150 protein-coding genes and 5 tRNA genes are annotated in these 163,590 nt (G+C 62.6%); 89 read left to right on the forward strand and 66 right to left on the reverse strand.

Translation table 11 applies throughout. The features are described from left to right. The first annotated feature begins 355 nt into the window (after positions 1-355). Positions 356-2,131 carry a hypothetical protein gene (locus ACMO9O_RS02200; protein ID WP_418981985.1) on the forward strand — a complete coding sequence of 592 codons (1,776 nt, stop codon included), beginning with the start codon at positions 356-358 and terminating at the stop codon, positions 2,129-2,131. A gap of 623 nt (positions 2,132-2,754) precedes the next feature. Here ACMO9O_RS02200 and greA read toward each other — a convergent pair. Next, positions 2,755-3,231 (reverse strand): transcription elongation factor GreA, encoded by a 477-nt coding sequence (gene greA / locus ACMO9O_RS02205; RefSeq protein ID WP_418981986.1) that lies wholly within the window; start codon positions 3,229-3,231, stop codon positions 2,755-2,757. A gap of 145 nt (positions 3,232-3,376) precedes the next feature. On the opposite strand from greA, the gene cls reads away from it, so the two are divergent. From cls to ACMO9O_RS02245, 8 genes are all read left to right on the forward strand, one after another. Further along, positions 3,377-4,711, forward strand: coding sequence for a cardiolipin synthase (gene cls, locus ACMO9O_RS02210; protein ID WP_418981987.1), 1,335 nt, complete (start codon positions 3,377-3,379; stop codon positions 4,709-4,711). A 23-nt stretch (positions 4,712-4,734) separates the two neighbouring features. Beyond that, entirely contained in the window at positions 4,735-5,346 is a 612-nt protein-coding gene (locus ACMO9O_RS02215) for a porin family protein (RefSeq protein WP_418981988.1), read from the forward strand. A gap of 105 nt (positions 5,347-5,451) precedes the next feature. Beyond that, positions 5,452-6,270 (forward strand): outer membrane protein assembly factor BamD, encoded by an 819-nt coding sequence (locus ACMO9O_RS02220; protein ID WP_418981989.1) that lies wholly within the window; start codon positions 5,452-5,454, stop codon positions 6,268-6,270. An 8-nt stretch (positions 6,271-6,278) separates the two neighbouring features. Continuing rightward, positions 6,279-6,608 carry a DNA-directed RNA polymerase subunit omega gene (locus tag ACMO9O_RS02225; RefSeq protein WP_418981990.1) on the forward strand — a complete coding sequence of 110 codons (330 nt, stop codon included), beginning with the start codon at positions 6,279-6,281 and terminating at the stop codon, positions 6,606-6,608. A gap of 13 nt (positions 6,609-6,621) precedes the next feature. After that, complete coding sequence (gene coaBC, locus ACMO9O_RS02230; RefSeq protein WP_418981991.1) at positions 6,622-7,848, forward strand: bifunctional phosphopantothenoylcysteine decarboxylase/phosphopantothenate--cysteine ligase CoaBC; 1,227 nt, start codon at positions 6,622-6,624, stop codon at positions 7,846-7,848. Between the two features lie 64 nt (positions 7,849-7,912). Next, positions 7,913-9,556 carry a DNA repair protein RecN gene (gene recN / locus ACMO9O_RS02235; protein ID WP_418981992.1) on the forward strand — a complete coding sequence of 548 codons (1,644 nt, stop codon included), beginning with the start codon at positions 7,913-7,915 and terminating at the stop codon, positions 9,554-9,556. A gap of 149 nt (positions 9,557-9,705) precedes the next feature. Continuing rightward, complete coding sequence (locus tag ACMO9O_RS02240; protein ID WP_418981993.1) at positions 9,706-10,179, forward strand: RNA polymerase sigma factor; 474 nt, start codon at positions 9,706-9,708, stop codon at positions 10,177-10,179. Between the two features lie 12 nt (positions 10,180-10,191). Then, a complete protein-coding gene (locus tag ACMO9O_RS02245; protein WP_418981994.1) occupies positions 10,192-11,526 on the forward strand; it encodes an anti-sigma factor family protein in 1,335 nt (444 codons plus the stop codon). A gap of 66 nt (positions 11,527-11,592) precedes the next feature. Here ACMO9O_RS02245 and ACMO9O_RS02250 read toward each other — a convergent pair whose 3' ends face one another. From ACMO9O_RS02250 to ACMO9O_RS02270, 5 genes are all read right to left on the reverse strand, one after another. Further along, positions 11,593-12,513, reverse strand: coding sequence for a DMT family transporter (locus ACMO9O_RS02250; protein ID WP_418981995.1), 921 nt, complete (start codon positions 12,511-12,513; stop codon positions 11,593-11,595). A 105-nt stretch (positions 12,514-12,618) separates the two neighbouring features. Then, the gene (locus ACMO9O_RS02255; RefSeq protein WP_418981996.1) at positions 12,619-13,176 is read right to left on the reverse strand and encodes a hypothetical protein; all 558 of its coding nucleotides are present in this window, start codon (positions 13,174-13,176) and stop codon (positions 12,619-12,621) included. A gap of 28 nt (positions 13,177-13,204) precedes the next feature. After that, positions 13,205-13,681, reverse strand: a complete 477-nt coding sequence (locus ACMO9O_RS02260) for an RNA polymerase sigma factor (RefSeq protein WP_418981997.1) — start codon at positions 13,679-13,681, stop codon at positions 13,205-13,207. A gap of 461 nt (positions 13,682-14,142) precedes the next feature. Further along, the gene (gene groL, locus ACMO9O_RS02265) at positions 14,143-15,774 is read right to left on the reverse strand and encodes a chaperonin GroEL (RefSeq protein ID WP_418981998.1); all 1,632 of its coding nucleotides are present in this window, start codon (positions 15,772-15,774) and stop codon (positions 14,143-14,145) included. A gap of 38 nt (positions 15,775-15,812) precedes the next feature. Continuing rightward, positions 15,813-16,082, reverse strand: a complete 270-nt coding sequence (locus ACMO9O_RS02270; RefSeq protein WP_418981999.1) for a co-chaperone GroES — start codon at positions 16,080-16,082, stop codon at positions 15,813-15,815. A gap of 210 nt (positions 16,083-16,292) precedes the next feature. Here ACMO9O_RS02270 and ACMO9O_RS02275 point away from each other — a divergent pair. Further along, a tRNA-His gene (locus ACMO9O_RS02275) sits at positions 16,293-16,368 on the forward strand. Positions 16,369-16,529: 161 nt separating this feature from the next. Here the strand turns inward: ACMO9O_RS02275 and ACMO9O_RS02280 are convergent. The 3 genes from ACMO9O_RS02280 to eno all read right to left on the reverse strand — a co-directional run bounded on the left by ACMO9O_RS02280 (position 16,530) and on the right by eno (position 19,004). After that, the gene (locus ACMO9O_RS02280) at positions 16,530-16,844 is read right to left on the reverse strand and encodes an RNA recognition motif domain-containing protein (protein ID WP_418982000.1); all 315 of its coding nucleotides are present in this window, start codon (positions 16,842-16,844) and stop codon (positions 16,530-16,532) included. A 33-nt stretch (positions 16,845-16,877) separates the two neighbouring features. Beyond that, the gene (locus ACMO9O_RS02285) at positions 16,878-17,330 is read right to left on the reverse strand and encodes a cold-shock protein (protein ID WP_418982001.1); all 453 of its coding nucleotides are present in this window, start codon (positions 17,328-17,330) and stop codon (positions 16,878-16,880) included. Between the two features lie 372 nt (positions 17,331-17,702). Continuing rightward, complete coding sequence (gene eno / locus ACMO9O_RS02290) at positions 17,703-19,004, reverse strand: phosphopyruvate hydratase (RefSeq protein WP_418982002.1); 1,302 nt, start codon at positions 19,002-19,004, stop codon at positions 17,703-17,705. A gap of 193 nt (positions 19,005-19,197) precedes the next feature. Between eno and ACMO9O_RS02295 the strand changes: the two genes are divergently transcribed. The 7 genes from ACMO9O_RS02295 to ACMO9O_RS02325 all read left to right on the forward strand — a co-directional run bounded on the left by ACMO9O_RS02295 (position 19,198) and on the right by ACMO9O_RS02325 (position 24,114). Next, entirely contained in the window at positions 19,198-20,391 is a 1,194-nt protein-coding gene (locus ACMO9O_RS02295) for a sodium:proton antiporter (RefSeq protein ID WP_418982003.1), read from the forward strand. Between the two features lie 779 nt (positions 20,392-21,170). Further along, positions 21,171-21,653: a hypothetical protein gene (locus tag ACMO9O_RS02300; RefSeq protein WP_418982004.1), complete on the forward strand. Its 483-nt coding sequence runs from the start codon at positions 21,171-21,173 to the stop codon at positions 21,651-21,653. 15 nt (positions 21,654-21,668) lie between these two features. Continuing rightward, positions 21,669-22,298 (forward strand): hypothetical protein, encoded by a 630-nt coding sequence (locus ACMO9O_RS02305; protein ID WP_418982005.1) that lies wholly within the window; start codon positions 21,669-21,671, stop codon positions 22,296-22,298. A gap of 106 nt (positions 22,299-22,404) precedes the next feature. After that, on the forward strand, positions 22,405-22,821 hold the full coding sequence (locus ACMO9O_RS02310) for a lipocalin family protein (protein ID WP_418982006.1): 417 nt from the start codon (positions 22,405-22,407) through the stop codon (positions 22,819-22,821). A 12-nt stretch (positions 22,822-22,833) separates the two neighbouring features. Beyond that, positions 22,834-23,214: a hypothetical protein gene (locus tag ACMO9O_RS02315; protein WP_418982007.1), complete on the forward strand. Its 381-nt coding sequence runs from the start codon at positions 22,834-22,836 to the stop codon at positions 23,212-23,214. 3 nt (positions 23,215-23,217) lie between these two features. Then, a complete protein-coding gene (locus ACMO9O_RS02320; RefSeq protein WP_418982008.1) occupies positions 23,218-23,664 on the forward strand; it encodes a hypothetical protein in 447 nt (148 codons plus the stop codon). A gap of 3 nt (positions 23,665-23,667) precedes the next feature. Then, complete coding sequence (locus ACMO9O_RS02325) at positions 23,668-24,114, forward strand: hypothetical protein (RefSeq protein ID WP_418982009.1); 447 nt, start codon at positions 23,668-23,670, stop codon at positions 24,112-24,114. Positions 24,115-24,186: 72 nt separating this feature from the next. Here ACMO9O_RS02325 and ACMO9O_RS02330 read toward each other — a convergent pair whose 3' ends face one another. Then, positions 24,187-24,798, reverse strand: coding sequence for a hypothetical protein (locus ACMO9O_RS02330; protein WP_418982010.1), 612 nt, complete (start codon positions 24,796-24,798; stop codon positions 24,187-24,189). A 1,204-nt stretch (positions 24,799-26,002) separates the two neighbouring features. After that, on the reverse strand, positions 26,003-27,211 hold the full coding sequence (locus ACMO9O_RS02335) for an S-adenosylmethionine:tRNA ribosyltransferase-isomerase (protein WP_418982011.1): 1,209 nt from the start codon (positions 27,209-27,211) through the stop codon (positions 26,003-26,005). A gap of 71 nt (positions 27,212-27,282) precedes the next feature. Here ACMO9O_RS02335 and nadB point away from each other — a divergent pair, with 71 nt between their 5' ends. Beyond that, positions 27,283-28,842: an L-aspartate oxidase gene (gene nadB / locus ACMO9O_RS02340; RefSeq protein WP_418982012.1), complete on the forward strand. Its 1,560-nt coding sequence runs from the start codon at positions 27,283-27,285 to the stop codon at positions 28,840-28,842. A gap of 153 nt (positions 28,843-28,995) precedes the next feature. Further along, a complete protein-coding gene (locus ACMO9O_RS02345; protein ID WP_418982013.1) occupies positions 28,996-30,579 on the forward strand; it encodes a peptide chain release factor 3 in 1,584 nt (527 codons plus the stop codon). An 87-nt stretch (positions 30,580-30,666) separates the two neighbouring features. Here ACMO9O_RS02345 and ACMO9O_RS02350 read toward each other — a convergent pair whose 3' ends face one another. Further along, positions 30,667-31,377 (reverse strand): pirin family protein, encoded by a 711-nt coding sequence (locus ACMO9O_RS02350; RefSeq protein WP_418982014.1) that lies wholly within the window; start codon positions 31,375-31,377, stop codon positions 30,667-30,669. A gap of 192 nt (positions 31,378-31,569) precedes the next feature. Here ACMO9O_RS02350 and ACMO9O_RS02355 point away from each other — a divergent pair, with 192 nt between their 5' ends. Further along, entirely contained in the window at positions 31,570-32,355 is a 786-nt protein-coding gene (locus ACMO9O_RS02355) for an abortive infection system antitoxin AbiGi family protein (protein ID WP_418982015.1), read from the forward strand. Positions 32,356-32,580: 225 nt separating this feature from the next. Here the strand turns inward: ACMO9O_RS02355 and ACMO9O_RS02360 are convergent. Then, positions 32,581-32,655: transfer RNA gene (locus ACMO9O_RS02360), tRNA-Pro, on the reverse strand. A gap of 79 nt (positions 32,656-32,734) precedes the next feature. Between ACMO9O_RS02360 and ACMO9O_RS02365 the strand changes: the two genes are divergently transcribed. The 5 genes from ACMO9O_RS02365 (at position 32,735) to rpsT (ending at position 36,236) form a co-directional block, all read left to right on the forward strand. Beyond that, the gene (locus tag ACMO9O_RS02365; RefSeq protein ID WP_418982016.1) at positions 32,735-33,877 is read left to right on the forward strand and encodes an ABC transporter substrate-binding protein; all 1,143 of its coding nucleotides are present in this window, start codon (positions 32,735-32,737) and stop codon (positions 33,875-33,877) included. Positions 33,878-33,880: 3 nt separating this feature from the next. Then, positions 33,881-34,885, forward strand: a complete 1,005-nt coding sequence (locus ACMO9O_RS02370; protein ID WP_418982017.1) for an iron chelate uptake ABC transporter family permease subunit — start codon at positions 33,881-33,883, stop codon at positions 34,883-34,885. After that, on the forward strand, positions 34,882-35,646 hold the full coding sequence (locus ACMO9O_RS02375) for an ABC transporter ATP-binding protein (RefSeq protein ID WP_418982018.1): 765 nt from the start codon (positions 34,882-34,884) through the stop codon (positions 35,644-35,646). Before ACMO9O_RS02370 ends, ACMO9O_RS02375 begins: the two co-directional genes overlap by 4 nt. Before the next feature lie 100 nt (positions 35,647-35,746). Then, a tRNA-Glu gene (locus ACMO9O_RS02380) sits at positions 35,747-35,818 on the forward strand. A gap of 166 nt (positions 35,819-35,984) precedes the next feature. After that, positions 35,985-36,236: a 30S ribosomal protein S20 gene (gene rpsT, locus ACMO9O_RS02385; protein ID WP_418982019.1), complete on the forward strand. Its 252-nt coding sequence runs from the start codon at positions 35,985-35,987 to the stop codon at positions 36,234-36,236. A 446-nt stretch (positions 36,237-36,682) separates the two neighbouring features. On the opposite strand, the gene ACMO9O_RS02390 is transcribed toward rpsT, so the two are convergent. After that, entirely contained in the window at positions 36,683-37,258 is a 576-nt protein-coding gene (locus tag ACMO9O_RS02390; protein ID WP_418982020.1) for an adenylate kinase, read from the reverse strand. Between the two features lie 91 nt (positions 37,259-37,349). Between ACMO9O_RS02390 and thiL the strand changes: the two genes are divergently transcribed. The 4 genes from thiL (at position 37,350) to rplI (ending at position 39,614) form a co-directional block, all read left to right on the forward strand. Then, complete coding sequence (gene thiL / locus ACMO9O_RS02395; protein WP_418982021.1) at positions 37,350-38,396, forward strand: thiamine-phosphate kinase; 1,047 nt, start codon at positions 37,350-37,352, stop codon at positions 38,394-38,396. Positions 38,397-38,527: 131 nt separating this feature from the next. Then, positions 38,528-38,872: a 30S ribosomal protein S6 gene (rpsF, locus tag ACMO9O_RS02400; protein WP_418982022.1), complete on the forward strand. Its 345-nt coding sequence runs from the start codon at positions 38,528-38,530 to the stop codon at positions 38,870-38,872. Between the two features lie 3 nt (positions 38,873-38,875). Next, complete coding sequence (gene rpsR, locus ACMO9O_RS02405) at positions 38,876-39,154, forward strand: 30S ribosomal protein S18 (RefSeq protein WP_018694586.1); 279 nt, start codon at positions 38,876-38,878, stop codon at positions 39,152-39,154. 19 nt (positions 39,155-39,173) lie between these two features. After that, positions 39,174-39,614: a 50S ribosomal protein L9 gene (gene rplI / locus ACMO9O_RS02410; RefSeq protein ID WP_418982023.1), complete on the forward strand. Its 441-nt coding sequence runs from the start codon at positions 39,174-39,176 to the stop codon at positions 39,612-39,614. A gap of 91 nt (positions 39,615-39,705) precedes the next feature. Here the strand turns inward: rplI and ACMO9O_RS02415 are convergent, their stop codons facing one another. Then, entirely contained in the window at positions 39,706-40,623 is a 918-nt protein-coding gene (locus ACMO9O_RS02415; RefSeq protein WP_418982024.1) for a DMT family transporter, read from the reverse strand. A gap of 133 nt (positions 40,624-40,756) precedes the next feature. Here ACMO9O_RS02415 and ACMO9O_RS02420 point away from each other — a divergent pair, with 133 nt between their 5' ends. Then, complete coding sequence (locus ACMO9O_RS02420) at positions 40,757-41,278, forward strand: ferritin-like domain-containing protein (RefSeq protein WP_418982025.1); 522 nt, start codon at positions 40,757-40,759, stop codon at positions 41,276-41,278. Between the two features lie 275 nt (positions 41,279-41,553). On the opposite strand, the gene ACMO9O_RS02425 is transcribed toward ACMO9O_RS02420, so the two are convergent. The 3 genes from ACMO9O_RS02425 to ACMO9O_RS02435 all read right to left on the reverse strand — a co-directional run bounded on the left by ACMO9O_RS02425 (position 41,554) and on the right by ACMO9O_RS02435 (position 47,347). Beyond that, positions 41,554-43,203 (reverse strand): hypothetical protein, encoded by a 1,650-nt coding sequence (locus ACMO9O_RS02425; protein WP_418982026.1) that lies wholly within the window; start codon positions 43,201-43,203, stop codon positions 41,554-41,556. Between the two features lie 323 nt (positions 43,204-43,526). Then, complete coding sequence (rpsA, locus tag ACMO9O_RS02430) at positions 43,527-45,371, reverse strand: 30S ribosomal protein S1 (protein WP_418982027.1); 1,845 nt, start codon at positions 45,369-45,371, stop codon at positions 43,527-43,529. 551 nt (positions 45,372-45,922) lie between these two features. Continuing rightward, entirely contained in the window at positions 45,923-47,347 is a 1,425-nt protein-coding gene (locus ACMO9O_RS02435; protein ID WP_418982028.1) for a bifunctional metallophosphatase/5'-nucleotidase, read from the reverse strand. Between the two features lie 75 nt (positions 47,348-47,422). Here ACMO9O_RS02435 and ACMO9O_RS02440 point away from each other — a divergent pair, with 75 nt between their 5' ends. From ACMO9O_RS02440 to ACMO9O_RS02485, 10 genes are all read left to right on the forward strand, one after another. After that, complete coding sequence (locus ACMO9O_RS02440) at positions 47,423-49,093, forward strand: nucleoside kinase (protein ID WP_418982029.1); 1,671 nt, start codon at positions 47,423-47,425, stop codon at positions 49,091-49,093. Positions 49,094-49,117: 24 nt separating this feature from the next. After that, complete coding sequence (gene gcvP / locus ACMO9O_RS02445) at positions 49,118-51,943, forward strand: aminomethyl-transferring glycine dehydrogenase (protein WP_418982030.1); 2,826 nt, start codon at positions 49,118-49,120, stop codon at positions 51,941-51,943. Between the two features lie 748 nt (positions 51,944-52,691). After that, on the forward strand, positions 52,692-53,237 hold the full coding sequence (locus ACMO9O_RS02450) for an FKBP-type peptidyl-prolyl cis-trans isomerase (protein ID WP_418982031.1): 546 nt from the start codon (positions 52,692-52,694) through the stop codon (positions 53,235-53,237). A gap of 78 nt (positions 53,238-53,315) precedes the next feature. Continuing rightward, positions 53,316-54,539 carry a WG repeat-containing protein gene (locus tag ACMO9O_RS02455; protein ID WP_418982032.1) on the forward strand — a complete coding sequence of 408 codons (1,224 nt, stop codon included), beginning with the start codon at positions 53,316-53,318 and terminating at the stop codon, positions 54,537-54,539. Positions 54,540-54,576: 37 nt separating this feature from the next. Then, entirely contained in the window at positions 54,577-56,307 is a 1,731-nt protein-coding gene (locus tag ACMO9O_RS02460) for a DUF4954 family protein (protein WP_418982033.1), read from the forward strand. Between the two features lie 17 nt (positions 56,308-56,324). Next, on the forward strand, positions 56,325-57,182 hold the full coding sequence (locus tag ACMO9O_RS02465) for a VWA domain-containing protein (protein ID WP_418982034.1): 858 nt from the start codon (positions 56,325-56,327) through the stop codon (positions 57,180-57,182). A gap of 2 nt (positions 57,183-57,184) precedes the next feature. Continuing rightward, positions 57,185-58,159, forward strand: coding sequence for a WG repeat-containing protein (locus ACMO9O_RS02470; protein WP_418982035.1), 975 nt, complete (start codon positions 57,185-57,187; stop codon positions 58,157-58,159). Positions 58,160-58,175: 16 nt separating this feature from the next. Then, positions 58,176-59,096, forward strand: a complete 921-nt coding sequence (trxB, locus tag ACMO9O_RS02475) for a thioredoxin-disulfide reductase (protein WP_418982036.1) — start codon at positions 58,176-58,178, stop codon at positions 59,094-59,096. 184 nt (positions 59,097-59,280) lie between these two features. Further along, positions 59,281-60,204, forward strand: coding sequence for a ribonuclease Z (locus tag ACMO9O_RS02480; protein WP_418982037.1), 924 nt, complete (start codon positions 59,281-59,283; stop codon positions 60,202-60,204). After that, a complete protein-coding gene (locus ACMO9O_RS02485; protein WP_418982038.1) occupies positions 60,201-60,953 on the forward strand; it encodes an RNA methyltransferase in 753 nt (250 codons plus the stop codon). The genes ACMO9O_RS02480 and ACMO9O_RS02485 overlap by 4 nt, the downstream gene beginning before the upstream one ends. 204 nt (positions 60,954-61,157) lie before the next feature. Here the strand turns inward: ACMO9O_RS02485 and ACMO9O_RS02490 are convergent, their stop codons facing one another. Then, positions 61,158-61,538: a hypothetical protein gene (locus tag ACMO9O_RS02490; RefSeq protein ID WP_418982039.1), complete on the reverse strand. Its 381-nt coding sequence runs from the start codon at positions 61,536-61,538 to the stop codon at positions 61,158-61,160. A 346-nt stretch (positions 61,539-61,884) separates the two neighbouring features. Between ACMO9O_RS02490 and pdxA the strand changes: the two genes are divergently transcribed. The 4 genes from pdxA to infC all read left to right on the forward strand — a co-directional run bounded on the left by pdxA (position 61,885) and on the right by infC (position 66,169). Further along, entirely contained in the window at positions 61,885-62,970 is a 1,086-nt protein-coding gene (gene pdxA, locus ACMO9O_RS02495; RefSeq protein WP_418982040.1) for a 4-hydroxythreonine-4-phosphate dehydrogenase PdxA, read from the forward strand. Positions 62,971-62,999: 29 nt separating this feature from the next. After that, positions 63,000-63,251, forward strand: a complete 252-nt coding sequence (locus ACMO9O_RS02500) for a hypothetical protein (RefSeq protein ID WP_418982041.1) — start codon at positions 63,000-63,002, stop codon at positions 63,249-63,251. A gap of 252 nt (positions 63,252-63,503) precedes the next feature. Continuing rightward, the gene (gene thrS, locus ACMO9O_RS02505; RefSeq protein ID WP_418982042.1) at positions 63,504-65,456 is read left to right on the forward strand and encodes a threonine--tRNA ligase; all 1,953 of its coding nucleotides are present in this window, start codon (positions 63,504-63,506) and stop codon (positions 65,454-65,456) included. 92 nt (positions 65,457-65,548) lie between these two features. Beyond that, complete coding sequence (infC, locus tag ACMO9O_RS02510) at positions 65,549-66,169, forward strand: translation initiation factor IF-3 (RefSeq protein ID WP_418982133.1); 621 nt, start codon at positions 65,549-65,551, stop codon at positions 66,167-66,169. Between the two features lie 1,101 nt (positions 66,170-67,270). On the opposite strand, the gene ACMO9O_RS02515 is transcribed toward infC, so the two are convergent. The 3 genes from ACMO9O_RS02515 to ACMO9O_RS02525 form a co-directional block, all read right to left on the reverse strand. Further along, positions 67,271-67,411 carry a hypothetical protein gene (locus tag ACMO9O_RS02515; RefSeq protein WP_418982043.1) on the reverse strand — a complete coding sequence of 47 codons (141 nt, stop codon included), beginning with the start codon at positions 67,409-67,411 and terminating at the stop codon, positions 67,271-67,273. After that, positions 67,380-67,568, reverse strand: coding sequence for a polymer-forming cytoskeletal protein (locus ACMO9O_RS02520; protein WP_418982134.1), 189 nt, complete (start codon positions 67,566-67,568; stop codon positions 67,380-67,382). The genes ACMO9O_RS02515 and ACMO9O_RS02520 overlap by 32 nt, the downstream gene beginning before the upstream one ends. Before the next feature lie 65 nt (positions 67,569-67,633). Beyond that, a complete protein-coding gene (locus tag ACMO9O_RS02525; protein ID WP_418982044.1) occupies positions 67,634-67,768 on the reverse strand; it encodes a hypothetical protein in 135 nt (44 codons plus the stop codon). A gap of 368 nt (positions 67,769-68,136) precedes the next feature. Here ACMO9O_RS02525 and ACMO9O_RS02530 point away from each other — a divergent pair, with 368 nt between their 5' ends. From ACMO9O_RS02530 to ACMO9O_RS02540, 3 genes are read left to right on the forward strand one after another with little or no spacing between them, the layout of a single operon-like run. Beyond that, positions 68,137-69,102: an acyltransferase gene (locus ACMO9O_RS02530; protein ID WP_418982135.1), complete on the forward strand. Its 966-nt coding sequence runs from the start codon at positions 68,137-68,139 to the stop codon at positions 69,100-69,102. Next, entirely contained in the window at positions 69,099-70,091 is a 993-nt protein-coding gene (locus tag ACMO9O_RS02535) for a Stealth CR1 domain-containing protein (protein WP_418982045.1), read from the forward strand. Before ACMO9O_RS02530 ends, ACMO9O_RS02535 begins: the two co-directional genes overlap by 4 nt. Before the next feature lie 42 nt (positions 70,092-70,133). Then, entirely contained in the window at positions 70,134-71,069 is a 936-nt protein-coding gene (locus tag ACMO9O_RS02540; RefSeq protein ID WP_418982046.1) for a glycosyltransferase family 2 protein, read from the forward strand. Between the two features lie 568 nt (positions 71,070-71,637). On the opposite strand, the gene clpB is transcribed toward ACMO9O_RS02540, so the two are convergent. Continuing rightward, a complete protein-coding gene (gene clpB, locus ACMO9O_RS02545; protein ID WP_418982047.1) occupies positions 71,638-74,235 on the reverse strand; it encodes an ATP-dependent chaperone ClpB in 2,598 nt (865 codons plus the stop codon). Between the two features lie 165 nt (positions 74,236-74,400). Between clpB and ACMO9O_RS02550 the strand changes: the two genes are divergently transcribed. The 5 genes from ACMO9O_RS02550 (at position 74,401) to ACMO9O_RS02570 (ending at position 80,545) form a co-directional block, all read left to right on the forward strand. Beyond that, positions 74,401-75,054, forward strand: coding sequence for a hypothetical protein (locus ACMO9O_RS02550; protein ID WP_418982048.1), 654 nt, complete (start codon positions 74,401-74,403; stop codon positions 75,052-75,054). A gap of 128 nt (positions 75,055-75,182) precedes the next feature. Next, on the forward strand, positions 75,183-77,309 hold the full coding sequence (gene dnaX, locus ACMO9O_RS02555; RefSeq protein WP_418982049.1) for a DNA polymerase III subunit gamma/tau: 2,127 nt from the start codon (positions 75,183-75,185) through the stop codon (positions 77,307-77,309). Between the two features lie 171 nt (positions 77,310-77,480). Further along, positions 77,481-78,779 carry a tyrosine--tRNA ligase gene (gene tyrS / locus ACMO9O_RS02560; RefSeq protein WP_418982050.1) on the forward strand — a complete coding sequence of 433 codons (1,299 nt, stop codon included), beginning with the start codon at positions 77,481-77,483 and terminating at the stop codon, positions 78,777-78,779. Between the two features lies 1 nt (position 78,780). Next, positions 78,781-79,134 carry a dihydroneopterin aldolase gene (gene folB, locus ACMO9O_RS02565; RefSeq protein WP_418982051.1) on the forward strand — a complete coding sequence of 118 codons (354 nt, stop codon included), beginning with the start codon at positions 78,781-78,783 and terminating at the stop codon, positions 79,132-79,134. Between the two features lie 58 nt (positions 79,135-79,192). Next, positions 79,193-80,545, forward strand: coding sequence for a sodium-dependent transporter (locus tag ACMO9O_RS02570; protein WP_418982052.1), 1,353 nt, complete (start codon positions 79,193-79,195; stop codon positions 80,543-80,545). A 94-nt stretch (positions 80,546-80,639) separates the two neighbouring features. Here ACMO9O_RS02570 and ribH read toward each other — a convergent pair whose 3' ends face one another. After that, complete coding sequence (gene ribH, locus ACMO9O_RS02575) at positions 80,640-81,170, reverse strand: 6,7-dimethyl-8-ribityllumazine synthase (RefSeq protein WP_418982053.1); 531 nt, start codon at positions 81,168-81,170, stop codon at positions 80,640-80,642. 9 nt (positions 81,171-81,179) lie between these two features. After that, positions 81,180-81,863 (reverse strand): tetratricopeptide repeat protein, encoded by a 684-nt coding sequence (locus tag ACMO9O_RS02580; protein ID WP_418982054.1) that lies wholly within the window; start codon positions 81,861-81,863, stop codon positions 81,180-81,182. Positions 81,864-81,968: 105 nt separating this feature from the next. On the opposite strand from ACMO9O_RS02580, the gene recF reads away from it, so the two are divergent. Both recF and ACMO9O_RS02590 read left to right on the forward strand, forming a co-directional pair. Then, positions 81,969-83,219, forward strand: a complete 1,251-nt coding sequence (gene recF, locus ACMO9O_RS02585) for a DNA replication/repair protein RecF (RefSeq protein ID WP_418982055.1) — start codon at positions 81,969-81,971, stop codon at positions 83,217-83,219. A 14-nt stretch (positions 83,220-83,233) separates the two neighbouring features. Further along, positions 83,234-83,506, forward strand: a complete 273-nt coding sequence (locus tag ACMO9O_RS02590; RefSeq protein WP_418982136.1) for a DUF721 domain-containing protein — start codon at positions 83,234-83,236, stop codon at positions 83,504-83,506. A 557-nt stretch (positions 83,507-84,063) separates the two neighbouring features. On the opposite strand, the gene ACMO9O_RS02595 is transcribed toward ACMO9O_RS02590, so the two are convergent. The 3 genes from ACMO9O_RS02595 to ACMO9O_RS02605 form a co-directional block, all read right to left on the reverse strand. Next, positions 84,064-85,254 (reverse strand): OmpA family protein, encoded by a 1,191-nt coding sequence (locus tag ACMO9O_RS02595; RefSeq protein ID WP_418982056.1) that lies wholly within the window; start codon positions 85,252-85,254, stop codon positions 84,064-84,066. Between the two features lie 176 nt (positions 85,255-85,430). Then, the gene (locus ACMO9O_RS02600) at positions 85,431-87,977 is read right to left on the reverse strand and encodes an adenosylcobalamin-dependent ribonucleoside-diphosphate reductase (protein WP_418982057.1); all 2,547 of its coding nucleotides are present in this window, start codon (positions 87,975-87,977) and stop codon (positions 85,431-85,433) included. A gap of 179 nt (positions 87,978-88,156) precedes the next feature. Then, the gene (locus tag ACMO9O_RS02605; RefSeq protein WP_418982058.1) at positions 88,157-88,531 is read right to left on the reverse strand and encodes a Rid family detoxifying hydrolase; all 375 of its coding nucleotides are present in this window, start codon (positions 88,529-88,531) and stop codon (positions 88,157-88,159) included. Between the two features lie 77 nt (positions 88,532-88,608). On the opposite strand from ACMO9O_RS02605, the gene ACMO9O_RS02610 reads away from it, so the two are divergent. Continuing rightward, positions 88,609-89,037 carry an META domain-containing protein gene (locus ACMO9O_RS02610; protein WP_418982059.1) on the forward strand — a complete coding sequence of 143 codons (429 nt, stop codon included), beginning with the start codon at positions 88,609-88,611 and terminating at the stop codon, positions 89,035-89,037. Between the two features lie 43 nt (positions 89,038-89,080). Here ACMO9O_RS02610 and ACMO9O_RS02615 read toward each other — a convergent pair whose 3' ends face one another. From ACMO9O_RS02615 to ACMO9O_RS02635, 5 genes are all read right to left on the reverse strand, one after another. Further along, the gene (locus tag ACMO9O_RS02615) at positions 89,081-90,079 is read right to left on the reverse strand and encodes a malate dehydrogenase (RefSeq protein ID WP_418982060.1); all 999 of its coding nucleotides are present in this window, start codon (positions 90,077-90,079) and stop codon (positions 89,081-89,083) included. A gap of 466 nt (positions 90,080-90,545) precedes the next feature. After that, a complete protein-coding gene (gene recR / locus ACMO9O_RS02620) occupies positions 90,546-91,142 on the reverse strand; it encodes a recombination mediator RecR (protein WP_418982061.1) in 597 nt (198 codons plus the stop codon). A 16-nt stretch (positions 91,143-91,158) separates the two neighbouring features. Beyond that, the gene (locus ACMO9O_RS02625) at positions 91,159-91,977 is read right to left on the reverse strand and encodes an SH3 domain-containing protein (RefSeq protein WP_418982062.1); all 819 of its coding nucleotides are present in this window, start codon (positions 91,975-91,977) and stop codon (positions 91,159-91,161) included. A gap of 6 nt (positions 91,978-91,983) precedes the next feature. Further along, positions 91,984-93,852, reverse strand: a complete 1,869-nt coding sequence (locus ACMO9O_RS02630; protein WP_418982063.1) for a BatD family protein — start codon at positions 93,850-93,852, stop codon at positions 91,984-91,986. Between the two features lie 52 nt (positions 93,853-93,904). Continuing rightward, positions 93,905-95,518 carry a fumarate hydratase gene (locus ACMO9O_RS02635; protein WP_418982064.1) on the reverse strand — a complete coding sequence of 538 codons (1,614 nt, stop codon included), beginning with the start codon at positions 95,516-95,518 and terminating at the stop codon, positions 93,905-93,907. Between the two features lie 329 nt (positions 95,519-95,847). Between ACMO9O_RS02635 and ACMO9O_RS02640 the strand changes: the two genes are divergently transcribed. Continuing rightward, a complete protein-coding gene (locus tag ACMO9O_RS02640; RefSeq protein WP_418982065.1) occupies positions 95,848-96,840 on the forward strand; it encodes a class II fructose-bisphosphate aldolase in 993 nt (330 codons plus the stop codon). Between the two features lie 227 nt (positions 96,841-97,067). On the opposite strand, the gene ACMO9O_RS02645 is transcribed toward ACMO9O_RS02640, so the two are convergent. From ACMO9O_RS02645 to ACMO9O_RS02655, 3 genes are read right to left on the reverse strand one after another with little or no spacing between them, the layout of a single operon-like run. After that, positions 97,068-98,096: an alpha/beta hydrolase gene (locus tag ACMO9O_RS02645; RefSeq protein WP_418982066.1), complete on the reverse strand. Its 1,029-nt coding sequence runs from the start codon at positions 98,094-98,096 to the stop codon at positions 97,068-97,070. A gap of 15 nt (positions 98,097-98,111) precedes the next feature. After that, positions 98,112-98,453, reverse strand: coding sequence for a cupin domain-containing protein (locus ACMO9O_RS02650; protein ID WP_418982067.1), 342 nt, complete (start codon positions 98,451-98,453; stop codon positions 98,112-98,114). Between the two features lie 13 nt (positions 98,454-98,466). Then, positions 98,467-99,417, reverse strand: coding sequence for an NAD-dependent epimerase/dehydratase family protein (locus tag ACMO9O_RS02655; protein ID WP_418982068.1), 951 nt, complete (start codon positions 99,415-99,417; stop codon positions 98,467-98,469). A 113-nt stretch (positions 99,418-99,530) separates the two neighbouring features. On the opposite strand from ACMO9O_RS02655, the gene ACMO9O_RS02660 reads away from it, so the two are divergent. The 7 genes from ACMO9O_RS02660 to ACMO9O_RS02690 all read left to right on the forward strand — a co-directional run bounded on the left by ACMO9O_RS02660 (position 99,531) and on the right by ACMO9O_RS02690 (position 107,100). Then, a tRNA-Thr gene (locus ACMO9O_RS02660) sits at positions 99,531-99,605 on the forward strand. 198 nt (positions 99,606-99,803) lie between these two features. Beyond that, complete coding sequence (locus tag ACMO9O_RS02665; protein WP_418982069.1) at positions 99,804-100,193, forward strand: hypothetical protein; 390 nt, start codon at positions 99,804-99,806, stop codon at positions 100,191-100,193. 194 nt (positions 100,194-100,387) lie between these two features. Continuing rightward, entirely contained in the window at positions 100,388-101,233 is an 846-nt protein-coding gene (locus ACMO9O_RS02670) for a prephenate dehydratase (protein WP_418982070.1), read from the forward strand. A 166-nt stretch (positions 101,234-101,399) separates the two neighbouring features. After that, the gene (locus tag ACMO9O_RS02675; protein ID WP_418982071.1) at positions 101,400-102,464 is read left to right on the forward strand and encodes a chorismate mutase; all 1,065 of its coding nucleotides are present in this window, start codon (positions 101,400-101,402) and stop codon (positions 102,462-102,464) included. A 91-nt stretch (positions 102,465-102,555) separates the two neighbouring features. After that, positions 102,556-103,236, forward strand: coding sequence for a response regulator transcription factor (locus ACMO9O_RS02680; protein ID WP_418982072.1), 681 nt, complete (start codon positions 102,556-102,558; stop codon positions 103,234-103,236). After that, a complete protein-coding gene (locus ACMO9O_RS02685) occupies positions 103,214-104,662 on the forward strand; it encodes a sensor histidine kinase (protein WP_418982073.1) in 1,449 nt (482 codons plus the stop codon). Before ACMO9O_RS02680 ends, ACMO9O_RS02685 begins: the two co-directional genes overlap by 23 nt. A 215-nt stretch (positions 104,663-104,877) precedes the next feature. Then, positions 104,878-107,100, forward strand: a complete 2,223-nt coding sequence (locus tag ACMO9O_RS02690) for an inorganic phosphate transporter (RefSeq protein WP_418982074.1) — start codon at positions 104,878-104,880, stop codon at positions 107,098-107,100. Positions 107,101-107,137: 37 nt separating this feature from the next. On the opposite strand, the gene ACMO9O_RS02695 is transcribed toward ACMO9O_RS02690, so the two are convergent. Both ACMO9O_RS02695 and ACMO9O_RS02700 read right to left on the reverse strand, forming a co-directional pair. After that, complete coding sequence (locus ACMO9O_RS02695; RefSeq protein ID WP_418982075.1) at positions 107,138-107,530, reverse strand: DUF2721 domain-containing protein; 393 nt, start codon at positions 107,528-107,530, stop codon at positions 107,138-107,140. 58 nt (positions 107,531-107,588) lie between these two features. Continuing rightward, the gene (locus tag ACMO9O_RS02700; protein ID WP_418982076.1) at positions 107,589-109,034 is read right to left on the reverse strand and encodes an alanine/glycine:cation symporter family protein; all 1,446 of its coding nucleotides are present in this window, start codon (positions 109,032-109,034) and stop codon (positions 107,589-107,591) included. A 166-nt stretch (positions 109,035-109,200) separates the two neighbouring features. On the opposite strand from ACMO9O_RS02700, the gene hydE reads away from it, so the two are divergent. From hydE to nuoE, 13 genes are all read left to right on the forward strand, one after another. Beyond that, complete coding sequence (hydE, locus tag ACMO9O_RS02705) at positions 109,201-110,244, forward strand: [FeFe] hydrogenase H-cluster radical SAM maturase HydE (protein WP_418982077.1); 1,044 nt, start codon at positions 109,201-109,203, stop codon at positions 110,242-110,244. 10 nt (positions 110,245-110,254) lie between these two features. After that, positions 110,255-111,670 (forward strand): [FeFe] hydrogenase H-cluster radical SAM maturase HydG, encoded by a 1,416-nt coding sequence (hydG, locus tag ACMO9O_RS02710; RefSeq protein ID WP_418982078.1) that lies wholly within the window; start codon positions 110,255-110,257, stop codon positions 111,668-111,670. A 14-nt stretch (positions 111,671-111,684) separates the two neighbouring features. Further along, complete coding sequence (hydF, locus tag ACMO9O_RS02715) at positions 111,685-112,908, forward strand: [FeFe] hydrogenase H-cluster maturation GTPase HydF (protein WP_418982079.1); 1,224 nt, start codon at positions 111,685-111,687, stop codon at positions 112,906-112,908. 54 nt (positions 112,909-112,962) lie between these two features. Further along, positions 112,963-113,307, forward strand: a complete 345-nt coding sequence (locus ACMO9O_RS02720) for a hypothetical protein (protein WP_418982080.1) — start codon at positions 112,963-112,965, stop codon at positions 113,305-113,307. 29 nt (positions 113,308-113,336) lie between these two features. Beyond that, a complete protein-coding gene (locus ACMO9O_RS02725) occupies positions 113,337-113,771 on the forward strand; it encodes an ATP-binding protein (protein WP_418982081.1) in 435 nt (144 codons plus the stop codon). Beyond that, on the forward strand, positions 113,768-115,120 hold the full coding sequence (locus tag ACMO9O_RS02730; protein WP_418982082.1) for a [Fe-Fe] hydrogenase large subunit C-terminal domain-containing protein: 1,353 nt from the start codon (positions 113,768-113,770) through the stop codon (positions 115,118-115,120). The genes ACMO9O_RS02725 and ACMO9O_RS02730 overlap by 4 nt, the downstream gene beginning before the upstream one ends. A gap of 13 nt (positions 115,121-115,133) precedes the next feature. Then, on the forward strand, positions 115,134-115,466 hold the full coding sequence (locus ACMO9O_RS02735) for a serine kinase (protein WP_418982083.1): 333 nt from the start codon (positions 115,134-115,136) through the stop codon (positions 115,464-115,466). A gap of 6 nt (positions 115,467-115,472) precedes the next feature. Then, positions 115,473-116,225 carry a PHP domain-containing protein gene (locus ACMO9O_RS02740; protein WP_418982084.1) on the forward strand — a complete coding sequence of 251 codons (753 nt, stop codon included), beginning with the start codon at positions 115,473-115,475 and terminating at the stop codon, positions 116,223-116,225. Then, on the forward strand, positions 116,222-116,770 hold the full coding sequence (locus ACMO9O_RS02745; RefSeq protein ID WP_418982085.1) for an ATP-binding protein: 549 nt from the start codon (positions 116,222-116,224) through the stop codon (positions 116,768-116,770). The genes ACMO9O_RS02740 and ACMO9O_RS02745 overlap by 4 nt, the downstream gene beginning before the upstream one ends. 178 nt (positions 116,771-116,948) lie before the next feature. After that, complete coding sequence (locus ACMO9O_RS02750; protein ID WP_418982086.1) at positions 116,949-117,341, forward strand: (2Fe-2S) ferredoxin domain-containing protein; 393 nt, start codon at positions 116,949-116,951, stop codon at positions 117,339-117,341. 1 nt (position 117,342) lies between these two features. Continuing rightward, entirely contained in the window at positions 117,343-119,133 is a 1,791-nt protein-coding gene (locus tag ACMO9O_RS02755) for an NADH-ubiquinone oxidoreductase-F iron-sulfur binding region domain-containing protein (protein WP_418982087.1), read from the forward strand. A 13-nt stretch (positions 119,134-119,146) separates the two neighbouring features. After that, positions 119,147-120,934 (forward strand): NADH-dependent [FeFe] hydrogenase, group A6, encoded by a 1,788-nt coding sequence (locus ACMO9O_RS02760; protein ID WP_418982088.1) that lies wholly within the window; start codon positions 119,147-119,149, stop codon positions 120,932-120,934. A gap of 2 nt (positions 120,935-120,936) precedes the next feature. Next, entirely contained in the window at positions 120,937-121,431 is a 495-nt protein-coding gene (nuoE, locus tag ACMO9O_RS02765; RefSeq protein ID WP_418982089.1) for an NADH-quinone oxidoreductase subunit NuoE, read from the forward strand. 116 nt (positions 121,432-121,547) lie between these two features. Here the strand turns inward: nuoE and ACMO9O_RS02770 are convergent, their stop codons facing one another. Genes ACMO9O_RS02770 through ACMO9O_RS02780 form a run of 3 tightly spaced genes read right to left on the reverse strand, consistent with a single transcriptional unit; the run spans position 121,548 to position 126,897 of the window. After that, positions 121,548-122,837, reverse strand: a complete 1,290-nt coding sequence (locus tag ACMO9O_RS02770; RefSeq protein WP_418982090.1) for a TolC family protein — start codon at positions 122,835-122,837, stop codon at positions 121,548-121,550. Beyond that, positions 122,837-125,887, reverse strand: coding sequence for an efflux RND transporter permease subunit (locus ACMO9O_RS02775; RefSeq protein WP_418982091.1), 3,051 nt, complete (start codon positions 125,885-125,887; stop codon positions 122,837-122,839). The genes ACMO9O_RS02770 and ACMO9O_RS02775 overlap by 1 nt, the downstream gene beginning before the upstream one ends. Further along, the gene (locus ACMO9O_RS02780) at positions 125,884-126,897 is read right to left on the reverse strand and encodes an efflux RND transporter periplasmic adaptor subunit (protein ID WP_418982092.1); all 1,014 of its coding nucleotides are present in this window, start codon (positions 126,895-126,897) and stop codon (positions 125,884-125,886) included. The genes ACMO9O_RS02775 and ACMO9O_RS02780 overlap by 4 nt, the downstream gene beginning before the upstream one ends. A 156-nt stretch (positions 126,898-127,053) precedes the next feature. Between ACMO9O_RS02780 and ACMO9O_RS02785 the strand changes: the two genes are divergently transcribed. The 3 genes from ACMO9O_RS02785 (at position 127,054) to ACMO9O_RS02795 (ending at position 131,539) form a co-directional block, all read left to right on the forward strand. Next, positions 127,054-127,974 carry a helix-turn-helix domain-containing protein gene (locus ACMO9O_RS02785; protein WP_418982093.1) on the forward strand — a complete coding sequence of 307 codons (921 nt, stop codon included), beginning with the start codon at positions 127,054-127,056 and terminating at the stop codon, positions 127,972-127,974. Positions 127,975-128,141: 167 nt separating this feature from the next. Next, complete coding sequence (locus ACMO9O_RS02790; protein ID WP_418982094.1) at positions 128,142-130,028, forward strand: TonB-dependent receptor plug domain-containing protein; 1,887 nt, start codon at positions 128,142-128,144, stop codon at positions 130,026-130,028. A gap of 5 nt (positions 130,029-130,033) precedes the next feature. Further along, positions 130,034-131,539: a nucleoside hydrolase gene (locus tag ACMO9O_RS02795; protein WP_418982095.1), complete on the forward strand. Its 1,506-nt coding sequence runs from the start codon at positions 130,034-130,036 to the stop codon at positions 131,537-131,539. Between the two features lie 82 nt (positions 131,540-131,621). Here ACMO9O_RS02795 and ACMO9O_RS02800 read toward each other — a convergent pair whose 3' ends face one another. After that, positions 131,622-131,975, reverse strand: coding sequence for a hypothetical protein (locus ACMO9O_RS02800; RefSeq protein WP_418982096.1), 354 nt, complete (start codon positions 131,973-131,975; stop codon positions 131,622-131,624). A 900-nt stretch (positions 131,976-132,875) separates the two neighbouring features. Here ACMO9O_RS02800 and ACMO9O_RS02805 point away from each other — a divergent pair. Then, entirely contained in the window at positions 132,876-133,124 is a 249-nt protein-coding gene (locus ACMO9O_RS02805; protein WP_418982097.1) for a hypothetical protein, read from the forward strand. 113 nt (positions 133,125-133,237) lie between these two features. Then, a tRNA-Ser gene (locus tag ACMO9O_RS02810) sits at positions 133,238-133,325 on the forward strand. A gap of 117 nt (positions 133,326-133,442) precedes the next feature. On the opposite strand, the gene ACMO9O_RS02815 is transcribed toward ACMO9O_RS02810, so the two are convergent. From ACMO9O_RS02815 to ACMO9O_RS02845, 7 genes are all read right to left on the reverse strand, one after another. Next, positions 133,443-137,450, reverse strand: coding sequence for a hypothetical protein (locus tag ACMO9O_RS02815; RefSeq protein WP_418982098.1), 4,008 nt, complete (start codon positions 137,448-137,450; stop codon positions 133,443-133,445). A gap of 10 nt (positions 137,451-137,460) precedes the next feature. Then, positions 137,461-138,090, reverse strand: a complete 630-nt coding sequence (locus tag ACMO9O_RS02820) for a hypothetical protein (protein WP_418982099.1) — start codon at positions 138,088-138,090, stop codon at positions 137,461-137,463. 209 nt (positions 138,091-138,299) lie between these two features. After that, a complete protein-coding gene (locus ACMO9O_RS02825) occupies positions 138,300-138,566 on the reverse strand; it encodes a hypothetical protein (protein ID WP_418982100.1) in 267 nt (88 codons plus the stop codon). Positions 138,567-138,667: 101 nt separating this feature from the next. Then, positions 138,668-139,141 carry a hypothetical protein gene (locus tag ACMO9O_RS02830; protein ID WP_418982101.1) on the reverse strand — a complete coding sequence of 158 codons (474 nt, stop codon included), beginning with the start codon at positions 139,139-139,141 and terminating at the stop codon, positions 138,668-138,670. After that, a complete protein-coding gene (locus ACMO9O_RS02835) occupies positions 139,141-139,671 on the reverse strand; it encodes a hypothetical protein (protein ID WP_418982102.1) in 531 nt (176 codons plus the stop codon). Before ACMO9O_RS02835 ends, ACMO9O_RS02830 begins: the two co-directional genes overlap by 1 nt. After that, positions 139,668-140,390, reverse strand: a complete 723-nt coding sequence (ubiE, locus tag ACMO9O_RS02840; RefSeq protein WP_418982103.1) for a bifunctional demethylmenaquinone methyltransferase/2-methoxy-6-polyprenyl-1,4-benzoquinol methylase UbiE — start codon at positions 140,388-140,390, stop codon at positions 139,668-139,670. The genes ACMO9O_RS02835 and ubiE overlap by 4 nt, the downstream gene beginning before the upstream one ends. Further along, positions 140,387-141,631 carry an ABC transporter permease gene (locus ACMO9O_RS02845; protein WP_418982104.1) on the reverse strand — a complete coding sequence of 415 codons (1,245 nt, stop codon included), beginning with the start codon at positions 141,629-141,631 and terminating at the stop codon, positions 140,387-140,389. Before ACMO9O_RS02845 ends, ubiE begins: the two co-directional genes overlap by 4 nt. A gap of 76 nt (positions 141,632-141,707) precedes the next feature. Between ACMO9O_RS02845 and ACMO9O_RS02850 the strand changes: the two genes are divergently transcribed. The 5 genes from ACMO9O_RS02850 (at position 141,708) to ACMO9O_RS02870 (ending at position 148,053) form a co-directional block, all read left to right on the forward strand. Then, positions 141,708-142,454: an SDR family NAD(P)-dependent oxidoreductase gene (locus ACMO9O_RS02850; protein ID WP_418982105.1), complete on the forward strand. Its 747-nt coding sequence runs from the start codon at positions 141,708-141,710 to the stop codon at positions 142,452-142,454. A 454-nt stretch (positions 142,455-142,908) separates the two neighbouring features. Then, complete coding sequence (locus ACMO9O_RS02855; protein ID WP_418982106.1) at positions 142,909-143,670, forward strand: zinc metallopeptidase; 762 nt, start codon at positions 142,909-142,911, stop codon at positions 143,668-143,670. After that, the gene (locus ACMO9O_RS02860) at positions 143,670-145,256 is read left to right on the forward strand and encodes a hypothetical protein (protein WP_418982107.1); all 1,587 of its coding nucleotides are present in this window, start codon (positions 143,670-143,672) and stop codon (positions 145,254-145,256) included. Before ACMO9O_RS02855 ends, ACMO9O_RS02860 begins: the two co-directional genes overlap by 1 nt. Continuing rightward, positions 145,253-146,755, forward strand: a complete 1,503-nt coding sequence (locus ACMO9O_RS02865) for an MBOAT family O-acyltransferase (RefSeq protein WP_418982108.1) — start codon at positions 145,253-145,255, stop codon at positions 146,753-146,755. The genes ACMO9O_RS02860 and ACMO9O_RS02865 overlap by 4 nt, the downstream gene beginning before the upstream one ends. Before the next feature lie 614 nt (positions 146,756-147,369). Further along, positions 147,370-148,053, forward strand: a complete 684-nt coding sequence (locus ACMO9O_RS02870) for a phosphatase PAP2 family protein (RefSeq protein WP_418982109.1) — start codon at positions 147,370-147,372, stop codon at positions 148,051-148,053. A gap of 115 nt (positions 148,054-148,168) precedes the next feature. Here the strand turns inward: ACMO9O_RS02870 and ACMO9O_RS02875 are convergent, their stop codons facing one another. Beyond that, complete coding sequence (locus ACMO9O_RS02875; RefSeq protein ID WP_418982110.1) at positions 148,169-150,232, reverse strand: DNA/RNA non-specific endonuclease; 2,064 nt, start codon at positions 150,230-150,232, stop codon at positions 148,169-148,171. A 198-nt stretch (positions 150,233-150,430) separates the two neighbouring features. On the opposite strand from ACMO9O_RS02875, the gene lysS reads away from it, so the two are divergent. Genes lysS through tpiA form a run of 3 tightly spaced genes read left to right on the forward strand, consistent with a single transcriptional unit; the run spans position 150,431 to position 153,917 of the window. After that, positions 150,431-152,152, forward strand: coding sequence for a lysine--tRNA ligase (gene lysS / locus ACMO9O_RS02880; protein ID WP_418982111.1), 1,722 nt, complete (start codon positions 150,431-150,433; stop codon positions 152,150-152,152). An 11-nt stretch (positions 152,153-152,163) separates the two neighbouring features. Beyond that, the gene (locus ACMO9O_RS02885) at positions 152,164-153,162 is read left to right on the forward strand and encodes a metallophosphoesterase (protein WP_418982112.1); all 999 of its coding nucleotides are present in this window, start codon (positions 152,164-152,166) and stop codon (positions 153,160-153,162) included. Then, the gene (gene tpiA, locus ACMO9O_RS02890; protein WP_418982113.1) at positions 153,159-153,917 is read left to right on the forward strand and encodes a triose-phosphate isomerase; all 759 of its coding nucleotides are present in this window, start codon (positions 153,159-153,161) and stop codon (positions 153,915-153,917) included. The genes ACMO9O_RS02885 and tpiA overlap by 4 nt, the downstream gene beginning before the upstream one ends. A 57-nt stretch (positions 153,918-153,974) precedes the next feature. On the opposite strand, the gene ACMO9O_RS02895 is transcribed toward tpiA, so the two are convergent. From ACMO9O_RS02895 to rpsH, 16 genes are all read right to left on the reverse strand, one after another. Further along, positions 153,975-154,634, reverse strand: coding sequence for a hypothetical protein (locus ACMO9O_RS02895; RefSeq protein ID WP_418982114.1), 660 nt, complete (start codon positions 154,632-154,634; stop codon positions 153,975-153,977). A 638-nt stretch (positions 154,635-155,272) separates the two neighbouring features. Further along, positions 155,273-155,872, reverse strand: a complete 600-nt coding sequence (gene rplQ / locus ACMO9O_RS02900) for a 50S ribosomal protein L17 (RefSeq protein WP_418982115.1) — start codon at positions 155,870-155,872, stop codon at positions 155,273-155,275. A gap of 2 nt (positions 155,873-155,874) precedes the next feature. Beyond that, positions 155,875-156,867, reverse strand: coding sequence for a DNA-directed RNA polymerase subunit alpha (locus ACMO9O_RS02905; protein ID WP_418982116.1), 993 nt, complete (start codon positions 156,865-156,867; stop codon positions 155,875-155,877). A 22-nt stretch (positions 156,868-156,889) separates the two neighbouring features. Beyond that, positions 156,890-157,498, reverse strand: a complete 609-nt coding sequence (gene rpsD / locus ACMO9O_RS02910) for a 30S ribosomal protein S4 (RefSeq protein ID WP_418982117.1) — start codon at positions 157,496-157,498, stop codon at positions 156,890-156,892. Positions 157,499-157,545: 47 nt separating this feature from the next. After that, the gene (gene rpsK, locus ACMO9O_RS02915; RefSeq protein ID WP_022332130.1) at positions 157,546-157,935 is read right to left on the reverse strand and encodes a 30S ribosomal protein S11; all 390 of its coding nucleotides are present in this window, start codon (positions 157,933-157,935) and stop codon (positions 157,546-157,548) included. A 13-nt stretch (positions 157,936-157,948) separates the two neighbouring features. Continuing rightward, complete coding sequence (rpsM, locus tag ACMO9O_RS02920; protein WP_418982118.1) at positions 157,949-158,329, reverse strand: 30S ribosomal protein S13; 381 nt, start codon at positions 158,327-158,329, stop codon at positions 157,949-157,951. Positions 158,330-158,366: 37 nt separating this feature from the next. Continuing rightward, the gene (rpmJ, locus tag ACMO9O_RS02925) at positions 158,367-158,483 is read right to left on the reverse strand and encodes a 50S ribosomal protein L36 (RefSeq protein WP_418982119.1); all 117 of its coding nucleotides are present in this window, start codon (positions 158,481-158,483) and stop codon (positions 158,367-158,369) included. Positions 158,484-158,502: 19 nt separating this feature from the next. Continuing rightward, a complete protein-coding gene (gene infA / locus ACMO9O_RS02930) occupies positions 158,503-158,721 on the reverse strand; it encodes a translation initiation factor IF-1 (protein ID WP_015547066.1) in 219 nt (72 codons plus the stop codon). Between the two features lie 6 nt (positions 158,722-158,727). Further along, the gene (map, locus tag ACMO9O_RS02935) at positions 158,728-159,504 is read right to left on the reverse strand and encodes a type I methionyl aminopeptidase (protein WP_418982120.1); all 777 of its coding nucleotides are present in this window, start codon (positions 159,502-159,504) and stop codon (positions 158,728-158,730) included. 31 nt (positions 159,505-159,535) lie between these two features. Continuing rightward, on the reverse strand, positions 159,536-160,912 hold the full coding sequence (gene secY / locus ACMO9O_RS02940; protein ID WP_418982121.1) for a preprotein translocase subunit SecY: 1,377 nt from the start codon (positions 160,910-160,912) through the stop codon (positions 159,536-159,538). Positions 160,913-160,934: 22 nt separating this feature from the next. Continuing rightward, positions 160,935-161,381 (reverse strand): 50S ribosomal protein L15, encoded by a 447-nt coding sequence (rplO, locus tag ACMO9O_RS02945; protein ID WP_418982122.1) that lies wholly within the window; start codon positions 161,379-161,381, stop codon positions 160,935-160,937. Positions 161,382-161,409: 28 nt separating this feature from the next. Beyond that, positions 161,410-161,658 carry a 50S ribosomal protein L30 gene (gene rpmD, locus ACMO9O_RS02950; protein ID WP_418982123.1) on the reverse strand — a complete coding sequence of 83 codons (249 nt, stop codon included), beginning with the start codon at positions 161,656-161,658 and terminating at the stop codon, positions 161,410-161,412. 11 nt (positions 161,659-161,669) lie between these two features. Beyond that, the gene (rpsE, locus tag ACMO9O_RS02955; RefSeq protein ID WP_418982124.1) at positions 161,670-162,188 is read right to left on the reverse strand and encodes a 30S ribosomal protein S5; all 519 of its coding nucleotides are present in this window, start codon (positions 162,186-162,188) and stop codon (positions 161,670-161,672) included. 5 nt (positions 162,189-162,193) lie between these two features. Next, complete coding sequence (gene rplR / locus ACMO9O_RS02960; protein WP_418982125.1) at positions 162,194-162,556, reverse strand: 50S ribosomal protein L18; 363 nt, start codon at positions 162,554-162,556, stop codon at positions 162,194-162,196. Positions 162,557-162,572: 16 nt separating this feature from the next. Next, on the reverse strand, positions 162,573-163,160 hold the full coding sequence (rplF, locus tag ACMO9O_RS02965) for a 50S ribosomal protein L6 (protein ID WP_418982126.1): 588 nt from the start codon (positions 163,158-163,160) through the stop codon (positions 162,573-162,575). Between the two features lie 25 nt (positions 163,161-163,185). Continuing rightward, a complete protein-coding gene (gene rpsH / locus ACMO9O_RS02970) occupies positions 163,186-163,584 on the reverse strand; it encodes a 30S ribosomal protein S8 (protein ID WP_418982137.1) in 399 nt (132 codons plus the stop codon). Positions 163,585-163,590 lie beyond the last annotated feature (6 nt).

Genomic DNA, 163,590 nt, shown 5'->3' on the forward strand with positions numbered 1-163,590 from the left:
CGGCGCCCCGCCGATGCGGCAGTTGCGGCGCAACTGCAGGCGGCTGGGGACCGGCAAGCAGTTTTCGCCTGCCTGCAGCGGAGGGGCGGATCAACCTCGGAAACGCAGCCAGCAACAGCCTCCGTAAGCCTGTCCCGGCATATATTTCGGCGGTCAGCCCGGAAACGCGGCCAGCGACATGTTCCGGCGGATAGGCCCCGGGAACGGTCGGCTTGCGACAGTAAGCAACAACGGTCGGCTTCCGCTCACAGCGACCGGAAGCGCGATACAGACAAGCCCGTCCTTGTCGCACTTTATCAGGGCAGCTTCACCCAGGACAACCACCTGCACGATGCAGGCTCTAATACTCAGTTTTATGCGAAAAGTCTCCTACTTCAAACAATTGACGGCTATTCTCGCTACCGCCGTTATGCTGGGCTGCTCCTGCGGATGCAGCGACGACAACAACGAGCCGGGAACCGATCCGAATCCCACCCCCGAACCGACGCCCGATCCGGTCATCACGCTTACCCAATCGGTTGCGGAAAAGACCTTCTTCTCGAAAGGGGAGACCGCCGACAATTACTACCTGGGGCTTTACTGCGGAAAGGTCGAAATCTATACGACGTCGGAGGGAAGCACCTGGATTCCGTCCGACGCCGAAAGCCGCCTGCTCTACCTGGACCTCTATACCGCGCCCGGCGAGGCATCCGCACAGTCCGTCACGCTTCCGGAAGGAACCTACACCGTCGCGGACAACCAGCAGGCCGGCTCGGCCTACCAGAAATACACCTACGGTCTGTGGTATTTCGGCAAAGAGATCGATTATGCGGACGCTACGAGCGGATCGGTCAAAGTCGAGCATACGGGCAAGGGTTACCGGATCACGGCCGAATTCGAAATGGTCCGTTCCGGCAAGTCGGAACCGCTGGGAACGCTTAAATTCGTTTACGAGGGCGATGTGACCTTCAAGAGTTCGGATAATCCCGACCCCGAGGGAGACTTTCCGCGCCTGACCGAGGCGATCCAAACGACGTTCCTGGGCGCAGACATCAAATACCTCGGCATCCCCGCATACAGCAGTCCGATCGACGTCTACGTGATCGACCTGTTCGACGACCCTACTCCGCTGCCCGACGGGACGCTCGACGAAGGCAATGTGCTGCGTCTGGAACTCTACACCGAACATCAGGGGTATTACCCCGGCGAAAGCAAGCTCAAGATGCCTGCGGGGACTTACAACATGACGGACGGCTACGTACCCGTCGCCGTGGGTATCGGGACCGGAAACTTGTGGGATTCGGGCTACGGCTACTTCCCCTACGGCTCCTACCTGCGCCATCTGGACGCCGCCACCGATAAGGTATTCTACGGCTTCCTGGCCGAGGGCGGTCGGGTGGAAGTGACGCTCAACAACGATGAAACCTACACGATTACGGCCGACCTCAAAACGCGGGAAGGCGTCTCGGTCAAAGGCACGTACACCGGAAATATAGACATCGTCAACGAAGCCCAGGAGCCCGAACGCCAGGTACAATCGCGCATCTACGAAGACAAGGTCCTCAACCTGGACAAAACCACTTCGGCCGACGTAACGTTCGAAGGCACGTCCAAAAATCCCTCGACCCATTTCTACCATATTTTCGCCCAGGACCCCGAATCGCGCCAGGGATTCCAGCTGGAGTTGCTGGCCCCGGTCGGCGACATGGGCCGCATCGCCGGGACCTACAAACCGTCGGAAATATTGATCCCGCTCAAGATGAGTCCCTTCACCTACATCCCGGGCGACATCCAACTCGTCACGGGCGGTGCGGCGATGATCGGAACCTGGGGTTACTATGAAACCAATGCAGCCGGTAAAGCGGTCGCTTTCGCGCCGGCCCTGACCGGAGACATCGTAATCCGAGAGAAGGAAGGCGAAGCAGGTAAAACGATTTATACCATCGAATACGTCCTGACCGACGACAACCTCGAAGAACCGCACACCATGACGGCGAAGTTCGAAGGCACGTTCGACATCTCGGACGAGAGCCAGTCGGCAGCCGCACCGGCAGCCGTTCTGCCCGCTCCGGCTGACAGGCAGACACCCACGCTGCGCACCGATGCGCCCGAATTAGTCGTCACCAAACACCGAAAAGCCTTGCGCAACTGACGGCATCGCGGCGCAAAACCGGCTGCCAAGCAGAAGGTCGCCCGCTTCGGCGGCCGCTGTGCAGACGACCTGCTGTACGAGATCGAGCGATCCGCCGCAACCCCGAAAAGAGGCTGTCCCTGCAACGGGACAGCCTCTTTTCGCTTCCTGCAAAGGCCGTCGAAAACGACACCTGCGCTCCCAACTGTGCGGCAGCAGGGGACCGTTGACGTAGCCGGAATCGCGGTGGGGTCCCTGGTCGAAATCGCTGGCAGGCATCGAAGAGAGTCTGCACCCCGCCGTTGAGCTGCAGGGTCAGGTCGCAGAACCGGGACGTTGGCACAACCGCACCACGCATGACAATTCGTTCGCCCGCACCGTTGTCCGGGAACCGGGTCGCCGCAGAACGCGGCAAAAGAGGAGTGATCCTCCGGCAAATATGCCCCGTCTGCGCCGCGAGCAGAATCAGCAACAGGCAGGCGTAAAGGCGTTGGTATGTGCAGTAAGCGGCCCATCGGCGCTAAGGCACGAAAAAACAGGGCCGCGCGATGCGGTCCTGCCCGATTACCCGGTTGCGGGTATGTATGTCCGACGCCTGCCTCGAATCGGGGAGGCCTTTCCGTCCGCCCCGGCGCGGGCCGCGGTCAGATGCTGATGTCGAGGATTTCGAAGTGGATCGTCCCGGCGGGAACCTCCACGTCCACCCGGTCGCCCTTTCGGTGGCCCAGCAGCGCCTTGGCGATCGGCGTGCCGATGGCCAGCTTGCCTTCGCGCAGGTTGGCCTCGTGCTCAGCGACGATCGTGTAGACCATCTGCTTGTGGGTGTTGTGGTTCATCAGCGTCACCTTGCTCAGGATCTGCACCTTGCTCTTGTCGATCTTCGTCTCGTCGATCACGCGCGCATGGGCCACCGTATCCTCCAGCTTGGCGATACGCATCTCCAGCAGACCCTGCGCCTCGCGGGCCGCGTCGTACTCCGCGTTCTCCGAAAGGTCACCCTTGTCGCGCGCCTCGGCGATGGCCGCCGAGATCGCAGGACGCTCGACGGAACGCATGTGGTCGAGTTCGTCCTTGAGTTTTTTGTAACCCTCCGCCGTCAGATAGATAATCTCTTTTCCCATAATAAAAACACGTAAAAAATAAGAATCCTGACCGGTGAAGGCCAGAACCCTGTTTCGTTGCTCGAACAAAGGTAGGAAGTTAAAACGATATTTCCAAATCTTTTTTCGCCCGGCGTGGCACGGAGTGTGTCCCGCCCCGAAGGCTATGCTCACCCTGCTCGTGATCCATCTCGTGTGGGCCCTGGCCGCCGTGCCCGTCGTAACGCGCCGGCAGCGTCTGCCCTCCTCCGCAGCCGCCTGGCTGGGGCTTATCCTGCTGCTCCCCGTGGCCGGAACGCTGCTCTACATCCTTGCCGGATGCCGCCGCGGCAGCTGCCCCGACTACGTGGTTCCGGCCGAGGGCGATCCCGTCGAGCAGATCGTCACGCGCGGCTGCGGGACGCTGACCGCCGCTCGCAACCGACTGCAGCTGCTCCACAACGGCAACAACGCCTTCACGGCGCTGATCGCCGCCCTGCAGCGGGCCACGCGGTCGATCCACATGGAGTATTACATCATCCGCGACGACCGCATCGGACGCACCATCGCCGAGATACTCATCCGCAAGGCGCACGCGGGGCTGGAAGTGCGCGTGATCTACGACGCCGTAGGATCGTGGCGGCTCAGCCGCAGCATGCTGCGCCGCATGCACGCCGCGGGCGTTGAAACCGCCGCGTACGAACCGATCCGCTTCCCCTGGTTCACGGGCCGGGTCACCCACCGCAACCACCGCAAAATAGTCGTTACGGACGGCCGGATCGCCTTTCTGGGTGGCATAAATATTGCGAAATATTACCTCGACGGAGATTACATGGGCAAGTGGCGCGACGAGCACCTCCGCCTGGAGGGCGACGCCGTGGCCGACCTGCAGCGCCTGTTCATCGCCGACTGGGCGCACGTGCGGGGCGAATACCTCGACCCGCGCCGCTACATCGCCCCGCATGCCGTGCGGCAGCGTCTGCCGATCCAGCTCGCCTGGTCGGGCGAAGGCTCCTCGCGGCTGACGATCGCCGAGGCATTCGCCACGGCGATCGTCCGGGCGCGCGAGCGGGTGCGCATCTCCTCGCCCTACTTCCTGCCGCCCGCGATGATTCTCGACGCGCTGCGGCTGGCGGCCCGGGGCGGGGTGCGGGTCGAGGTGATGATCCCCACGTGCAGCGACTCCCCCTTCACGGACCTGATTTCGGACTCCTACGTCGAAGACCTGCTCGACGCGGGCGTTGAACTCTACCGCTACGAAAACGGTTTTCTGCACGCCAAGGTCCTGCTCATCGACGGTGAGCTGGCCTCGGTCGGCACGGCCAACATGGACTACCGCAGCCTGACGGACAACCTCGAGGTCACGGCCTTCATCCGCAGCCGCCGCGTGGTCGGCGAGCTGTGGGCTGCCTTCGACGACGACCTCTCGGCGAGCAGCCGCGTGACGCGCGCCTCGTGGCGGCCGCCCGCCTGGCGGCGGGTGCTGGGCGACGCGTTGCGCATCGTCTCTCCGCTGATGTAAGCATACGATTAAATAAACAAACTATGAAAAACATTTTACTCTTCCTGCTCGCCGCGCTGCTTCTGGGCGGCACGGCTTCGGCCCAACGCTTCCGTGTCGGCGTGCGCGGCGGCGTCAACGCCGCCGACTACCGCTTCACGCCCGTCAAGATCGGCAGCAGCCGTTTCTCGCCGGGCAACACCCGCGTGGGCTTCGAAACGGGCTTCGTGCTGCGGCTCAACCTCACGAAGCACCTGCATCTCCAATCGGAGATCAACTACGACTTCGCCAACTACTCCGTCCGGGTCGAAGGGCCCGCCCGGCGCAGCGTGACGCTGCGGGCCGAACGGCTGGAGATTCCCGTTCAGCTGGGGCTGCAGTTCGGGATCGTGCGCCTGTTCGGCGGCGCGTCGTTCCGCGTGGCCGACTCGGAGCGCAGTACGGCCCCCGGTCTGCTGAAGGTGGAGTTCAACAACGACGACATCTCCCTGATGGGCGGTCTGGGGCTGAACATCGGCCACTTCTTCCTCGATTTTCGGGTGCAGGGCTACCCCCGTTCGAGGCTCTGGAACACCTTCACCTCGAACGGCGTCGCGGAGCGCGTGGAGGTGACGCGCGATCTGATCTACGGCGGGTCGATCGGATTTTTCTTCTGAAGCGAAGCGTGCGTTGACGCACGCTTTTTTGCGGGCAATAATTTTTTTTGCAAATCGTTATTTTATGCGTAACTTTGCGCGATAAAGCGCCTAAAGCACCTAACGATGAAGCAATCCTTTTTATACGCCCTCAGCGCGACCCTTCTGGCGGTCGTCCTGGGCGGATGCGCCGGGATGAACAACCTGCTCCGCAGCGGCAAGCCCGACCTGATCTACACCAAGGCGCTGGAGTATTACCAGAAGGAGAAGTGGTCGCGCGCCTCGACCCTCTTCGAGGGGGTGCAGCACTACTACGCCGGTTCGTCGCGCGAGGACAGCATCTCGTTCTTCAACGCCCGCTGCAAGTTCAAGAACCGCGACTACGAGACAGCTTCGACCCTCTTGGACGACTTCCGCCGCAAGTTCGGCCGCAGCGCCTTCATCGAGGACGCCGAGGGGATGTACGCCCTCTGCTTCTACTACATGGCCCCCGGGCCGTCGCGCGACCAGACGATGACCGGTCAGGCGCTGATGGCCATCAACGAGTTTCTCTCGCACTACCCCGAGAGCGACCAGACGGCCAATTTCGACAAGATCAACGAGGAGCTGACGCAGCGTCTGCACGACAAGGCCTACCTGAACGCCTACACCTACTACAAGATCGGGCGCTACAAGTCGGCCATCACGGCGCTCAAGAATGCCCTGAAGCAGTTCCCCGAGAGCAGCCACCGCGAGCAGATCATGTACCTGATCGTCGATTCGAGCTACCGCTTCGCCAGCAACTCCGTGGCCGACAAGCAGACCGACCGCTACCTGGCCATGCTCGACTCGTACCTCTCCTTCAAGGAGGAGTTCCCCGAGTCGTCGCACCTCAAGGAGCTGGACCGCATGGCCGCGCACGCCAGGGACTACCTCGACCGCAACAAAAAGGAAAACAACATCTAAGCCATACCATGGAAATCAAGAAGAACATTCCCAACAACACCGTCACGCGCAAACTCGTGGACCTGGACCGGCCGACCGGCAACATCTATGAAACGGTCAACATCATCGCCCGCCGCGCCAACCAGATCTCGACCGAGCTGAAGACCGAGCTGAACCGCAAGCTCGCCGACTTCTCGTCGCCTACGGACACCATGGAGGAGACCTTCGAAAACCGCGAGCAGATCGAAATCTCGCGCTACTACGAGCGGCTGCCCAAGCCGACGATCATCGCCACCGAAGAGTTCCTCGACGGCGAGCTGTTCTACAAGGAGAACAAGGCGGAAGCCAAAGAGGAGTAAGGCTCCGACGGCCATGGAGCGCACGACTGAAAGCCCCCGCCTGGGGGGACGCCGCATTTTGCTGGGCATCACGGGAAGCATTGCCGCCTACAAGGCAGCGGTGCTTTGCCGTCTGTTGAAGAGTGCCGGCGCCGAGGTGCGGGTGGTGATGACCCCGCTCGCCAAGCAGTTCATCACCCCGCTTACGATGGCCACGCTGTCGAAGAATCCGATTCTGGTCGAGTTCTTCGACCCCGAGAACGGCGCGTGGAACTCCCATGTCTCGTTGGGCGAGTGGGCCGACTGCTGCCTGATCGCCCCCGCCACGGCCAACACGCTGGCCAAGATGGCCGCGGGCGTGGCCGACAACCTGCTGCTGACCACCTACCTCTCGGCGCGTTGTCCGGTGGCGGTGGCCCCTGCCATGGACCTGGACATGTACGCCCACCCGGCCACGCAGCAAAACCTCCGCACCCTCGCCGAACGGGGCGTTAGGATCGTCGAACCCGCCGAAGGCGAGCTGGCCAGCGGCCTTACGGGCAAAGGGCGCATGGCCGAACCCGACACGATCGCCGCATTCGTCGGCGAGCTGTTATCCGAAAAAAAAAAGTCATTGCAAGGTAAGCGCTTCGTCGTAACGGCGGGCGCGACCATCGAGCCGATCGACCCGGTGCGGTTCATCTCGAACCACTCCTCGGGCAAGATGGGCTATGCCATTGCGGGCGAACTGGCGCGCCGGGGTGCGCAGGTGACCCTGGTGAGCGGCCGCACGGCCCTGCCCGTTCCCGAAGGGGTCGACCGCGTGGACGTACTCTCGGCGCAGGAGATGTTCGAGGCCGCCGCCGAGGCGTTCGAGCGGGCGGACGGCGGGGTGATGTGCGCCGCCGTGGCGGACTACACCCCCGTCGCAGCGGCGGACCGCAAGCTCCGCAAGGGCGACGGCGAGCTGACCATCGCCCTGCGGCGCACGCGCGACATCGCCGCCGAACTCGGCGCCCGCAAGGGGAGGCGTCTTTTGGTGGGCTTCGCGCTGGAGACCCACGACGAAGTGGCCCACGCCGAAGAGAAGCTCGCCCGAAAGAACTTCGACTTCATCGTCCTCAACTCGCTGCGCGATGCGGGCGCGGGGTTCCGCGGCGACACGAACAAGGTCAGCCTGATCGACCGCACGGGCCGCGAGGAGCTGCCGCTGCTCTCCAAAACGGAGGTCGCGGCACGCATCGCCGACCGCATCGAAGCGCTGCTCGCCCCCGAGGCTTGAGGCGGACCTAAGACCGCAAGGACACTGCCCAACAGATAACACCGGACCCTTATAACGCATCGTCATGTTACGTCGCCTGTCGGTTGAAAACTACGCGCTTATCGACTCGCTCTCGCTGGAGCTGGACCCGCACCTGAACATCATCACGGGTGAGACCGGCGCGGGCAAGTCGATCCTCTTAGGAGCGCTCTCGCTGCTGCTCGGGGCCAAGAACGACGGTTCGGCGATGAAGGATTCGGCACGCAGCTGCCGCGTGGAAGGGGTCTTCGACCTCGGGGGGCTGGGGCTGGAAGCCTTCTTCGAAGCGAACGATCTGGACTACGCCCCCGAAACCACCCTCACGCGCATCATCACCCCCGCCGGCAAGAGCCGCGCCTTCGTCAACGACGTGCCCGTGCAGCTGCAGCAGCTCCGCGAGCTGGGCGAACGGCTCGTGGACATCCACTCGCAGCATCAGAATCTTGTCCTCTCCTCGGAGGAGTTCCGCACGGCGGCGCTCGACACGGTGGCCGGGAACCGGGAGCTGCTCGCGGTCTATGCGGCGCAGTATGCCCGCATGCAGGCGCTCCGGCGCGAGCTGGCAACCCTGCGCGAGGAGGCCGCCGCAGGCCGCCGCGACGAGGAGTGGCTGCGCTACCAGACCGAAGAGCTGGCAGCCGCCAAGTTGCAGGCGGGCGAACAGGCCCGCATCGAACAGGAGCTGGCCGTACTGGAAAACGCCGACCGCATCGGCGAGGCGTTCCTGACGCTGCGCAACGCCCTCGATGCCGACGAAACGGGCATCCTGACCACGCTGCGCAACGCCGAGAACGAACTGACGCGCCTCGGCGCGCACTACCCCGCCGCCGGGGAGTATGCAGCCCGGCTCCACGCCGTCGTCGAGGAGCTGAAGGACATCGACCGCTCCGTCACGGCGGACTCGGAGCGGTTAGACGCCGATCCCGAGCGGCTGGCCAAGCTCGCTGCGCGGCTCGACCTGCTGCTCTCCCTCCAGCAGAAACACCGCGCGGCCGACGAGGGGGAACTGCTCGCCCTGCGCGACGAATACGCCGCCCGTCTGGCGGCCATCGTCCACGGCGATGAGCGCATCGCCCAAACGGAAGCCGCCCTCCGCGAGGCCGAGGCGGAGGTGGGCGCAACGGCCGCGAAACTGCACGAAGCCCGCGCCGAGGCCGCTCCCGCGTTCGAGAAACAGATCCTCTCGACGCTCGTCCGGTTAGGCATGCCCGACACGGTGTTCCGTGTGGCGCTCACGCCGCTCGAGACGCCGGGGCGCACGGGCTCGGACGGGGTCGAGTTCCTCTTCTCGGCCAACCGCGACCGCACGCCCGGACCCGTCGAGCGCATCGCCTCGGGCGGCGAGCTGTCGCGCGTGATGCTGGCGCTCAAGGCGCTGCTGGCCGAGCGCATGCAGCTGCCGACGATCCTCTTCGACGAGATCGACACGGGCGTCTCGGGCCGCATCGCCGACGCCATGGGCGAGATCATCGCCCGCCTCTCGCAGACGATGCAGGTCGTGGACATCACCCACCTGCCGCAGGTCGCCTCCAAGGGCGGAGCGCACTTCGTGGTCTACAAGCGCGAGGGGCACACCGGGATCATCCGCCTCAGCGACGACGAGCGCATCGCCGAGATCGCCAAGATGCTCTCCGGCTCCGAGGTCACGAAGGCCGCGGTGGCGCAGGCCCGGATTCTGCTCGGCCGCTGAACAATCCCCGACGCATGACTTCCGCACCCCAGCCCGCATCGGCCGGGGCGTACTTTCTTTATAAAATCGTGCTGCAAAATCCGAATTTTTACGTCTTTTTCCGGTTTTGCGCGTCTTATGGTCGAACGCGCGCTTCTAAACCGTAAACGATGAAAGTACCCGATCCAAACCGCATGGCCCGCCTCGAAACGGCGGTGACCGCCTACCAGGAGGAGCTGTTCCGCTACGCCGCTTTCCGCACCGGCTCCCGGGCCGACGCCGAAGACATCGTGCAGGACGCCTTTCTGCGCTTTGCGGCCGCCGACGCCCGGATCGACAACCCGCGGGCCTACCTCTACCGCTGCGTGGCCAACGCCTGCTGCGACCTGGGCCGCCGTCCCCGTTCCGAAGCGCTTCCGAAGCAGGCGGCCGCCGAGCAGGAGGACGAACTCCCCGCCGAGGCGGAGCGCATCGGGCAGCTGCTCGAACGCCTGCCCGAGGAGCAGGCCGAGGTCATCCGGCTGCACACCCTCTCCGGCCTCCGCTTCACGGCGATCGCCGAAACCCTCGACTGTCCCGTCACGACCGTGAAATCGCGGTTCCGCTACGGGATCGACAAACTCCGCACGATTTTGCAACACTAAAAGACCATGACCATGAATTGCCGCTATTTCCAGGATCATCTGACCGAAATGCTCGCGGGAGAACTCCCCGCCGAAGAGCAAAAGCGCATGGAACAGCACCTCGCCGCCTGCCCCGCCTGCGCCGCCGAATACCGCGCCGCCCGCGAAGCGCTCCATGCCGTCACCCCGCACCGCGACCTCGCGGTCCCCGCCACCCTTCGAGATCGCATCCTCGAAGCCGCCAAGACCGAAACCGCTCCGACAGCCGAAACGGCCGCTGCTGCCGCTCCTACCCGCCGCCCGCGCCGCCGGATGCTGTTCCGCCTGACCGCAGGCGCTCTGTCGGCCGCCGCCGTGGTGGCCGTGGCGCTCGTCGTCGGGCTGAATACCCCCGCCCGCGCCGCCCGCAACTGCTTCCGGCAGGCCGTCGCCTCGATGAGCAGCGCACAGACGCTGCAGATGGAGCTGCGCATCCGGACCTATCCGGTGGAAAACTTCGCCTACACGAATCCCGAAGCGAACTTCGTCCCCCATTCGATCCAGGTCGTCTACGCCCCCTCGCTGATGTGGCGCGTCGAAAAACCCGAACGCAAGGCGCTCTTCGACGGCAAGGTGATCTACCAGTGGCTCGGCGACAACGACGGCTACATCCAGTACCCCGACGCCGACGTGCTGGCCAATCTGGCGCTGCTGATCGACCCGCGGACGCTGCTGCTGCGTGAGGAGGAGATCGCCACGACGACTCAAGGGGCGACCTACCGGATCGTCCGGGCCGCCGACGCCATGCTGCTGACGGTGACCTGTCCGGCGCAGGGCGACTACCGCGAGAGCGACTACATGCTCAACACCTCGATCCTCGAGAGCAACACCCGCCGCGAATACCGTTTCGATCCGGACAACGGCCGGTTGCTGAGCGCCCGTATCTGGGCCGTCACCGACCGCGGCGAGCGGCAGCTGCTCGATCTGGAGAAGATCGCCTACGACCGCCCGGTGTCCGCCGCCGAACTGACGGCCCGGCCCGACGACATCGCCTGGATCGACCTGCGGAAAGCGCCCGAGGGGAAGCGCCTGGCGGGCATCGACGTGGAAAAGGCCGGAGAACTGATCCTCCACGCCCTGACCGGCTGGGATGAGACCGTTCTGGACGACGCTCTCTACTTCTACGGGCCCAACGGACGCAAGCTGCTGCACGAGCAGTACTACGGAGCCGTGCCGACCGCCATCGGCAAGGCGGTGCAGTCGGGCGAGTATCCCGGGCGGTTCATCCCCTGCAAGCTGCTGCTGCGCAACGGTAAACGGGAGAAGATCATGCTGGCCCTGCGCAACGACACGCCCAACGGCAGCTGGGTCGTGGACGGCGGTCTCTGACGCACCTTTATACGCGAACGCCCCCGGCGCACAATGCGCCGGGGGCGTTCCGTTATCCGGCAAGGACTATTTCGCAGCCGCCGGACGGCGGAAGCGCCGCACCAGCTCCTCGCCCTTGAAGTAGATCACCAGCGAGCTGACGATAATCACCATCCCCGCCACGGTGCTGAAATCGGGCGATTCGCCGGGCAGCATGGCCCAGCTCAGCACGGCCCCGAGGATCGGGTTGATCAGGCGGCACATATTCAGGTCGCTCACCTTCGTCCCCTCCGCGCGCAGGGCCATGAACCAGAAGCTGAACGCGAAGACCGAGATGAAGATCAGCACGCCCAGACTGGCGTAGAACCCCATCGGCTTGGCCCAGAAGGGGTGGAACCCCTCCGCTCCGATGCCCACGCCGTAGATAAGCAGACCGCCGAAGAACATCTGCACGGCGTTCAGAAAGACCGGATCGACCTTGCCTTTCTCCTCCGAAACGGAGATGGCCGAATAACCCTGGAAGACGATGCAGGCCAGCAGCAGCACGATGCCCGCGATGCCGCGCCCGTCGAGCGGCTCGCCGTCGCCGCCCGTGCCGACGATCAGCAGCAGCCCCGCCAGGCTGACCACCAGACTGACGATCTTGTACCGGTTCAGTTTGTCGTTGCTGGCCAAAAGGTGGGCAAGCAGCACGTTGATCAGCGGCGTCAGCCCCATGACGATCGACGAAATGGCCCCGCTGACGAAGTCCACGCCGAAGTAGAACGCCGTGTAGCCCAGGAACATGTTGATGAGGATCAGGTTGCCGAAGAGCTTCCGGCAGCGGACGATCTCCTGCCACATGCCCCGATGCCACGTATAAAGGAGCAGAATGACGCCCACGAGCGTGAAGCGCAATCCGGCGAAGTTCATGGGGGTGAAGTCATAGCCGAGTCCCTGTTTGATGAAGGGGTTGACGATGGCCCAGAGTATCGATGCGAAGACGGCGAGCAGAATGCCTTTTTTCATGGTGCGGATTTTTTAACGCGGCAAAGGTAGCGGTTTGCGGCCGATAATGCAACTCAAAACCGCATGGGGTTTTCCGGCGGGCGAAAAAGCACCCCAATGCAACAGTTACGATTCCGCCTCAAACTCGCGCAATGCACGTATACGCTGCCGCACTTCCCGCAGGCGCTCGCGCTCGTAGCGAATCGCTACGAAGCAGATGACCGCCGCGGCGGCAAGCAGCGCCGCCACCGTCCACCACATCCCCTGCGCGGTGTAATACCCGGACCACAGGACAACCAGCACCCCTATGCCAAGCACGACGCCGGTCAGCTGATAGACCAGACACCCCCACGCGAACCGGTCGTAACGCGTCATACGGCGCTCCAACTCCACGATATTGTCCTCGCAGCGGGCTGCGCGCATCAGAAGTCCCAATCCCCATAGCGACGGCAGGTAGAGCGCCAAAAAACCGGCAACCGCGACGGCAATCACCCCGTCCGGAACGCCCCGGTATCTGCCGATCGCCACGCAGACAGGCACGGCAAGCACATTCAGCAGCGCCATATGCTGCGTGTAGTGCAACAGCGAACGCACCTTGCCCGTAAGCAGCCGCTGCATCTCCTGTCGCCGGACTACCTCCTCCCGTTCGAGCCGGACGGTAAAGCGTTCCCAACTCCGTTTCAAATCTTCCAGTTCCATACTCCTTGCGGTTTTATCGGTTATACATCTTGCGCAATTTCTCGCGGATACGGGTCATCCGCACCGCGACCGTTCCCGGTTTCAATCCGGTGACGGCGGCGATCTCCTCCTGCGAACGCTCTTCGAGCCACAACAGCACCAATGCCCGGTCCAGCCGACCGAGGCGGCCGATCGCCGCATAAAGCTCGTCGAGTTGCTCGCGCAGTTCCCGGTCGTCGTCGCAGGCAAGATCGACCGTCACCCGGACCAGAGCGGGTCTTCGCATCCGCCGTCGCACGAACGAAATGCAGGTGTAGAGCGCCACGCGATAGACCCACGTCGCCGCCGAACTCTCTCCCCGAAATCGGTCGAACCCGTTCCACAAGGCCAATACGACCTCCTGAAAGTAATCGTCCAGTTGCGTGCGGTCGGGCGCATAGAGGTAACACACCTTGTAAATGATGCGTTTGTACCGTCCGATCAGCTCGAGAAATTTCTGTTGTCTGTCCATCCGCCTTTCGCTTTTACCCCGATAGTCGCCCAAGAAAGGAAAAAATTACCGGACCTCGTAAAATCGGATGAAATATCAGGTCGGAAGTCTCCGGACAAGCGTTTGGAAAGGAGAGGGAGACTGGGGAGGGGCTGAATAGGAACTGAGCAGCGGCTGGGCGGAGTGCTTGGGCGGCTATGGCGGAGCGGGGGTTGAGAGGTGAATTTGGACAGCAGCGATGGAAGCGGAGGTTGGGGCTGGGAGAAGACCGGGAAAAGACAGAGTAGAATAGAGGCAGAGGCTGGGCAAGGTGGCTCAGGTTGGGCAAGGTCAGGGTTAAGCGGAGGCTGGAATTGAACGGGGACTGAGCAGGAGGCGAAACGGATTGTATATAGGAAAGGGGTCCGGGCAGAGGGAACCAAAAAAATCTGCCCCGGACAGCGAACCGTCCGGGGCAGAAAGCGATAGTTATTCGGTCAGAATTACATCATGCCGCCCATCCCGCCTGCGGGCATTGCAGGCATGGCGGGCTGCTCCGACTTCTTCTCGGCCAGCACGCACTCGGTCGTGAGGAACATCGAAGCGATCGAAGCTGCGTTCTCCAGCGCTACGCGGGCCACCTTCGTCGGGTCGATGATACCGGCCTTCAAGAGGTCCTCGTAGCGGTCGTCGCGGGCGTTGTAACCGAAGGCGTCCTTGCCCTCGCGCACCTTGTTGACCACCACCGAACCCTCGCCGCCGGCGTTGGAGACGATCTGACGCAGCGGTTCCTCGATGGCGCGGCGGATGATCTGGATACCGGTCGTCTGGTCCTCGTTCTCCCCCTTGAGGCCCTGGAGCGCATCGGTGGCACGGATGTAAGCCACTCCGCCGCCCGGGACGATACCCTCCTCGACGGCGGCACGCGTGGCGGCCAGCGCGTCGTCCACGCGGTCCTTCTTCTCCTTCATCTCCACCTCGGTGGCGGCGCCCACGTAGAGCACGGCCACACCGCCGGCGAGCTTGGCCAGCCGCTCCTGCAGCTTCTCCTTGTCGTAGTCGGAGGTCGACTTCTCGATGGCGGCGCGGATCTGCGCCACGCGGGCGGCGATCGCCTCCTTCTTGCCGGCGCCGTCGACGATCGTGGTGTTCTCCTTGTTGAGCGACACCTTGTCGGCCGTGCCGAGCATTTCGAGCGTGGCGTCCTCGATCTTCATGCCCTTGTCGGCCGAAATGACGGTTCCGCCCGTCAGCACGGCGATATCTTCGAGCATCTCCTTGCGGCGGTCGCCGAAGCCGGGAGCCTTGCAGGCGGCGATCTTCAGCGTGCCGCGCAGGCGGTTGACAACCAGAGCCGAGAGGGCCTCGCCGTCGACATCCTCGGCGATGATGAGCATCGAACGGCCGCTCTGAGCCACCGGCTCCAGAACGCCCATCAGCTCTTTCATGGTCGAAATCTTCTTGTCCGTAATGAGGATGTAGGGCTTTTCGAGCTGCGCCTCCATCTTCTCGGGATCGGTGATGAAGTAGGCCGAAATGTAACCGCGGTCGAACTGCATGCCCTCGACCACCTCGACGTGCGTCTCGGTTCCCTTCGCCTCCTCGACGGTGATGACACCCTCCTTGTTGACTTTGGCCATCGCCTCGGCGATCAGCTTGCCGATATTCTCATCGTTGTTGGCCGAGATGGTGGCCACCTGCTCGATCTTGGCGAAATCGGAGCCGACCTCCTGGCTCTGCTCGCGCAGCGAGTCGACCACCGTCGCAACGGCCTTGTCGATACCGCGCTTCAGGTCCATCGGGTTCGCCCCGGCCGTCACGTTCTTCAGCCCCACGCCGATGATCGACTGGGCCAGCACGGTGGCCGTCGTCGTACCGTCGCCGGCATCGTCGTTGGTCTTCGAAGCGACCTCCTTGACCATCTGCGCGCCCATGTTGGCGAACGCGTCCTCCAACTCGACCTCCTTGGCCACGGTCACACCGTCCTTGGTGATCTGCGGCGCACCGAATTTTTTGTCGATGATCACGTTGCGGCCCTTGGGACCCAGCGTTACCTTCACGGCGTTCGACAGAGCGTCGACGCCCTCCTTGAGGAGCTCGCGCGCCTCGACGTTATATTTGATCTCCTTTGCCATAGCTTTAGCGATTTTTGCTTAAAAGAACCTCTTTCGAATTAGATGATTGCCAGAATGTCCGACTGTTTCATAATGAGGTAATCCACCCCGTCGATCTGAATCTCCTGTCCGGCGTACTTGCCGTAGAGGACCTCATCGCCGACCTTCACCTCCATCTTGATCTCCGACGTTCCGGGACCTGCGGCGACGACTTTGCCGGCCAGCGGCTTCTCCTTTGCCGTGTCGGGGATAATCAGCCCCCCGGCGGTCTTCTCCTCGGCCGGATTGGGGAGAATCAGTACACGATCCGATAATGGTTTCACGTTCATAGCTCTTGTATTATTAGTTGTTAGTGATTTGCGTTTGCATCCTCCTATCCATCAAGAGGTGTGCCAACCGCTTTTTGGCAGACTGCGGGTGACAAAGCTACAGGCCGGCCTGTCATTTTGTCACGCATGCAGATTTTTACGGCGTTTTTTTTGCACGGACCGAAAAAGTGTATTACATTTGCATCCCGGTACGACAGTGCGTACCGACATGGTGGATGTAGCTCAGTCGGTTAGAGCGTCGGATTGTGGTTCCGAAGGTCGAGGGTTCGAGCCCCTTCTTCCACCCGGAAGGTTTTCCTGCAAAGGAAGACCTTTTTTGTAGCCTGTCGCAAGCGGCAGATCGTGAAATCAATCTCAAACGGATATGAAAAAAGGGGCTTGAAAGCCCCTTTTTTCCTTTGTCATGGCCGTCCGGCAGACATCCGTCCGTCTCGCGGCCCTTGCCGACTAATAGCGGTTGCGGTTGTAGCCGCCGCCACCGCGGTTGTAACCGCCGCCGAAGCCGCGGTCGCTGCGCTCCTCACGGGGGCGGGCCACGTTGACGGTCAGACGCTTGCCTTCGAACTCGGTGTTGTTCAGCGCGTCGATGGCTTTCTGGCCCTCTTCGTCATCCGGCATCTCGACGAAGCCGAAGCCGCGCGAACGGCCCGTCTCGCGGTCGTTGATGATGTTGGCGGAGCTAACGCCTCCGAACTGGGCAAACAGATCCTGCAAGCTATCGTTTTTCGTAGCGTAATTCAGGTTTGAAACGTAAATGTTCATTTTTCTCGATTTATGGAATGAATGTTCTTCGATTTACTGCTGATCGGCGAATGCGATCGATACGGCGTGCATCCCGCGGGGTGAACGCTCGATGAAAAAGGTCACCAGCCGCCCCTCGGCAATTCCCTCGGGCGCAAACGTGACATGGAAAAAATATTTCTCGGTGGAATCCAGATCCTTGATGAAACCGTACCCTTTCGAGGAGTTGAAGTATTCGACCCGGCCCCGCATCGGAACCTCCTCGGTCTCCTCCTTCTTGGGCGTGGAGACGGCGATGTCTTCCAGTTTGATCTCCTCGCGTTTGCGTTCGCGCTCTTCGGGCGGAACGCTCGTGAGATTGCCGTCGGCGTCTACCCAGGCGATCATCTCGTCGAACGACGAGGTTCCCCCGGCCCGGCGGGCTTCCTTGCTGCGTTGTTTTTCGAGGCGCTTGGCCTGCTTCTTCTTTTCGTTCTCTCTCTTTGCGAATGATTGTGATCCTGCCATTCAATAAAATTTGTCAATATACCCGTATGCCGGCCCGTGGGCAGGCCGCTGCCGAAACAAAGAAAGTCGTTAAGGTCGATTTCAACGTTGAAATACCGGAAAGGAAAGTCTCCGGGTAAAGACAAAGGAGAGAAAGATCGGAATGAACTTGCGTTGTTTACGCAGCAAAGGTAGTAAAATAATTCGACTTCCGCCGCTTTTTTGCGGAATTAACGCGCTTTTCGCATCTTTCGGCCCGAACGGCGCATGCAGAGGGGGTTTTCCCTCCCGCACGAAGCGGCCGCCTCCCCCACTTAAAGGCATAAAAAATCTCCGGACGAATCGCTTCGTCCGGAGAGGTCATGAGGCACCGGGACCGCCCGGCGGTTGCAATTACTTGCGGTAGATCTTCGTGTAGCCGTAGATCGCCTCGTCGCCCAGTTCCTCCTCGATGCGGAGCAGCTGGTTGTACTTGGCCATGCGGTCCGAACGCGACATCGAACCGGTCTTGATCTGGCCCGAGTTCGTAGCCACGGCGATGTCGGCGATGGTCGAGTCCTCGGTCTCGCCCGAGCGGTGCGACGTGACGGAGGTGTAGCCGGCGCGGTGCGCCATCTCGATGGCGTCGAGCGTCTCGGTCAGCGTACCGATCTGGTTCACCTTGATGAGGATCGAGTTGCCGCAGCCCATCTCGATGCCCTTTTTGAGGAAGTCGACGTTCGTGACGAACAGGTCGTCGCCCACCAGCTGGCACTTGTCGCCCAGCTCGGCGGTCAGCAGCTGCCAGCCCTCCCAGTCGTTCTCGGACATGCCGTCCTCGATCGAATCGATGGGATATTTGGCCACCAGACCCTTGAGGTACTCGACCTGCTCCTTCGACGAACGCTTGGCGCCCTTCTCACCCTCGAACTTGGTGTAGTCGTACACCCCGTCGGCGTAGAACTCCGACGAAGCGCAGTCCATGCCGATCGACACGTCGCCGCCCTCGCACTTGCGGCCCGGCTTGTAGCCGGCCAGCTTGATGGCCTCGATGATCGACTCGATGGCATCCTCCGTGCCGTTGAGCGCGGGAGCGAAGCCGCCCTCGTCGCCCACGGCGGTCGAAAGGCCGCGCTTGTGGAGCACCTTCTTCAGGTTGTGGAATACCTCGGCGCCCATGCGTACGGCCTCCTTGAGCGAGGGAGCGCCCACGGGACGGATCATGAACTCCTGGAAGGCGATCGGAGCGTCGGAGTGCGAGCCGCCGTTGATGATGTTCATCATCGGAACGGGCAGCGTCTTGGCGTTCGCGCCGCCGATATAGCGGTAGAGGGGCATGCCGAAGTAGTCGGCTGCCGCGCGGGCCACGGCCAGCGACACGCCCAGAATGGCGTTGGCGCCCAGCTTCGACTTGGTCTTCGTGCCGTCGAGCGCAAGCATGGCCTTGTCGATGCCGACCTGGTCCGAAACGTTCATGCCCAGGATCGCGGGGGCGATCACCTCGTTGACGTTCTTCACGGCGTTCTGCACGCCCTTGCCCAGGTAGCGGCCCTTGTCGCCGTCACGAAGCTCGAGGGCCTCGTTCTCGCCCGTCGATGCGCCGCTCGGAACGGCTGCACGACCGAAAGCGCCGGATACGGTGCGAACTTCGACCTCGATGGTCGGATTGCCTCGTGAATCGAGGATCTCCCTTGCGTGAATCTCTACAATCTGCATAGTGGTAATGATTTGATTTATGGTTTGAATACTTTTCGCGCTTTTGCGCTGCAAAGGTACAAAATAAATATGAATTGCGGACGCCTGCTGTTATTTTTTTCACGGAAGCGGCACGCGATTTTCAGATACCGCTGCGAATCGTTATCTTTGCGCGCTGCTTACGCGCACCGAACCCGTAAACAACCTTTCCGTCATGCGAAAAGTCCTCTCGTTCTCGCTCTTCCTGATGCTCGGCCTGGCGGCCTCCCAGCTGCTTCCCGGCCTAATGGGCGACACCTACCCGTCGTTCAAGGCCGCCTCCGACACGCTGCTCTACGTCTGCCTGGCGTTCATCATGATCAACGTGGGCCGCGAGTTCGAGATCGACAAGACGCGCTGGCGCTCCTACGCCGGCGACTACTTCATCGCCATGGCCACGGCGGCCCTGCCGTGGCTGCTGATCGTCCTCTACTACGTTTTCGTGCTGCTGCCTCCGGCGTTCTGGTCCGATCCCGAAGCGTGGAAGGAGAACCTGCTGCTGAGCCGTTTCGCGGCCCCGACCTCGGCGGGCATCCTCTTCACGATGCTGGCGGCCATGCAGCTGCAGCAGAGCTGGATCTACCGCAAGATTCAGGTGCTGGCCATCTTCGACGACCTGGACACCATCCTGCTGATGATCCCGCTCCAGATGCTGATGATCGGTCTGAAGTGGCAGATGGGGGCGATCGTGGCGATCGTCACCCTGCTGCTGGCCGTAGGCTGGCGGCGTCAGGCGACGTGGAACGTGCGGCAGGACTGGAAGGCGATTCTCGCCCTGGCGGCGGTCGTCTGCGCCCTCACGCAGGCACTCTATCTGCTCACGGCCCGCTGGTACGGACCCGAGAACAGCATCCATATCGAGGTGCTGCTCCCGGCCTTCGTGATTGGCATGGTGATGAAGCACCGGACGGTCGATACGCCCGCCGAGCGGCGGGTGGCGACGGGCATCTCGTTCCTGTTCATGCTGCTCGTGGGCGTCAGCATGCCGTTGGTCACGGGCGGCGGCGAAGCGGAGGCCGCATCGGCAGGCTCGGTGACCGCTTCGCAACCGATGATGGCGTGGAGCACGGTGGCGCTTCACGTGGCGGCCGTCACGGTGCTCTCGAACGTGGGCAAGCTCGTGCCCCTGCTCTTCTACCGCGACCGTCTCCTGAGCGAGCGGCTCGCCCTCTCGGTGGGCATGTTCACCCGCGGCGAGGTGGGCGCGGGGGTGATCTTCATCGCCCTGGGCTACAACCTGGGCGGCCCGGCGCTGGTGATCTCGGTGCTGACGCTGGCGGTCAACCTTATCCTGACGGGCGGCTTCGTCGTCTGGGTGCGGCGGCTGGCCCTGCGCAGCTACGCGCCGCAAAACCCGGCCGAGGGGTGATGCCGCGCAACGAACCGCTGTCTACCGTCTGTACCGACCCGTCCGCCACTCCATCTCCGGACTTCTTACTTCGGCCCCGCTTCCTGCCGGGCCTCTCCCTTTGTCCCCCCCCCCCCCCGTGTGCGTCTCCGGTCACCCATCCTCGCACCGCTTCTTGCCGGCGCCCCGTCCGCACGCCGTACCCGAGACTCCCGCATCCGTCTGGGCCGACCCGCTTCCAGCCGCCACCGACCGACCCCAACCCCCGAAAAGCGCGGAAAATCCCAATCAAATGAAAAATTAATCGGGGTTCAATATTGATTTTCAATAAAAAAAAGCCGAATTTTGCCACAACGATACCCCGCGGGTGTTGCGTTTTGCAAAACATTTTCTATCTTTGTCGCGTCGCTGCAAGGCGACCGACATATTGATGAAAGTGTTTCGTCCTCGGCGAGAAATCTGGCAATATTTTTCACCTGAGAACAGAGGAACGGCAACGCTCATCACTTGTATTGGCATACGAGGTGCAACGCCCCTATGCTATACAAGTGTGGGGTATCGTTTATTTGTTCTCGGCTTGCCAGAGCCTCTCGCCAGATAAACGAACGGCTCCACACTTTCTTTTTTATCATAATCACATCCGCGGAGCCGGGGTGTTCGGAGGACCCTGCCTATGAAGCAAACCTAAGCGTGTGCGACTGCCAACGCAGTCATACGCTCCCCGCCCGCTCCGCCCGGAGCAAGGGGGGGGGTATTTCTACCGGAAAATCCTACTTATCAAAAACTTAAACCCTTACATGATGAAACGCTTTTTATTCTTAATCGCCGCCGTCGCGCTGGCAAGCAGCTGTTCGGTGATGCGTGAAGTAAATTACAAGGAGTTCAAGGCCCGCAACATCGAACCCCGGCAGGACGCGCTGGTCGTTCCACTCAAGGCCGAAATGGAGCTGACCACCGACGGCCGCATCGACAAGTCGATGACCTACACGCTGCGCAAGGAGCAGCCGCTCACGACCAATTACTTGGAGGAGCGCAAGGCCGAGACGCTCGCCGCTACGGCCCAGGCCTACAACGCCGACGTGATCATCGGTGCGCTGACCAGTGTCAACTACGAGGAGGGAAAAGGCAAAGTCCGGACGCTCACCGTACGTGTGACCGGCTATCCGGCCCGCTATGTCGACTTCCGCAACATCGACTGCCAGGACTCTGTCATGATGAACTACTACCTCCACACCAACCAGGCCGAAGTGTCGCTTCGCAACACCGGCGTCGTCAAACGTTAAACCCCGACCGAGACCATGAAAAAGATTGCATTTTGCGCGGTTGCCGCGCTGCTGCTGGGCGTATGGAGTGCCGACGCCCAGATCATTTCGGGTTCGAGCTACTCCAGCTCGACCGAATACACCTCCAAGGCTAAGAACACCCGCTACCAGGGCGAACTCAACTTCGGCTACGGCCTGGGCGGTAAGATCAAAGACAGCGACGGCGATAAAGATGACGCCAAGTTCTCGCGCGTCTTCATCGAGACCGTCCACGGCATGCGCATCAACGAGTATGCGTTCGCCGGTCTGGGCGTCGGCTTCCAGTACGCCTACGACGACAAGAACCTCGTCAGCGCCGAAGAGGACAGCGGCGTGGGCTTCATTCCCCTGTTCGTGGACCTGAAAGGCTACTACCCCGTCACCGACGACTTCGCCCCCTATGTGTCCGTCGACCTGGGCTACGGTCTGCCGGTAATCGGCAGCGACGGCAGGTATGACACGCTCAAAGGCGGCTTCTACGCTTCCTACGGCATCGGCATGAACTACAAGAAACTCAATTTCGGGCTGGGTTGGCAGCATCAGGGCTTCAAGTACGAATACGAGGGCGAGACCGGCGAGGGCTACGCCGTCAACTCGTTCTACGTCAAGGTCGGCTTCAAATTCTGATTCCGCCCGGGATTCCATCAGCCGCCGTCTTCGATCGACGGCGGCTGATATTTTAAGCCCGACTACAAAATAACCCCAAACCCTACCCCATCAAATACCCTTTACCATGAAAAAACTATTTGCACTCCTTTGCTGCACCGCCATGCTCGGTGCATTCACCGGCTGTTCGGACGACAAGGATGATGACGTGGACGCAGCCTTGTTGGTCGGTGTCTGGCGTTGCACGGCCGAATACGACGGCGAAGACGACACATATTACCCCATAACCGAGCCCGACTATATGCGCATCAATGCCGACGGCACGGGCGCCAAGGGCCTTTCCTCGCCGACGGAAATATCGAAATACGACAACTTTACCTGGCACTGTGAGGGCCGCACGTTCGTTTTCAGCTACACGGGCGAGAAGCACACGAACGAATGGAATATCGAAACGCTTACGCAGGATGAACTTGCTTTCAGCGTCGACTGCGAAGATGAAGGCTATTCGTGGGTTGAAAAAGAGTTTTACGAACGGGTACAATAACAAAACGACACGATGAGAAAACTTTTTACCATGATTTGCTGCGCCGCGCTGCTCGGCGGGCTCGCCGGCTGCTCGGACGACAAGGACGAAGAAGACAATCCTGCTAACGGGGTTAATACATCATTACTTATCGGCTCATGGAACAAAGCGAACGGTGGCGGTAAAAGGCAACTTCTTACTTTAAAGTTTCTTGATGATAAACAGGTAACCATCGATGATGAGGGATCACTCAAAACGGTCCCTTACACCTTTCAAAATAACACTTTAAAGATTTACGAAACTTTATCATACCCTTACATATTTACAGTCACCTCACTGACGGAAACGAATCTGAATCTTCATAAAAAAGACATAGATGACGACTATGTGATGGAATATAATCGTACCGAATAAATCATGAAAACAATATTTAAAATCCTTTGCTGCGCCGCTTTGCTGGGCGCACTGACCGGCTGTTCGGACGACAAAGACGACAACAGCGTCGATGCGGCCATGCTGCCCGGCCTGTGGCTGATGACTGCGGAATGGGACGGCGAAGTGAATCCTGCGACCGGGGAAGAGGAGGGAGAATACGACCCTTACGAGGAGAATGAAAGCTACTACCTCCGATTCAACGGCGACGGCACGGGCGAACTGATCCGGCGCAGTAGTAATCCGAAGGCTTTCAGTTATCACTACAATCCGGACGACGGCAAAATTTACTGGACCGGCGGCACTTCAATCTCCTCGGACCCGGCAATCGTCGAAACCTTAACGGAAGAAAGGCTGGTTCTCAAATGGTATACCTCGGGTAAAAACGGGGTAACCTACATTGACAAAGCTATTCTCAAACGCATTGAATAAATCATGAAAAAACTTTTTACCCTGATTTGCTGCGCTGCGCTGCTCGGCGGGCTGGCCGGCTGTTCGGACGACGACGAGGGCGAAGGGGTCCTGACCGATCCCGAAGCCCTTATCGGCAAGTGGCAGCTGGTCTCGAACTATTATCATTACTACGAAGACGGAGCGTGGCATACGGACGAGGATTACAATGTCGAAACCGCCGATTACAACGATTTCGATCTCTTTTCAGGCGACGGAACCGCCTGGTCGGAACGTTACTCCAAACAGGGAACTCTGCTGAGCAAACACACTCCCACTTCGTGGAGCTACTCGGACGGAATACTCATGCTCGATGTCTATCCGCAGGAGATTCGGGTCCTGACCGAAACCAAACTGGTCATGTGCGAATACGACGGCGATACGATCGGCGAAGGCGATTACGAGGAATTCATATTCGTCCGGGTCAACTGACCGCTAAAACGCAGAGAGGGCGGAACCCAATGTCAGGTTCCGCCCTCTTTTTTGTTCCGGCATCGGACCGGATCAGAACTTGTAGGATGCGCCTACCGAAAAAACGCTGTACGAGTTGGGATACCCCTTGTCCTCATCCTTGATATTGGCCGAGAGGAGGCCGACCTGCGCCTCCACGCCCCACCGGTCGCTGAGGTAGTAGGTCGCTCCGACATAGGCCGAGACCGCCGGCACGACCTTGGATTTCATCTTATCCCACCGCGCATGGTCGAGGTCGTTGAACGAATATATGTAGTGCGATCCCGTACCGACCGTCTTGTCCACCGTCTTCGCGGTGAACCCTTTTTCGTTGCGGGTTTTGCCGTATAGGTAGTTCATCACCCCGACGCCGACGCCGAACTTCGTATAGATATCCAGCCTCGAAACGGGAGAGTAGTGGAACGACACGGTGATCTGGGCGTTGATATCTTCCCGCCGGACTTTCGTCTCGGCGGTTCCGGAACCCTCCCGATGCACTTGATTCCACTTGTTGTAGTCGATTACGGCGCTGTTGATGTACTGGTTGTAATAATAATCATACGTTCCGCTAATCGTGCCGTCGGCGCCGGGGGCAAACGTGTTGTTGACCGTGAAACCCAGTCCGACGGTCACCTGGTCCCGGATCTGCCCGATGCCCCACTCCATACCGAAATGCTGATCGAAGGACATCAACGATTTTTCCTTTCCGGGAATTACACCGACCCCGACCGAAAAATCGAGCAGACGGTCCCCTTTACCGAACTCCTGCGCGGCAGCCGTCGTGCAGACAACACACAGAACAACAGGTAAAAACAGCTTTTTCATAGCTTTAATTTTACTTGTCTTTCCGACTTCAAAAAAGACAGATTAGTAGAAAAAAGAAAGTGTGGAGTCGTTCGTTCATTTGGCGAGAGGCTCTGGCAAGCCGAGAACAAATAAACAATACCCCACACTTGTATCGACTCAAGGTAGAGCACCTCGCATGCCAATACAAGTTATGAGTGCATCGATTCCTCTGTTCTCCGGTGGAAATTGCCAGATTTCTCGCCGAGGACGAAACACTTTCATCATTAATGCCTGCCTTGCGGCGACACGACAAAGATAAAAATGTTTTTGCAATAAATAACACTCCCGGGGTATTGTGATGACAAAATAAGGTAAAAAACGCTGAAAATCAAGATTGATCGGCAATAATGTTTTATAGACTGGGGTTGTGCGTTCATCAGACCATACGCTTCCGATGCACACCGGAAGAAATATCCTTCCGGTTGCACGTCAAAATACCGTAGGCGGCAGCGGCCGAACCGAGTCGATTAGTTCGGAAAAGAGAGGATTATCGCTTTTTTGCGGTTCTTGAACCGCGCGGGCCGCAGCCTCCCGGCGCGGAGGCCCAAGAGGATAGTCGCACCGAATGGTCCTGGGTGTATCAACGTTAACTCGCTCCCGACCGCCGAGCCTCGCGGCCTACCGCCGCGTTTATAAATCTGACCCCACCCCCGACCCCTCCCTCGGGAGGGGCGAAGAACTATAGGTATAAATCTCCAGCTGCTCGGTTTTGCGGCTTCTCGGAGCCGTGCGGGACATCCGATTTATCTTGTTTTCGACCTTTAGGTCGGCGAGCCGCAGCCTCCCCTAGCGGAGGCCCGCTTATGGCGTGCTACGCAGGCTGCGTCCGAAAACAAAGTGCACCCCAGAATCTTTACCTGTGACGCGTTACAACGCACCTGCTCGCACACTGGAAACTGCGGGAATGGCGGCCGTCCGACGACGAGCACCCGGAACGGGTGTGCGATATGCTTTAGCTTTCGTGCCCGTTCAGCGAGAAGAAAGACGGACACCCGCTGTTTTCTGCGTATGCGGTTCTTTTGTATTACCGCATCAGCACCGACGAATCGCCGTAGCTCAGGAAGCGGAAGTCGTGCGTGAGGGCATAGTCGTAGATATGCCGCCACTCCTCGCCCGCATAGGCCGCAACCAGCAGCAGCAGGGTCGAGGAGGGCTGGTGGAAGTTGGTCACGATGTTGCGCACAATGCGGAACTCGTAGCCCAGCGGCGTGATCATGATCTGCGTGGCAGCCTTCAGGCGGTCGAGACCGTGTTCCTCCATGTAGCGCAAAAGCGTCTCCAGCGCCTCTCGGCCCGTAAAAGAGGACGGGATGTCGTACAGCTCCCACTGCCCGATGACGCGCTCCGCGTCGGGCGATCCCGTCCGGCGGATACGCCACGCAAGGGCCGCGAGCGATTCGAGCGTCCGGACCGAAGTGGTTCCCACGGCCGTCACCGCGCCCCACTTCTCGAGAAGCGCCGCAACGGTCGGGCGGCGCACCTCAAAGTGCTCGGTGTGCATCGCATGGCGCGCCGCATCCTCCTCCTTCACGGGCAGGAACGTCCCCGCCCCGACGTGAAGCGTCACCTCCTCGAAGCCGAAGCCGCGCGCCTCCATCTGCGCGATCAGTTCGGGCGTGAAATGCAGCCCCGCCGTCGGCGCGGCCACCGAACCCTCGATCTTCGAATAGACGGTCTGGTAGCGCGTGTTGTCGATCTCCTCGCTCTCGCGGTTGAGGTAGGGCGGAATCGGAATGCGGCCCAGATACTCCAAAAGCTGCCCGAAGGTCATCGGAGCCGTCCACTCGAAACGCACGGTCTGCTCGCGTCCCTCATCGCCCACGCGCCACGCCCGAAGCTGCTCGGCGCGGCCTTCATAGTCGAAATCGATCGCCACGCACCCCTCTTTCCACTTCTTGAGGTTGCCCACGATGCAATTCCACGTGCACGAACCCGTGACGGCGAACGCCCGCTCGTAATCGGCCGGATCGTGCGGCTCGAGGCAGAAAACCTCGACGCGCGCGCCGGAGGGTTTGTGCATGATGATCCGGGCGCGGATCACCCGCGTATTGTTGAACACCAGCAGCTGCCCCGCCGGCAGCACCTCCCCCAGATCGGAGAAATGCCGCTCCTCGATCGTTCCCGCCTGCCACACGAGCAGTTTCGAGGCGCTGCGCTCCGCGAGCGGGAAGCGCGCGATGCGCTCCTCGGGCAGCGGGTAGTCGTATTCGGATATATCGATATGCCGTTCCATTTCGTTCATATTGTTGGGCAAAATTACAATTTTTTGTAACTTTGCGTCGCTTAACGCAAAAAAGAATCCCTATGAAGACCGATTTCCTGGTCATCGGTTCCGGCGCAGCGGGCCTTTCGTTCGCGCTCAAGGCCGCCGCTCACGGTCCCGTCACCATCGTGACGAAAGGCGAGATGAACGAGTGCAACACCAACTATGCGCAGGGAGGCATCTGTTCGGTGACGTACGCTCCCGACACCTTCGAAAAACATATCCGCGACACGGAGGTTTGCGGCGCTGGCAAGTGCGATCCGAAGGCGGTCGAGTTGGTCGTTAGGCGTGCTCCGGAGCTGATCACCGATCTGATCGCCTGGGGAACGCGTTTCGACAAGACCCCCGACGGGCGGTTCGAGCTGAACCGGGAGGGCGGCCACTCCGAGCACCGCATCCTCCACCACGAGGACCTCACGGGCGCGGAGATCGAACGGGCGCTCGTCGAATCGGTCCGCAGCCATCCCAACATCACCGTGCTGGAACATCACTTCGCCGTCGATCTGCTGACGCAGCACCATCTGGGCGAGTTCGTCACGCGCCACACACGCGGGCTGACCTGCTTCGGGGCCTACGTGCTCAACGAAAAAACGAACGAGATCGAGACGATGCTCGCCAAGTTCACGATCGTGGCCACGGGCGGCTGCGGCAATATCTACTCCACGACCTCGAACCCGGTCGTAGCGACGGGCGACGGCATCGCCATGTGCCACCGCGCCAAGGCGATCACCGAGAACATGGAGTTCCTGCAATTCCACCCCACGACGCTCTACAACCCGGGCGAAAAGCCCTCGTTCCTCATCACCGAAGCCATGCGCGGCTTCGGAGCCATCCTCCGCCTGCAGGACGGCGAGCAGTTCATGGACCGTTACCACCCGATGCGCTCGCTGGCTCCGCGCGACGTGGTGGCCCGCGCCATCCACCGCGAGATGGCCAAGCGGGGCGAGGAGTTCGTCTACCTCGACGTGACGCACAAGGACCCCGCGGCCGTGCGCAGCCACTTCCCGAACATCTACGAGAAGTGCCTCTCGATCGGCATCGACATCACGCGCGACTGGATTCCGGTCACTCCCGCGGCCCACTACTGCTGCGGAGGCGTAAAGGTCGACACCAACGGCGAGACCTCCGTCAAACGGCTCTATGCGCTGGGCGAGACCTCCTGCACGGGGCTGCACGGGGCCAACCGCCTGGCTTCGAACTCGCTGATCGAGGCGCTCGTCTACGCCGACCAGGCCGCGCGGCACGCCTCGGGACGACTGGCCAAGGTCGACTTCCAGGAGGGCATCCCCGACTGGGATTTCGAAGGCACGCAGCACACCGAGGAGATGCTGATGATCATTCAGTCGAAGCGCGAAATGCAGACGATCATGTCCAACTACGTGGGCATCGTCCGCTCGAACCTCTCGCTCAAGCGTGCCATGCGCCGGCTGTCGATCCTCTTCGAGGAGACCGAGGAGCTGTACGGCAAGACCAAGCCCAACCGCGAACTGTGCGAACTGCGGAACATGATCGCCGTGGCCTACCTGGTCATCAAGCAGGGCCGCGACCTGAAAGAGTCGGTCGGCTGCCACTACAACATGGATTACCCGCCGGAAAAATGACGCATCGGATTCCGCTGCCGACTGCCGCTCTCACGGCGTTCCGCCGTGTTTACAAATCTGACCCCACCCCGACCCTCCCTCAGGGAGGGAGATGGCATACGTTTAGCACGCTTGTGGGGTCAAATGTATAATGTGAAATTCTTAATTCGTCCCATGACATTACAGGAAGAGATAACCCGCCGGCGCACGTTTGCCGTCATCGCCCACCCCGACGCCGGTAAAACGACCCTTACCGAGAAACTGCTGCTCTTCGGAGGGGCCATCCACGTGGCCGGAGCCGTCAAGAGCAACAAGATCAAGAAGGGGGCCACCTCCGACTTCATGGAGATCGAGCGCCAGCGCGGCATCTCGGTGGCCACGGCGGTCATGGGCTTCGAATACGACGGCGTGAAGATCAACATCCTCGACACGCCGGGCCACGAGGACTTCGCCGAAGACACCTACCGCACGCTCTCGGCGGTCGATTCGGTCATCATCGTCATCGACGGCGCTAAGGGCGTCGAGGCGCAGACGCGCAAGCTGATGGAGGTGTGCCGCATGCGGCAGACCCCCGTGATCGTCTTCATCAACAAGCTCGACCGCCCCTCCAAGGAGCCGTTCGACCTGCTGGACGAGGTGGAGAAGGAGCTGCGCATCCGCGTGCGGCCGCTGGCGTTCCCCATCTCCAACGGTCCGACCTTCAAGGGGGTTTACAACCTCTATGAGAAGAACCTGTCGCTCTTCGCCTCCGACGAGAAGCTGACGGCCGACGTCCCGACCATCGAGATCGCCGACCTGGCGGCTCCCGAGCTGACGGAGTGCATCGGCGAGCGTTACGCCGACCAGCTGCGCGCCGACGTGGAGCTGGTCGAGGGGGTTTACGACCCGTTCGACCGCGACGCCTACCTCCGGGGCGAGCTGGCTCCGGTCTTCTTCGGCTCGGCGGTCAACAACTTCGGTGTCAGGGAGTTGTTAGACTGCTTCATCCGCATCGCCCCTTCACCCCGCCCCGCCCACACCCAGACACGCACGGTCGAACCTGCCGAGGGGAAGATGACGGGCTTCGTGTTCAAGATACACGCCAACATGGACCCCAACCACCGCGACCGCATCGCGTTCCTCAAAATCTGCTCGGGGGTGTTCGAACGCAACAAAAACTACCTGCACGTGCGCAGCGGCAAGCAGATGAAGTTCTCCTCGCCGACGGCCTTCATGGCCGAGAAGAAGTCGGTGATCGACTTTGCCTACCCCGGCGACATCGTGGGTCTGCACGACACGGGCAACTTCAAGATCGGCGACACCTTCACCGAGGGGGAGAAACTCCGTTTCACGGGCATCCCGTCGTTCTCGCCCGAGCAGTTCCGCTACATCGAGAATGCCGACCCGCTCAAGTTCAAGCAGCTGGCCAAAGGGATCGACCAACTGATGGACGAGGGGGTGGCGCAGCTCTTCACTTCGTCGCTCAACGGCCGCAAGATCATCGGCACGGTGGGCGCCTTGCAGTTCGAGGTGATCCAGTACCGTCTCGAACACGAGTACAACGCCGCCTGCCGCTGGGAGCCGATTTCGATCTACAAGGCGTGCTGGATCGACAGCGACAACGCCGCCCAGCTGGCCGACTTCAAGCGCCGCAAGCACACCAACATGGCCTTCGACAAGCACGGCCGCGACGTCTTCCTGGCCGACACGAGCTACTCGCTCACGCTGGCGCAGGAGAATTTCAAGGAGATCCGCTTCCACTTCACCTCCGAATTCTGACGACGGCAGGTTTTCGGAGGCAACTTAAAAGCCCGGCCGCAAGGAGCCGGGCTTTCACCTTTTGATAAGTTCCAACCGCGCGGCCGGTCACACCGGGACCTCCAAGATCAGCAGCCGCACATTGTCCAGCGCCTTGATCAAAAACTCGTCCGCCTCGCGCACACCCACTCCGTCGCGGCAGCGAAGCGCTTCGCCCGCCGCTTCGGCTTCGCCCTCCAGCACGAAGAGATAGGCTCCGTGGCCGTGGACGTTCATGCGGTATTCGGCTACGCGCCCCTCGTCCAGATTGAGCGTATAGAGCCACGCCGCCTGATGAATCCATCCTACATGCTCACTGCCGCACCCCTCCGGCGCGACGATCAGCCGCAGCGCATTGCGCTTGGGCCGCATCGGCACGATCCGCTCGTAGCGCGGGGTGTACCCTTTGCGGTCGGTCTCGATCCAGATTTGCAGGAACTTCACCGGCTCCTGCTCGCTGGCGTTGAATTCGCTGTGGACGATGCCCGTTCCGGCGGTCATCACCTGAATCTCGTCCGGTCCGAGCGTCTGAAGTCCGCCCGTGCTGTCCTCGTGCAGCAGCGTCCCTTCGAGCACCAGCGTCACGATCTCCATATTGGCATGCGGATGGGCCGCAAAGCCCTCGGCGGGCGCGACCTGGTCGTCGTTGAGCACCCGCAGCGCCCCGAACCCCATGCGCCGCGTGTCGTAATAGTCGGCGAAACTGAACGTATGATAGGTCTTGAGCCAGCCGTGGTCGGCATATCCGCGCGTCGCGGCCCGGTGAACGATCGTGGTCATAGCGGTACGAATTTGATTTACCCGCCAGCGAGCAAACTACGGGCCACAGCAGCCTGGAAAGACGGGATGCGTCCCCGATCCGATGGATGTCGCTGTCATCATCGTCGACAACTTTCGGGATCGGGATGAAATGTTTATTTTCCTGACTGACTTTTTTTTATTACATTCGCATCACCTTAAACTGACCGAACAATGAGTGCTATAAGCGCAAATACACTTTTCCATTTTACGCGGAACAAAGACACTTTAATAAATATCCTGCGGACTAAATTCTATCCCCGGCTGAGTTTAGAAAATATGGTGTTCATAAACGACCGTATGAAGATAGCCTACCCGATGGTTTGTTTCTGCGATATCCCTCTATCCCAAATAAGCAATCATTCGGACAACTATGGGCATTATGCGATCGGCTTGAAGAAAGAGTGGGCTATAAATAAAGGCATAACCCCTATTTTATATACTCACAGCAATTCTATTTTATGCGACAACATCCGAGATAACTTACGAAATATCAATAGGATAAACAGATATCAAAGCGTTTCGGAAGTAACCAGGTTCAACGACCGTATGGATTTGATTTACGATCTCTTGTATACGTCGTTATTCATGAAACCGTACAAGGGACAGCAGAAGATTCAAAACGAGTTGAAAGATATCATTTTTTATAATGAGCGGGAATGGCGATATATTCCTCCTAAAACAAAGTTGATGGAGAATGTATCGAAACACAAATTCGGTTTTTGCATCACGGAACGCGATTATACAGAGCCTTTGATTGCTGAAATGAATTCCATGAATGAAGCTCATGGGTTGGAATTTTCCCCGAATGACATCAATTATATCATTGTCGAAAAAGAGGAAGAGATCCTTGAGCTTATTGATGCTATCCAACGCATAAAAGGGAAGTATCCTTATGACGACGTCAAGCTGCTCTCAACCCGCATTATTTCCATGGAACGAATATCTGAAGATTTCTGAACCACCTGCCAGCACCGATCAATCGCATCTGCCTTCCGGCTAACTGCTTCGTTGGTTGACACTTGGTTTTTCGAAGCACCAGGGTTTAGGCGCGCTGCGTTCAAAATCCCGATTCGACGGATGAACCGTCACACCCGAACTCTTCATCGCGTCGCTTGTCTTTCGAATCCACCCATAGTAAAAGAAAGGCTCGACAATCATGAGATTGTCGAGCCTTTTCAACAGTCGGGGTGACAAGATTCGAACTTGCGACCACGCGCCCCCCAGACGCGTACTCTAACCGGGCTGAGCTACACCCCGTAGCGTTTCGGACTGCAAATATAGCAACTTTTTCACAATCCAACACATTTCTGCGATATTTTTTTCTAATTTTGTGTCGATGAAACGTTTTCCCGAACTGGCGATCTGCCTTGTGATGCTGCTTGCAGCAGCCTGCGGACCCGCTGCAACCCGTTCCGCGGCCGACTTCACCCGCCCGGTCTACACCCCCGCCTACGCCACCGGCTTCGACATCCGCGGCGCGGACGACGAGCAGTCGACGCTCTTAACCGTCCGCAACGCCTGGCAGGGTGCGGGCGACGAGGAGCAGCACCTGCTCCTGCTGCGCGACGGCGAGCGGGCCGCAGCCGGATTCGACGCACAGACCGTCAAGACCCCTGTGCACCGTGTGGTCTGCATGTCGTCGAGCCACGTGGCGCTCTTCGACGCCATCGGCCAGATCCGCCGCGTCACGGGTGTATCGGGCATCGACTACATCTCCAACCCCTACGTCAACGCCCACCGCCATTGCGGCGAGGTGCGCGAGGTGGGGTACGACACCAACCTCGACTTCGAACTGCTGGCGGCCATGCGGCCCGACGTGGTGCTGCTCTACGGCGTAACGGGTGAGAGCGGGGTGGTCACGGGCAAGCTGCGCGAACTGGGCATCCCCTATCTCTATATCGGCGACTATATGGAGCAGTCGCCGCTCGGAAAGGCCGAGTGGCTGGTCCTTGCGGCGGAGCTGTGCGACTGCCGCGAAGCGGGCATCCGGGTCTTCGAACAGATCGCCGAACGCTACAACGCCCTCCGGGAGCGGATCGCCGCCGACTCGGCGGCCCGGCCCCGCGTGATGATCAACACCCCCTACCGCGATACGTGGTTCATGCCCTCGTCGCGCAGCTACATGATCCGCCTGATCGAGGACGCGGGCGGGGAGTACGTCTATGCGCAAAATCACGGCAACAGCTCGGTGGCCGTCGATCTGGAGGAGGCCTACCTGCTCGCCCGCGATGCGGACGTCTGGATCAACGTGGGCGCCTGCAACTCGCTCGCGGAGCTGACGGCGCAAAATCCCAAGTTCGCCCGCATCCCCGCCGTGGTGAACCGCCGCGTCTGGAACAACAACCGCCTCCGGACGCCCGCCGGAGGCTCCGACTTCTGGGAATCGGGCGCCGTTAGGCCCGACGCGGTGCTGCGCGACCTCCACGCACTGCTGTACGAAACGGGCGACAGCACCCTCTACTACCAACGCCTGCGTTAGCCGATGTCCCGTTCCGCCCTGCTCTTCACCCTCCTGTCATTACTTACGGCAGCGCTCTTCGCCGCCGACCTGATGGTCGGCTCGGTCGGGGTGGCCCCGGGCGAGGTGTGGGCAGCGCTCACGGGCGGCGCATGCGATCCGACGACGCGCGACATCGTGCTCAAAATCCGCCTGCTGAAAGCCGTCACCGCCCTCTTTGCGGGTGCGGCGCTCGCGGCGAGCGGCCTTCAGATGCAGACACTCTTCCGCAACCCGCTGGCAGGCCCTTACGTGCTGGGGGTCAGCGCGGGCGCAGGGCTGGGCGTGGCGCTCTTCCTGCTGGGCGCCCCCCTGCTGGGTGTGGCCGGGCACTCGTTCATCCAGTCTTTGGGGATCGCCGGCGCGGCGTGGCTCGGCGCGGCGATCGTCCTGCTGACGGTGATGGCCGTCAGCCGCCGCATCAAGGACATCATGGTAATCCTGATTCTCGGCATGATGTTCGGCTCGGGCATCGGCTCGGTGGTCGAGATTCTGCAATATCTGTCGAGCGAAGCGGCGCTCAAATCCTTCGTTATCTGGACGATGGGATCGCTGGGCGACGTGACGGGCAGCCGGCTGGCGCTGATGGTCCCCGTCATCACGGCGGGGCTGGTGCTCTCGGTGGCGGTCGTCAAGCCGCTGAACCTGCTGCTGCTCGGCGAAAACTATGCCCGCACGATGGGACTCGACGTGCGCCGCACACGCACGCTCATCTTCCTCTCGACGGTCCTGCTGGCCGGAACCGTCACGGCCTTCTGCGGTCCTGTCGGCTTTATCGGACTGGCCGTACCGCACCTGGCGCGCATGCTCTTCCGCACGGCCGACCACCGGCTGCTGCTGCCCGCCTCGATGCTCGCCGGCGCGGCCCTGCTGCTGCTGTGCGACCTGATTTCGAAAACCCTGGCCTTCCCGATCAACACCGTGACCGCCCTGATGGGCATTCCGGTGGTCATCGTCGTGGTGGTCCGCAACCGCAGTTTCTTCGGATGAGCGTCACGCTGAAAAATATTACGCTGTCCTATGGAAGCCGCGTCCTGCTGCGCGACGCTTCGGCCCGCTTTCTGCCGGGCACGCTGACGGCGCTGGTGGGTCGCAACGGCACGGGCAAGAGCACCCTGCTGCGCGCAGTCGCCGGGCTGGGCACGCTCGCGGCGGGCGAGGTCGAACTCTGCGGCAAGCCCCTCTCAACGCTCACGCCCCACGAGCGGGCCGTCGCGGCGAGCTTCGTCACCACCGACAAGGTCCGCATCGCCAACCTCCCGTGCGAGGATGCCGTGGCGCTGGGCCGCGCCCCCTACACCAATTGGATCGGACGCATGCAGCAGACCGACCGCGCGGCGGTCGCCCGCGCGCTGGAGCTGGTCGGCATGACCTCGTTCGCCCGCAAGCCGATGGACACGCTCTCCGACGGGGAGTGCCAGCGCATCCTGATCGCCCGGGCGCTGGCGCAGGACACGCCCGTGATTCTGCTCGACGAACCGACGGCCTTTCTCGACCTGCCGAACCGCTACTTCCTGGCCGCACTGCTGCTGCGGCTGGCCCACGAGGAGGGCAAGTGCATCCTCTTCTCCACGCACGATCTGGACATTGCGCTCGACCTCTGCGACGCCGTGGCGCTGATCGATCCGCCCGTACTCCACCACCTCCCCTCCGCCGAAATGGCCGGCAGCGGCCGCATCGAACGGCTGTTCGACGCCGAGGGCATTCGTTTCGACGCAGCCACGCGCACGATCCGCCGGACAAAAAAGTAGTCCGCAGAAGTTTTTTTTGCCTATTTTTTGTACATGTCACTTTTTTAGTTACCTTTGCACCGCTAAAGTAACCCCTTTCCGGGCGCACGATAGCGGTAAAGGCCCATTCGTCTATCGGTTAGGACGCAAGATTTTCATTCTTGAAAGAGCAGTTCGATTCTGCTATGGGCTACTACGACGGGGCCGACGACGGGGGGGGGCATACAAAATCGCTCTCGCGGGTCGGAGGTTCCGACGGGTGAATGATTTTACGAGGAGCGGACCCGAGGGTCTATCCGCAGGCGGTCACGGCCGTTCAAAGCGAACAACTGAAAAAGTAAAATAAAAACTAACGGATTATGGCAAACCATAAGTCATCGAAAAAGCGGATTCGTCAGACGCTGACCAAGCGTGCGCACAACCGCCTGCTCCACAAGACGGCCCGCAACGCCGTGAAGGCGATGCGCGCAACCAGCGAGAAGAGCGCCGCCGAAGCGTTGCTTCCCAAGGTAACGTCCATGTTGGACAAACTCGCCAAGCACAACATCATGCACAAGAACAAGGCCGCCAACCTCAAGAGCGCCATGCAGCTGCATGTGAACGCCCTCTAAGAAGCGTTCCGCACGATGCAAAAGCCGCCCGCAAGGCGGCTTTTTTGTGTCCGGCCCGGCCGTTGGGCGGCGTTCCGCGACGGCCTCGACGGACCGTCGGTTACTCAGTGGATTCCTTCCCTTGCACCGCTCCGCCGCCGGGGGCATCCGTCCGCCTATTCAACATTCCCTGGGCGTCCCTTTCTGCCCGGCCGCCGGATCGGCGTTCATCCGCTCCCTATCCGGACGTCCGTCTTGTCCGCTCGCGGTCACCGCACACCTGCCGTTACCCGTCCCTACGTTGCCCGTCCTCGACGCAAGCAAAGCCGGTCCGGCCTCCGACGCGAAAACCGCCTGCGAAAATCCGTTCACGCAACGACCCGTGCAAACGAAAAGCAGCCTCCCGCTGCCGGGAAACTGCTCCGTAATTCCATGCTCGGGCGCACGCCGGGCCGCCCCGCACCGCGTTACTTCAGCGCGTCGATCACCTGGGCGATGCGGGCGAACACCTCGTCCATCGACCCCATGCCGTCGACCGCGGCGTATTTGCCCTGCGCGGCGTAGTAGTCGGCCACCACGGCCGTCTGCATGCGGTAGACGTCCAGCCGACCGCGGATCACCTCCTCCGAGGCGTCGTCCGCGCGGCCCGAATCCCGGCCCCGCAGCAGGATACGGCGCACCAGTTCCTCCTCCGGAACGCGAATGTCGACCATCACGTCGACCTTCAGGCCGTGCCCGGAGAGAATCCGGTCGAACTCCTCGGCCTGCACCGTCGTACGGGGAAAGCCGTCGAAGATGCACCCCTTCGCCTGCCGGTGCTCCATCACGTAGTGCTCGATCATGGCGATGACCACCTCGTCGGGGGCCAGCCTGCCTTCGCGGATGCAGCACTCCATGCTGCGTCCGAGCGGAGTGCCCTGCCGAATCTCCTCGCGGATCACCTCGCCCGTCGAGACGTGCTCGACGCCGTAGTGCTCCTTCAAGCGCTGGGCCTGCGTACCTTTGCCGCAACCGGGAGCGCCGAATAAGACGATATTGATCATAACTCAATCCGTTTATTGGTTGAACCGGACAAAAATACGTTATTTTTTTGGGATACGGCAAAGATTCGTTAGATTTGTAAAAAATTTTATTATGGAGCAGAAGAAACGCACCGAAATCGCCTCGCTGGGTCAATTCGGTTTGATCGACCGCCTGACCGCCCGCATCGAAACGCGCCACGCCACCACACTGCGGGGCATCGGGGACGACGCCGCGGTGATCGCCCCGGCACGCGGCGAAGCCGTGCTCTGCACGACCGACGCGTTCTACGAAGGGATCGACTTCGACCTGACGTATTTCCCGCTCAAGCACCTGGGTTACAAGGTCGTGACGGCGGGCGTGAGCGACATACTGGCCATGAACGCCCTGCCGGCGCAGATCACCGTCTCGCTCGGCGTCTCGGCCAAGCTGCCCGTCGAGGCGCTGGAGGACCTCTACGAGGGCATCGACTTCGCCTGCCGCGAGCAGGGCATCGACCTGGTGGGGGGCGACACGCGCGCCTCGATGACCGGGCTGGTCATCACCGTCACCGCGCTGGGCCACGCCAGAAAGGATAAGATCGCCTACCGCGACGGTGCGCAGCAGAACGACCTGATCTGCCTGACGGGCAACCTCGGCGCGGCCTACATGGGGTTGCAACTGCTCGAACGCGAACGCCGCGTGCTGGAGGGGGTCGCCCAGCCCGAACCCCAGTTCGCGGGCTACGAATACCTGCTGGAAAAGTACCTCAAGCCGCGCCCCCGCACCGACATCGTGGAGATGCTCCGCGAGGAGAAGATCACCCCCACGTCGATGATCGACCTGACGGACGGACTTTCGAGCGATCTGATGCAGCTCTGCAAGGCGTCGAAATGTGGTGCGCGCATCTACCTCGAGCGCATCCCCATCGCCCGCCAGACCTCGGCGCTGGCCGAGGAGATGCACGCCGACCCGGTCGTCGCGGCCCTGAACGGCGGCGAAGACTACGAACTGCTGTTCACCGTGCCGCTGGCCATGCAGGAGCAGGTGATGCGGCTGGGCGCGGTCGACGTGATCGGCCACATCACCCCCGCCTCCACGGGCTGCTACCTCGTGACCCCCGACGGGCAGGACATCGCGCTGCGGGCGCAGGGATTTCCGGAAGGTCTCCGCCCCGAATAGTCCCGGCAGCCGCCCCGACAAACGGCGAATTTGGCGCCACGAATCAATTTTCGATCCCGAATTTTTTGATTCTCGGTTTTAATTCGTACCTTTGCCGTCCCTTCGGGGATTTAATTAACCAATAAAGCATTATGAACAATTACGAAACCGTTTTCATCGTCACGCCCGTCCTGTCCGATGCACAGGTGCAGGAGGTCGCTGACAAATTCCAGGGTGTCATCACCGAGAACGGCGGTCAAATCGTGAACAAGGAGTCGTGGGGCTTGAAGAAGCTCGCCTACCCCATTCAGAAGAAGACCACCGGGTTCTACTTCCTCATCGAGTTCACGGGCGAAGGCTCGCTGATCTCGACGCTCGAGACGCAGTACCGCCGCGACGAGCGCGTGATCCGTTTCTTAACTTTCAAGCAGGACAAGTATGCCGTGGAGTACTCGGAGAAACGTCGTGCGAAACTTTCTAACAAGCAGGAGGAGTAAATCATGGCACAGGAGAACAAAGCACAGTCCGAAATCCGTTACCTCAACCCGGTATCGGTCGACGTCAAGAAGAAGAAATACTGCCGTTTCAAGAAGCTCGGTATCAAATATGTGGACTACAAGGACGGAGAGTTCCTCAAGAAGTTCCTCAACGAGCAGGGCAAGATTCTGCCCCGCCGCCTGACCGGCACTTCGCAGAAGTTCCAGAAGAAGGTGGCCCAGGCCGTCAAACGCGCCCGTCACCTCGCCATCCTGCCCTTCGTAACCGATTGCATGAAATAATTAAAAGGAGGAGACGAACATGGAAGTTATTCTGATCAAAGATATCGAGAACCTGGGCTACGCCAACGACATCGTGAACGTGAAGCCCGGCTACGCCAACAACTACCTCATCCCGCAGGGCTACGCCAAGGCCGCAACGGCTGCCGCCAAGAAGGTGCTGGCCGAGAACCTCCGCCAGCGCGCCCACAAGGACGCCAAGATTCTCGCCGACGCGCAGGCCCTGGCCGAGACGATCGCCAACCTGCCGCTGACGCTCGCCGTGAAGGCCGAGGAGGGCAAACTTTTCGGTACGGTCACCGCGACCGACCTGGCCGAGGCGCTCGCCGCCAAGGGCATCACGATCGACCGCAAGGTCATCGCCGTGGACGCCATCAAGACCGTCGGCGAATACGAGGCCGTGGCCAAACTGCACCGCGACGTGAAGGCTACGATCAAATTTACGGTGACCGCTGCCGAATAAGCACCGGTCGTCTGCAAACAAAAAGCCCTCCCAGCCGGGAGGGCTTTTTTGTTTTCGGTCAGTCTTCCGGCCGGACAGGGAGGGCCGCCGCTCAGTGACGGCTTGTGACGGGATGGTCGGTCCTCTTCCGCGAGGAGTAGGTCTGCAGCACCAGCCCCACGCCGACGAAGATCACTACGGCGAAAATCACCGTATCGGCATGCAGGCGGTCCAGCCCCATGGCCACCGACACAGCGATCGCCAGCACGGGCTGCAAGTAGGTGTAGATGCTCGACACGGCGGGAGCGACGTACTTGAGCGCGTAGTTGAGCATCAGGTTGGGAATGTAGGTGGGCACGGTCAGCACGAACAGCGTCGGAAAGAGCGCGTGGCGCGCGATGGCCGGATAGTCGGCGTGCACGATGTCCCCCAGCCCGAACGGCAGCGTGACGATGGCCGCAATGCAGTAGATCCACCGCATCAGAGTGGTAGGCTTGTATTTGGAAACCACTTTCTTGAACCACACCATGTAGACCGACGAGGCGAGAGCGCTGAGCAGAATCAGGATATTGCCCCACAGGTGCGAGTGGGCATGGGCCGACGAGGCGCCCGTGACCACCACGGCGATGGCTCCGGCCATGCCGAGCGTCAGCCCCGCGATCTTGCGTTTGGTGAAGCGGTCGATCCCGAGCAGCACGGAGAACAGCAGCACGAGCAGCGGAATGATCGTATCGATGATCGAGCCGTCGATGGGCGAGGTCTTCGACAGACCGAACATGATGAACCCCTTGCGCAGCACGCCGATCAGCAGCGCAGCGCCCACCAGCTTGCGGATGTCCTTCCGGTCGACCCGCTCGGCCTTCTGCCACAGCAGCGGAATCAGCGAAAAGAGCGCCGTCACGAACAGCGACGCCGCGACCATCCCGGCCGGGCGGACGTAGTGCGGCAGCACGATGGTATAGAAGGGGTAATCCATGGCCCAGATCACGTTGCACACCAGCAGGGCCAGATGGGGTTTGAATTTGTTCATCGGACGGGGTTTTGCATCCCCGGAAAACAAAAACGATGCCCGAACCGTCCGCCCCTGGCCGTGGTCGCCGCAACCCTGCTGGCACGGAAATTGGACCGGGAGCGTTACCGAAAGACATTCAAACAACCTTACCATGAACACTAAAAATCAAACCAAGAACGAATCCGCGCTCTTCCGCGAGTTCTTCATCGATCAGATCCGCGACATTTACTGGGCTGAAAAGCACCTCTCCGACGGCCTGAAAAAGATGAAAAAGGCCGCCACCAGCGAGAAGCTCGCCGCCGCCTTCGCCAAGCATATCGACGAGACGGCCGGTCAGATCGAGCGCCTGAAGAAGGTCTTCGAACTGCTGGGCAAACGCGCCCAGGGCAAAAAATGCGAAGCGATGGCAGGTATCGTCGCCGAGGCCGAGGAGGCTATCGCCGACACCGAGAAGGACACCTACACGCGCGACGCCGCCCTGATTATGGCCGGGCAGAAAGCCGAGCACTACGAGATCGCCTCCTACGGTACGCTGAAGTATTATGCCGAGCTGATGGGCGAGGACGAGATCGCGCGCGAGCTGGGCGACACGCTTCAGGAGGAGAAGAACACCGACGAGATTCTCTCCTGCCTCACCGACGAGGGCGTCCGCGAGATGGTGACCGCCGAGTAACCGCTGCACGGAATTTTCGGCGGGTCAGGCGTCCGTTCCTATACCCGACCGACCACCGTGGTCGGACCGCAGGACCATTTCGGCAATCAGCCGATCTTCGGTCCGCCGGATCATCCGGAGCTGGCATGCCGACAAGCGCTCCGCACCCGTCGGAATGCGTACGAAAAGAGCTTCCCTTTTTACAGGGAAGCTCTTTCCATTCTCAGGCAGGCTGTTCGCCCGCTATTGGCCGGAACAGGTCCGGCGTCAGCAGGCAGGCCGTACCCCGACTGCTATCATCTGACCGCGGAAGCGCCGATCTTCCGCAGCGAGGGCGTCATCGACACCCCTCCGCCGCGCATGCGCCGCGCCGTTTCCGACCGCGACGACGAGGAAGCCGTCGCATCGAAGAAAGGCAGTGCGCCCGTATAGGATCCGGTGTAGGCCTGCCCCTGCTCGGTCATGAAATCCACCGTCAGCCGGTAGTTCTCCCCTTCGCGGGCGACGGTGATCGAGCCGGAAGCGAAACTCATCTGGGTCTCGTTGCCCTCCTCGTCGAATCCCGCGGCCCAGGTGTAATCGTAGCCCAGCGTGCCGGCCTTCATGTCCGTGCCGATCGTATAGACTCCATCCTGCAATTTTGTTGCATCGCCGGCCTGCGTATAGAAGTCGCATATCAAGACGTTGCCCGGGCCATCGTCCACCGGATAGATATCCCCGTATTCGGGATCTTTCTCCACCTCGCAATCGGCCAGTTCGAAGTAGTAGTTGTAAACCTGGTTTCCGTCCGCGTCCGTCGTCGGCCCGAAATACGTGGCCGTGACATAGCGGTCGAAAGCGATATTTTCCGTGACGACCGGCTTCGCCGCGGGCGATTCGAACGGATGGCTCTGCAATTGCGTCCGATCGCCTTTCGCATCCACCCCGATCACGTAATGCACGTAGGGACTTTCCGGTTCGGGAAGCGACCAGACGGACGGTTCGGTGAAATCGGTGACGCGCGAACCGGTTCCGAACAGGTACTCCAGCAGCGCCGTTCCGCCCTTTGCGGTCAGCTCGTCGGCGATCGACCCGGGCAGCAGGGTTTCGAAATAGCTTTCGATGCCCGCGCCGGGCGTCATCTTGAAAGTCACCTCCCCCGCTTTGAGATCGAGCATCTCCACGTCGATCGTCGCTGCAAGCAGCTCGGGTTCCGCGGTCGTGACCGCGATCCTCTCGCAGGCGCCCTGGAAATTGTTGTCGGCATCGATCCTCGAAGCGATCACCACATAGGGAACCCCGGCCATGACCCGGGCAGCCCGCCCGCGGGGCATCTCCTGCCCGTCTTCGAAGAGGAAATCGCCGGGACCGGCGGCCTGCCAGCCGTAAAGTTGGAGGATCGTACGGTAGGCGTTCAGCACCTCCTCATCGGTCTTTGCGAAGGAGAGGAACGTATCGACGTCCGCCTGCATCATGCAGGTATGCAGATAGGCGTCTTCCGCACCCATTTCGATGTGGTAGGCGATCCGGTTCTTCCCGATTTCGCCGGGCCAGATCACCCCGTCCGGAGCGGCGGTGGTCACATCGAGGCTGGAAACTTTGCCGACGGTCTCCCCCTGCGCGGCGACGGCATAAACGGTATAATCTGTTGCGGGGGAGAGTGCATCCACCGTCAGCACGGCCGGCTTATCGGCAGCGACCGCATGGCCTGCGCTCAGCAGCCTGGCGGCATCGGGTGCGGGCTGCGCGCGCTCCACGACCATCCAGGCGGCCCGATCTGCCTGGGAGGGCGTCAGGCGGAACGAGAAGGCGTTTGGGGAAGGAGTGCCCTCCAGGGTCAGTTCAACCGAGGGCGAAGGCGAGGGGGGGGGATTTTCAGCCCCGGAATCGTCGTCCGAACAGGCGGCCAACGTCAAGCAGAGGAGCGACGCGACGCTCCAGATTGCGTAAAGGAATTTTTTCGTCATAGAATTGGAATTAAGGTTCGTATCAAAGAGCGGGGCCGTCCGACCCCTTGTTTTTGGCAGCTGTCCGCCGCGTCGCAGGGAACACGTTTTCCTGGGGCCGCCGGCGCCGGCAGGGCTTGTTCGCTCCTACACGTCTGCCCGCTCTGCATCGGCGGCATCCGTTTGATCGGTCGGCTCCGACGCATCAACCGTTCCGGAGAGGTCTAATATAGGGAAAATAATCCGTCCGGCAAAATAAAATGCACTCCCAACGCACGTTGAAGCGTCGGGAGTGCATGCAACGGAACGGATTCGATGCGAAACCGCTTCCTATCCGGTCGGGATTACTCCTCGGCCTTCTCCTCTTTCTTGGCGGCAGCGGCCTTCTTGGCGTTCTTGGCCTCGGCAGCTTCCATGGCGCTCTTCAGCGCGGCCAGCCCGGCCAGATCGCCCAGCGTGGTCTTCTCCACCGAAGCGTTGATCTTCTTCACGGTCGACTTCGTGGCATCGGCTGCGGCACGCTTCTCCGCTTTCTCGGATGCGGCCTCGGCCCGGCGGGCGTCGTCGTACGTACGCAGGTGTGAGAGGGTGATGCGCTTGGTAGCCTTCGAGAACTCCAGAATCTTGAAGTTGAGCTTGTCGCCCACCTTCGGGGTCGTACCGTCCTCCTTCACCAGCTGACGGGCGGGGCAGAAGCCTTCGATGTTCTCGCCCAGCGCAACCACCGCGCCCTTGTCGGTCATCTCGGTGATCGTACCCTCGTGGATGCTGTCCACGGGGAACTGGTTCTCGAACTCGTTCCAGGGATTCTCCTCCAGCTGCTTGTGGCCCAGGCTGAGACGGCGGTTCTCCTTGTCGATCTCCAGCACCACGACCTCGATGTCGGCGCCCACCTGCGTAAATTCGCCGGGGTGCTTCACCTTCTTGGTCCAGCTCAGGTCGGAGATATGGATCAGACCGTCGATGCCCTCCTCGATCTCGACGAAGACGCCGAAATTGGTGAAGTTGCGCACCTTGGCCGTGCAGCGCGTACCCACGGGGTACTTGGTCTCGATCATCTCCCACGGATCGGGCGTGAGCTGCTTGATGCCCAGCGACATCTTGCGCTCCTCGCGGTCGAGCGTCAGGATGACGGCCTCTACCTCGTCGCCGACCTTCATGAACTCCTGGGCCGAACGCAGGTGCTGGCTCCACGACATTTCCGAGACGTGGATCAGACCCTCGACGCCGGGAGCGATCTCGACGAACGCACCGTAATCGGCCATGACCACCACGCGGCCGCGGACCTTGTCGCCCACCTTGAGGTTCTGGTCGAGCGCCTCCCACGGATGCGGGGTGAGCTGCTTCAGACCCAGCGCGATGCGCTTCTTCTGGTCGTCGAAGTCGAGGATCACCACGTTGATCTTCTGATCGAGCGACACGATCTCCTCGGGGTGGTTCACGCGGCCCCACGAAAGGTCGGTGATATGGATCAGACCGTCCACACCGCCCAGGTCGACGAATACGCCGTAGGAGGTGATGTTCTTGACGGTTCCCTCGAGGATCTGACCCTTCTCGAGTTTCGACATGATGATCTGCTTCTGCGCCTCCAGCTCGGCCTCGATGAGCGCCTTGTGCGACACGACCACGTTGCGGAACTCCTGGTTGATCTTCACCACCTTGAACTCCATGGTCTTGTCGACATAGATATCGTAGTCGCGGATGGGCTTCACGTCGATCTGCGAACCGGGCAGGAACGCCTCGATGCCGAATACGTCGACGATCATACCGCCCTTGGTGCGGCACTTGATGTAACCCTTGATGATCTCGTCCTTCTCCAGGGCCTCGTTGACACGATCCCACGATTTGAGCTGACGAGCCTTCTTGTGCGAAAGCGAGAGCTGGCCGTTCTTGTCCTCGGCCGACTCGACGTAGACCTCGATCTTGTCGCCCACCTTCAGGTCGGGGTTGTAGCGGAATTCCGAAACGGGGATCACGCCCTCGCTCTTGTAGCCGATGTTGACGAAAACTTCGCGCTTGGTGACGGCGGTCACGGTTCCCTCGACCACCTCGCCGACGGCCACGTTCGACAGGGTTTTGTCGTACTCCTCGGCGATCTGCTCTTTGGGCTGGTCATAGACGCCCAGATCGTTCTCGAACGCGTTCCAGTCGAAATTCTCGTTCGCAACAACGTTTTTTACTTCTTCCATTTGGAAATAATTTGCGATACAATCGCTCGTTAAACAGTTAATAATAAAGTTCGTAGCCCCCGTTCGGCGCATCGCGCACGCACGCAGGGGCTACAAAGGTATAAAAAAGGCGGTAAATATATTGATCACGCTGCTAAATATTTTTAGCGGTGCGCTAAAAATATTTAACGGAATGCAACTTCGTGCGGTCAAGCGTATAACATCGCAATCCTGGTTCAGACCGCCGAACCTTGCCGCCTCAGGCGGCGTTTATAAGTCTGCCCCCACCCTCGGGAGGGGCGAAGAACATCTAAAATGAATTTTTTGCATGCCAGTAGCGGCTCGAAGAGCCGTGCGGGCCGCTGCCTTCGGGCAGCGGAGGCCCGCTTGTCGCGTGTCCTCCGCAGACTGCTGCCCGGGAGGATTATTGCACCCAACGGTTCTGGGTCGTGTTAACTCAATCAACGCAGGCTGCTACACGAAAAGATCATTAAACCCAACAGCACCTAAATAACACAGTCAACGCTCCGAATAAATTCAGACCACCTCAGACCGGCAAACAGCCGCCCTACTCAGTTCCGCACCCGCACCTTCTGCCGCGGCAGGTTGTCCGGACGGACGGGGCTGTCGTCCTGCAGCTCCTCGAGCAGCGTCTGCGCAACCGCATCGTCCGTCACCGCTCCGTCCTCGTATTCCAGATCGCGGTAGTTGTTGAAAATATAATCCGACATGGCTATCCGGTAGCTCCGCCCCTCCTGCAGGCGGGGGAACTCCACGTCCAGGGCCTCGTCCCGCGCATCGGTCACGATCACGTAGGGGGTGGTCGAAACGAGATCCACGCGGTGCGCCTCCTTGCGGTTCTCCTCATCGTTGTATTTCGATAGGATCATCCGGCGCAGCTGCGCCGGGGTCATCTTCATCGTGGCGATCCGGGTTCCGAACGGCTCCAGGTCGTAGACCAGCGCCGTACTCACCCCGCCGGCCGGGATGCTGTCCAGCCGCACGCCGCCGATGTGGTAGAAGCCGATCTGGGCGTCGGCCTCGTCGGCCACGGCATCGGCCATCCAGTTGGCCACGCCCCACTTGTTGGCCGCCTCGCGGAACTCCCCGACGGGGCTGTTCAGCTGCTCATTGCCGTAGTAGCGCTCCACCTCCCGCTGGAAGTCGGGATCGGGCGCATAGTCGGCCAACGGTACGATCCGATAGTCGATGCCCGCGATCTTCCGGCCCCGGAAACGCACCGTCGTGACCCCGACATTCCGGAGGTCCTTGCCCGTCTGGGTGAGCAGCGTGCCGCCGATGAGCGTGTCGATCTCCTTGTGCGTATGGCCGCCGATCACCAGATCGAACTGCGTGCCGCGCGCGAGCAGCTCCGCATCGCGGTCGTCGCCCATGTGCGAAACCAGCACCAAGAGGTCGCACTGCGGCCGCAGCTCGGCGGCATACCGCTCGGCCAGCTGCTGCGGATCGGGGAAGCGCAGGCCACGGAAACTCTCCTCGTTGCCCGCCGGATGGCCGGGTCCCTCGTAGTTGGTCACCACGCCTACGAAGCCGATGCGGATGCCGTCCTCGTCGAGAATCGTGTAAGGCGGCAGCTGCGGGAAGGTGCACGTGTCGCTCAATACGTTGGCAGCGACCACGCGGAACGACATACTGTCGATCATCCGCCCCAGAAAGGCCTGTCCGTGGTCGAACTCGTGGTTGCCCAGCGTGGCCACATCATAGCCGAGGTGGTTCATCAGCGCAAGCATCGGCATGCCGGGCGTGGGGGCCAGGTCAACGTAGGCGTTGCCCGTCCAGCGGTCGCCCGCATCGACCAGCACCACCAGCTGCGCCGTGTCGCGGCACGCTTCGACGGCCGAAGCCAGCCGGGGAAACTGCCGGATCTTGGCGTGCATATCGTTGGTCGAGAGCAGGACGAGGGTCCGTTCGCGCGGGCCGCAGGCCGCCGCAACCGCCGCGAAGGCGAGCAGCAGCAGCCGGATCGATCTTTTCATATTAATATCGGTATTGATTTTGTCAAAGTTACGAAAAATTCCTATCTTTACCCATCTTTAAGCGTAAATTCCGCCATGTCCGATACCATCCAAGTCGTGTGCGACAACCTCGGCGAAACGATCCGCGTTCCGATGGGCACTCCGCTGCTCGAGCTGGCGAATCGGATCGAACCGGGGGCCTACCCGTTCCTGGCCGCCATGGTCAACAACCGCATCAAGGAGCTTAACTACAAATTATATACCTCCGTTTCGGTCCGTTTCGTGGACATCACCTCTTTCCAGGGCATCCGCGTCTATCAGCGCACGGCGTGGTTCCTGCTGCAAAAGGCCGTGAGGGACCTCTATCCGTCGAGCACACTCCACATCCGCCATTCGATGAGCCAGAGCGGCTTCTACTGCGAGGTCGACGGCATCGACGCCTTCACTGCGGAGCAGACCGCCGCCATCCGCCGCCGCATGGAGGAGCTGGTCGGGCAGGACCTTCCGATCACCCGGCGCAAGATGCTCACCTCGGAGGTCCGCGCCCGCTACGCCGAGCAGGGTTTCATCGACAAGATCGCCCTGCTGGACACCCGGCCACGGCTTTACAGCGACCTCTACACGCTCGACGACACGGTGGGTTACTTCTATGGCTCGCTGGCCCCCTCGACGGGCTACATCACCCTGTTCGACGTCGACCCCTTCTACAACGGGTTCCACCTGGCCCTGCCCCTGCGCACCGCCCCCGAGCGGCTGAACAAACAGGTTCAGCAGGACCGCATGTTCGACATCTTCCGCGAATACCAGTCGTGGGTCGGGATTATGGGCGTGCCGACGGTCGGGGCCGTCAACGAGCGCGTGCTTTCGGGGGTGGACAAGGGCATGATTCTGGTGGCCGAGGCGTTCCACGAACGCAAGTTCGCCGAGGTCGCCGACGCCATCCTGACCGCCAACCGCGAGCGCGGCCTGCGCATGGTGCTCATTTCGGGACCCTCGTCGAGCGGCAAGACCACCTCGGCCAAGCGGCTGGGCATCCAGTTGGGCGTGCTGGGGCTTAATCCGGTGCTGATCTCGCTGGACGACTACTTCGTCGACCGCGACAAAACCCCCAAGGACGAAAACGGCGAATACGACTACGAAGTGCTCGAAGCGATCGACCTGGAGCTGTTCAACGACCACCTGCGCCGCCTGATGCGCGGCGAGAGCGTCGACATCCCGCGCTATGACTTCGTTACGGGGCGCCGTGCGTGGCACAACAATCCGCTGACGCTCGACGAACGCTCCATCCTCATCATCGAGGGCATCCACGGCCTCAATCCGCGCCTGACGCCCAGTATCCCCGACAGCCAAAAGTTCAAAATCTACATCTCGTGCTTCACCTCGGTGGCGATGGACAACCTCTCGCGCATCTCGACCACCGACAACCGCCTGCTGCGCCGCCTTACGCGAGACTACACGCAGCGGGGCGCCGACGCGCTGAAGACCCTCTCGCGCTGGGCCTCGGTCCGCCGCGGCGAGGAGCGCCACATCTTCCCCTATCAGGAGAACGCCGACGTAATGCTCAACTCGTCGCTCTTCTACGAGATTCCCGTACTGCGTCCCTTCGCCGAGAAGATTCTGCGCGAAGTGCCCGACACGGTCCCCGAGTACGACGAGGCGCGCCGCCTGCTCAAGTTCCTCGACAACTTCATCCCCATCGCCCCCGACGCCATCCCGCCCACGTCGATCCTGCGCGAATTTATCGGCGGCAGCAGCTTCAACTATTAAAACAAACCTCCAAAAACAGCATTCATGTTCGACCGTTTTTCCGACCGCCACATCGGCGTCAGCAACGAAAAAGAGCTTCGGGAGATGCTCGCCACGATCGGCGTCGGCTCCGTCGAGGAGCTTATCGCACAGGTTATCCCCGCCTCGATCCGTCTGAAGAAACCCCTGCCGCTGCCCGCCGAGGGGATGAGCGAATACCAGTTCGCCGCCCACATCCGCGACCTGGCCGAGCGCAACCGCCCGCTGCGCTCGTTCATCGGCATGGGCTACTACCCGTGCGCGGTCCCGGCCGCCGTGGTGCGCAACGTCTTCGAAAATCCCGCCTGGTACACCTCCTACACCCCCTACCAGGCCGAAATCTCGCAGGGGCGGCTCGAAGCGCTGCTCAACTTCCAGACGGCCGTCCTTTCGCTTACGGGGCTGGAGATCGCCAACTGCTCGCTGCTCGACGAGGGCACGGCCGCGGCCGAAGCCATGCTGATGATGTTCGCCGCCCGCACGCGCGAAGCGGTCAAGGAGGGGCGCAACCAGCTCTTCGTCGACCGCAACCTCTTCCCGCAGACGCTCGACGTGCTGCTGACGCGCAGCGAACCCTTCGGCATCGAACTGATCATCGACGAATACGACCAATACGAATTCACGGGCCGCGAGTTCGGAGCCGTCGTGCAGTACCCGGCCGCCGACGGCGCCGTGCGCGACTACTCCGACTTCGCCGCCGCGGCCCACGCCAAGGGGGCGGCGGTCACGGCGGTCGCCGACCTGCTGGCGCTCGCCCTTTTGAAGGCGCCCGGCGAGTGGGGCGCCGACATCGCCGTGGGTACGACCCAGCGGCTGGGAACCCCAATGGGATTCGGCGGTCCGAGCGCCGGCTACATGGCTGCGCGCGAAGCGTTCAAACGCAACCTCCCGGGCCGCATCATCGGCGTCTCGGTCGACCGGCTGGGCAACCGCGCACTGCGCATGTCGCTGCAGATGCGCGAACAGCACATCAAACGCGAGAAGGCCACCTCGAACATCTGCACCGCCTCGGCGCTGATGGCCTCGATGGTCGGCTTCTACTGCGTCTACAACGGACCCGAAGGGCTGCGCCGCGCCGCCGAAACGGCCCACCGCGCCGCCGTAACCGTGGCCCGCGCCCTCGAAGCGCTCGACTACAAACTCGCGGCACACGACTTCTTCGACACGCTCGAAGTGGGGGCCGACGCCGCCGTGGTCCAGTCGCTGGCGCTCGAGAGCGGCATCAACCTCTTCTACCCCTCCGAGGAGCGCGTGCGTCTCTCGTTCGACGAGGTGACCACCCCCGAGGAGATCGCCGCCGTCGTGGGGATCTTCGCCGCCGCCAAAGGGCGCAAGCCGCGGGCCGTGAAGCCGGTCGCCGAAAACGCGCTGCCCGCCGCCCTGCGCCGCACCTCCTCCTACCTGACCGAACCCGTCTTCAACGCCTACCGCTCGGAGAGCGCCCTGATGCGCTACATCAAGCGGCTCGAACTGCGCGACATCTCGCTCGCAAACTCGATGATCTCGCTGGGTTCGTGCACCATGAAGCTCAACGCCGCGGCCCTCATGCAGCCGCTCTCGCTCGCGGGCTTCCAGAACATGCACCCCTTCGCCCCGGCAGACCAGGCGGAGGGCTACCGGGAGCTGATCGCCGGGCTGGAACACGACCTGGCCGTCATCACCGGCATGGCCGCCTGCTCGCTGCAGCCCAACTCGGGCGCGGCGGGCGAATACGCCGGGCTGATGGTCATCCGCGCCTACCACCAGAGCCGCGGACAGGGCTATCGCAACGTGGTGCTGATCCCCGCCTCGGCGCACGGCACGAACCCCGCCTCGGCAGCGATGGCCGGCATGAAGATCGTGACGGTGGCGTGCGACGCCAACGGCAATATCGACGTGGAGGACCTCACGGCCAAGGCCAAGGAGTACTCCTCGGAGCTGTGCGGACTGATGGTCACCTATCCCTCGACGCACGGCGTGTTCGAGAGCCGCATCCGCGAGATCGTCGACGCCGTGCACGACGCGGGCGGACAGGTCTACATGGACGGCGCGAACATGAACGCCCAGGTCGGGCTGACCAACCCCGGCTACATCGGGGCCGACGTCTGCCACCTGAACCTGCACAAGACTTTCGCCATGCCCCACGGCGGCGGCGGTCCGGGCGTGGGTCCGATCTGCGTGGCCGAGCACCTGCGGCCCTTCCTGCCCTCGCATCCGATTGTCGCCACGGGCGGCGACGAGGGCATCACCGCCGTCGCCTCCGCACCGTGGGGTTCGGCGCTGTTGCTGCCGATCACCTACGGCTACATCAAGATGCTGGGTGCGGACGGACTGCGCCGGGCGACCGAGATGGCCATCGTCAACGCCAACTACATGTCTGCGGCGCTCCGCGATGAGTACCGCACCTACTATGCAGGCGAGACGGGCCGCGTGGGACACGAAATGATCCTCGATCTGACCGCTTTCAAGAAGGATTACGGCATCGACTGCGGCGACATCGCCCACCGCCTGATGGATTACGGCTTCCACGCCCCGACCCTCTCGTTCCCCGTGCACGAGACGCTGATGGTCGAGCCGACCGAATCGGAGCCGAAGGCCGAGATGGACCGCTTCATCGAGGCGCTGGTGCAGATCAAGCGCGAGTGCGAAGCCGTCGGCGGCGAGGCGGACAACGTGGTGGCGAATGCGCCCCATACGGCCGTGGAGATTGCGGGCGAGTGGCCGCACCCCTATTCGCGGCTGGAGGCGGCCTTTCCGCTGGAGTGGGTCCGCGAGGCGAAGTTCTTCCCCTACGTCTCGAAGATCGACAACGGCTACGGCGACCGGAACCTCTGCTGCCGGAATATGGAATAATTTTCCTATCTTTGCAGCCCGGCCTGCAAATTGCACCTTTTATTAGGAGGCGAATTACTCACCGGGGGGGGGTATGCCGCGAGTTTCGGCAGGTTCAGTGTTCTTTCGGGCCGCAGCCTGCGGAGGAACGCGAAATGCGGGCCTCCGCGACCGGAGGCTGCGGCCCGCCGGCCTGACAGCCGGGAACAAGGCCGCGGACTGCACCCTCCGGCTAACGGAGCCGCAAACAGCGTGGTTTAAGAAGCATCGAAACGACGAGCTTCGACCTGTTTCGGACGCAGCCTGCGAAGGGACGCAACAGCGGGCCTTCGCGGGGCGAGGCTGCGGCCCGCCGGCTTGACAACCGGGAACAAGGCAACGGGCTACCGAACCCGACCGCGGTGGGATAAAGCCTCCGTCGTGGCGAATCGGAAAGGAAGTACGACTGCCCGGCAGCACAGAACGATCCGAACAACGCCGCGGTGGGATAAAGCCCCCGCCGTGACGAAATCGGGGCGGAGACACGACCTCCCGACGGCGCAGAACAGTCCGAACCACACCGGCAGGAGAAAGCCCCACCGTGACGAAATCGGGAGCGGAGACACGACCTCCCGACCACGCAGAACGGTTCGAACCACACCGCGGTGGGATATAGCCCCCGCCAAGGCGGGGGTTTGGGGGTGGGTCCAATCTGCATACGCCGCCAACGGCGGCGAGGCACGGAGGACCGGGATGTAAAACGATAGAAACACTTAACACCTAATATTACATGAAAGTCGAAAACAACAAAATGGTCGGCGTGGACTACAAACTCACCGTCGACGGACAGATCGCGGACCAGTCGCGTCCGGGCCAGCCGCTCGAATTTATCTTCGGCACGGGGATGCTCCTGCCCAAATTCGAGGAGGCCATCCAGGGCAAGGAGGTCGGCGACCGCGTCGAATTCACGCTTTCGCCCAAGGACGGTTACGGCGAACTGATCGCCGAAGCCATCGTCGACCTGCCCAAAGATATCTTCATGGTAGACGGCAAGCTGGCCGAAGACATCCTCTTCGCCGGCAGCCAGGTCCCGATGAGCGACGCGCAGGGCAACCGCATGATGGGCATCGTCCGCGAGGTCGGCGACCAGACCGTCAAGATGGACTTCAACCACCCGATGGCGGGCAAGACGCTCAATTTCGAGGTTGAAGTAGTCTCCGTGCGCGACGTGACGCCCGAGGATCTGCAGGGCGGCTGCTCGTGCGGCGAATGCGGCGACGGCTGCAGCGAAGACTGCGGCTGCGAAGACCACGACGGTCACTGCAACTGCCACTAAACGACAGGCGGGGCCGCAAGGTCCCGCCTTTTTTCTTTCACCCCCGACCCGAACCCTTCCGGCACCCGAACCCGAACTTTGTTCACCCTCCGCCAATACATCGCCACCCTCTCCGATCCGCAGGGCCTCACCCGCACGCTGGGCGACATCGCGGTTTGCCGCGACCCGGACGGGCGGATCTGCTGTTCGGCGGGCAACACCGCTGCGGTCTTCCGCATCCGCCACCGGGGACGCATCCGCTCGCTGCGCTGCTACCTGCGGCCCGTGCGCCATCTGCGGGAGATTTACGGCGACCGGCTGCTCGAAAAGGAGCTTTGGGTCTACCTCACCCCCGACCAGGGGGCTTGGACCGACGTGGTCGTGGGCGACTGGATCGAGGGCGTGCCCCTGCACGAAGCGATTGCCGAAGCGGCCGCCGCACGCGACGAAGCCCGTCTCACGGCACTCTCGGTCGCTTTCGACCGGCTGGCCGCGGCGCTGGTCGCCGATCAGCAGGCCCACGGCGACCTCAAACCCGAAAACATCATCGTCGCTCCCGACGGAGCGTTGCATCCGATCGACTTCGACGCGTCCTTTCTGCCCGCGTTCGCCGGGGAGCGAAGCCCCGAGCTGGGCACGGCGGCCTACCAGCACCCGGCGCGCACGGCCGCGGATTTCGACCCGTCGCTCGACGACTACCCCGCGGCGCTGATCGCCACGGCGCTGCATGCCCTGCGGCTCGACCCCACGCTACACGACCGCTACGGCGACCGGGACGGGCTGCTCTTCGACCCCTCCGGCATCGCGGCGGACCCCGCCCTGCGCGAAGCGACGGCCCTGTTCGAAACGGAGGGGCTGGCCGCGCACTACCGCATAGCCCGGCTGCTCCACGCCCCTGCGCTCCGCCTGCCGGGGCTGGGCAGTCTGCTTGCCCGGTCCGCCCGGGAGAGCGAGGCGAACGCCCCTCATCCCGCGACCGTCCATCCGCCCGCCCCGGATTGCACTCCTGCCGAAACCGGAACGCCCGCTCCATACAACGCTCCCGAGGCGCCCGAACTCTTCGTCCGGGACGGGTTATGGGGTTACCGCGACGGGGAGCGTATCGTCATTCCGCCGCTCTACGACTGCGGTTTCGACTTTAGCGAAGGGCTGGCCGCCGTCCGGCTTGGGAAGACGTGGCAATACATCGACCCGGCGGGCCGCACGGCGATCCGCTGCCCGGGCTGCGAGGCCGTCAAGCCCTTCCGCGACGGCCATGCGGTCATCGTCCGCGACGGGAAGCGCCTCCGAATCGGGCGCACGGGGATCGAGTTTGTTATTTAGCGGGCAAATCGTTATATTTGCCGTTAAAACAGAACGCATGGACGCACTCAGAAAGTTAACCGCGGCGGAGATCGCAGCCGTCGAAGCGTGCGGCTCCTCGGCCGAAGCGTGGACGGAGGTGGCGGTCTCGGCGGATTTCCGGCCGGAACAGCTGCTGCAAAGCCGGCTGGAGGGGCGCGTGGAGATCGCCTCCGGGGCACGCATCGTCCGCTCGCGCGTCAGGAACTACCGCCTGGGCGAGCGCACCGTCGTCGAGGGGGTCACGGCCCTCGAATGCCGCAGCCGCTCGGCGTTCGGCAACGGCGCGCGCGTGGCGACGATGAACGAATGCGGCGGCCGCACGGTTCCGATCTTCGACCGCATGTCGGCGCAGGTCGCCTATCTGATGGCCGTCTACCGCCACCGGCCCGCGATGGTCGCCGCGCTGGAGCGGATGATCGCCGACTACTGCGAAGCACGCACTTCCGATATGGGCGAAACGGGCCGCGACTGCCGCATCGTCGGGGCGCGCTTCATCCGCGAGGTGCGTATCGGCAACGGAGTGACCGTCGACGGAGCCTCCGTGCTCCAAAACGGCACGGTATGCGACGGAGCGTGCATCGGCGTGGATGTAAAAGCCTACGACTTCATCGCGGCCGAGGGGGCGCGGATCGATAACGGCGCCACCGTCGAGCGGTGCTTCGTGGGCGAGAGCTGCCGCTTGGACAAGGGATTCACGGCCGCCGAATCGCTCTTCTTCGCCAACTCGCACTGCGAGAACGGCGAGGCCGCGGCGGTATTCGCGGGGCCCTACACCGTCTCCCACCACAAGTCGTCGCTGCTGATCGCCGGCATGTTCTCCTTCTTCAACGCCGGCAGCGGTTCGAACCAGAGCAACCACCTCTTCAAGAGCGGCGCCGTGCATCAGGCGGTCCACCTGCGCGGCTGCAAGTTCGCCAGCAGCGCCTACATCATGTCTCCCGCGCTGGAGGGGGCCTTCACGATGATCATGGGCCACCACTCGTTCCACCACGACACCTCGATCTTCCCCTACTCCTACCTGATCGAACGCGACGGACGCTCGTTCCTCATGCCGGGCGCGAACCTGACAAGCTACGGCGCGGTGCGCGACATCGAGAAGTGGCCGGCCCGCGACCGCCGCACGCTCAAACGCGACGTCATCAACTTCGAGGAGTACAACCCCTACGTCACGGGAGCCATGCTCCGGGCCGTGGACACGCTCCACCGGCTCGAGGAGCAGGACCCCGACGCGCCGGTCTATGCGCATAACAAGGTGCAGATCCGCGCCTCGGCGCTCCGTCGCGGCATCGGGCTTTACAACCGGGCCATCGTCGCCGCACTGGGCGCGATGCTCGAGGGGGGCAGCTCCACGGAGCGGTACGACGGCGCGGGCCGCTGGATCGACGTGGCCGGACAGTACATCGCCAAACGCGCGGCCGACGACATCGTGGCCGCGATCGAAAGCGGCGAGCTGACCACCCCCGAGGCCATCGACAACCGCTTTCGGGTCTTCTTCGTCCATTACGGCGATTACGCCCGCAGCTGGGCCGAGCAGGTCTACGCCTCGATGCTGGGGCATACGCCTACAGTCGGGGAGATCCGCGAGGCGATCGCCGCCGGCCGCAACGCCCACGCCGCGCTGCGCCGCACGACCGACGCCGACCGCGCGCGCGACTGCTCGCTCGACATGGCCGTGTCGTACGGTCTGGACTGCGACGACGAACGCGAACGCCGCGACGACTACCGCGCCGTCCGCGGCCTGGAATAGAACCCAAAGACGCAACCATGTATACGCAGAGCATTACGAGAAACCACCGGACGGCGTTCGTCCTTTTGATCGACGCCTCCGGCTCGATGGCCGAACCCATCCTCTTTCGCGGCCGGACCGCGACCAAAGCCGAGGCGGTGGCGCGCATCGCCAACGACCTGTTGTTCGAACTGATCGAACGGGCGCGCCGCAGCGACGGCGTGCGCGACTACTACGACCTGGCCGTGATGGCCTATTCGGGCGACGACGAGGTCTACTCGCTGCTGCCCGACAACCGGGAGCTGATCGGCGTGGCGGAGCTGGCCGCGCGGGAGATGCCCGTGCGGCGCGAGCTGGTCGAACACCGGCTGCCCGACGGCGGCACGGCGCTGCGCGAAGTTCCCGTCCCGGCCTGGATCGAGCCGCATGCTGCTGGGCAGACGCCCATGTGCGAAGCCCTGCGCCGGGCGCGCGACCTGGTTGCGGCGTGGTGCGCCCACCCGGCCCATGCGCAGAGTTTCCCGCCCGTGGTCTTCAACATCACCGACGGCGAAGCCACCGACTGCGACGAGGAGGAGCTGCGCGCTGTGGCCGGGCAGATCAAGGCGATCCGCACCGGGGACGGAAACGTGCTCCTGGTCAATATCCACATCGCGGCGGGCGACGCTCCGCACAGCGTCTTCTTCCCCACCGAGGCGGAAGCCGCCTACCCCAACCGCTACGCTTCGCTGCTCTACGACTGCTCCAGCCCGATGCCCGCACTCTTCGACGAGTCCATCCGCGAAGCGAAAGGTCCCGGAGCCGTGCCGCCCTTCCGCGGCATGAGCTACAACGCCTCGGCCGCCGAACTGGTGGTCATGCTCAACATCGGATCGATCAGCGTCAAAACCGAATAGCCATGACCCCGACCCTGCAAACCTTCGCCCGGGCGCTCGCGTCGCCCGACCTGTCGTTCGCAACGCTTGCCGACGCCCGCGCGGCGACGGATGAAAACGGCCTGCCGCAGCTCGTGCGCACCACGCGCTTCGCCGAAGCGCGGATCACCTGGCACGGCGAGCAGTGGCTGCTCTTCCTGCCCCTCTCGCCCGCCGCCCTGCCCCGCATCGAACGCACCGCCTCGGCCCTGCGCCGGCTCAACAGCCCGTGGCTGGCCGAATACCGCATCCTGCCGCAGGAGCTGCGCTGGGCCGACGCTGCGGGCAACGCACAGCACTGCGATCTGGTGCTCCAGCACCTGCCCCGGGGCCGCGACTTCGAGGAAGCGCTGCTCGCCGAACACGCCCCGACGCTCCTTGCGGCGCTCGATGCCCTCCAAGAGGAGCTGCGCCGGATCGGCTTCAGGCACAACAACCTCAAGCCCGGCAATCTGCGCTGGAGCGGCGGGCGGTTTATCCCCCTGCGCTACCACGATGCGCATCTGGGCGAGGGAAGCGACAACGACCGGGAGGCGTTCGCGGCGCTCCGCAGCCGAATCGAAACGTGCTCGGGAACCGGCCAGGCGCACGACGTCGCCGCCGCTTACTCCCCGCTGCGGCGGCTGGAGGGCCACCGCTGGACCAGCCACGTCTTCGAGGGGCTGGTCTGCGTCGAGGACCAGACGGGTTACGGCTACGTCGACACGGAGAACCGGACGGTCATCCCGCCGCAGTTCCTTTGGGCGGGCGACTTCCGCGAGGGACGCGCCGAGGTCCAGACCGCCGAGGGCATGGGGCTGATCGACCGCCAGGGCCGCTTCGTCATCCCCGCCCGGTACGAGATCGTCGACTACGATCCGGTGGAGAGCGTCGTGCACGTGCGGCAGAACGGACGGTGGGCGCTTTTCGACTATTTGGGTCGCCGCCTGACCGAGTTCGGAACGAAATGTGAATGTTAAAACGACAAACAACGTTATGGAAGAAGTAAAAGTACTGATTATCGGCAGCGGGCCGGCCGGCTACACCGCCGCCATCTACACCTCGCGCGCCAACCTCCAGCCCGTACTCTACGAGGGGATCGAGCCGGGCGGGCAGCTTACGACCACCACCGACGTGGAGAACTTCCCCGGCTACCCCGAAGGGGTGAGCGGCCCGCAGATGATGGCCGAGATGCGGCAGCAGGCCGAGCGCTTCGGCGCCGACATCCGCACGGGCATGGTCACCAGCGTCGACCTCTCCTCGCGGCCGTTCCACGTCATCGTCGACGGACAGCGGGAGCTGATGGCCGAGAGTCTGATCATCGCCACGGGCGCGTCGGCCCGCTACCTGGGTCTCCCGTCCGAGACCAAATACCGCGGTCAGGGCGTGAGCGCCTGCGCCACGTGCGACGGCTTCTTCTACCGCAAGAAGGACGTGGCGGTGGTGGGCGGCGGCGACACGGCCTGCGAAGAGGCCACCTACCTCGCCTCGCTCTGCCGCAAGGTCTACCTGATCGTCCGCAAGCCCTTCCTGCGCGCGTCGAAAGCGATGCAGGAGCGGGTCTTCCGCACGCCCAACATCGAGGTATTGTTCGAGCACAACACCGCCGAGGTGCTGGGCGACGAGTCGGGCGTCACGGGGGCGCTGCTGCGCAAGAGCGACGGCTCGGAGCAGAAGATCGACATCTCGGGCTTCTTCCTGGCTATCGGCCACCACCCCAATACGGAGCTTTTCGCCGACCAGCTGGCGCTCGACGCCGAGGGATACATCATCACGGAGGGCAACAGCTCGAAAACCAACGTCGAAGGGGTCTTCGCCGCCGGGGACGTGCAGGACCCCCACTACCGCCAGGCCATCACCGCCGCCGGGTCGGGCTGCATCGCGGCACTCGACTGCGAGCGGTTCCTGCTGCGGTAGACCTCCGCATAATAATACCGATGCAGAATCCGGTGTATCCGAGAATATTGATTTTTAATTTTTGATTTTAGGGAGGCGGATGGGGTGCATCGTGCAGTCCGGCACGGATGGGACATACAAATAGTATTTCCCATTCGGGACGGACAAGGGATGTGCCGCAGACACCCCATAAAATCGAAAAGATATGAGCTTCAACATCACCATATTAGGTTCCGCTTCGGCCAAACCCACCGCGAGCCGGCATCCGTCGGCCCAGGTGGTCAATGTACATGAGCAGCACTTTCTGGTGGACGCGGGGGAAGGAGTGCAGCAGCAGCTGATCCGCTGCGGCATCAACCCGCTGAAGCTCCGCGCAGTCTTTATCTCCCACCTGCACGGCGACCACGTTTACGGGCTTTTCCCGCTGATTTCGTCGCTGGGCCTCTACGGCCGCAAGACGGCGCTAAGGGTCTTCGCACCCGCGCCCTTCGGGGAGATGCTGGCCTGCCACCTGCGCTATTTCGACAGCGAACTGCCCTATCCGGTGGTGTGGAGCGAGGTGGACACCACGCAGCACGCCCTGCTTTTGGAGAACCGCACGCTCGAGGTGTGGAGCATCCCGCTGCGCCACCGCGTGCCGTGCGCCGGATTCCTCTTCCGCGAGAAGCGGCCGCCGCTGAACGTCGACAAGTTCCCGATCGCCAAATACGGGCTGACGATCGCCCAGATCACCGCCGCCAAGCGGGGCGAGGACGTGACCCTCGCCTCGGGCGAGGTCATTCCCAATGCGGAGCTGACCTACTGTCCCTACGAACCCCGCTCCTATGCCTACCTCTCCGACACGAACTTTTCGGCCAAAGCCGCAACCCTGTGCAAGGGGGTCGATCTGATGTACCACGAAGCCACCTACGCCGCCGCCGAGCAGCGCATCGCCCGCGAGCGGGGGCACTCGACCACCGCCGACGCGGCCAAAGCGGCCCTGAAGGCCGGAGCGCACCGGCTGGTGATCGGCCACTACTCCTCGCGCTACAAGGACGAGGGGGTGCTGGTCGAGGAGGCGCAGCGGCTCTTCCCCGAGACCTACCCCGCCACCGAAGGAACCTGCTATACGATCGAAAAACAGCGATGACCAAAGCCGACATACAACTCGTCCGCGCGCTGGCCGACAAACGCGGCCGCACGCAGCACGGCCTCTTCGTGGCCGAAGGGGAGAAACTGGTGGGCGAACTGCGCGCCTCGCACCTGCACATCCGAAGGATCTTCGCGCTCGAGGGGGTGTTCGTCGGGGAGGAGGTCGAGACCGTCACTCCGCGCGACATGGAGCGGCTGTCGCTGCTCAAAACCGCCTCCAACTCACTGGCATTAGTCGAAATACCCCGCTACGAACTCCGCCCGGAAGCGCTTGCCGGACAGTTGACGCTGGCGCTGGACGACGTGCAGAACCCGGGCAATCTGGGGACGATCATCCGTCTGGCCGATTGGTTCGGCATCCGCGACGTGGTCTGCTCGCCCGCGACGGCCGACTGCTTCAACCCCAAGGTCGTGCAGGCCACGATGGGGGCCATTTTGCGCGTAAGGGTCCACTACACCGACCTGCCGCCGCTGCTGGCTTCCGCCGCCGCGCAGAGCGTGCCCGTCTACGGCACGTTCCTCGAGGGGGAGAATCTTTACAAGACGGAACTTTCCGCCGCCGGGATCGTCGTATTGGGCAACGAGGGGCGCGGCATAAGCGACGCCGCGGCCCACACCGTGACGCACAAACTGCTGATTCCGCCCTATCCCCCCGACCGCCGCACGACCGAGTCGCTCAACGTGGCGATGGCCGCCGGAATCGTCTGCTCGGAGTTCAGAAGACAGGCGGGCACAAGGCAAAAGTAGGCCGGGACCGGGACAAATCCGGCCGGAGCATTTTTGGGGGGGGCCGAAACAGGTGCAAAAAGAGATACACGACGGACCGGGGCGTCCGATCGCCTGCGATCTTTGCCCGGCCGGGCCGCCTCCGCAAAACGGAGCGCGCCTATTCGGAGTCGGAGCGAGGCTTGCGGCGAAATCTGGGCAAGGGACCTCTGAACCCCGACGGGTTCAACCGACCGTCTCGGCCCGCTCCGGTTTGGCCGCCGGACATCGGGCGTAGATCTCTACACAGATCGCATGCGCCTGCGCGACCGCAAGCCGTCCCGGCATGCCGGGAAAGAGACACGCTTCATCGACCCGTTCCACACTCCGCAAAAACAGCTCCATCGTCCGACCCAGTTCCGCCGCCCGCCCATCCGGGAGGGCATCGAGGTCGCTCACACTCAGCACGGCGACGGCTTTGCGGGCACAACGATCGAACTCGCGCCAGACCACATCGCGCCGGCGCCGGTCGTACGGAGCCACCCACAGCGTTTCGAACATCAGCTCGAAGATCGCGTCGGAGAGGCCCTCGTTGTATTTCACCACTTTGCAACCGCTTCTTCTCATCTCACAGACCTTTTGGCTCGAAAAAGCGCGGGCAACGGACCGAATCCACCGCCGAGGTATTGGACGACCTGTAACGTAGAATAACGGTATATGCCCACGCCTGAGAAACAGCGAGAGCATCAACCTTTGTTCCTTACGCTACTTGGGAAGTGTCCAATTTCCGACGGTAAGAAAAAAGCCGATGCGCTTTTATCGATATGTATGCAGCCCTTGCAGACTGCGAAAACAAAGGTAGAAAAAATTCGCATCCGCCGTACCGGCCGGTACAAAAAATCATTTTATTGCCTTGCAATGTCTTGCGTATTCTGAATATTTTATAACTTTGTAAGTTGAAACAAACGTATCCATGAACGAACACAAACTCCGGATAGGCATCACGCAGGGCGACACGAACGGCATCGGCTGGGAGGTCATCCTCAAGGCGCTCGCGGACGTACGCATGACGGAGCTGATGACCCCCGTCGTCTACGGCTGGCCCGAGGCCGCGGCCTGGTACAAAAATACGCTCGCCGATACGGAGAGCATCCAGTTCCTCCCCGTCGCTTCGGGGCGCGAGGCGCGCCGCGGCCGGGTCAATCTGGTCGCGTGCGGCAATCCGGGCGCGATCGAGCCGGGCAAGGCCGCGCCCGAAGCGGGCCGTGCGGCCGTCGAGGCGCTGCGCAAGGCCCTCGCCGAACTGAAGGAGGGGGCGATCGACGCCGTGGTGACCGCGCCTTTCGACAAGCAGACCGTCCAGTGCGACGACTTCCGCTTCACGGGCCACACCGAGTATCTGGGTGCGGAGCTGGGCGGCGAGCCGATGATGATCCTGTGCAGCGACGTGCTGCGCGTGGGGCTGGTCACCAAGCACATCCCCGTGGCCGAGATCGCCCGCAGCATCACCCGGGAGAAGATCGTCCGCGACCTCCATACGCTGCGCCGCTCGCTGCGCGAGGACTTCGGCATCGTCGAGCCGCGCATCGCAGTGATGGCCCTCAACCCCCACGCCGGCGACGGCGGGCTGCTGGGCCGCGAGGAGCAGGAGATCATCCGCCCGGCCATCGTCGAGGCGTTCGAGGCGGGCGTGCTGGCCTTCGGACCCTTCGCCGCCGACGGGCTTTTCGCCGGGGGCGGCTACGCCAAATACGACGGCATTCTGGCCATGTACCACGATCAGGGGCTGGCCCCGTTCAAGTCGCTCTCCCCCGACGGGGTGAACTTCACGGCGGGTCTTCCCTACGTGCGCACCTCGCCCGACCACGGAGTCGCCTTCGACATCGCCGGTCAGGACAAGGCCGACCCGCAATCGATGCGCAACGCCCTCTATGCGGCCTGCGATCTGGTGGAACACCGCCGCGCCTGGGCCGAGTGGACGGCCGATCCGCTGCAGCGCGCCGAGCGCGAACGCTCCAACCGCGACGTTTCGGTCAAGGACCTGCCGCAGAACGAGTAATGCAAAGAAGAACAGCGATCGAGAGGACGATGACGGAAGCGAACGAATCCCCTGCACGGCGCCGGTTGAGGTGGAAGCGCGGGAGCAAGCCCGAAAAGCGGCTTAGAACGGGCATTGCGCTGCTGTGGATCTGGGGAGCGCTCGCTGCGGCCTGGCTGGGGCTTTACCTCTTTGCGGACACGACGCTCCACGAATGGCTGATGGGCGAGGTCACCTGCCTGCTGGGTGCGGCCTCCGCCCTGGCCTCGATCCGCCGGGCAAAGAACGAACTGAAAAACTAACCGGGCGAAGGCGTATTCCGTCTCGTAATTGTGGAAGCGCCCGCAACCCAAAACAGTAATAGGCTCCCGAGTGCTGGAGCGACCGAAAGTTATCGAAGCACCCTTTGCCGCTCTGCGGCACATAAATCCCCGCCTGGGGCGGGGATTTAGGGGTGGGTCGGACTTGTAAACGCGGCGCAACGCCGCGAGCGAGACCCTCAGCAGGATAACACGGTCGAAACCGCGCAAAGGACCACAAACGTACAACACAACATGATCAACATCACTTTTCCCGACGGCTCCGTCAGAGAATACGCCGAAGGGACAACGGCTTACCGGATCGCGGAGAGCATCAGCCCTCGTTTAGCTGCCGACTCGCTCGCGGCCTCGGTAAACGGCGCAACCGTCGACATGATGCGCCCGATCGGGGAGGACGCCTCGATCAAATTCTACAAGTGGGACGACCCCGAGGGCAGGCACGCCTTCTGGCACACCTCGTCGCACCTGCTGGCCGAGGCGCTCGAAGCGCTCTATCCGGGCATCAAGTTCGGCATCGGACCGGCCATCGAAAACGGCTTCTACTACGACGTGGATTCGCCCACGCCCATCACCGAGGCCGATCTGGAGAAGATCGAGCGGAAGATGCAGGAACTTTCCCGCAACAAGGAGGCGCTCGTCCGCCGCGAGGTACCCAAAGCCGAGGCTTTGAAGACCTTCACCGAGAAGGGCGACCAATATAAGGTCGAGCTGATCTCGGACCTCGAGGACGGCACGATCTCGTTCTATACCAACGGCGCGTTCACCGACCTCTGCCGCGGACCGCACATTCCCAACACGGGTTATATCAAGGCCCTGAAGCTCACTTCGGTGGCCGGCGCCTACTGGCGCGGCAACGAGAAGAACAAGATGCTTACGCGCATCTACGGCATCTCGTTCCCCAAGAAGTCGATGCTCGACGAGTACCTCGTCATGCTCGAGGAGGCCAAGAAACGCGACCACCGCAAGCTGGGCAAGGATTTGGAGCTGTTCACCTTCTCGCAGCGCGTCGGTCAGGGACTGCCGCTGTGGCTGCCCAAGGGCGCTGCGCTGCGCGACCGGCTGGAACAGTTCCTGCGCGGCGTGCAGAAGGAGTACGGCTACCAGCAGGTCATCACCCCGCATATCGGCAACAAGGAGCTTTACGTCACCTCGGGCCACTACGCCAAGTACGGCAAGGATTCGTTCCAGCCCATCCACACCCCCATCGAGGGCGAGGAGTATCTGCTCAAGCCGATGAACTGTCCGCACCACTGCGAGATTTACCGCTCGAAACCCCGTTCGTACAAGGAGCTGCCCGTGCGGCTGGCGGAGTTCGGCACGGTCTACCGCTACGAGCAGTCGGGCGAGCTGCACGGACTGACGCGCGTACGCGGATTCACGCAGGACGACGCCCACCTCTTCGTGCGGCCCGACCAGCTGCTCGAAGAGTTCGAGCGCGTGATCGACATCGTGCTCTACATCTTCAAAACGCTTAAGTTCGACAACTATACGGCGCAGATTTCGCTGCGCGATCCCAACAACAAGGAGAAGTACATCGGTTCGGACGAGAACTGGGAGAAGGCCGAGGCCGCCATCATGCAGGCCGCCCGGGAGAAGGGGCTCACCACGGTGGTCGAACTGGGCGAAGCGGCGTTCTACGGCCCGAAGCTCGACTTCATGGTCAAGGACGCCATCGGCCGCAAGTGGCAGCTGGGAACCATCCAGGTGGACTACAACCTGCCCGAGCGCTTCGACCTGACCTACAAGGGGGCCGACGACCGGCTCCACCGCCCGATCATGATCCACCGCGCGCCGTTCGGCTCGATGGAGCGCTTCGTGGCAGTATTGTTGGAGCATACGGGCGGCAAGTTCCCCCTGTGGCTCTCGCCGCAGCAGGTGGTGGTGCTTCCCATCTCGGAGAAGTACAACGACTATGCGCAGCGGGTCGTCGACTTCCTCAACCGAAGCGACGTGCGCACGGAGATCGACGACCGCAACGAAAAGATCGGCCGCAAGATCCGCGACAACGAACTCAAGCGCATCCCCTACCTGCTGATCGTGGGCGAGAAGGAGGAGGCCGAAGGGCTTGTCTCGGTCCGCGCGCAGGGCGAGGGCGACAAGGGCCAGATGACGATGGAGGCGTTCCGCGACCTGATCGCCGGCATGGTCAAAGAGGAGATGGAGGCCAACAAGCTCAAAAAAGCATAAATACGACTTTTCCCGGAAGCTCTCCTCAGCGGGAGCTTCCGAGAAAGTCATTAAACGATTGGAACACTTTAACTTAACTAATACTTACCACTATCGCAGCACCGAAACCATTCCCGCCGAGGCCGTTTACCCCCGGGAATAACCGACCGAAACCCGCGGCCGGACGCGATCCCCGTTACGGACGCAGACCGCCCGAGAAAGAGAATCCGCACCGCATCAACGAGCAGATCACCGCTCCCGAAGTGCGTCTGGTGGGTGAGAACATCGAGCAGCCCCAGGTTCTGCCGACCCGCGATGCGCTCCGGCTGGCCCACGACATGGAGCTCGACCTGATCGAAATCTCGCCCAAGGCGGAGCCTCCCGTATGCCGCATCGCCGACTACCAGAAGTTCCTCTACCAGCAGAAGAAGAAGGCCAAGGAGCTGAAGGCGAACCAGACGAAAGTCGTGGTCAAGGAGATTCGCTTCGGTCCGCAGACCGACGATCACGACTACAACTTCAAGCTGAAGCATGCGCAGAACTTCCTCAAGGAGGGCGCCAAGGTCAAGGCCTACGTCTTTTTCCGCGGCCGATCGATCGTCTTCAAGGAGCAGGGCGAAATCCTGCTGCTGCGCTTCGCCACCGACCTCGAAGAGTTCGCCAAGGTAGAGACGATGCCCAAGCTCGACGGCAAGAAGATGAACATGATCCTGGCCCCGAAGGTGAAGAAGTAACCACCTGACGCGCCGGGCAGCGCCGGTTTGCCGAGGCATCTTGCAAAAACAACAACCGCGGGGCGGATTTATCCGTGCCGTAGTTGTTGTTTTTGCGTTATTGCCCGGCGGTCCGCCGAACCGTCCCGCCCGATACGGAGCGCGGTTGTGGCGCCGCCCCGGGCGCCCGCGAAAAGCCGGGCAGTGGTGGTGGCGCCCCCGACCACACGAAGAGAAGCCGGGCGAGATTTTGCCCATATTTCCACATTACCGGAGAGAAGCCGGACACAATTATGCCGCTGTCTCCGAACTGCCCGAAAATCCGGATCGCGGTCTGACGGGCGCAGACGGGGCTGGTATTGCGGCCCCTCAAGTGCATTTTTGCCGTCCCAAGGCGTTAGACTATGCAAAGATATGACAGCTTCACGTACCGTGCTAACATCCGAACCGCCAACCGACCGCACCTTCATAGCCGAAAAGACAAAACGGACAAGCAGTCAGGCAGGCAAACGGGCAGACAGCATAGACAGACAGCATAGACAGGCCACAAGACAGACAAGCGGCAGGTAAGCAGGCAGGTAAGCAGGCAGGCCACACGGTCAGACCGCCAAGCAGGCAATCCGGGTACATACCGCAAGACTGGCGACAGACAGTTCAGGCAGACCGCAAGAAAAACAAGCAGGCTGGCAATCGGGCAAACCGCACGGTCAGACCGGCAAGCAGACAGTTCCGGCAGACCCTAAGACAGACAAGCGGGTCGGACAAAAGAGAGATCAGCTGGCTGGCAAGCGGGCACACCGCATGGACAGACCGGCAAGCAAACAGTCCAGGCATCCCGAACACAGGCAGGTGGACTGTGAGTCGGGCCTGCCATAAGACAGACAGGCGGGCAGACCGCAAGACAGACAGGCAGGCGGGGCAGGGCCTGCCCTGTCCCGTTCCGACAAGACGGCCTGGACAGGCCCCGCAACCCGTCCTCCTGCAGGCGACGGTACGACCGTAGAACGAAGCGGAGTGGCATCCCAAGAGTGTCACCCCGCGCCTGGCAGCCCGCCTACGCAAGGGGGGGGGCTCCTCTTCACGGAGGTCGGCAACGTCCTCCGCCGTCAACTTCAGCGATCCCTATTGCTCGACGGGCCGGGAGGTGATCTTTCCCTGGATCGCAACGCACGAATCGGCCTTGACCATCGCCGAGGTCAGATCGCCGACCACCGTGCCTGTATGCGTACCTTCAGGAAGCGCGAGGTGACGATGCTGCCCCACACATTACCGACACCAGCGCCGATTCGCTCTCGATGCCCCCCCCCTCGAAGCGCGAGGTGGCCCCCAGCGAGACGTGCCGCGTCGATTTGATCCGCCCGACCATCTCGCCGTCGATCGTAACGTTCGTGTCGGCCACGATGTCGCCGGTGAATTTGATCGTTCAAGATACAGGTTCCTACTGTCTGAATAATTTCATAATGGATTGATTCAAGTTCGGAAAGGTCATATGGTATCGTCCGGGTCGTAGCGACGCCAGCCGTCGTGATAAATGCCTGCCGGATCGCCCGCGTAGGCGGCATAGAGGTGATCGACCGCCGTTTTGAGCAGCTGCCGGACGATGCTGAAAAATTTCTTCATGGTCGTTCAGGTTAATGCCCCCAGTTCCGAGTGAGCCGACCTAAAAAAGAAAGCGTGGAACTGAAATCCCACTTATGCGAACAGGCTCTGGTAAACCCTCATGGTTAAATAGGACACAATCCCACGCCACAGACGTGACGTAGAAATAACTATGCCTATCTTCACCATGAATAAAATTTACCAGATTTCGTTCGCAGAAGATAGCACTTACGCTTTCGCGCAAATCGAATATGTTGCAGCCCCCTTTGAGGTTGCATAGGCAAAGATAGGAAATTTTTTCGATTAATTCTTATCTTTGCATGGATAAACCCCGCCCGGGGCGGACAGCGCCGGCCGACTGGCGGCAGCGCAGAGCCGTATCGAAGACCATGTTTGATGAAACCGACATATTCCGCATCGCAGACGACGCCTCGTTCGAAGCGGCGGCGCTGACGCTCTTCCGCCGTCAGGCTCTCGCGTGCGCGCCCTACCGCGAATACCTCGACCGGATCGGCATCCGGGCTGAGGAGGTGAACGACTGGCGCAGGATTCCCGCGCTGCCCATCCGCCTCTTCAAGACCCACACCGTCTACTGCGCCGACACGCCGCCCGAGGCGGTCTTCACCTCGTCGGCCACCACAGGCATGACCTCCGCGCGCCATCCGATGCGCTCGCTGGCGCACTACGAAGAGGCGTTCCGCCGTTCGTTTAGCACCTTTTACGGCGATCCGGCGCGCTGGAGCCTCTACGCCCTGCTGCCCAACTACCTGCGGCGCAAAGGGTCGTCGCTGGTCTACATGGCCGACCGGCTGGTGGCCGACTGCGGTTCGGGCGGATTCTACCTCGACAATTACGAACAACTGCTCGCCGACATGGCCGCCGATCCCAAACCCAAGATTCTCCTGGGCGTGAGCTACGCCCTGTGGGACCTGGCCGAGCGCCATGCCCCCAAGCTCCGCGACACGGTGATCATGGAGACCGGCGGCATGAAGGGCTACCGCGAGGAGCTGCCCAAGGAGGAGTTCCACCGCATCCTCTGCGACGCGTTCGGCGTGGGGGAGATTCACTCCGAATACGGCATGGCCGAGCTGACCTCCCAGGCCTACTCCCGGGGCGGCAACCGCTTCCGCTGCCCGGCGTGGATGCGCGTCGCAGCGCGCGACATCAACGACCCGTTCGACCTGCTTCCGGCCGGGACGCGCGGCGGGCTGAACATCATCGACCTGGCGAACTGCTGGTCGTGCGCATTCCTGCAAACCGACGACACGGGCCGCGTCCACGCCGACGGGTCGTTCGAGGTGACGGGCCGCATCGAACACGCGGACATCCGGGGCTGTAACCTCTTGGTACAATGAACGAAATAGATTTCGTAATCCCCTGGGTCGACGGCAGCGACCCCGCCTGGCGGCAGGAGTTCGCCGCGGCGCGCCACCTCGCGGGCGAGGATGCGTCCGTGGCCCGTTACCGCGACTGGGAGACGCTGCGCTACTGGTTCCGGGGCGTGGAGCGCTTCGCCCCGTGGGTAAGGCGCGTCCACTTCGTCACCTGGGGCCACCTCCCCGCATGGCTCGACACGACCCATCCCAAACTGCATGTGGTCAACCATGCCGACTTCCTGCCTGCCGAGTACCGCCCGACGTTCAATTCGAACACGCTGATGCTCAATCTCCACCGCATCGAGGGGCTGGCCGAGCGGTTCGTCGCGTTCAACGACGACATGTTCCTCTGCCGTCCCGCCGCGCCCGGCCACTTCTTCCGCCGCGGACTGCCCTGCGACATGGCCCGCCTGAGCATCCCTGCCCCGGAGTATTTCACCCACACGATCCTCAACGACCGCATCCTCATCGCGGCGCGGTACAAGACGCACGAGGTGCTGCGGCGCCACCCCGGCAAGTGGTTCTCGCCGCGCTACGGGGCGGCGAACCTGGCGAAAACGCTGCTGCTGGCCCCCTGGTCGGTACTTCCGGGACTTCACGACCACCACATGCCGCAGGCCTACCTGCGCAGCAGCTTCGAACGGGCGTGGCAGATATGGGGGGGGGCCGGGCTCGACGCCACCTGCCGCCGTCCGTTCCGCACCACGGAGGACCTGTCGGAGTGGCTCATCCGCTACGACGTGCTCTGCCGGGGCGCGTTCAGCCCCGTTTCGCTGCGCGACTGCGTGCTCTCGGACCTGAACGAAACGACCGTCGGACGCATCTGCCGCACGATTGAACAGGGGGCCTGCCGCATGATCTGCATCAACGACAGCGCCTCGATCGTCGAAGAGGAGGCGATCCGCCGCCAACTGCACGCCGCGTTCGAGCGGCTGCTGCCCGAACCCTCGTCGTTCGAACGCCGCTGAACCGGGTTTGCGAATCGCGGGAAAAGCGCTAACTTTGTTCCTATGGAAACTCCGACCCCGACCATCTCGGTCATCATACCGCTTTACAACAAGGAGCGCGAGATCGGCGCAACGCTGCGCTCGGTGCTCGCCCAGACGCGGCTGCCGCAGGAGATCATCGTCGTCAACGACGGTTCGACCGACCGCAGCGCCGAAATCGTGCGCTCGATCCCATCGCCGCTCGTCCGTCTTGTCGACCAACCCAACGCCGGCGAGTGCGCCGCGCGCAACCGGGCCGTCGCCGAAGCCACGGGTGACTACATCGCGCTTTTGGACGCCGACGATGAGTGGCAGCCGGGCTTTCTGGCCGAAATCGAGGCGATGATCCGCGAGTTCCCCGGCTGCGGAGTCTACTGCACGGCGTTCAACATCGTCAGCCACGACGGGCGCTTCCCGGCCCGCACACCCCGCCGGCGGGGCGTGGTGGAGAACTTCTTCCGCGATTCGGCCCACTGCTACATCGCCATCCCCTCGGCCAGCTGCATTCCGCGGCGGGTGTTCGACGCCGTGGGCGGCTTCCCCGAGGGGATGAAGATCGCCGGGGACCTCTACATGTGGATCAAGATCGCCCGCCGCTTTCCGGTCTGCTTCTCGCCCGAGCCGCTGGCCGACTACTCGCGCGTGGCCTCCAACCGTTCGGCAGCAACCTACACGCCCGAACGGACCGCCTACTCGTTCGAAGAGCTTTACGACCCGACGGCCCCCGAGGAGGAGCGCGAGTTCATCGCCCGCGCCGCGCTGGGCAAGGCGCTGATTCTCTCGGCCAAAGGGGGAACCGAAGAGGCCGCGCGGGCCATCCGCACCTTCTCCTATACGAAAACCTACCGCCGCACCCTGCGCAAGGTCCGCGTGCTGAACGCCCTGCCCGTCCGGTGGCGCGCTCCGCTGATCGGAGCCTATAACGCCCTGGCGTGGCGGATCGCCCGGAAAGGGCTTTGATGCGGTTCCCGAACGCTTTTCACCCGCCGACCAGCCCCATCGCCTGCGGATCCCGCAAGCCGCGCGGACCGCAGGTAGTGCAATCGTTTTGGCAAGCATGCCAAGTGGTTTGCAGCTCTTTTGAGCCGCGCGGAACGCAGGCAGTGCAATCGTTTTGGTAAGCATGCCAAGTGGTTTGCAGCTCTTTTGAGCCGCGCGGACCGCAGCCCCGGGCAGCGGAGGCCCGCTTGTCGCGTCCCTCCGCAGGCTGCGTCCTTGAATCATAATTTGCGGCGCAATGCGCCGCACCTGCACGCGCACTTCTGAAAACGGCGGGAATTGCGGCTGTCCGACGACGAGCGCCCGGAACGGGTGTGCGATATGCTTTAGCTTTCGTGCCCGTTCAGCGAGGCGGAGGACGGACGCCCGCCGTTTTCTGCGTGCGCGGTTCTTTAGCCCTTTCTTCTAAAGAAAGGGCAAGAAGCTCGGTTCGAAGAGCCGGTGGGCCGCAGGCTGCCGCCCGCCGTCCATACACAAAACAAAAGGGTCCCCCGTAACAGGGAACCCTTTTTCGGTAAACTTCGCAACGTCAGTTGGCAAAGGTCAGCTGATTGTCGCGCACGTCGATCGAAATGGGCTTCGTGCGGTCGACCTCGCCCGCCAGAATCCGCTTCGACAGTTCGTTGACGATCGTCCGCTGAATGGTCCGCTTCACCGGACGCGCGCCGTAGAGCGGGTCGTACCCGGCCGCAGCCACCCACTCGCGCGCCTTATCGGTGTATTCGAGCGTGATGCCGTTTTCGGCGAGCATCCGCCGCACGGCCCCTAACTGAAGGTCAACGATGCGCTCGATGTCGCGGCGCGTCAGCGGCTCGAACATCACGATCTCGTCGATACGGTTCAGGAACTCGGGCTTGAGCTGCTGTTTCAAGAGGTCGATCACCGCCAGCCGCGTCCGCTCGACCACCTCCTCGGAGAGCTTCTCGCCGTTGAATGCCGCGGCGAAATTCTCCTGGATGATCTGCGAACCCATGTTCGAGGTCATGATGATGATCGTATTGCGAAAATCGACCGTCCGCCCCTTGTTGTCGGTCAGCCGACCGTCGTCCAACACCTGCAGCAGGATGTTGAAGACATCGGGGTGCGCCTTTTCGATCTCGTCAAGCAGCACCACCGAATAGGGCTTGCGGCGCACGGCTTCGGTCAGCTGGCCGCCCTCGTCGTAACCGACGTATCCCGGAGGCGCGCCCACGAGCCGCGAGACGCTGTGCCGCTCCTGATACTCGCTCATGTCGATGCGCGTGAGCATCTGGTCGTCGTTGAACAGGAACTCGGCCAGCGCCTTGGCCAGCTCGGTCTTGCCGACGCCCGTCGTACCGAGGAAGATGAACGAGCCGATCGGCTTGCGCGGGTCGTTCAGCCCGGCGCGCGAGCGGCGCACGGCGTCCGAGATGGCCGCGATGGCCTGCTCCTGCCCCACCACGCGCTTGTGCAGCTCGTCCTCCATGTGCAGCAGCTTCTCCCGCTCGGAGGCCAGCATGCGCGAGACGGGGATGCCCGTCCAGCGCGACACGACTTCGGCCACGTCCCCGGCATCGACCTCCTCCTTGATCATCGCATCGTTGGCCGAGGCGAGGCGGTACTCCTCCTGCAAGGCCGCGATCTGCTTCTCGGCCTCCTGAATCCGCCCGTAGCGAATCTCGGCCACCTTGCCGTAGTCGCCCTGCCGCTCGGCCTGCTGGGCCTCGACCTTGAGTCGCTCGATGGCGTCCTTGTTCTCCTGAATCCGTTTGAGCAGATCACGCTGCCCCTGCCACTTGGCGCGCATCTCCGCGTCGCGGGCCTTCAGTTCCTCGATCTCCTTGGTCAGCTGCCCGACGCGCTCCTTGTCCTTCTCGCGGCGGATCGCTTCGCGCTCGATCTCCAGCTGCCGCACGCGGCGGTCGAGCGTGTCGATCTCCTCGGGCACGGAGTTCATCTCCAGCCGGAGCCGCGAGGCGGCCTCGTCCACCAAATCGATCGCCTTGTCGGGCAGGAAACGCGAGGTGATGTAGCGCGTCGACAGATCGACGGCAGCCACGATCGCCTCGTCCTTGATGCGCACCTGGTGGTGGTTCTCGTAGCGTTCCTTCAGTCCGCGAAGGATCGAGATGGCGTCCTCGCGCGACGGCTCGTCGACCATCACCTTCTGGAAACGGCGTTCGAGCGCCTTGTCCTGCTCGAAATATTTCTGGAACTCGTCGAGCGTCGTAGCACCGATGGTCCGCAGGTCGCCCCGCGCAAGGGCCGGCTTGAGGATGTTCGCGGCGTCCATCGCGCCGGACGACTTGCCCGCGCCGACCAGCGTGTGAATCTCGTCGATGAAGAGCAGGATTTCGCCCTCGCTGGCCACGACCTCCTGCACGACGGCCTTCAGCCGCTCCTCGAACTCGCCCTGGTACTTCGCTCCGGCGATCAGCGCACCCATGTCGAGCGAGTAGATCACCTTCGACTTCAGATTCTCGGGCACGTCGCCGTCGACGATCCGATGGGCGATTCCCTCGGCGATGGCCGTCTTGCCCACGCCCGCCTCGCCCACGAGGATCGGGTTGTTCTTCGTGCGGCGCGAGAGGATTTGCAGCACGCGCCGGATCTCCTCGTCGCGGCCGATCACCGGATCGAGCTTGCCCGAGCGCGCCTGCTCGTTGAGGTTGATCGCATATTTGCCCAGCGCATCGAACTGCTGCTCGGAGGTCTGCGAATCGACCGTCGCCCCCTTGCGGAAGGTGCGGATCGCCTCGATCAGCTCCTTCTCGGTGGCTCCGTTACGCTTGAGAATCTCGGCGGCCTGTCCCCGCTCGGCGATGAGCGCCAGCAGCAGGTGCTCGACGGAAGCGTACTTGTCGTTGAACTTCTTCGTGAAGTCGACCGCGCGCTGGATCAGTTTGGAGGTGTCCTGCGCGAAGAACTGTTCACCCGCGCCCTCGACCCGCGGCAGCGTGCCCACGGCACGCTCCACCTCGTCGCGCAGCGAACGCACGTTCACGCCCACGCGCCCCAGCAGGAACGTCGAGAGCGAATCGTCGTCGCGCACGAGCACCGAAAGAATGTGAAGCGGTTCGACAGCCTGCTGTCCCCGCTCCCGTGCCAGGGTGAGCGCCGCTTGCAGCGCCTCCTGCGCCTTGATGGTCAACGTGTTTATATTCATAGTCTTCGGATTTTGATTTCTGCACTCCGATCGGTATCTCCGCAAAACGCCTGCCAACGATCGAATGACGGACAAAGTGACATTTTTTGTCATCCCGGAGTGCCAAACGGTGACAAAATGACTATTTTTGCGGTACATAAACCCAACCAAAAGGAATTTGTTCCCATGAAAAAACTCGTACGCACCCTGACCCTCGCCCTCGGGGCTTCGGTCCTGCTCGCGTCCTGCGGTTCGGTCACCGGAAGCGGTCCGAAGATGGACACTGAAGAAGCGACGGCGCTCGTCGCCGAAACCGTCAAAAAGAACATCGACCTCAGCCAGTGGAAGATCTACCGCGTGCTGTGGATGGAGGCCGAGAAGCTCGAAAACGAGCTGCTGTCGGTCACGGTCGAAATGGTCAACCCCGCGGGCGACTGCTTCAGCCAGACGTTCACCCTCTCGGGGCTGGCCAAAGGCAAGGTTTCCGACCTGAACCAGGTCAACACCCGGTCGCGGGTCGATTTTTCGAAGGTGACGGGCATCGACCCGCAGTCGATCGACCCCGCCGCCGTGCAGCGTCAGTACGAAGCGGCCAAAAAGTCGATCCCCGAGGGGTACACCTTCCAGAGCATCGCCGACTACGACATTCGGGAAACGATGTCGTCGGGCGATGCGTTCTTCGACCGCGGCAAAAACATCGGCGAGATCCGGACACGGTTCGTCGTCAACCTCACCGAGAACGGCAAGGAGGTGATCGAAAGCGCGGGCAAGAAGTCGATCCAATACTACGAGATGGCGTTCAACGTCCTGCCCGACGGCTCGATCGAGCTGGACGAGTAAGCGCACGACGCATCCACCTTAGAGCGGGAATCCTCAGGATTTCCGCTTTTTTTGCGGCCACGGCACGCCGTGCGATTTTTAATGCGTAATTTTTGATTCTTGATTCCTATTCGTATCTTTGCGCTACTATGAGTGATTTCATCGTCAGCGCACGCAAATACCGCCCCGCAACCTTCCAGACGGTGGTCGGGCAGCAGCATATCACCTCGACGCTCCGCAACGCCATCGAACGCGGCCAGCTGGCCCACGCCTACCTGTTCTGCGGACCGCGCGGCGTGGGCAAGACCACCTGCGCCCGCATCTTCGCCAAGGCGATCAACTGCCTGAATCCCAACGGATCGGAGGCGTGCAACACGTGCGAATCGTGCCGCTCGTTCAACGAGGGGCGCTCGATGAACATCCACGAACTCGACGCCGCGTCGAACAACTCGGTCGAGGACATCCGCACGCTCATCGAGCAGGTGCGCATCATCCCGCAGGTGGGACGCTACTCGGTGTTCATCATCGACGAGGTCCACATGCTCTCGGCCGCGGCGTTCAACGCCTTTCTCAAGACGCTCGAGGAGCCGCCCGCCCATGCCATCTTCATCCTGGCCACCACCGAGAAGCACAAGATCATCCCTACGATCCTCTCGCGCTGCCAGATCTACGATTTCAACCGCATCCGTGTCGAGGACGGGGTCGAATACCTCAAATACATCGCCTCCGAGGAGGGGATCGCGGCCGACGAGGAGTCGCTGAACCTGATCGCCCAGAAGGCCGACGGCGGCATGCGCGACGCCCTGTCGATGTTCGACAAGGCCGTCTCGTTCTGCGGCCAGCAGTTGGACTACCGCAACGTGGCCCGCACGCTGAACGTGCTGGACTACGACACCTATTTCAACGTCACCGAGCTGCTCGTCACGGGCCGCTACGCCGAGGCGCTGATCGCCTTCGACGGCGTGCTCGCGCAGGGCTTCTCGGGCCAGACCTTCATGGCCGGGCTGAACCGGCACATGCGCGACCTGCTGATGGCCAAACGCGCCGACACGCTGCGTCTGATCGAGATGACCGGCACGCTGCTCGAACGATACCGCGTGCAGGCGGAGGCCTGCGATACCGGGTTCCTGTTTGGAGCGATCGCGCTGCTGACGGAACTCGACGGAAAGATACGGCAATCGTCCTCCCAACGGTTGCTCGTGGAGCTGGGCCTGATGAAGATCGCCGGGCTCGGCCAAAAAAAAAATGATTCCCTGACCCCGGCGGCGTATCCCCTGCCGGAACTCACCCCGCGAACGGCTACTGCAACGACGGGTGCGGCTTCCCCGGCAACGGGTGAGGCTGCGGCAACGACGGTTACGTCCACTCAGGCAACGGGTGCGGCGGCGGCAAGTACGGCGGCGAAGGCGGCTCCCGAGGCTCCGGCAACCCGGCCGACAGTCCCGGCGACGGCTCCGGCGGCGGAAACTCCGGTAACTCCGGTAACTCCGGCTATTGCTTCCCCGGCAGCATCCGCGGCAGAATCGGCGGCAGAATCGGCGGCTCCGGAAGCTCCGGCGGCAGAATCGGCGGGTCCGACTACGGAAAGACCGGTTGCACCCGCTCCGGCAATCCCGACCGCGGAGACTTCTGCGGAGACTACCGCGGCAACCGCCGCTCCCCGGCCGACCGCTCCGGTCCGGCAGGAACCGCCTGCTACGCAAACAGCCGGACCCGTCCCGCCGCAAGCGAGCGAACTGTCCCGACCGGAACCCCCGGCAACGACCGCCGCGCCGCAAACATCCCGGCCCGCGGCTGCCGCCAAACCCGCCCGGCGTCCGCTGATTTCGGGGACATCGCTTTCGGAGCTGCTCTCCGGCGTCGCACCCGAAGAGCCTGCGAACGAAGAGACGGCCGACGAACCGGAGGTCCCGGCGGTCGATCCCGACTGCGCCGTAAAGCTGGAGCGTGCCCGCAGCCGGATTCTGGCCCTGATTCAGCAGCGCCGCCCGCGTTTCGTCGCGGCGTTCGAGCAGATGAAGGTCTCCGGCAACACGATCTCGCTGAGCGTACCCACGCAGGAGCTGCGCGAGGAGATATTGCGGACCAAAACCTCGATGCTGCTGCGCATCGCCGAGCTGGCGGGCGTACGGGGGATGATCGAACTGGAGATCGCGGTCAACGAGCAGATCCGGGCCGCCCGCCCGTTCAAGCTCGAGGACCGCGTCCGCTTCATCACCGAGAAGAACCCGCTGGTCGCGGAGCTGCGCAAAGCGTTAGATTTGGAGGCAGAATAAAAAACGTAAGCATGAATCCGGCAATTCGAATCATACGAATTGTAGCAACGGTCGTTGCGGGCGTTCTGATCCTGGCATTTCCGTCGGGAACTGCCTATAACCGCGGCGGCTGGATTTTGATGATCTGCATATCGATTTTACTGATACAGAAAAAACAGAACAAACCATAAAATGGCACTCAAAAACTTTATCGAAGAACTCGAATGGCGCGGGATGATCCACACGATCATGCCCGGCGCAAAGGAACAACTGGAAAAAGAGATGACCACGGCCTACCTGGGCATCGACCCCACGGCCGATTCGCTCCACATCGGACACCTGGTGGGCGTGATGATCCTCAAGCACTTCCAGCTGTGCGGCCACCGTCCGCTGGCGCTCGTCGGCGGCGCCACGGGCATGATCGGCGACCCCTCGGGCAAGTCGCAGGAGCGCAACCTGCTCGACGAGAATACCCTGCGCCACAATCAGGAGGCGATCAAGCGGCAGCTCTCGAAGCTGCTCGACTTCGAGTCCGACGCCCCGAACGCCGCCGTCATAGTCAACAACTACGACTGGATGAAGGAGGTCACCTTTCTGGACTTCATCCGCGACATCGGCAAGCTGATTACGGTCAACTACATGATGGCCAAGGATTCGGTCAAGAAGCGTTTCAACGGCGAGGGCGACGGCATGTCGTTCACCGAATTCACCTACCAGCTCGTGCAGGGCTTCGACTTCCTGCACCTCTACCAGACGATGAACTGCAAGGTGCAGTTGGGCGGCGCCGACCAGTGGGGCAACATCACCACGGGTACGGAGCTGATCCGCCGCAAGCTGGGCGAGGAGGCGTACGCCATCACCTGCCCGCTGATTACCAAGGCCGACGGCACGAAATTCGGCAAGACCGAGAGCGGCAACGTCTGGCTCGATCCGCGCTACACCTCGCCCTACAAGTTCTACCAGTTCTGGCTGAACGTCAGCGATGAGGATGCCGAGCGCTACATCAAGATTTTCACGCTGCTCGACCGCGAGACGATCGAGGACCTCGCCGCCGAGCACCGCGCCGCGCCGCACCTGCGCATCCTGCAGAAGCGGCTGGCGGAGGAGATCACCACCACGATCCACTCCCGCGAGGAGTACGAAAAGGCGGCCGAGGCATCGGCCATCCTCTTCGGCGGCGCGACCTCCGAAGCGCTCCGCCGCCTCGACGAAGCGACCCTGCTGCAGGTCTTCGAGGGCGTGCCGCAGTTCCGCATCGACCGCTCGGTGCTCGCGGCGGGCATTCCGTTCGTGGATCTGGCCGCCGAACAGGCGCAGGTCTTCGCCTCGAAGGGCGAGTGCCGCAAGCTGGTACAGGGCGGAGGCGTCGCGCTCAACAAGGAGAAGGTCGCGGACCCGCAGCGCACGGTCGGCGAGGCGGAGCTGATCGCCGGCAAGTACCTCTTGGTGCAGCGCGGCAAGAAGAATTACTACCTGCTGATCGCCGAATAGGATGGAGTACCGTATCCGGTTAGAACGCATGGAGTTCCGGGCGCTGCACGGCTGCTACGAACTCGAACGCAAGGTGGGCAACCGCTTTACGGTGGACCTGGAGATCACCGCCGAGCTGGGCGATGCGGCCGAAAGGGACGACGTGACGCGGACGGTGAACTACCTGACGGCCTACGAGGTCGTGCGGGAACAGATGCGCCGCACGCAGCACACGATCGAGCGCGTGGCCGCGAACATCATCGAAGCGCTCTACGCCGCCTTTCCGCAAATCCGGCATGTTACGTGCACCGTTTCGAAGCTGGCTCCGCCGCTGGGCGGCAAGCTGGAGAAGGTGAGCGTCGTACTTGAAAAATAGGACCGGCAGCGCGGACGTTTCGCCGAAAACGTCCGCGCGCCGTTTAAAACACAGGCTTATGCATCACAACGCACACGGCCGTGCCACGCTGGGAGGCAAACTGAGCGCCGTACTCGTGGCCGCAGGCAGTTCGGTAGGATTGGGTAACATCTGGCGCTTCCCCTACGTCGCCGGGGACAACGGCGGCGGGGCGTTTCTGGTGATCTACATCTGCTGCGTGCTGCTGCTCGGCCTGCCGATCATGCTGGCCGAGTTCACCGTGGGCCGCGCCTCGCACCGCAACGCCGTCGGGGCCTACCGGGCCCTCGACCGCCGGTGGAGCCTGCTGGGGTACAACGGCGTGCTGGCGGCGTTCCTGATCCTGGGCTTCTACTTCGTCGTCTCGGGGTGGACCGCCGAGTACATGGTCCACTCGCTGACCGGAAGCCTGGCGCACTTCACCGAGGCAACGCAGTATAAGGCCGTCTTCGAGAACTTCATTCAAAACCCCTGGCGGCCGATCCTCTACACCTGCCTGTTCGTACTGGCCACGCATGCCGTGATCTCGCTCGGCGTGCAGAAAGGCATCGAACGCTCGGCCAAGGTGCTGATGCCCCTGTTGTTCCTGATCCTGATCGTCCTCTCCGTCCATGCGGTCCTGATGCCCGGCGGCGAGGCGGGCCTGCGGTTCCTCTTCCGGCCCGACTTCTCGAAGGTCACGGCCTCCACGGTGCTCGTGGCCCTCGGACAGGCGTTCTTCTCGCTCTCGATCGGCATCGGAACGATGGTCACCTACGCCTCCTATTTCAAGGCGGACACCAACCTGCGCCACACGGCGCTCAACGTCACGATCCTCGACACGGCGGTGGCCATTCTGGCCGGCGTGGTGATCTTCCCGGCGGTATTCAGCGTCGGCATCGAACCATCGTCGGGCCCCTCGCTGGTCTTCATCACCCTGCCGAGCATCTTCAACGGCATGCCGTGGAGCATGGTCTGGTCGTCGGTCTTCTTCCTGCTGCTGGTCGTGGCGGCCCTCACGTCGACCATCTCGCTGCACGAGGTCATCACCGCCTACCTGCACGAGGAGTGGCATCTGACCCGCCGCAAGGCGGCTTGGGCCACCACCGCAGCCACGGCCCTGCTGGCATCGGTCGCCTCGCTGTCGCTGGGCGCCTGGAACGGTCTGGAACTCTTCGGCATGTCGTTCTTCGACGCGCTGGACTTTCTCACGGCCAACATCCTCCTGCCTGCGGGCGGTCTGTTCACCTGCATCTTCGTTGGCTGGAAACTCGACCAACAGGTGCTCCGCAACGAGATCACCAACCGCGGCGCGCTGAGTTTCCGCATCTACGGCCTCTTCCGCGCGCTGCTGCGCTACTTCTGCCCGGCGGTGATGCTGCTCGTCTTTCTGGACAATCTGGGCGTCTTCTGAGCCTGCACCGCAGTCGTCCCGCCCCCCCCAATAATACGATCCGCCCCGGAAGAGCACTCCTCCGGGGCGGGTCGTAAAGGGTTGGGACCGGCGCCTAATTGATCTTGCGGCGGTCGGGTTCGTGGTCGGGCGAGGCGGCCTCCATGTCGATCTGCAGCTTGACCATCTGGATGGCCGTGGCGGCGGCTTCGTCGCCCTTGTTGCCGTGACGGCCGCCGCAGCGGTCCAACGCCTGCTGCATGTCGTTCACCGTCAGCACGCCGAAAGCGATGGGCATGTTCCAGTTGATCTGCAGCTGGGTGATCCCCTGCGTCACGCCCTGACAGATGAAGTCGAAGTGGCGCGTGTCGCCCTGAATGACGCAGCCCAGCGCGATGACCGCATCCACATCGGTATATTCGGCGAAGAACTGCGCGCCGAGCGACAATTCGAACGTGCCCGGCACATACTTGATCTGAATGTTCATGTCGGGACAGCCGGCGCTGCGGAGCGTCCGCACGGCCCCTTCGAGCAGGGCTTCGGTCACCTCGCGGTTCCACTCGGCCACCACGATGCCGAAGCGCATGTCCTCGGCCGACGGCAGCGGGGAGTTGAACGTGGAAAGGTTGTGATTCTTGGTAGCCATCGTGGGGGTTTATTGTACTCCTCCGAGCAGTTTCTCGGCCTCGCGGGCGTCCATCGACGCGGGATAGGACACGAGGATCTGTTCGTAAAACTCAGCGGCACGCTTCGGGTTGCCCTGCGCCTGCTCGGCCAGACCGGCCTTGCGCAGGTACATCGGAGCGGTGAGGTTGTTGTCGGCAGCCTTGACGGCCTTCTCGTAGAACTTCACGGCAGCGGCGTAGTCGCCTCTCTCCACGGCCACATCGCCCTGCAGCCCGTAGTTCTGGGCGTTGATGAGCGCTCCGGGGATGCCTTTGACGGGCGAGTACTTGGCCAGATATTTGGCGGCGTTCTCCCAGTCGCCCTGACGCAGGTAGCAGATGCCTGCATAGTGCTTGGCCAGATTGCCCGAGGGGGTCGAGCCGTACTGCTCAGCCACGTCGAGGAAGCCCGCACCGTTGGCGTCGCCCTCCAGCGCCAGCTGGTAGTCGGGATTCTCGGCCTCGAAGCGGTTCTGCGCCTCGGCGATCATCTCGGCGGCCCGCTCCACGCGGGGCTGCGCGATGAGCGTGCGGTAGCCGAATACGAGCGCGGCCACCACCAGCAGCGCCAGGAAAATATAGGTCAGCTTACGACCGTTTTTCTCGAAAAAAAGCTCGGTTTTGTCCATTGCTTCGCCGAGGGTTTCCTGCCCGGCGGCTTGTTGCTTTGCCATAAAAAATATCGTGTTTTTAGTTTATGTCTGTTCCGATAGGCAGCAAAGATACAAAACTATTCACAATGTACAATGCCGTGTCCCTATTTTTTGTACCTTTGCGTTATGCGTCTGAAGAAAATTTCGCTGCTCAATTTCAAGAACATCGCCCGGGAGGAGCTTACGCTCTGCGCGGGGGTGAACTGTCTGGTGGGCGATAACGGCGCGGGCAAAACCAACGTGGTGGATGCGGTCCACTACCTATCGATGTGCAAATCGTCGCTGCAAATGACCGACACGCAAAGCATCCGCCACGGCGCGGATTTCTTCCTGCTGGAGGGGCACTACCTCTCCGACGGGGGCAAGAGCGAGCGGGTGGTCTGCTCCTTTACGCGGCGCAGCGGCAAGGTGCTCAAACGCAACGGCAAGGAGTACGACCGGCTTTCGGACCACGTAGGGCTTGTGCCCGCGGTGATCGTCTCGCCGGCGGACAGCGCCCTGATCAGCGACGCGGCCGACGAGCGGCGGCGCTACCTCAACGCCTTTATTTCGCAGCTCGACCGCAGCTACCTCAACGCCGTGATGCGCTACAACGCCGTGCTGGCCGAGCGCAACCGCCTGCTGAAGATACAGCCCGACGAGACGATGCTCTCGATCTACGACCGGCAGCTCACCGACCACGGAGAGTTCATCCACGCCCGGAGGCAGGAGTTCGCCGAGCGGCTCCGGCCCTTCGTCGCGGAGTACTACCGCATCCTCTCGGGCGACCGCGAACAGGTCGAACTGCACTACAAGTCGGAACTGAACGACCGTCCGTTCGGGGAGCTGCTCCTCGCCGCACGGCAGAAGGACCTGGTGAACGAATTCACCACTTCGGGCATCCACCGCGACGATCTGGTGCTGCGCATCGGCGGCTATCCGCTGCGCAAATACGGCTCGCAGGGGCAGCAGAAGTCGTTTCTGATCGCCCTGAAGCTGGCCCAGTACGCCATCGTGGCCGCGGAGCGGGCCGAGAAGCCGATCCTGCTGCTCGACGACCTGTTCGACAAGCTCGACGCCTCGCGCGTCGAACAGCTGATCCGGCTGGTCACGGGCGACGATTTCGGGCAGATTCTCATCACCGACTGCAACCCCACACGCCTGCAATCGATCCTCGACAAGGCGGGCGGCGACTACGCGCTCTTCACCGTCGGCGACGGGGCGGTGACGCAGACCCGGTGTGCAACCGCCTGCGAAGCGGAGGGAAAGGCCCAGACCGATAGCGGCTCCTCCGACACCGAATCGGACGATGAAACGGATCAGGAAACCGCCGCGGACACCGGGCCAGCCGACGCCGAATCGGGTGAAGCGCCCGCAGAAAACGACACCGAGGTATGAGGCGCACGAAAACGATGCTGATGGGCGACCTGCTGGAGGAGTTCTTCCGGCGTCCCTACGTCGCCGCCAAGGTCGCCGAGGGCAAGCTGCCCGATACGTGGCGCGCCATCGTGGGCGACCGCGCCGCGGACGTAACCACGGAGCTGCGGCTTGAAAACCGTATTCTACACGTGCGCATCCAGTCGAGCGTGCTGCGGTCCGAACTCTTCTACCAGCGCGACGCGCTGCGCGACGAGATCAACCGCCGTTCAGGTCTGCGGCTGATCAATGCCGTAATTATCCGTTAATCGAAGCCGTTTCCACTCCGGTCAAGGCCCTCCGACCGCCACCCGATCACCGCTCCTTTCGCTCGCTCCCTCCATCGGGACCGCAGCCGGATCACCCTCCCCGGCGGCAAACCGCCGCCGCCCGGCCTCACACAACCTCCCAGCCGCACACTTTCGTCGCAGCCCGACCGATCGTTAACCTATGGCTCCTCCGAATACTCAGCCTGCCACCCGACCGTCACTTTCCTACCGGAAATCCGCCCGCCCGTTCCGGTTACCATCCACGTCCGCCGCATCGCCCGAACGCGGACCAAAAATCCGCCCCAACGCTTCCGTTTAGTCGCCATCCACGCCGGCCGTCCATCCGTCCGCCCTCATCCACCCGACCACACCTTGACTACACGCTGACAAACCCCAGACCGGGACCAGACTCCACCCCGGCCCCACCCGGACCGAAAATCCAAGCCCCAACCTCTGCTCGCCCCCGCCCAGCCGCCACGGCCCGCTCGGACACGAAAAAAGGTGCACCCCGCAAAGGGGTGCACCTTGACTTTAGCAGACCGTTCTCGGCAGCCGCACTATTTGATAATCACCGCGCGGTTGGCCTTCTGGTGGTTTTCATACGGATTGGCCGTGTCGCCCTTGCCCTCGTAGGTGAGCTGCTTGGGGTTGACGCCCTTGCTGACCAGGAAGTCGTAGACGCTCTTGGCACGGTTCTGCGCCACGCGCTTGTTGCCGGCGGCGGTTCCCGTCTGGCGGTCGGCATGGCCCTCGATCTTGTAAACCTTGTCTTTCGGACCGTTCTTGATAACGTCGGCCATCAGCTCCAGACGCGTCTTCTCCTTGGGCGTCAGCTTCGACATGCCGTAGTCGTAGAGGATCGTGGAGGTCGGACAGGGCGTATACACCTGCTCGGTCTCGGCTTTCGCTGCTGCTGCAACCGCAGCGGCCTTGGCGGCCTCGGCCTCCTCGCGGGCGGCTTTGAGCTGGTCGGCCAGGCGGGCATTCTCGGCTTTGGCCGATTCGAGGGCGGCGTTGCCGTCGGCTACGGCATTCTGGAACGCCGTGATGTCGGCAGCGGTATAGCCCGGAACGCCCCGCTCCCAGCCGCGCTTGTTGAAGCGGTAGGTGAATCCGGCCGTGGCGCTGAAGCCGAACAGATACGATCCGCCCATCTGCACGGGCGAAATGCGCGAGGGAACCAGCATCGACTTCAGCTCGATGTTGAAGTCCACCGCCGGCGAGATGCGGAACTTGTTCAGCAGGCCGAACGTGAAGGCGAAGCCCTGCTTGTAACCCGAGTGGTTGTCCTGCTTGCTCTTGTCCGTGAAGTTCGAAGCCATGTAGCCGAAACCGGCGAACGGCACGGCATAGTAGGCGCGGTCGTCGCGGTAGCCGCCGATCCAGTTCGAGGCGTTGAACATGAAGTCGGCGTGCAGGAACATATAGGGCCACTCCATCTTGCCCCACTGGGCGTCGTAGTTATTGAAGTAACCGCCCTGCAGCTGCAGCCGGATACCCGTTACGGGGTGCACCCACTTGAGGATCGATACGTTTCCTTCGAATCCGAGGCGGTTGCTCAGCGCGCCCAGGTCCTTGCCGTTGGACATCGCCGTGCCGAGGCCGACAGCGCCCGACACCTCCCAGTTATCCCAGAATCCGTTCGACACGAATCCCGCGCAGCTGGGCTTCTTCGGGGTATCGCTCCCCTGCGCCCAGGCGCTCGCGGCGAATACCGCCAATGCGATTACCAGTACAATTCTTTTCATATTGATCGTTTTAATCCGAATTCCGTTTGCAAACAACACGTTGTAAAAATAAGCAATTTTTTTCAAACTTCGCACGCCGTGGCGAAAAAACGCAAATTCCGGCCCAAAATGGGACAAAAAAATGCCGGAACGACATGTTCCGGCTTTTTTTGGCGGTCTTGCACCTCCCTATCGCATCAGCCGCATTTGGAGTATCCGCACGACATGCACGTCAGGCAGCCGTTCTGGTAGGCCATGTTCTCCTGTCCGCAGCTCGGGCACTTTCCTTTGGACTTCGTGCCGTCGACGATGTACTGTTTCAGCGCGCGGCAGACGCCCGTCTTCCACGTGTTGATCGACTCGCTGTTCAGGTGAAGCGACTCGATCAGCGACACGGTCTTCTCGATAGGCATGCCGTGGCGCAGGACGCCCGAAATGAGTTTGGCGTAGTTCCAGAACTCCTCGTCGAACAGGCGCGAAATGCCGCCGATCGTGTTCGTATAGCCGTAGCGGTCGGTGTACTGGAAGTCGTAGCGCTTCGTGCCGTCCGCCTCGCGGACCTTGATGATGAAGCCCTTCTTGATCTTCGGAGGGATGAACATGGCGTCCTCTTCGATCTTACCGGTGAAAATCTCGTAGGGACGGCCGTCCTGCAACCCCACGAAGGCGATCCAGTCCTCGGAGCCGTTCTTGAAGCGCACGATGTCCGCGGGGATCGACTTGGGACGCTTCTGCGCCTGTCCGGGGTGTTCCTCGCACTTCGACTTGGCGTTCTTGTCCAGCAGCACGCCGTCGCGGCAGCCGTCGCGGTAGACCGTTACCCCCTTGCAGCCGCACTCCCACGCCGTGCGGTAGACCTCCGCCACCAGCGCCTCCGAGACGTTGTTCGGCAGGTTGACCGTCACCGAGATCGAGTGGTCGACCCACTTCTGGATCGCCCCCTGCATCTTGACCTTCGCCACCCAGTCGATGTCGTTGGCCGTCGCCTGGTAGTAGGGCGAGGCGGCCACCCAGCGATCCAGCTCCGCATCGGAGATGATCGCCAGCTTCGACGTGTCGTATCCGTTCGCCTCCAGCCACTTGACGAAGTTGTGGTGGTAGACGTTGTACTCCTGGAACTTTTCGCCCGTCTCGTCCTCATAGTCCACGTGCGTGTCCTTGTCCGAGGGGTTGATCTTGCGGCGGCGCTTGTAGACCGTGCGGAAAACGGGTTCGATGCCCGAGGTGGTCTGCGACATGAGCGACGTGGTTCCCGTCGGGGCGATGGTCAGCATGGCGATGTTGCGGCGGCCGTGTTCGGCCATCTCTTGGTACAGCTCCGGATCGGCCTCGCGGATGCGGGCGATCATCGGGTTGTCCTTCTCTTTGGCGGCATCGTAGACGGGGAAAGGTCCGCGTTCGGCAGCCATGCGCACCGAGGCGCGGTAGGCGGCCAGCGCCAGCGCCTTCTGCACCTCAACGGCGAAGGCGATCGCCTCGTCGGAGCCGTAACGCAGCCCCAGCGCGGCGAGCATGTCGCCTTCGGCGGTGATGCCCAGCCCCGTACGGCGGCCCTTCTGCGCCATCGTGCGGATTTTCTTCCACAGCTCCAGCTCCACGCGGCGCACGTCCTGATCCTCGGGGTCGTCCTCGATCTTGCGGATGATCTGCTCGACCTTCTCCAGCTCCAGGTCGATGATGTCGTCCATGATGTGCATCGCCTTGCCCACGTGCTCGCGGAACTTATCAAAGTCGAACCGGGCATCCGCCTTGAACGGATTCTCCACATAGCTCAGCAGGTTCATCGCCAAGAGGCGGCACGAGTCGTAGGGGCACAGCGGAATCTCCCCGCACGGATTGGTCGAAACGGTCACGAAACCCTCGTCGGCGTAGCAGTCGGGCACGCTCTCGCGGAGGATCGTATCCCAGAACAGCACGCCCGGCTCGGCCGACTTCCAGGCGTTGTGGATGATCTTCTCCCAGAGTTTTTTGGCGTCGATGTCCTGCTCGTACTTGGGATTGTCGGACTTGATGGGAAACTGCTGGTGGTACTTCTTGCCGGCGAGCGCTGCGCGCATGAACTCGTCGTCGATCTTGATCGAGACGTTGGCGCCGGTGACCTTGCCCGTGTCGACCTTGGCGTCGATGAAGCGCTCGGCGTCGGGGTGCTTGATCGACAGCGAGAGCATCAGCGCACCGCGGCGGCCGTCCTGCGCCACCTCGCGCGTGGAGTTGGAGTAGCGCTCCATGAAGGGGACGATGCCCGTCGAGGTGAGCGCCGAGTTGAGCACCGGGCTGCCCGTGGGGCGGATGTGCGAGAGGTCGTGCCCCACGCCGCCGCGCCGCTTCATCAGCTGCACCTGCTCCTCGTCCATGCGGAAGATGCCGCCGTAGGAGTCGGCCGGGTGCTTGTGGCCGATGACGAAGCAGTTCGACAGCGATGCCACCTGGAAGTTGTTGCCGATGCCGGTCATCGGTCCGCCCTGCGGAATGACGTACCGGAAGTGGTCGAGCAGTTCGAAAGCCTCCTCCCGGGTGAGGGGGTTGGGGTATTTGCGCTCGATGCGCTCGATTTCGGCGGCGATGCGCTCGTGCATTTCGCGCGGAGAGCGCTCGTAAATGTTCCCGAAGGAGTCCTTGAGGGCGTACTTGCTCACCCAGACCGTCGCGGCGAGATCGTCCCCGTCGAAATACTTCCTCGACTCGGCTACCGCATCGTTGTAGGCGACCTTCTGCGGTGCTTCCGCTTTCGTGGCTTTAGACATGGTTCTATGTTGTTTTTCAGATTTTTAGCTTCCGAACGGGCAAAGCCCGGTTCTACAAAATTGATGCTTTTCCCGCAGAAAACCCAATTTCCGGCGCCAAAATTATCCACAAGTTATCTACAAATAAACGAAAATGCGCCCCAAACCGCTGAGGCGCACCCGTTAACCCGCCGAACGGATTATTTCGCCGCCACAGCGTCGATCTCGACCAGCGCGCCCATCGGCAACGCGGCCACTTCGAAGCAGATGCGGGCGGGCATCCGGTCGGTGAAGAATTCGGCGTAGACGGCGTTCATGGCTCCGAAGTCGGCGATGTGCTGCAACAGCACGGTCGTCTTCACCACGTCGGCGTAGTCGTAGCCCGCCTCGCGCAGAATGTGGCCCAGGTTGACGAGCGACTGCCGCGTCTGGGCCTCGATGCCTTCGGCCATCCGGCCGTTCGCGCCATCGACGGGAAGCTGACCCGAGACATAGAGTGCGCCGCCGGACTCGACGGCCTGCGAATAGGGTCCCACGGCTTTGGGAGCCAGCGGGGATGCGATGATGGTTTTCATTGGTACGGTTTTTTCGGTTTCCACACAAAGGTACGATTTATTCCCTATATTTGCAGCACCGAATCCCGATAATTCCGATGAAAACACTTTATAAAATCGCCCTGCTCGCCGCCCTCACGGCCCTGCTGGCCGGATGCTGCGCCTGCCGCTCCTACCAGAAACGCACCCGCCGGCCGCTGGCGGGAACCCAGTGGCAGCTCATCCAGCTCAACGGCCGCACCGTCGCCGCGGAGGAGGGGCGCTACACCCTTACGCTGCTCGAAGCCGACGGGCAGCTCTCCGGCACGGGGGCCTGCAACCGCATCTTCGGCTCCTACACGGCGGATGAGAAACGGGCGTTGAAGATCGGACCGCTGGCCTCGACGCGGATGGCATGCCCCGGACTGGAGACCGAACGCGAGTTCGTCGCGGCCCTCGAGTCGGCCACCCACTACGACATGGACGGGCCGATGCTCCTGCTACTCTGCGACGGCGAGCTGCGGGCCGTCTTCCAGGCCAAACCCTGACAATTTAAAAGGCGACCCTTCCGGGCCGCCTTTTTACGAATCGTTATTTCAGATGCGGATTCAGCCGCCGCCACTCGTCGACCGGGGGCAGCATCCCCATCGCAATCACCTCGTCGCGCAGCTTGCAGAGATGGCAGTAGCTCTCGGCGAGCTTCTCGTGCTCCTCGGCCGTGCCCTGCACGTTCTTGTAGCAGACGCCCTCGCAGTCGATGGTCGTCTCCATCGCCATCAGGATATGCTTGAACTCGTCGTTATGGACGAAGACACCGGCCGGATAGCAGAACGGCGCACCGCCCATTGCCGCGGCGATCATGCAGATGGAGAGATAGGCCGGGCTTTGGAACGACGAACGGCCCCGGAGGTCGATGATGTGCTTGCCGCCCTGAATCACCCGCTGCTGCAGGTCGTGCCAGTCGCCCTCGGGCATTTCGTGACCGATCAGCTCCGACAGGGGACGCCCGGCGACCAGCGTGGTCGAGGCGAAGACGGCCATCTGCTCGCCGTGGCCGCCGTAGGTGCGGCAGTTGCGGATTTCGTCGGGCGAAATCTTGAAGTACTTGGCCAGTTCCGAACGCAGGCGGGTCGAATCCAGCGCTGCGAGCGTCGAAAGCCGCGAAGGACGGATGCCCGCATGGATCAGCGTCACCAACCCCGTGATGTCGGCCGGGTTGAAGACGATCACCACGTGCTTCACCTCGGGGCAGTAGGCCCGGATGTCCTTACCCAGCTGGGCGGCGATTGCGGCGTTGCCCTTCAACAGGTCCTCGCGCGTCATGCCGGCCTTGCGGGCAGCGCCGCCCGACGACACGACATAGGAAGCGTCGCGCAACGCCTCGGCGATGTCGCTCGTCCAGGTGATGTTCACCCCCTCGAACGCGCAGTGGCGAAGCTCCTCGGCCACGCCCTCCAGCGCCGGAGCGAACGGATCGTAGAGGCAGATGTTCGGCGTCAGGCGCATCATCAGCGCGGTCTGTGCCATGTTGGAACCGATCATGCCGGCGGCTCCTACGATGGTGAGTTTCTCGGTTGTCAGAAAATTCATAATGGTATGTTTAACTAAGTGGTATTTTCAATCCTGCCTGCGAATCTCTACCGTCAATACGACTTAGACCGCGGAAACTCGCGGCCAATGGCCGCGTTAACCAAGTCTGACCCTCCCCTAAATCCCCTCCTCGGAGGGGACTTAGGTCCGCCTGCGGCGGAACGCTGCGTCTGCAAATCTGACCCCACCCCGGCCCTCCCTCAGGGAGGGAGAAGAGCCTCAGGTATAAATCTCCACCCCGCTTGGTTTGCGGCTCAAAAAACGGCACGGACCGTGATTCCGATGTCCTGTTTCGGCTGTTAAGCCGGCGGGCCGCAGCCTCCGGGCGCGGAGGCCCGCTTGTCGCGTGCCCTCCGCAGGCTGCGTCCGCAACTGCTATCCGCGGCAAGGCCTCTTGAAAACACATCCCTCCGCAGGCTGCCGCCTGAACGTTTGCGGGAACGCATCCACAGCCCACCCGCTTTCCTTATTCGATCTCCCGGCGGTTGAGCAGCGCATGGGTGATCGTCAGCTCGTCCACATATTCCAGTTCGTCGCCGAAACCGATGCCGCGCGCGATCGAGGTCGTTTTCAGCCCCGGGAACTGCCTCAGGCGGTTCATCAGGTAGAAGAGCGTCGTTTCGCCCTCGACCGAGGTCGAGATAGCCAGAATCACCTCCCTCACCCCGCCGCGGGCGATGCGCTCGGTCAGCAGATCGATCTTCAGGTCCGAGGGCGAGATGCCCTGCATGGGCGAAATAACGCCCCCCAGCACGTGATACACCCCCTTGTACTGGCGCGTATTCTCGATCGAGAGCACGTCGGCGACCTGCTCGACGACACAGATCGTGCCGTGATCGCGCTCGCGGTCGGCACAGACGGTACAGACATCCTCGTCGGAGAGGTTATTGCACACCTTGCAGTATTTCACCTCGTTGCGGAATCGGTCGATGCTGCGCGTCATCTCGCCGACCGACTCCTGCTCCATGCGCAGGATATGGATGGCCAGCCGCAGCGCCGTGCGGCGTCCCACTCCCGGGAGCTTCGACAACTCGCCGACAACGTCTTGTAACAGCTTGGACAATTTTCTTGCTTTTTGCTCAGATAACCTCGATCGCGCGGCTCTCCAGCCACCCCTTCTTGCCGTCGGCGATGGTCACCTCGCTCCACGCATCGAGCCGGTCGGTAACCTCGACGACCGTCCCCTCGTGCAGCACGAAGAGGTCGGTTGCCGACTTGTCGGGCGAGCTTTTCACGGCCACCGACGAGGACATGACCACCGCTTCCGAGCGATCGAGCATCTGCCGCCGCTCCCCCGCTGCGAACCACGTCGCCGCCGCGAAGAGCAGCGCCGCAGCCAGCGTTCCGTAGAAGCCCGCCTTGCGCAGCGTCAACCGCTGCGCGAGCAGGAAGACCAGGAAGAGAGCCAGCGCCAGGGCCAGCGCCGCGAGCGACAGCACGCTCCACGCCGTGCAGCTCATCGTCCGGCGCACCCCGCGCATCCACTCCGTGAGGAAAAATTCGGGAATCTGCTCGATGTTGTCCTTCGTGCGGGCTTCGACCACGCTCAGGTTGTAACGGATATCATCGCTGCCGGGAGCGAGCCGCAGCGCGCGCCGGTAGTAGAGCACGGCCTTGCCGATGCGGTCCTCCTTGAAGTAGGCGTTGCCGAGGTTGTAAAAGAGTTTGGCCGAACTCAGTCCGCGCGATGCCAGCTCCTCGTACGCCTCGACCGCACCGTGGTAGTTGCCGTTGATGTAGGCCGTTCCGGCCTCGTCCCAGAGCCGCTCGGGCGTGTTCTCCGCCGCGGGCCGCCCGGCGGCGGGCGCGGAGGTCGCCGTCTGGAGGCTGTCGGCGGGCTGCGCATAGCTTAAAAGGGCTGCCGTCAGACCCAGAATCAGTATGATCGTTCTCCTCATAGCTGCTTATCGTTTTATCGCCCCCTCAATGCGGGAGATGAAATCCACGCCCTCGGCGTAGACGTCGCTCATCTGCGCCGTCGCCACGGGCGAATACTGCGCCTCGTCGCACTGGCTGACGATGGCTGCGAAACGCTGCGACTGCTCGGCCGGGACACCCCGCTTGTGCAGCTCCTCGCGCACGTTCTCCTTCGTCAGGTTGGCCACGGGGATGTTGAACTTGTCGCTCATGTAGCCCCACAGGGCGCGCAGCATCTCCTCGTAGAAGGCGTGCCGGTTCTGCTCCTCCATGTAGCGCTTGGCGGCGCGGAAGCGCTGCACGGCGACCTTGTTGGCCCGTTTGCCGCGCACGAGCGCTGCATTCTGCGACTCGCGGATGCGTTTGCGCAGCGCGACGTACGCCCCGCCGAAGAGCACCAGAATACCCCCCAGGATACACCAGTAGGCAGTGCTGAAGAGGAACGGCACGCGGTCCGCACGCAGCTGGGCCGCACCCAGCTTGATGAAACGGATGTCCTGCCCCAGCAGCTTGACCTCCTCCTTGGACATGCCGCGGCCCGTCACCACGGGCGCATCGCCGCCCCCGCTCGCATCGGGCGTGACGTCGAGCGACAGGGGCTTGGTGTGCAGCGTCACATACTGCATCCGCTCGGGATCGAAGTAGGTGAACTCGACCGGCTCCACTTCGTACGTGCCCTCGGCACGGGCGATGAACGGGTATTCGAACTGGCGGTAGCCGGAGATGCCGGCCGCAGAGGTGTTGATCGACTCGGTGGTTTTGACGTTGTACTGCTCGAACGAAGCGGGCAGCGTGAGTTTGGGAGCCTGCACGAACGTGAGGTTGCCCGTTCCCGTGATCCGGATCGTGTAGGTGGCCGCCGAGTTGGCTGCGAACTGCTCGGGAGGCAGCGTGGCGTCCATCGAGAAGCGGCCCACCGCGCCGTTGAACGAGGCGGGCGCCCCGGCCGGCAACGGCTTGACGGTGATGTTCACCCGCTGGCTCTGCACCTTGCGCGGAACGTTGTAGACCTCGTGACCGCCCCCGAAGAAGGGGTCGGCGTTGCGGCGGCTCTGCACCACGACCTGCGCCACGGCGGTCAGCTCCGCAGGCTCGATCACCAGCGTTCCGGCCTGCTGCGGATAGAGCAGGAATTCGCGGGCCACGAGCGTTTCGTAGACCTTGCCGTTGTAGGTTTCGCGCTGGCTACGGGCGTTGTCGGTATTCAGCTCCTGCGCCCAGAAGCCGTTGAACGACGGAAACTTTACCCCGTCGTACCCCACCACGTTGACCCGCTGGTAGAGCTTGAAGGTCACCCGAAGCGGTTCGCCCTTATAGACCGAGGTGCGCGAGACGATGGCCCGCAGCAGGATGTCGTCCCTGGCCACCTGCCGCTGCACGTCCTGACCCGGTTCGTCCGGCCGGTCGGGCCGGGCATGCCCCGAACCGCCCCCCTGGCCGCCCTGCGGCTGCGTCCCCTCGTCGACGATCTCGATCGGCAGCGGGTCGGTGCGGTAGACGGTCCCCTCGACGGCGATCGAAGCCGCGCCGACGGTGACGTTCCCGGCCGCCTGCGGCAGCAGCACGTAGGTGATCGTGTAGTTGTAGCTCTTGGTGCGCACCCCGTTGATGATCGAGAGCGACGAACCGCGCGACACGACCGGCCCTGCCAGCACGTCAAACCCCTCGAACGACGGGGGGCTGAACGTATCCTCCTCCGGCTCGGCATTGAGCGCGAACTGCACGCGGAACGGTTCGCCCGCGGCGACCGTCAGCGGCGAAGAGGCCTCGAAGGCGACCTTCCCGTCGGCGTAGGCCGGGAAGATCGCCAGCGAGCAGAGCACGGTACATGCTATTTTCGCAACGAATTCTCTCATGGAGTTTTGCAATAGGTTACCAATTCGGATTTACAACGACGCCGCGCGCGTTTTAGTGTTTGAAATCCGCAAAAAAGTCGTTCCCCTTGTCGTCAACGATAATGAACGCCGGGAAATCCTCGACGTAGATCTTGCGCACGGCCTCCATGCCCAGTTCGGGGAAGTCGACCACCTCGACCGACTTGATCGAGTTCTTGGCCAGGATCGCCGCCGGACCGCCGATCGAACCGAGGTAGAAACCGCCGTGCTTCTTGCAGGCGTCGGTGACGGCCTGCGAGCGGTTGCCCTTGGCAACCATCACCAGCGAACCGCCGTGCTCCTGGAAGAGGTCCACGTAGGGGTCCATGCGCCCGGCCGTGGTGGGTCCGAACGAACCCGACGCCATCCCCTGCGGGGTCTTGGCCGGACCGGCGTAGTAGACCGGATGCTTCTTGAAGTACTCGGGCATGGGCTTGCCCTCGTCGAGCATCTGCTTGATGCGGGCGTGGGCTATGTCGCGGGCTACAATAAGCGTACCCCGCAGATTGAGGCGGGTTTTGATCGGATATTTGGTCAGAATCTCGCGCACCTTATCCATCCCCTCGTCCAGGTCGATCTCCACGGCGGGCGACATGGCGGGCGACTGCTTGGGCAGGAAGCGCGCGGGATTGGTCTCCAGCTGCTCGAGGAAGATGCCCTCGGGGGTGATCTTGGCCTTGATGTTCCGGTCGGCCGAGCAGCTCACGCCGATAGCCACGGGGCACGAAGCGGCGTGACGCGGGGCGCGGATGACGCGCACGTCGTGCACGAGGTACTTGCCGCCGAACTGGGCGCCCACACCGCTCTTGCGGCATATGTCGAGCACCTTCTGCTCCCACTCCAGGTCGCGGAAGCAGCGGCCGCCCTCGTTGCCCGAGGTGGGCAGCTCGTCGAGATAGCCGGCCGAAGCCTTCTTCACGGTCGAGAGGCACATTTCGGCCGACGTGCCGCCGATGCAGATCGCCAGGTGGTAGGGCGGGCAGGCCGACGTTCCCAGATCGAAGATGTGCTGCTCGATGAACTTGGTGAGCGACTGCTCGTTGAGCAGCGCCTTGGTCTGCTGGTAGAGGAAGGTTTTGTTGGCCGAGCCGCCCCCCTTGGTGATGAAGAGAAATTCGTACTCCATACCGGGCTTGCCGCCGTAGATGTCGATCTGCGCCGGGAGGTTCGTACCCGAGTTTTTCTCCTCGGTCATCGTGAACGGCACGACCTGCGAGTAGCGCAGGTTGCGCCCCTTGTAGGTCTCGTAGACGCCGCGGGCGATGTGCTCGGCGTCGTCGGCCCCCGTGTAGACGTCCTCGCCCTTGTGGCCGATGCAGATGGCCGTGCCGGTGTCCTGGCAGGTCGGCAGCTCGCCCTCGGCCGAAACGACCTGATTCATCAGCATCGTGTAGGCAACGAACTTGTCGTTGTCGGAGGCTTCGGGATCATCGAGAATGTCGCGCAGCTTCTGCAGGTGCGACGCGCGCAGGTAGAACGACACGTCGGCGTAAGCGGTCCGCGAGAGCAGCTCCAGCCCCGCGGGGTCGACCCGCAGCACTTTGCGGCCGTCGCACTCGACGACTTTTACATAGTCTTTCGTCAGCAGACGATACTCGGTCTTGTCCTCTCCGACGGGAAAGGGTTCCTGATAGATGAAATCGGACATAATGTTATCGTTTTTGTTTGTGTATTACTCCAGTGTCTCACGCTTCCGCCGGTCGTAGCTCGCGGCGTCCCTCCGCGTTTACAGGTCTGACCCCACCCTAAACCCCTCCCTCGGGAGGGGCTTGTCGTACGCGGCCAAGCATCTACCCGCAACAAATACAGCGTTGCCTGCGTCCAAAGCTCCGCAAAATTACAAAAAACTATCCGGATTGCGCAACGATTTCCCCTCGCTCTGTTATTTTTTTCACAAAAAGGAGGAGTTATTTAGAATTTTTAGTAAATTTGTGCCATCGATCCGCGACAACAAATCACTGCATAAATTAAATCGTTATGGTATCCTACAAAGATTTGGGCCTGGTCAACACCCGCGAGATGTTCGCCAAGGCCATCGAAGGCGGTTACGCCATCCCGGCGTTCAACTTCAACAACATGGAGCAGATGCAGGCCATCGTCCAGGCGTGCGTCGAGGCATCGTCACCGGTGATCCTCCAGGTTTCGGCCGGTGCGCGCAAGTACGCCAACCAGACGCTGCTGCGCTACATGGCCCAGGGCGCTGTGGAGTATGCCAAGGAGCTGGGCAAGAACATTCCCATCTGCCTGCACCTCGACCACGGCAACTCGTTCGAGCTGTGCAAGAGCTGCATCGACATGGGCTTCTCGTCGGTAATGATCGACGGTTCGGCGCTGCCCTACGAGGAGAACGTCGCCCTGACCAAGCAGGTGGTGGAATACGCCCACCAGCACGACGTGACCGTCGAGGGCGAGCTGGGCGTGCTGGCCGGCGTCGAGGACGAGGTGGCTTCCGAGCACTCGCACTACACCGATCCGGCCGACGTGGAGGACTTCGTGAAGAAGACCGGCGTCGATTCGCTGGCCATCTCGATCGGCACGTCGCACGGCGCGAACAAGTTCAAGCCCGAGCAGTGCACGCGCAACGCCGACGGCGTGCTGGTTCCGCCCCCCTTGCGTTTCGACATTTTGAAGGAGATCGAGAAGCGCATCCCCGGCTTCCCCATCGTGCTGCACGGCTCGTCGTCCGTACCGCAGGAGTACGTGAAAATCATCAACACGCACGGCGGTGCGCTCAAGGATGCCGTCGGCATTCCCGAGGAGCAGCTGCGCGAGGCCGCCAAAAGCGCCGTCTGCAAGATCAACATCGACTCCGACGGCCGTCTGGCCATGACCGCCGCCGTGCGCAAGGTCTTCGTCGAGCAGCCCGCCGAGTTCGACCCCCGCAAGTACCTGGGTCCCGCCCGCGACGAGCTGAAGAAGCTCTACAAGCACAAGTGCGAGAACGTGCTCGGCTCGGCCGGCAAGGCTTAGCGGACCGCCCCGCATCCACGAAAAAACCGGAAGTTTCGCTTCCGGTTTTTTCGTATCCTGTCCGCCGGCGTCCGGGGTATTATCCGCTGACCTCCGCCAGCCATACCGCTGCCAGCCGAATCGTCGTCCGGAGCGCTATCCGTCGTCATCCGTCCGCCTTCCATCCGCAGTCGGATCGCTATCCGGACCATCGGCCGTCGTCCTCACGGCGGCGCCGGCCCTTCCGATCAATCGGCCGGGGCATCCGGTCCATCCGCACCGCGGCCCGATCCGTCATTTAGCCCCTTATCCGATCCGTCATTCGACTCTTCGTCGCGGACGTACCGCCCCACAAACTCCCCGACCCGCCGCGTATACTCCTCCCGATTATCCCGGTAGGAGACCGCATGCGCCGCGCCGGGCACGACCCACAACTCCTTCTCGCCCGGTTTGGCCGCATAGAGTTCGTAGACCATCTCCGTAGGGACATACTTGTCGGCATCGCCGTGGATGAAGAGCATCGGCAGCGTCGAGCGGCGCACCTGCTCCAGCGCCGACGCCTCGCGGAAGTTCCAGCCGTTTTCGAGCGCGTTAAGCCCGCTTGCGGCGTGAAGCAGCGGGAAGGGCGGCAGGTGGAACTGCTCCTTCAGCTCCTTGGCGAACTGGTCCCAGACGCTCGTATAGCCGCAGTCCTCCACAAAACATTTCACGTAGGGCGGCAGCTGCTCGCCCGAGAGCATCATCGTGGTGGCCGCGCCCATCGAAATGCCGTGGACGACCTGCTGCGTATCGCCGCCGAACAGGGAGTCGGCGACCTCGGTCCACCGCAGCACGTCGAGCCGGTCGGGCCACCCCATGCCCACGGCGCGCCCCTCGCTGCGGCCGTGGTAGGCCAGGTCGGGCAGCAGGATGTTGTAACCCAGATCGTGATTATAGAGGTAGCCGATCATCAGCATGCGGATCGCATTGTCCGTATAGCCGTGGACGATCACCGCGGTCTTTTTGGTCGGACGCGGGGCCGCGGCGTAGATCGCATGCAGCCGCCTGCCGTGCGGGCCCACGATCACCGTATCGCGCAGCGCGTCCGCCCGGCGGAGGCTGTCGACCCACGGCCGCAGGAACGGATATTCGGCATACATATAATCATAGGACTCCTCCTCCCCGCTCCGCGCCCGGTCGGGCCGCAGCGAGTAGGAGATGAGGTAGAGACTACCGCCCGCCACGATGGCCGCGAGCAACAGCGACGGCAGAAAGAGATACCGGACGACTGGTTTCATGATCGGTGCAGGGGATTATTTCTCCGGCTCGGACAACGGCAAATTTCCTGCCCCGGCGTAAAACATGACTAACTCGACCGGCTCGTCGCCGCGGTTTTCGCCGTAATGCGCCGTGCCGATCGTCTCCACGATCCCCTCCCCGGGGCCGAACGTCCGCTCCGCACCGTCCGCGGTCACCACCGTCAGCGAGCCGCGCAGCACCACCCCGGCGTTGATGACCGGGTGGCGGTGCATCGGCAGCCGCGTATGCGGCGGGAGAATGCCCCGCAGGATCGAGACCCTCGGCGCACCCGCCGGATAGGCAGGCAGCAGCGCACCGTCCCAGCTCTCCGCGGCCGCCTCGACGACGGGTTCCATCCGTGCCCCGGTCCTATCCGACATGCAGTTTCGTGCGGATATGCGCGAGCATGTCGTCGGTCATGCGCGAGAGGTCCCATTCGGGCTTCCATCCCCACTCCTCGCGGGCGCACGTGTCGTCGAGCGAATTGGGCCAGCTCTCGGCGATCTGCTTCTTCACGGGGTCCACATCGTAGTCCATCCTGAAGTCGGGCAGGCGCTTGCGGATCTCGGCGCAGATGATCTCGGGCGTGAAGCTCATCGAGGCGATGTTGAAGCTGTTGCGGTGGACGAGTTTGGTCGGGTCGGCCTCCATCAGCTCGACGCAAGCCCGCAGCGCATCGGGCATGTAGATCATGTCCATATAGACGTCCGCCGGAACGGGGCAGGTGAAGCGGCCGCTGCGGATCGCCTCGTAATAGATCTCCACCGCGTAGTCGGTCGTTCCGCCGCCAGGCAGCGTGACGCTGGAGATGATTCCCGGGAAACGCACCGAACGGGTGTCGACGCCGAACTTGTGGTGGTAGTAGTTGCCCAGCAGTTCGCCCGTGACCTTGCAGATGCCGTAGATGGTCGTGGGCTGCATGATCGTGTCCTGCGGGGTCTTGTCCTTGGGCGACGAGGGGCCGAACGCACCGATCGACGAGGGGGTGAACAGCGCGCAGTGGTGCTGGCGCGCCACTTCGAGCGAATTGTTCAGCGCGCCCATGTTGACATTCCACGCCATCTGCGGGTTGCGCTCGCCCACGGCCGACAAGAGAGCCACCAGGTTGAAGATCGTATCGATGTGGTAACGCGCCACCACCGAGGCCATCGCCGTGGCGTCGAGGGCGTTGAGCACCTCGAAGGGCCCGGCTTCGCCGAGGGCTTTGCATTCGCGCATGTCGGTAGCCACGACGTTGTGATCGCCGTAGATTTTGCGCAGATAAACGGTCAGTTCGGAACCGATCTGGCCCCCTGCTCCTACAATCAGTATACGTTTCATCGGGTTAAGGTTGTAATTGTGAAGTAAAGATAGAAAATAATCGGGAAAAACGCACTATTTTTTGGTCTTTTCATTTTTCTTGTGTACTTTTGCACCGATTTCAACAGCAAATTGCTGACATAGCTCAGTGGTAGAGCACTTCCTTGGTAAGGAAGAGGTCCCGGGTTCAAGTCCCGGTGTCAGCTCCAGCGGATGCGCCCCTCGCGCATCCGTTTTCTTTTTCGCATTCCGACCAACTTCAGACAACGCTCTCGGGCTGGGAGGCTGCGCACCCGACATAACTTTGCACCGTTCAAAACGTATCGGCATGCGCATCCGCCTCAATCCGGCCTACGAATCCCTGCGCGCGTTCATGAGGGAGCTTCCCCGCACCCGAGGCGCGGCCCATGCTCGATGCCTTCGCGCGCTTCACCGTCCGCATGCAGAAGCGGGGATCGAGCATCGGAGACTTCAACCACGCCAACGTCCTCTACCGCCCCGACCCGGCAGGCGGTTACCGCTTCCAGCTGATCGACATCAACCGCATGCGCTTCCACGCCCGGCCGCACTCCATGCGCCGCTGCATGGTCAACCTGCAGCGGCTCGCGTGCCCCGCTCCGGCGTTCCTCTACCTCTTCGTCCGCTACGCCGAACAGCGCGGCTGGAACGTCAGCGACACGCTGCTGCGCGGTGTCTTCTTCCGGCTGCTGTTCACCCGCCGCAAGCAGCTGCACAAGCGTTTCCGCGCCCGCCGCACCGCCGCGGCCGCAAAAAAACGCGCCCGAAATTTGGATTGAGCGATTATTTCACTACATTTGTTGCCGACAAACGTATCGACATGAAGCATTTCGGTTTTGCATCCTACTCCTTTCACTTTTTCTTTTACGGCACGGGAAAAAGCGGAGCGGCATGCAGTTAACCGGACTTTGAGGAATAAGTCACCGATGAACCCGCTCCGCACAAGAGCGGGTTCGTCTTTTTTGAACGGACTATGGAACGAATCGTCATACAGGGCGTCGCGGGGTGCTACCACGAAACCGCGGCCCGCGCCTGCTTCCGCGACCGAACCGTCGAAACGCTCCCCTGCCGGAGCTTCGAGGAGCTGTTCGCCCGCATGGAGCGCGATCCGCGGCTGCTGGGCGTAGCCGCCATCGAGAACACGATCGCGGGCAGCCTGCTGCCCAACCACGAGCTGCTGCGCCGCAGCCGCACGCGGATCGTGGGCGAGCAGAAGCTACGCATCTCGCACGTGGTGGCGGCGCTGCCGGGGCAAAGCATGGAGCAAATCCGCGAGGTGCGCTCGCACCCGATCGCCCTGATGCAGTGCGGGGACTTTCTGGCCGGGTATCCCGACCTGAGGATCGTCGAGCGCGACGACACGGCGGGCAGCGCCCGCGAGATCGCCGAACAGCAGCTTCCGCACACGGCGGCCATCTGCGGTGCGGAGGCGGCGGCGTTGTACGGACTGGAGGTGCTTCGACGCGGGGTGGAGACCAACAAGCACAACTTCACGCGCTTTCTGCTGCTCGCCGATGAAAGCCGCGCCGGGGAGTTCGCCGACCCGGACCGCACGGATAAGGCCTCGCTGCTCTTCACGCTGCCCCACACGCGGGGAAGCCTCTCGCAGGTGTTGACCGTGCTCTCGTTCTACGGCGTAAACCTGACGAAAATCCAGTCGCTCCCGATCGTAGGCCGCGAGTGGGAATACCGCTTCTACGTCGACGTCACCTTCGACGACCGCACGCGCTACCGGCAGGCCGTCGACGCCGCGCGCCCCCTTGCGAGCGACTTCCGCATCCTGGGCGAATATGCCGAATGTCCCAACCCGAACCTGTGAAAACGACTGCGAACCGGAGCCCCACTCCCGGCGGAAATCCCGACCGAAGTCCCCTCCGAGGAGGGGATTTAAGGGTGGGCCAGCCCTGTAAACGCGGCCAAGGCCGCGAGGATCAGCGATCGGCTTCGAATATCCAAACACAATTGCCAAAACAAACCAAACAGATATGAACGATCTGCAACCCATCCGGCTGCCGGGGCTAGATCCCCGCCGCCCCCTCACCATCGCGGGGCCGTGCAGCGCCGAAACCGAAGAACAGGTGCTCCGCACCGCCCGCGAACTGGCCGCCGAGGGGTTCCGCATCTACCGCGCGGGACTCTGGAAACCCCGCACCAAGCCCGGCGGCTTCGAGGGCGTAGGGGCCGACGGCCTCGGGTGGCTGCGGCGGGTGAAGCGCGAAACGGGCATGTACACTTCGACCGAGGTCGCCACGCGCGAGCACGTCACGGCGGCGCTGGCCGGGGGCGTCGACCTGCTCTGGATCGGGGCGCGCACGGCGGCCAACCCCTTCGCCATGCAGGAGATCGCCGACGCATTGCGGGGCCGCGACGTCCCGGTGCTGGTCAAAAACCCCGTCAGCCCCGATCTGGAGCTTTGGATCGGGGCCATCGAACGCATCTACAATGCCGGCATCCGCCGCCTGGGGGTCATCCACCGCGGTTTCACTTCGATCGACAAAAGCCTCTACCGCAACCATCCCATGTGGTCGATTCCTATCGAGCTGCATCGCCGCCTGCCGGCGCTGCCGATCTTCTGCGACCCGAGCCATATCGGCGGCAAGCGCGAACTGGTCGCCCCGCTGGCGCAGCAGGCGATGGACCTGGGCTTCGACGGGCTGATCGTCGAGGCGCACTGCGCCCCCGACACGGCGTGGAGCGACAAGGCGCAGCAGATCACCCCGCAGGCGCTGGCCTACATCTGCCGCAACCTGGTCATCCGCGAAGCGACGACCACAACCGAGAGCCTGTCGGAGCTGCGCGCGGAGATCGACAAGCTCGACGACCGGCTGCTGGAACTGCTCGCGCACCGCATGCGCGTCTCGCGCGAGATCGGACAGTACAAGAAGGAGCACGCCATGCCCGTCCTGCAGGCCGCGCGCTACGAGGAGCTGCTCGCCCGCCGCGCCGCGCAGGCCGTCGAACTGGGCATGGACCGCGAGTTCATGCGCTCGGTGCTGCAGGCCATCCACGAGGAGTCGGTGCGTCAGCAGCTGGAGGTGCTCGACCGGTAAGCGGCTCTGTTACATTTCGGTTAAATGTCGGCTGCGGCGGATGCAATCGTCGGAATCCTTTCTATTTTTGCAGCGGACAGAACCCGCATCTATGGCAAAACACAAGATTCTGGTGGTCGACGACGAGGAGTCGCTGTGCGAGATTCTCCAGTTCAACCTCGAGGTCGAGGGATACGAGGCCGACGTGGCGTACAGCGCCGAACAGGCGCTCTCGATGCACCCCGAACGCTATTCGCTGCTGCTGCTCGACGTGATGATGGGCGAAATGAGCGGCTTCCGCCTGGCGCAGCTGCTCAAGGCCGACCCCGCGACGGCGCGCATCCCGATCATCTTCTGCACGGCGCGCGACGCTGAGGACGACACGGTCGCAGGGCTGAACCTCGGGGCCGACGACTACATCGCCAAACCCTTTTCGCTGCGCGAGGTGCTGGCCCGCGTGCGCTCGGTGCTGCGGCGCGCCGCCACGGCCGCTGCGCCCGCCGAAAACATCCGTTACGAAGGGCTGGTGCTCGACATGGCGAGCAAGCGCTGCACGGCGGACGGCACGCCGCTGCCGCTCACCCGGAAAGAGTTCGAAATCCTGGTCCTGCTGCTGCGGCATCCGGGCCGGATCTTCTCGCGCGAGGAGATTCTGAAGCGGGTCTGGAGCGACGAGGTGATCGTCCTCGACCGCACGATCGACGTGAACATCCGCCGGCTGCGCGCCAAGATCGGCGCTTACGGCAGCCACATCGTAACACGCCTGGGGTATGGCTACGGCTTTGAGGCATAGGCTCTCCTACCACCGGCGGCTATTCCTGCTGCTCGTCGCTTTCTCGTGGACGCTGGTCGCCTGCTTCATCGCCTTCCAGTACGGACGCGAAAAACAGTTCAAGGCCGAGCGGCTCGACGCACGGCTGCAACTGTACAACCTCCGCCTGCTGGACGCTCTGGCCGCAGGGGTGCACCCCGCCGAGGCCGCCGCCCGCGGCGACCAACCCTACGACGACCTGCGCGTGACGATCATCGACCGCACGGGGCGCGTCATCTTCGACAACTCGCTCGACACGCTGCCCGGCAGCAACCACCTCGACCGTCCCGAAGTGATCGCGGCGATCGACGGCGGCACGGGCTTCACCGTCCGCCGCCACTCCCGGAGCACGCACCACACCTATTTCTATTCGGCCATGCGCGGCCCCGAAGTGATCGTCCGCACGGCCGTGCCCTATTCGGTGACCCTTAGGGAGGTGCTCACCGCCGACCGCCGCTTTCTCTGGTTCATGCTGGGCGTAACGCTGCTGATGAGCGTGGCGGCCTTCTTCGCCACGCGGCGGCTGGGGCACAACATCGTGCGGCTGCGCGAATTTGCCCGCCGGGCCGAGCGGGGCGAGCCGATCGCCGATGCACCCGCCTTCCCGCACGACGAACTGGGCGCGATCTCCGAGCACATCGTCCGCCTCTACGCCCGCCTGCAGCAGACCGCCGCCGACCGCGACCGCGAACACGCGGCGGCCCTGCACGAAGAGCAGGAGAAGATCCGCATCAAGAAGCAGCTGACCAACAACATCAACCACGAGCTGAAGACCCCCGTCGCAGCCATCCGGGGCTACCTCGAAACGCTGCTCGCCGCGCCCGGCCCTGCCCCGGAGCGCCGCCGCGAATTTCTCGAAAAGAGCCTCGCCCAGACCGAACGGCTGCGCCGCCTGCTTGCGGACGTGGCGACCATCACGCGCCTGGACGACGCCAGCCACGTCATCCGCAAGGAGCGCCTGGTGCTGAACGATGTGATCGGGGAGGCCGTCGCCGACCTTTCGCTGCGCCCGGCCGACGAGCGGCTGCGCGTCCATTTGGACCTGCCGCATCCGATCGAAATGACGGGCAGCCCGACTCTGCTCGGCTCCGTCTTCCGCAACCTCACGGACAACGCCGCGGCCTACTCGGGCGGGCGCGACCTCTACATCCGGCTGCTGGCGGACGATGCGGAGCGGTGCACCCTCCTGTTCGCCGACAACGGCATCGGGGTCGGCGAAGAGCACCTTCCCCACCTGTTCGAACGCTTCTACCGCATCGACAAGGGGCGCTCGCGCAAGCTGGGCGGCACGGGGCTGGGGCTGGCCATCGTCCGCAACGCGGTGGCGCTGCACGACGGGGCGATCACGGTGCGCAACCGCGAACGGGGCGGGCTGGAGTTCATCATCACGCTGCGCAAGAACAGTTAGCCGGATCGGCAGGCGGAACGAAGCATTTCCTACGGCAACCCCCGCCCCGGCCGAACGCCTCCTGCAAACCGAGCGTCTCCGCCAGCATCTCTGCCGGGGTCCCGTCCGCGCTGCTGCCCACATGCCGCTTCGAAATTTCATCGCTCCGCAACCGCCCCGTAATCGCTTTGTAACATCCTTTTCGGACCTTTGTATCCGAACCAAACCGGATACCCATGTCCCCGATCTTCACCGTTATCGTCGTCATTCTGGCCGCTCTGGCCGTGATGGGCATCGTCGTAGGCGTCGCCAACGACGCGGTCAACTTCCTCAATGCGGCCCTCGGGTCGAAAGTCGCGCCGCGCCGCGTAATCCTAGGCGTGGCCGCCGCCGGCATTCTCGTCGGCACGCTCACCTCCACGGGCATGATGGAGGTCGCCCGCAGCGGGGTCTTCTACCCCGGAGAGTTCTCCTTTGCGGAGGTGATGATGCTCTTTTTGGGCATGATGCTGGGCAACGTGCTGCTGCTGGACATCTTCAACACGCTGGGGCTGCCCACCTCGACCACCGTGTCGATGGTCTTCGGACTGCTGGGCGCGGCCGTCGCCGCCGCCCTGATGCGCATCGGAGCCGATCCCGCGCTCTCGCTGCACGACCTGCCGCAGTTCATCAACTCGGGCAAGGCGATGGTCATCATCGCCGCCATCCTCCTGTCGGTGGCGCTGGCCTTCGCCGCCGGGACGCTCTTCATGTACCTGTCGCGCCTTATCTTCACGTTCCGCTACCACCCCGTCTTCCGCCGCTGGGGCGCGGTGTGGTGCGGCATCTCGCTGGCCGGCATCCTCTACTTCGCCCTCTTCAAGGGGCTGGGCAACTCGGGGCTGATCCCCGCGGCCGTAGACCTTTACGTGCGGGAGCACACCTTCGCCACGCTGCTGATCTTCTGGGTCGTCTCGTCGGCGGTGCTGCGGCTCTTCCAGCGCATGCGGCTCAATATCCTGCGCATCACGATCCTCTCGGGAACCTTCTCCCTGGCGCTCGCCTTCGCCGGCAACGATCTGGTCAACTTCATCGGCGTGCCGCTCGCAGGGTACGACTCCTACCGGCTGGCCGCCGAGGCCGGCAGCGAGACGCTGATGATGACCGGACTGATGAAACCCGCGCGGGCCGACTTTATGCTGCTGGTCGGCGCCGGGGTCATCATGGTCCTGACGCTCTTCCTGTCGAAGAAGTCGCGCCACGTCACCGAAACCGAGCTGGCGCTGGCCTCACAGCATGAGCAGGACGAGCGCTTCTCCTCGACGCTCCTCTCGCGCCAGACGGTCCGCGTTTCGCTGGCGCTCAACGCACTCTGGACCGCACTGGTTCCGGCCCGCGTGCAGCGCGCCATCGACCGCCGCTTCACCCCGCTGCCCGTGGAAGAGCGCTCCGCGGCCCCCTACGACATGATCCGCGCCGTGGTGAACCTCACCGCTGCCTCGATCCTCATCGCGGTGGCGACCTCCTACCAGCTGCCGCTTTCGACCACCTACGTGGTTTTCATGGTGGCGATGGGCTCGTCGCTGGCCGACCGTTCGTGGGGCCGCGAGAGCGCCGTCTACCGCATCACGGGGGTCATGGCGGTCATATCGGGCTGGTTCGTCACGGCGCTGGGCGGCTTCGTGATCGCGCTCGGCGTCACGCTGCTGCTGCTCTGGGGCGGCTGGATCGCCGTGGCGGGGCTGACGGCGCTCTGTCTCTGGCTGCTGGTGCGCAGCCACCGGAAAACGCCCGAAACCAGGGAGCGCGAAGAGGATTCGTTCACCGTCCGCCCGGCCGAGGAGGCCGACGCCGTGTTGCGTACCTGCATCGGGGAGGTGTGCGCCACCATGCAGGAGGTCACGCGCATCTACGACCGCACGCTGGTGGCCGTCTTCAAGGAGAACCGCAGGGTGCTGCGCGAGATGGTGCAGGCATCGGAAAAGCTCTTCGACGAGGCCCGCACGCGCAAATACGGCGTGATCGCCACCCTTCGTCGGCTGGAGGCGAACGACATCGACACGGGGCACTTCTACGTGCAGGTGGTCGACTACCTCTCGGAGGTGACCAAGGCGCTGCTGCACATCACGCGCCCGGCGCTGGACCACATCGACAACCACCATGCGGGCTTCACGCGCGAGCAGGTCGTCGACCTGATGCGGGTCAACGACCGGGTCGAAGCGATCTTCGACAAGATCAATGCGATGCTGGTTTCGAACGATTTTTCGGAGCTGGATCAAGTGCTGACGATGCGCGACGAGCTGTTTGGGCAGATCGTCGAAGCCGTGAAGAGCCAGCTGCGGCGCATCCACGACGATCCGGCCGTCAGCACGCGCGCCTCGATGCTCTATCTGACGCTGCTGAACGAGACCAGAACGATGGTGCTGCAGGGGCGCAACCTGCTCAAGTCGCAGCGCTACTTCCTCGAGCAGCGGGCCTGAAGCGGAAGATGGCCGACAGGCCGCCTGCGGGGAGGGGTCAGTTCTCCATGTCGCGCAGATGGATGTCGAGCGCCTTGACCGAGATCTGGATTTCGCGGATGGAGACCCCGAGCGACCCGATCAGCAGCAGGAGCGCCGCGCCGAAAATCCAGACCGAGAGCACCGGAAAGCCCACATAGATCAGGAACATGGTCACCACGCAGAAGAAGAGGCTCGACACGCCCAGAATCTGCATCGTCCGCGTCAGATGCAGCCGGCGCCGCAGGTTGTCGATCTGCGCACGGGTAACCTTCGAGTGGTTCTGCAGATACTGGTCCTTGAGCGTGCGCACCAGCTGCGCATAGGAAAGGAAGCGGTTGGTGTAGGCCAGCAGGATCAGCGAAACGGCCGAGAACAGCAGGGCCGGAGTGGTGAGTGTCAATTCTTCCATCGATCAGCAATTTTTACCGGGCGCAAAGGTAGGCAATTCTTCGAAAAAAGCCAATCGCCTACCAGCATTCGGCCTTGTCGCGCAGCGAGGGGATGCGGTCGCGCGTATAGACCGGGTCCTTAATGCCCTGCCGCTTCTGCGCCGTATAGTCCGCCAGCAGCAGGAACGCCTGCCGCCCGAGCAGGACGATGGCCGCCAGGTTGAAGAGGGTCATCAGCGCCATCGTCACGTCGGCCAGGCTCCACGCCAGGTCGAGCGTCGCCAGCGATCCGAACAGCACCATGCCCCCGACCAGAACGCGGTAAAGCGCGAGCACCCAGCCGCGGCGGGTGATGAAGCGGATGTTGGTCTCGCCGTAATAGTAGTTGCCGATGATACTCGAAAAGGCGAAGAGGAAGATCGCCACGGCGACGAAGACCCCGCCCGCGGGGCCGATCTCCGACACCAGCGCCTCCTGCGTGAGGCGGATGCCCGACAGCGAGGCGTCGGGACGCCCGCCGAAGAGGATGATGAAGGCCGTGCAGGAGCAGATGATGAGCGTGTCGGTGAAGACCCCCAGCGTCTGGATCAGCCCCTGCTTGACGGGGTGGGAGACCGACGCCGTGGCGGCCACGTTGGGGGCGGAACCCATGCCCGCCTCGTTGCTGAACAGGCCGCGGCGGATGCCCTGCATCAGCGCCGCGCCGACCCCGCCGCCGAGCGCCTGCTCCCAGCCGAAAGCATTTGCGAAGATCAGTTCCAGCACCTCCGGCAGCCGCCGGAAGTTGAAGACGACCACCCCCAGCGCCAGCAGGATATAGCCCAGCGCCATGACGGGAACCACCACGCCGCTCACGCGGGCGATGCGGCGGATGCCGCCGAAGATGACCCCGAGGCTCAGCAGCGTCAGCCCCACGCCCACCCAGCGGTGGTCCAGCCCGAACGCCCCCTCCCAGGCGGCGCAGATCGTATTGCTCTGCACGGAGTTGAACGCGAAGCCGAACGTGACGCTGATAAGCACCGCAAAGACGACACCCATCCAGCGGCGTCCCAACCCCCGCTCCATGTAGTAGGCCGGACCGCCGATGTAAGAATCCCGGCCGGGCCGTTTATAAAGCTGCGCCAGCGTCGACTCGACGAAGGCGCTCGCTGCGCCGATCAGCGCGATGACCCACATCCAGAAGACCGCGCCGGGACCGCCCACGACGATGGCCGTGGCCACGCCCGCCAGATTGCCCGTGCCGACGCGGCTGGCCAGCGAGACGGCGAACGCCTGGAACGAGGAGATATGCCGCCCGTGCCGGACCGGCGGGACGTCCGCACCGCATTTCGGAGCCGGCTTTGCGCCCGCTGCGGGCGTCGCGGCCGATTCGCCCAGCACGCGCACCATCTCGCGCAGCATGCGGAACTGCACGAAGCGCGTGCGGAGGGTGAACCAGAGGGCGCAGCCCAACAACAGACCTACGAGCACATAGGACCACAACAGGTCGTTGATCCGGCTGATGATGAAGTTGAACGTCTCCACGGGCTGACTCTTTAGCGGGCTTTCCGGGTTCGGCCGTGCAAAAAACGCACCCGACACCGTACCGAACCGCGCAAACGCGTGCTGAACGGGGGATCGGACAAATATAGGAATATTTCCGGACGGGCAGTTGCTTATCCGCCATAATTTCGGTAAATTTGTGGGGAGGATGAAAGCGCTCATCGACAAACTGCGCCGCGACGGGCGGCTCCGGCCCGCGGAGTACCTGCGGCTGATCGAGCTTGCGGACCCCTCGGTCAGCGAGTATGCGGCCCGCACGGCCCGCGCCGTCGCCCGAGAGCGGTTCGGAGGGGGCGTATTCATCCGCGGGCTGGTGGAGATCACCTCGTTCTGCCGCAACGACTGCCTCTACTGCGGACTGCGGCGCAGCAACACGGCGCTTGTCCGCTACCGGCTCGGCGAGGAGCAGATCGCCGCCGCCTGCCGCGCGGGGCACGCCGCGGGGTTCCGCACCTTCGTCCTGCAGGGCGGCGAGGACCCGGCGCTGGAGGACGGGCGCGTGGAACGCCTCGTAAGGCGGCTCCGGGCCGAGTTCCCGGACAGCGCCCTGACCCTCTCGCTCGGGGAGCGCAGCCGCGATGCCTACCGCCGCTGGCGCGAAGCGGGGGCCGACCGCTACCTGCTCCGCCACGAAGCGGCCGATGCGGCCTGTTATGCGCGCCTGCACCCCGCCGACATGTCGCAGCAGCGGCGCATGGCGTGTCTTAGCACGCTCCGGGAGCTGGGCTACCAGACCGGGGCGGGGATGATGGTCGGAGCGCCGGGGCAGACCGCGGACGATCTGGCGGCGGACCTCCGCTTTCTGGAGCGGTTCCGCCCCGAGATGGTCGGCATCGGTCCCTACCTGCCTCAGCGGCAGACGCCGCTGGCGGATTCGCCGCCCGGAAGCGCCGACCGTACGCTGCTGCTGCTCTCGCTCGTGCGGCTGATGCTGCCCGATGCGCTGATTCCGGCGACCACCGCCCTGGCCTCGCTGCTTGCGGACGGACGCGAGCGGGGGATACTCGCGGGAGCCAACGTGGTGATGCCCAACCTCTCGCCGCCCGACGTGCGCGAACAATACGCCATCTACGACCATAAACTCGCCTCGGGAGCCGAGGCCGCCGACGGACTGCGCGAGCTGGCCGGGCGGCTCGATGCGATCGGCTACCGGATCGACTACGCGCGCGGCGACTTCCGCGCCGATCTTTAAACTCACTGCCATGTACGACAAACATTCCAAACGCGCCGCGGAGTTCATCGACCACGAGGAGATCTCGCGGACGGTGGACTACGCCCGCGCCCACCGTAACGACCTGCCGCTGCTCTTGGCCGCGCTCGAACGGGCCGAGGCAGGCGAAGGACTTCCGCACCGCGAGGCGGCCCTGCTGCTGGAGTGCACCGACGAGCAGATCAACGAGCGTATCTACGCCCTGGCGCGCCGCATCAAGGAGCGCATCTACGGCAACCGCATCGTCCTCTTCGCACCGCTCTACCTCTCCAACTACTGCGTCAACGGCTGCACCTACTGCCCCTACCACGCCTCCAACCATACGATGCCGCGCCGGCAGCTCACCCAGCAACAGATCGAGCGCGAGGTGACCGCCCTGCAGGACATGGGCCACAAGCGGCTGGCGCTCGAAACGGGCGAGCATCCGCTCAACTCGATGGAATACCTGCTCGAAAGCATCCGCACGATCTACTCCATCCGCCACCGCAACGGAGCGATCCGCCGCGTGAACGTCAACATCGCCGCCACCACCGTCGAAAACTACCGCCGCCTGGCCGACGCCGGGATCGGGACCTACATCCTCTTTCAGGAGACCTACCACCGCGAAAACTACGAACGGCTGCATCCCTACGGTCCCAAGAGCGACTACGCGTGGCACACCGAGGCGATGGACCGCGCGATGGCGGGCGGCATCGACGACGTGGGGCTGGGCGTGCTGTTCGGGCTGAGCGGCTACCTCTACGACTTCACGGGGCTGCTGATGCACGCCGAGCACCTCGAAGCGGCGTGCGGCGTGGGGCCCCACACCATCAGCGTGCCGCGCATCTGCCCGGCGGACGACATCGACCCCGCGGCATTCACCGACGCGCTGCCCGATGCGATCTTCCGCAAGATCGTCGCCCTGATCCGCATCGCCGTGCCCTATACGGGCATGATCGTCTCCACGCGCGAATCGCCCGCCGTGCGCGGGCAGGTGCTCTCGCTGGGTATCTCGCAGATCAGCGGCGCCTCGAACACCTCCGTCGGGGGCTACGACGACGAGGACCACGACGAGCGGAACACCGCGCAGTTCGACCTGAGCGACCGCCGCACGCTCGACGAGATCGTCGCGTGGCTGCTCGACCGGGGCTACGTGCCCAGCTTCTGCACGGCCTGCTACCGGCTGGGCCGCACGGGCGACCGCTTCATGTCGCTGGTCAAGCGCGGCAAGATCGCCGACTGCTGCGGGCCAAACGCCCTGATGACCCTGAGCGAATACCTCATCGACTACGCCTCGGAAGAGACCCGCCGCAAGGGCGAGGCCCTCATCGAGCGCGAAGCCGCGCGGGTTCCCGACGAGCGCGTGCGCGCCAAACTGCGGGAATACCTGGCCGCCATCGGCCGCGGGGAACGCGACTTCCGTTTCTGAAAATACGCCCGAAGATGAACGACACCCCCTTTGCAGAACGCCTCCGCATCGGCCTTTTCGGCCGCTGCAACAGCGGCAAATCGTCGCTGCTGAACGCCCTTGCGGGGCAACATGCGGCCCTCGTGTCGCCCTCCCCCGGCACGACGACCGACCCGGTGAACCGGGCGATGGAGCTTCCGGGGCTGGGCGCGGTCGTGGTGACCGACACGGCGGGGTTCGACGACCGAAGCCCGTTAGGCGCGGCGCGGCGTACGCAGACCGAACGGATCGCCCAGCGGTGCGATCTGGCCGTTATCGTCTGTCGGGAAACGGCTCCCGGCTGCGAAGACAGCGCCATGACCGACGCCTGCCGCGCGGAGCGCGCGTGGGCCGCCCGGTTCCGCGCACAGGGCGTTCCGGTCGTGGCGGTGCTAAACCAGCCCGATTCGGCGGCCAATCCCGCCGCCCTCGGCCGACTGCTCGAAGTCCCCGCTATCGCCGTAAACGCCCTTACCGGGGAGGGGATCGACCGACTGCTCGAAGCGCTCGCCGCCGCGGCGGGCAACCGCGACGGGGGCACGATCACGGGCGACCTGTGCGCCGCGGGCGACGTGGTGATGCTGGTCATGCCGCAGGACACCGGAGCGCCCCGCGGGCGGCTGATCCTGCCGCAGGCGCAGACCCTGCGCGAACTGCTGGACAAAGGGTGCACCGCCGTCTGCACCACCCCCGAGCGGATGGCGCAGAGCCTCGCCGCGCTGGCCGCACCACCCCGGCTAGTCATCACCGACTCGCAGGCGTTCGCCGCCGTGAGCGCCCTCACGCCGCAAGCGAGCCTTTTGACCTCCTTTTCGGTCCTATACGCCGGTTACAAGGGCGACATCGCCCTCTTCGTCGCGGGGGCCACGGCCATTGGCCGCCTCACGGAGCGGTCGCGGGTGCTGATCGCCGAGGCATGCACGCACGCTCCGGCCGGCGAGGACATCGGGCGCGTCCGGCTCCCGCGCCTGCTGCGCCGCCGCGCGGGCGAGGGGCTGCGGGTGGACGTGGTCGCCGGAACCGACTTCCCGGACGATTTGAGCGCCTACGACCTGGTGATCCACTGCGGCGGCTGCATGTTCACCCGACGCCACGTACTCGCGCGCATCCGCCGCGCCCAGGCGCAGGGCGTCCCCGTCACCAACTACGGCGTCGCGCTGGCCTATCTGACGGGCATCCTGCCGCAGGTCGTCTGGCCCGGCCGTACGGCGGAGTTGTGAATGTGCGGAATTTTTCGTAAATTACCCCGGCAAGCCGAACCAATACCGCCGCCTATGGAGATCAAAGAGATTATGGAACTCACCGCCGCCGCGTGCGTCTGCGGCGATCGGGAAGCCCCGCTGGAGATTCGCTACGGCTTCGCCGCGGACCTGATGAGCGACGTGCTGAAGGTGGACACCACGCAGCTGCTGCTCGTGACGGGGCTGTGCAACATCCAGACCATCCGCACGGCCGAGATGTCCGACCTGCGGTGCATCCTCTTCGTGCGCGGCAAGAAGGCCACGCCCGAGATGCGGACGCTGGCCGAGCAGAACGGCATCGTGCTGCTCGAATCGGCCTACTCGATGTTCCGTGCCGTGGGCCAGCTGGCCCGCGCGGGCATGGAACCCATATTCTGAGGCCCGCAGGCCGCAACAACCGCAAAGCGATGAACCTCCAATACGAGATCGAAGGCGGGGACTTCACCCGCGCAGGCAACGTGTCGAGTCAGGTCAAGCGGGTGCTCAAGCAGCTCTCGCTCGATGCGCAGACCATCAAGCGGATCGTGATCGCCCTCTACGAAGCCGAGGTCAACGTCGTGGCCCACGCCTTCCGGGGCGTGGCCTCGGTGGATATCCAGCCCGACCGCATCGTGGTGGTGATCGACGATGAGGGACCGGGCATCCCCGACATCGCGCAGGCGATGCAGGAGGGCTTCTCGACCGCCTCGCCCGAGGTGCGCGAGATGGGCTTCGGCGCGGGCATGGGGCTTCCGAACATGCTCCGCAACGTCGACCAGCTGGATGTCCGCAGCGTCGTGGGCCGCGGGACCACGATCACCATGACCACCCGTTTCCCCGCTCCGAAAGCCGATACGCCATGAAACCCTACGAAGAGTTCCACCACTCGCTCACCGTCGACACCGACCTCTGCGTGGGCTGCGCCCACTGCATCCGCCACTGCCCGACCAAGGCGCTGCGCATCCGCGGCGGCAAGGCGTCGCTGCGCAAGGACTGGTGCGTCGACTGCGGCGAGTGTCTGAGGGCGTGCCCCGTGGGGGCGATCTTCGTCGTGCAGGACGACTTCGACCGCATCTTCGGCTTCGACTGCCGCGCGGTGCTCTTCTCCGCCGCGCTCCTCGGTCAGTTCGCCGACACCTACACCGAACGCGAAATCCTCGCGGCGCTTCACGCGCTGGGCTTCACGCACGCCTTTCCCGTCGAAATGAGCGTTCCGGTCATCCGCGAACGGATGGCCGCTCAGATCGCCGCCAACCGCCAAAAGCCTCTGATCAGCCCCCTGTGTCCCGCCGTCATCCGGCTGATCCAGACCAAATTCCCCGATCTGACGGAACACGTGATGAACCTCCGCACCCCCGTGGAGGCGACGGCCATGCTCGTCCGGCGGCGGCTGCTCGCCGCGGGGTACGCCCCCGAACGGATCGGGCTTTTCTACGTCACCCCCTGCGCGGCGAAGGCCGCCACGGGCAAGGAGGACCGCGACGGAACCCCGCTGGTGGACGGCATCCTCAACCTCGACTCGCTCTACAACCGCCTCTGCCGCATCCTGAGCTGCAAAAAGGCGTGCGCATTGGCCGACAGTGAGGAGGTGCTGCCGCAGGCGGCACGGGCCGACCTGGGCTGGACGCTTCCGGGCGGCGAGGCCGCGGCGTTCGCGGGGCGCTGTCTGGCCGTGGACGGCATCGGCGAGGTGAAGGAGTTTCTGGAACATGCCGAGACGACGGGCGTGCTGCACGAGGTCGACTTTCTGGAGCTGCGGGCGTGCAGCCGGGGCTGCCTGGGCGGCTCGCTGACCGCCGCCAACCGCTTCGTGAGCGAGGAGCGGCTGCGCCGCCGCCTGGAGGAGCATCCGGCCCAGGCCGGGCCGGACCTCCCGGACGACGGGGAGCGCCGCTTCATAGCCGACCGCATGGAGGTCGGCGGCATCCCGCCGATGACCAAGCTCCTCTTCCGGGGCGACATTCAGCAGGTACTCAGCAGCATGGACCAGGCGCAGCGCATCCGGCGGTCGCTGCCGGGACTCGACTGCGGCGCGTGCGGCTCGCCCACCTGCGAGAGCCTCTCGCACGACATCGTCCGCGGCGAGGCGCAGCCCTCCGACTGCATCTTCCTGCACATCGCCACCGACCTGGCCGAGGGCGGCAGCGACGCTTTGGAGCAACTCGAACGCGTCTGGGGCCGCGAACGGTTCCGGCGCGAACCGCAACGCTAAAAACGCAACGCACATGAAACTCGATCGCGTAATCGAACTGCTGGGGCTGACGCCCCTCACCCCGCCCCGTGACCCCGCCGCAGAAGTGAGCGGAGGCTACGTCTCCGACCTTTTGAGCGACGTGATGGGGCATGCCGAAAAGGAGACGATCTGGATCACGCTACAGGTCCACCGCAACGTGGTCGCCGTGGCGGCCCTCAAGGAGGTGGCCGCCGTGGTGCTGGTCAACGGAACCGTACCCGACGAGCAGACCCTCGCCGAGGCGCGCGAGGAGGGGGTCGCGCTGCTCTCGACGCCGATGCCGGCTTTCGAGACCGCGGGAAGGCTCTACGAACTTTTGAAATAAGCTCCGATGCGGCACTTCCGGGTCGATCTGCACATCCACACCCTGCTCTCGCCGTGCGGGGAGCTGTCGATGAGTCCGGCCGCCATCGTCGCATGCGCCCGCGCCGCGGGGCTGGACGCCATCGCCGTCTGCGACCACAACTCCACGCTCCAGACCCCCGTCGTGCGGGAGCTGGGCCGCCGCGCGGGGCTGACGGTCTTTTTCGGGGCGGAGCTCACCACGCGCGAAGAGGCGCATCTGGTCGCGCTGCTGCCCGACCGGGCGGCCGCCGAAGCGCTTCAGACGTGGATCGACGCGCGGATCGAACGCATCCCCAACCGCCCCGAAAAGCTGGGCGATCAGGTGTGGGTCGATGAGCGGGAGCGGATCGCGGGCGAGGTTGCGTGGTATCTCAACGCCCCGCTGCGGTGCAGCGCCGAGCAGGCCGCCGCCGAGGTCGTGCGGCTGGGCGGGCTTGTCGTCCCGGCCCATGTCGAACGCCCGGCCAACAGTCTGATCGGCCAGTTGGGCTTCCTGCCGCCGGGATTTCCCGCCGCCGCCCTCGAATACAACCACCCCGACCGCTTCGCCGCCCTCTGCGCCACGTATCCCGACCTGAGCCGTTACACCGCCTACACCGCCTCCGACGCCCACTTCCCGGAGCAGATCGCCGCACACCCCTCCCGGCTCACGGCCGAAAGCTGCACCTTCGGCGAACTGCGCCGCGCCTTCGCGCGGGAGGCGGGGCGGCGGATCGAAACCATCCACGCAACGCCATGAAAGACATCGCCTTCCACCTGAGCGACCTGGCCGAAAACAGCGTCCGCGCCGGCGCCACGCAGCTGTGCATCGAACTGCGTACCGACGGTCGGCAGCTCGTGCTGCGCATCGCGGACAACGGCTGCGGCATGGACGCTCAGACCCTCCGCAAAGCGCTCGATCCCTTCTACACCACGCGCACGACGCGGCGCGTAGGGCTGGGGCTGCCCTTTCTGGTCCAGAACGCAGAGCAGTGCGGAGGGCGGGTGGAGGTCCGCTCCGAACCGGGGCAGGGGACCGAGGTCAAAGCCCGCTTCGCACGCGACCACATCGACTGTCCGCCCGCAGGGGACCTGGCCGCCACGTGCATGCAGCTCGTGATCAGCTATCCGCAGGTGGACATCCGCTTCCGGCTGTGTTGCGACGACCGCACGGAGGAGATCGCCTCCGGAGAGATCGCAGAGGCCCTCGGGGACGTGCCTCCGGGCCATCCGCAGGCGGCCGCCGCCATCCGGAATCTATTCGCGGAGCTGCTCGATGCAGTATTCCGCAACACGATCGGGTAGCGGCCAAATGCGGGCCGCCGCCACGACCGCTTTCCCGGCAACCTGCCGAACGACACACCCTCCGCAACTTTTTTTATCACTTTTTTTGTTATTCGAATAACAATGACTACCTTTAATCCCGGCTGCGGCCGCCCGTCGTTCGGTGCGGCATCGGCCGGGAACCTAAACCGAAAACCGCATGAACAAAGTCAGAACGCTCGAAGAGCTGCGCAAGATGCGCGAGAGGCTCCACGCCGAGCTGAACATCCGCGAGAACAGCAACCACCCCGACCGCCTGCCGCAGGTGCGGGTGGCGATGGGGACCTGCGGCATCGCCGCCGGAGCCAAGGAGGTGATGGACCGCTTCGTAAGCAGTCTCGCCGAACGGCGGATCGACGCGGTGGTCACCCAGTCGGGCTGCATGGGCTACTGCAACGCCGAGCCGACGGTCGAGATCACGCTGCCCGGCCGGGAGCCGATCGTCTTCGGCGACGTCACGACGGAGCGCGTGGAAGAGCTGATCGACAAATACATCCTCACCGGAGAACTGGTCGACGGCATCATCCCCGCCCGCCACAACACGCGCATCTGACATGGCACGCTACAACAACTACATCCTCGTCTGCGGCGGAACCGGCTGCCGCGCCTCGCACAGCGCCGAAATACTCGACGCCTTGAAGCAGTCGCTCGCGGCGGCAGGCCTCGCCGAGCAGGTGCAGGTCATCCGGACGGGGTGCTTCGGCTTCTGCGAACAGGGACCCATCGTCAAGATCGTTCCCGACAACACCTTCTACGTCTCCGTGAAACCCGAAGACGCCGACGAGATCGTGGCCGAACACATCCTCAAGGGGCGCAAGGTCGAACGGCTGCTCTTCGTGGCCCCCGACACCGGGCAGCACGTTTCCGACAGCAAGCACATGGAGTTCTACAAACCCCAGGTACGCATCGCGCTGCGCAACTGCGGCTTCATCGACCCGGAGAACATCGACGAATACATCGCCCGCGACGGTTACGCCGCGCTGGGCAAGGCGCTCGGCATGACGCCCGAAGCGGTCATCGAGGAGGTGATCGCCTCGGGGCTGCGCGGCCGCGGCGGCGGCGGGTTTCCGACCGGTCTGAAGTGGAAGATCACGCGCGAGGCGCGCTCCGGGCAGAAATACGTGGTCTGCAACGCCGACGAGGGCGACCCGGGGGCGTTCATGGACCGCTCGATTTTGGAGGGCGACCCGCACTCGGTGCTCGAGGCGATGGCCATCAACGGCTACTGCACGGGTGCTTCGAAGGGGTTGATCTACATCCGCGCCGAGTATCCGCTGGCCATCGAACGGCTGCGGACGGCCATCGCTCAGGCCCGCGAATACGGCCTGCTGGGCGAGGACATCCTCGGCACGGGCTTTAAGTTCGATCTGGAGATCCGCTACGGCGCGGGCGCGTTCGTCTGCGGCGAGGAGACGGCGCTGATCCACTCGATGGAGGGGTTGCGCGGCGAGCCGACGGTCAAACCGCCCTTCCCCTCGGAATCGGGCTACAAGGGGTTCCCGACCAACGTGAACAACGTCGAGACCTATGCCAACATTCCGCCCATCCTGCTGCGCGGGGCGAAGTGGTTCGCCTCGATCGGCACGGAAAAGAGCAAGGGCACGAAGGTCTTCGCGCTGGCGGGCAAGGTCAACAACGTCGGGCTGATCGAGGTTCCGATGGGAACCACCCTGCGCGAGGTGATCTTCAACATCGGCGGCGGCATCAAGAACGGCAAGCGCTTCAAGGCGGTGCAAACGGGCGGTCCCTCGGGCGGCTGTCTGACGGAGAAGCACCTGGACATCCCGATCGACTACGATAACCTCCTGGCGAGCGGCTCGATGATGGGTTCGGGCGGCATGATCGTCATGGACGAGGACGACTGCATGGTCTCGGTGGCCAAGTTCTACCTCGAATTTACCGTCGACGAGTCGTGCGGCAAGTGTACGCCCTGCCGCATCGGCAACAAGCGACTGCTCGAAATCCTCGACCGCATCACGCGCGGGCAGGGGAGCGAAGAGGACATCGCCGAGCTGGAGAACCTCTCGCGCGTCATCAAGGATTCGTCGCTCTGCGCATTGGGACAGACCGCGCCCAACCCCGTGCTCTCGACGCTCGACAACTTCCGCGAAGAGTACCTCGACCACGTGCGCAACCGCCACTGTCCGGCCCACCGCTGCCGCGATCTGATGAGCTATGTCATCGATCCCAAGGTGTGCAAGGGGTGCTCGCTGTGCGCCCGCATGTGTCCGGCGAACGCCATCAGCGGCGTGCTGAAACAGCCCTACGCCATCGACCAGGCCCACTGCATCAAGTGCGGCACGTGCCTCGAAAAGTGCAAGTTCGGCGCTATCTGCATCAAGTAACCGCAAAACCGAGATGGAAACGATCAAACTGACGATAGACGACCTGCGGGTCGAGGTTCCGGCGGGGACCAATCTGGTGGAGGCCGCCGCCTCGGCGGGGGTGAAGATCCCGACGCTGTGCTACATGAACCTGCACGAGCTGAACTACACGAACAACCCCGGCGTCTGCCGCATCTGCGTGGTGGAGGTCCAGGGGCGGCGCAACCTCGCGCCGGCCTGCAAGACCCGCTGCGAGGAGGGCATGGTGGTCCGCACGCACACCCCGCGGGTCATCAACGCGCGGCAGACCGTGCTGGAACTGATCCTCTCGAATCACCCCAACGAGTGTCTGACCTGCCCCAAGAACGGCTACTGCACGCTGCAAAACCTCGCGCGCGACCTGGGCATCCGCGAGGCCAAGTACGTGGGCGAGGTGACCAAACCGCTGATGGACATGTCGCTCTCGATCGAGCGCAACATGGACAAGTGCATCATGTGCCGCCGCTGCGAGGCGGCGTGCAACCGGATGCAGACCGTGGGAGCGCTGGGCGTGGTCAACCGCGGCTTCGCCTCGGTGGTGGGCACGGCGTTCAACGAGCCGCTGCAAACCACCCAGTGCGTCAACTGCGGGCAGTGCGTGGCGGTCTGTCCGACGGGGGCGCTCTCGGAGAACAACAACCTGCGCGAGGTGTTCCGCGCCATCGGCGACCCCTCGAAGACGGTCGTCGTACAGACCGCACCCGCCGTGCGCGTGGGGCTGGGACAGGATTTCGGATTCGACGGAAACAGCGTGACGGGCAAGATGGTCGCGGCGCTGCGCCAGCTGGGCTTTGACTACGTGTTCGACACCGACTTCGCCGCCGACCTCACGATCATGGAGGAGGGGACGGAGCTGCTGGGCCGCCTCGGGGCCGCGCTCACAGGGGACAAGACGGTGAAGCTGCCGCTGATGACCTCGTGCTGTCCGGGCTGGGTGAGCTTCGTGGAGAAGAACTTCCCCGAACTGCGCGAAAACCTCTCCTCGGCCAAATCGCCGCAACAGATGTTCGGCGCAGTGGCCAAGAACTACTTCGCCCAAAAGCTGGGCATCGACCGCCGTCAGCTGGTGGTCGTCTCGGTGATGCCCTGCGTGGCGAAGAAGTCGGAGGCGGCGCGCCCCGAGTTCGGCTGCGAAGGCGATCAGGACGTAAACATCTCGATCACCACGCGCGAACTGGCCCGCATGATCCGCTTCGCCAACATCCGTTTCGACACGCTCCCGGAGAGCGATTTCGACCGTCCGCTGGGCGAATCGACCGGCGCGGGGGTTATCTTCGGAGCCACGGGCGGCGTGATCGAAGCCGCCGTGCGCACGGCCTATGAACTCTATACGAAAAAACCGCTCGGGAGGATCGACTTCACCGAGCTGCGCGGCATGGAGGGCATCCGCTCGGCCACGGTAGACCTGGACGGCACGCCCGTGCGGATCGGCATCGCCCACGGACTGGCCAACGCCCGCAAGCTGGCCGAGGAGGTCCGCGCGGGCCGCTCGCCCTACCACGCCATCGAGGTGATGGCCTGCCCGGGCGGCTGCATCGGCGGCGGCGGGCAGCCCTACCACCTGGGCGACATCGGCGTGCTCAAGCAGCGCACCGCATCGCTCTACGCCGAGGACCGCGACAAGCCGCTGCGCAAGTCGCACGAGAATCCCTACATCCAGCAGCTCTACCGGAAGTTTCTGGGCGAACCGTGCGGCCACCGGGCGCACGAGCTGCTCCATACGCAGTACACCGATCGCAAACCGGTCGTCGACACGACCCCCGCAAACCCCAAGAAGCAGTAACTATGGAAAAGATCTGTATCTCGCAACGAAAGGCGGAAGAAATAAAGGCGGTCTGCGACCAGTTCGGCAACGACCCGGGCGAACTGATCAACATCCTGCACACGGTGCAGGGCAAGCTGGGCTACCTCCCCAAGGAGGTGCAGGAGCTGATCGCCCTCCAGCTGGGCGTACCTGCCTCGCGGGTCTACGGCGTGGTGACCTTCTACTCGTTCTTCACGATGAAACCCAAAGGGAAGTACCCTATCTCGGTCTGCATGGGCACGGCGTGCTACGTGCGCGGCGGAGAGAAGGTGCTCGACGAGTTCCGGCGGCAGCTGAGCATCGACGTGGGGCAGACCACCGTCGACGGCCTCTTCTCGCTCGACTCGCTGCGCTGCGTGGGGGCGTGCGGACTGGCCCCCGTGGTGATGGTCGGCTCGCGCGTCTACGGGCGGCTGAAACCCGCCGACGTGAAGGGCATCATCGACGAGTTCATCGAACAGGAGAAGGAGGCGTAACCGATGAGCAGGCCCGGGGATTACCCCGGGCCTGCTCATTTCTGAGGGAAGAACCGCCTTCGGAACGGCGCAGATGCGTGCGGCATCCGCTGCGCCGTTTGCGAGCCGTCTGCGCGTTACCGCCCCGTCACCCGCAGGTAGCGGGCCAGCGAGGTGCGGTAGGCCGCCCACGCGGCGATCAGGTCGTTGCGGCTCTTGGTGTAGAGCGTCTGGGCATCGAGCAGGTCGCTCAGCGGCGCCGTGCCCGCCTCGTAGAAGCTGCGGTTCTGGCGCAGGTTTTCGGTCGCTGAGGTCACCGAGCGCTGCATGATGCCGATCTGCGCATAGGCCTCCTGCAACTCGCTCCACGTCTTTTCGATCTCCACTTCGAGCATTTCGCGCGCCTGCATCCGTTCGTTCTCGGCCCGCTGCTCCTCGATGCGCGCCTTGCGCAGCGCATGCGCGCCGCCCCACCAGTCGGAGATGGGGACCGACACCTGCGCGAAGACCACGCCATCGTCGACGCCCTTGTCCAACACGTTGTAGTAGAGGTAGCCCGCCCCCACGCCCACGGTCGGCAGGCGCTTGCCGCGCTCGATGCGCTTGCGGTACTTCTGCGCCTCGACGTTCTTCTCGGCGAGCAGGTATTCGGCCCGGCGGTCGAGCGCCTCCTCGGTCGATACATAATAAGTCCCCGGCGCTTCGGGGTTCGCGGCCCCCGCGGCGTCCACGTCGAACCCCCGCAACTCCACGCCGATATGGCGGGCCAGCAGCATCTTCGAGACGCGCAGCCCGTTCTCGACCTTCAGCCGGTCGGAGGCGGTCTCCTGCTGCCGCAGCTCCACGCGCAACAGGTCGTTCGTCGTGACCAGCCCCGCGTCGACCGCGACGGCGACCTGCCGGTGAATCTCCGTCAACTGCCGCTCGACGGCGGCGACGGTCTCCAGCCTATCGCGCAGCGCGACGACCTGCCAGAAGTAGGCGTCGGTCTGCTCGCGGACCTCCGCCTCGCTCTTTTCGAGCTGCAGGCGGCCGACCTCCTCGCCCAGCCGGGCAAGTTTGTTGGCGTTGACGATTTTCAGCCCGGCAAAAACGGGCTGCACGGCGCTGATGCCGCCCACCACGCCGCGCTTCACGACCGAGATCGGGAACTCCAGATCGCCCAGCACCGGGACGCTCATTCCGAAATCGGCCTGCACCACCCCGTGCTGCGCCTGGAAGAGGCCGCCCGTGGCCGAGAGCTGCGGGAAATAGAAGGTGAACGCCTCGCGGCGCGTTTGGCGGGCCGCATCCACCTCGAACCGGGCCGAACGCAGCGTCCGGTTGTGCTCGGCGGCCGCCGTGCGGCACGCTTCAAGCGTATAGGGCTGACCGGCGGCCGGAAGGACGGCGCAGCAGCAGAGCAGCCAGACAAGGGTCTTTTTCATCATCGGTAGATTTTGGAGTAAAGAACCGGAAGCACCGTGACGACCAGCACCAGCGAACCGATGCCGCCGGCGAAGATCGTCGCCCCGACCGGCGCCCAGAACGAACTGCCGCCCAGCATCATCGGCACGACGCCGACGGCGGTGGTCGCCGTGGTGAGGAAAATGGGGACCATGCGGCGTTTGCCCGCGTCGTAGGCCGCCAGCCGGGCCGACCAGCGGCACACCTTGCGCTTGTCCTCGGCGTGCTGATACATCAGGATGACGTTGCGCACGATCATGCCCAGCAGGGTGATGAAACCGAGCACCGAGGTCAGACCGATGGTGAAATCGGCCAGCCGCAGCCCCACGATCGCCCCGAACAGGCAGAGCGACATCGAAGCCATCACCACGAGCGTGATGCCGAACTTGCGGAAGTTGACCAGAATAAAGAAGAAGATGATCACCAGCGAGATGGTCAATCCCGAGGCGATCGGCGGAATGGTCTCCCAGTCGAACTCGAAGGCTCCGCCGCGCTCGGTCTCGACGCCGGCGGGCAGCGCGATCTCGCGTTCGAGCACCTGCTGGATCCGCGACGAGATGCGCATGGCGTTCGCGCCGCGCCTCAGATCGGCCGTAACCGTCATGCAGCGCATGCCGTTGCGGTGGACGATGCGGCTCTCGCTCCAGGCGGGCCGCACGTCGGCAATCTGCCGCAGGGGCACGCTCACCCCCGGCACGGGCGAGGATATATACGTGTCGCCCACGTCCGTCAACGAGCGTTCGCCCCGCCGCGCGTCGTTCTTCAACACCACGGGCAGCCGGTAGTCCCCCTCCCAGACCGACCCCACGGGCACGTCGCCCGCAGCCACGGCCAGGTTGGCGGCGGCCACCGTCCGCGTGACGCCCAGCTGCGCGGCCGTAACGGGATCGAGCCGCACTTCGGCGATCGGACGCGGGTCCTCGTAGTCGGTATGCACCCATCGAAGCTCGGGCATCCGGCGCATGCGGGCCATCAGGGCGTCGGCAGCCGTGCGCAGCGAGTCGATGTCGTCGCCGTAGAAGCGAAATTCGAGCGAAGGAACATTCTGGTAATCGAGCTGCTTGAACTTGACGTACGCCTCCGGGAAGCGGTCGGACCACCCCTCGGAGCAGTCGTCCAGCAGCGCCTCGGTGGCTTCGACCGAGGCGGTATTGACGATGAACTGCGCGTAGTTCTTGCCCGCGATCTGCGGAGCGTAGCTCATCTGGAAGCGGGGCGAGGAGCACCCTACGAACGAGGTGACCGAGAGGACCCGCTCGTCGGCTGAGAGCGCCCGGTAGAGCGAATCGGCCACGGCGGCGGTCTGTTCGAGCGAAGCGTCCTGCCGCAGGTAGATCTCCACGGCGAACTGGTCGCGGTCGGCAAAGGGAACCATGCGCAGCTTGAGGCCCGTGGCCAGCCACAGCGCGGCGACGACCGAGGCGGCGCCCAGCCCCACGGTCAGCCAGCCGTGGCGGAAAGTCCACGCCAGCACGCGACGGTAGCAATCCTGCACGCGCTCGGTAAAAGGCTTGCGCCCCTCCCGCCGTGGGTGGACGACAGGAATGATGAGGATTTCAAGAAACGGAATCACCAGCACGGCCAGCAGCAGCGAGACCATCAGGTTGATGGTGATCGTCCACGGGAAGAAGGTCAGAAAGTCGCGCATCATGCCCTTCATCGTGAAGAGGATCGGGTAGAAGATCATGCAGATGCAGATCGTGGCCAGCAGCAGCGAGGGGAAGAACTCGCGGGCGCTCTCCGCGGCGGCGTACCAGCGCGAATGGCCGCGGCCGAGGTAGTCGAGGTAGCCGTCGATCACCACGATCGAGTTGTCGACAATCATGCCCAGCACCACCACCAGCGCGGCCAGGGTCACCGTGTTGAGCGGAATGCCGCACAAATACATCACCCCGACCGATATAAAAGTCGAGAGGGGGATGGTGATGGCCGCCACCAGCGCCGACCGCCACGGGAAGAGAAGCATCATCACGGCGATGATGATGGCCATGGCGACGAACAGATCGCGCAGGAACGAATGGACCGAGTCGGCGACCACCTTCGCCTGGTCGGCGATCCGCTGCACGCGCACGTCCGCGGGAAGCTCCTTCCGGATGAAGTCGTGCAGCACCTCGTCGACCTCGCGGCCGTACTCCACGATGTTGAACCCCGCGCGCATCTCCATCGAAAGCATCACGCAGCGGTGGCCGTTATTGAGGATGTAGCTGTCCGGATCGTCGTACTCGCGCACCACGCGCGCCACGTCGCCCACCCGCAGCACGTGCCCTGCGGGGTCGCTCCAGATGATCTGTTCGGCCACCTCGCGTTCGCTCGCCAGCGAGGCCGAGAGGTGGATCGGCGTCTCGGTGGCGGGGTTGCTCACCGAGCCGCCCAGCGGGGTCAGCCCCTGCGCGGCCAGCGCCGCGGAGAGCATCTTTTCGCCGATGCCATACGCCGCGAGGCGGTCGCGGTCGACGTAGACCGAGATCTGCTCGTGCTGCACGCCGTAGGGACGCAGGTTCGAGACCGATTCGATCCGCCGCAGGCGGTCGCTCAGCTCGTCGAGCCACTCCTTCAGCTCGCGGTAGGAGCGGGTGTCCGATTCGAGGGTGATCAGCAGCGCCGAAGTATCGCCGAAGTCGTCGTTGGTGACCAGCGCGATTACCCCCTGCGGCAGCTGGGGCTTGAACGCCGCCAGTCCGTGCTTGATCTTCGACCACACCTCGTCCTTGTCGTTCACGTCGTCGTTCAGTTCGACCATCACGTAGCACATGCCGTTCTGCGACGCGGAGGTGGTCTTGGGGCGCTTCACCTCCTTGTAGGTCATCAGGAACTGCTCGAGCGGGCGCGCCAGCTGCTCCTCGACCTCCTCGGCCGTCGCACCCGGGTAGACGCCCACCACGACCCCCTGCCGGATGGTGTACTCGGGGAACTCCTGCTTGGGAATGTGGACCAGCGCATAGATGCCGAAGACGAAGAGCGAGGCCACGAGCAGGAAGACGATGCGGAAATTGCGCATCGACCATGCGATCACGTTGTTCTTCGTATTCATCGCCAGAGGGTCTTGGTTCCTTCGCCGATCTTCTGCATCCCGCCCGTTATGATGCGCTCGCCCGGCTCGACGCCCGCCGTCAACTCGACCCCGTTCCCGGAGAAGCGGCCCACGGAGACGGTCGCCCGCACGGCCGAATCGCCGCGCACGATCCACACGTAGCGGCTTCCGTCACCGGCCTGCTGCACGGCGCGCACCGGCACGACGATCTGCTCAATGGCTCCCTCAGGCGTCACGACCACACGGCAGACCATGCCCGGGAGCAGTTCGCCCGCGGCATTGGCGACGGTGGCCCGAACGTCATAGGTGTGCGAGGCGGGGTTGGCCACCGCGCCCTTCTCGATCTTCGCGGCGGAGAACGTCCGGTCGGCAAGGGCCGGAACAGTCAGCTGCACGCGGCTGTCCGCACCGATGGCGGCGATCTCCTGCTCGGGAACCGGGAAGCGTACCTTGACCTTTTCGATGCGCAGCAGCGTCATCACCGGAACGCCCGGCAGCACGGTCTCCCCGGCCGAGGCGCGCCGCACACCGACTACGCCCGTGAAAGGTGCACGAAGCGTGCAGTCTTTCAGGTTCTTGCGGGCGATCTCCGCGGCGGCCTCGGCCTGCCGCAGGCGGGTTTGCGCCTCGACCCACTGGATTTCGGGGAGCGTCTTGGCGTCGTGGAGTTTTTGCAGGCGGCCGCAGGCATCGCGGGCCTGTTCGAGCGCCGCTTCGGCGGCCTCGAAGGTCTGCCGTGCGGAGGTCGGGTCCAGCTCGGCCAGCAACTCTCCCTGCCGCACGCGCTGCCCCTCGTCGGCGCAGGTGCGCGCCACGGTCCCCGGAACGGGGAAGCTCAGCGCGGCCGACGCCTCCTCTTCGATCGTTCCGACGTAGACGGCCTCGCTCACGGCGGCCGAAGGAGCGGCCAAGAGGGTCTCCACCCGCACCGGATCGACCGTTCGGTCCGTATTGCGGGAAGCGCAGCCGCCGGCAAGGAGCAGGGCGGTCCAGATAATCGTTCGTTTCATGCGATTCGCTGTTTGTTTTCGGTACAAAGTTGCCGCTTTGCAAGGGTCGAAAAAAGGCCGCCGCGTCGGTAGAGTTCTTCTTTTGGTTCGATTTCGGACTTTCCGGCGAAAAATCGGCGGCAAATTGGTATATTTGTCCGAAATAAAGCTGGAAAAATGAACGAAACGGAAATTCAGAGCCACTCGCTCTCCACGCTGCTCGACCGGCTGGGCCGCCGCGAGGAGGACTTCTATTACGATGGCTGCCTGATCGCTTCGCGTGTGGACCTGGAGGACGAACGAAGCATCGACCTGTTCCGCTACCCCACCCGTTTGAACGCGATCGCCATCATTTTTTGTTCGAAAGGTTCGATCACCTTCACCGCCGGACTGCAGCGCCACACGCTGCGCGAAAGGACCCTCTTCGTCCACCTGCCCGGCTCGATCCTGCAGGTGGAGTCCGTTCAGCAGGAGGCATCGGTCTACGCCGTCCTGTGCGAGGAGGAGTTCATCCGCCGCATCAACATCGACTTCAAACTGCTTACGCAACTGTTTCTGGCCGTGGAGAAGCACCCCTGCCTGCCGATGAGCGCCGCGGAGTGGGAGGGGGTCCGGCGTTCGTTCGCCGAGATCGCCGCCGAGGGCACGCCGCTGCCGGCGGACGACTATTCGCACGAGATTCTGCGCTCGGTCATCCGCACGCTGGCCTACAAGGTGTGCCGCATCGTCGAACGGCATCTGGAATCGGCGCCCGCGGCCGAAACCACCGCGCGCAGCCGCAGCGAGGAGTATTTCAGCGAGTTCATGCGCGTCCTGTCGAAGCATTACATGCAGCACCGCGCCGTGGGGTTCTACGCCGAAGCGCTCCACCTGACACCCAAGTACCTCACAACGATCATCCGCCGAACCTCGGGCCGCACGGCTACGGAGTGGATCGACGACTACGTGGTGCTCGAGGCGAAGAACCTGCTGAAATATTCGACCAGGAGCATTCAGGAGATCGCCTACTGCCTCAACTTTCCCAACCAGTCGTTCTTCGGCAAGTATTTCCGCAACCACACGGGCATGACCCCCACGGCCTATCGGGTCCGAAAATAGCACACAGAGCCGCCGGCCGCACCGCCGCTCCTGTAAACGGTTCTTATTAAGGCCGATTGGGACTGCCGGAGGCCGGCCCGGGGAGCGTGGCCCCGTATTTGCGGAAGCGATTGGAGCCGCCGACGGCTGAACAGAAAGAACTTCGAACCATTCAAACGTGCAGAAAGATGCGAATTAGTACATTTCTCCTGCTGCTGACAGGCAGCACGGCCTCGTTGTACACGGCGAAGGCCCAGACTGCCGACAGCCTTTCCCAAGCGAAAGTCCACCCCATCGGCGAGGTGGTCGTGACCGGCACGCGTCACCAAACCGACATCCGCCACATGCCGATGACCGTCTCGGTGGTCGGCCGCAAAAAGATCGAGAGCGGATTTCAGCCCTCGCTGCTGCCGACGCTCACCGAACAGGTCCCGGGCCTTTTCGTCACCGGGCGCGGCGTGATGGGCTACGGCGTCTCGACGGGAGCTGCGGGCGGCATGACGCTGCGCGGCGTGGGCAACAGCCCGACCACGGGGCTGCTGGTGCTGATCGACGGCCACCCGCAGTACATGGGCCTGATGGGCCACCCGATCGCCGACGCCTACCAGTCGATGCTGGCCGACCGGGTGGAGGTGGTGCGCGGCCCGGCGTCGGTGCTCTACGGCTCCAACGCCATGGGCGGGGTCATTAACATCGTCACGCGCAAGATGGCCCAGGACGGGGTGAAAACCGATCTGCGGGCCGGCTACGGCTCCTACAACACGCTCGAGACCGAACTTACGAACCGCATCCGGTCCGGACGCTTCACCAGCACGGTCACCGGCTCCTACAACCGCACGGACGGCCACCGCGCCGACATGGGTTTCGAGCAGTACGGCGGTTACGCCAAACTGGGTTATCAGCTCTCCGGTGCGTGGGACCTCTATGCCGACGTGAACCTGACGCACTTCAACGCCTCGAACCCCGGTCCCGTGACGGCTCCCATCCTCGACAACGACTCGCGCATCACACGCGGCATGACTTCGTTCGCGCTTCGGAACGACTACGGCAGCGCCTCCGGAGCGCTGAGCTTCTTCTACAACTGGGGACGCCACAAGATCAACGACGGCTACTCGCCCGGCAAGGAGCCGCTCGACTACCGCTTCAACTCGCGCGACGAGATGCTCGGCGTGTCGTGGTACGAGAGTTTCCAGCTCTTCCGGGGCAACCGTCTGACCGTGGGCGTCGACTACCAGCACTTCGGCGGCAGGGCGTGGAACACCTTCACGAACGGCGATCCCGACAAGACCACGGCCGACAAGTCGCTCGACGAGGTGGCCGGGTACGTCGATTTCCGACAGAGCCTGACCCACTGGCTGACGCTCGACGCCGGGCTGCGCCTCGACCACCAGTCGCACGCGGGCACGGAGTGGGTTCCGCAGGGCGGCCTGTCGTTCCTGCTGCCCCACAACGCGCAGATCAAGGCGATGGTGAGCAAGGGTTTCCGCTTCCCGACCATCCGCGAAATGTATATGTTCCCGCCCCAGAACCCCGACCTGAAGCCCGAGAAATTGATGAACTACGAACTGTCGTTTTCGCAGCAGCTGCTGCGCGGCGCGCTCACCTACGGGGTGAACCTCTTCTACATCGACGGCGACAACATCATCCAGACCGTCCCGGTCGACGGACGCCCGAAAAACATCAACACGGGGCGCATCGAAAACTTCGGCGTCGAGGCCGAATTCGCGTGGCGCATCACGCGGGCGTGGTCCCTCTCGGCCAATTACAGCTACCTCCACATGGAATACCCGGTCGTCGCGGCTCCCGAGCACAAGCTCTACGCCGGAGCCGCCTACGTGCACGGCCGCTGGAACGTCTCGACCGGATTCCAGTACGTGCGCGGGCTCTACACCTCGCTCAAGCCCCAGACACAGGACAACTTCCTGTTGTGGAACGCCCGCGCGAGCTTCCGCGCGGCCAAGTGGATCGATCTCTGGGTGCGCGGCGAGAACCTGCTGGCGCAGCGGTACGAGATCAACGCCGGATTCCCCATGCCGAAAGCGACGGTGATCGGCGGCTTCAACCTCAATTTCTGACCGCCGTGTACCGTTTGCTTCGCACGCTCGGCCTGGTTCTGCTGCTCGGCGCGGCCGCAAACGGCTACGCCCACTCGGGCAAGGCCCGTTTCCACGCGATCATCGACACGGACGGGGCGGCCGACGACCTGCGCGCGCTCTGCCTGATGCTGGGCAACCGCGAGATCGAGGTGCTGGCCGTCACGACCTCGGAAGGGGCGCTCACGCCCGCCGAAGCGGCCGCAAAAACGGCGGCGCTGCTCGGTTCGTTCCACCACGAGGGCGTGCCGGTCGGCGCAGGACGCGCCGTCGAAGCCCCTGCCCCGCCCTGGCGCGCTCACTCCGAAGCGGTGGATTGGGGCGACGGAACACCCGCCCGCACCGGCTTTCCGGCGGCGAACACGCTGATCGCCCGCACGATCGACGAGGAAGAGGAGCGGATCGTCTTCGTGGCGCTCGGTGCGCTGACCAACCTCGACGAGGTGCTGCAGGCGCGGCCCGAGCTGGCGGAGCGCATCCAACGGGTCGTCTGGTACAACACGCAGGCGGAGCCCCTCGCCGGCCCCAACTACGCCACCGACAGTCTGGCGGCCCGCCGGGTGCTCGCAAGCGGCGTCGACGTGGCAATTATCTCGGCCAACCCGGAATGTCCCATCGCCGTGACGCCCCAACTGCTCGATTCTCTCGCAGCCGTTCCGACCCGCTATGCCCGCCGGATCGCGTCGACGCACCGCACGGAGCCGCTCGCCCGGCTGGTCGGAGAGCGCCATTTGCAGGCGTGGGACGATCTGGTGGCCGTCTACCTCTTCGCACCCGAGCTGTTCCGCGTGCAAGAGGTCTCACCGAGCGTGCAGGCATGCACCCTGAACGGTCCCGACGCGGCGGCGCAGGCCGAAGGCGTTCTGATGTCCATCCTGCGCGGCAAACCCGACAGCGAGAGCCGCGTCTTCTACGGGTTCCCCGTCGCAGAAGGGCTATACGCCGAGGACGTGGCTCCGATCGTCGCACAGGCGATCGAGCGGCACGGCCCGAGCGAGTGGCGCGCCGCCGTGCTGACCAACGAGCTGCACGGACATCTGGGCATCTACGCCACGATCGGGGTCAAGATGGGCATCCGCGCCCGCGAATATTTCAATATCGGGGTCGATGATATTCGGGTTACGAGCTATGCGGGGCTGACGCCTCCCGTAAGCTGCATGAACGACGGGCTGCAGGTCGGAACCGGCGCCTCCGTCGGGCACGGGCTGATCTCGGTGGCCGACGAGAAGCCCGTAAGGCCCGAAGCGCGTTTCAGTTTCAAGGGAAAGACCATCCGCCTGCGGCTCAAACCCGCGTACGCGGCGCGCATCCGCGACGACGTGCGGCAGGGCGTAGCGCTCTACGGCGATCTGACCGAACCCTACTGGCAGTATATCCGCGCGCTGGCGCTTCGGTACTGGCTCGAATTTGACCGGCACGCGATCTTCGACCTCGAGGTCGAAACCGACCCGGCGACGGGTTCGGGTTGCCTTTCGGACAACTCGGCGCGGTAATTTTCCAGCAGATAGCCGGACGACGGCTCCCTGTCGGTCGGACGAATCGGCAGGGCTTCTTCCAGCCGGCAGGGACGGCTCCTTATCGCCCGGACAGTTCGGCGAGGTAATCTTCCAGCGGATAGCGCCGCGGCAGGTGCAGCTTCCGGCGGATTTTCGTGCGGCGCGAATAGAGGCTGTTCACGTTCTCGTGGCGGTGCAGCAGGCGGATGCAGTTGAACGAAAAGCCGAAGCGGAGCATGCAGAGCATGTCCAGCTCGTACTCGGTCAGGGTCGGATGCCGCTCGCGGAGCCGCACGACCAGTCCGTCGCAGCGGCGGTTCACCGCATATTGCAGCAACACAAACAGCGACCTCTCGTCGCCCAGCGCTCGGGCGGAGCGGTTGAAATCGTCGAGAAAACGGCGGGAGTTGCACGTGTGATAAGAGCTGTCCATCAACTGATTCCACACTTTCAAAAGAGATTCTGCCGCAGCGAGCAGAGCATCTTCATCGTTCGGTGAGCAGGCCGTGAGAATCGGTTCCGCATCGGGCGGACGCAGGGGCGCGACCGACGCCTCCGCTTCGGGTGTCCGCGCGGTGCTATCCGGGCAACGCATCCTCAGCAAGCTCGCATACGCCCGGATCGTCTTAGAATGCCGCCTCAGACGGCGCACCGTTCGCAGCAGGCTGATAAGCGGCAGGGAAAAACCCACAACCATACACGTACCGGCAAAAGTCGGGCAATCCGTCCGGCACGCAACTTGACACGACACCGTTGCCACTAAAAAGTAAGCCGTAATTTTTTTCATTATGCTGATAAAAAATCAGCACGGTCACCTATAAACTTCTTTCAAGGACGCCATCCTTATATAGGGAATATAGGTGAGCCGTGCTGATAATACACGGCCTCGACCTATTTATTCTCCTATATTTTTTTCTTATCGGGCTGTTTTGAAAGAAAGAATAAATAGCTTAAGGCTATTAAATATGTAGGGTCAAATAGTCCTTTTCGTCTTTTTTATGGCTTTTTGTTTTCGCAAAGGTAGCAATAATTTCGGCAAACCATATAATATTTAGAAACAATTATCGTATAAATTCAATAAAAAGCTTTAAATATATTTATTTACAAGAAGATACCACTTGCAAAAAAACCAACAATATACAATATAATATACAAACATATTACACTGTCCGGTCACTGTCGGCGATCGCTGCGGCTCTCGCAGCCCGATAACGACACACTTGTGCTCAAATGAGATATTTAACGACCGGGCTTAGATCCCTTTTAAAAAAGGGTTTTCCATCTGTCGTACCTTTCGCCTGCAATATTGCAAAAAACTTAAATTCTTGTTTTTATGTATGTTACAGACCATCAGAAGATGCGCATCAGACTTGCGCAGGTAATCGACGAGATTCTTTTCGAACAGGGCAACGCGAGCCGCTGCCACAAATGGGTCTACGAGCGGTACGCGCGCTACGTACTGGGAGTAAGCTACGACACCTACCTCAGCTACCTGCACCAGCCGACGGATGCGACGATTCCCGATCGCATCGTGGAACTGTTCCGGGCCGCCAAGGTGCGGCTCGACGAGAACCGGCGCTGACGCCAGCTCCGGACGGGGACGCAGGGAGGAGAAGCCGTTTTCGCTTTCGATGAGAGGAAAACCCGGAGAAACGGTTGATTTCCGGAAAATAATTCTTATCTTTGCGGACCCGAGGAGAGATGCAGGAGTGGTTGAACTGGCCCGCCTGGAAAGCGAGTAAACCCCAAAAGGGTTTCAGGGGTTCGAATCCCCTTCTCTCCGCAAGTCCGACAACCTTACGATACGCACGATAGATCCGCGGTCGTGCGTATTTTCGGTTGCGGTTCTATGACCCGAAGAGCCGCGAATCGTTCGCGGCTCTTCGGGTCATGCTTTGGGCTATCTCTTTTTCTTCAGCAGCTCGGGGTCGATCTTTCCGAGGATCTTCAGGCCGATCGCCGGACGCTCCGTTTCAAAAACCTGGGGTTCAACGCGAGGCGTGGCCGACGGAACGGGGGCTGTCTCCGCCATGTCGGGCACGGGGTTCGGTCGTTCGACGTTTTCACCCTCGTAATCGTAACTGCCCGATCTCGCATCGTCCGAAAGGTCGATCACGTCCCGAACGTCATCCCGCTCGGTGACGGATTTCACGTTCCAGGCCTGGATACCACTATACCGGAAACTGATAAAGCACTCGACCTGCAAGGTTTCGTCCCGACCGAGAATCATATTATTGACCACCGGCACGAAATACGCTTCCAGTCCGCATTCGAGCTGGATCGTACCCTTTCGGTTATTCTCCATGTGGGTGATGACTCCCTTCACTTTGCGCAGCGGAGTTTTGCTGGGCATGAAGTTGAAGAAAGGCGGACGGCCGCTCAGGTCCTTGTGGCTAATTATCGACCGCATGCCGGTATCCCGGCCGAGCCACTCGAAGCTATGGTAATCGTTGCTGGTGACCTGCCTGCACTCCGCGAGGAAGCGGCGGCTTTCGTTGACATTGTATCGATTGAAACTATCGCCGGCACAGATTGCGTTGCAGGCGTTGAGCACATAGAGGTAGTAGGCCGCCTCGGCTTTCGACAGACCGCTGCACTGTTCGTACCATCGCTGTATCTTGGCGATGGCGACCTCGAACGAAACGACGTCCTTGGAATAACGCACCAGACGCATCCAGTCCTTGATATGCCCCACGTTGTCCGGCTGGTCGGTGATGTTCTTTTCGACCTCCCGGACCAGCGCTGCGTTCTCCGTCCTGTTCAGCCGTCCCCAGGCCAGATGCAGCTTGCTCCGGTCATCCACCTTGCTCAACAAATTCGAATAGACAAACAGCTTGCGATAATAGGGACGCATCGTTGCGTTGGCCATCTCGGCCAGGCGTCCGAAAATATCGATCGATTTCGAATAGTCTCCGATCAGTTCGTAAATCCGCCCCTCCGCACTGCGGATCATCTGGCGGTTTTTCTGGGAAGCGCCCTTCGAATCGAGGCTCGTCGACTCCTCGACGATGTATTTCGCTTCATCGAGCAGTTCGAACATTTTTTCGAACTGTCGGGAATACCACCAGTTCTCCTTATCAGCCAGAAAATCCTCCTTCGAGGGATTCCCCTGCACGTAACGTCCGAAATCCAGTACGTCGAGCAGCATTCCGATCGCAGCGGTGTGGACATAGAGGTTGCGCGCGTAGACAGAACGGCTTTTATTGAAGTATTCGGTAAAAGCCACCTCCGTGAGGTCCTGAATCTGCATTTCGATATCCGGATTGGCCTGACGGAACTCTTCATCCGTCTTGTAGCGCTCGATCAGGAAACTGATACGCCGCTTGCGGCACATGCCGCCCAGATGCCAAAGAATATAGTCGTTGCTTCCCGACCTTAAAGCGTACTCGATCTGTTCGGCCGCACGGTCGTAATCGGGAATGTCGTTGGCCATTTCGTAGAGAAAGCGCGCCCAATGCCCCCGGAAATGGTGGTTTTCCGGATAGTGTTTGACAAGCGTCTCCAACACGGCGGATTGTCCAGCCACGTCCCGGATATCGTCGATGATTCGGGCAAACCGTTTCTTCTCGTCCGCCTCGAGCAAATCCTCATTGTTCCGCTCCAGGAAAAGGCTGCGCAAAAGTCCTTCGATTTCATCGGTCAAAATAGGATTGTTTTCCTTGCAGCACTCGATATATTTCACGGCCCAGTCGGAGAGCAAACTCATCCAGTCGTCCGCGGTCGACGCGTCGGGAACCTTCCCCGTAAGGCCGATCCTGAGAATTTCCAGCGCGAAACGGTTATAGCGCGGACGCCAGTATTCGGTCGGCCCTTTCCTGTCGTATTCCTGCGTAAGCAGCTTGCGCAGGTACTCTTCCTCGGGCGAGCTTTCCAGATCGTGACTCAAACCCTTGGCGGAAAAGAGGCTGCGCAACATCACTTCGGAGACCGGTTTTTGCGTATAATAATATTGCAGAGCCGCAAAGATCGCAAAATCACGCTGCTTGTTAGCAGTTCGGTTGACATAGGAATTCGGCAGGCGGTCGAGATAAGTGTGGATATAATTTCCGAGCGCCTGCGCATTGTATGCCATCTCATTGGCACTCAGTGCGAAATCGATCACCTCGCACTGGGTAGGATTGTGCGCGGCAAGGGCGGCGATATTTTTCGGATTGAGCGCGATTTTCTGAAATTTCTCAATAAAACGGAGCTGCTCCTGAGTGTCCTCCATTCCGGCCCTCAACAGATGGTCCGCACCTTTATGAACGGCATGTTTAACGTAGAGAAACAGGATGCGCTTGGCAGCCTGATTGGATTTGCGAATCAGTTCGTAAAGCTCATTCTGATTCACATTGGACGCTTCGACCACGGCCAAAATCGTTTTCTGCGTCCGTGCCGCAAAGTCGTGAAGCAGCGTCAGCGTACGCTCCTTGAACCGGCAATGCCGGGTGATGATAACCGTCGGGAATTCATCGTGAAAATTCAGCGCGATACGGCGCGCCAGCGTCGAACCGCCCGCACCGGCGTGATGCATGAGTACGAACGGCTCGGATTCGCGGATGTTCCGAAGTTTCGTCCCGATTTCCTGAATCAATTTGCTGGTAATACTGCGTCGCACGTCGCGTTCCATCGAGAGATCCTTCCAGGAAATGCGGTCGCCCGTATAGAAATTGTGCTCCGGCTGCGTTTCCTCTTCCCGCTCGATACCGATATAAATCGGTTCCACGCCTGCGTCGCAACACTGCGCATAGATCGGACTGATATCCACCGGACAGTCCGTCTCTTCAACCCGCCCCGGAACCTGCAGGCAGCTTACCGGCGGGCCGGCGGCCGCAACGATCTGTTCGAATCCGGCCACCATTTCGTTGATCGAGATGCGGCAGTACGAACACACGGAGGCGTAAGCACTCGCCTGTTCCTTCAGTTGCAGCAATCTTTCATCGTCGGAGCTGGTCAAGACATAATGAATCAAATCGGGACTGATCCGTTCGGTGATCTTTTCCAGGAAGAACCGCGTGAAAATCGCATCGTCCCATAGGAAAACCACGACCGTTCGCCGGGTCCGTTGGGAAAAATACTTCGCAAGCACCTGTTCGATGAAGTGTGGATAACCGGGCTGCGGGCTTCGCCACTGCATCTCGCCTTCGGTCACTGTGTTCTCGACATTGCGCAGTCCGTTGGCCATCACCCAGTTGGTAATAAAGTTATTGTTGCTCACCAACAGGTCGTTCCGCTGCTGGATAGTTATGGTGCGGATTTCTCGGCTGCGGTCATTCTGCCCGGCAGCACAGAGCAGACCGTTCGTTTTCGAATCGGGATTGAAATCGAACACCAGTCCCCAGATATCGTTTGCGATATTTTCCAATTGCATCCGGGTACAGTTGCGAATCGACGGCGGTGCGATGAGCAGATAGTCGTTCTGTGGCGAGAAATCGCGGCACACACATTTAAACTCCTGCCAGGGAGAGTTCTCAGCCGGCGCCTGTGCCGGCTGCCGTTCGTCGAGCAGTTCGGACAACTCCCGCGGCATGCGGGCCTGCAACACCTGATCGTAGAGCCATCGGATCACCTCGCGATACTGGCTCCTGCACAAGGTGACATCGGCGGGCGTTATCGTTTTATTCACCTTCCGGGGATCATGCGATGCGCTGTTTCCGCCGTAGCGTATATCTTCGAGCCGATGACAGACCGGCTGCCTGATTCCCCGCTGCACGAGCAGATCAATCAGCTCCCGCAGACTCGTATGCTGATTGATCAGGCGGATAGCCTCGCTCTGCTCGGAATTTTTCAGGATGTAAATGCGACAGATCGCTTCGCATCCTTTGCGCAGGTTGGTGAGCGCATCTTCGTACCGAGCATGTTCGATATGATCGTAGGCCGCCGTAGTATAGTCGCGGAACTTTTTCAGCCGCTCTTCGAGTTGGTTCATGATAAAAGATTTAGAAATGTTTTTTCAGTTGCAAGCCCTTGAATTCGAGCCTGACCTTTCCCATCGTCTGTTCGGGCTGCCGGTTGGTGAAATACTCCTCCTCCAGAAAGCGGCCTTCGGGCGTATCCCGGTAAAGGCATCTCGAGAAACCATAAAACGTATTGTCCAACGTAACTTCGCATCCGCGTTTGCCGTGTTTTCCCTGCCAGTGATAGCATAACAGGTAATCGTCTCCCATCGCATCGCAGACAAAACCGTGGGTGATGCTTTCGGATTTTCCCCGGCTGGAGTAGCTGTATATCTGCATGCAGTCCATTTGCTGCCTGATTTCGATCACGAAGCGATGCGGGTTTCCCTCCCCATTGCGGTCGATGGTTCCCTCCCAGCGTCCCCTCAGGTCGGGCGCCAGTCCCAGCGCGTTCCGCACATGTTTCCATTGCATCAACCGCGTATGCCATCCATGCAAGTTCATCCACCACCACACAGCCAGGAGTGGCATCGTGATAAAACTGTAATTGAGAAACACCTGGAGCATATAATCCGCATGACCGATTATAAAAAGCAGCAGCCAGGCACTCAATAAGGCGATCAGCACCGCTCCCAGGATAATCAACCACGTGTTGATCCGCAATTCTTTCATCTTTCCGTCCGTTTGTATCTGTCTTTGCAACCACTAAGACGATTGTGCGATATAAAGTTAGTAAATTTTCCGAATTGATTCACCCATGCGGCCAACCAATCGTTATTCTATATGGTTTGTTTTATACGGCTAACAGCCACCGTCTGGACCCACTGACACAAAAAAAGGGGGATTCCGAAGAATCTCCCACACTCTCACACCGGCAACCCTTACTTGTTGCAGCAGGCTTTTTCGCACTCGGCTTTCTCCTGGCAGCAGGATTTCGTCGAATCGGCCTTTTCGCAGCAGGACGAATCGCTCTTCTCGCAGCAGCAGGAGGTCGAGTCGCACTTCTCGGTGCACTCCGTGCAGGCCGAAGCCTCGGTCGTGGCAGCCTCGGCAGCGTCGGCCTCCGAAGCCTTCTTCGTCGTGTTACCGCCGCAGCTTACCATAGCCACCGCAGCCAGCACGATTACGAAAGAGAAAATCTTCTTCATAACTTTAAACGTTTAGAAATTAGTGTTCTTGAACGCCGCAAAGTTATATAATCGGTAGAATTATGCAAGAAAAAAAATAAGAAATCTCGAAAACCCGCGCCTCAGCGCAGCAGGTCGGTCACCGAGAGGTCCTCGTTCTTGAGAAACGCCTTGGGAAAAGTCGCGGAGACCTTGCCTTTCAGGATAATAGCCTCCTCGGCGGTCAAGCAGTTGCCGACCGTGACCTTGAAATAGGGATTTTCGTAGACCATGTAGACCCTTACCCCCGGGTAGTTCTCCTCGAAGAGCGACTTGGCCGCCACGGCTCCGGCGCGGGCGTCCTGCCCGTTGTCGAAGAAGATGCAGACCCGGTAGCCGCGGAAACGCAGGCGCGATCCGCTCCGCACGGCACGCTCGACGGCCTGCGCGGCATCGCCGTATTCGCTCACCACCACGCGCGCATCGCCGGTCATCCACTCCCCGGCAAGGGGTTCGGCCAACCGCTGCTTGAACGCATCGAGCGACTGGGCTTCGAGCGGCAGCGCCGCCGCGGTCAGCAGCAGACAGAATACGGTATGGAGCAGAAGAGTGCGCATCACTTCAGGTAATTAGTGACGTCTTGCAACGTCAGCCCAAAGATATTCAAAAATTCCGACAACGAAACCCTGTCGCGCGAAATTTTTACGGGAACCGGACCTCCGCGCCCCTCGAGGGCATAGGAGACGCTCACCTGCCCGATCTCTCCCGCCTGCACCTTGCGCGTGAGGGCGTAAAGCGCCAGCGGGTCCGAGATTTTCAGCCGCCACAGCGTCCCGACGCTTCCGACCGTATGCCGCTCCACCTCGACCCGCTCCCGCAGCGAGAGCGTGGCGGCCCGGCTGTCGCCGTAGAAAAGATCGGCCCGCACCTCGTCCAGCACCAGCCTGTACCCCGTGTCGTTCCTCACGCGCAGTACCACCTCCGCGCCCGTGAGGCCCTGCCGTTCGATGCGTTCGACCGCCTCGACGCGAATGTTGTTCTTCGCCTTTTCGACCGCCTTGCGGCACGAGGTCGCCGTCAGCGCGACTACGGCGAGCAGCGCGCAGCAGACCATCCTGCCGACCCGTTTTCTTTCGTACATTTTCATCGTTCACCGATATATAGTTGGGCAATGCCGAAACTCTGGCTCCGGGCGCGGCAATGCGTGAATCCCGCCTCACGCATCATGTCAAGGAAGCGCTCAGGCGCGGGGAACTCTCCGACCGAGGCAGGGAGGTAGTCATAGGCCCGCCGGTCGCGCGAAACGGCTCCGCCGATGCGGGGCAGAACCCGGTAGGTGTACCACTCGTAAAGCGCCCGGAACACCCGGTTGCGGGGCCGCGAGAACTCCAGAATAACGACCGCGCCCCCCGGTCTTATTGTGCGGGCCAGTTCGCGCAGCCCGGCATCCAGATCGCCGAAGTTCCGCACGCCGAAGGCGACCGTCGCAACGTCGATCGAAGCGTCCCCGGTCGGCAGATGCTCGGCATCGCCCGCCCGCAGCGCGATGCGCTTCTCCAGCCCGCGGGCCGCGACCTTGCGGCGCGCCACGGCGAGCATCCCCTCGGAGATGTCCACGGCGGTCACCTCCGCCGCGGGGATCCGGCTGGCCAGCTGGATGGCCAGATCGCCCGTGCCGGTGGCCACGTCCAGGATGCGGCGGGGCGCATACGCCCGCACGGCCTTTACTGCGCGATGCCGCCACAGGCGGTCGATATTCATCGAAAGCGTGTGGTTCAACAGGTCGTAGCGGGGCGCAATATTGTCGAACATTTCGCGGACCTGCGCCTTCTTGGTCCGCTCGGTATCGTAAGGTTTTACCATCATTCGTATCGGATCGCTTCGTCGGGTTTCACGGTAGAGACGATCCCGGCCGGGATGACCAGCAGCGCCGCGATCGTAAGCAGGAAGCCCGCATTGAGCGCCAGCCACCACCCCCAGCCCAGCGCCACGGGCACTTCGGAGAGCAGATAGCCCTCCGAGCTGAGTTTCACCGCGTGCGTCGTGAGCTGGAGGAAGCACAGCGCCAGCCCCGCGAGGTTGCCCCACACCAGCCCGCGCAGGGCGACGAACCCGGCCCGGTAGAGGAAGATACGGCGCAGCTCCCCGTTGCGCATGCCCAGCGCCTTCAGCAGACCGATCATCCGCGTGCGCTCCATCACCAGGATCAGCAGCGCCGTGGCCATGTTGAAGAAGGCCACTACCAGCATGATGACCAGCACCACGGCGGCGTTGACATCGTGCGCCCGCAGCCAGTCGAAGATGTTGGGATAACGCTCCCCGATACTGCTGACCGCGAGATTCACTGTCTCTTCCGAATCGTCGTACATGAGCGCCCGGTCCAGCTCGCGGGCGAAGCGGCCGGCTGCGGAGAGGTCGTCGGTGGATATTTCGTAGCCCGAAACCTCGTCCGCCGTCCACTCCGAAAGGCGCTGCACGTTCCTCAGATCGGTCATCACCACCGCATTGTCCATCTCGTCCATGCCCGAGGAGTAGATGCCGGCCACCTTGAAGCGGTCGCGGCGCGGCAACTGGCCTGCCTCGACGAAGAGCATCTCCACCTTGTCGCCCACGCCCAGCGTCAGCCGCTCGGCCAGGTTGCGCGAGATCAGAATGTCCTTCGTGCGGACCGTATCGCCCACGCGGGGCAGCCCGCCGTCGACGAGCCACTCGCGGAAAAAGCGCCAGTCGTAGGCGCTGTCCACCCCTTTCAGCACGATCCCCTCCACGGCGTCGGCCGTGCGGACGATCCCGCCCCTCACGGCGTAGGGAGCCATCGAGACGAAGCCGGGCGTCGCACGGATCAGCCCCTCCAGCCGCTCGGAGCGGCGGACGGGGGCGGCGTCCAGCGCATTCGCACCGCGAATGTCCGTCACCGACACATGGGCCGCGAAAGCGGTCATCTTGCGCGTCACTTCGCGCTTGAAACCCATCATCACCGCCAGCGCGAGGATCATCACCGCCACGCTCAGCGCCACCGACACCACGGCGATACGCTCCATCACGCCGGGTTTGTTCCCGGGACCGGAACGGGCCATGCGGCGCGCGAGGAAAAAGGGCAGATTCACGGAGGACGTTTTTGCGGAAATTTTATGCAAAGAAACACAATATTTTCGTAATTTTGCCCGAAACAAAGGCACTTTTATGAAAAAACAGGCACTCATCACAGGAGCCACCTCGGGCATCGGACGCGCCGCGGCGCTGCGGCTGGCGGCCGCGGGGTACGACATCATTGCCACGGGCCGCCGGGCCGAGCGGCTCGCGGAGCTGCGACAGGCGGTCGAAGCTGCCGGGGGATGTTGCACGACGCTTTGTTTCGACGTGCGGAGCGAGGCGGAGGTGCGCCGCTTCCTGGAGCCGGTCGAGCGGGTGGACCTGCTCCTCAACAACGCCGGGCTGGCGGCCGGACTGGAGCATATCGACCGGGGCGACACGGCCGACTGGGACGCCATGATCGATACCAACGTCAAGGGGCTGCTCTACGTGACGCGCGTCATCACACCCAAAATGGTGGCTGCGGGCGGCGGCCACGTCATCAACATCGGCTCGATCGCGGGGACGGAACCCTATGAGAACGGGGCGGTCTACTGCGCCTCGAAGCACGCCGTGCACGCCATCTCGCAGGCGATGCGCGCCGACCTGCTCGCGGCGGGGATCAAGGTTACGGAGATCCGGCCGGGGATGGTCGAAACGGAGTTTTCGGAGGTGCGCTTCCACGGCGACCGGGAGCGTGCAAAACACGTTTACGACGGCGTTACCCCCCTGAGCGGCGAGGATATTGCAGAGGCGATCGTATGGGCGGCGCAGCTGCCGGCCCACATGAACGTGAACGACATGGTGCTGATGCCCGCGCAGCAGGCGGGGGCGTATTATACGTGGAGGAAAGCGTAACCGGAACCAGTTCTGCAAGCGACGCATTTTTCCGCTGACGACCGCTGCTCTCGCCGCCTGCGGCGGCGTATATGATTCTGACCCCTCCCCAAACCCCTCCCTCGGGAGGGGCTTAAAAGCCTGGGAGGCGGGCAGGGAAACGGCAAAAGCGGCTACCCCGAACTGCGGCAACAGGCGAGCGCAATCGCTTGCTTCTTGCGAGCCGCCACCGCAACCACTCCCTCAATGGGCTTAAAAGCCCGGACGAAGGGCAGGGAAACGGCGAAAACGACTACCGCAAACTGCGGCAACAAGTGAGCGCAATCGCTTGCAGATTGCCAAGCCGTCACCGCGACCCCTCCTTCAAAGGGCTTAAAAGCCGGGGGAGGCAGCCATACTATAACCCGGGCAGGTAGTTACCGTACCGCCACGAACATAAAGCAGAAAACGAAGAATACAATAAAAAACTACGGATATGACACACACCCTTCTCGCCCTGCTTCAGGCAGGCGCCTACGCAGAACCCGTCGCAGCGCGATACGACGCCGCGACGATGGGCATGTTCCTGCTGATCATCGTGATCGGCATCGCCGGCTACGTCGTGCAGGCGCGGCTGCAATCGGTCTTCAAGAAGTACTCCAAAGTCCCCTTCCCGGGCGGGCTGACGGGCGCGGAGGTGGCCGAAAAGATGCTGCGCGACAATAACATCCACAATGTCAAGGTCACGCACGTGAACGGCCACCTGACCGACCACTTCAATCCGCAGACGATGACCGTCAACCTCAGCGATGCGGTCTACGCGTCGAACAGCGTCGCCGCAGCGGCCGTCGCGGCCCACGAGTGCGGCCACGCCGTGCAGCACGCCCGCGGCTACGCCCCGCTGGCGCTCCGCTCGCAGCTGGTTCCCGTCGTGCAGTTCGCCTCCTCGGCCGCCACGTGGGTCATCATCCTCGGGCTGGTAATCCTCGCCACCACGCAGAACGAACTGTTGTGCTGGATCGGCGTGGGGATGATCGCCCTGTCGGCGGTCTTCTCACTGGTAACCCTTCCGGTGGAGTACAACGCCTCGAACCGCGCCATGGAGTGGCTCGAAAGCAGCCGCACGATGCAGGGCGCACAGCTCGTTCAGGCGCGGCAGGCCCTCTCGTGGGCGGCCCGCACCTACCTGGTGGCGGCACTCAGCGCCGTGGCGTCGGTACTCTACTATGTCTTCCTGATTCTCGGTCGGCGCGACTGATGGACAACACCCCCCAGGACTACACCCACCAAAGCTGGATCGCGGTCACGGCGCTCGTCGCGCTGCTGGTGGCCGTCAGTTTCATCCCTCCGCAGAGCGTCGGCGGGGTGAAGCTACGCCGCGCCAACATCCTTTCCGATCTGTTGGCGTTCGACGATGCGGCGGAGCGGAGCGACGAACCGGAACTCTTCGACGCGGCCGATTTTCAGGTCGATATGGCGGCCGTCACCCAGCAGATCGAGGCCGATACCGCTCCGCGCAGCGTGGAGACCACTTTCGCGTGGTCGCTGCGCGAGGGGGAGGTTCCCGCGCGGAGGGTCGTTCCCGATTCGGTCGCGCTGAACCCCACCCTGACGCCGATCGAGGACTTCAGCCCCGACGGCCGCATGGCGGCTTTCTGCGATACGCTGCTGCGCGCCCGGCGCCCCGTGCGGATCGCCTTTCTGGGCGACTCGTTCGTCGAGGGCGACATCCTCACGGCCGACCTGCGCGAAAAGCTGCAGTCCGCCTACGGAGGCGGCGGTGCGGGCTTCGCCCCGATGGCTTCGCCGCTGACGGCGTTCCGCCGCACGGTCAAAACCCAGTCCCGGGGCTGGACCTCCTACAACATCATGCAGCGCAGGGCCGCCCCGGGCGCCCTGCGCGAGCACTTCTTCGTCTCGGGCTGGATCTGCCAGCCCGCACCGGGCGCTTCGACGCGCTGGGAGGCCACCGACTACCGCCGGCGGCTGGGCGATTGCACCGCGGCGCGCATCTTCTTCATCTCCCCGCGCGACAGCCGCATCGAGGTGATCCTCAACGACACGCTGCAGCGCGAATTCGCCGTGGCGGGCGATCCGTCCGTGAGGCAGGCGGTCATCGAGGCTCCGCGCATCCGGTCGGTGGATTTCAAGGTGGTGTCGGGAGTCGAGGGCTTCATCGGCTACGGAGCGGTGCTGGAGGGCGACGGCGTGGTGGTGGACAACTATTCGGTGCGCAGCAACAACGGGCAGGCGATGTTCTGGACCAATCCGTCGGTCAATGCGCAGATTCATGCACTGACAGGGTACGATCTGGTGGTGCTGCAATACGGTCTGAACATCATGCAGTCGGGCGTGAAGAACTACGCGGGCTATGCGGAACAGATCGAGAAGATGGTGGCTTTCGTGCGCGAATGCTTCCCCGGCGCGGCGGTGCTGGTGCTGGGCGTGAGCGACCGGTCGGTGAAGACCGACGCGGGTTTCGAGCCGATGGACGCCATCCCTGCGATGACGGCCTGCCAGCGGGAGGCCGCCGAGCGGTCCGGGGCGGCATTCTGGCCCACGTGCACGGCCATGCGCGCGCTGGGCGGCATGGAGCGTTTCGTCGCCGACGGCTGGGCTGGCAAGGATTTCACCCACATCAACTACGCCGGAGGCCGCCGCGTGGCTTGGTCGCTCGTCGATGCCATCAACGCGGGCGTGCGGAGCGTCTGCGAGCGCCAACGGCTCGACTCGCTGCGCCTCCGCATGCAGCAGGGCGTACTCGACTCGCTGCAAAGCGAAAAAATCCGCCGCGACCTGCTCACGGACACCGGACCGGAAACCCCCAACCTCCCGCGGCTATGATCCCGGCAGCGGAAGGCATCGGGCAGAAGCTGCAGGCGCTGCTCACCTACGACAGCACTTCGCCGCTGATCTTCAGCAGCGGGCTGTTTCTCTTCCTCTTCGCCGGCTTCCTGCTCGTTTACAGCGCATTCCGACGCGCTCCGACGGCCCGCATCGTCTACGTCATCCTCTTCTCGCTCTACTTCTATTACAAGTCGAGCGGCATCTACTTCCTGTTGCTGCTCTTCGCCGCCGCCAGCGATTACTGGATCGCGCGGGGCATCTACCTGGCCCGCTTCGCGTGGCTCAGGCGGACACTGGTCGCGCTGAGTGTGGCGGTCAATCTGGGCATGCTGGGCTACTTCAAGTACACCAATTTCCTGGTCGACATCTCCAACCAGCTCTTCGGGCAGGGGTTCCTCCAGTTTCAGAACATCTTCCTGCCCGTCGGCATCTCGTTCTTCGTCTTCCAGTCGATGAGCTACACGATCGACATCTACCGGCGGCAGCTCACGCCCCTCGACAACTGGACGGATTACCTGTTCTACCTCTCGTTCTTCCCGCAGCTGGTCGCAGGTCCCATTGTCCGGGCCCGCGACTTCATCCCCCAAATCCGGCAGAACCCGGTGGTCATTACCCGCGACATGTTCGGCATGGGGGTCTTTCTGATCCTCACGGGTCTCTTCAAAAAGGCGATCATTTCGGACTATATCTCGCTCAACTTCGTCGACCGCATCTTCGACGAACCGCTGCTCTACTCGGGTTTCGAGTGTCTCGCGGGCATCTACGGCTATGCGCTGCAAATCTACTGCGACTTTTCGGGCTACTCCGACATGGCCATCGGCATCGCCCTGCTGCTCGGGTTCCGTTTTCCGAAGAACTTCGACGCGCCCTACAAGTCGGCCACTATCACCGAGTTCTGGCGGCGGTGGCACATCTCGCTCTCGACCTGGCTGCGCGACTACCTCTACATTTCGCTGGGCGGCAACCGCAAGGGGCGGCTCAGAACCTACGGCAACCTGCTGCTGACGATGCTTTTAGGCGGGTTATGGCACGGCGCGGCGATGCGGTTCATCCTCTGGGGAGCGCTGCACGGCGTGGCGCTGGCGCTGCACAAGCTCTGGCTGCGGGTCGTACCCGGGGCCAAGGCGACCGGACGCGAAATGCACGTCTGGAGCCGTGCGCTGGGCATCTTCTTCACCTTCAACCTCGTCTGCCTGGGGTGGCTGATGTTCCGCGCCGAGTCGATGCAGACCGTGACGCTGATGCTCCATCAGATCTTCTACAACTTCAATGCGCCGCTCATCCCGCAGGTGGTAGCGGGCTACGCGGGGGTCTTTGCGCTGATCGCGGCAGGTTATCTGCTCCACCTCATGCCCGGGCGCGTCGACGCAGCGGCGCAGCGGCTGGTGGTCCACGCGCCGATGGTCCTGCAAATCGTGATGGCCGCCGCGATGATCTGGCTCGTCATGCAGATCAAGTCGAGCGAGATACAGCCGTTTATATACTTCCAATTTTGAGATGTTGGATAACGACCGCTTTGCAAACCGGAATGCTTGCCTCGCCGCCTTTGGCGTCGTTTACAAGCCTGACCCCACCCCAAACCCCTCCCTCGGGAGGGGCTTCGATGCTATCGGTAATAAAAGCTTGTTTCAGGGTGGATCAAACACTTGCTTTGCAACCCGGAATGCCGACCTCGCCGCCTTTGGCGTCGTTTACAAGTCTGACCCTCCCCTAAGTCCCCTCCGAGGAGGGGACTTAAATGCCGCAAGCAATAGCCTGTTTCCGGATGGATCGAACGCTCGCTTTGCAAACCGGAATGCTTGCTTCGCCGCCTTTGGCGGCGTTTACAAGCCTGACCCCACCCCGCACCCCTCCCTCGGGAGGGGCTTAGATACTATCGGTAATAAAAGCTTGTTTCAGGGTGGATCAAACACTCGCTTTGCAAACCGGAGTGCCGACCTGGGCGCCTGTGGCGGCGTTGGCAAGTCTGACCCCACCCCGCACCCCCTCCCCGGCAGGGGCTTACATGCCGCAAGCGGCAAATTCAGCGCCCCTGCCTACCGCCAAACCGCGGATAGCAGGCGAAAACCCCTCCCCAATTTTTAATTCTTAATTCTTAATTTTTAATTACGTGTACGATTTCGACCACAACCTCTTTCTGGCGCTCAACTTCGACGGCGGGTCCTTCGTGGACCGCGCGATGCTCGTCATCTCGGGCACGGCGATGTGGCTGCCGCTCTACGCGCTGATCCTCTACCTGGTCTGGCGGCGAAGCGGCTGGCGGGGCGTTGCGATTTTCTTCGTGCTGATGGTCGCGGCGCTCGGGCTGGCGGACATGGTGTCGGGCATCTTCAAGCACAACGGCCTGCTGGGCGGTCTGCTGCCCGGCTTCGAGCCGCGCTGGCGGCCCATGTTCACCCCCTCGCTCGAGGGGCTGGATATATCGCCCGATTCGCTGCGCGTGCTGCGCCGGCTGACGCCCGATTCGCTGGCGGCGGCCGGTCTGGCCCGCGACTGGGCGGTGCACGTACCCGTCGAAGCGGTCAGCGGCCGTTACGGAACCGTCTCGGCCCATGCCGCAACCGTCGTGGCGCTGGCGACGCTCTCCGCGTCGGTCATCCGGCGGCGGTGGTTCACGTGGCTGATCGTGGCGTGCACCCTGCTGATCTGCTATTCGCGCATCTATCTGGCCAAGCACTTCCCGACGGACCTCCTATGGGGCGCACTCGTGGGGCTGGCGTTAGGATACGGAGCGTGGCTGATTTACCGCCGGCTGCGCGGACGCATCGCGGCCGGAGGGCCTAAGCGAGCGTGAGCGAACCTGAACGGGCGCGACAGTCTGAACGGGCATAAGCGGACTGAGCGGAGTGCGGAAACCGAAAGAGGGGCCGGGAATCGATTCCCGGCCCCTCGTCCGTTCCACTCTTGGGTCAGAAATCCCAGTCGGCGGCGTTGTACTGCGCCTTGACCGCGGCGTCCACCTCCGGGAAAAAGGTCTGCCCCGTCAGCCGTTCGATCTCCTGCACGGACTTCATCTGAGCCGTGCCGAACGCAGTCGAAGCACCCGCGTCGGCGTTCTCGAACCAGAATCCCACGGCCTGCAGCTCCTCCGGGCGGCATTGCTGGATCGCCTTGCCCGTATGGCCGTTCTTCGTGCGCAGCAGCAGCTTGTAGAAGTGGGTCGGCACGACGACCGTCTTGGCGTAGCCCGCGCGGTGGCCCACCCAGTTGGAGGCGTTGATCCAGCTGGCATCCATCGCCGTCTTCCCCTCGTCGCCGAAATAGGCTCCCGAGACGCAGTAAAGCGTATCCTGACAGACATATTGATCGAGAATGCGGCTCTCTGCCGCCGCCCACAGCATCTGGAACACCGAGCCGTCTGCCGACGCCTGCGCGGCGATGTTGCCCGAGCGGAACGTCTGCGTGTTGAGCTCCGAACCCGCGCCGCCGCGGTAGGACGAGGCGAGCATATGGCCGCGCGTCCACTGGTAGCCGTCGTTCCCCTCGCCCGAGACCACGGCGTTCGTGCCGCCGCCCAGCGGGTAGATGATCGCCTGCTCGGCATCGGTCATTTCGGGCGACGGAGCCCACGGATTGTCCGACCGTGCGACGCCGCCCTCGCTGTAACAGCGGTGCTGGGGATGGGCGATCCAGAGCGGCTGGTGGCGGCGGATGTCGTAGCAGCAGGTGTAGTTGCGCACTTGCTGCCGCGAGGCGACGGTCGGAGCGTAGCAGGTGGCGATCACGTAACCGGCGCCGTCGGCCGGGCGCTCCGGCAGTTCGGGCCACGCATAGGAGAGGGTCGGGCGCTCCAGGTCGAGCAGCTGCCCCGCCGAAGCGGAGGTCGCAAGCCGCACGTCGTCGAACTTAACGCCCGAGCTCTGTTTGGGCAGCACGGGGGTAATGAGGATCGACAGCCGCTCCGTGGGGGCCGCGATGCTGAAATCGACCGAGATGCGCTGCCACGTGTTGTAAGCCGGAGCGCCCGTGTAGGCCAGCTCCTTGTAAAACCCCTTGTCGCCCGCGACGGCGATCGTGCAGTTGGCCGCTTCGAAAGCGGCCCCCAGCGAGAGAGTGAAACGCTGTTCTCCCTGCACAGCGATGTCGCGGATGAGAAAATAGGCGTCGTAGTCGAAATAGAGCTGCATGTAGTTGCAGCCCGAAGCCGCCGGATAACGGCCGGCGCTGCCGTAGGCGTTGTTGTAGACGCGCACCTGCCGCACGGCATAGCCGACGCTCCCTGCTCCGTCGCCCGCGGCATGTTCCCAGCCGCCGGCGTCGGCCCAGCCGGAGGCGATGTCCGTTCGGTCGAAATCGTCGTAGTAGAGCGTCCGCGTTTGGGCGGCCGCCTCGCGGGTGACCGTGATGCGCCGCACAACGGCCTCCGCACCCTCGCCGGCAGTGACGGTGAGCGTATGGCTCTCCCCGGCCGGGATGTCGGTCACGGCGATCGTGCCGTCCCCGGAGCCGCTGAGGGGCGTGACAACGAGCGACGGGGAGGAGGGCGCGGCCACCCACTTGGTATTGCACCCGACGGCGATCACGTTGGCGGCCGGGGCGTTCGGATCGAAGTGCAGCACGTCGCCGGGCGTAAGGCTGAGCGTGTACCCGCCCGCTTCGGCGCGGCGCGTCACGGCGACGGGACGGCCCGTCGGGCCCGCCGCGGTGCAGACGTCGAAGCGGAGCGTCGCCCCGCGGGGCATGTCCACGATGCGGAAGACGCCGTTGCCCTCGCCCGAAGCCGGCTCGACCACCGCGGCAGCCGTCGCCGGGGTCCAGCAGACCTGCCACGAAGTGTTCGAAAGGACGCTCACGACGTTGGTTTCTGCCGCCGTTTCGCTGAAGTCGAATGGGACAGTGGCCAGGGCGGCATAGGCGTCGTCGTCCACGCTCCGCGAGCAGGAGAGAGCCAGCAGAGCCGCACACGGCAGCCAGGCTCGCAGGCAACCGAGGCGGCGGAGCGCCTCGCGGAAAGAGAGGTAGAATCGTTTCATGTTCACGTTTTGATTGGTTCGTCGAAAAACGGATTCAATGTAGGAACGGGGCTTCGATGGATCGCTTTCAAAACGTACATATCCGCCGGCAAAAGGTACACGGGCCGAAAACTGCGATTCCCCGAGCCGCACGGGCGGATTATTCGGCGGAAATTATTAACTTTGCGCTTTCGGAACGATAAACCAAATACAGACGATATGATCCCCGAACTCAGTGAACAGGAACAGTTGCGCCGTCAGTCGCTTCAGGCATTGCGCGAACTGGGCATCGACCCCTATCCGGCCGCCCGCTACGAGGTGACGGCCACCGCGCGGCAGATCGCCGAGGAGTACGACCCCGAGAAAGGGAATTTTCAGGACGTCCGCATCGCCGGGCGCATCATGACGCGCCGCATCATGGGCAGCGCCTCGTTCTTCGAGCTGCAGGACCACACGGGCCGCATCCAGGTCTACATCCGCCGCGACGACGTATGCCCCGAGGGCGATCCGACGCTCTACAACACGGTGTTCAAGAAGCTGCTCGACATCGGCGACTTCGTGGGCGTGGAGGGTTTCGCCTTCCGCACCAATACGGGCGAGCTGTCGGTGCACTGCCACCGCTTTACGCTGCTCTCGAAGTCGGTGCGGCCGCTGCCGGTGGTCAAGGAGAAGGACGGACAGACCTTCGACGCCTTCACCGATCCCGAGGTGCGCTACCGCCAGCGCTACGTCGATCTGGCGGTCAACCCCGGGGTGCGCGACGTCTTCGTCAAGCGGGCGAAGATCATCGCCACGATGCGCGAATTTTTCAACGAACGGGGCTACGTCGAGGTCGAGACCCCCATTCTGCAACCCATCCCGGGCGGCGCTGCGGCGCGTCCGTTCATCACCCACCACAACGCGCTGGATATCGACCAGTACCTGCGCATCGCCAGCGAGCTGTACCTCAAGAAGCTGATCGTAGGCGGGTTCGACGGCGTGTACGAGTTCGGCAAGAACTTCCGCAACGAGGGCATGGACCGCACGCACAACCCCGAGTTCACCGTGATGGAGATCTACGTGGCCTACAAGGACTACCTGTGGATGATGGAGTTCACCGAGCAGATGCTCGAGCGGGTGGCCGTGGCGGTGAACGGCACGACGGAACTGACGCTCGACGGCAAGACGATCTCGTTCAAGGCTCCGTTCCGCCGCCTGACGATGACCGACGCCATCCGCGAAAAGACCGGCTACGACATTACGGGCCAGTCGGAGGAGCAGCTGCGCGAGGCGTGCGGGCGGCTCGGCGTGGAGACGGACGCAACGATGGGCAAGGGCAAGCTCATCGACGCCATCTTCGGTCAGTACTGCGAGGAGGAGCTGATCCAGCCCACGTTCGTCTGCGACTACCCGATCGAGATGTCGCCCCTGTGCAAGCGCCACCGGTCGAACCCCGAGCTGACGGAGCGGTTCGAACTGTTCGTCAACGGCAAGGAGCTGTGCAACGCCTACTCGGAGCTGAACGATCCGATCGACCAGCTGGAGCGCTTCCAAGAGCAGCTGCGCCTTTCGGAGAAGGGCGACGACGAGGCGATGTTCATCGACATGGACTTCGTGCGCGCGCTCGAATACGGCATGCCCTCGTGCTCGGGCATGGGTATCGGCATCGACCGGCTGACGATGTTCATGACCGACCAGCCGTCGATCCAGGACGTGCTCTTCTTCCCGCAGATGCGCCCCGAGAAGAAGGCGGTGGCCGACCCGGCGGAGAAGTACATCGCCATCGGCGTCCCCGAGGAGTGGGTTCCCGTGATCCAGAAGATGGGTTATCTGACGGTGGATTCGCTCAAAAAGCTCGCACCCGGCAAGTTCTTCAACGACCTGTGCGGCTTCAACAAAAAGAACAAACTCGGCCTGAAAGCCCCCTCGATGGAGCAGGTCAAAACCTGGTGCGAAGAGTAACCCGTCGAACGATGAAAAAACTGCTTTCCCTGCTGGTCGTCCTGCTGACGACCCTCGCCACACAAGCCGGCCAGCCGTTCCGCTTCCACGAAGACGGAAAGTTCCGGATCATGCAGCTTACCGACCTGCACTTCAACGGCAGCGATACGTGGCAGTCGGAGCACGTGCCGGGCATGCTGCTGCGGATGATTCGCGCCGAGCAGCCCGATCTGATCGTCGTTACGGGCGATCTGGTCTACCGGGAGCCGGGCGCGGCGCTGCTGTGCTCGATCTGCGGCACGATCGCCTCATCGGGGGTTCCCTACGCCGTCGCGCTGGGCAACCACGACGCCGAGCAGAACATCACTCCGGACGAGTTGTACGCCCTGATCCGCACCCTTCCGGACTGCGTCAACGGCCGCTACAACGCCCCGGACGAGCGGCAGGGCGACTTCGTGATCCCTGTCCGCTCGCAGGACGGCAAACGCGAGGAGGCGCGTCTCTATGTGATGGATTCCAACGACTACAACGCCGACGACCACTCCTACAAGGGGTTCACCGCGGAGCAGGTCGACTGGTACAAGGCGCAATGCGCCGAGGCCGCCGCGCACAACGGCCGCCGGGCAAATGCGCTGATCTTCTTCCACGTACCGCTGACCGAGTACGGGGAGGCGTACCGTACGGGGCTGATCTGCGGAGCGCGTCTCGAGAACGAGTGCCCGCCGCGCGACAATACGGGCATGTTCCGCGCGCTGGCCGACGGCGGCGAGGTGACGGGCGTATTTGCCGGTCACGACCACTCCAACAACTACGTCGCCCAAAAAGAGGGAATCGCGCTGGTCTACGGCCAGTACAGCGGCGGGTACGCCGAGTATCAGGAGCTGGTGAGCGGCGCACGCGTGATCGAACTTACCGAAGGCCGGCCCGGTTTCACCACGTGGGTCCGCTTCGCCAACGGCCGGCAGAAATACAAGGTCGACTTCCCCAAACAGTTTATTCATACTAACTCCATAAAAACAGACGAACCATGAGAAAGAAAATCGTTGCCGGCAACTGGAAGATGAACACGCTTCCCGCCGAAGGCGTCGAGCTGGCAAAAAACATCGTTGCAGGTCGCGGCGAGGTGTGCTCGTGCGTGAACTTCATCGTATGTCCCCCCTTCACGCACCTCTCCGCGGTGGCTGAAGCGCTCCGCGGCTCCGACATCGCACTCGGCGCTCAGAACTGCGCCACCGAAGCCAAAGGGGCCTACACGGGCGAGGTGGCCGCATCGATGATCGCGGCGTTGGGCTGCAAGTATGTCATTCTCGGCCACTCGGAGCGCCGCCAGTACTACGGCGAAACCTCCGAGACGCTCAACAAAAAGATGGCGCAGGCCTATGCCAACAACCTCACGCCGATCTACTGCGTGGGCGAGAACCTCGCCGAGCGCGAGGCGGGCAAACACTTCGACGTGGTGAAGGCCCAGATCGAAGAGGTCGTCTACAACCTCTCGGAGGAGCAGTACAAGAACCTCGTGATCGCCTACGAACCCGTTTGGGCCATCGGCACGGGCAAGACCGCCTCGGCCGAGCAGGCGCAGGAGATTCACGCCTACATCCGGAAGGTGCTCGCCGCCAAATTCGGCGCGGCAGCGGCCGAGACGGCGATCCTCTACGGCGGTTCGTGCAAACCCTCGAACGCCGCAGAAATCTTCGCCAAGGAGGATGTGGACGGCGGCCTGATCGGCGGCGCAGCCCTCAAGGCCGAAGACTTCCTCGCCATCGGCAAAGGGTTCGCCAAATAGGCGTCTCCCCGAATCGCAAGAGAGATCCCCGAAGCCGTCGGCTTCGGGGATCTCTTTTTAGAACTTATAAAGCACGATGACCGGCAGATTGTGCAGCACATGCAGCAGCACGACAAAACCGAAGCCGTGCTTGATGCGCGCATAGCCGAGGATCGACGCGGAGAGGCTCTTGGTCAGAACATAAAGGGTGAGATAGAGCACGACCACGGCCGTCCGGGGAAAGGAGAACGGCACGTAGTTGAACAGATGCATGCTGCTGAACAGCAGCGCCGAGAGGTAGAAAAACCGCACGAACGGCATGCGAAGCAGCCTTACCCGGGCGACCAGCCAGACAACGCCGGCCAGACCGAATGCGATTCCGATCCGTGCAGGGAGCAGCTTCGCCGTATAAATCTCCCCGCCGAAACCTTTCGAGACCAGCAGAAAGGCGAGGAAGAACAACCCCACCCCTAACGTCGCCAAGCTGCGACGCAACGGGAATCGGAACGCCAGCTCCTCGACCAGAGGCGGCAACAGCAGGACGAGCCAGAGGGGCAAATCGGGATACCGGCGCGTCACTTCGGGGACACCCTCCGGGAACACCCGGCCGAAACCCAGGAAGAGAAGCGAGACGGCAACCGTGCAGCCGAAATACCAGCAGACCGTAATGAGCAGCTGCGACGGACGGTTGTCCCGCCCGAAATACACCGGATTGCGCAGAAAGGAGATCAGGTTCATGTTCGGATCGGTATTTGCGAATCAAATTTACCTATTTTCCACGAAACACGCCCGAACGTCGGGCAGAAATATTGCGCCGGCCGGTTTGCGACGCTTATCCGACTGCATGCGACCGGTACGGGTTGCGCGCAGTAAACCATGCGGAGGGGAGAGGGCCGGTGTGCATCCTCATACTGAGTTGCGAGCGATATGCCGCATCACCGAAAAGATTTTGCGTGCATCAATCCGGCAAGCTGATTCCCGATCGGGATGTATCGCTATAAAAAATGGGAGCAACGATTTTTCATCAGCTTGCTTCCATGACGTGTAAAGCGGACCGCTTCGCTTTATAATTAAGGCACTACTTGGCGGACGCAGCCTGCGGAGGGACGCGGTCTGCGGGCCTCCGCAACCGGGAGGCTACGGCCCGCGCGGCTAAAGCCGCAAACCCCGGGCAAATGAAAATTCATACCTAAGGCTCTTCGATTCTACCTACGGAATCACCGGAAAGAGTTCGATTTTAGACCGCACCGATTTTCGATCCGTGTGGTGCGGATGTCGTGCATCGTGAAAAAATCCCCGGACGGGTAGTACTCGAAGTACGTCCCGTTCGGGGATTTGAGCGATGTGCGGCAGGTACGCCGCAATCATCGAAAATGCTACATTTTTTTGCCCACGTTGGTCTTCTTGGCAACCTTCGGCGCAGCACCCTTGGCGGCGGCAGCCTTCGGTGCGGCGGGCTTGGGTGCGCCAGCCTTCTTGGGAGCGGCTTTCTTGGCCTCGCCCTCGACGACGGTAGCCTCCTCGACGGCGTCGGTGGTCTTGGCAGCGCTCTTGCGCGAGCGGCGCGTCTTGGGCTTGGCCTCCGAAGCGGTCGGGGCGATGCCCAGCGTGTAGGCGTCGTTGAAGTCCACGAACTCGATGATGCACATGTCAGCAGCGTCGCCCAGCCGGAAGCCGGTCTTCAGGATGCGGGTGTAGCCGCCCGGACGCTCGGCGATCTTGGGGGCGATCGTGCGGAACAGCTCCGTCACGGCCTCCTTCTGCTTGAGGTACGAGAATACGACGCGGCGCGAGTGGGTCGTATCCTCCTTCGACTTCGTGACCAGCGGCTCGATGAACATCCGCACGGCCTTGGCTTTGGCCAGCGTGGTCTCGATGCGCTTGTGAAGGATCAGCGACGAAGCCATGTTCGACATGAGCGCCTTACGGTGTCCTGCCTGGCGGCCGAGGTGGTTGAAATTCTTATTGTGTCTCATAATTAATCTTTGTCAAGTTTGTAAATCGATACGTCCATGCCGAACTTCAGATTCAGCGAGGTCAGCAGCTCGTCCAGCTCCGTAAGCGACTTCTTGCCGAAGTTGCGGAACTTCAGCAGGTCGTTGCGGTTCAGCTTCACCAGATCGCCCACCGTATCCACGTCGGCGGCCTTCAGACAGTTCAGCGCGCGGACCGAGAGATCCTGGTCCGAGAGCTTGGTCTTCAGGAGCTGACGCATGTGGAGCACATCCTCGTCGAACTCTTCGGTTCCGTTGGTGTCCTCCATATTGACGGTGATCTTCTCGTCGGAGAAGAGCATGAAGTGCTGGATGAGAATCTTGGCGGCCTCTTTCAACGCCTCTTTCGGGTGGATCGAGCCGTCGGTGGTGATTTCCAAATTCAGCTTTTCGTAGTCGGTCTTCTGCTCCACGCGGTAGTTCTCGATCGAGTACTTCACGTTCTTGATCGGCGTGAAGATCGAGTCGATCGGCAGCGTACCGAACTCGCACTCGGCGGGGGTGTTCTCCTCGGCCGGCACGTAGCCGCGGCCCTTGCCGATGGTCAGCGTAAGCTGCATCTTCGTACCGGGGGCCAGGTGGCAGATCACCAGGTCGGGGTTGAGCACCTTGAAGAACGACAGGTAATTCGAAATATACCCGGCAGTCAGCTCCGTCACACCCGCAACGTTAATGGACACCTTTTCGGCATCCTGATTATCGACTGTGCGGATAAAACGAACCTGCTTCAGATTGAGGATGATGTTCAGCATGTCCTCCATCACGCCGGGGATAGCGGCAAACTCGTGATCGACACCGGCTACCTTGACAGTCGTGATCGCATAACCCTCCAGCGAAGAGAGCAGAATACGACGCAAAGCGTTACCGACAGTCATGCCGAACCCAGGCTCCAGCGGTCGGAACTCGAACTTTCCGAACGAGGAGGTGGATTCGAGCATTATAACCTTCTCAGGTTTCTGGAATGCTAATATTGCCATAATGGGTGAATTTGTTTAATGACTACTTCGAGTACAACTCGACGATCAGCTGCTCCTTGATGTTCTCCGGAATCTCCTCGCGTTCGGGCTTCTGGAGGAACTTGCCGCTCATCGAAGCGTTGTCCCACTCGAGCCATGCGTAGCGGCTCCTGGCGCCGCCGGCAAGCGATGCCGAGATCACCTCGAGCGACTTGGACTTCTCGCGTACCGACACCACGTCGCCCGCGCGAAGCGAGTAGGAGGGGATGTTCACCACGCTGCCGTTGACGCAGATATGGCAGTGCGACACCAGCTGGCGGGCAGCGGCGCGCGTCGGGGCTACGCCCAGGCGGTAAACGACGTTGTCCAGCCGGCACTCCAGCAGCTTCAGCAGGTTTTCGCCCGTGATGCCGCCCATGCGGGCAGCCTGCTCGTAGGTGCGTGCGAACTGCTTCTCCAGCAGACCGTAGGTGTACTTGGCCTTCTGCTTCTCGCTCAGCTGCGTGCCGTACTCCGACACCTTCTTGCGCTTGCGCATCAGACCGTGCTGTCCGGGAGGATAGTTGCGCTTCTCGAGCACTTTGTCCGCACCGTAAATAGCTTCGCCGAACTTTCGGGCGATCTTCGATTTTGGTCCTATGTATTTTCCCATTGTCTTAACGTATTAAATGTTGATTGATTCCTGAACTGCGGCCGAAATTATACGCGGCGGCGGTTAGGAGCGCGGCAACCGTTGTGCGGCAGCGGGGTAACGTCGATGATCTCCATCACCTCGATGCCCGCACCGTGGATCGTGCGCACGGCCGATTCGCGGCCTGCACCGGGACCCTTGACGTAGACCTTAACCTTGCGCAGACCCATGTCGTAAGCGACTTTGGCGCAGTCGGCCGAAGCGGTCTGGGCGGCATAGGGAGTATTCTTCTTCGAACCACGGAAACCCATCTTGCCGGCCGACGACCAGCTGATGACGTCACCCACCTCGTTGGTGATGGTGATGATTACGTTGTTAAACGTGGAGTGCACGTAAGCATTGCCCAGCGCGCCGACCTTAACAACCTTTTTCTTAACTGTTCCAGTTTTCTTTGCCATAATTCTCTAAAGATTACTTCGTTGCCTTTTTCTTGTTCGCTACGGTCTTCTTCTTGCCCTTGCGCGTGCGGGCGTTGTTCTTGGTCGACTGACCGCGGACGGGAAGACCCAGGCGGTGACGGATGCCGCGGTAGCAGCCGATATCCATCAGGCGCTTGATGTTCAGCTGGACCATCGAGCGGCACTCGCCCTCGACCTTGATGCCCATATCGGCGATCGTCGAACGGATCGCGCCGATCTGGTCGTCCGACCACTCCTGTACTTTGAGATCGTAGCTGATGCCAGCGGTCTCGAGAATCTTGCGGGCCGTCGAGCGACCGATACCGTAGATATAGGTCAGGCCGATCTCGCCCCGCTTATTTTTTGGTAAATCTACACCGACTATACGTGCCATAAAATTTCTTTTTCTACTTTAATAAACCGTTGAAACATCACCCCTGGCGCATCTTGTACTTGGGATTCTTCTTGCAGATGACGTAGAGTTTCCCCTTACGCTTCACGATCTTGCAATCCTCGCTTCTCTTCTTGATGGATGCTTTTACTTTCATGATTTCAAGCAATCTAATGTTATTTGTACCGGAAAGATATCCGCCCCTTCGTCAGATCGTAGGGCGTCATCTCCACTTTTACTTTATCCCCGGGAAGGATTTTGATGTAGTGCATGCGCATCTTTCCGGAGATGTGGGCGGTCAGGATGTGGCCGTTGTCCAGCTCGACGCGAAACATCGCGTTGGACAGGGCTTCGATGATCGTTCCGTCCCGTTCGATAGCAGTCTGTTTTGCCATAGAGTCTTACTTGTTAATCGCTTGTTCAATGATACTGAAGTCCGTCAGCACGTCGGGACCGTCCTTGCGGACCGCCACGGCGAACTCGTAATGCGCCGCGGGCTTGCGGTCGCGTGTGCGGACTGTCCAACCATCCCTCTCGAATACCACCGCCTTGGTCCCCATATTGATCATGGGTTCGATGCAGATGACCATGCCCTCCTTGAGCAGGGGTCCTCTGCCGCGTGCGCCGTAGTTGGGAACACCCGGGTCCTCGTGCATCTTGCGACCCAAGCCGTGTCCTTCCAACTCGCGGACCACGCCGTAACCGAAACTTTCGGCATACTCCTGCACGGCCGCCGACACGTCGCCTACGCGATTGCCGGCCCGCGCTTGTGCCGTACCTTTATAAAGAGCCTCTTTGGTGACCGTCATCAGCTGCCTTACTTCCGCGGCAACCTCACCTACGGCGAACGTATACGCCGAATCACCAACAAACCCCTTCATAAACGTACCGCAATCGACCGAAACGATGTCGCCCTCTTTGAGGACGCAGTTCTGGGACGGGATACCGTGAACTACCTGTTCGTTTACCGAAATACACAACGAAGCGGGAAAGCCCTGATATCCGAGGAAAGCGGGAACCGCTCCGTGCGCGCGGATGAAATCCTCGGCAATGCGGTCCAACTCCGCGGTCGTGACGCCCGGCCGGATGTGGCGACCCACTTCGGCCAGCGTCTGCGACACCAGGATGTTGTTCTCGCGGAGCAGTTCGATCTCCTCGTCTGTCTTGATGAATATCATTTTTTCGCCTGAAGAACTCTTCGGAAAACGCCTAATGACGACCCTGGATACGGCCGGTCTTCATCAGACCGTCGTAGTGGCGCATCAAGAGGTAGCTCTCTATCTGTTTGAGAGTGTCGAGCACCACGCCGACCATGATCAGCAGCGACGTACCTCCGTAGAAGTAGGCGAACGCCTGCTGAATGCCCAGGAACTTCATCGCCAGCGCGGGCAGAATCGCCACGATTGCGAGGAAGAACGAGCCGGGAAGCGTGATACGCGTCATGATGGTGTCGATGTAGTTCACGGTCTGCTTACCCGGTTTCACTCCCGGGATAAAGCCGCCGTTTCGCTTCATGTCATCGGCCATCATTTGAGGATTGATGATAATCGCCGTGTAGAAGTAGGTGAAGGCGATTACCAGCACGGCAAGCGTAAAGTTGTACCAGAAGCCGGTCATCGAGCTGAAGGCAGCGGCGAAGGCCGTTCCGGAGAACAGGGCCGGGATGAACATCAGCGCCTGCGCGAAGATGATCGGCATCACGTTGGCCGCATTCATCTTCAGCGGGATGTACTGACGCACGCCCCCGTACTGTTTGTTACCCACGATACGCTTTGCATACTGGACAGGGACCTTGCGGACGGCCTGTACCAGTGCGATCGTTGCCATGAAGACCAGGAAGAGCAGCACCAGCTCGAGGATCAGCATGATGGCGCTACCGGTAGCCGTCTGGAAACGCGCGTTGACCTCGGCCAGCAGCGCATGGGGAAGACGGGCCACGATACCGATCATGATGATCAGCGAGATGCCGTTGCCGATACCCTTGTCGGTGATCTTCTCGCCCAGCCACATGATGAACATGGTTCCGGCGATGAGGATCGTCGTCATCAGGCAAACGACGCCGAACGAATTGCCGTAGACGAATGCCGTGGGGACCTGATGGTAGAGGTTGGCGATGTACGCCGGACCCTGCAGGATCAGCACGCCGATGGTAAGGAAGCGTGTCCACTGATTCATCTTGCGGCGGCCGCTCTCACCCTCCTTCTGCATCTTCTGGAAATACGGAATCATCATGCCCATGAGCTGGATGATGATCGAGGCGGTGATATACGGCATGACTCCGAGCGCGAAGATGGCGGCATTGCCGAACGCGCCGCCGGAGAAGACGTTCAAAAGGCCCAGAAGCCCGTTGCCCTCCAGCTGGCTGGCATATGCCGACCCCTCGCCCAGGGCGTTGGGGTTGATGCCCGGAATCACGACGAAACTGCCCAAGCGGTAGACCAGCAGCAGCCCGATCGTGTAGATCACACGCTTGCGCAGCTCCTCGATCTTGTAGATATTCTTGAGCGTTTCTACCAATTTCTTGTTGGTCGCCAAAAGAGCGATTACCACCAAAAAGACGACACCAACAACGAGATACTGATTCATAATTTTTGGGTTCTAAGGTTGCTTACAGTTTTTCGACGCTGCCGCCGGCCGCCGCAATGGCCGCCTCGGCGCTCTTCGAGAACGCATGAGCCTTCACGGCCAGCGCTTTGGTAAGCGTGCCGTTGCCCAGGATCTTCACCTTGTCGTTCGACGAGATGAAACCCGCGCTCACGAGCGTCTCCACCGTAACCTCCGAAAGCGAGTTCTTCGCGGCCAGCTCCTCGAGCGTCGAGAGGTTGATCGCCTTGAATTCCACGCGCTTCAGGTTCGTGAAACCGAACTTGGGAAGACGGCGCTGAAGCGGCATCTGACCGCCCTCGAAGCCCAGCTTGCGCGAGTAGCCCGAACGCGACTGAGCACCCTTGTGACCACGTGTGGCCGTGCCACCGTGACCCGAACCAGCACCGCGGCCGATACGCTTGTCGTGGTGCGTTGAACCCTTTGCGGGTTTGAGATTATTGAGTTCCATTCTTCAAATGTTCCGTTAGCAGTTAAACTTATTCGGCGGCTTCGGCCGAAGGGGCGGCCTGGGCCTTCTTCGCAGCCTTTTCGGGAGCCTTCGTCCCGGCCACTTCCTCGACCTTGACCAGGTGCTTGACGCGCTCGATCATGCCTCGGATGATGACCGAATCGTCGTGCTCGACACTCGCGCTGATGCGCTTGAGACCCAGCGCGTCGAGGTTACGGCACTGACGTTCCGTCGAGCCGATGCGGCTTCTGATCTGGGTGATTTTCAATCTTGCCATTTCGTCCTATATTAACCGTTAAACACCTTGTCCATCGAGATGCCGCGCAGGCGGGCGATGCTGTATGCGTCGCGCAGCTCGCAAAGAGCGCCGATGGTCGCCTTCACCAGGTTGTGAGGGTTCGACGAACCCTTGCTCTTGGCAAGCACGTTCTTGATGCCCACCGACTCCAGCACGGCACGCATGGCGCCGCCGGCGATGATACCCGTACCGGGGGCTGCCGGACGGATCATGACGAGCGAACCGCCGTAGCGAAGCTCCTGCTTGTGGGGGATCGTGCCGTTGATGACCGGGATCTTCACCAGGTTCTTCTTGGCATCCTCCACGCCCTTGGCGATGGCGGCCTGCACCTCGGAAGCCTTGCCCAGGCCGTAGCCCACCACGCCGTCCTCGTTGCCGACCACCACGATGGCCGAGAAGCTGAAGGTGCGACCGCCCTTGGTTACCTTCGTCACGCGCTGAATGCTTACCAGCCGGTCCTTCAGTTCCAGATCGCTGGTGCGTACTTTCTTTATGTTGGTATTTGCCATAACGCTTAGAATTTAAGTCCGCCTTCGCGTGCTGCTTCGGCCAGCTGTTTAACTCGTCCGTGATAGAGGTAGCCGTTGCGGTCGAACGCTACCGTCGAAATGCCTTTGGCCGTGGCGCGCTCGGCGGCCAGCTTGCCCACCAGGGCTGCGACCTCGCACTTGTTCTTGCCGGCGGCGGCTTCGGCGACCTCCTTGTCGAGCGACGAAGCGGTAGCCAGGGTCACGCCTTTCAGGTCGTCGATGAACTGCACGTAGATCTGCTTGTTGCTGCGGAATACCGTCATGCGGGGCTGTTCGGGCGTTCCGCTGACGATCTTGCGGATGCGCATCTTGATGCGCTCTCTTCTTTCTATCTTGTTCAGTGACATAACTTCAGACTATTTACTATTTAGCACCTGCCGATTTGCCGGCCTTGCGGCGCAGCTGTTCGCCGACGAACTTGATACCCTTGCCCTTGTACGGCTCCGGCTTGCGCAGCGAGCGCAGCTTGGCGGCGACCTGACCCACGAGCTGCTTGTCGATCGACTTGAGCGTCACGATGGGGTTGCCCTTCTTCTCGGTCACGGCCGTAGCGGTCACTTCGGGGGGAAGCATCACGTGCGTATCGTGCGAGTAACCCAGGCTCATCTCGAGGATCTGTCCCTTGACCTCGGCCTTGAAGCCGACGCCGACCAGCTCTTGCTTGATCTCGAAGCCCTTCGACACGCCGATGACCATGTTGTTGATCAGCGCGCGGTACAGACCGTGCAGCGAACGGTGGCGGGGCTGGTTGGTGGGACGCGACACCAGCACGGCGGGCGTCTCCTCGCCGGTGTGTACGTCCTTGTGCGTGCCGACCTCTACCTTGATGTCCGAGTCAACCCGCTGACTCAGCGTCCCGAGTGGCCCTTTCACGCTTACCACGTTGTCGGGCGATACCGTAACGGTCACGCCGGCGGGCAAGTTTACAGGTAATTTACCAATTCTTGACATTGTATTCGTGTTTAATGATTTGCGATTAGTAGATGTAGCACAGCACCTCGCCGCCCACGTTCTCCTTGCGGGCCGCAGCGTCGGTCATGATGCCTTTCGACGTGGAGAGGATGGCGATGCCCAGACCGTTCAGCACGCGGGGCATGTCCGACACCGAAGCGTAACGGCGCAGACCCGGGCGGCTGATGCGCTTGAGGTCCTTGATGGCGTTGGTCTTGGTAGCGGCATCCCACTTGAGCGCGATCTTGATCGAGGGGTGTCCCTTCTCGTCGGTGTCGAACTTGTAGGCCAGGATGTAGCCCTGCTCGTAGAGAATCTTCGTGATTTCCTGCTTAATTTTGGAGCCAGGAGCTTCAACCACCTTGTGGTTGGCTTTCACTGCGTTTCTAATTCTGGTCAGAAAGTCCGCAATAGGATCAGTCATAACGAA

It is taken from the genome of Alistipes sp. (assembly GCF_048465635.1).
In the GTDB taxonomy this organism is placed as follows: Bacteria; Bacteroidota; Bacteroidia; order Bacteroidales; family Rikenellaceae; genus Alistipes.

What these genes read in the sequence shown, in the direction of transcription:
- ACMO9O_RS02200 (WP_418981985.1), top strand. Translation starts at nt 356, where the DNA reads ATGCGAAAAGTCTCCTACTTCAAACAATTGACGGCTATTCTCGCTACC.
- greA (WP_418981986.1), bottom strand. Translation starts at nt 3,231, where the DNA reads ATGGGAAAAGAGATTATCTATCTGACGGCGGAGGGTTACAAAAAACTC.
- cls (WP_418981987.1), top strand. Translation starts at nt 3,377, where the DNA reads ATGCTCACCCTGCTCGTGATCCATCTCGTGTGGGCCCTGGCCGCCGTG.
- ACMO9O_RS02215 (WP_418981988.1), top strand. Translation starts at nt 4,735, where the DNA reads ATGAAAAACATTTTACTCTTCCTGCTCGCCGCGCTGCTTCTGGGCGGC.
- ACMO9O_RS02220 (WP_418981989.1), top strand. Translation starts at nt 5,452, where the DNA reads ATGAAGCAATCCTTTTTATACGCCCTCAGCGCGACCCTTCTGGCGGTC.
- ACMO9O_RS02225 (WP_418981990.1), top strand. Translation starts at nt 6,279, where the DNA reads ATGGAAATCAAGAAGAACATTCCCAACAACACCGTCACGCGCAAACTC.
- coaBC (WP_418981991.1), top strand. Translation starts at nt 6,622, where the DNA reads ATGGAGCGCACGACTGAAAGCCCCCGCCTGGGGGGACGCCGCATTTTG.
- recN (WP_418981992.1), top strand. Translation starts at nt 7,913, where the DNA reads ATGTTACGTCGCCTGTCGGTTGAAAACTACGCGCTTATCGACTCGCTC.
- ACMO9O_RS02240 (WP_418981993.1), top strand. Translation starts at nt 9,706, where the DNA reads ATGAAAGTACCCGATCCAAACCGCATGGCCCGCCTCGAAACGGCGGTG.
- ACMO9O_RS02245 (WP_418981994.1), top strand. Translation starts at nt 10,192, where the DNA reads ATGAATTGCCGCTATTTCCAGGATCATCTGACCGAAATGCTCGCGGGA.
- ACMO9O_RS02250 (WP_418981995.1), bottom strand. Translation starts at nt 12,513, where the DNA reads ATGAAAAAAGGCATTCTGCTCGCCGTCTTCGCATCGATACTCTGGGCC.
- ACMO9O_RS02260 (WP_418981997.1), bottom strand. Translation starts at nt 13,681, where the DNA reads ATGGACAGACAACAGAAATTTCTCGAGCTGATCGGACGGTACAAACGC.
- groL (WP_418981998.1), bottom strand. Translation starts at nt 15,774, where the DNA reads ATGGCAAAGGAGATCAAATATAACGTCGAGGCGCGCGAGCTCCTCAAG.
- ACMO9O_RS02270 (WP_418981999.1), bottom strand. Translation starts at nt 16,082, where the DNA reads ATGAACGTGAAACCATTATCGGATCGTGTACTGATTCTCCCCAATCCG.
- ACMO9O_RS02280 (WP_418982000.1), bottom strand. Translation starts at nt 16,844, where the DNA reads ATGAACATTTACGTTTCAAACCTGAATTACGCTACGAAAAACGATAGC.
- ACMO9O_RS02285 (WP_418982001.1), bottom strand. Translation starts at nt 17,330, where the DNA reads ATGGCAGGATCACAATCATTCGCAAAGAGAGAGAACGAAAAGAAGAAG.
- eno (WP_418982002.1), bottom strand. Translation starts at nt 19,004, where the DNA reads ATGCAGATTGTAGAGATTCACGCAAGGGAGATCCTCGATTCACGAGGC.
- ACMO9O_RS02295 (WP_418982003.1), top strand. Translation starts at nt 19,198, where the DNA reads ATGCGAAAAGTCCTCTCGTTCTCGCTCTTCCTGATGCTCGGCCTGGCG.
- ACMO9O_RS02300 (WP_418982004.1), top strand. Translation starts at nt 21,171, where the DNA reads ATGAAACGCTTTTTATTCTTAATCGCCGCCGTCGCGCTGGCAAGCAGC.
- ACMO9O_RS02305 (WP_418982005.1), top strand. Translation starts at nt 21,669, where the DNA reads ATGAAAAAGATTGCATTTTGCGCGGTTGCCGCGCTGCTGCTGGGCGTA.
- ACMO9O_RS02310 (WP_418982006.1), top strand. Translation starts at nt 22,405, where the DNA reads ATGAAAAAACTATTTGCACTCCTTTGCTGCACCGCCATGCTCGGTGCA.
- ACMO9O_RS02315 (WP_418982007.1), top strand. Translation starts at nt 22,834, where the DNA reads ATGAGAAAACTTTTTACCATGATTTGCTGCGCCGCGCTGCTCGGCGGG.
- ACMO9O_RS02320 (WP_418982008.1), top strand. Translation starts at nt 23,218, where the DNA reads ATGAAAACAATATTTAAAATCCTTTGCTGCGCCGCTTTGCTGGGCGCA.
- ACMO9O_RS02325 (WP_418982009.1), top strand. Translation starts at nt 23,668, where the DNA reads ATGAAAAAACTTTTTACCCTGATTTGCTGCGCTGCGCTGCTCGGCGGG.
- ACMO9O_RS02330 (WP_418982010.1), bottom strand. Translation starts at nt 24,798, where the DNA reads ATGGAGTGGGGCATCGGGCAGATCCGGGACCAGGTGACCGTCGGACTG.
- ACMO9O_RS02335 (WP_418982011.1), bottom strand. Translation starts at nt 27,211, where the DNA reads ATGGAACGGCATATCGATATATCCGAATACGACTACCCGCTGCCCGAG.
- nadB (WP_418982012.1), top strand. Translation starts at nt 27,283, where the DNA reads ATGAAGACCGATTTCCTGGTCATCGGTTCCGGCGCAGCGGGCCTTTCG.
- ACMO9O_RS02345 (WP_418982013.1), top strand. Translation starts at nt 28,996, where the DNA reads ATGACATTACAGGAAGAGATAACCCGCCGGCGCACGTTTGCCGTCATC.
- ACMO9O_RS02350 (WP_418982014.1), bottom strand. Translation starts at nt 31,377, where the DNA reads ATGACCACGATCGTTCACCGGGCCGCGACGCGCGGATATGCCGACCAC.
- ACMO9O_RS02355 (WP_418982015.1), top strand. Translation starts at nt 31,570, where the DNA reads ATGAGTGCTATAAGCGCAAATACACTTTTCCATTTTACGCGGAACAAA.
- ACMO9O_RS02365 (WP_418982016.1), top strand. Translation starts at nt 32,735, where the DNA reads ATGAAACGTTTTCCCGAACTGGCGATCTGCCTTGTGATGCTGCTTGCA.
- ACMO9O_RS02370 (WP_418982017.1), top strand. Translation starts at nt 33,881, where the DNA reads ATGTCCCGTTCCGCCCTGCTCTTCACCCTCCTGTCATTACTTACGGCA.
- ACMO9O_RS02375 (WP_418982018.1), top strand. Translation starts at nt 34,882, where the DNA reads ATGAGCGTCACGCTGAAAAATATTACGCTGTCCTATGGAAGCCGCGTC.
- rpsT (WP_418982019.1), top strand. Translation starts at nt 35,985, where the DNA reads ATGGCAAACCATAAGTCATCGAAAAAGCGGATTCGTCAGACGCTGACC.
- ACMO9O_RS02390 (WP_418982020.1), bottom strand. Translation starts at nt 37,258, where the DNA reads ATGATCAATATCGTCTTATTCGGCGCTCCCGGTTGCGGCAAAGGTACG.
- thiL (WP_418982021.1), top strand. Translation starts at nt 37,350, where the DNA reads ATGGAGCAGAAGAAACGCACCGAAATCGCCTCGCTGGGTCAATTCGGT.
- rpsF (WP_418982022.1), top strand. Translation starts at nt 38,528, where the DNA reads ATGAACAATTACGAAACCGTTTTCATCGTCACGCCCGTCCTGTCCGAT.
- rpsR (WP_018694586.1), top strand. Translation starts at nt 38,876, where the DNA reads ATGGCACAGGAGAACAAAGCACAGTCCGAAATCCGTTACCTCAACCCG.
- rplI (WP_418982023.1), top strand. Translation starts at nt 39,174, where the DNA reads ATGGAAGTTATTCTGATCAAAGATATCGAGAACCTGGGCTACGCCAAC.
- ACMO9O_RS02415 (WP_418982024.1), bottom strand. Translation starts at nt 40,623, where the DNA reads ATGAACAAATTCAAACCCCATCTGGCCCTGCTGGTGTGCAACGTGATC.
- ACMO9O_RS02420 (WP_418982025.1), top strand. Translation starts at nt 40,757, where the DNA reads ATGAACACTAAAAATCAAACCAAGAACGAATCCGCGCTCTTCCGCGAG.
- ACMO9O_RS02425 (WP_418982026.1), bottom strand. Translation starts at nt 43,203, where the DNA reads ATGACGAAAAAATTCCTTTACGCAATCTGGAGCGTCGCGTCGCTCCTC.
- rpsA (WP_418982027.1), bottom strand. Translation starts at nt 45,371, where the DNA reads ATGGAAGAAGTAAAAAACGTTGTTGCGAACGAGAATTTCGACTGGAAC.
- ACMO9O_RS02435 (WP_418982028.1), bottom strand. Translation starts at nt 47,347, where the DNA reads ATGAAAAGATCGATCCGGCTGCTGCTGCTCGCCTTCGCGGCGGTTGCG.
- ACMO9O_RS02440 (WP_418982029.1), top strand. Translation starts at nt 47,423, where the DNA reads ATGTCCGATACCATCCAAGTCGTGTGCGACAACCTCGGCGAAACGATC.
- gcvP (WP_418982030.1), top strand. Translation starts at nt 49,118, where the DNA reads ATGTTCGACCGTTTTTCCGACCGCCACATCGGCGTCAGCAACGAAAAA.
- ACMO9O_RS02450 (WP_418982031.1), top strand. Translation starts at nt 52,692, where the DNA reads ATGAAAGTCGAAAACAACAAAATGGTCGGCGTGGACTACAAACTCACC.
- ACMO9O_RS02460 (WP_418982033.1), top strand. Translation starts at nt 54,577, where the DNA reads ATGGACGCACTCAGAAAGTTAACCGCGGCGGAGATCGCAGCCGTCGAA.
- ACMO9O_RS02465 (WP_418982034.1), top strand. Translation starts at nt 56,325, where the DNA reads ATGTATACGCAGAGCATTACGAGAAACCACCGGACGGCGTTCGTCCTT.
- ACMO9O_RS02470 (WP_418982035.1), top strand. Translation starts at nt 57,185, where the DNA reads ATGACCCCGACCCTGCAAACCTTCGCCCGGGCGCTCGCGTCGCCCGAC.
- trxB (WP_418982036.1), top strand. Translation starts at nt 58,176, where the DNA reads ATGGAAGAAGTAAAAGTACTGATTATCGGCAGCGGGCCGGCCGGCTAC.
- ACMO9O_RS02480 (WP_418982037.1), top strand. Translation starts at nt 59,281, where the DNA reads ATGAGCTTCAACATCACCATATTAGGTTCCGCTTCGGCCAAACCCACC.
- ACMO9O_RS02485 (WP_418982038.1), top strand. Translation starts at nt 60,201, where the DNA reads ATGACCAAAGCCGACATACAACTCGTCCGCGCGCTGGCCGACAAACGC.
- ACMO9O_RS02490 (WP_418982039.1), bottom strand. Translation starts at nt 61,538, where the DNA reads ATGAGAAGAAGCGGTTGCAAAGTGGTGAAATACAACGAGGGCCTCTCC.
- pdxA (WP_418982040.1), top strand. Translation starts at nt 61,885, where the DNA reads ATGAACGAACACAAACTCCGGATAGGCATCACGCAGGGCGACACGAAC.
- ACMO9O_RS02500 (WP_418982041.1), top strand. Translation starts at nt 63,000, where the DNA reads ATGACGGAAGCGAACGAATCCCCTGCACGGCGCCGGTTGAGGTGGAAG.
- thrS (WP_418982042.1), top strand. Translation starts at nt 63,504, where the DNA reads ATGATCAACATCACTTTTCCCGACGGCTCCGTCAGAGAATACGCCGAA.
- ACMO9O_RS02525 (WP_418982044.1), bottom strand. Translation starts at nt 67,768, where the DNA reads ATGAAGAAATTTTTCAGCATCGTCCGGCAGCTGCTCAAAACGGCGGTC.
- ACMO9O_RS02530 (WP_418982135.1), top strand. Translation starts at nt 68,137, where the DNA reads ATGTTTGATGAAACCGACATATTCCGCATCGCAGACGACGCCTCGTTC.
- ACMO9O_RS02535 (WP_418982045.1), top strand. Translation starts at nt 69,099, where the DNA reads ATGAACGAAATAGATTTCGTAATCCCCTGGGTCGACGGCAGCGACCCC.
- ACMO9O_RS02540 (WP_418982046.1), top strand. Translation starts at nt 70,134, where the DNA reads ATGGAAACTCCGACCCCGACCATCTCGGTCATCATACCGCTTTACAAC.
- clpB (WP_418982047.1), bottom strand. Translation starts at nt 74,235, where the DNA reads ATGAATATAAACACGTTGACCATCAAGGCGCAGGAGGCGCTGCAAGCG.
- ACMO9O_RS02550 (WP_418982048.1), top strand. Translation starts at nt 74,401, where the DNA reads ATGAAAAAACTCGTACGCACCCTGACCCTCGCCCTCGGGGCTTCGGTC.
- dnaX (WP_418982049.1), top strand. Translation starts at nt 75,183, where the DNA reads ATGAGTGATTTCATCGTCAGCGCACGCAAATACCGCCCCGCAACCTTC.
- tyrS (WP_418982050.1), top strand. Translation starts at nt 77,481, where the DNA reads ATGGCACTCAAAAACTTTATCGAAGAACTCGAATGGCGCGGGATGATC.
- folB (WP_418982051.1), top strand. Translation starts at nt 78,781, where the DNA reads ATGGAGTACCGTATCCGGTTAGAACGCATGGAGTTCCGGGCGCTGCAC.
- ACMO9O_RS02570 (WP_418982052.1), top strand. Translation starts at nt 79,193, where the DNA reads ATGCATCACAACGCACACGGCCGTGCCACGCTGGGAGGCAAACTGAGC.
- ribH (WP_418982053.1), bottom strand. Translation starts at nt 81,170, where the DNA reads ATGGCTACCAAGAATCACAACCTTTCCACGTTCAACTCCCCGCTGCCG.
- ACMO9O_RS02580 (WP_418982054.1), bottom strand. Translation starts at nt 81,863, where the DNA reads ATGGCAAAGCAACAAGCCGCCGGGCAGGAAACCCTCGGCGAAGCAATG.
- recF (WP_418982055.1), top strand. Translation starts at nt 81,969, where the DNA reads ATGCGTCTGAAGAAAATTTCGCTGCTCAATTTCAAGAACATCGCCCGG.
- ACMO9O_RS02590 (WP_418982136.1), top strand. Translation starts at nt 83,234, where the DNA reads ATGCTGATGGGCGACCTGCTGGAGGAGTTCTTCCGGCGTCCCTACGTC.
- ACMO9O_RS02595 (WP_418982056.1), bottom strand. Translation starts at nt 85,254, where the DNA reads ATGAAAAGAATTGTACTGGTAATCGCATTGGCGGTATTCGCCGCGAGC.
- ACMO9O_RS02600 (WP_418982057.1), bottom strand. Translation starts at nt 87,977, where the DNA reads ATGTCTAAAGCCACGAAAGCGGAAGCACCGCAGAAGGTCGCCTACAAC.
- ACMO9O_RS02605 (WP_418982058.1), bottom strand. Translation starts at nt 88,531, where the DNA reads ATGAAAACCATCATCGCATCCCCGCTGGCTCCCAAAGCCGTGGGACCC.
- ACMO9O_RS02610 (WP_418982059.1), top strand. Translation starts at nt 88,609, where the DNA reads ATGAAAACACTTTATAAAATCGCCCTGCTCGCCGCCCTCACGGCCCTG.
- ACMO9O_RS02615 (WP_418982060.1), bottom strand. Translation starts at nt 90,079, where the DNA reads ATGAATTTTCTGACAACCGAGAAACTCACCATCGTAGGAGCCGCCGGC.
- ACMO9O_RS02625 (WP_418982062.1), bottom strand. Translation starts at nt 91,977, where the DNA reads ATGAGGAGAACGATCATACTGATTCTGGGTCTGACGGCAGCCCTTTTA.
- ACMO9O_RS02630 (WP_418982063.1), bottom strand. Translation starts at nt 93,852, where the DNA reads ATGAGAGAATTCGTTGCGAAAATAGCATGTACCGTGCTCTGCTCGCTG.
- ACMO9O_RS02635 (WP_418982064.1), bottom strand. Translation starts at nt 95,518, where the DNA reads ATGTCCGATTTCATCTATCAGGAACCCTTTCCCGTCGGAGAGGACAAG.
- ACMO9O_RS02640 (WP_418982065.1), top strand. Translation starts at nt 95,848, where the DNA reads ATGGTATCCTACAAAGATTTGGGCCTGGTCAACACCCGCGAGATGTTC.
- ACMO9O_RS02645 (WP_418982066.1), bottom strand. Translation starts at nt 98,096, where the DNA reads ATGAAACCAGTCGTCCGGTATCTCTTTCTGCCGTCGCTGTTGCTCGCG.
- ACMO9O_RS02650 (WP_418982067.1), bottom strand. Translation starts at nt 98,453, where the DNA reads ATGGAACCCGTCGTCGAGGCGGCCGCGGAGAGCTGGGACGGTGCGCTG.
- ACMO9O_RS02655 (WP_418982068.1), bottom strand. Translation starts at nt 99,417, where the DNA reads ATGAAACGTATACTGATTGTAGGAGCAGGGGGCCAGATCGGTTCCGAA.
- ACMO9O_RS02665 (WP_418982069.1), top strand. Translation starts at nt 99,804, where the DNA reads ATGCTCGATGCCTTCGCGCGCTTCACCGTCCGCATGCAGAAGCGGGGA.
- ACMO9O_RS02670 (WP_418982070.1), top strand. Translation starts at nt 100,388, where the DNA reads ATGGAACGAATCGTCATACAGGGCGTCGCGGGGTGCTACCACGAAACC.
- ACMO9O_RS02675 (WP_418982071.1), top strand. Translation starts at nt 101,400, where the DNA reads ATGAACGATCTGCAACCCATCCGGCTGCCGGGGCTAGATCCCCGCCGC.
- ACMO9O_RS02680 (WP_418982072.1), top strand. Translation starts at nt 102,556, where the DNA reads ATGGCAAAACACAAGATTCTGGTGGTCGACGACGAGGAGTCGCTGTGC.
- ACMO9O_RS02685 (WP_418982073.1), top strand. Translation starts at nt 103,214, where the DNA reads ATGGCTACGGCTTTGAGGCATAGGCTCTCCTACCACCGGCGGCTATTC.
- ACMO9O_RS02690 (WP_418982074.1), top strand. Translation starts at nt 104,878, where the DNA reads ATGTCCCCGATCTTCACCGTTATCGTCGTCATTCTGGCCGCTCTGGCC.
- ACMO9O_RS02695 (WP_418982075.1), bottom strand. Translation starts at nt 107,530, where the DNA reads ATGGAAGAATTGACACTCACCACTCCGGCCCTGCTGTTCTCGGCCGTT.
- hydE (WP_418982077.1), top strand. Translation starts at nt 109,201, where the DNA reads ATGAAAGCGCTCATCGACAAACTGCGCCGCGACGGGCGGCTCCGGCCC.
- hydG (WP_418982078.1), top strand. Translation starts at nt 110,255, where the DNA reads ATGTACGACAAACATTCCAAACGCGCCGCGGAGTTCATCGACCACGAG.
- hydF (WP_418982079.1), top strand. Translation starts at nt 111,685, where the DNA reads ATGAACGACACCCCCTTTGCAGAACGCCTCCGCATCGGCCTTTTCGGC.
- ACMO9O_RS02720 (WP_418982080.1), top strand. Translation starts at nt 112,963, where the DNA reads ATGGAGATCAAAGAGATTATGGAACTCACCGCCGCCGCGTGCGTCTGC.
- ACMO9O_RS02725 (WP_418982081.1), top strand. Translation starts at nt 113,337, where the DNA reads ATGAACCTCCAATACGAGATCGAAGGCGGGGACTTCACCCGCGCAGGC.
- ACMO9O_RS02730 (WP_418982082.1), top strand. Translation starts at nt 113,768, where the DNA reads ATGAAACCCTACGAAGAGTTCCACCACTCGCTCACCGTCGACACCGAC.
- ACMO9O_RS02735 (WP_418982083.1), top strand. Translation starts at nt 115,134, where the DNA reads ATGAAACTCGATCGCGTAATCGAACTGCTGGGGCTGACGCCCCTCACC.
- ACMO9O_RS02740 (WP_418982084.1), top strand. Translation starts at nt 115,473, where the DNA reads ATGCGGCACTTCCGGGTCGATCTGCACATCCACACCCTGCTCTCGCCG.
- ACMO9O_RS02745 (WP_418982085.1), top strand. Translation starts at nt 116,222, where the DNA reads ATGAAAGACATCGCCTTCCACCTGAGCGACCTGGCCGAAAACAGCGTC.
- ACMO9O_RS02750 (WP_418982086.1), top strand. Translation starts at nt 116,949, where the DNA reads ATGAACAAAGTCAGAACGCTCGAAGAGCTGCGCAAGATGCGCGAGAGG.
- ACMO9O_RS02755 (WP_418982087.1), top strand. Translation starts at nt 117,343, where the DNA reads ATGGCACGCTACAACAACTACATCCTCGTCTGCGGCGGAACCGGCTGC.
- ACMO9O_RS02760 (WP_418982088.1), top strand. Translation starts at nt 119,147, where the DNA reads ATGGAAACGATCAAACTGACGATAGACGACCTGCGGGTCGAGGTTCCG.
- nuoE (WP_418982089.1), top strand. Translation starts at nt 120,937, where the DNA reads ATGGAAAAGATCTGTATCTCGCAACGAAAGGCGGAAGAAATAAAGGCG.
- ACMO9O_RS02770 (WP_418982090.1), bottom strand. Translation starts at nt 122,837, where the DNA reads ATGAAAAAGACCCTTGTCTGGCTGCTCTGCTGCTGCGCCGTCCTTCCG.
- ACMO9O_RS02775 (WP_418982091.1), bottom strand. Translation starts at nt 125,887, where the DNA reads ATGAATACGAAGAACAACGTGATCGCATGGTCGATGCGCAATTTCCGC.
- ACMO9O_RS02780 (WP_418982092.1), bottom strand. Translation starts at nt 126,897, where the DNA reads ATGAAACGAACGATTATCTGGACCGCCCTGCTCCTTGCCGGCGGCTGC.
- ACMO9O_RS02785 (WP_418982093.1), top strand. Translation starts at nt 127,054, where the DNA reads ATGAACGAAACGGAAATTCAGAGCCACTCGCTCTCCACGCTGCTCGAC.
- ACMO9O_RS02790 (WP_418982094.1), top strand. Translation starts at nt 128,142, where the DNA reads ATGCGAATTAGTACATTTCTCCTGCTGCTGACAGGCAGCACGGCCTCG.
- ACMO9O_RS02800 (WP_418982096.1), bottom strand. Translation starts at nt 131,975, where the DNA reads ATGGACAGCTCTTATCACACGTGCAACTCCCGCCGTTTTCTCGACGAT.
- ACMO9O_RS02805 (WP_418982097.1), top strand. Translation starts at nt 132,876, where the DNA reads ATGTATGTTACAGACCATCAGAAGATGCGCATCAGACTTGCGCAGGTA.
- ACMO9O_RS02815 (WP_418982098.1), bottom strand. Translation starts at nt 137,450, where the DNA reads ATGAACCAACTCGAAGAGCGGCTGAAAAAGTTCCGCGACTATACTACG.
- ACMO9O_RS02820 (WP_418982099.1), bottom strand. Translation starts at nt 138,090, where the DNA reads ATGAAAGAATTGCGGATCAACACGTGGTTGATTATCCTGGGAGCGGTG.
- ACMO9O_RS02825 (WP_418982100.1), bottom strand. Translation starts at nt 138,566, where the DNA reads ATGAAGAAGATTTTCTCTTTCGTAATCGTGCTGGCTGCGGTGGCTATG.
- ACMO9O_RS02830 (WP_418982101.1), bottom strand. Translation starts at nt 139,141, where the DNA reads ATGCGCACTCTTCTGCTCCATACCGTATTCTGTCTGCTGCTGACCGCG.
- ACMO9O_RS02835 (WP_418982102.1), bottom strand. Translation starts at nt 139,671, where the DNA reads ATGAAAATGTACGAAAGAAAACGGGTCGGCAGGATGGTCTGCTGCGCG.
- ubiE (WP_418982103.1), bottom strand. Translation starts at nt 140,390, where the DNA reads ATGATGGTAAAACCTTACGATACCGAGCGGACCAAGAAGGCGCAGGTC.
- ACMO9O_RS02850 (WP_418982105.1), top strand. Translation starts at nt 141,708, where the DNA reads ATGAAAAAACAGGCACTCATCACAGGAGCCACCTCGGGCATCGGACGC.
- ACMO9O_RS02855 (WP_418982106.1), top strand. Translation starts at nt 142,909, where the DNA reads ATGACACACACCCTTCTCGCCCTGCTTCAGGCAGGCGCCTACGCAGAA.
- ACMO9O_RS02860 (WP_418982107.1), top strand. Translation starts at nt 143,670, where the DNA reads ATGGACAACACCCCCCAGGACTACACCCACCAAAGCTGGATCGCGGTC.
- ACMO9O_RS02865 (WP_418982108.1), top strand. Translation starts at nt 145,253, where the DNA reads ATGATCCCGGCAGCGGAAGGCATCGGGCAGAAGCTGCAGGCGCTGCTC.
- ACMO9O_RS02875 (WP_418982110.1), bottom strand. Translation starts at nt 150,232, where the DNA reads ATGAAACGATTCTACCTCTCTTTCCGCGAGGCGCTCCGCCGCCTCGGT.
- lysS (WP_418982111.1), top strand. Translation starts at nt 150,431, where the DNA reads ATGATCCCCGAACTCAGTGAACAGGAACAGTTGCGCCGTCAGTCGCTT.
- ACMO9O_RS02885 (WP_418982112.1), top strand. Translation starts at nt 152,164, where the DNA reads ATGAAAAAACTGCTTTCCCTGCTGGTCGTCCTGCTGACGACCCTCGCC.
- tpiA (WP_418982113.1), top strand. Translation starts at nt 153,159, where the DNA reads ATGAGAAAGAAAATCGTTGCCGGCAACTGGAAGATGAACACGCTTCCC.
- ACMO9O_RS02895 (WP_418982114.1), bottom strand. Translation starts at nt 154,634, where the DNA reads ATGAACCTGATCTCCTTTCTGCGCAATCCGGTGTATTTCGGGCGGGAC.
- rplQ (WP_418982115.1), bottom strand. Translation starts at nt 155,872, where the DNA reads ATGAGACACAATAAGAATTTCAACCACCTCGGCCGCCAGGCAGGACAC.
- ACMO9O_RS02905 (WP_418982116.1), bottom strand. Translation starts at nt 156,867, where the DNA reads ATGGCAATATTAGCATTCCAGAAACCTGAGAAGGTTATAATGCTCGAA.
- rpsD (WP_418982117.1), bottom strand. Translation starts at nt 157,498, where the DNA reads ATGGGAAAATACATAGGACCAAAATCGAAGATCGCCCGAAAGTTCGGC.
- rpsK (WP_022332130.1), bottom strand. Translation starts at nt 157,935, where the DNA reads ATGGCAAAGAAAACTGGAACAGTTAAGAAAAAGGTTGTTAAGGTCGGC.
- rpsM (WP_418982118.1), bottom strand. Translation starts at nt 158,329, where the DNA reads ATGGCACGTATAGTCGGTGTAGATTTACCAAAAAATAAGCGGGGCGAG.
- rpmJ (WP_418982119.1), bottom strand. Translation starts at nt 158,483, where the DNA reads ATGAAAGTAAAAGCATCCATCAAGAAGAGAAGCGAGGATTGCAAGATC.
- infA (WP_015547066.1), bottom strand. Translation starts at nt 158,721, where the DNA reads ATGGCAAAACAGACTGCTATCGAACGGGACGGAACGATCATCGAAGCC.
- map (WP_418982120.1), bottom strand. Translation starts at nt 159,504, where the DNA reads ATGATATTCATCAAGACAGACGAGGAGATCGAACTGCTCCGCGAGAAC.
- secY (WP_418982121.1), bottom strand. Translation starts at nt 160,912, where the DNA reads ATGAATCAGTATCTCGTTGTTGGTGTCGTCTTTTTGGTGGTAATCGCT.
- rplO (WP_418982122.1), bottom strand. Translation starts at nt 161,381, where the DNA reads ATGGAACTCAATAATCTCAAACCCGCAAAGGGTTCAACGCACCACGAC.
- rpmD (WP_418982123.1), bottom strand. Translation starts at nt 161,658, where the DNA reads ATGGCAAGATTGAAAATCACCCAGATCAGAAGCCGCATCGGCTCGACG.
- rpsE (WP_418982124.1), bottom strand. Translation starts at nt 162,188, where the DNA reads ATGGCAAATACCAACATAAAGAAAGTACGCACCAGCGATCTGGAACTG.
- rplR (WP_418982125.1), bottom strand. Translation starts at nt 162,556, where the DNA reads ATGTCACTGAACAAGATAGAAAGAAGAGAGCGCATCAAGATGCGCATC.
- rplF (WP_418982126.1), bottom strand. Translation starts at nt 163,160, where the DNA reads ATGTCAAGAATTGGTAAATTACCTGTAAACTTGCCCGCCGGCGTGACC.
- rpsH (WP_418982137.1), bottom strand. Translation starts at nt 163,584, where the DNA reads ATGACTGATCCTATTGCGGACTTTCTGACCAGAATTAGAAACGCAGTG.